The organism is Halomonas sp. Y3, from assembly GCF_024137965.1.
Classification (GTDB): domain Bacteria; phylum Pseudomonadota; class Gammaproteobacteria; order Pseudomonadales; family Halomonadaceae; genus Halomonas; species Halomonas mongoliensis.
On record NZ_CP099975.1, the window covers coordinates 1 to 221,449 of the forward strand.

At 67.7% G+C, this 221,449-nt stretch carries 213 protein-coding genes, 2 tRNA genes, 2 other RNA genes and 2 pseudogenes (1 of these 219 cut by a window edge); 116 read left to right on the top strand and 103 right to left on the bottom strand.

What is annotated here, in order from left to right; translation table 11 throughout:
* Positions 1–100 precede the first annotated feature (100 nt).
* The 4 genes from dnaA to gyrB all read left to right on the top strand — a co-directional run bounded on the left by dnaA (position 101) and on the right by gyrB (position 6,385).
* Positions 101–1,567: a chromosomal replication initiator protein DnaA gene (gene dnaA, locus NHL60_RS00005; protein ID WP_253447293.1), complete on the top strand. Its 1,467-nt coding sequence runs from the start codon at positions 101–103 to the stop codon at positions 1,565–1,567.
* A 122-nt stretch (positions 1,568–1,689) separates the two neighbouring features.
* Positions 1,690–2,793 (top strand): DNA polymerase III subunit beta, encoded by a 1,104-nt coding sequence (gene dnaN / locus NHL60_RS00010; protein WP_253447296.1) that lies wholly within the window; start codon positions 1,690–1,692, stop codon positions 2,791–2,793.
* Between the two features lie 44 nt (positions 2,794–2,837).
* Positions 2,838–3,953, top strand: a complete 1,116-nt coding sequence (gene recF / locus NHL60_RS00015) for a DNA replication/repair protein RecF (RefSeq protein ID WP_253447299.1) — start codon at positions 2,838–2,840, stop codon at positions 3,951–3,953.
* A gap of 11 nt (positions 3,954–3,964) precedes the next feature.
* On the top strand, positions 3,965–6,385 hold the full coding sequence (gene gyrB, locus NHL60_RS00020) for a DNA topoisomerase (ATP-hydrolyzing) subunit B (RefSeq protein ID WP_299316036.1): 2,421 nt from the start codon (positions 3,965–3,967) through the stop codon (positions 6,383–6,385).
* Positions 6,386–6,530: 145 nt separating this feature from the next.
* On the opposite strand, the gene gmhB is transcribed toward gyrB, so the two are convergent.
* From gmhB to glyQ, 3 genes are all read right to left on the bottom strand, one after another.
* Complete coding sequence (gmhB, locus tag NHL60_RS00025) at positions 6,531–7,130, bottom strand: D-glycero-beta-D-manno-heptose 1,7-bisphosphate 7-phosphatase (RefSeq protein WP_253447302.1); 600 nt, start codon at positions 7,128–7,130, stop codon at positions 6,531–6,533.
* 249 nt (positions 7,131–7,379) lie between these two features.
* Entirely contained in the window at positions 7,380–9,446 is a 2,067-nt protein-coding gene (gene glyS, locus NHL60_RS00030; protein ID WP_253447305.1) for a glycine--tRNA ligase subunit beta, read from the bottom strand.
* A 2-nt stretch (positions 9,447–9,448) separates the two neighbouring features.
* Positions 9,449–10,426 (bottom strand): glycine--tRNA ligase subunit alpha, encoded by a 978-nt coding sequence (gene glyQ / locus NHL60_RS00035; protein WP_253447308.1) that lies wholly within the window; start codon positions 10,424–10,426, stop codon positions 9,449–9,451.
* Positions 10,427–10,524: 98 nt separating this feature from the next.
* Here glyQ and rfaD point away from each other — a divergent pair, with 98 nt between their 5' ends.
* Both rfaD and waaF read left to right on the top strand, forming a co-directional pair.
* A complete protein-coding gene (rfaD, locus tag NHL60_RS00040; RefSeq protein WP_253447311.1) occupies positions 10,525–11,481 on the top strand; it encodes an ADP-glyceromanno-heptose 6-epimerase in 957 nt (318 codons plus the stop codon).
* Positions 11,474–12,541 carry a lipopolysaccharide heptosyltransferase II gene (gene waaF, locus NHL60_RS00045; RefSeq protein WP_253447314.1) on the top strand — a complete coding sequence of 356 codons (1,068 nt, stop codon included), beginning with the start codon at positions 11,474–11,476 and terminating at the stop codon, positions 12,539–12,541. The genes rfaD and waaF overlap by 8 nt, the downstream gene beginning before the upstream one ends.
* A gap of 7 nt (positions 12,542–12,548) precedes the next feature.
* On the opposite strand, the gene NHL60_RS00050 is transcribed toward waaF, so the two are convergent.
* A complete protein-coding gene (locus NHL60_RS00050) occupies positions 12,549–14,255 on the bottom strand; it encodes a sulfatase-like hydrolase/transferase (RefSeq protein WP_253447317.1) in 1,707 nt (568 codons plus the stop codon).
* A 121-nt stretch (positions 14,256–14,376) separates the two neighbouring features.
* Here NHL60_RS00050 and NHL60_RS00055 point away from each other — a divergent pair, with 121 nt between their 5' ends.
* On the top strand, positions 14,377–15,159 hold the full coding sequence (locus tag NHL60_RS00055) for a glycosyltransferase family 2 protein (protein ID WP_253447320.1): 783 nt from the start codon (positions 14,377–14,379) through the stop codon (positions 15,157–15,159).
* Here NHL60_RS00055 and NHL60_RS00060 read toward each other — a convergent pair.
* A complete protein-coding gene (locus tag NHL60_RS00060; protein WP_253447322.1) occupies positions 15,110–16,204 on the bottom strand; it encodes a glycosyltransferase family 9 protein in 1,095 nt (364 codons plus the stop codon). The two genes, NHL60_RS00055 and NHL60_RS00060, sit on opposite strands and share 50 nt — an antisense overlap.
* Before the next feature lie 38 nt (positions 16,205–16,242).
* Here NHL60_RS00060 and NHL60_RS00065 point away from each other — a divergent pair, with 38 nt between their 5' ends.
* Positions 16,243–17,367: a glycosyltransferase family 4 protein gene (locus NHL60_RS00065; RefSeq protein WP_253447325.1), complete on the top strand. Its 1,125-nt coding sequence runs from the start codon at positions 16,243–16,245 to the stop codon at positions 17,365–17,367.
* Between the two features lies 1 nt (position 17,368).
* On the opposite strand, the gene NHL60_RS00070 is transcribed toward NHL60_RS00065, so the two are convergent.
* A complete protein-coding gene (locus NHL60_RS00070; RefSeq protein WP_253447327.1) occupies positions 17,369–18,079 on the bottom strand; it encodes a 3-deoxy-D-manno-octulosonic acid kinase in 711 nt (236 codons plus the stop codon).
* On the opposite strand from NHL60_RS00070, the gene NHL60_RS00075 reads away from it, so the two are divergent.
* The 3 genes from NHL60_RS00075 to waaA are packed head-to-tail and all read left to right on the top strand — an operon-like array spanning position 18,078 to position 21,902.
* The gene (locus NHL60_RS00075; RefSeq protein WP_253447330.1) at positions 18,078–19,181 is read left to right on the top strand and encodes a glycosyltransferase family 9 protein; all 1,104 of its coding nucleotides are present in this window, start codon (positions 18,078–18,080) and stop codon (positions 19,179–19,181) included. The genes NHL60_RS00070 and NHL60_RS00075 overlap by 2 nt on opposite strands.
* Positions 19,171–20,601: a bifunctional D-glycero-beta-D-manno-heptose-7-phosphate kinase/D-glycero-beta-D-manno-heptose 1-phosphate adenylyltransferase HldE gene (gene hldE / locus NHL60_RS00080; RefSeq protein WP_253447333.1), complete on the top strand. Its 1,431-nt coding sequence runs from the start codon at positions 19,171–19,173 to the stop codon at positions 20,599–20,601. Before NHL60_RS00075 ends, hldE begins: the two co-directional genes overlap by 11 nt.
* Complete coding sequence (gene waaA / locus NHL60_RS00085; protein WP_253447335.1) at positions 20,601–21,902, top strand: lipid IV(A) 3-deoxy-D-manno-octulosonic acid transferase; 1,302 nt, start codon at positions 20,601–20,603, stop codon at positions 21,900–21,902. The genes hldE and waaA overlap by 1 nt, the downstream gene beginning before the upstream one ends.
* Before the next feature lie 23 nt (positions 21,903–21,925).
* On the opposite strand, the gene rpiA is transcribed toward waaA, so the two are convergent.
* A complete protein-coding gene (rpiA, locus tag NHL60_RS00090; RefSeq protein WP_253452322.1) occupies positions 21,926–22,600 on the bottom strand; it encodes a ribose-5-phosphate isomerase RpiA in 675 nt (224 codons plus the stop codon).
* A gap of 169 nt (positions 22,601–22,769) precedes the next feature.
* On the opposite strand from rpiA, the pseudogene ilvA reads away from it, so the two are divergent.
* A pseudogene (gene ilvA, locus NHL60_RS00095) lies at positions 22,770–24,308 on the top strand (threonine ammonia-lyase, biosynthetic); the annotation flags it as partial.
* 335 nt (positions 24,309–24,643) lie between these two features.
* Here ilvA and NHL60_RS00100 read toward each other — a convergent pair.
* From NHL60_RS00100 to NHL60_RS00110, 3 genes are all read right to left on the bottom strand, one after another.
* A complete protein-coding gene (locus tag NHL60_RS00100; RefSeq protein ID WP_253447339.1) occupies positions 24,644–25,288 on the bottom strand; it encodes a 5-formyltetrahydrofolate cyclo-ligase in 645 nt (214 codons plus the stop codon).
* A gap of 8 nt (positions 25,289–25,296) precedes the next feature.
* Positions 25,297–25,481: non-coding RNA, 6S RNA (ssrS, locus tag NHL60_RS00105), on the bottom strand.
* 51 nt (positions 25,482–25,532) lie between these two features.
* Positions 25,533–25,832, bottom strand: coding sequence for a cell division protein ZapA (locus NHL60_RS00110; protein WP_253447341.1), 300 nt, complete (start codon positions 25,830–25,832; stop codon positions 25,533–25,535).
* Positions 25,833–26,009: 177 nt separating this feature from the next.
* Between NHL60_RS00110 and NHL60_RS00115 the strand changes: the two genes are divergently transcribed.
* The 4 genes from NHL60_RS00115 (at position 26,010) to NHL60_RS00130 (ending at position 30,547) form a co-directional block, all read left to right on the top strand.
* A complete protein-coding gene (locus tag NHL60_RS00115; protein ID WP_253447343.1) occupies positions 26,010–26,588 on the top strand; it encodes a UPF0149 family protein in 579 nt (192 codons plus the stop codon).
* A gap of 32 nt (positions 26,589–26,620) precedes the next feature.
* The gene (pepP, locus tag NHL60_RS00120) at positions 26,621–27,958 is read left to right on the top strand and encodes a Xaa-Pro aminopeptidase (protein WP_253447345.1); all 1,338 of its coding nucleotides are present in this window, start codon (positions 26,621–26,623) and stop codon (positions 27,956–27,958) included.
* Positions 27,959–28,026: 68 nt separating this feature from the next.
* Positions 28,027–29,256, top strand: coding sequence for a 2-octaprenyl-6-methoxyphenyl hydroxylase (ubiH, locus tag NHL60_RS00125; RefSeq protein WP_253447348.1), 1,230 nt, complete (start codon positions 28,027–28,029; stop codon positions 29,254–29,256).
* A gap of 37 nt (positions 29,257–29,293) precedes the next feature.
* Complete coding sequence (locus NHL60_RS00130; protein ID WP_253451915.1) at positions 29,294–30,547, top strand: UbiH/UbiF/VisC/COQ6 family ubiquinone biosynthesis hydroxylase; 1,254 nt, start codon at positions 29,294–29,296, stop codon at positions 30,545–30,547.
* Positions 30,548–30,565: 18 nt separating this feature from the next.
* On the opposite strand, the gene NHL60_RS00135 is transcribed toward NHL60_RS00130, so the two are convergent.
* The 3 genes from NHL60_RS00135 to gpmI form a co-directional block, all read right to left on the bottom strand.
* Complete coding sequence (locus tag NHL60_RS00135; protein WP_301271081.1) at positions 30,566–31,864, bottom strand: S41 family peptidase; 1,299 nt, start codon at positions 31,862–31,864, stop codon at positions 30,566–30,568.
* Positions 31,865–31,938: 74 nt separating this feature from the next.
* Positions 31,939–33,099, bottom strand: a complete 1,161-nt coding sequence (locus tag NHL60_RS00140; RefSeq protein WP_253447351.1) for a murein hydrolase activator EnvC — start codon at positions 33,097–33,099, stop codon at positions 31,939–31,941.
* 14 nt (positions 33,100–33,113) lie between these two features.
* Positions 33,114–34,700 carry a 2,3-bisphosphoglycerate-independent phosphoglycerate mutase gene (gpmI, locus tag NHL60_RS00145; RefSeq protein WP_253447354.1) on the bottom strand — a complete coding sequence of 529 codons (1,587 nt, stop codon included), beginning with the start codon at positions 34,698–34,700 and terminating at the stop codon, positions 33,114–33,116.
* Positions 34,701–34,961: 261 nt separating this feature from the next.
* On the opposite strand from gpmI, the gene NHL60_RS00150 reads away from it, so the two are divergent.
* Genes NHL60_RS00150 through ruvX form a run of 8 tightly spaced genes read left to right on the top strand, consistent with a single transcriptional unit; the run spans position 34,962 to position 40,419 of the window.
* The gene (locus tag NHL60_RS00150) at positions 34,962–35,384 is read left to right on the top strand and encodes a rhodanese-like domain-containing protein (RefSeq protein ID WP_253447357.1); all 423 of its coding nucleotides are present in this window, start codon (positions 34,962–34,964) and stop codon (positions 35,382–35,384) included.
* A 46-nt stretch (positions 35,385–35,430) separates the two neighbouring features.
* The gene (gene secB, locus NHL60_RS00155; RefSeq protein WP_253447360.1) at positions 35,431–35,940 is read left to right on the top strand and encodes a protein-export chaperone SecB; all 510 of its coding nucleotides are present in this window, start codon (positions 35,431–35,433) and stop codon (positions 35,938–35,940) included.
* Positions 35,941–35,955: 15 nt separating this feature from the next.
* Positions 35,956–36,699 carry a 16S rRNA (uracil(1498)-N(3))-methyltransferase gene (locus NHL60_RS00160; RefSeq protein ID WP_253447363.1) on the top strand — a complete coding sequence of 248 codons (744 nt, stop codon included), beginning with the start codon at positions 35,956–35,958 and terminating at the stop codon, positions 36,697–36,699.
* Between the two features lie 43 nt (positions 36,700–36,742).
* Positions 36,743–37,447 (top strand): S1 RNA-binding domain-containing protein, encoded by a 705-nt coding sequence (locus tag NHL60_RS00165; RefSeq protein WP_253447366.1) that lies wholly within the window; start codon positions 36,743–36,745, stop codon positions 37,445–37,447.
* A 45-nt stretch (positions 37,448–37,492) separates the two neighbouring features.
* Positions 37,493–38,461: a glutathione synthase gene (gshB, locus tag NHL60_RS00170; RefSeq protein WP_253447369.1), complete on the top strand. Its 969-nt coding sequence runs from the start codon at positions 37,493–37,495 to the stop codon at positions 38,459–38,461.
* Between the two features lie 13 nt (positions 38,462–38,474).
* Positions 38,475–39,395, top strand: a complete 921-nt coding sequence (locus NHL60_RS00175; RefSeq protein WP_253447372.1) for a TonB family protein — start codon at positions 38,475–38,477, stop codon at positions 39,393–39,395.
* A gap of 17 nt (positions 39,396–39,412) precedes the next feature.
* The gene (locus tag NHL60_RS00180) at positions 39,413–39,976 is read left to right on the top strand and encodes a YqgE/AlgH family protein (protein ID WP_253447375.1); all 564 of its coding nucleotides are present in this window, start codon (positions 39,413–39,415) and stop codon (positions 39,974–39,976) included.
* A complete protein-coding gene (gene ruvX, locus NHL60_RS00185) occupies positions 39,976–40,419 on the top strand; it encodes a Holliday junction resolvase RuvX (protein ID WP_253447378.1) in 444 nt (147 codons plus the stop codon). Before NHL60_RS00180 ends, ruvX begins: the two co-directional genes overlap by 1 nt.
* 5 nt (positions 40,420–40,424) lie before the next feature.
* Here the strand turns inward: ruvX and NHL60_RS00190 are convergent, their stop codons facing one another.
* A complete protein-coding gene (locus tag NHL60_RS00190) occupies positions 40,425–41,048 on the bottom strand; it encodes a hypothetical protein (RefSeq protein WP_253447381.1) in 624 nt (207 codons plus the stop codon).
* 91 nt (positions 41,049–41,139) lie between these two features.
* Positions 41,140–42,168 (bottom strand): aspartate carbamoyltransferase, encoded by a 1,029-nt coding sequence (gene pyrB, locus NHL60_RS00195; RefSeq protein WP_253447384.1) that lies wholly within the window; start codon positions 42,166–42,168, stop codon positions 41,140–41,142.
* Between the two features lie 188 nt (positions 42,169–42,356).
* Between pyrB and NHL60_RS00200 the strand changes: the two genes are divergently transcribed.
* Positions 42,357–42,785 (top strand): hypothetical protein, encoded by a 429-nt coding sequence (locus NHL60_RS00200; RefSeq protein ID WP_253447387.1) that lies wholly within the window; start codon positions 42,357–42,359, stop codon positions 42,783–42,785.
* 76 nt (positions 42,786–42,861) lie between these two features.
* Here the strand turns inward: NHL60_RS00200 and NHL60_RS00205 are convergent, their stop codons facing one another.
* A complete protein-coding gene (locus NHL60_RS00205) occupies positions 42,862–43,656 on the bottom strand; it encodes a LuxR C-terminal-related transcriptional regulator (RefSeq protein ID WP_253447390.1) in 795 nt (264 codons plus the stop codon).
* A 129-nt stretch (positions 43,657–43,785) separates the two neighbouring features.
* On the opposite strand from NHL60_RS00205, the gene NHL60_RS00210 reads away from it, so the two are divergent.
* Positions 43,786–45,465 carry an FAD-dependent monooxygenase gene (locus NHL60_RS00210; RefSeq protein WP_253447393.1) on the top strand — a complete coding sequence of 560 codons (1,680 nt, stop codon included), beginning with the start codon at positions 43,786–43,788 and terminating at the stop codon, positions 45,463–45,465.
* A gap of 2 nt (positions 45,466–45,467) precedes the next feature.
* Positions 45,468–45,680, top strand: a complete 213-nt coding sequence (locus tag NHL60_RS00215; RefSeq protein WP_253447396.1) for a hypothetical protein — start codon at positions 45,468–45,470, stop codon at positions 45,678–45,680.
* A gap of 2 nt (positions 45,681–45,682) precedes the next feature.
* Here NHL60_RS00215 and NHL60_RS00220 read toward each other — a convergent pair whose 3' ends face one another.
* Positions 45,683–46,153 carry an Lrp/AsnC family transcriptional regulator gene (locus tag NHL60_RS00220; RefSeq protein ID WP_253447399.1) on the bottom strand — a complete coding sequence of 157 codons (471 nt, stop codon included), beginning with the start codon at positions 46,151–46,153 and terminating at the stop codon, positions 45,683–45,685.
* Between the two features lie 174 nt (positions 46,154–46,327).
* On the opposite strand from NHL60_RS00220, the gene NHL60_RS00225 reads away from it, so the two are divergent.
* Positions 46,328–49,837, top strand: coding sequence for an indolepyruvate ferredoxin oxidoreductase family protein (locus NHL60_RS00225; protein ID WP_253447402.1), 3,510 nt, complete (start codon positions 46,328–46,330; stop codon positions 49,835–49,837).
* Positions 49,838–49,941: 104 nt separating this feature from the next.
* Here NHL60_RS00225 and NHL60_RS00230 read toward each other — a convergent pair whose 3' ends face one another.
* From NHL60_RS00230 to NHL60_RS00260, 7 genes are all read right to left on the bottom strand, one after another.
* Positions 49,942–51,159, bottom strand: coding sequence for a multidrug effflux MFS transporter (locus NHL60_RS00230; protein WP_253447405.1), 1,218 nt, complete (start codon positions 51,157–51,159; stop codon positions 49,942–49,944).
* Positions 51,160–51,273: 114 nt separating this feature from the next.
* Complete coding sequence (gene maiA, locus NHL60_RS00235; RefSeq protein ID WP_253447407.1) at positions 51,274–51,918, bottom strand: maleylacetoacetate isomerase; 645 nt, start codon at positions 51,916–51,918, stop codon at positions 51,274–51,276.
* Positions 51,919–51,944: 26 nt separating this feature from the next.
* Complete coding sequence (locus NHL60_RS00240) at positions 51,945–52,961, bottom strand: fumarylacetoacetate hydrolase family protein (RefSeq protein WP_253447410.1); 1,017 nt, start codon at positions 52,959–52,961, stop codon at positions 51,945–51,947.
* A gap of 75 nt (positions 52,962–53,036) precedes the next feature.
* Complete coding sequence (gene hmgA, locus NHL60_RS00245) at positions 53,037–54,347, bottom strand: homogentisate 1,2-dioxygenase (protein ID WP_253447413.1); 1,311 nt, start codon at positions 54,345–54,347, stop codon at positions 53,037–53,039.
* A 32-nt stretch (positions 54,348–54,379) separates the two neighbouring features.
* Positions 54,380–54,601, bottom strand: coding sequence for a DUF2783 domain-containing protein (locus tag NHL60_RS00250; RefSeq protein ID WP_253447416.1), 222 nt, complete (start codon positions 54,599–54,601; stop codon positions 54,380–54,382).
* Positions 54,588–56,315 (bottom strand): FAD-dependent oxidoreductase, encoded by a 1,728-nt coding sequence (locus NHL60_RS00255; RefSeq protein ID WP_253447419.1) that lies wholly within the window; start codon positions 56,313–56,315, stop codon positions 54,588–54,590. Before NHL60_RS00255 ends, NHL60_RS00250 begins: the two co-directional genes overlap by 14 nt.
* A 108-nt stretch (positions 56,316–56,423) precedes the next feature.
* On the bottom strand, positions 56,424–57,392 hold the full coding sequence (locus NHL60_RS00260) for an MBL fold metallo-hydrolase (protein WP_253447422.1): 969 nt from the start codon (positions 57,390–57,392) through the stop codon (positions 56,424–56,426).
* 325 nt (positions 57,393–57,717) lie between these two features.
* Here NHL60_RS00260 and NHL60_RS00265 point away from each other — a divergent pair, with 325 nt between their 5' ends.
* The 7 genes from NHL60_RS00265 (at position 57,718) to NHL60_RS00295 (ending at position 64,031) form a co-directional block, all read left to right on the top strand.
* Positions 57,718–58,272 carry a TRAP transporter small permease gene (locus NHL60_RS00265; protein ID WP_253447425.1) on the top strand — a complete coding sequence of 185 codons (555 nt, stop codon included), beginning with the start codon at positions 57,718–57,720 and terminating at the stop codon, positions 58,270–58,272.
* Positions 58,265–59,560 (top strand): TRAP transporter large permease, encoded by a 1,296-nt coding sequence (locus NHL60_RS00270; protein WP_253447427.1) that lies wholly within the window; start codon positions 58,265–58,267, stop codon positions 59,558–59,560. The genes NHL60_RS00265 and NHL60_RS00270 overlap by 8 nt, the downstream gene beginning before the upstream one ends.
* Positions 59,561–59,642: 82 nt before the next feature.
* Positions 59,643–60,143, top strand: coding sequence for a MarR family winged helix-turn-helix transcriptional regulator (locus NHL60_RS00275; RefSeq protein WP_253447430.1), 501 nt, complete (start codon positions 59,643–59,645; stop codon positions 60,141–60,143).
* A gap of 374 nt (positions 60,144–60,517) precedes the next feature.
* Positions 60,518–61,576, top strand: coding sequence for a TRAP transporter substrate-binding protein (locus NHL60_RS00280; RefSeq protein ID WP_253447433.1), 1,059 nt, complete (start codon positions 60,518–60,520; stop codon positions 61,574–61,576).
* A 30-nt stretch (positions 61,577–61,606) separates the two neighbouring features.
* Positions 61,607–62,161, top strand: a complete 555-nt coding sequence (locus NHL60_RS00285) for a TRAP transporter small permease (RefSeq protein ID WP_253447436.1) — start codon at positions 61,607–61,609, stop codon at positions 62,159–62,161.
* Complete coding sequence (locus NHL60_RS00290; RefSeq protein WP_253447439.1) at positions 62,154–63,449, top strand: TRAP transporter large permease; 1,296 nt, start codon at positions 62,154–62,156, stop codon at positions 63,447–63,449. The genes NHL60_RS00285 and NHL60_RS00290 overlap by 8 nt, the downstream gene beginning before the upstream one ends.
* A gap of 180 nt (positions 63,450–63,629) precedes the next feature.
* On the top strand, positions 63,630–64,031 hold the full coding sequence (locus tag NHL60_RS00295; protein ID WP_253447442.1) for a hypothetical protein: 402 nt from the start codon (positions 63,630–63,632) through the stop codon (positions 64,029–64,031).
* Positions 64,032–64,052: 21 nt separating this feature from the next.
* On the opposite strand, the gene NHL60_RS00300 is transcribed toward NHL60_RS00295, so the two are convergent.
* From NHL60_RS00300 to paaF, 13 genes are all read right to left on the bottom strand, one after another.
* On the bottom strand, positions 64,053–64,502 hold the full coding sequence (locus NHL60_RS00300) for a universal stress protein (protein WP_253447445.1): 450 nt from the start codon (positions 64,500–64,502) through the stop codon (positions 64,053–64,055).
* A 2-nt stretch (positions 64,503–64,504) separates the two neighbouring features.
* Entirely contained in the window at positions 64,505–65,920 is a 1,416-nt protein-coding gene (locus NHL60_RS00305) for a hypothetical protein (RefSeq protein ID WP_253447448.1), read from the bottom strand.
* A 100-nt stretch (positions 65,921–66,020) separates the two neighbouring features.
* A complete protein-coding gene (gene paaE, locus NHL60_RS00310) occupies positions 66,021–67,097 on the bottom strand; it encodes a 1,2-phenylacetyl-CoA epoxidase subunit PaaE (protein WP_253447450.1) in 1,077 nt (358 codons plus the stop codon).
* Between the two features lie 86 nt (positions 67,098–67,183).
* Positions 67,184–67,783, bottom strand: a complete 600-nt coding sequence (gene paaD / locus NHL60_RS00315) for a 1,2-phenylacetyl-CoA epoxidase subunit PaaD (protein WP_253447453.1) — start codon at positions 67,781–67,783, stop codon at positions 67,184–67,186.
* On the bottom strand, positions 67,767–68,561 hold the full coding sequence (gene paaC, locus NHL60_RS00320) for a 1,2-phenylacetyl-CoA epoxidase subunit PaaC (RefSeq protein ID WP_253447456.1): 795 nt from the start codon (positions 68,559–68,561) through the stop codon (positions 67,767–67,769). The genes paaD and paaC overlap by 17 nt, the downstream gene beginning before the upstream one ends.
* A 10-nt stretch (positions 68,562–68,571) precedes the next feature.
* Complete coding sequence (gene paaB, locus NHL60_RS00325; RefSeq protein ID WP_253447460.1) at positions 68,572–68,853, bottom strand: 1,2-phenylacetyl-CoA epoxidase subunit PaaB; 282 nt, start codon at positions 68,851–68,853, stop codon at positions 68,572–68,574.
* A gap of 109 nt (positions 68,854–68,962) precedes the next feature.
* A complete protein-coding gene (paaA, locus tag NHL60_RS00330; RefSeq protein ID WP_253447464.1) occupies positions 68,963–69,955 on the bottom strand; it encodes a 1,2-phenylacetyl-CoA epoxidase subunit PaaA in 993 nt (330 codons plus the stop codon).
* Between the two features lie 293 nt (positions 69,956–70,248).
* Positions 70,249–71,562, bottom strand: a complete 1,314-nt coding sequence (paaK, locus tag NHL60_RS00335; protein ID WP_253447467.1) for a phenylacetate--CoA ligase PaaK — start codon at positions 71,560–71,562, stop codon at positions 70,249–70,251.
* 38 nt (positions 71,563–71,600) lie between these two features.
* The gene (gene pcaF, locus NHL60_RS00340) at positions 71,601–72,806 is read right to left on the bottom strand and encodes a 3-oxoadipyl-CoA thiolase (protein WP_253447469.1); all 1,206 of its coding nucleotides are present in this window, start codon (positions 72,804–72,806) and stop codon (positions 71,601–71,603) included.
* On the bottom strand, positions 72,803–73,270 hold the full coding sequence (paaI, locus tag NHL60_RS00345; RefSeq protein ID WP_253447472.1) for a hydroxyphenylacetyl-CoA thioesterase PaaI: 468 nt from the start codon (positions 73,268–73,270) through the stop codon (positions 72,803–72,805). The genes pcaF and paaI overlap by 4 nt, the downstream gene beginning before the upstream one ends.
* Positions 73,263–74,792: a 3-hydroxyacyl-CoA dehydrogenase PaaH gene (gene paaH / locus NHL60_RS00350; RefSeq protein WP_253447475.1), complete on the bottom strand. Its 1,530-nt coding sequence runs from the start codon at positions 74,790–74,792 to the stop codon at positions 73,263–73,265. Before paaH ends, paaI begins: the two co-directional genes overlap by 8 nt.
* 84 nt (positions 74,793–74,876) lie before the next feature.
* Positions 74,877–75,668 (bottom strand): 2-(1,2-epoxy-1,2-dihydrophenyl)acetyl-CoA isomerase PaaG, encoded by a 792-nt coding sequence (gene paaG, locus NHL60_RS00355; RefSeq protein WP_253447478.1) that lies wholly within the window; start codon positions 75,666–75,668, stop codon positions 74,877–74,879.
* Between the two features lie 17 nt (positions 75,669–75,685).
* Positions 75,686–76,459: a 2,3-dehydroadipyl-CoA hydratase PaaF gene (gene paaF / locus NHL60_RS00360; protein ID WP_253447481.1), complete on the bottom strand. Its 774-nt coding sequence runs from the start codon at positions 76,457–76,459 to the stop codon at positions 75,686–75,688.
* A 372-nt stretch (positions 76,460–76,831) separates the two neighbouring features.
* Here paaF and paaN point away from each other — a divergent pair, with 372 nt between their 5' ends.
* Genes paaN through NHL60_RS00375 form a run of 3 tightly spaced genes read left to right on the top strand, consistent with a single transcriptional unit; the run spans position 76,832 to position 79,917 of the window.
* On the top strand, positions 76,832–78,508 hold the full coding sequence (gene paaN / locus NHL60_RS00365; RefSeq protein ID WP_253447484.1) for a phenylacetic acid degradation protein PaaN: 1,677 nt from the start codon (positions 76,832–76,834) through the stop codon (positions 78,506–78,508).
* Positions 78,509–78,520: 12 nt separating this feature from the next.
* Entirely contained in the window at positions 78,521–79,135 is a 615-nt protein-coding gene (paaY, locus tag NHL60_RS00370; RefSeq protein ID WP_253447486.1) for a phenylacetic acid degradation protein PaaY, read from the top strand.
* Positions 79,132–79,917 (top strand): enoyl-CoA hydratase-related protein, encoded by a 786-nt coding sequence (locus NHL60_RS00375; protein ID WP_253447489.1) that lies wholly within the window; start codon positions 79,132–79,134, stop codon positions 79,915–79,917. Before paaY ends, NHL60_RS00375 begins: the two co-directional genes overlap by 4 nt.
* Before the next feature lie 109 nt (positions 79,918–80,026).
* On the opposite strand, the gene paaX is transcribed toward NHL60_RS00375, so the two are convergent.
* The 4 genes from paaX to NHL60_RS00395 form a co-directional block, all read right to left on the bottom strand.
* Positions 80,027–80,953, bottom strand: a complete 927-nt coding sequence (gene paaX / locus NHL60_RS00380) for a phenylacetic acid degradation operon negative regulatory protein PaaX (protein ID WP_253447492.1) — start codon at positions 80,951–80,953, stop codon at positions 80,027–80,029.
* Between the two features lie 139 nt (positions 80,954–81,092).
* Positions 81,093–81,917: an IclR family transcriptional regulator C-terminal domain-containing protein gene (locus tag NHL60_RS00385; RefSeq protein ID WP_253447495.1), complete on the bottom strand. Its 825-nt coding sequence runs from the start codon at positions 81,915–81,917 to the stop codon at positions 81,093–81,095.
* Between the two features lie 110 nt (positions 81,918–82,027).
* Positions 82,028–82,813, bottom strand: coding sequence for an enoyl-CoA hydratase (locus tag NHL60_RS00390; protein ID WP_253447498.1), 786 nt, complete (start codon positions 82,811–82,813; stop codon positions 82,028–82,030).
* An 83-nt stretch (positions 82,814–82,896) separates the two neighbouring features.
* A complete protein-coding gene (locus NHL60_RS00395; RefSeq protein WP_253447501.1) occupies positions 82,897–83,826 on the bottom strand; it encodes a DMT family transporter in 930 nt (309 codons plus the stop codon).
* 105 nt (positions 83,827–83,931) lie between these two features.
* On the opposite strand from NHL60_RS00395, the gene NHL60_RS00400 reads away from it, so the two are divergent.
* The 24 genes and pseudogenes from NHL60_RS00400 (at position 83,932) to NHL60_RS00515 (ending at position 107,498) form a co-directional block, all read left to right on the top strand.
* Positions 83,932–85,106 (top strand): IS3 family transposase gene (locus tag NHL60_RS00400; RefSeq protein WP_253446617.1). Its coding sequence is split into 2 segments (ribosomal slippage): positions 83,932–84,187 and positions 84,187–85,106, totalling 1,176 coding nucleotides; the frame shifts between segments, so codons are not numbered across the junction.
* A 613-nt stretch (positions 85,107–85,719) separates the two neighbouring features.
* On the top strand, positions 85,720–86,691 hold the full coding sequence (catA, locus tag NHL60_RS00405) for a catechol 1,2-dioxygenase (protein WP_253447503.1): 972 nt from the start codon (positions 85,720–85,722) through the stop codon (positions 86,689–86,691).
* A 265-nt stretch (positions 86,692–86,956) separates the two neighbouring features.
* The gene (locus NHL60_RS00410) at positions 86,957–88,000 is read left to right on the top strand and encodes a TRAP transporter substrate-binding protein (RefSeq protein WP_253447506.1); all 1,044 of its coding nucleotides are present in this window, start codon (positions 86,957–86,959) and stop codon (positions 87,998–88,000) included.
* Between the two features lie 43 nt (positions 88,001–88,043).
* A complete protein-coding gene (locus tag NHL60_RS00415; RefSeq protein WP_253447509.1) occupies positions 88,044–88,823 on the top strand; it encodes a class II aldolase/adducin family protein in 780 nt (259 codons plus the stop codon).
* A gap of 74 nt (positions 88,824–88,897) precedes the next feature.
* A complete protein-coding gene (locus NHL60_RS00420) occupies positions 88,898–89,866 on the top strand; it encodes a TauD/TfdA family dioxygenase (RefSeq protein ID WP_253447511.1) in 969 nt (322 codons plus the stop codon).
* A 260-nt stretch (positions 89,867–90,126) separates the two neighbouring features.
* Positions 90,127–91,191, top strand: coding sequence for a TRAP transporter substrate-binding protein (locus NHL60_RS00425; RefSeq protein ID WP_253447514.1), 1,065 nt, complete (start codon positions 90,127–90,129; stop codon positions 91,189–91,191).
* Positions 91,192–91,260: 69 nt separating this feature from the next.
* A complete protein-coding gene (locus tag NHL60_RS00430; protein ID WP_253447517.1) occupies positions 91,261–91,755 on the top strand; it encodes a TRAP transporter small permease in 495 nt (164 codons plus the stop codon).
* Positions 91,752–93,041 (top strand): TRAP transporter large permease, encoded by a 1,290-nt coding sequence (locus NHL60_RS00435; RefSeq protein WP_253447520.1) that lies wholly within the window; start codon positions 91,752–91,754, stop codon positions 93,039–93,041. Before NHL60_RS00430 ends, NHL60_RS00435 begins: the two co-directional genes overlap by 4 nt.
* Before the next feature lie 73 nt (positions 93,042–93,114).
* The gene (locus tag NHL60_RS00440; protein ID WP_253447523.1) at positions 93,115–94,239 is read left to right on the top strand and encodes an amidase; all 1,125 of its coding nucleotides are present in this window, start codon (positions 93,115–93,117) and stop codon (positions 94,237–94,239) included.
* 18 nt (positions 94,240–94,257) lie between these two features.
* A complete protein-coding gene (locus NHL60_RS00445) occupies positions 94,258–95,403 on the top strand; it encodes an acyl-CoA dehydrogenase family protein (RefSeq protein WP_253447526.1) in 1,146 nt (381 codons plus the stop codon).
* 38 nt (positions 95,404–95,441) lie between these two features.
* Positions 95,442–95,786 (top strand): IacB protein, encoded by a 345-nt coding sequence (locus NHL60_RS00450; protein WP_253447529.1) that lies wholly within the window; start codon positions 95,442–95,444, stop codon positions 95,784–95,786.
* A 48-nt stretch (positions 95,787–95,834) separates the two neighbouring features.
* A complete protein-coding gene (locus NHL60_RS00455; RefSeq protein ID WP_253447532.1) occupies positions 95,835–97,124 on the top strand; it encodes a Rieske 2Fe-2S domain-containing protein in 1,290 nt (429 codons plus the stop codon).
* Between the two features lie 6 nt (positions 97,125–97,130).
* Positions 97,131–97,610: an aromatic-ring-hydroxylating dioxygenase subunit beta gene (locus tag NHL60_RS00460; protein WP_253447535.1), complete on the top strand. Its 480-nt coding sequence runs from the start codon at positions 97,131–97,133 to the stop codon at positions 97,608–97,610.
* A 22-nt stretch (positions 97,611–97,632) separates the two neighbouring features.
* Entirely contained in the window at positions 97,633–98,376 is a 744-nt protein-coding gene (locus tag NHL60_RS00465) for an SDR family NAD(P)-dependent oxidoreductase (RefSeq protein WP_253447538.1), read from the top strand.
* 24 nt (positions 98,377–98,400) lie between these two features.
* Entirely contained in the window at positions 98,401–99,357 is a 957-nt protein-coding gene (locus tag NHL60_RS00470) for a PDR/VanB family oxidoreductase (protein ID WP_253447541.1), read from the top strand.
* Between the two features lie 26 nt (positions 99,358–99,383).
* Positions 99,384–99,932 carry a TRAP transporter small permease subunit gene (locus tag NHL60_RS00475; RefSeq protein ID WP_253447544.1) on the top strand — a complete coding sequence of 183 codons (549 nt, stop codon included), beginning with the start codon at positions 99,384–99,386 and terminating at the stop codon, positions 99,930–99,932.
* On the top strand, positions 99,925–101,256 hold the full coding sequence (locus tag NHL60_RS00480) for a TRAP transporter large permease subunit (protein WP_253447547.1): 1,332 nt from the start codon (positions 99,925–99,927) through the stop codon (positions 101,254–101,256). Before NHL60_RS00475 ends, NHL60_RS00480 begins: the two co-directional genes overlap by 8 nt.
* A 50-nt stretch (positions 101,257–101,306) precedes the next feature.
* On the top strand, positions 101,307–102,335 hold the full coding sequence (locus NHL60_RS00485; RefSeq protein WP_253447550.1) for a TRAP transporter substrate-binding protein: 1,029 nt from the start codon (positions 101,307–101,309) through the stop codon (positions 102,333–102,335).
* Positions 102,336–102,390: 55 nt separating this feature from the next.
* Positions 102,391–102,585 (top strand): annotated as a pseudogene (locus NHL60_RS00490) (2-hydroxymuconate tautomerase); the annotation flags it as partial.
* Between the two features lie 34 nt (positions 102,586–102,619).
* Positions 102,620–103,549 carry a flavin reductase family protein gene (locus NHL60_RS00495; RefSeq protein WP_253447556.1) on the top strand — a complete coding sequence of 310 codons (930 nt, stop codon included), beginning with the start codon at positions 102,620–102,622 and terminating at the stop codon, positions 103,547–103,549.
* A gap of 47 nt (positions 103,550–103,596) precedes the next feature.
* Entirely contained in the window at positions 103,597–104,166 is a 570-nt protein-coding gene (locus NHL60_RS00500) for a nuclear transport factor 2 family protein (protein WP_253447559.1), read from the top strand.
* Positions 104,167–104,402: 236 nt separating this feature from the next.
* Positions 104,403–105,500, top strand: a complete 1,098-nt coding sequence (locus NHL60_RS00505) for a DcaP family trimeric outer membrane transporter (protein ID WP_253447562.1) — start codon at positions 104,403–104,405, stop codon at positions 105,498–105,500.
* A 250-nt stretch (positions 105,501–105,750) separates the two neighbouring features.
* Positions 105,751–106,110: a MarR family winged helix-turn-helix transcriptional regulator gene (locus NHL60_RS00510; protein ID WP_301271105.1), complete on the top strand. Its 360-nt coding sequence runs from the start codon at positions 105,751–105,753 to the stop codon at positions 106,108–106,110.
* Positions 106,111–106,244: 134 nt separating this feature from the next.
* Complete coding sequence (locus tag NHL60_RS00515; protein WP_253447568.1) at positions 106,245–107,498, top strand: IS256 family transposase; 1,254 nt, start codon at positions 106,245–106,247, stop codon at positions 107,496–107,498.
* Between the two features lie 132 nt (positions 107,499–107,630).
* Here NHL60_RS00515 and catC read toward each other — a convergent pair whose 3' ends face one another.
* Both catC and NHL60_RS00525 read right to left on the bottom strand, forming a co-directional pair.
* Positions 107,631–107,921 carry a muconolactone Delta-isomerase gene (gene catC / locus NHL60_RS00520; protein ID WP_253447571.1) on the bottom strand — a complete coding sequence of 97 codons (291 nt, stop codon included), beginning with the start codon at positions 107,919–107,921 and terminating at the stop codon, positions 107,631–107,633.
* A 30-nt stretch (positions 107,922–107,951) separates the two neighbouring features.
* A complete protein-coding gene (locus tag NHL60_RS00525) occupies positions 107,952–109,070 on the bottom strand; it encodes a muconate/chloromuconate family cycloisomerase (protein WP_253447574.1) in 1,119 nt (372 codons plus the stop codon).
* A gap of 104 nt (positions 109,071–109,174) precedes the next feature.
* Between NHL60_RS00525 and NHL60_RS00530 the strand changes: the two genes are divergently transcribed.
* Complete coding sequence (locus NHL60_RS00530) at positions 109,175–110,059, top strand: LysR family transcriptional regulator (protein ID WP_253447577.1); 885 nt, start codon at positions 109,175–109,177, stop codon at positions 110,057–110,059.
* An 87-nt stretch (positions 110,060–110,146) separates the two neighbouring features.
* Here the strand turns inward: NHL60_RS00530 and serA are convergent, their stop codons facing one another.
* Entirely contained in the window at positions 110,147–111,388 is a 1,242-nt protein-coding gene (gene serA, locus NHL60_RS00535) for a phosphoglycerate dehydrogenase (RefSeq protein WP_253447580.1), read from the bottom strand.
* Between the two features lie 230 nt (positions 111,389–111,618).
* On the opposite strand from serA, the gene NHL60_RS00540 reads away from it, so the two are divergent.
* The 3 genes from NHL60_RS00540 to dxs are packed head-to-tail and all read left to right on the top strand — an operon-like array spanning position 111,619 to position 114,710.
* On the top strand, positions 111,619–111,906 hold the full coding sequence (locus tag NHL60_RS00540) for an exodeoxyribonuclease VII small subunit (protein WP_253447583.1): 288 nt from the start codon (positions 111,619–111,621) through the stop codon (positions 111,904–111,906).
* Positions 111,890–112,780 (top strand): farnesyl diphosphate synthase, encoded by an 891-nt coding sequence (locus NHL60_RS00545; RefSeq protein WP_253447585.1) that lies wholly within the window; start codon positions 111,890–111,892, stop codon positions 112,778–112,780. Before NHL60_RS00540 ends, NHL60_RS00545 begins: the two co-directional genes overlap by 17 nt.
* Before the next feature lie 16 nt (positions 112,781–112,796).
* The gene (gene dxs, locus NHL60_RS00550) at positions 112,797–114,710 is read left to right on the top strand and encodes a 1-deoxy-D-xylulose-5-phosphate synthase (RefSeq protein ID WP_253447587.1); all 1,914 of its coding nucleotides are present in this window, start codon (positions 112,797–112,799) and stop codon (positions 114,708–114,710) included.
* On the opposite strand, the gene ribA is transcribed toward dxs, so the two are convergent.
* Entirely contained in the window at positions 114,707–115,342 is a 636-nt protein-coding gene (gene ribA / locus NHL60_RS00555) for a GTP cyclohydrolase II (RefSeq protein ID WP_253447590.1), read from the bottom strand. The genes dxs and ribA overlap by 4 nt on opposite strands.
* Before the next feature lie 171 nt (positions 115,343–115,513).
* Here ribA and hemE point away from each other — a divergent pair, with 171 nt between their 5' ends.
* Positions 115,514–116,590 carry a uroporphyrinogen decarboxylase gene (gene hemE, locus NHL60_RS00560; protein WP_253447593.1) on the top strand — a complete coding sequence of 359 codons (1,077 nt, stop codon included), beginning with the start codon at positions 115,514–115,516 and terminating at the stop codon, positions 116,588–116,590.
* Positions 116,591–116,889: 299 nt separating this feature from the next.
* On the opposite strand, the gene NHL60_RS00565 is transcribed toward hemE, so the two are convergent.
* Positions 116,890–117,252 carry a hypothetical protein gene (locus NHL60_RS00565; protein ID WP_253447596.1) on the bottom strand — a complete coding sequence of 121 codons (363 nt, stop codon included), beginning with the start codon at positions 117,250–117,252 and terminating at the stop codon, positions 116,890–116,892.
* Between the two features lie 214 nt (positions 117,253–117,466).
* Here NHL60_RS00565 and NHL60_RS00570 point away from each other — a divergent pair, with 214 nt between their 5' ends.
* Entirely contained in the window at positions 117,467–117,895 is a 429-nt protein-coding gene (locus NHL60_RS00570) for a host attachment protein (protein ID WP_253447599.1), read from the top strand.
* Between the two features lie 76 nt (positions 117,896–117,971).
* On the opposite strand, the gene NHL60_RS00575 is transcribed toward NHL60_RS00570, so the two are convergent.
* Entirely contained in the window at positions 117,972–118,898 is a 927-nt protein-coding gene (locus NHL60_RS00575) for a LysR family transcriptional regulator (protein WP_253447602.1), read from the bottom strand.
* 160 nt (positions 118,899–119,058) lie between these two features.
* Between NHL60_RS00575 and NHL60_RS00580 the strand changes: the two genes are divergently transcribed.
* On the top strand, positions 119,059–119,835 hold the full coding sequence (locus NHL60_RS00580; RefSeq protein ID WP_253447605.1) for a ferredoxin--NADP reductase: 777 nt from the start codon (positions 119,059–119,061) through the stop codon (positions 119,833–119,835).
* 125 nt (positions 119,836–119,960) lie between these two features.
* On the opposite strand, the gene glnK is transcribed toward NHL60_RS00580, so the two are convergent.
* The 3 genes from glnK to NHL60_RS00595 form a co-directional block, all read right to left on the bottom strand.
* On the bottom strand, positions 119,961–120,299 hold the full coding sequence (gene glnK, locus NHL60_RS00585; protein ID WP_110069051.1) for a P-II family nitrogen regulator: 339 nt from the start codon (positions 120,297–120,299) through the stop codon (positions 119,961–119,963).
* Between the two features lie 151 nt (positions 120,300–120,450).
* On the bottom strand, positions 120,451–121,701 hold the full coding sequence (locus NHL60_RS00590) for an ammonium transporter (RefSeq protein WP_253447608.1): 1,251 nt from the start codon (positions 121,699–121,701) through the stop codon (positions 120,451–120,453).
* Positions 121,702–121,728: 27 nt separating this feature from the next.
* Entirely contained in the window at positions 121,729–122,067 is a 339-nt protein-coding gene (locus NHL60_RS00595; RefSeq protein ID WP_253447610.1) for a P-II family nitrogen regulator, read from the bottom strand.
* A 278-nt stretch (positions 122,068–122,345) separates the two neighbouring features.
* Between NHL60_RS00595 and NHL60_RS00600 the strand changes: the two genes are divergently transcribed.
* Both NHL60_RS00600 and NHL60_RS00605 read left to right on the top strand, forming a co-directional pair.
* The gene (locus tag NHL60_RS00600; protein WP_253447613.1) at positions 122,346–122,687 is read left to right on the top strand and encodes an accessory factor UbiK family protein; all 342 of its coding nucleotides are present in this window, start codon (positions 122,346–122,348) and stop codon (positions 122,685–122,687) included.
* A gap of 68 nt (positions 122,688–122,755) precedes the next feature.
* On the top strand, positions 122,756–124,258 hold the full coding sequence (locus NHL60_RS00605; protein WP_253447616.1) for a YifB family Mg chelatase-like AAA ATPase: 1,503 nt from the start codon (positions 122,756–122,758) through the stop codon (positions 124,256–124,258).
* Between the two features lie 12 nt (positions 124,259–124,270).
* Here NHL60_RS00605 and NHL60_RS00610 read toward each other — a convergent pair whose 3' ends face one another.
* Both NHL60_RS00610 and NHL60_RS00615 read right to left on the bottom strand, forming a co-directional pair.
* Complete coding sequence (locus NHL60_RS00610) at positions 124,271–124,774, bottom strand: hypothetical protein (protein ID WP_253447619.1); 504 nt, start codon at positions 124,772–124,774, stop codon at positions 124,271–124,273.
* Positions 124,771–125,757, bottom strand: coding sequence for an alpha/beta hydrolase (locus tag NHL60_RS00615; protein ID WP_253447623.1), 987 nt, complete (start codon positions 125,755–125,757; stop codon positions 124,771–124,773). The genes NHL60_RS00610 and NHL60_RS00615 overlap by 4 nt, the downstream gene beginning before the upstream one ends.
* Positions 125,758–125,991: 234 nt before the next feature.
* Between NHL60_RS00615 and NHL60_RS00620 the strand changes: the two genes are divergently transcribed.
* A complete protein-coding gene (locus tag NHL60_RS00620) occupies positions 125,992–128,166 on the top strand; it encodes a malate synthase G (protein ID WP_253447626.1) in 2,175 nt (724 codons plus the stop codon).
* 128 nt (positions 128,167–128,294) lie between these two features.
* Positions 128,295–128,708 carry a PaaI family thioesterase gene (locus NHL60_RS00625; protein WP_253447629.1) on the top strand — a complete coding sequence of 138 codons (414 nt, stop codon included), beginning with the start codon at positions 128,295–128,297 and terminating at the stop codon, positions 128,706–128,708.
* Positions 128,709–128,714: 6 nt separating this feature from the next.
* Here the strand turns inward: NHL60_RS00625 and NHL60_RS00630 are convergent, their stop codons facing one another.
* Positions 128,715–129,095, bottom strand: coding sequence for a DUF423 domain-containing protein (locus NHL60_RS00630; RefSeq protein WP_253447632.1), 381 nt, complete (start codon positions 129,093–129,095; stop codon positions 128,715–128,717).
* A 141-nt stretch (positions 129,096–129,236) separates the two neighbouring features.
* Between NHL60_RS00630 and thiS the strand changes: the two genes are divergently transcribed.
* Genes thiS through trmB form a run of 3 tightly spaced genes read left to right on the top strand, consistent with a single transcriptional unit; the run spans position 129,237 to position 131,072 of the window.
* Entirely contained in the window at positions 129,237–129,449 is a 213-nt protein-coding gene (gene thiS, locus NHL60_RS00635) for a sulfur carrier protein ThiS (protein ID WP_253451921.1), read from the top strand.
* A 49-nt stretch (positions 129,450–129,498) separates the two neighbouring features.
* On the top strand, positions 129,499–130,296 hold the full coding sequence (locus NHL60_RS00640; protein ID WP_253447635.1) for a thiazole synthase: 798 nt from the start codon (positions 129,499–129,501) through the stop codon (positions 130,294–130,296).
* A gap of 32 nt (positions 130,297–130,328) precedes the next feature.
* Positions 130,329–131,072, top strand: a complete 744-nt coding sequence (gene trmB, locus NHL60_RS00645) for a tRNA (guanosine(46)-N7)-methyltransferase TrmB (RefSeq protein ID WP_253447638.1) — start codon at positions 130,329–130,331, stop codon at positions 131,070–131,072.
* A 418-nt stretch (positions 131,073–131,490) separates the two neighbouring features.
* Here the strand turns inward: trmB and NHL60_RS00650 are convergent, their stop codons facing one another.
* Complete coding sequence (locus tag NHL60_RS00650; RefSeq protein WP_253447641.1) at positions 131,491–132,405, bottom strand: AEC family transporter; 915 nt, start codon at positions 132,403–132,405, stop codon at positions 131,491–131,493.
* Positions 132,406–132,516: 111 nt separating this feature from the next.
* Here NHL60_RS00650 and NHL60_RS00655 point away from each other — a divergent pair, with 111 nt between their 5' ends.
* Both NHL60_RS00655 and NHL60_RS00660 read left to right on the top strand, forming a co-directional pair.
* The gene (locus NHL60_RS00655) at positions 132,517–133,029 is read left to right on the top strand and encodes a hypothetical protein (RefSeq protein ID WP_253447644.1); all 513 of its coding nucleotides are present in this window, start codon (positions 132,517–132,519) and stop codon (positions 133,027–133,029) included.
* On the top strand, positions 133,026–133,619 hold the full coding sequence (locus NHL60_RS00660) for an SCO family protein (RefSeq protein WP_253447647.1): 594 nt from the start codon (positions 133,026–133,028) through the stop codon (positions 133,617–133,619). The genes NHL60_RS00655 and NHL60_RS00660 overlap by 4 nt, the downstream gene beginning before the upstream one ends.
* Before the next feature lie 38 nt (positions 133,620–133,657).
* On the opposite strand, the gene NHL60_RS00665 is transcribed toward NHL60_RS00660, so the two are convergent.
* The 7 genes from NHL60_RS00665 to NHL60_RS00695 all read right to left on the bottom strand — a co-directional run bounded on the left by NHL60_RS00665 (position 133,658) and on the right by NHL60_RS00695 (position 139,719).
* Complete coding sequence (locus tag NHL60_RS00665; protein WP_253447650.1) at positions 133,658–134,698, bottom strand: poly(3-hydroxybutyrate) depolymerase; 1,041 nt, start codon at positions 134,696–134,698, stop codon at positions 133,658–133,660.
* Between the two features lie 9 nt (positions 134,699–134,707).
* On the bottom strand, positions 134,708–135,394 hold the full coding sequence (locus NHL60_RS00670) for an FKBP-type peptidyl-prolyl cis-trans isomerase (protein WP_253447652.1): 687 nt from the start codon (positions 135,392–135,394) through the stop codon (positions 134,708–134,710).
* Positions 135,395–135,503: 109 nt separating this feature from the next.
* Positions 135,504–135,947, bottom strand: a complete 444-nt coding sequence (locus tag NHL60_RS00675) for a universal stress protein (protein WP_253447655.1) — start codon at positions 135,945–135,947, stop codon at positions 135,504–135,506.
* Between the two features lie 18 nt (positions 135,948–135,965).
* Positions 135,966–137,249: a TRAP transporter large permease gene (locus NHL60_RS00680; RefSeq protein ID WP_253447658.1), complete on the bottom strand. Its 1,284-nt coding sequence runs from the start codon at positions 137,247–137,249 to the stop codon at positions 135,966–135,968.
* A gap of 21 nt (positions 137,250–137,270) precedes the next feature.
* Entirely contained in the window at positions 137,271–137,858 is a 588-nt protein-coding gene (locus NHL60_RS00685) for a TRAP transporter small permease (RefSeq protein ID WP_253447661.1), read from the bottom strand.
* A gap of 214 nt (positions 137,859–138,072) precedes the next feature.
* On the bottom strand, positions 138,073–139,092 hold the full coding sequence (gene dctP, locus NHL60_RS00690; protein WP_253447663.1) for a TRAP transporter substrate-binding protein DctP: 1,020 nt from the start codon (positions 139,090–139,092) through the stop codon (positions 138,073–138,075).
* A 90-nt stretch (positions 139,093–139,182) separates the two neighbouring features.
* The gene (locus NHL60_RS00695) at positions 139,183–139,719 is read right to left on the bottom strand and encodes a TIGR02444 family protein (RefSeq protein WP_253447666.1); all 537 of its coding nucleotides are present in this window, start codon (positions 139,717–139,719) and stop codon (positions 139,183–139,185) included.
* Between the two features lie 49 nt (positions 139,720–139,768).
* Between NHL60_RS00695 and NHL60_RS00700 the strand changes: the two genes are divergently transcribed.
* Positions 139,769–141,715 (top strand): ATP-binding cassette domain-containing protein, encoded by a 1,947-nt coding sequence (locus NHL60_RS00700; RefSeq protein WP_253447669.1) that lies wholly within the window; start codon positions 139,769–139,771, stop codon positions 141,713–141,715.
* Between the two features lie 227 nt (positions 141,716–141,942).
* On the opposite strand, the gene dtd is transcribed toward NHL60_RS00700, so the two are convergent.
* The 4 genes from dtd to thiD all read right to left on the bottom strand — a co-directional run bounded on the left by dtd (position 141,943) and on the right by thiD (position 144,849).
* Positions 141,943–142,380, bottom strand: coding sequence for a D-aminoacyl-tRNA deacylase (gene dtd, locus NHL60_RS00705; protein ID WP_253447672.1), 438 nt, complete (start codon positions 142,378–142,380; stop codon positions 141,943–141,945).
* Positions 142,381–142,452: 72 nt separating this feature from the next.
* Complete coding sequence (locus NHL60_RS00710; RefSeq protein ID WP_253447675.1) at positions 142,453–143,019, bottom strand: chalcone isomerase family protein; 567 nt, start codon at positions 143,017–143,019, stop codon at positions 142,453–142,455.
* Positions 143,020–143,090: 71 nt separating this feature from the next.
* Positions 143,091–143,936 carry a universal stress protein gene (locus NHL60_RS00715; RefSeq protein ID WP_253447678.1) on the bottom strand — a complete coding sequence of 282 codons (846 nt, stop codon included), beginning with the start codon at positions 143,934–143,936 and terminating at the stop codon, positions 143,091–143,093.
* An 85-nt stretch (positions 143,937–144,021) separates the two neighbouring features.
* Positions 144,022–144,849 carry a bifunctional hydroxymethylpyrimidine kinase/phosphomethylpyrimidine kinase gene (gene thiD, locus NHL60_RS00720; RefSeq protein WP_253447681.1) on the bottom strand — a complete coding sequence of 276 codons (828 nt, stop codon included), beginning with the start codon at positions 144,847–144,849 and terminating at the stop codon, positions 144,022–144,024.
* 24 nt (positions 144,850–144,873) lie between these two features.
* On the opposite strand from thiD, the gene NHL60_RS00725 reads away from it, so the two are divergent.
* Positions 144,874–145,305 (top strand): YqaA family protein, encoded by a 432-nt coding sequence (locus NHL60_RS00725; RefSeq protein ID WP_253447684.1) that lies wholly within the window; start codon positions 144,874–144,876, stop codon positions 145,303–145,305.
* 36 nt (positions 145,306–145,341) lie between these two features.
* On the opposite strand, the gene NHL60_RS00730 is transcribed toward NHL60_RS00725, so the two are convergent.
* The 5 genes from NHL60_RS00730 to NHL60_RS00750 form a co-directional block, all read right to left on the bottom strand.
* Positions 145,342–146,757, bottom strand: a complete 1,416-nt coding sequence (locus NHL60_RS00730; RefSeq protein ID WP_253447686.1) for a TRAP transporter large permease subunit — start codon at positions 146,755–146,757, stop codon at positions 145,342–145,344.
* Positions 146,757–147,305: a TRAP transporter small permease subunit gene (locus NHL60_RS00735; protein ID WP_253447688.1), complete on the bottom strand. Its 549-nt coding sequence runs from the start codon at positions 147,303–147,305 to the stop codon at positions 146,757–146,759. The genes NHL60_RS00730 and NHL60_RS00735 overlap by 1 nt, the downstream gene beginning before the upstream one ends.
* 82 nt (positions 147,306–147,387) lie before the next feature.
* Positions 147,388–148,212 carry an endonuclease/exonuclease/phosphatase family protein gene (locus tag NHL60_RS00740; protein WP_253451924.1) on the bottom strand — a complete coding sequence of 275 codons (825 nt, stop codon included), beginning with the start codon at positions 148,210–148,212 and terminating at the stop codon, positions 147,388–147,390.
* Position 148,213: 1 nt separating this feature from the next.
* Positions 148,214–148,849 (bottom strand): thiol:disulfide interchange protein DsbA/DsbL, encoded by a 636-nt coding sequence (locus NHL60_RS00745; RefSeq protein WP_253447690.1) that lies wholly within the window; start codon positions 148,847–148,849, stop codon positions 148,214–148,216.
* A gap of 198 nt (positions 148,850–149,047) precedes the next feature.
* Positions 149,048–149,671, bottom strand: coding sequence for a cytochrome c (locus tag NHL60_RS00750; protein WP_253447692.1), 624 nt, complete (start codon positions 149,669–149,671; stop codon positions 149,048–149,050).
* Positions 149,672–149,908: 237 nt separating this feature from the next.
* Here NHL60_RS00750 and yihA point away from each other — a divergent pair, with 237 nt between their 5' ends.
* On the top strand, positions 149,909–150,514 hold the full coding sequence (gene yihA / locus NHL60_RS00755; protein WP_253447694.1) for a ribosome biogenesis GTP-binding protein YihA/YsxC: 606 nt from the start codon (positions 149,909–149,911) through the stop codon (positions 150,512–150,514).
* A 32-nt stretch (positions 150,515–150,546) separates the two neighbouring features.
* Here yihA and NHL60_RS00760 read toward each other — a convergent pair whose 3' ends face one another.
* The 7 genes from NHL60_RS00760 to argH are packed head-to-tail and all read right to left on the bottom strand — an operon-like array spanning position 150,547 to position 156,695.
* Positions 150,547–151,308: an HAD family hydrolase gene (locus NHL60_RS00760; RefSeq protein WP_253447696.1), complete on the bottom strand. Its 762-nt coding sequence runs from the start codon at positions 151,306–151,308 to the stop codon at positions 150,547–150,549.
* Positions 151,305–152,237: a tyrosine recombinase XerC gene (locus NHL60_RS00765; RefSeq protein WP_253447698.1), complete on the bottom strand. Its 933-nt coding sequence runs from the start codon at positions 152,235–152,237 to the stop codon at positions 151,305–151,307. Before NHL60_RS00765 ends, NHL60_RS00760 begins: the two co-directional genes overlap by 4 nt.
* A 10-nt stretch (positions 152,238–152,247) precedes the next feature.
* Positions 152,248–152,946 carry a DUF484 family protein gene (locus tag NHL60_RS00770; RefSeq protein WP_253447700.1) on the bottom strand — a complete coding sequence of 233 codons (699 nt, stop codon included), beginning with the start codon at positions 152,944–152,946 and terminating at the stop codon, positions 152,248–152,250.
* 31 nt (positions 152,947–152,977) lie between these two features.
* The gene (dapF, locus tag NHL60_RS00775; RefSeq protein ID WP_253447702.1) at positions 152,978–153,826 is read right to left on the bottom strand and encodes a diaminopimelate epimerase; all 849 of its coding nucleotides are present in this window, start codon (positions 153,824–153,826) and stop codon (positions 152,978–152,980) included.
* A complete protein-coding gene (gene lysA / locus NHL60_RS00780) occupies positions 153,826–155,097 on the bottom strand; it encodes a diaminopimelate decarboxylase (protein ID WP_253447704.1) in 1,272 nt (423 codons plus the stop codon). The genes dapF and lysA overlap by 1 nt, the downstream gene beginning before the upstream one ends.
* 3 nt (positions 155,098–155,100) lie before the next feature.
* The gene (locus tag NHL60_RS00785; RefSeq protein WP_253451927.1) at positions 155,101–155,235 is read right to left on the bottom strand and encodes a lipoprotein; all 135 of its coding nucleotides are present in this window, start codon (positions 155,233–155,235) and stop codon (positions 155,101–155,103) included.
* Between the two features lie 29 nt (positions 155,236–155,264).
* Positions 155,265–156,695: an argininosuccinate lyase gene (gene argH, locus NHL60_RS00790; RefSeq protein WP_253447706.1), complete on the bottom strand. Its 1,431-nt coding sequence runs from the start codon at positions 156,693–156,695 to the stop codon at positions 155,265–155,267.
* A gap of 265 nt (positions 156,696–156,960) precedes the next feature.
* On the opposite strand from argH, the gene hemC reads away from it, so the two are divergent.
* Genes hemC through NHL60_RS00810 form a run of 4 tightly spaced genes read left to right on the top strand, consistent with a single transcriptional unit; the run spans position 156,961 to position 161,558 of the window.
* The gene (gene hemC, locus NHL60_RS00795) at positions 156,961–157,902 is read left to right on the top strand and encodes a hydroxymethylbilane synthase (protein WP_253447708.1); all 942 of its coding nucleotides are present in this window, start codon (positions 156,961–156,963) and stop codon (positions 157,900–157,902) included.
* The gene (locus NHL60_RS00800) at positions 157,902–158,696 is read left to right on the top strand and encodes a uroporphyrinogen-III synthase (RefSeq protein WP_253447710.1); all 795 of its coding nucleotides are present in this window, start codon (positions 157,902–157,904) and stop codon (positions 158,694–158,696) included. Before hemC ends, NHL60_RS00800 begins: the two co-directional genes overlap by 1 nt.
* A 7-nt stretch (positions 158,697–158,703) precedes the next feature.
* On the top strand, positions 158,704–160,170 hold the full coding sequence (locus tag NHL60_RS00805) for a uroporphyrinogen-III C-methyltransferase (protein ID WP_253447712.1): 1,467 nt from the start codon (positions 158,704–158,706) through the stop codon (positions 160,168–160,170).
* Positions 160,167–161,558 (top strand): heme biosynthesis HemY N-terminal domain-containing protein, encoded by a 1,392-nt coding sequence (locus tag NHL60_RS00810; protein ID WP_253447714.1) that lies wholly within the window; start codon positions 160,167–160,169, stop codon positions 161,556–161,558. Before NHL60_RS00805 ends, NHL60_RS00810 begins: the two co-directional genes overlap by 4 nt.
* A gap of 356 nt (positions 161,559–161,914) precedes the next feature.
* Here NHL60_RS00810 and ybiO read toward each other — a convergent pair whose 3' ends face one another.
* The 6 genes from ybiO to smpB all read right to left on the bottom strand — a co-directional run bounded on the left by ybiO (position 161,915) and on the right by smpB (position 169,496).
* Positions 161,915–164,218, bottom strand: a complete 2,304-nt coding sequence (gene ybiO / locus NHL60_RS00815) for a mechanosensitive channel protein (protein ID WP_253447717.1) — start codon at positions 164,216–164,218, stop codon at positions 161,915–161,917.
* 180 nt (positions 164,219–164,398) lie between these two features.
* On the bottom strand, positions 164,399–165,709 hold the full coding sequence (locus NHL60_RS00820; protein ID WP_253447719.1) for an aspartate kinase: 1,311 nt from the start codon (positions 165,707–165,709) through the stop codon (positions 164,399–164,401).
* 168 nt (positions 165,710–165,877) lie between these two features.
* Positions 165,878–167,044, bottom strand: a complete 1,167-nt coding sequence (nspC, locus tag NHL60_RS00825; protein ID WP_253447722.1) for a carboxynorspermidine decarboxylase — start codon at positions 167,042–167,044, stop codon at positions 165,878–165,880.
* 3 nt (positions 167,045–167,047) lie between these two features.
* On the bottom strand, positions 167,048–168,247 hold the full coding sequence (locus NHL60_RS00830; RefSeq protein WP_253447725.1) for a saccharopine dehydrogenase family protein: 1,200 nt from the start codon (positions 168,245–168,247) through the stop codon (positions 167,048–167,050).
* A gap of 335 nt (positions 168,248–168,582) precedes the next feature.
* Positions 168,583–168,963, bottom strand: a transfer-messenger RNA (tmRNA) gene (gene ssrA, locus NHL60_RS00835).
* Positions 168,964–169,004: 41 nt separating this feature from the next.
* Complete coding sequence (gene smpB, locus NHL60_RS00840) at positions 169,005–169,496, bottom strand: SsrA-binding protein SmpB (RefSeq protein ID WP_253447728.1); 492 nt, start codon at positions 169,494–169,496, stop codon at positions 169,005–169,007.
* A gap of 128 nt (positions 169,497–169,624) precedes the next feature.
* Between smpB and NHL60_RS00845 the strand changes: the two genes are divergently transcribed.
* Both NHL60_RS00845 and NHL60_RS00850 read left to right on the top strand, forming a co-directional pair.
* The gene (locus tag NHL60_RS00845; protein WP_253447731.1) at positions 169,625–170,059 is read left to right on the top strand and encodes a type II toxin-antitoxin system RatA family toxin; all 435 of its coding nucleotides are present in this window, start codon (positions 169,625–169,627) and stop codon (positions 170,057–170,059) included.
* Between the two features lie 3 nt (positions 170,060–170,062).
* Entirely contained in the window at positions 170,063–170,359 is a 297-nt protein-coding gene (locus NHL60_RS00850; RefSeq protein WP_253447734.1) for an RnfH family protein, read from the top strand.
* A 61-nt stretch (positions 170,360–170,420) separates the two neighbouring features.
* Here the strand turns inward: NHL60_RS00850 and NHL60_RS00855 are convergent, their stop codons facing one another.
* Complete coding sequence (locus tag NHL60_RS00855; protein ID WP_253447737.1) at positions 170,421–170,888, bottom strand: outer membrane protein assembly factor BamE; 468 nt, start codon at positions 170,886–170,888, stop codon at positions 170,421–170,423.
* Between the two features lie 72 nt (positions 170,889–170,960).
* Between NHL60_RS00855 and fur the strand changes: the two genes are divergently transcribed.
* Complete coding sequence (gene fur, locus NHL60_RS00860) at positions 170,961–171,407, top strand: ferric iron uptake transcriptional regulator (protein WP_253447740.1); 447 nt, start codon at positions 170,961–170,963, stop codon at positions 171,405–171,407.
* A gap of 110 nt (positions 171,408–171,517) precedes the next feature.
* Here fur and recN read toward each other — a convergent pair whose 3' ends face one another.
* Positions 171,518–173,191 (bottom strand): DNA repair protein RecN, encoded by a 1,674-nt coding sequence (gene recN / locus NHL60_RS00865; RefSeq protein ID WP_253447743.1) that lies wholly within the window; start codon positions 173,189–173,191, stop codon positions 171,518–171,520.
* Positions 173,192–173,408: 217 nt separating this feature from the next.
* Between recN and grpE the strand changes: the two genes are divergently transcribed.
* The 10 genes from grpE to greA all read left to right on the top strand — a co-directional run bounded on the left by grpE (position 173,409) and on the right by greA (position 185,213).
* Entirely contained in the window at positions 173,409–174,020 is a 612-nt protein-coding gene (gene grpE, locus NHL60_RS00870; RefSeq protein ID WP_253447746.1) for a nucleotide exchange factor GrpE, read from the top strand.
* 123 nt (positions 174,021–174,143) lie between these two features.
* Positions 174,144–176,075: a molecular chaperone DnaK gene (gene dnaK / locus NHL60_RS00875; RefSeq protein WP_253447749.1), complete on the top strand. Its 1,932-nt coding sequence runs from the start codon at positions 174,144–174,146 to the stop codon at positions 176,073–176,075.
* A 104-nt stretch (positions 176,076–176,179) separates the two neighbouring features.
* Entirely contained in the window at positions 176,180–177,331 is a 1,152-nt protein-coding gene (dnaJ, locus tag NHL60_RS00880; RefSeq protein WP_253447752.1) for a molecular chaperone DnaJ, read from the top strand.
* A gap of 258 nt (positions 177,332–177,589) precedes the next feature.
* On the top strand, positions 177,590–177,868 hold the full coding sequence (locus NHL60_RS00885) for a DUF2218 domain-containing protein (RefSeq protein WP_253447755.1): 279 nt from the start codon (positions 177,590–177,592) through the stop codon (positions 177,866–177,868).
* A 15-nt stretch (positions 177,869–177,883) separates the two neighbouring features.
* Positions 177,884–178,165, top strand: coding sequence for a DUF2218 domain-containing protein (locus NHL60_RS00890; RefSeq protein ID WP_253447758.1), 282 nt, complete (start codon positions 177,884–177,886; stop codon positions 178,163–178,165).
* Positions 178,162–179,070 (top strand): DMT family transporter, encoded by a 909-nt coding sequence (locus NHL60_RS00895; RefSeq protein ID WP_253447761.1) that lies wholly within the window; start codon positions 178,162–178,164, stop codon positions 179,068–179,070. The genes NHL60_RS00890 and NHL60_RS00895 overlap by 4 nt, the downstream gene beginning before the upstream one ends.
* Before the next feature lie 65 nt (positions 179,071–179,135).
* Positions 179,136–179,951: a 4-hydroxy-tetrahydrodipicolinate reductase gene (dapB, locus tag NHL60_RS00900; RefSeq protein ID WP_253447764.1), complete on the top strand. Its 816-nt coding sequence runs from the start codon at positions 179,136–179,138 to the stop codon at positions 179,949–179,951.
* 335 nt (positions 179,952–180,286) lie between these two features.
* Positions 180,287–181,435: a glutamine-hydrolyzing carbamoyl-phosphate synthase small subunit gene (gene carA / locus NHL60_RS00905; RefSeq protein ID WP_253447767.1), complete on the top strand. Its 1,149-nt coding sequence runs from the start codon at positions 180,287–180,289 to the stop codon at positions 181,433–181,435.
* Positions 181,436–181,494: 59 nt separating this feature from the next.
* Positions 181,495–184,740, top strand: coding sequence for a carbamoyl-phosphate synthase large subunit (gene carB, locus NHL60_RS00910; protein ID WP_253447771.1), 3,246 nt, complete (start codon positions 181,495–181,497; stop codon positions 184,738–184,740).
* Positions 184,737–185,213 carry a transcription elongation factor GreA gene (gene greA / locus NHL60_RS00915; RefSeq protein ID WP_253447774.1) on the top strand — a complete coding sequence of 159 codons (477 nt, stop codon included), beginning with the start codon at positions 184,737–184,739 and terminating at the stop codon, positions 185,211–185,213. The genes carB and greA overlap by 4 nt, the downstream gene beginning before the upstream one ends.
* Positions 185,214–185,405: 192 nt before the next feature.
* On the opposite strand, the gene yhbY is transcribed toward greA, so the two are convergent.
* On the bottom strand, positions 185,406–185,732 hold the full coding sequence (gene yhbY / locus NHL60_RS00920) for a ribosome assembly RNA-binding protein YhbY (protein WP_253447777.1): 327 nt from the start codon (positions 185,730–185,732) through the stop codon (positions 185,406–185,408).
* A gap of 203 nt (positions 185,733–185,935) precedes the next feature.
* Between yhbY and rlmE the strand changes: the two genes are divergently transcribed.
* The 15 genes from rlmE to pnp all read left to right on the top strand — a co-directional run bounded on the left by rlmE (position 185,936) and on the right by pnp (position 201,612).
* Positions 185,936–186,628 carry a 23S rRNA (uridine(2552)-2'-O)-methyltransferase RlmE gene (gene rlmE, locus NHL60_RS00925; RefSeq protein ID WP_301271082.1) on the top strand — a complete coding sequence of 231 codons (693 nt, stop codon included), beginning with the start codon at positions 185,936–185,938 and terminating at the stop codon, positions 186,626–186,628.
* A 228-nt stretch (positions 186,629–186,856) separates the two neighbouring features.
* Positions 186,857–188,845, top strand: coding sequence for an ATP-dependent zinc metalloprotease FtsH (gene ftsH / locus NHL60_RS00930; RefSeq protein ID WP_253447780.1), 1,989 nt, complete (start codon positions 186,857–186,859; stop codon positions 188,843–188,845).
* A 128-nt stretch (positions 188,846–188,973) separates the two neighbouring features.
* A complete protein-coding gene (gene folP, locus NHL60_RS00935) occupies positions 188,974–189,825 on the top strand; it encodes a dihydropteroate synthase (protein WP_253447783.1) in 852 nt (283 codons plus the stop codon).
* Positions 189,826–191,181, top strand: a complete 1,356-nt coding sequence (gene glmM, locus NHL60_RS00940; RefSeq protein WP_253447786.1) for a phosphoglucosamine mutase — start codon at positions 189,826–189,828, stop codon at positions 191,179–191,181. It begins immediately after the preceding gene.
* 90 nt (positions 191,182–191,271) lie between these two features.
* A complete protein-coding gene (gene tpiA, locus NHL60_RS00945; RefSeq protein ID WP_253447789.1) occupies positions 191,272–192,021 on the top strand; it encodes a triose-phosphate isomerase in 750 nt (249 codons plus the stop codon).
* Between the two features lie 4 nt (positions 192,022–192,025).
* Complete coding sequence (gene secG / locus NHL60_RS00950) at positions 192,026–192,385, top strand: preprotein translocase subunit SecG (protein WP_253447792.1); 360 nt, start codon at positions 192,026–192,028, stop codon at positions 192,383–192,385.
* 30 nt (positions 192,386–192,415) lie between these two features.
* Positions 192,416–192,502 (top strand) — tRNA-Leu (locus NHL60_RS00955).
* 118 nt (positions 192,503–192,620) lie between these two features.
* Positions 192,621–192,697, top strand: a tRNA-Met gene (locus tag NHL60_RS00960).
* 250 nt (positions 192,698–192,947) lie between these two features.
* A complete protein-coding gene (gene rimP, locus NHL60_RS00965; RefSeq protein WP_253447795.1) occupies positions 192,948–193,415 on the top strand; it encodes a ribosome maturation factor RimP in 468 nt (155 codons plus the stop codon).
* Positions 193,416–193,487: 72 nt separating this feature from the next.
* Positions 193,488–194,978: a transcription termination factor NusA gene (gene nusA, locus NHL60_RS00970; protein ID WP_253447798.1), complete on the top strand. Its 1,491-nt coding sequence runs from the start codon at positions 193,488–193,490 to the stop codon at positions 194,976–194,978.
* 101 nt (positions 194,979–195,079) lie between these two features.
* Positions 195,080–197,599: a translation initiation factor IF-2 gene (infB, locus tag NHL60_RS00975; RefSeq protein ID WP_253447801.1), complete on the top strand. Its 2,520-nt coding sequence runs from the start codon at positions 195,080–195,082 to the stop codon at positions 197,597–197,599.
* 16 nt (positions 197,600–197,615) lie between these two features.
* Complete coding sequence (gene rbfA / locus NHL60_RS00980; RefSeq protein ID WP_253447804.1) at positions 197,616–198,029, top strand: 30S ribosome-binding factor RbfA; 414 nt, start codon at positions 197,616–197,618, stop codon at positions 198,027–198,029.
* Positions 198,029–198,961, top strand: coding sequence for a tRNA pseudouridine(55) synthase TruB (gene truB / locus NHL60_RS00985; RefSeq protein WP_253447807.1), 933 nt, complete (start codon positions 198,029–198,031; stop codon positions 198,959–198,961). Before rbfA ends, truB begins: the two co-directional genes overlap by 1 nt.
* 78 nt (positions 198,962–199,039) lie before the next feature.
* Positions 199,040–199,309: a 30S ribosomal protein S15 gene (rpsO, locus tag NHL60_RS00990; RefSeq protein WP_132042114.1), complete on the top strand. Its 270-nt coding sequence runs from the start codon at positions 199,040–199,042 to the stop codon at positions 199,307–199,309.
* A gap of 152 nt (positions 199,310–199,461) precedes the next feature.
* On the top strand, positions 199,462–201,612 hold the full coding sequence (pnp, locus tag NHL60_RS00995) for a polyribonucleotide nucleotidyltransferase (protein WP_253447810.1): 2,151 nt from the start codon (positions 199,462–199,464) through the stop codon (positions 201,610–201,612).
* 228 nt (positions 201,613–201,840) lie between these two features.
* Here the strand turns inward: pnp and NHL60_RS01000 are convergent, their stop codons facing one another.
* The 11 genes from NHL60_RS01000 to dksA all read right to left on the bottom strand — a co-directional run bounded on the left by NHL60_RS01000 (position 201,841) and on the right by dksA (position 214,088).
* Complete coding sequence (locus NHL60_RS01000; RefSeq protein WP_253447813.1) at positions 201,841–203,016, bottom strand: acetyl-CoA C-acetyltransferase; 1,176 nt, start codon at positions 203,014–203,016, stop codon at positions 201,841–201,843.
* Positions 203,017–203,236: 220 nt separating this feature from the next.
* Positions 203,237–203,617, bottom strand: coding sequence for an aspartate 1-decarboxylase (gene panD / locus NHL60_RS01005; RefSeq protein ID WP_253447816.1), 381 nt, complete (start codon positions 203,615–203,617; stop codon positions 203,237–203,239).
* A gap of 28 nt (positions 203,618–203,645) precedes the next feature.
* Positions 203,646–204,494 (bottom strand): pantoate--beta-alanine ligase, encoded by an 849-nt coding sequence (gene panC, locus NHL60_RS01010; RefSeq protein ID WP_253447819.1) that lies wholly within the window; start codon positions 204,492–204,494, stop codon positions 203,646–203,648.
* A gap of 14 nt (positions 204,495–204,508) precedes the next feature.
* Positions 204,509–205,300 carry a 3-methyl-2-oxobutanoate hydroxymethyltransferase gene (gene panB, locus NHL60_RS01015; RefSeq protein WP_253447822.1) on the bottom strand — a complete coding sequence of 264 codons (792 nt, stop codon included), beginning with the start codon at positions 205,298–205,300 and terminating at the stop codon, positions 204,509–204,511.
* A 116-nt stretch (positions 205,301–205,416) separates the two neighbouring features.
* The gene (gene folK / locus NHL60_RS01020; protein WP_253447825.1) at positions 205,417–205,911 is read right to left on the bottom strand and encodes a 2-amino-4-hydroxy-6-hydroxymethyldihydropteridine diphosphokinase; all 495 of its coding nucleotides are present in this window, start codon (positions 205,909–205,911) and stop codon (positions 205,417–205,419) included.
* A complete protein-coding gene (pcnB, locus tag NHL60_RS01025) occupies positions 205,908–207,308 on the bottom strand; it encodes a polynucleotide adenylyltransferase PcnB (protein WP_253447828.1) in 1,401 nt (466 codons plus the stop codon). The genes folK and pcnB overlap by 4 nt, the downstream gene beginning before the upstream one ends.
* Positions 207,309–208,159: 851 nt before the next feature.
* Positions 208,160–209,554, bottom strand: a complete 1,395-nt coding sequence (locus tag NHL60_RS01030) for a sigma-54 dependent transcriptional regulator (protein WP_253447832.1) — start codon at positions 209,552–209,554, stop codon at positions 208,160–208,162.
* Positions 209,551–212,490 carry an ATP-binding protein gene (locus NHL60_RS01035; RefSeq protein WP_253447836.1) on the bottom strand — a complete coding sequence of 980 codons (2,940 nt, stop codon included), beginning with the start codon at positions 212,488–212,490 and terminating at the stop codon, positions 209,551–209,553. The genes NHL60_RS01030 and NHL60_RS01035 overlap by 4 nt, the downstream gene beginning before the upstream one ends.
* Entirely contained in the window at positions 212,480–212,656 is a 177-nt protein-coding gene (locus NHL60_RS01040; RefSeq protein ID WP_253447839.1) for a hypothetical protein, read from the bottom strand. The genes NHL60_RS01035 and NHL60_RS01040 overlap by 11 nt, the downstream gene beginning before the upstream one ends.
* A gap of 8 nt (positions 212,657–212,664) precedes the next feature.
* Positions 212,665–213,567: a tRNA glutamyl-Q(34) synthetase GluQRS gene (gene gluQRS / locus NHL60_RS01045; protein ID WP_253447842.1), complete on the bottom strand. Its 903-nt coding sequence runs from the start codon at positions 213,565–213,567 to the stop codon at positions 212,665–212,667.
* Between the two features lie 83 nt (positions 213,568–213,650).
* Entirely contained in the window at positions 213,651–214,088 is a 438-nt protein-coding gene (gene dksA, locus NHL60_RS01050) for an RNA polymerase-binding protein DksA (protein WP_253447845.1), read from the bottom strand.
* A gap of 272 nt (positions 214,089–214,360) precedes the next feature.
* Between dksA and NHL60_RS01055 the strand changes: the two genes are divergently transcribed.
* Together NHL60_RS01055 and sfsA are read left to right on the top strand one after the other, a co-directional pair.
* Complete coding sequence (locus NHL60_RS01055) at positions 214,361–215,521, top strand: pyridoxal phosphate-dependent aminotransferase (protein ID WP_253447848.1); 1,161 nt, start codon at positions 214,361–214,363, stop codon at positions 215,519–215,521.
* 9 nt (positions 215,522–215,530) lie between these two features.
* Complete coding sequence (gene sfsA / locus NHL60_RS01060; protein WP_253447850.1) at positions 215,531–216,289, top strand: DNA/RNA nuclease SfsA; 759 nt, start codon at positions 215,531–215,533, stop codon at positions 216,287–216,289.
* Between the two features lie 30 nt (positions 216,290–216,319).
* On the opposite strand, the gene NHL60_RS01065 is transcribed toward sfsA, so the two are convergent.
* The 6 genes from NHL60_RS01065 to NHL60_RS01090 form a co-directional block, all read right to left on the bottom strand.
* On the bottom strand, positions 216,320–216,775 hold the full coding sequence (locus NHL60_RS01065) for a DUF4426 domain-containing protein (protein ID WP_253447853.1): 456 nt from the start codon (positions 216,773–216,775) through the stop codon (positions 216,320–216,322).
* A gap of 27 nt (positions 216,776–216,802) precedes the next feature.
* A complete protein-coding gene (gene metW, locus NHL60_RS01070; protein ID WP_253451933.1) occupies positions 216,803–217,399 on the bottom strand; it encodes a methionine biosynthesis protein MetW in 597 nt (198 codons plus the stop codon).
* Positions 217,399–218,556 carry a homoserine O-acetyltransferase gene (locus NHL60_RS01075; protein WP_253447856.1) on the bottom strand — a complete coding sequence of 386 codons (1,158 nt, stop codon included), beginning with the start codon at positions 218,554–218,556 and terminating at the stop codon, positions 217,399–217,401. Before NHL60_RS01075 ends, metW begins: the two co-directional genes overlap by 1 nt.
* Before the next feature lie 52 nt (positions 218,557–218,608).
* Complete coding sequence (locus NHL60_RS01080) at positions 218,609–219,190, bottom strand: YggT family protein (RefSeq protein ID WP_253447859.1); 582 nt, start codon at positions 219,188–219,190, stop codon at positions 218,609–218,611.
* Between the two features lie 58 nt (positions 219,191–219,248).
* Positions 219,249–220,073 (bottom strand): pyrroline-5-carboxylate reductase, encoded by an 825-nt coding sequence (gene proC, locus NHL60_RS01085; RefSeq protein ID WP_253447862.1) that lies wholly within the window; start codon positions 220,071–220,073, stop codon positions 219,249–219,251.
* A gap of 70 nt (positions 220,074–220,143) precedes the next feature.
* Complete coding sequence (locus tag NHL60_RS01090) at positions 220,144–220,863, bottom strand: YggS family pyridoxal phosphate-dependent enzyme (RefSeq protein ID WP_253447865.1); 720 nt, start codon at positions 220,861–220,863, stop codon at positions 220,144–220,146.
* Positions 220,864–220,929: 66 nt separating this feature from the next.
* Between NHL60_RS01090 and NHL60_RS01095 the strand changes: the two genes are divergently transcribed.
* Positions 220,930–221,449, top strand: the 5' portion of a protein-coding gene (locus NHL60_RS01095; protein ID WP_253447869.1) for a type IV pilus twitching motility protein PilT. 518 nt of this gene lie beyond the right edge of the window; only the first 520 of its 1,038 coding nucleotides appear in the window; it begins with the start codon at positions 220,930–220,932; the stop codon falls past the right edge of the window.

Here is a 221,449-nt window from a genome sequence, read left to right on the forward strand (position 1 = left end):
AGGGTTTTCCACAGCCTTGCGGCCTGGAGGTCGGGGTGTGGATAACCGACCTTGGGGGAGCTACAATACCCGCCCGTTTTCCAACCGATGGTGAGGTCGCGTGCCACTAGCTCTCTGGCAGCAGTGCCTGGACACCCTTCAGGACGAACTGAACTCGCAGCAGTTCAATACCTGGATCCGCCCGCTGCAGGCGGAAGAGGGAGAGTCCGGCGAGCTGTGTCTGCTGGCGCCCAATCGCTTCGTGCGGGACTGGGTCAGTGACAAGTACGCCAAGCGTATCGGCGAGCTGATGCGTGAGCTTTCGCCTGCCAAGCCTCCCAAGGTGGTGCTGAGCGTGGGCAGCCGGCGCAGCGCGCCTCGGCCGCAGCCTCGCGAGCTGGGCAACCCCGTCTCCGCCGCTCCCCGCCGGCCGGCGGCGCCTGCCGTGCATACCCCTTCTCGAGGCAGTGCTGCCGACGAGCGCGAGGTCGAGCCGCTGCGCGAGGAAGGGGAGGTGCGGCGACCCGGCGGGGAACGGCAGGTCCAGGTGGAGGGCAGTCTCAAGCACAGCAGCGGCCTCAACCCCAACTTCACCTTCGAGACCTTCGTGGAGGGCAAGTCCAACCAGCTGGCCCGGGCGGCCTCGCGGCAGGTCTCCGAGAACCCCGGCGGCGCCTACAACCCGCTGTTCCTGTATGGCGGGGTGGGCCTTGGCAAGACTCACCTGATGCATGCGGTGGGCAACGCCCTGGCCGGGCGCCGCGAGAACGCCCGGGTCGTCTACCTGCACTCCGAGCGTTTCGTGGCCGATATGGTCAAGGCGCTGCAGCTAAATGCCATCAACGACTTCAAGCGCTTCTACCGCAGCGTCGATGCCCTGCTGATCGATGACATCCAGTTCTTCGCGGGAAAGGAGCGCTCTCAGGAGGAGTTCTTCCATACCTTCAACGCCCTGCTCGAGGGCGGGCAGCAGATGATCCTGACCTCCGATCGCTATCCCAAGGAGATCAGCGGCGTGGAGGAGCGTCTCAAGTCGCGCTTCGGCTGGGGATTGACCGTGGCGATTGAGCCGCCGGAGCTGGAGACGCGGGTGGCGATCCTGATGAAGAAGGCGGACCAGGCCAAGGTGGACCTGCCCCACGATGCCGCCTTCTTCATTGCCCAGAAGATTCGCTCCAACGTGCGCGAGCTGGAGGGGGCCCTGAAGAAGGTGATCGCCGACTCCCATTTCATGGGCAAGCCGATTACCCAGGACTTCATCCGAGAATCCCTCAAGGACCTGCTGGCCCTGCAGGACAAGCAGGTGGGTGTGGATAACATCCAGCGCACCGTGGCGGAGTACTACAAGATCAAGCTGGCCGACCTGCTCTCCAAGCGTCGGTCGCGTTCGGTGGCCCGTCCTCGCCAGGTGGCCATGGCCCTGGCCAAGGAGCTCACCAACCACAGCCTGCCCGAGATCGGTGACGCCTTCGGTGGCCGTGATCACACCACGGTGCTGCACGCCTGCCGCAAGGTGCAGCAGCTCAAGGAAGAGAACGCCGATATCCGCGAGGACTACAAGAATCTGCTGCGCCTGCTGACCAGCTGATCTTTCGAACCAGCTGATGCGCTGGCCTCCGAGTCGCCGTCGGCTTGTGGTTTAATGTCCGCCATGCCGTTCGGCCGGAGCTTCGCCGGCTGCAACCCTTCAGGACAAGATGTGGAGCCGACATGAAATTTTCCATCTCCCGCGAAGCGCTGCTGCGACCGTTGACGCTGGTGGCCGGCGTGGTGGAGCGTCGCCAGACCCTGCCGGTGCTCTCCAACGTGCTGATCCAGGTCAACGGTGACGAGGTCGCCCTGACCGGTACCGACCTGGAAGTGGAGCTGATTGGCCGCACCGTGGCCAGCCAGGTGGATGAGCCGGGCGCCGCCACGGTACCCGCCCGCAAGCTCATGGACATCTGTAAGTCGCTTCCCGATCAGGCCGAGATCCAGCTCTCCCTGGAGGAGGGCAGGGCGGTGCTGCGCAGCGGCCGCTCTCGCTTCACGCTCTCCACTCTGCCCGTGGCGGAGTTCCCGAATATCGAGGACAGCCAGGGCAGCATCGAGCTGAGCCTGCCGCGGGGCGTTCTCAAGCAGCTGATCGATGCCACCTCCTTCGCCATGGCCCAGCAGGATGTGCGCTACTACCTGAACGGCATGCTGCTGGAGCTGCGCTCCGGGCTGGTGCGTGCAGTCGCCACCGATGGGCATCGCCTGGCGGTCTGTTCGCGCCCGGTCGAGATCCAGGTGGAGCCTGCCCAGAAGCTGATCGTGCCGCGCAAGGGGATTCTGGAGCTGGTGCGCCTGCTGGACGACGGCGAGGAGCCGGTCAGTCTGACCCTGGGTGCCAGCCATATTCGTGCCCACACCGGCGACTTCACCTTTACCTCCAAGCTGGTGGATGGCAAGTTCCCCGACTATGAGCGCGTCGTGCCGCGAGGCGGCGACAAGGTGTTTATCGCCGAGCGGGCCGAGCTGCGCCAGGTGCTGTCGCGTACCGCCATCCTCTCCAACGAGAAGTATCGGGGCGTGCGCCTGCACCTGGCAGAGGGCAATCTCAAGGTGATGGCCAACAACCCCGAGCAGGAAGAGGCCGAAGAGAATATCGCCATCGAGTACAGCGGTCCCGGCCTCGAGATCGGCTTCAACGTCGGCTACCTGATCGATGTCCTTAACGCCCTGGACGAGGAGCGCGTGCAGATGACCCTGGCAGACCCCAACAGCAGTGCGCTGATGGAGGAGCCGGGCGGCGGCGACGCCCTCTATGTCGTCATGCCGATGCGCCTCTGATACCCACCGGCGGCACCCGGGTGCCGCCCTGCCTACCCCTCTTCATGCCACTCGATCGACTCAGCTTTCAGGGTCTGCGTAATCTCCAACTTGTTGATTTTGAACCATCTTCAAGGATCAACCTGATTACGGGAAGCAACGGAAGCGGCAAGACCAGCCTGCTGGAGGGCATCCATGTCCTGGGCATGGGCCGCTCCTTCCGTACCCGCCATATGCGTCATGTGATCGCCGACGGTGCCGAGGCGCTGGTGCTGCATGGCCGGCTGGCGGGTGACCCCCCGCTGCCCTTCGGGGTGCGCCGTCGTCGCGACGAGAGCGAGCTGGAGATCCGCCTGGCCGGGGAGCGGGTCAACCGCCTGTCGCGGCTGGTGGAGACGCTGCCGCTCCAGCTGATCAATCCCGATGCCTTTCGCCTGCTGGAGGGGCCTCCGGCGGGCCGCCGAGAGTTTCTCGACTGGGGTGTGTTTCACGTGAAACATGACTTCCTCGAGGCCTGGCAGCGGGCCCGACGGGCGCTGAAACATCGGAATGCCCTGCTCAGGCATGGTAGAATGGACGATGCTTCCCTGTCGGCCTGGGAGCTTGAGCTTGTTCACTGGAGCGAGCGAATCGATGCCATGCGCAGCGACTGGTTCGATGCCTTTCTGCCGGTATTCGAGGAGACCCTGGCCGGCCTGATGCCATTGCCTGGCCTGCAGCTTCGCTATTCACGCGGCTGGGACAGGCGCCGCGCGCTGAGTGACGTGCTGCGGCAGGGCAGGGAGGTCGACGGGCAGATGGGGTTTACCCAGCAGGGACCGCAGCGTGCAGACCTTGCCATCAGGCTTAACCGGCGTCCCGCGGTAGAGGTGCTCTCCCGGGGGCAGCAGAAGCTGGTGGTGAGCGCGCTCAAGCTGGCCCAGGGGCGCCTGCTCGAGGCCGCCACCGGGCGGGGCTGCCTCTACCTGATCGACGACCTTCCGGCCGAGTTGGACAGCGCCCATCGCAGGGTGTTCTGTCAGTGGTTGGAAAGCATGCACTGCCAGGCCTTTATCACCAGCGTCGACCACGACGCCCTGGCAGATCTGTGGCAGCCGGCCACTCCCGTCGCGATGTTTCACGTGAAACGTTCGGAACAGGGCGAGGGGCGGCTGGTGCCGCTGGAACGACAGACTTCATGATGGAGCAGTCAATGAGCGAACAGGCCTACGACTCATCGAGCATCAAGGTACTCAAGGGGCTGGATGCCGTACGCAAGCGTCCCGGCATGTACATCGGTGATACCGATGATGGCACGGGCCTGCACCATATGGTGTTCGAGCTGGTGGACAACTCCATCGACGAGGCGCTGGCGGGGTACTGCAGCGAGATTCGGGTGGTGATCCACCCCGACGAGTCGATCACGGTCAGCGACAACGGTCGAGGCATTCCCACCGATATTCACGAGGAGGAGGGGGTCTCGGCGGCGGAAGTGATCATGACGGTGCTCCACGCCGGGGGCAAGTTCGACGACAACTCCTACAAGGTATCGGGAGGCCTCCACGGCGTGGGGGTCTCGGTGGTCAACGCCCTCTCCGAGGAGCTGAAGCTCACCATCTGGCGGGCCGGTGAGGTATTCGAGCAGATCTATCGCCACGGCGTGCCCCAGGCCCCCCTGGCGGTGGTAGGCAAGACCGAGAAGAGCGGTACCCGGGTGCACTTCCAGCCCTCCACCGAGACCTTCGCCAATATCGAGTTCCACTACGATATCCTGGCCAAGCGGTTGCGCGAGCTCTCCTTCCTCAACTCCGGCGTGGCCATTCGCCTGATCGACGAGCGTAGCGGCAAGGAGGAGCTGTTCCACTACGAGGGCGGCCTCAAGGCCTTCGTCGACCACCTCAATACCAACAAGACGGTGCTCAATCCGGTCTTCCACTTCAACGTGGAGCGCGAGGATGGGGTGGGGGTGGAAGTCGCCATGCAGTGGAGCGACTCCTTCAACGAGAACATCTTCTGCTACACCAACAACATCCCCCAGCGGGATGGCGGCGCCCACCTGGCGGGCTTCCGTGCCTCCCTGACCCGTACGCTCAACGCCTATATCGAGGCGGAAGGGCTGCTCAAGAAGTCCAAGATCAACACCGCCGGTGACGATGCCCGGGAGGGCCTGACGGCGATCATCTCGGTCAAGGTCCCGGATCCCAAGTTCTCCTCCCAGACCAAGGACAAGCTGGTCTCCTCCGAGGTCAAGACCGCGGTGGAGCAGGAGATGGGGCGCCTCTTCTCCGACTACCTGATCGAGAAGCCCAACGAGGCGAAGGCGATCGTCAACAAGATGCTCGATGCCGCCCGGGCTCGGGAGGCCGCGCGCAAGGCCCGCGACATGACGCGTCGCAAGGGAGCCCTCGATATTGCCGGCCTGCCCGGGAAGCTGGCCGACTGCCAGGAGAAAGACCCCAGCCTCTCCGAACTCTTCCTGGTGGAGGGTGACTCCGCCGGGGGTAGCGCCAAGCAGGGCCGCGACCGCCGCACCCAGGCGATCCTGCCGCTCAAGGGCAAGATCCTCAACGTCGAGAAGGCCCGCTTCGACAAGATGCTCTCCTCCGCGGAGGTGGGCACCCTGATCACCGCCCTGGGCTGCGGTATCGGGCGCGAGGAGTTCAACCCGGACAAGCTGCGCTACCACTCCATCATCATCATGACCGACGCCGACGTGGATGGCTCCCACATCCGCACCCTGCTGCTGACCTTCTTCTTCCGCCAGATGGCACAGCTGATCGAGCGCGGCCATGTCTTCATCGCCCAGCCGCCGCTCTACAAGGTCAAGCGCGGCAAGCAGGAGCTCTACCTCAAGGATGAGCAGGCGATGACCGACTACCTTACCGCAACGGCGCTGGACGGGGCTCGGCTCTACGTCAACGCCGATGCGCCGGGCATCAGCGGCTCCCAGCTGGAAGGGCTGGTCAACCAGTATCGCGAGGTGATGCGTCGCATCGACCGCCTGTCGCGGGTCTACCCCAACGAGGTGCTGAAGAAGATCGTGCACGCCGCGCGCCTCGACGGCGAGAACAGCCTGCGCGACCGCGGCACCATGCAGAACTGGATCGACTATCTGCAGGAGCAGATGGACGCTCAGGTGGCCTACGAGGGTGGTCCGCGCTACACCTTCCGCCTGGAGGAGGATACCGAGCGTAGCCTCTTCCTGCCGGCGGTGACGCTCACCGCTCATGGGGTGACCACCGACTATGTCTGGGGTATCGACTTCTTCACCAGCGCCGACTATCGCGGCATGGCCGAGCTGGGAGAGACCCTCGATGGCCTGCTGGAGGAGGGCGCCCATGTGGCTCGCGGCGAGCGTCAGAAGCGTATCGGTACCTTCTACGAGGCCCTGGAGTGGCTGATGAACGAGGCCCAGCGCGGTCTCTCCATCCAGCGCTACAAGGGGCTGGGCGAGATGAACCCCGAGCAGCTGTGGGAGACCACCATGAATCCGGAGACGCGCCGCATGCTGCGCGTCTCCATCGAGGATGCGGTAGGTGCCGACATGATGTTCAACACCCTGATGGGCGACGAGGTGGAGCCGCGCCGCGACTTTATCGAGCGCAATGCCCTGGTCGCCAATCTAGACGTGTGACGCGCATCCATCGGCTGCCGCCATGTTTCACGTGAAACACGGCGTCACGGAAACGTGGCCAAGGCCAGGGTGCCGGTACCAAGCAGAACGCAGAAGGCCCGTCTCGGTTTCGAGACGGGCCTTCTGCTTTTGCCGGCAGTGGGGGTTACCGGCGATGGGGCAGGGGGCCGCTCGCGGCGGATGTGCTGGCCAGCAGCCAGTCCACGAAGGCCGCCAGATCGTCGAATACGCGTGCTTCGCTATCTTCGGCCGTCAGCTCCGGGTGCTTGGCCAGGGTGCGCTCTCCCTTGCCGGTGCGCACCAGCGCCGGACGACAGCCCATGGGCTCGCCGGCCTGGAGGTCGCGCAGGCTGTCGCCCACCATCCAGCTGCCGGCGAGGGACTCCATGCCCAGCGCGCTGCGGATCTGCTCGAGCAGGCCGGACAGCGGCTTGCGGCAGTCGCAGCCGTCGTCGGGGCCGTGGGGGCAGAAGGCGATATGGGCGACCTCGCCACCGGCCTTCCTCACCAGGCGGTTCAGCTCTGCGTGCATCTCGGCCAGGGTGGCCTCGTCGTAGTAGCCTCTGGCGATGCCCGACTGGTTGGTGGCCACGGCCACCGTCCAGCCGGCGCGACTCAGGCGGGCGATGGCATCGATGGCGGAGGGGTAGGGCACCCACTCGGCCAGGGATTTTACATAGTCGTCGGAGTCACGATTGATGACGCCGTCGCGGTCCAGGATCACCAGTCGGTCGGGGGAGGGCATGGCACTTCCTTGGTGGCTAACTTGTGTATGCTCTGGGCGAGGAGTGTTTCACGTGGAACACTGTCTGCCAAGGCGTGAGGCGTGAGGCGTGAGGCGTGAGGCGTGAGGCGTGAGGCGTGAGGCGTGAGGCGTGAGGCGTGAGGCGTGAGGCGTGAGGCGTGCATGTTTCACGTGGAACATCGAGTCGAGGGCAGGGCATGAAAAAGGCCGGCAGCTTGCGCTGCCGGCCTTCGTTCCTCCTGCCCGGTGTTACTGCTGCAGCTGAGCGATATCGGCCACTTCCAGGAAGAGGGCGCGCAGGCTGCCCAGCAGGGCCAGGCGGTTGGCGCGTACCGCTTCGTCGTCGGCCATCACCATGACCTGGTCGAAGAAGGCATCCACCGGCTCGCGCAGATCGGCCAGGGCGTCCAGCGCCTCGGCGTAGCGGGCCTCGGCGAACAGCGGCATGACCCGTTTGCGCTGAGCACCGAGAGTCTCGTGGAGGGCCTTCTCGGCCGCCTCCTCCAGCAGGCGGGTATCCACCTGGGTGCCGGCGTCACCGCCCTGCTTGGTCAGGATGTTGGAGACCCGCTTGTTGGCGGCGGCCAGGGCGGCGGCCTCCTCGCGGCCGGCGAAGCCCTGGACGGCGCGCAGGCGGCGGGCGAAGTCCAGCGGCCGGGTGACCGGGCGGGCGCGCACGGCCAGGTAGGCCTCGGCGGAGATGCCCTCGTCCTGCCCCCAGGCGCGGAAGCGGTCGAGCATGTAGCCCAGCACCTCGTCCACCAGCGACTCGGCGTAGGGCAGCTCCTGGTGCTGGGCGGCCGCCAGCTCCAGCAGCTCGCGCAGGTCCAGGTTCAGCTCGCCCTTGATCAGGATGTTCAGCACCCCGATGGAGGCGCGACGCAGGGCGAAGGGGTCCTTGGTGCCGGTGGGGCGCTGGCCGATACCGAAGATGCCGGTGAGGGTATCCAGGCGATCGGCCAGGGCCAGGGCCAGGCCGGTGCGGCCGTGGGGAATGGCGTCGGCGGCGAAGCGCGGCAGGTACTGCTCCTCCAGGGCCTGGGCGACCTCGGCGGCCTCGCCGTCATGCTCGGCGTAGTAGCGGCCCATGATGCCCTGCAGCTCGGGGAACTCCAGCACCATCTCGGTGACCAGGTCGCACTTGGCCAGCTCCGCGGCGCGGCGGGCGTGGCCCACGTCGCCGCCGATCTGGCCGGCGATGAAGGCGGCCACGGCGGCGCTGCGGTGGGCCTTGTCGGCCAGGGTGCCGAGCTGCTTCTGGAACACCACGCCGGCGAGCTCGTCGATGCGCGAGGCGAGGGGGCGCTTGCGGTCGGTGTCGTAGAAGAAGGCGGCGTCGGCCAGGCGCGGGCGGATGACCTTCTCGTTGCCCTCGATCACCTGCTGGGGATCCCGGCTCTCGATGTTGGAGATGGTGATGAAGAGCGGCTTGAGCCTGCCTGCGTCATCCAGCAAGTGGAAGTACTTCTGGTTGGCCTTCATGGAGGAGATCAGCGACTCCGCCGGCACCTCCAGGAAGCGCTCGTCGAAGCTGCCGGTCAGGGCCACCGGCCACTCCACCAGGCCGCTCACCTCGACCAGCAGATCCTCGTCGATCACCGCGGTGGCCTCCTGGACCTCCGCCTCGGCCAGCACCTGCTCGCGGATGCGCTCCCGACGGCGGTCGCGGTCGGCCAGCACCCAGGCCTGCTCCAGCGCTTCCAGGTAGTCATCGGCATGGGCCAGCTCGATGGCGGCGGGCGCGTGGAAGCGGTGGCCGTAGGTGGTGCGGCCCGCCGCGAGGCCCAGGGCCTCGGCCTCGACAACGTCGCCGCCATAGAGCATCACCAGCCAGTGCACCGGGCGGGAGAACTCCACCCGCGAGGCGCCCCAGCGCATGTTCTTGGGCACCGGCAGGGCGGCGACCGCCTTCTGCAGGATGGCCGGCAGCAGGGCAGCGGTGGACTCCCCCTGCTGCTGCTCGCGATAGCCGAGCCAGGTGCCCTTGTCGGTCTCCAGGTGGATCAGGTCTTCCACGGCGACGCCGCAGGAGCGGGCGAAGCCCTCGGCGGCTCGGGTGGGCTGGCCATCCTTGAAGGCGGCGGCGAGTGCCGGGCCGCGCTTCTCCACCTCGCGGTCGGGCTGCTTGTTGGCCAGCCCCTCGATCTGTACCGCCAGGCGGCGCGGGGTGGCGTAGGCGCGTACCTCGCCGTGGGCCACCTCGGCGTCGGCGAGCCCGCGGCGCAGGCCGTCGGCCAGGGCGTCGGAGAGGGCGTCGATGGCGTTCGGCGGCAGTTCCTCGACGCCCAGTTCAACCAGTAGGGTATTGGCGGCCATGCTCAAGCGTCTCCCTCGTCGGCAAGCAGTTCCTTCCGCAGGGCCTCGGGAGCCAGCGGGAAGCCGGCGGCCTTGCGGGAGTCGTAGTAGGCGTGGGCCACGTCCCGGGCCATGGTGCGTACGCGCAGGATGAAGCGCTGGCGTTCGGTGACCGAGATGGCGTGGCGGGCGTCGAGCAGGTTGAAGGTGTGGGAGGCCTTGAGCACCTGCTCGTAGGCGGGCAGTGGCAGGCCGGCTTCGAGCAGGCGGCTGCAGTCGCGCTCCTGCTGGTCGAAGGCGCCGAACAGGAAGTCGACGTCGGCATGCTCGAAGTTGTAGGCGGACTGCTCGCGCTCGTTCTGCAGGTAGACGTCGCCGTAGGTGACCCTGGAGCCGTCCGGTGCCACGGTCCAGACCAGGTCGTAGACGCTGTCGACGTTCTGCAGGTACATGGCGATGCGCTCGAGGCCATAGGTGAGCTCGCCGGTGACCGGGTAGCACTCGATCCCGCCGGCCTGCTGGAAGTAGGTGAACTGGGTCACCTCCATGCCGTTGAGCCAGATCTCCCAGCCCAGCCCCCAGGCGCCCAGAGTGGGGGACTCCCAGTTGTCCTCGACGAAGCGGATGTCGTGGACCAGGGGATCCAGGCCGAGATGCTTGAGGGAGCCCAGGTAGAGCTCCTGGAAGTCGGCGGGGGAGGGCTTCATCACCACCTGGAACTGGTAGTAGTGCTGCAGGCGGTTGGGGTTCTCGCCGTAGCGACCGTCGGTGGGGCGGCGCGAGGGCTGCACGTAGGCGGAGTTCCAGGTCTCGGGCCCGATGGCGCGTAGGAAGGTGGCCGGATGGAAGGTGCCGGCGCCGACCTCCATGTCGAGGGGCTGGAGGATCACGCAGCCCTGGTCGGCCCAGTACTGCTGCAGGGCCAGGATCAACCCCTGGAAGGTCGAGACGTCGGGCGCCGGCCCGGAGGTCGGCGCGGATGTCGAGGACGAGAGAGTCATTGCGGAAAGCACCGTTGGCCATGAATTCACAGGGCGTCAAGTATACAATCACCGGAAGATCGGTTATAGGCGCACGGCCCGAGAGAGAGGATATCCCCATGATCGTAGTGACAGGCGGAGCCGGCTTCATCGGCTCCAACCTGGTGAAGGCGCTCAACGAGCGCGGCCGCCAGGACGTGATGGTCGTCGACGACCTTTCCGACGGCACCAAGTTCGTCAATCTGGCCGACTGCACCCTGGGTGACTACCTGGACAAGGATGACTTCCGTCGCCGGGTCGAGGCGGAGCTGCGCGGCGAGCCGGCCCGGCTGCCCGAGATCGAGGCGATCTTCCACGAGGGGGCCTGCTCCGACACCACCGAGTGGGACGGCCGCTTCATGCTCGACAATAACTTCGAGTACTCCAAGGTGCTGCTGCACTTCTGCCAGAAGCGCGGCATCCCCTTCCTCTACGCCTCCTCGGCGGCTACCTACGGCGGCAGCGAGGTGTTCGTGGAGGCGCCGGAGCACGAGAAGCCGCTCAACGTCTACGGCTACTCCAAGCTGCTCTTCGACCAGTACGTGCGCGCCCGCTGGGACGAGTTCGAGAGCCAGGTGGTGGGCTTCCGCTACTTCAACGTCTACGGCCCCCGGGAGCAGCACAAGGGCAAGATGGCCAGCGTCGCCTATCACCACCACACCCAGATCCGCGGCGGCGACAGCGTCAAGCTGTTCGGCGCCTGGGACGGCTATGAGGCGGGCATGCAGAGTCGCGACTTCGTCTACGTGGGCGATGTGGTCAGCGTGAACCTCTGGTTCCTCGACAATCCCCAGGTGTCCGGCATCTTCAATCTGGGCAGCGGTCGCGCCGAGCCCTTCAAGGCGATCGGCGAGGCGGTGATCGACTACTACGGCCGCGGTACCATCGAGTACATCGACTTTCCCGACGAGCTCAAGGGGCGCTACCAGAGCTACACCCGTGCCGATATCGGCAGCCTGCGTCGGGCGGGCTACGACCGGGAGTTTCGCACCGTGGCCGAAGGCGTGGGCGAGTACCTGGAGTGGCTGAATGGCTGAGCCGGCCCCTCCGGGAGAAGAGGGCGGGGAGGGCGGGGAGCGGATCCTGGTGGTTGGCCCCTCCTGGGTCGGCGACATGGTGATGGCCCAGAGCCTGCTGATGACGCTCAAGGACCGCCACCTCGGCTGTCGCCTCGGCGTGGTGGCCCCGGGCTGGTCGCTGCCGATTCTCGAGCGTATGCCCGAGGTGGACGAGGCGATCGCCCTGGACGTGGGGCACGGCGAGTTCGGCTGGGCGACGCGGCGCGCTGTGGCTCGCACGCTGCGCGGCCGCTTCGATCGCGCCATCGTGCTGCCACGCTCCTGGAAGTCGGCCCTGGTCCCCTTCTTGGCGGGCATTCCCCGCCGTACCGGCTTTACCGGCGAGCAGCGGCTGCTGCTGCTCAATGATCGCCGCCGCCTCGACAAGGCGGTGCTCGACCAGACGGTGAAGCGCTTCGTGGCGCTGGGGCTGCCCGCCGATGAGGCAGCCGGCGGGGGCTTCCCGATTCCACCGCCGCGTCTCGTCGTGGATGACGACAACCTCGCCGAGCTGCGTCGGGCTCACGGGCTCTCGTCACGCCCGGCCATCGGCATGATGCCCGGCGCCGAATATGGCCCCGCCAAGCAGTGGCCGCTCGAGCACTTTCGCACCCTGGCCGAGGCGCTGGTGGCCGAGGGGTTCGAGGTCCGTGTGCTGGGAGGGCCCAAGGATGCCGAGGCCGGCGAGGCGATCGCCCGGGAGCTGGACCATGTCCGCAACCTGTGCGGTCAGACGCGCCTGGCCGATGCCGTGGACCTGCTGGCGGACTGCCGCCAGGTGGTCACCAACGACTCGGGGCTGATGCATGTGGCAGCGGCGACGGGCACCCGGGTGCACGCCCTCTACGGCTCCTCGTCGCCGGCCTATACCCCGCCGCTCACCGACAGCGCCGAGATCCATTACCTGGCGCTGGAGTGTTCCCCCTGCTTTCAGCGCACCTGCCCCCTCGGGCATACCCGCTGCCTCGTCGAGCTCTCGCCCGAGCGCCTGCTGACGGCGGTGTTGGCGGCCGAACGGCGTATCGCCGTCGAGGAGTAGCCCGGCGCTACTGGACGCTGGCCGGCACTTCGCCGGTCGCGTCCAGCGGGCTCTCTACCACCTGGGCATCGCGCCTTTCCGGCTCCGCGGCATCCTCGCTGCGGCCCTGGGGCACCAGGCCTTCCCAGAGGCGCTTCTGCAGGGCGTTTTCCTCCCGCATCCGGGCATTGATGCCCTCCAGGCCGTGGGCCTCCACCAGGGTGGCGTGCTCCTCGCCGGCGAGCAGGGAGACGCCGAGTCCGGCCCGGTGGCCGTCGATGCCGAAGCCCATGGCCTCGAGAATGGTCGGGAAGAGGTCCACCATGGACGCTTCGCGGTAGGTACGGACGCCGGCGCCGATGCCGTGCCCCAGCAGCATGAAGGTGTTGTCGCGTTCGCCGGCAATCAGCTGGTCCCACACCGAGACGCGCATGGTCAGATGGTCGCTGGCCACTACCACCAGGGTGTTCTCCAGCAGCCCCTCGGCCTCCAGGCGCTCCACCAGGTCCCGGGCCAGCCAGGCCGAGCACTCCACCGAGTAGAGGATATCCACGCCGTCGAACTCCCCCTGGCGGTCGATACAGGCCTGGGCAGGATAGCCGTTGGGGGCATGGCCGGCGATGGTCAGGTTGACCACGCCCCAGGGGCCGTCGTGCTCGGCGTCCAGGCGCTGGATCTCCTCGACGGTGAAGTCGTAGAGGGAGTCGTCGTAGAGCCCCCAGTTGTTCAGATATTCCGGGTTCTCGAGGCGCTCAGCCAGCTGCTCGCGTCCCAGCACGGTCTCGAAGCCGTGCCCCTCGTAGAAGAGCCCCTTGCCGGCAAAGCCGGTGCTGGCACCGCCCAGGTAGCTGAGCCGGTAGCCCTGCTCGCTGAGCAGGTCGCCCAGGCAGTCGACCCCGGGCACCACCTTCTCCAGCGGCGAGAACTGCCGGTCGTGGAGCAGGCCTGCCGGCATCAGCGGCGTGCCGCACTGGCTGGCGATCATGCCGGCCATGGTCCAGCCGGTGTTGTCGAGCTGGCGTACCCCCTCGAAGACATGGCCGCGCTCCCCCAGAAGGTCAAGGTCGGCATAGGCGTCGCCGAAGCGCTCCCGGTCTGCATAGGTGCGCTCGATGCTCTCCAGGTAGAGCAGCAGCAGGTTGGGTGGGTTGGAGGGAGTCTCCTCGATCACCGGCGCCACATAGCGGCGGTCCAGCCAGGCACCGTCGTCGGTGACGATGGCCGCGCCGCGCTGGGTCATGCCGTAGAGCAGAGGGTTGCTGGCCAGCAGCACCAGGGCCAGCAGGCGCTCGCCAAGGCGCCAGCGGTGGTCGACCCGGACCAGCCAGGTGAAGGCGGCCAGCAGGGCGAGCATGCTCAGGCAGTAGAGCGCGGCGGCGACCAGGCGGTCGCTGCCGCCGTGGTCGGACATGCCGGCCTGGAGGTGGAAGAAGATCGCCCCCAGGTCGACGATGCCGAAGCTGTCGTTGAGGTAGACATAGAGGCCCCACAGGGCCAGCGGCAGCAGCGACCAGGGCCATACCCGGGCCGGCGGTCTCGGCCGATAGGGGGCACCCCAGCGCAGCAGCCAGCCGGCGCCCAGCCAGGCCCCGGCGATCGGCGGCAGGGCCCAGAAGGGCAGCAGGCTGATGGTCACCGCGGCATAGCCGAGGCAGAGGCCGATGGCGAGCAGGGCCCACCAGCGGGGATGGCGCAGCGGAGCAGGCAGTTGATGACCTAGCTGACGACCTAGCATGGTGCAACACCGGTTCAGGGGTGGCCCAACAGCTTATCAAGTCGTGGCGTTCACGACATTGGTCCCGGCATGGCGGTCACCGTACACTGGGCGCCTGCCAAACCTCTGCCAAGGAAACGCCATGTCCATCGCCGCCGTGCTCATCGTCAAGAACGAGCAGGACCACCTGCCTGCCTGCCTGGAGACCCTCGACTGGGTCGACGAGATCGTGGTGGTGGACGCCGGCAGCAGCGACGGGACCCGTGAGATCGCCCGGGAATTTACCGACAAGGTGGCGGTGGAGGACGACTGGCAAGGGTTCGGGGTGCAGAGGCAGCGGGCGGAAGCCCTGGTGGAGAGCGACTGGATCCTGATGGTGGATGCCGACGAGCGGGTGACGCCGGCGCTGCGTGAGAGCCTGCAGGCCGCGGTGGCACAGGATAGCCCGGCGATCTACACCCTGCCGCGTCTCTCCTGGTGCTTCGGCGGCTTCATTCGCCACTCCGGCTGGTACCCCGACCGGGTGGCGCGCCTCTATCCCCGCGGCCGAGCCGGCTACAACGACGCCCTGGTCCACGAGAAGCTGGAAAACCCCGAGGAGCTGCCGGTGCGGCCTCTCGAGGGCGATCTGCTGCACTACACCTACCGCGACCTGCGCCACTACCTCGAGAAGTCGGCCCACTATGCCCAGGCCTGGGCCGAGCAGCGGGCGGCACGTGGCAAGCGCGGCAGCCTCGCCGCGGGCATCGGCCACGGTATCGGCTGCTTCCTGCGCATGTACCTGCTCAAGGCGGGCTTCCTCGATGGTCGTCAGGGGCTGCTGCTGGCGCTGCTCTCGGCCCACTCCACCTTCGCCAAGTACGCCGACCTCTGGGTCAGGACCCGGACGTCACCGCCGCCGGAAGGCGGCACAAGAGATCGCTGACCGCCTCGGCCGCCGCGGGAATGTCGATGGTTGCCATGTCCTGCTCGCCGGCATCCGCGGGCGGGCAGAAGGCGAGGCGGCGCTCGGCGTGGTTGCAGGTCTGCCAGCGCAGGGGGGTGGCGGAGCGGTGGGCCGGGTAGAAGCCGGCGGTGGCGATATCCAGACAGCCGGCGATATGCAGCGGTCCGGTGGAGCCTGCAATGAAGAGGTCCGCCGCCGCCAGCGTCCGGGCGAAGTCATCCAGGCCGGCCCGCGGCGGCAGGCGCTGCGCCTCGAGGCCGGCTTCGCGCAGCGGTGCCAGGATCGCCTCGGCGGTGGCCTCCTCGCCGGGACCGGCGGTCAGCACCCACTGGGCGCGTCTCTCCATCGGCAGGCGGGCATCCACCTCCTGCACCAGCCGCACATACTGCGCGGGGGAGAGGTTGACCGCCGAGCCGCCGCTGCCTCCGTGGAGGAACACCCAGGACCGCGCCGGGTCGAGGCCGAGCTCCTCGGCGAGGCGCCGGCGCTGGGCCCGGCGCTCGCCTTCCGGGAGGGGCCACCAGGGCGGCTCGGGCTCGATATCCGGTGTCAGGTCGAGCTCGCTCAGGAGCGCCTCGGCCAGCTCGATGTTGTAGCGGTACTCCGGCTTTTCCGAGCGCGACCTGCGCTGCACCACCCTTCGGTTGTAGAATAGCTGCGCCCACTTGGTGGCCGGGGCCAAGCGCAGCGGAATGCCCGCACGCCACCCCAGCCAGCCGATACGCGGCGTGGAGAAGAGCGTGAGCAGCGCATCGAAGCGTGCCGCCTTCACCTCGGCCAGCAGCCGGCGCTGCTCGGCGCGGGAGGCGCCATCGCCCGGGTCGAGCAGCACCTCGTCGACCCAGGGGCAGAGGCGCGCCATGGGCGCCGTATAGGCCGGTACCAGCACGCTCACCCGGGGGGCAGGGCTTGCCGCCTTGAGGCGGGCCAGGGCCGGCCAGGCGAGCATGAAGTCGCCGAGCTTGTCATTGCGAACCACCAGCAGGCGCGGCGCGGCGCCCCGGGCGGTGGAAGTTGCAGTCATCCGGGCTCCCGAGCCCCGAGATACCGAAGGAGTCAGCCTTGTCGCACAAGGTCCTGCATATCTGTCTCTCCAGCGGCTGGGGCGGACTGGAAATGTATCCGTCTCGGATTATACCCGAGCTGGCCCGCCAGGGGTGGCAGGCCCACGGCCTGGCCCTGGCCGGCTCCCGGGTCGCCGAGAGCTTCCGCGAGGCCGGCGTCGAGCCGCTGACCCTGGCCTCGAAGGGGCGGGCGCTGCTGGCGGCAGGGCGCGTGCTGGCCTATCTGAAGGCACACGGGATCGAGGTGATCCACTGCCACAAGTCCAGCGACCTGCGCCTGGGGGCGCTGCTGGCGACCCTGCGGCCATCGCTGCGCCTCTTCTTCACCGACCATATGGGGGTGACACGCCCCAAGAAGGACCCCTACCACCGCTGGGCCTACGGCAAGGTTACCCGGCTCTTCTCCATCAGCGAGGCGACCCGGCAGCGCAACCTGGCGGCCTTCCCGCTGCCCGCCGAGCGCATCCGGCGTCTCTACCTGGGCATCGACCCCGCTCCCTATGCGCCCTGTCTCGACGAAGAGGCGCGCCTTGCGCTGCGCCATGAGCTGGGCGTGCCCGAGGGCGCCGTGGCCATTGGCCTGCCCGGCCGGTTGACGCCGGGCAAGGGCCAGGAGGTGTGGGTCGAGGCGCTGGCTCGCCTGGCCGAGGCTCGGCCCGAGCTTGCCTGGCACGGTGTGCTGATCGGCGGCCTCACGGCACAGGAGGGCAGCGACGAGGCCCATGTGGCGGCGCTGCGCAAGCGTATCGAGGCGCTGGGTCTCGAGGCGCGTATCGCCTTCACCGGCTTTCGCCGCGACCTGGCGCGCCTCTTCGAGGCCCTCGACGTCGTCTGCGTCCCTTCGCGCAACGAGGCCTTCGGCCTGACGGTGATCGAGGCCATGGCCGCCGGCAGGGCGGTGATCGGCAGCGACAGCGGGGCCATTCCCGAACTTCTCGATGTCGAGACGGGACGCCTGGCGCCCCCCGAGGAAGCGGCGGCCTGGGCAGAGGCGCTGGCCGAGCTGGCCGGCGACGCCGAGCTGCGCCGCCGCCTGGGGCAGGCGGCTCGGCGCCGCGTCGAGAAGGACTTTACCCTGGCGGCCCATGTGGCCAGCCTGGTCGAGGAGTACGCTGCGTCCTGAGCTAGCCGCTTCCGTAGCCGCGCCGTATGGAGGCCATGGCATCAGCGGCGCCGAACTTCACCAGGGAGCGCTCGAGGCGGGCCAGGTTGGCGGCCTGCCAGCTGCCCCGCGGGCGCAGGCGGCAGCGGTCCAGGTCGATCAGCCACACCGCGCCATGTTCATCCACCAGCAGGTTGCGGGCGTTGAGATCCACGTGGTCGAGGCCGGCGTCGTGGAAGCGGCGGATGGTGGTGCCGACGCGCCTCAGCAGGTCGTCGTCGGCTTTGTCGGTTTCCAGCCGGCTGGCCAGGGCCCGGGCGCCGGGAATGCGCTCGGTGATCAGGGCGGCCTCGTAGGTGAGGCCGTGGCGGGTGACGGCGGCGGCCACCGGGGTGGGCACCGGCAGGCCGCGCTGGTGGAGGTCGGCGGTGAGGCGCAGCTCCCGGAAGGCGCGGGTGCGCTCCAGGCCGGTCCAGAGGTAGCGCCTGGCGCTGAGCCGGGCGATGAGGCCGCCCCGGCGGTAGGGACGCAGCACCCACTCGCGGCCGGCGCGGGGGTCCAGGAAGAGGCTCGCGCCGCGGCCGGGGGCCTCGCCGGTGACGCGGCCCCGGGCCCGCCATCCTTCGGGGTCGAAGAGCGATGGTTCGGGGGCGACGGCCCCCTCGGCGTCACATAAACGCGCCGCATCATATAGAATGAAAACCTTTCCCGCTCGATATGTTGCCAACCCCATGAAGCATCCTCTGCCTGCACAACCTCGGCACATCGGCGTGCTGCGACTCTCCGCCCTGGGCGATGTCTGCAACCTGGTACCGACGGTTCGCGCCCTGCAGCGCCAGTGGCCCGAGGCGCGCATCACCTGGATCATCGGCAAGGGCGAGCACAGTCTACTGGCGGGCCTCTCCGGGGTCGAGTTCGTGGTCTACGACAAGGCCTCGGGCCTCGCCGGCATGCGCGCGCTGTGGCGCGAGCTGGCCGATACCCGCTTCGACGTGCTGCTGCACATGCAGCAGGCGCTGCGTGCCAGCGCGCTCTCCCTGGGCCTCAAGGCCGAGGTGAGGGTGGGCTTCGACAAGGCCCGGGCCAAGGATGCCCAGCACTGGTTCACCCACCGCCAGCTGGCGCCCCATCCCCGGGCACACGTGCTGGACTCCTTTATGGATTTTGCCCGGCTGCTGGGGGTCGAGGACCTCTCCCCGGCCTGGGACCTGCCGGTGCCCGAGGCGGCCTATGACGAGGCCCGGGCGCTCACCCACGATGCCCCCTACCTGCTGATGAGCCCCTGCGCCAACCCGCGGCTGCGCAACTTCCGCAACTGGTCCGCCGAGGGCTATGCGGCGGTGATCCAGCACGCCTGGCAGCAGCACGGCCTGGCCACGCTGCTGACCGGCGGCGGCAGCACCCAGGAGCGGGAGATGGGCGAGCGGATCCAGTCACTGTGCGAGCCCGGCTCGGTGATCGACGCCATCGGCGGTACCTCGCTGAAGGGGCTGCTGGCGCTGATCGACCGGGCCCGGGCCGTCATCGCTCCGGACTCCGGGCCGGTGCACATGGCCAACGCCCTGGGCACCCCGGTGGTGGGGCTCTATGCCACCACCAACCCCGACCGCGCCGCCCCCTACTGCTGGCGCGACTTCGTGGTCAATCGCTACCCCGATGCCGTACGCACCTACCTGCACAAGGCCCCGGAGGAGATCTCCTGGGGACAGCGGGTGCGCCACCCCGACGCCATGTCGCTGATCCACGCCGAAGATGTGATCGAGCGCCTGGAGGCGGTGCTCGATCACGCCGCCGCTACTCACCCGGAAAGAGAGCTTCCCGACGATGAAACTTGATCTGACCGCCCTGGAACGCTCACGCCTGCTGGTGGTGGGCGACGTCATGCTCGATCGCTACTGGCACGGCGGTACCTCGCGGATCTCCCCGGAGGCGCCGGTGCCGGTGGTACGGGTGGAGGAGAGCGAGGACCGCCCCGGCGGCGCCGCCAACGTGGCGCTCAATATCGCCTCCCTGGGCGCCCATGCGTCCCTGGCGGGTCTGGTGGGAGACGACGACAACGCCGACCGCCTGGTGTCTCGTCTGGAGGATGCCGGAGTGGGCACTCACTTCGCCCGCAGCCCAGGGATTCCGACCATTACCAAGCTCAGGGTGATGAGCCGTAACCAGCAGCTGATCCGCCTCGACTTCGAGGAGGGGCTCGGCGAGGTGGACACCTCGGGCCTGCTGGCGGAGGTGGAGGCGGCCCTGCCCGAGGCGGATCTCGTCATCCTCTCCGACTACGGCAAGGGCACCCTGAACCGGATCGGGGAGCTGATCCGTCTGGTGCGCGCCAGCGGCAAGCGGGTGCTGGTGGACCCCAAGGGCAGCGACTTCCGCCGCTACCGCGGGGCCAGCGTGATCACCCCCAACCTGGCCGAGTTCGAGGCGGTGGTGGGCCACTGCCGCGACGACGCCGAGCTGGCCGAGCGCGGCGAGGCGCTGCGCGTCGAGCTTGCGCTCGAGGCGCTCTTGATCACCCGCAGCGAGAAGGGCATGACCCTGATCCGCGAGGGCCACGAGCCGCTGCACCTGCCGACCCGGGCTCGGGAGGTCTACGACGTCACCGGTGCCGGCGATACCGTGATCGGCGTGCTGGGCCTGGCCCTGGCCGCCGGCCACGCCTTCCCCGAGGCGATGACCCTGGCCAACCTGGCCGCCGGCCTGGTGGTGGCCAAGCAGGGCACCGCGACTCTCTCCATCGCCGAGCTCTACACCGCCCTGCAGGGCGACAAGCTGGCCGAATTCGGGGTGATCGAGGAGGCGCCGCTGATCGAGGCGGTGCGCGCCGCCCAGGCCCGGGGCGAGCGGGTGGTGATGACCAACGGCTGCTTCGACATCCTGCACGCCGGCCACGTGGCCTACCTGGAGCAGGCGCGCCGGCTCGGCGACCGGCTGATCGTGGCGGTCAACGACGACGCCTCCATCGGCCGCCTCAAGGGGCCCAAGCGTCCCATCAACCCTCTGGCGCGGCGTATGCAGGTGCTGGCCGGCCTCGGCGCCGTGGACTGGGTGGTGCCCTTCGCCGAGGATACCCCCCAGCGGCTGATCGAGGCGGTGCTGCCCGATGTCCTGGTCAAGGGCGGCGACTACCGCCCCGAGCAGATCGCCGGCGGTGAGGCGGTGCGCCAGGCCGGCGGCGAGGTGAAGGTGCTCGGCTTCGAGGATGGCGTCTCCACCACGGCGATGATCTCCACCATCCTCGACCGTGAGGCCTGATGGGCTGGGCCCGGGGGCTCTACTCGACGGCGCTGTTCGCTCTGTCACCGCTGATCTGGCGGCGCATCCGCCGTGAGCATGCGCTCACTGACGCCCGCGGGGAGGGCGGCGAGAGTCCCCGGGCCCTGCGCCTGGGGCGCATTCCCCGGACGCCCCCCGGCGAGCCCATGCTGTGGCTGCACTGCGCCTCCGTGGGTGAGGTGCTGGCGGCCCGGCCGCTGATCGAGGCGCTGCTCGAGCGCTACCCCGAGCACCGCCTTACGCTGACCACCATGACCGCCACCGGCGCCGAGCGTGCCCGGGCCCTGGCGGCATCCCGAGGCGACGAGCGCCTCGTCCACCGCTTCATCCCCCTGGACTTTCCCGCCGCCGCGGCGCGCTTCGTCTCGCGGCTGCGCCCGGGGCTGGCGCTCTTCTTCGAGACCGAGCTGTGGCCCAACCTGCTGCATGCCTGCCGCCGGCAGGGGGTGCCGGTGGCGGTGGTCAACGGCCGGCTCTCCCCCCGGGCCTTCCGCGGCTATCGCCGCCTGCGCCCCCTGATGGGCGAGGCGCTGGCCTGCGTCGACTGGCTGGCCGCCAAGTCGAGTGACGACGCGCAGCGCTTTCGCGAGCTGGGCATGGTCGAGGCGCGCATGACGGTGGTGGGCTCGCTGAAGTTCGATATCGCCATCGATGACAAGGCGCTCGAGGTGAGTGAGCGCTTGCGTACTCGCCTGGGAGAGCGGCCGGTGTGGGTGGCCGGCTCCACCCACGAGGGCGAGGAGGCGGCGCTGCTGGTCGCCCACGCCCGGCTGCGGGAGCGCTGCCCTGACGCCATGCTGGTACTGGTGCCGCGGCATCCCCAGCGCTTCGATGCCGTGGCGGCGCTCTGCGCTCAGGCGGGCATGCCGGCGGCGCGCCGCTCCCTGGATGAGTGGCCCACGCCCGACACGGCGGTCTACCTGGGGGATACCATGGGGGAGCTGCTGGCGCTCTATGGCGCGGGGGATCTCGCCTTCGTGGGGGGCAGCCTGGTGCCGATCGGCGGCCACAACCTGCTGGAGCCGGCCGCCCTCGGCGTGCCGGTGCTCACCGGCCCCGAGCTTGCCAACTTCGAGGAGGTGGCCGAGACGCTGCGCGAGGCCGATGCCCTGGTGGAGGCGGCCGACGAGGCGGCGCTGGCCGCCTCCCTGGCGGCGCTCTTCGCCGACCCCGCCGAGCGGCGCCGGCTCGGCGAGGCGGGCCACGCCGTGGTGGCGGCCAACCGCGGGTCGCTTGAGCGTACCCTGGAGGGCCTGGCGCGGCTGCTGCCGCCGAAGTGAGCAGTCACTTCGGCGGGTCGGGATCAGGCGGGGGTCAGCCGCTCCACGCCCTGCTCGCCGCCCAGCAGCAGCACGTCGGCACCCCGGGCGGCAAAGAGGCCGTTGGTGACCACGCCGACGATGGCGTTGATGCGCGCTTCCATGGCCACCGGGTCGTCGATCATGAAGTCGAAGCAGTCGAGGATCTGGTTGCCGTTGTCGGTCACCACCCCTTCGCGGTAGACCGGATCGGCGCCGAGCTTGACCAGCTCCCGAGCCACATAGGAGCGTGCCATGGGAATGACCTCCACCGGCAGCGGAAACTCGCCCAGCCGCTCGACCTTCTTGGAGGCGTCGGCGATGCAGATGAACCGCTCCGCGCAGGCGGCGACGATCTTCTCCCGGGTCAGGGCCGCGCCGCCGCCCTTGATCATGTGAAGGTGAGCGTTCACTTCGTCGGCGCCGTCGATATAGAAGGGCACGGTGCCCACGCTGTTGAGCTCGAAGACCTCGATACCGTGGCCGCGCAGGCGCTCGGCGCTGGCCTCTGAGCTCGCCACGGCCCCCTTGAAGTCGTCGCGCAGGGCGGCCAGCCGGTCGATGAAGAGGTTGGCGGTGGAGCCGGTGCCGATGCCGAGCACGGTGCCACGCTCGAGCCAGGGCTTGATCTCGTCGATGGCGGCCGCGGCCACGGCGTCCTTCAGCTGATCCTGGGTCAGGCTGGCCTGGGTCATGGTTCGTTCTCCGGTGGGGGGGATGGGTGGGCAAGAGGTCGGGCGCCATTATAGGACAGCGAGGCCCGCCTGCCGATGGCGCCGCTGGACGCCAGGCCGGCCGGGATGCTACCAATAGGGGTTCTCTGCAGCGCAGCAATCGGCTGCCTCCGCCGCGTCACGCCTCTGGGATATCAGGATGCTCGAAGCTACCGTCAAGAAGATTCTCCAGGCCCGGGTCTACGAAGCCGCCCGGGAAACGCCGATTTCTCCGGCGCCCTTCCTCTCCCGCCGCTTCAACAACACCATCCTGATCAAGCGCGAAGATCTTCAGCCGGTCTACTCCTTCAAGATTCGCGGGGCCTACAACAAGATGGCCCAGCTCAGCGAGGCCCAGAAGGCCAAGGGCGTGATCGCCGCCTCCGCCGGCAACCACGCCCAGGGCCTGGCCATGGCGGCCAGGCAGATGGGCGTCAAGGCGGTGATCGTGATGCCGCGCATCACCCCGGAGATCAAGGTGGCGGCGGTGCGCGCCCGGGGCGCCAGGGTGGTGCTCAAGGGGGACGCCTTTGCCGCGGCCGCCGAGCATGCCCAGGAGCTGATCAAGGAGCACGGCTACACCTATATCCCCCCCTTCGACGACATCGACGTGATCGCCGGCCAGGGCACGGTGGCCATGGAGATCCTGCGCCAGCACGGCGGTCGGCTGGACGCCATCTTCGTGCCGGTGGGCGGCGGCGGCCTGATCGCCGGGGTGGCGGCCTATGTGAAGTACCTGCGCCCGGACATCAAGGTGATCGGCGTCGAGGCCGAGGATAGCGCCTGCCTCAAGGCGGCCATGGCGGCCGGGCGGCGGGTCACCCTGGAGCAGGTCGGCGTCTTCGCCGAGGGGGTGGCGGTGGCGCAGATCGGCAAGGTGCCCTTCTCCATCGTCCGCGACCTGATCGACGACGTCATCACCGTCAATACCGACGAGATGTGCGCCGCGGTGAAGGATATCTTCGATGATACCCGGGCGGTCTCCGAGACCTCCGGGGCGCTCTCCCTGGCCGGCCTCAAGAAGTACATCCAGCAGACCGGCGCCGAGGGGCAGACCCTGCTCTGCATCAACTCCGGGGCCAACACCAACTTCGACCGCCTGCAGCATATCGCCGAGCGCACCGAGCTCGGCGAGCAGCGCGAGGCGATCCTGGCGGTGACCATTCCCGAGAAGCCCGGCAGCTTCAAGAAGTTCTGTCGCACCATCGGCAAGCGGATGGTCACCGAGTTCAACTACCGCTACGCGGACCCCGAGAACGCCCATATCTTCGTCGGTGTCCAGGTCAAGCCCGGCGGCGAGGATCGCCAGGGAGTGATCGACCGGCTGCGGGAGGCGGGCTATCCGGTGGAGGACCTCACCGACAACGAGCTGGCCAAGCTGCATATCCGCCACCTGGGCGGCGGCCGGCCCAAGGCGCAGTTCGACGAGGAGGTCTACCGCTTCGAGTTCCCCGAGCGCCCCGGGGCGCTGATGAACTTCCTGACCCACCTGCCCCACGACTGGAACATCTCGCTGTTCCACTACCGCAACCACGGGGCCGCCTACGGCCGGGTGCTGGTGGGCATGCAGGTGCCGGGCGGCGATCGCTCCCACGTGGAGGAGTACTTCGACGAGATCGGCTATCGCTACTGGAAGGAGACGGACAACGCCGCCTATCGGCTCTTCATGGCCTGACCCGGTGTGCCGGCGGGGGTAAGCGCTGACTCCCGCTGCAGGCCTTGCCCCGCCAGTGTTTCAAAGGGTAAGCGTTGAGCGGAAGCGGTTGTCGTGACTGGCCAATCGCCCTATAGTCCTGCCCAGTCCTGTTCCCTGTGGCATTCCCTACGGAGTCGATAATGAAGCGCAAGCCCGATCTGGTCATGGCACTGGTGCTGCTGTTCTGTGTCGGCGTGGTAGCGACCGGCTATGCCCAGGCGCTGGCCGGCAGCTGAGAGAGAAGCTGAACGCCCTGGCGTCATGACCCGAGAGCCTGCCATTCCACGGGGCGATGCCATCCGGCATCGCCCCGTTCACGTTTGGACGATGCGAGCGTCGCTGGCGATGGCATCCAGCGGCACGTCCCAGGGGGCGACAGGCAGCCGCTCGACCCGCTGACACTCGTGGGCCAGGCCGATCAGCCGCGGTCGGGGGCCCGGCCGGCGAGTGAAGGCCAGGGTGCGGTCGTAGAAGCCCCCCCCCATGCCCATGCGGTTGCCATCGTCGTCGAAGCCCACCAGGGGCAACAGGATCAGGTCCAGGGCCCAGGCGGGTAGCCGCCTGGCGCGATGGGCGCCGTGACGGGTCTCGGGCTCGGGGATGCCGTAGCGGTTATTCACCATGGGGGTGGCGGTGTGGTAGTGCACGAACCACAGCCAGTTGCGCGAGAGCGGGCGCAGCACCGGGAGGTGCACGCGAGCCCGGCGGCGTTGGAACCAGCCGATCAGCGGGGAGGGATCGATCTCGCCATCGTTGGGCAGGTAGAGCGCCACGCGGCGGGCACGGCGTACTTCGGGCAGCGCCTTCAGTCGTCGACAGAGGCGCTCGCTGGCCTCACGGCGCTGTCGGGGCGTCAGCTCGCGTCTGCGCCTGCGTAGTTCGCGGCGAAGCTCGCGACGTGAACCGTCGAAGGTATCGAGGGAGAGGGGTGCGGCAGCTGTCGTCATGACGTTGAGCATGGCAGACGAGGTTCCCCAGAGTGCCGCTGTCGTTCTGGCCCTTGAACCCAGTGGTTCAAGGTGGGTGGCCGCAGCCGAACCGTCAGGCTTTCCGACGCGCGGACATGCACACGGGTCCGGCTAGCATATGGCCCCCTGGGTACTGCGCATAGGCTCGAGGGACTATAACGACTGGCAAACACCCCAGGGAACATCTTCATCCTAACAGAGCCTCGCGGGCGGGCCAATGAATTCCGGGGCGGCGTCAGCGCTGGGGGGCATCGGCCAGGGCGCGCTCCAGGCGTGCGCTGAGCTCGTCCAGACTGCGCTCTCCGGCACGCTGGGCATCCAGCGCCTCGAGCAGCTCGTGGGTGATGTTGAGGGCCGCCATGATGGCGATACGCTCGGTGCCCAGCAGCTTGCTCTGGGCCTGGATACCGCTCATGGCGCGATCCAGATAGCGGGCCGCGCGCTCAAGCTTGGCCTGCTGGTCGGGTTCGCAGGCGATCACATAGCTGCGTCCCAGCAGGGTGATGTCGGTGGTCGGACGCGAGGCGTCGGTCATCGAAGGGCTCCGAGTCGGCCTGTGGAGAGCGCTGCCGCGCGCCCCGGTGGCCCGATGCGTTAACATCCATGGCAGGAAAGGTCTTGGACCTCACTATAAGAGAGCCCTTCCGGGGCGGTCAACGCGCCGCTCCCTTCCCGGGGCTCTGCCATGCCCGCTGCCAGTACGGATCTTCCCATGTCACTGATCAACGAACGCCAGGATTTCTCGACCATTGCCGACCTCTTTCTGCTGCATGGCAGCATGCAGTCGCCGGCCTTCCTCGACGGGCGGCTCTGCGCCGGCCTGGCCATGCAGGACCTCTCTGCCGAGGCCTGGCTGGAGGAGGTGTGCCTGGCGCTGGGGGTCGAACAGCCCCGCGACGAGCCCTCCGCCGAACGCTTCCTGGGCTGGCGCCGCCAGACCCTGGATGCGCTCGCCGCCAGCGAGCTGGGCTTCGAGCCCCTGCTCCCCGATGACCTCTTCTCCCTGGCCGAGCGCGCCCAGGGGCTCAAGGAGTGGACGCTCGGCTTCATGGAGGTGATCCAGGACGCCGGTGACGCGCCGCGCAAGGCCTGGTCGCCGGCGCTGCGGGAGGCGGTGGAGGACCTCGAGGGTATCGCCGCCATGGAGACCGACCTGGAGGAGAGCGCCGAGAACGAAGGGGACCTCTTCGCCCTCACCGAGCATGTGCGCATGGCCGCCATGCTGCTCTACACCGAGCAGCACCCCGGCAGGCCCCAGGTCGAGAACGCCGAGAGCGGTACCCGCCACTGATCCTTGCTTCGAGCCCAGCCAGAGGAGCCTGCATGCTGCCCGAGATCCTGACCCGCCCCGTCCCCATCGCCAACGAGGAGTACCGTGCCCGGCGTCGCGCCCTGATGGACGCCCTGCCCGCCGACAGCGCCGTGCTGCTGCCCGGCGCCTCCCTGGTCACCCGCTCCCGCGACAGCGAGTTTCCCTTCCGCCAGGACAGCGACTTCCACTACCTGAGCGGCTTTCCCGAGCCCGACGCCCTGCTGCTGCTGCTGCCGGGGCGCGCGGAGGGCGAGTGCGTGCTCTTCTGCCAGGACCGCAATCCGCTGATGGAGGCCTGGACCGGCATTCGCCTGGGGGCCGAGGGGGCGGTGCGCGAGCATGGCGTGGACCAGGCCTTCGAGAACGCCGAGCGTGACGAGCGCCTGGAGGCGCTGCTGGACGGCCGGCACACCCTCTACCTGCCCCTGGACAGTGCCGAGGCGATGGCCATCGCCGAGGAGGTGCGCGGTGCCTTGATGGCCAGGGTGCGCCAGGGGGCCAGGCCCCCGGAGGCGCTGGCCGATCTGCTCCCCTTGATTCACGAGGCGCGGCTGATCAAGAGCGAGGCGGAGCTGGCCCTGCTGCGCCATGCCGCCGAGATCTCCGCCAGGGCTCATAGGCGGGCCATGCGGGCGGCGCGGCCCGGGCTCGCCGAGTATCACCTCCAGGCGGAGCTGGAGCACGAGTTCCGCTGGCAGGGCGGCAGTGGCGCCGCCTACGCCAGCATCGTCGGTGGCGGCGCCAACGCCTGTGTGCTGCACTACATCGAGAACCAGGCCCCCCTGGCGGACGGCGACCTGGTGCTGATCGACGCCGGCGCCGAGTTCGACCTCTATGCCGGCGACATCACCCGCACCTTCCCGGTCAACGGCCGCTTCAGCGAGGCCCAGCGGGCCCTCTATGAGCTGGTGCTGAGGGTGCAGGAGCAGGCCGTGGCGGCGATCCGCCCCGGGGTGACCCTGGTCAGACTCCATGAGGGCGTGGTGCGCGGCCTCACCGAGGGGCTGATCGAGCTGGGGCTGCTCGAGGGCGAGGTGCAGGCGCGTATCGACGACGAGAGCTACCGGCGCTTCTACCTCCACTCCACCTCCCACTGGCTGGGGCTTGATGTCCACGACGTCGGCGCCTATCGGCAGGGCGGTGAGCCGCGTCCCCTGGTGCCAGGCATGGTGCTGACCGTGGAGCCTGGCCTCTACGTTCCCGCCGATGACGACATTCCCGAAGCCTTCCGCGGTATTGGCATCCGCATCGAGGACGATGTGGCGGTCACTGCCGGCGGCCATGAGGTGCTGACGACCGGCGTCCCCAAGCGGGTGAGCGAGATCGAAGCGCTGATGGCGAGGAAATGACCCGGCATGAAGAGCGGTGAGTTTGCATTATGTAAATTACATTATGATTCCTTCGTGGCGGAGATGAGATGAACAGAACCGACAAGCACCCGAGTAGCGCCCCCGCCAGCGTGGATATCGCCATCGTCGGCGGCGGGCTGGTGGGTGCCAGCCTGGCCTGCGCCCTGGCTCCGCTAATCGAGCAGGGGGCACTCTCGGTGGCGGTGATCGAGGCCACGCCGATCCTGGAGCTGGCGAGTGCGCCCTTCCAGCCCAGCTTCGATGCCCGGGCCAGCGCCATCGCGCGAGGCTCGGCGGAGCACTTCACCGCCATGGAGCTCTGGTCCGCCATGGCCGAGCAGGCGGCGCCGATTCGCACCATCCACGTCAGCGAGCGGGGGCGCTTCGGCGCCACCCGGCTGACCGGCGAGGAGCTGGGCGTCGAGGCCCTGGGCCATGTGATTCCCAACGCCTGGATGGGGAAGGTGCTCCATCGGCGTCTGGCCGGTCTGCCCATCGCCTGGCACTGCCCGGCCAGGGTCGAGACCATCGCGCCGGTGACGGGCGGGCACCGGCTGAGGCTCTCCGACGGCGGTGAGCTCGAGGCGGGGCTGACGGTGCTGGCGGACGGCGGCCGCTCGGGCCTCAAGGAGCGGCTCGGCATCGCCAGCGACAGCCAGCCCTATGACCAGGTGGCGCTGATCGCCAGCGTGGAGATGAGCCGGCCCCATGGGGGCGTGGCCTGGGAGCGCTTTACCCCAGAGGGGCCCATCGCCCTGCTGCCCCTGGCCGGCAACGCCATGGAGCTGGTCTGGACCCATCCGCTGGGCGCCGAGCAGCGTCGGCTGGCGCTCTCGGACGGCGACTTCCTGGCCGAGCTGCAGCGCGCCTTCGGCGACCGCGCCGGCCGCTTTCGTCGGGTGGGCAGCCGCCACGCCTACCCGCTGAGCCTGGTCACCGCCCGTGAGACCACGCGTCCCGGGCTCGCCGTGCTGGGCAACGCCGCCCACGCCCTGCATCCGGTGGCGGGCCAGGGCTTCAACCTGGCGCTGCGCGGCGTCATGGACCTGGTGGCGGCCCTGGAAACGGGTCGGGAGCGGGGCGAGGCGCCGGGCAGCCCGGCGCTGCTGGCCGACTTCGAGGCGCGGCGCCAGGCCGACCGCCACAACGTGATCCGCTTCAGCGATGGCCTGGTGCGGCTGTTCGGCATCGACAGCGCCCTGCTCTCCCATGCCCGGGCGGCAGGGCTGATCGGTCTCAACCTGGCGGGTCCGCTGCGACGTGGGCTGGCGCGCCGCGCCATGGGCCTGGAACGCTAGAGGAGAAGGCATGAGTGGAGCAGAGGAGGCGCCCCGGATGAGCACGGGAGCCGAGAAGCGCGGCGAGGCACATGCCGAGGTGGTGATCGTCGGCGCGGGGATGGTGGGCGCCGCCCTGGCCTGCCTGCTGGGCGAGGCGGGGGTCGAGGTGGCCCTGGTGGATGCCCGGGAGGCCCTGCTGGACCCCGAGGCGGTGGGGCGCGGCCAGCCCGCCATGCGGGTCAGCGCCCTGACGCCGGTCTCCCAGCGCCTGCTGGAGAGGCTGGGCGCCTGGGAGTGGATGGCGGCGCGGCGGGTGAGCCCCTACCGCCATATGCAGGTGTGGGACGCCGAGGGCAGCGGGGAGGTGAGCTTCTCCGCGGACCAGGCCGGGGTGCCGATCCTGGGCCATATCGTCGAGAACGACGTGACCCTGGCGGCTCTGGAGCGGCGCCTGAGGGCGCTGCCCTCGGTGCAGCTGGTGCTGGGCGGCCGGGTGGCCGGTCTCGAGGCCGCCGAGGGGGAGGCGCGGCGGGTGCGCCTGGCGGATGGCCGCTGCCTGGTGGCTCCCCTGGTGGTGGCCGCCGACGGCGCCCGCTCGCCGCTGCGTGAGCTTGCCGGCATCGAGACCCGGGAGCGCGACACCGGGCACAGGGCCGTGGTGACCACGGTCAGGGTGGCGCGCGCCCATGGCGAGGTGGCCCGTCAGGCCTTCCTGCCTACCGGCCCGCTCGCCTTCCTGCCGCTCTGCCTGGAGGGGGAGTCCCATTACTGCTCCATCGTCTGGTCCACCTCACCGGAGGAGGCCGAGCGGCTTCAGGGGCTCTCGCCCGAGGCCCTGGGGCAGGCGCTGGCCGCGGCCATCGACCACCGCCTGGGCGAGGTGACGGTGGTGGAGCGCACCGTCGCCTTCCCGCTGGTGCAGCGACACGCGGAGCGCTATGTGCTGCCGGGGCTGGCGCTGGTGGGGGATGCCGCCCACAGCATCCATCCCCTGGCGGGCCAGGGGGTGAATCTGGGGCTCATGGATGCGGCGGTGCTGGCCGAGGAGCTGCTGGCGGCGCGCCGCCGCGGGGTGGGGCTGGGCAACGAGCGCTGGCTGGGTCGCTATGCCCGGCGGCGTCGCGCCGACAACGCCGGGATGCTGGCGCTGATGGACGGCTTTCGCCTGCTCTTCGGGGCGCGCCACCCGGCCCTGGCCCTGGCCCGCAACCTGGGCATGAGCGGCGTGGATCGGCTCACGCCCGTGAAGCGCCTGCTGCTGCAGCAGGCGACCGGGCATCGAGGCCGCCTGCCGCTGTCGTGCCGGTAAGGGCCGGGCGGAGCCGGCCTAGCGCCGGCTCAGCACGTTGAGCGCCTTGAGCAGGTTGAGGGCCTCGCCCAGCTGGTAGTCCTCGCGCAGGCGCTCGCTGAGCTCGGCGCGCTCCCGCGGCGCCTCCCGGGAGCGCAGGTGCCCCTCGAGGTCCGCCTCGCGCACCTGGCGTCCGCTCTCGGTCACCTCCACCCGGCCGCGCACCACCTCCACGTCGGGCTCGATGCCCTGAGCCTGGATGGAGCGGCCGTTGGGGGTGTAGTAGAGCGCCGTGGTGAGCTTGAGCCCCTCGCCGTTGCCCAGCGGCATGATCTGCTGCACCGAGCCCTTGCCGAAGCTCTCGGTGCCCATCACCACCGCCCGGCGCTGGTCCTGGAGGGCGCCGGCGACGATCTCCGCCGCCGAGGCGCTGCCGCCGTTGATCAGCACCACCAGAGGCACCTCCGGTGCGGCAGTGTCTCTGCCGGCGCTGAACTGCATCTCGGTGTCCGCCAGGCGCCCCTCGGTATAGACGATCAGGCCGCTCTCCAGGAAGGCGTCGGCCACGCCCACGGCCGCCTGCAGCACGCCGCCCGGGTTGTTGCGCAGGTCCAGCACCAGCCCGTTCAGGCTGCCGTCGCGCTCCAGGCGGCGGATATGCTCGCTGACCTGGTCGGCGGTGCGGCTCTGGAACTGGCTGACCCTCAGGTAGCCGTAGCCCGGCTCCAGCAGCTCGCTGCGCACGCTCTCGGTGCGGATCACCTCCCGGGTCAGGGTGACGCTGCGCGGGGCGCTCTCGCCGCGGCGCTGAATGGTCAGCTCGATGCGGCTGCCCGGTTCGCCGCGCATCAGGTTGACCGCCTCCTGCAGCGAGAGGCTCTCGGTGGGGGTGTCGTCGATGCGCAGGATCAGGTCCCGGGCCTGTAGGCCGGCCCGGGAGGCGGGGGTGTCGTCGATGGGGCTGATCACCGTCAGCTGGCCATCCTCCAGCCCCACCTCGATGCCGATACCGCCGAACTCGCCCTGGGTGGATTCGCGCAGGCTCTGAAACTCCTCGCGGTCCAGGTAGGCGGAGTGGGGGTCGAGCTCGCTGAGCATGCCGCGCATGGCGTTGCGCAGCAGGGTGGCATCGTCCACTTCCTCCACGTAGGCGCGCTTGATGCGCTCGAAGACCTCGGCGAAGGTCTGGATCTCCTCCACCGGCAGGTCGTTGGCCGCGGGCGTGGCCATGGCGGGCAGGGGCAGCGCCAGCAGGGCGATGGGCAGCAGCGAGGCCAGCAGGCGACGCGGCGACCGGGCGAGGCGGGCCCTGCCAGGCAGGGGAAGCGCTGGGGTCATGCGATCTCCGCAGTTCCGGGACGACGAGGGTCCAGCATAGCCCGGTCACGGCGGGCAGGGAAATAGCCGGGCCCTCAGCGGGCGGCGATCCACCCCTGGGGGTCGATGGGGTTGCCGTCCCGGCGCACCTCGAAGTAGAGCGCGGGGCGGCTGTGGCCGCCGCTGGCCCCCACCGCTCCCAGCACCTCGCCCCGGGAGACCGCCTGGCCGGGCTGGACGGAAAAGTGCTGCAGGTGGGCGTGCAGGGTCATCACCTGGTCGCCGTGGTCGATGATCAGCAGGTTGCCGAAGCCGCGCATCCAGTCGGCGAAGACCACCCGGCCGGCGTGGACGGCCTTGACCGGGGTGCCTTCGCCCGCCTGGATCAGGATGCCGTTGCGGTGCACGCCGTCGCCGGCCCGGAAGCGCGAGGCGATGCTGCCCTGTACCGGCCAGGGCAGATCCCCCCGGGTCTGGGCGATGGCGGTGGAGGGGGGCGGGCGCTGCAGGCGTGCCAGCTCCTCCTGCACCTGGCGCAGTACCCGTTCGGCGTGGGCGCGATCCTGCTCCAGCTCCACCAGGCGTGCCTGCTCGGTGGCGTAGCGGCCGTCGAGCTCGGCGACCAGGGCGCTGCGCTCCTGCATCTGGCGGGCCAGGTCGCTGGAGCGGCTGGCGAGCTCCGCGGCCAGGGCGTCCAGGCGCTCGCCGCGCCGGTCGAGCTCGCGGCGGTTGTCGCCGAGGGCGCTATCCAGGCGCGCCAGCTCATCGAGCCGCGCGTTGCGGGCTCGGGAGAGCTGGTTGAGGTAGTGCTGCAGGCGGTCGAGGCGGGCGGGATCGTCCTGGTTGAGCAGCAGCTTGAGCTGGGGGCTCGTGCCGAGGCGGTAGAGGGCGTCGAGCTGGACGTTCAGCGCCTCGACCTGGTCGGCGCGCTCCGCTTCCAGCAGGTCGCGACGCCGCTCCAGGGTGACGACCTCCTCGGCCAGCTCGCTGCGCTCGGCCTGGAGCTCGTCGAGGCGGCGGTGGGTCTCGCCCAGCGCGGTCTCGACCCGGCGCAGCTCGCGGCTGGCGTCGGCCTGGGCGTCCCGAGTGGAAGAGAGGCGCCGGGTGACGCCCTGGATCTCCTCGCCGATGGCATCCAGGCGCTCCCGGGCCGCCCGCTCGCTGGGCTGGGCGGCCAGGGGCGCGGCCAGGCAGAGCGCCAGCAGCGCCACCGTGAGCCGGCCTGCCCGTCGGGGCAGGCGGTGCGGGCTGGCCATGGGGCCGGCCTGGGTCAGGAGGCCGCGTCGAAGTCGACCAGCACCCGGCCGGTCATCTCCTCGGGCACCGGCTGGTCCATCATGGCCAGCAGGGTGGGGGCGATGTCGCAGAGGCTGCCGTCCTCCAGCAGGCGCGCCGGGCGCTGGCCCACGTAGATCAGCGGCACCTCGAAGGTAGTGTGGGCGGTCTGGGGGTTGCCGGTCTCGGGGTTGACCATCTGCTCGGCGTTGCCGTGGTCGGCGGTGACCAGGCAGGCGCCGCCGGCCTTCTCGATCGCCGCCACCACGCGGCCCACGCAGCTGTCGACGGCCTCGATGGCCTTCACCGCGGCGTCGAAGTCGCCGGTGTGGCCGACCATGTCGCCGTTGGCGTAGTTGCAGACGATCAGGTCGTGCTCCCCGGACTCGATGGCCGCCACCAGCTTGTCGGTGACCTCGACGGCGCTCATCTCCGGCTTCTCATCGTAGGTCTTCACGTCCTGGGGCGAGGGCACCAGCACCCGGGTCTCGCCCTGATACTCCGCCTCCCGGCCGCCGGAGAAGAAGAAGGTGACGTGGGCGTACTTCTCGGTCTCGGCGATGCGCAGCTGGGTCAGGCCACGCTGCTCCATCACCTCGCCCAGGGTGTTGGTCAGCTCGTTGGGCGGGAAGGCGGCCGGGGCCGGGATATCGGCGGCGTACTGGGTCAGCATCACCAGGCCGTCGCCGGCAAGGCGAGGGCAGACGCGGCGCTGGAAGCCGCTGAAGGCGTCTTCCACGAAGGCCCGAGTCAGCTCCCGGGCGCGGTCGGCGCGGAAGTTCATGAAGATGGCGGCGTCGCCCTCTTCCACGACCACCGGGGTGCCGGTGGGGCGTACGCTGGTGGCGGCCACGAACTCGTCGGTCTCGCCGCGCTCGTAGGCGCTGCGCAGCCCCTCCTCGGCGCTTACCGCCTCGAACTCGCCCACCCCCTCGGTGAGCAGGCGATAGGCCTTCTCGACGCGCTCCCAGCGGTTGTCGCGATCCATGGCGTAGTAGCGGCCGATGATGGAGGCGACGAAGCCGTTGTCGGCGCCGACCAGCTCGGAGAGGCGCTCGTTGGCGCGCTCGATGGAGGCCAGGGCGCTCTTGGGCGGCATGTCGCGGCCGTCCAGGAAGCCGTGGACATAGATGCGCCGGGCGCCGCGGCGGGCGGCCAGCTCGGCCATGGCGATGAAGTGCTCCTCATGGCTGTGCACCCCGCCCGGGGAGAGCAGGCCCAGCAGGTGCACCGCGCGGCCCTCGGCCACGGCGGCATCGATGGGCGCGGTCAGGGCGGCGATGGTGTCCAGGTCGCCGTCCTCGATCGCCTTGGTGATGCGGGTGAAGTCCTGGTACACCACGCGGCCGGCGCCGAGGTTCATGTGGCCGACCTCGGAGTTGCCCATCTGGCCGTCGGGCAGCCCCACGTGGCGGCCGTCGGTGTGGATCAGGGTGGCCGGATGCTCGCGGTGGAGGCGGTCCATCACCGGGGTGCGGGCGGCCAGCACGGCGTTGTGGGCCGAGTCCGGGTTGTGGCCGTAGCCGTCGAGGATGATCAGGGCAACGGGGCGCGGTGTCCGGGGGCTGGCGGAATTCGTCATGGGGCTGTCCTCGAGGAGTGATGGCGACACCTTCACGCCCTGAACGGCTCGCGGCACAGGCGCAGGGCCCGGCGCAGCCGGCTCGGCAGGCGAGGCAAGGGCGGGGTCGCGGCAGATGGCGGATTGCGGCATCATATCGCATGGCCCCATCGGGCGTCATCGCCGGCCGCCAGGCGTCGTGTATACTGGGCGCCGTTCGGCAAAGGCCCGAGTGGCCCCGGCCTTCCCCTTCGTGCACCGAGACAAGAGTTATCCGGACCCATGATCGATCAGCTGTTTGAATTCATGCAGAACCACCCGCTGCTGGTGGGCGCCTTCCTGATGGTGCTGACCGCCTGGATCCTCTACGAGGTTCGTAACAGCAGCGCCAGCGGCGTGACCGCGAGCGAGGCGACCCAGCTGATCAACCGCGAGGATGCGGTGGTGGTGGATACCCGTGACGCCGGGGACTTCAAGGCCGGCCATATCGCCGGTGCCCGCAACATTCCCCAGAGCCGCATCGACGAGCGCCTGTCCGAACTCGACAAGGTCAAGGAGAAGCCGATCATCATCGTCTGCAAGTCCGGCCAGTCGGCGGGCATGACCGTGGCCAAGCTGGCCAAGGCGGGCTACCCTCGCGTGCTCAAGCTCAAGGGCGGCATGCTGCAGTGGCAGGCCGACGGCCTGCCGGTCGTGCGCAAGTAGCCCCAATCGATACATCGTTCGTTCACCGATTCAAAGGATCATTCCCATGGCGGAAGAGAACAACCAGAACGCCGGCGGCCAGGCGGCCGGCCAGCAGGACAAGCCCCAGCTGCAGTTCGCCGTGCAGCGCATCTATGTGAAGGACATCTCCTTCGAGGCCCCCAACTCGCCGGCGGTCTTCCAGCAGCCCTTCAAGCCCAAGGTGGGCCTGGACCTCAACACCTCCAGCCAGCAGGTGGGCGAGGGCCTCTACGAGGTCGTCATCAAGGTCACCGCCCAGGTGACCCACAGCGAGGAGGGCACCACCTCCTTCCTGGCCGAGATCGAGCAGGCCGGCCTCTTCCGCATCGCCGGCATCGAGGGGGCCCAGCTGGATCACACCCTGGGCGCCTTCTGCCCCAACGTGCTCTTCCCCTATGCCCGGGAGTGCATCGACAACCTGGTCAACCGCGGCGGTTTCCCGCCCCTGATGCTGGCGCCGGTCAACTTCGAGGCGATCTACGCCCAGAAGAAGAAGCGCGAAGCCGAGCAGGCCCAGGCTCAGGCCACTCAGTAAGGACGACGGCGACCCGTGACGACTTACCGGAAAGCGCCGCGCATCCACGTCGCCGCCGACCTCATCGTCGGCGGCGACGTCGTTCTGCCCGAGGGCCCCGCCCGCCATGTGGCCAGGGTGCTGCGCCTGGGCGAGGGCGCCTTGCTGCGCCTCTTCGACGGCGCCGGCCACGAGGCCGAGGCGGTGCTGGTGGAGGCCTCGCGCAAGCGGGTGGTGGCGCGCATCGAGGCCGTCGAAGCGGGCGGCGGCGAGTCGCCCCTGGTCGTGCACCTGGGCCAGGCGATCTCCAAGGGGGATCGCATGGACTACGCCATCCAGAAGGCGGTGGAGCTGGGGGTGGCGGCCATCACGCCGCTCTACACCGAGCACGGCGACGTGCGCCTCAAGGGCGAGCGCGAGGCGAAGAAGCTGGCCCACTGGCAGGCGGTGGCGGCCAGCGCCTGCGAGCAGTGCGGCCGCGCCGTGGTGCCGCCGGTGCACCCGCCGCTGGCGCTCGCCGACTGGCTCGCCGAGCGCGACGAAGCCCTGCGCCTGGTGCTGCACCCGGCCACCGGCGCCGAGGATGCCCTGCAGCGGGATGCCGCGCCGGCAAGCGTTGCCCTGCTGATCGGCCCCGAGGGCGGGCTCGCCGAGGGCGAGGTCGCGGCCGCCCGGGCCGCCGGCTTCGCTCCGCTCACCCTGGGGCCGCGCATCCTGCGTACCGAGACCGCCCCGGTGGTGGCACTGAGCCTGCTGCAGTACTGCTTCGGCGATCTGTAAGCGCTCACTTTCGTTCCTCATCCCACTCTACAGGGAGCCCCCCATGTCCGATTCCCGTGAACCGCGTACTTCGCGCCCCGCCGCCGGCCGGCGCTACCGCGCCCCGAAGTGCGCGGTGGGCGAGGTGGCCTACCTGGAGGTGGTCACCGTCAACGAGACCGGTGCCTTCCTCGACTGGGGGCACCCCAAGGACCTGCTGCTGCCCTACGGGGAGCAGCGCTTCCGGCCCAGCGTGGGCAAGCGGGTGCTGGTGAGGATCTACGAGGACCAGCAGGGGCGGCCGGTGGCCTCCCAGAAGCTCGACCGCTTCGTCGCCGACGAGGCCCGGGGCCTCTCCGCCGGGGACGAGGTGACCCTGGTGATCGCCGAACAGACCGATCTCGGCTTCAAGGCAGTGGTGGAGCACCGCTGCTGGGGGCTGCTCTACCGCGATGACGTGACCCGCCCGCTGCGTCGGGGCCAGCGCCTCACCGGCTACGTGAAGCGCCTGCGCGACGACGGCCGCCTGGACCTCTCGCTGCTGCCGCCGGGGGAGGCGCGCCTGGACGTGGTGGGCGAGGCGGTGCTCAAGGCGCTGCGCGAGAGCGGCGGCTACCTGCCGCTGGGCGACAAGAGCGACGCCGCCGAGATCAAGGCGCGGCTGGGGGTGAGCAAGAGCGCCTTCAAGCAGGCCATCGGCCGGCTCTACAAGCGCCGGCTGATCACCCTGTCGCCCACCGGTATCCGGCTGGCGCCCGGCGGCGACTAGCCGGCATACTGGCCCCATCCACACTCTCGATCGGAACTCGACCCCATGAGCGAACGCGCCCTGAAGATCGGCGTGGTGATGGACCCCATCGCCGATATCGCCTACAAGAAAGACACCACCCTGGCCATGCTGTGGGCCGCCCAGGACCGCGGCGCCTCGCTGCACTACCTGGAGCAGGGGGACCTCTTCCTGCGCGACGGTCGGTCCTTCGGTCGACTGCGCGACCTGACCGTGCATCGCGACTCGGCCCACTGGTACGATCTGGGCGAGCCCGAGCCGCGCCCCCTGGCCGAGCTCGACGTGATCCTGATGCGCAAGGATCCGCCGGTGGATGCCCACTTCCTCAACGCCGTCTACCTGCTGGGCTTCGCCGAGCGCGAAGGCGTGCTGGTGGTCAACCCCACCCGGGCGCTGCTGGAGTGCAACGAGAAGCTCTTTGCCCAGCAGTTTCCCCAGTGCTGCACCCCGACCCTGGTGGCCTGCAGCGAAGCCGAGCTGCGCGCCTTCCACGCCGAGCACCAGGACGTGATCTTCAAGCCCCTGGACGGCATGGGCGGCAGTGGGATCTTCCACGTGCGCCCCGATGGCCGTAACCTCGGCGCCATCATCGAGACCCTCACCGAGCGCGGCCAGCGCCAGATCATGGCCCAGCGCTACATCCCCGAGATCGTCGACGGCGATACCCGTATCCTGCTGGTGGACGGCGAGCCGGTGCCCTATGGCCTGGCCCGGGTGCCCATGGCCGGTGAGACCCGCGGCAACCTGGCCGCCGGCGGGACCGGCGTCAGCCGCGATCTCACCGAGCGGGACCACTGGCTGATCCGTCAGGTGCAGCCGATGATCCGCGACAAGGGGCTGATGTTCGTGGGCCTCGATGTGATCGGCGACTACATCACCGAGATCAACGTGACGAGCCCCACCTGCGTGCGCGAGATCGATGACCAGCGCGGCACCGACATCGCCGGCATGCTGCTCGACGCCATCGAGCGCCGCCTCGAGGCCCGCTGCGGCTGAGCGGGAGTCCCCCATGTCCTGGTCGGTCAGCGATCCCATCCAGTATGCCCCGGTCACCCGGCCCTACCGGCGCTGGCTGGCCGTCTCGCTGGCGCTGCTGCTGCACCTGGCGCTGATCGGCGTGGTGGCGAGCTGGCAGTTCGCCGCGCCGCCCGTCGAGCGCTCTAGCCTCGACGTGGTGCTGGTGAGCCGCCCCGGTGAGCCGCCGGTGGAGGCCGAGGCGATCGCCGAGCAGGACCAGCAGGCCAGCGGCGAGCAGCAGGAGGAGGCCCAGGCGGAGTCCCTGGCCGCGCCCCTGGAGGAGCTGCCGGCGGTGCAGGAGAGCGTGGCCGACGTGGACCCGGCCACCCCGGCCGAGCCGGAGCAGGCGCGCACCGAGCCCGACGCCCGCCCCGACGAGCAGGCACCGCCCGCCGCCGAGAGCACCCGGGAGGTCGAGACGCCTCCCGAGCCCCGGGAGAGCGCCCCCCAGGCGGCGGATGCCGCCGCCCCGCCCAGCGCCACGGCCCCCTCGGCGTCCGGCCGCGACCTGCTGGCCCAGGCCACCCGCAGCATCCGCGAGCAGGGGCTGGCGCCGGAGGCGGCCGGCCAGGCCGGCGAGGCGCCGCAGCTGGCGGCCCAGCGTGCCGCCGAGGCGCGCTATATCGACGACTGGACTCGGCGGGTGGAGGACTATGGCAACCGGGTGCATCCGGCGCCGCGCCACCTCCAGGGGCAGCTGCGCATCCGCGTGGTGATCGGCCGTGACGGCGGGCTTCGTCAGGCGGAGGTGGTACAATCCTCGGGACATGCCGAGCTCGACCAGGCCGCGCTGGATACCGTTCACGGTGCGGCGCCCTATCGCCCCTTCGATGCGGGCATGGGGAGCCTGGACAGCCTCTCCATTACGCGCGTCTGGCGGTTCGGCCAAGGCAATCACTACGGCGTGCGATAGGACCGCCGGGGAGTCTCATGCAACATTTCGGTTTGAAGGACCACTTCCTGCTGGCGATGCCGCACCTGGAAGACCCCAATTTCGCCGGTAGCCTCGGCTATCTGTGCGACCACGACGAGAAGGGCACCATGGGGGTGATCGTCAACCGCCCTCTGGAGCTCACCCTGGAGGCGCTCTTCGAGCAGCTGGAGCTCGGCGGCGAGGAGAGCCCCCACCGCAACGCGCCGGTCTACTTCGGGGGCCCGGTGCACAAGGATCGCGGCTTCATCCTGCACCGGGGCTCCAGCACCCCCTGGGACTCCAGCATCCAGGTCACCGAGGAGCTGGCCCTGACCACCTCCATGGACATGCTCCAGGCCCTGGCGGCCGGCGAGGGCCCCGAGCACTTCCTGGTCTGTCTGGGCTGCGCCGGCTGGGAGTCCGGTCAGCTGGAGCAGGAGCTGCTCGACAACGCCTGGCTCACCGTGGAGGGGCGCAGCGACATCCTCTTCGAGGTGCCGCCGGAGCAGCGCCTCAGCGCCGCTGCCGGCATCCTCGGCGTCGACCTCAACCTGATGACCCGCGAGGCGGGCCACTCCTGATGGCGCGCGAGGGCGAGCGGCTGATCCTGGGGTTCGACTTCGGTACCCGGCGCATCGGCGTGGCGGTGGGTAACGAGCTGCTGGCCAGCGCTCGGGAGCTCGACCCCCTGCCGGCCCGGGACGGCATCCCCGACTGGCAGCAGGTGGCCAGGCTGGTGGAGGAGTGGCGGCCGGACCTCTTCGTGGTGGGCCTGCCGCTCACCGCCGAGGGCGAGGAGCAGCCGATGAGCACCCGCGCCCGCAAGTTCGGCAAGCGGCTCTTCGGCCGCTTCGGGGTGCCCTGCGAGATGGTCGACGAACGCGGCTCCACCGGCGAGGCCAAGGTGATCGCCCGGGAGCTCGGCCACCGCGGCAACTACCGGGAGGCGAGCGTCGACGGCATCAGCGCGGTGCTGATCGTCGAGCGCTGGTTCGCCGCCCGGGAGGGGCTGCCCGGGCGCTGAGCGGCTCAGGCGGCGGGCGTCAGGTCCTCCACCGAGAGCTCCGTGAACTGCTCGAGAAAGGCCACCAGGGTGGCCGGATGGTGGAAGCTGGCGTCGAACTCCTCCTGCCGGCCGTCGCGCCGCCGAACCACCCGGGTACGGTACTCGCTGCCCGCCTTGACCACCCTGACGCTGGCCTCCCGCCCCCCATCGCGCCTGTGCCCCTCCAGGGGCGCCTTGCTGGCGAGCTTGGTCTCCAGCCGGTGACCGTCGGCGATCGCCTTGGCGGTGGCCCAGATCGCCTGGTCGCGATCGCCGTAGCGGTAGAGGATCACCACCAGCAGCGCCGAGAAGACGGCGCTGGTCAGCATCCAGGTGGCGGTGACGCCGTCCGGTGACGTCGCGAGCAGGGCGAAGAGCTGCAGCGCGGCGCCTACCGCCAGCACGCCGGCCAGCGGCCGCCACATCCGCGGCCCCATGAAGCCGCGCTGCAGGACATACCCCCAGAGCCCTACCACCGCCAGGCCGCCGACCACCAGCTGCGCCAGGGCCAGCGGGGTGCCCCCTCCGGCGAGCAGGGCGATCAGGCCGATCAGCAGCAGCAGGGAATAGAAGACCGCCAGCAGGCGGTAGGCGCGTTGCAGATTCATGGGTCACTCCTCCGGCCGACGTGGGGGCGGCGCGCTGGCCGTCCCCTCTGAACCTCATCAGCATAGGCGAAGTGGCGCGCCTCGCTACGCCTCAGATCTCGCGGTCGTCAACGCCCAGCTTGGCGGGCACGAACCAGCGCACCGGGCGCAGCTCCTTCTCGATCAGGTCGTCCACCTCGAGCAGGGTGGCGAAGATCGCCATGCGCACCGGGATACCGTTGTCGGTCTGGCGGAAGATCGCCAGGCGGGGGTCACCGTTGAGGTCCACGTCGAGGTCGTTGGCGCCGGGGCGGCTGTCCCGGGGCAGCGGATGCATGACGATGGTGGTGTCGCTGCAGCGCCGGTCGAGGAAGGCGCGATCCACGGTGAAGTCCCGGGAGAGACTGAAGCCCTCGCTCATCTCCTCGGTGAAGCGCTCCTTCTGGATGCGGGTGGTGTAGACCACGTCCACGTCCCGGTAGTCCTGGGCCAGGCTCTCGCGCTGCTCGACGCGGTGGCCCCGGGAGGTGACCAGGTCGATCAGCTGGCTCGGCATCTCCAGGCCCGGCGGGGCCACCAGGGTGATGCGCATGGGCTCATGCAGGGAGAGCAGCTTGATCAGCGAGTGCACGGTGCGCCCGAACTTCAGGTCGCCGGTCATCAGCACGTGGGCACCGGCCAGCTGCTTGCCCAGGCGAGCGAACTCCTTCTCGATGGTGTAGAGGTCGAGCAGCGCCTGGCTGGGGTGCTCGCCGGGGCCGTCGCCGCCGTTGATCACCGGCACCTTGATGGCGGCGGCGAACTCCGCCACCGAGCCCTGGTCGGGGTGGCGCATCACGATGGCGTCGCAGTAGCCGCTCATCACCCGGCTGGTGTCGTAGAGCGACTCGCCCTTGGCCATGGAGGAGAAGGTGAAGCCGGTGGTGTCGCAGACGCTGCCGCCCAGGCGGCAGAAGGCGGCGTTGAAGCTGACCCGGGTGCGGGTGCTGGCCTCGAAGAAGAGGTTGCCGAGCACGGCCCCCTCCAGCACGCGGGTGACCTGGCGCCGCTGGGCAATGGGCTCCATGCGGGCGGCGACCCGCATCAGGTGATCGACGTGGTCACGGGTCAGGGAATCGACGGAGAGCAGGTGGGAACTCATCGGGCGGCCTCGGCTGGCGGGGATGGACGGGCGCTAGTGTACTCCGCCGCGCCCTTGGCTTCACGGAAGCGTGACTGATCTGAGCTCAGTAGTTTCGCTTGAAACTATTTTGATCTCGGTCAAGGCGGCAAGGCGCATGCGGGTCGATACTGAGCCCAGACATATGATCACCTGACGGGAGCATCACCATGGCCACTGCACAGCTCAAGCGTACAACCTGGTGGGAGCGACTGACCGAGCGCTGCTACGCCGCCTCCACCCCTCAGCTGGTGCGTGACGTCCAGCACGAGGCGGGCACGACCTACCAGAAGCTGCTGACCGACCTCAACTCTCCCCTGGAGCGGGGCTTCGAGCGCGAGATGGCTCGGCAGCTGGCGGAGGGGCTGCCGGCCACCTTCGTGCCGGCGAAGACCCTGATGCCGGTGATGATGCAGCGCTTCGGCCTGCAGGATGCCGAGTTGGCCGCCGAGCCTGGCTACGGCGCCCTGCGTGATACCTGCAACGCCTGCCCCGTGGTGGGCCACTGCTGGCAGGCCATGCGTGCCGGCGCCGAGGTCGAGGAGTGCCGCGGCTTCTGCCCCAACGCCGAGGCCTTCGAGCGCCGCGCCGCCGAGTGAGGGGATACCGCCCTGCTGCCGAGAGCCCTGGCCACGAGCCGGGGCTTCTTGCTTTCGGCGCCTCGCCGATGCGGTCCTACCCCCGCCGACACAGCCCCACCAGCGCCGCCTTGGAGCGCACCCCCAGCTTGGCGTAGGCGCGCTTGCGGTAGGTCTCGGCGGTGGAGAGGGCGACATCGAGTGCGGCGGCGGCGGTCTTGAGGGTGTGGCCGCGCAGAAGAAAGAGGCAGAGCTGGCGCTCGCGGGCGGAGAGCGGCGCCAGCGCCGCGGCCTCCTCGGGGCTTGCGGGCAGGGCGGCGGGGCGCGCCTGGCGGTAGTGGCGGCGGATCAGGCTGGCCAGCAGGGGCATCAGGGCGCCGAGGGTCGCCAGCTCGTCGGGGCGGAAGCGCCCCCGGCCGAGGTCCCGGTAGAGGTTGAGGTAGTAGACGACGGGGCCTCCGGGAATCAGCAGCGAGACCTTGTCGGCGAGATCGGGAAAGGCGAAGAGGTGGCGGCGGTAGGCCAGCGACATGGTCTCGGCCTGCATCGGCGCAAGCTCTCCCGGGGCTTCGTCGCTGCCCTCCGCCAGCAGTTGGCGCAGCCGGGGATAGTGGGGATCCTGGCGGAAGAGCCCGCCGGCATAGAGGGCGGCGAGGCGCCCGGCCACCTTCGGGAAGCGCGAGTTGTCCACCAGCCGCGTCTCCATCCTGTCGCCTTCGCCATAGGCGAACAGGATGCACTGATCGATGCCGGTTCCCCGGTGCAGCAGAGCGATCAGGTCCTCCTTGAAGCGCGGCGTGCCCAGGTGGGCCACGCACTCGGCCGTGGCCGCCAGCAGGGCGGGCCAGTCGGGGGAGGAGCCTGTCGAGGTCAACGTTGCCAGGAGTGCCACCTTCGTCGCAGGGCGTGGGGTTTCTGTCCCCTCTTTGCCGGGACAATCGGCGGTTCGGCCCGGGGGTAGTCTGCCGTCAGACAGCTATTTCGTCAGACAACAGCGCCCAACCCTGACAGGAGAGAGGCCATGCGACCCGCCGGACGCTCAGAGACCGATTCGCTCTACTTCGATTATCCGCATTTCCCCTTCGTGCGTCCTCCCGAGCTCGCGGGCCAGGCGGTGCGCCACCGGGTGGCCATCGTCGGTGCCGGCCCGGTGGGGGTGACTGCCGCCCTGGAACTGGCCCGCCACGGCATCGCCTCGGTGGTGCTGGACGACAAGGCCACCGTCAACGACGGCTCCCGGGCCATCTGCATCTCCCGCCACAGCCTGGAGCTCCTCCAGCAGCTCGGCGTCGATGCGCCCTTCACGGCGAAGGGGCTGGGCTGGAACCAGGGGCGCACCTACTTCCGCGACCGCGAGATCTATCGCTTTCGCATGCCGCACTCCGACCAGGAGCGCTACGCCCCGATGTTTAACCTGCAGCAGCAGTACATCGAGCAGTTCCTGATCGACAAGGCCCAGGCGAGCGATCTGATCGAGATGCGCTGGCAGAGCGCGGTCACCGGGGTCGAGCAGGAGGCCGACGGCGTGACCCTCCGGGTAACCACCCCCGAGGGGGAGTACGCGCTGGCCTGCGACTACCTGCTGGCCGCCGACGGCGGGCGCAGCCGCCTGCGCGAGTCGCTGGGGCTCTCCCTGCACGGCCAGGCCTACGAGGGCCGCTACGTGATCGCCGACGTGCGCCTCAAGTCCGACTTCCCCACCGAGCGCCGCGCCTTCTTCCACTCGAAGGCGCTGCCCGACGCCACCATTCTGGTCCACCGGCAGCCCGATGATATCTGGCGCATCGACTACCAGCTCGGTCCCGACGAGGACCTGGAGCAGGCGGTCGAGGAGGCCAGCATCCGCGAGAAGGTGAGCCTGATCATTCGCGAGGTGATGCACGAGAGCGATGAGTGGGAGCTGGAGTGGTGGAGCCTCTACAAGGCCTACACCCTGGCGCTGGATGACTATCGGCACGGGCGCGTGCTGTTCATCGGCGACAGCGCCCACCTGGTGCCGATCTTCGGCGTGCGCGGGCTCAACAACGGCCTGGCCGATGCCGCCAACGCCGGCTGGAAGCTCGCCTGGGTGCTCAAGGGCCAGGCCCCGGAGGCCCTGCTGGACAGCTACAGCCCGGAGCGGCGCGGTGCCACCCTGGACGTCTTCGCCAACGCCGGCAAGAGCACCCGTTTCATGACCCCGCCGAGTCGCGGCTACCGGCGGATGCGCAACGCTGCCCTGGCGCTGGCCTTCCACAACGACTACGCCAGCGGCTTCGCCAACCCCCGCCAGGTCACCCCCTACACCTACGCCGAGAGCCCGCTGACCCTGGCCGACGACCCGGCCTTCGCCGCCGGCCCGATACCGGGGGCGCCGCTGATCAATCGCCGCCTGGGCGACGACGACTTCCTGCTCGACCACCTGGGCACCGGCTTCACCCTGCTGCACTTCAGCGAGGATGGGCGCGTCGCGCCGGCCCTGCGGGAGAGCCTCGACAGCCTGCAGGCCCGGGGTCACGACCTCACCCTGCTGCGGGTGGCGCGTTCGCCGGCGGATGCCCAGACCCTGGTCGACGTGGATGGCAGCCTGTTCGCCGGCTATGGCGCCGAGCCCGGCAGCGCCTACCTGGCACGCCCCGACCGCCACGTGACGGCTCGCTGGAAACGCCTCGACCCCACCGCCCTCGAGGCGGCTCTGACGTCCACCCTGGGAGGAGAATGATCATGACCGCACCGACGCTGCCCTTCGCCGACCTCGAACGGGTCTACGAACGCCTGGCCACCACCCTGGATGCGCTGCCGGAGGCCGACGAGAGCCACTTCCTGGCCCAGCTGGCGCTGGCCCTGGCCCACCGGGTGCCCGACGTCGACCAGGTGATGGCGGCCATCGAGGAGGCCCGCCAGGGGGCGACCCTCGACCAGGACGACCGCGCCTGACGTCAGGGCATGGGGATGGCGGTCTCGTCCTTGATCGCGCGCAGCACGAAGTTGGAGTGGACCTGGGAGATGCCCGGCAGGGTGAAGAGCTTCTCGTTGAGAAAACGATCGTAGGCGGCCATGTCCTCGATCACCACCCGCAGCACGAAGTCGGCGTTGCCGGTGGTGGCGTAGCACTGCAGCACCTCCGGGTACTGGGTGACCCGCTCCTCGAAGTCGGTGGTGCTGTCGATGCTGTGGCGGCGCAGGGTGATCATCACCAGGGCGCAGAGCGGCTGGCCGACCCGGGCCGGGTCCACCAGGGCGGCGAAGCGCTTGATCACGCCGCTGGCCTCCAGCGCCTTGACCCGTCGCCAGCAGGCCGCGGGGGAGAGGCCGATCTGTTCGGCGAGCTCCTGGTTGGTGATGCGGCCGTGGCGCTGGAGCACCTTCAGGATGCGGCGGTCGTGGCCGTCGAGCTGGTCTTCTTGCATGGGGCATTTCACATCTTGTCGTTATAGGAAAGATCATTTCCTTTCCAGAATAAAAAAGAAAGCCTGTCTCATATAGTAGCGCTTAGCCGGTTGATTTCGAAAGCACCTTTATCGCCATCGGGTCTAGACTTCGCAGCATACAACGATAACGAACCCTTGACCGAGGTGGCGACCATGAACGCTCACACCCCCGCCGTCGTCCCGGGCGATGCCCTCGACGGCGCTCTCGACGACTATATCCTGGCCGACCGCTATACCCGCGACACCGGGCGCATCTTCCTCACCGGCACCCAGGCGCTGGTGCGTATCGCCCTGCGCCAGGCCGCCCTGGACCGCCGCGACGGCCGCCACACCGCGGGCCTGATCAGCGGCTACCGCGGCTCGCCCCTGGGCGGCGTCGACCAGGCCCTGTGGCAGGCCAGGGAGCCCCTGGCCGAGGCCAACATCGAGTTCGTGCCGGCCATCAACGAGGACCTGGCGGCCACCATGATGCTCGGCTGTCAGCAGGTGGAGACCGACCCGGACCGGCAGGTCGAGGGGGTCTTCGGCCTCTGGTACGGCAAGGGGCCCGGCGTGGATCGCGCCGGCGATGCCCTGAAGCACGGCAACGCCTACGGCAGCTCCCCGAACGGCGGCGTGCTGGTGGTGGCCGGTGACGACCACGGCTGCGTCTCCTCCTCCATGCCCCACCAGTCCGACGTGGCCTTCATGGCCTGGTTCATGCCGGTCGTGAACCCGGCGTCCCTGGCCGAATACGAGGCCTTTGGCCTGTGGGGCTATGCCCTGTCGCGATTCTCGGGCTGCTGGGTCGGCTTCAAGGCGGTCTCCGAGACGGTGGAGAGTGGCGCCTCCCTCGAGGCCACGCCGCTGCCCGAGTTCGCGCCGCCGGAGTTCACGCCGCCGCTGGATGGCCTCCACTACCGCTGGCCGGACCTGCCCGGGCCCCAGCTGGAGGCCCGCATCGAGCACAAGCTGGCCGCGGTGCAGGCTTTCGCCACCGCCAACCCCATCGATCGGCGCCTCTATGCCAACGAGGAGGCGCGCTTCGGCATCGTCACCACCGGCAAGGGCCACCTGGACCTGATGGAGGCGCTGCGCCTGCTGGGTCTCGGCGAGCGGGAGCTGCGCGAGCTGGGGGTGGAGCTCTACAAGGTGGGCATGGTGTGGCCGCTGCACCGCCGCGGCATCCTCGAGTTCGTGCACCCCAAGCAGGAGGTGCTGGTCATCGAGGAGAAGCGCGGGATCATCGAGAGCCAGATCAAGGAGTACATGTCCGAGCCGGACCGCCCCGGCGAGGTGCTGATCACCGGCAAGCAGGACGAAGCGGGCCGACCGCTGATCCCCTACGTGGGTGAGCTCGGCCCGCGGCTGCTGGCCGGCTACGTGGCCGAACGGCTCGAGCGCTTCTTCGGCATCGACCTCTCCGCGCGCCTCGCCAAGCTGGACCGCTGCCGCGCCGAGGCACGCGAGCTGCGCGGCGTGCGCCGCCTGCCCTACTTCTGCTCCGGCTGCCCCCACAACAGCTCCACCAAGGTGCCGGAGGGCAGCAAGGCGCTGGCCGGCATCGGCTGCCACTTCATGGCCTCCTGGATGGGGCGCAACACCGAGTCGCTGATCCAGATGGGCGGCGAGGGGGTGAACTGGGTGGGCAAGAGCCGCTTCACCGGTAACGGCCACGTGTTCCAGAACCTGGGCGAGGGCACCTGGTTCCACTCCGGCTCCATGGCGGTGCGCCAGGCGGTGGCCGCCGGGGTCAACATCACCTACAAGGTGCTCTTCAACGACGCCGTGGCGATGACCGGCGGCCAGCCGGTGGACGGCCAGATCACCGTGCCGATGATCGCCCAGAGCTCCGCCGCCGAGGGGGTGAAGCGCATCGCGGTGGTCAGCGACGAGCCCGAGAAGTACCGCGGTCACGAGAAGGCGTTTCCCGAGGGGGTGACCTTTCACCACCGCGACGAGATGGACGCCCTGCAGCGGGAGCTGCGCGAGATTCCTGGCTGCAGCGTGCTGATCTATGACCAGGTGTGCGCCGCCGAGAAGCGCCGCCGCCGCAAGCGCGGCCTGATGGAGGACCCGGCCAAGCGTGTCTTCATCAACCACCACGTCTGCGAGGGGTGCGGCGACTGCTCGGTGCAGTCCAACTGCCTCTCGGTGGTGCCTCGCGAAACGGAGCTCGGCCGCAAGCGCAAGATCGACCAGTCCTCCTGCAACAAGGATATGTCCTGCGTGGGCGGCTTCTGCCCCAGCTTCGTCACCGTGGAGGGGGGCGAGCTGCGTAAGGGGCAGGGGGTCAGCGTGGATGAGGCCTTCTGGCGCAAGGTGGAAGCGCTGCCGCTGCCCCAGGCGCCCCTGCTCACCCGCCCCTACGACCTGCTGGTGGGAGGCGTCGGCGGCACCGGCGTGGTCACCGTGGGCCAGCTGATCACCATGGCCGCCCACCTGGAGGGGCGCGGCACCAGCGTGCTGGACTTCATGGGCTTCGCCCAGAAGGGCGGCACCGTGCTGAGCTATGTGCGCCTGGCGCCGGCGCCCGCCGACCTTAACCAGGTGCGCATCGAGGCGGGCCAGGCCGATGCCGTGATCGCCTGCGACATGGTGGTGGCGAGCTCGAGGAAGGCCCTGGACGTGCTCAAGGCCGGTACCACCCGGGTGGTAGCCAACCTGGCCGAACTGGCCACCGCCGACCATGTGCTCTATCGCGACGCCGACATGCAGGCGGATGAGCGCCTCGGCCTGCTGCGCGACGCCGTGGGCGCGGCCAACTTCGCGACGCTGGACGCCAACCGCCTGGCGGAGCAGCTGCTGGGGGATACCGTCTTCTCCAACGTCATGATGCTCGGCTTCGCCTGGCAGCAGGGCCTGCTGCCGGTGGGCGAGGCGGCGCTCAAGCGCGCCATCGAGCTCAACGGCGTGGCCATCGAGAAGAACCTGCGCGCCTTCGCCTGGGGCCGCCTGGCGGCGGTGGAGCCGGAGACCCTGCAGCGTCGCCTGGACGAGGCGCCCCTGGCCGCCGACGCCAGCCTCGACGAGGTGGTCGCCCGCCACGCGCGGCTGCTGACGCGCTATCAGGACGGTGCCTATGCCGAGCGCTATCTGCAGAAGGTGGCCCGGGTGCGCGAGGCGGAGGCGCGCCTCGGTGCCGGCGAGGCGCTGACCCAGGCGGTAGCCACCCAGCTCTACCGGCTGATGGCCTGCAAGGACGAGTACGAGGTGGCGCGCCTCTACACCGAGAGCGACTTCCTCGCCGAGCTCGAGGCCACCTTCGGCGGCGACTACCGGCTCAGCTTCCACCTGGCGCCGCCGCTGCTGGGCGGCCGCAAGGACGCCCGCGGCCGGCCGGTAAAGCGCCGCTTCGGCCCCTGGATGCTCAAGGCGATGAAGGGGTTGGCCCGGCTGCGCGGCCTGCGCAACGGCCCCTTCGACCCCTTCCGCTTCAGCGCCGACCGCAGGCTGGATCGCCGCCTGCTGGCGGAGTATGAGGCGCTGCTCGACGAACTGGTGACGCGCCTGGACGCCGGCACCCACGCCACCGCCCTGGCGCTGGCCAAGCTGCCCGAGGAGATCCGCGGCTTCGGCCCGGTGCGCGAGGCGGCGGCGGAAAAGGCCGCCGCGCGCCGCGCGCGGCTGCTCGAGGAGCTGCGTGAGGGGAGGCCGGTGACCATCGCCGCCGAGGCCGCCTGACAGCATCGCACCGGTAATGCAGAAGGCCACGCATCGCGTGGCCTTCTGCATGGTGGCACCTGCACGTGCGCCCAGCCGGGCGAGGCTCTCCTCTGTGCCTGCCCTCAGCCTTCGCCAGCCGGGCAGCGCTCGGCCGACTCGGCGCGGCGGCGCACCAGCAGCAGGTGGCTCGCCAGCGACAGCAGCCCCATCAGGCCGATGGTAAGTGCCAGGGTGCGCGTGCTGCCGTCATGGAACTGGCCCACCAGGCCGCCCACCACCGCGGCGATGCTCATCTGCAGGAAGCCGAACAGCGACGAGGCCGCGCCGGCGCACTGCGCATTGGGGGCCAGGGCGCCGGCCATGGTCTGGGGCATCAGGATGCCCACCCCCAGCATGAACACCATGTGCGGGCCCACCACCGCCCAGGGAGTATGTACGCCGAGGAGGGCCAGGCCGGCCATGGCGGCGCCTCCCGCTGCACAGATCAGGGTGCCCCGGGTGATCAGCCGGTCGCGCCCCAGGCGGTGGCTGTAGCGGCCGCTGACCAGGGTGCCGGCGAAGAAGCCCGCCACGATCAGCGTGAACAGCACGCCGTAGAGAGTCGGCGCCACGCCCAGGTACTCGATCAGCACGAAGGACGAGCCGGAGAGGTAGGCGAAGAGCCCCGAGAAGGCCGCGGCGTTGACCAGCGTATAGCCGATGAAGGTGCGCTGGCCCAGCAGCAGACGGAAGTTGGCCAGTATCGCCCGCGGGGCGATCGACTGGCGGCGCTCCCGGGGCAGCGGTTCGGGCAGCAGCAGCACCAGCACGGCGAGCATCACCGCGGCATAGAGCGCCAGCACCACGAACACCGACTCCCAGCCGAAGAACAGCAGCAGCCCCGCCCCCACCACCGGGGCCAGGGCCGGGGCCAGCGCCATGGTGCTGGCCATGTAGGAGAGGATGCGCCCTGCCTCCAGAGGGCCGTGGATATCGCGCACCGCGGCGCGCCCCAGCACCGGGCCGGCGGCGCCGCCGAAGGCCTGCAGGAAGCGGCCGACCAGCAGCCACTCGATGTTCGGCGCCAGGGCGCAGAGCAGGCTTGCCGCCAGGAACAGGGCGATCCCGGCGATCATCACCGGGCGGCGGCCGAAGCGGTCCGAGACCGGGCCGCAGAGCAGCTGGGCCAGTGCGAAGCCGGCCATGTAGAGGCTCAGCGTCAGCTGCACCCGGTCCGGGCCGGTGCCCAGCGCCTCGGCCATGGCTGGCATGGCGGGCAGGTACATGTCGGTGGCCAGGGGGCCCAGCGCGGTCAGCGCGGCCAGGGTCGCCACCGTGGCGGGAGAGGTCAGCTTGAGCACCCGGTGTTCCTTCTGCTGTGAGGCCTATCGGATCGTGGAAAGGCTCGGGAACGCGAGGCGGGCGCCTTTCCGGTTGGAAAGGCGCCCGCTTATCATTAGCCTGCTTATTCTAGCTCAGCCGGCGTCCGGTTGCGCACTCGGCGCGGCCTGGGCGAAGGCGTCCAGGGCCCGGCAGTTGGCGGTGATGCGCCGGATCCGCGGGTAGGCCGTGAGATCGCACTCGAAGCGTTCGGCGTTGAACACCTGGGGCACCAGGCAGAGGTCCGCCAGGGTGGGGGTGTCGCCGTGGCAGAAGTCGCCGCTGCCGGCCTCCCGCGACAGCATCGTCTCCAGGGCGGCGAAGCCCTCGGTGACCCAGTGGCGATACCAGGCCAGCTTGCTGGCCTCGTCCGCATCCAGGGTGCCAACCAGATACTTGAGCACCCGCAGGTTGTTGAGCGGGTGGATCTCGCAGGCCACCAGCTGGGCCAGGGCGCGCACCCGGGCACGGCCGGCGGGGTCCGCCGGCAGCAGCGGCGGCTCGGGATGCGTCTCGTCCAGGTATTCGCAGATCGCCAGGGACTGGGTAAGCACCAGGCCGTCGTCCGTCACCAGGCTCGGCACCAGACCCTGGGGGTGGCGGGCGAGGTTCTCCTCGCCACGCTGCTCGCCTTTTACCAGGTTGACCGGGGACTGGTCGTAGGCCAGACCCTTGAGGTTCAGAGCGATGCGAACCCGGTAGGCGGCGGACGAGCGGAAGTAGCCGTAGAGGGTGGTCATACTGACTCCTTGCTGGGTGTTATACCTCAGGGCTGGTACTTCACCACCTGCTGGTCGATGGCGCCGAAGATGCTCTTGCCGTCGCGGTCGAACATCTCGATGCGCACCCGGTCGCCGAAGCGCAGGAAGGGGGTCTTGGCCGCACCGTGGAGAATCTGCTCCACCATGCGCACCTCGGCCAGGCAGCTGTAGCCCACGCCGCCGTCGGCAATCGGCTTGCCGGGGCCGCCGTCGGCGTCCGGGTTGGAGACGGTGCCGGAGCCGACCACGGCGCCGGCGCCCAGGTAGCGGGTCTTCGCCGCATGGGCGACAAGTTCCGGGAAGCCGAAGATCATGTCCGGGCCGGCTTCCGGCTCGCCGAACTTCTCGCCGTTCAGGTGCACGGTCAGCGGCAGATGCACCCGCCCGTCCTGCCAGGCGTCGCCCAGCTCATCCGGGGTCACGGCGATGGGCGAGAAGCTGGAGGCGGGCTTGGCCTGGAAGAAGCCGAAGCCCTTGGCCAGCTCGCCGGGGATCAGGCCGCGCAGGCTGACGTCGTTGACCAGCATCACCAGCTTGATATGGCCGGCCGCCTGCTCCGGGGTCACCGCCATGGGCACGTCGTCGGTGATCACCGCGATCTCGCCCTCGAAGTCGATGCCGTGCTCCTCGCTGACCGCCTCGATCTCCTCGGTGGGAGCGAGGAACTTGTCGCCGCCGCCCTGGTACATCAGCGGGTCGGTCCAGAAGGTCTCGGGCATCTCGGCGTTGCGCGCCTGGCGCACCAGCTTGACGTGATTGAGATAGGCGGAGCCGTCGGCCCAGTGGTAGCTGCGCGGCAGCGGTGAGTGCAGCCGGCTCTGGTCGAGGTCGAAGGCGCCTTCGGCGCGGCCCTCGTTGAGCTCGGCGTAGCGGGCCTCGAGCTTCGGGCTCAGCGCGTCCCAGTTCTCGAGGGCCTGCTGCAGGGTGGGGGCAATATCGGCGGCGGAGACGGCGCGGGTCAGGTCGCGGGAGACCAGGAGCAGCTCTCCGTCGCGGCCGCTCTTGAGGGTGGCGAGTTTCATGGTGGTTCCATCCTTGTCGTCGGGGGGCGGGGCCGCGTGGCGACCCCGTCGTCAATCATGTGGTGCTGGCGTGGCTCAGGGCCGGTTCGGGTCGAAGTGGGAGCGCAGGGTCGACCAGACGTCAACGTAGTCGCGCTGACGGAACTCCGCTTCCAGCGCCGCCTCGGTGGGATGATAGACGTAGCGGCTCTCGAACATGAAGGCCATGGTGGCGCCCTGATACTGGGGCGTCAGCTCGGCATTGCTGGCCTTCTCGAAGGTGTCGGCGTCGGGGCCGTGGGGCGACATGCAGTTGTGCAGGCTGGCGCCGCCGGGCAGGAAGCCTTCTGCCTTGGCATCGTACTCGCCGTGGATCAGGCCCATGAACTCGCTCATCAGGTTGCGATGGAAGTAGGGCGGGCGGAAGGTGTTCTCGGCCACCATCCAGCGCGGCGGGAAGATCACGAAGTCGATGTTGGCCATCCCCGGCGTGTCGGAGGCGGAGGTCAGCACGGTGAAGATCGAGGGGTCCGGGTGGTCGAAGCTCACCGTGTTGATGGTGTTGAAGTTGGCCAGGTCGTACTTGTAGGGGGTGACGTTGCCGTGCCAGGCCACCACGTCCAGGGGCGAGTGGTCCAGGTCGGTGGCCCAGAAACGCCCTGAGAACTTGGCCACCAGCTCGAAGTCGCCCTGCAGGTCTTCATAGGCCGCCACCGGGCTCTGGAAGTCGCGGGGGTTGGCCAGGCCGTTGGCGCCGATGGGGCCGAGGCCGGGCAGCTCGAAGGGGCTGCCGTAGTTCTCGCACACATAGCCCCGGGCGGCGTCGACCCCCGCTCCCAGACGCACCTGGAACTTGATGCCGCGGGGGATCAGGACGATCTCGCCGCTGGCGACCTCCAGCTCGCCCATCTCGGTGCGCAGGCGCAGGGTGCCCTGCTGGGGCACGATCAGGAGCTCGCCGTCGGCGTTGTAGAAGAAGCGCTCGGTCATATCCCGGTTGAAGGCGTAGACGTGCACGCCGCAGCCGGCCTGGGTGCCGGCATCGCCGTTGACGGCGATGGTCAGCAGGCCATCGACGAAGTCGGTGGGCGCCTCGGGCAGCGGCACCGGATCCCAGCGCATCTGGTTGGGGTCGGCGGCGGGGCGGGCCAGCGGTGCGGTGGCCACGGCGCGGTCGGGTAGCGGCCGGTAGGCGCTCTGTGAGACCGAGGGGCGGATGCGGTAGAGCCAGCTGCGGAAGTTCTGGTGGCGCGGCGCGGTGAAGGCGGAGCCGGTGAACTGCTCGGCGTAGAGGCCGTAAGCGCAGCGCTGGGGCGAGTTCTGCCCCTCGGGCAGGGCGCCAGGCAGCGCCTCGCTGGCGAAGTGGTTGCCGAAACCGCTCTGGTACTCGAGTGTCTCGCGGGTCATGGAACTATCCTCTCTTGTTAGTAGGCGGCCGTTCAGCGAGCCGCCGCTTCCGCTGTGGAAGCCTCGGCTCGGCCGGCGATGGCCAGCGCCTCTTCCAGCACCTGCTGGTCGCCGATGTGGTTGGCCAGCAGCAGGATCAGGCGGGCATTGATCCGCTCGATCTCCTCTTCGCTGTGCTCCCGGTGGGTCTCGGTGAGCGCGGCGTAGAAGGCGTCCGGGTCGGTGAAGCTGGGGTTCAGCTCAAGCCGTGGCATGGCGGCCTCCCTGAGTGGTGGTGGCGGTCGCGGCGAGATGGGCGCCCAGGGCGCGGGCCAGGGCATCGTTGACGCCGGCGGCGGTGACGGCGCGCCAGCGGGCGGCGACGTGCTGGTCGGGGCGCAGCAGATAGCCGCCGCCGGCGGTGAGGCCGTAGCGGCTGCCGACCAGGCCTTCGCTGTCTTCCACCACGCGGCTGCGCGGCAGGGCGGCCAGGGCGTCGGGGGCGGGACCGATGATCACCGCGTCGAGATCCGGCTGGCGGGCCAGCAGTGCGTCCAGCTCCGCGGCGAGGGGCGCGGCGCCTGCCTCATCCATTCGCCCGTCCAGCAGCAGCACGAAGCGGTCGCCGAGCTGGTTGAGCAGCCACGCGGCTTCGCCGTCGCGACGCACCGGCGCATCCTTGGCGGGGCTGCCCGGGCGCAGTTCCCGGGGCGCCCCCTCGGCGTCCGGGCCGTTGAGGGGCGAACCGTCGTAGCGGCAGGGCATGGAGAGCCGGCCGCTGTTGACCAGGCTGCGGGCGAAGGGGTAGTGCTCGGCGAGCTCCAGGGTCACGTCCCGGAACAGCCGGCTGACCCGGCTCTTGGGCGTGATGAAATCCGTGGCCCGGGTGGAATTGAGGATGTTCTCCGCCGCGCCGTGCTGGCGCTCGTCGTCGTAGGTGGCCAGCAGCGCCGCGGAGGCCTGGCCCTTGAGGATGCGCGCCAGTTTCCAGACCAGGTTGTCGACCCCCTGCAGGGCGCCGTTGGCGCCCCGGGCGCCGAAGGGCGAGACCTGGTGGGCGGCGTCGCCCATGAAGACCACGCCGTGATGGATAAAGCTGTCCATCTTGCGGCAGCGGAAGGTGTAGACGCTGGCCCACTCCAGCTCGAACTCCACCTCCTCGCCGAGCATCGCCTGGACGCGGGGGCGGATGTTCTCCTCCTTCTTTTCCTCCTCCGGGTCGGCGTCCCAGCCCAGCTGGAAGTCGATGCGCCAGACGTTGTCCGGCTCCTTGTGCAGCAGCACCGACTGGTTGGGGTGGAAGGGCGGGTCGAACCAGAACCAGCGCTCGGTGGGGAAGTCCGCCTTCATCACCACGTCGGCGATCAGGAAGCGGTCCTGGAACACCTGGCCGCGGCTCTCCAGGCCCAGCATGTCGCGAATCCGGCTGTTGGCGCCGTCGGCCACCAGCAGGTAGTCGCAGGTCAGGCGGTAGTCGCCGTCCCGGGTGGAGACGGTGATGGCGGTGCGCTCGGGCTGCGCGTCGACCTCGACGACCTTCTGCTCCCAGCGCAGGTCGATGTGCGCCGGGAACTCATGAATGCGGTTTACCAGATACTCTTCGAAGTAGTACTGCTGCAGATTGATGAAGGCGGGAATGCGGTGGCCATCCTCCGGCAGCAGGTTGAAGTCGTAGACCTCGCGCTCCTGAAAGAAGACGCGGCCGTGCTGCCAGGTCACCCCCTTCTCTAGCATCGGCTCCACGCAGCCCAGGCGATCCACGATCTCCAGGGTGCGTTTGGCGAAGCACAGGGCCCGCGAGCCCACGCTGACGGTGTTGTTGTCGTCCAGCACCACGCTTTCGATGCCCTGGCGGGCCAGGTCGATGGCGGCGGCCAGGCCCGAGGGGCCGGCGCCGACGATCACCACCGGGCAGTGGCGCACCTCGCCGCTGTCCAGCTCGGGCGGGCGGCGGTAGGGGTAGACGGGATTCTTGTAGGTATTCGGCATGGCTCCTCCGACCGCGGCGCTTCGGCGGCAGGACTGTGGGAGAGGGGTGGCCCCCTCTCCTCGGGCGCTACCGGCGCCGCATGTCTTGAACGTAGGGAAAGCAGGGCGTTACTGGTTCTCGACCACTTCCTGCAGGGAATGCCACATGGCGGTATCGCGCTCGGCGGTCCAGATGCGCGGATCCGGGTACTCGCCGCCCGCCTCGTCGTAGCAGCGGGTGATGTCGAAGGGCACGCAGTGGTCGAAGATCACCCAGTGGCCATACTTGGGCTTGAGCAGGGCGTAGGTCTCGGCGTAGCACTCGGAGAGCGACTTGCCGGCGGCCTTGCCCGCCTTGACGCTCTCGTACATGTCGTTGAGGAAGTCGCGGGTGCCCTGAATGGCCTCCTGGCACTTCTCCGGAGTCTGCAGGGCGTCGCCGCGGCCGGGCACCAGCTTCTGGGGCGCCATGGCCTCCAGGCGCTCCAGGGTGGCGGGCCAGTACTCGTGGTAGGCGTCGCCGGTATAGGGGGTGGCGCCGTACTCGACCAGGTCGCCGGCGAACATCACCTTCTCCTCGGGCAGCCAGACGATGGTGTCGCCCTTGGTGTGGCCTCGGCCCAGGTGGATGATGCGCACCTCGCGCTTGCCCATGAACACCGTCAGCTCTTCCTGGAAGACGATGTTGGGCCAGGTCAGGCCGGGCACCGAGTCCACGCCCTTGAAGAGGCGCGGGAAGCGGCCGACTTCGGACTCGTAGTCCTGCTGGCCGCGCTCCACGATCAGGTCATAGGTGTGCTGGCTGGCGTAGATGTTCTCGGGGTTGTAGGCGGAGGCGCCCAGCACGCGCACGGCGTGATAGTGGGTCAGCACCACGTGCTTGATCGGCAGGTCGGTGATCTCGCGGATCCGGCGGATCACATCCTGGGCCATGATCGGGGTGGCCTGGGTATCGATGACCATCACGCTGTCATCGCCGATCACGATGCCGGTGTTGGGGTCGCCCTCGGCGGTGTAGGCGTAGAGGCCCTCGGCGAGCTTCTCGAAGCTGACCTGTTTCTCTTCGGTATCGGCGTGGGATGCGAACTTCTTGCTCATGGTGTCTCCGGTCTCGTCAGGGTCGTCGCGCTCTGGCGACGCGCGCGTCTTGGGATAAGAAAGATGTTGCAGGAGTGCGGCGTGAGCCGAATGTGAGGCGAGCATAGTTGTTAGTGAAACTGTATGTCCAGCCTGTCGCGGGAAGTCGGCTCGCTCGAACCGGCGAAGTGCCGCAGAAAACTGCTTCAGATCAACGTTTTTCCGGCCTCTTGCAACTTAAGTCTAAGGCCTTGCGGTTGCAAATTGGTTGCACGGGAGAATGCATGCCGGCAAGGTGGCGGCCATGACAACAACACCCTGTGACCATCAGGAGATGCCCTGACTCATGTCGACTTCAACTTCCCCATGGCCGCGCGTCGGCCGGGTGCTGCAGCTGGCGCTGGAGGGGGTGGCAGGCGCCACCCTCTTCGGCATGATGCTGCTGACCACGGCAGACGTGACCGGACGCTACTTCTTCAATTCCCCGATTCTTGGCACCGTGGAGCTGACCCAGCTGATGCTGGCGGCGCTGGTGTTCCTGTCGCTGCCGGTGGTGTGCTGGCGCCAGGAGCACATCAGCGTGGACCTGCTCGACGCCATCTTCCCGGCGAAGCTGGTGTGGGTACGCGAGGTGCTGGTCAACCTGTTGGTCACCGCGGCCCTGTGGGTGATGGCCCAGCGGGTCTGGACGCTGGCCGAGCGCGCCTTCCAGTGGGGCGACGTGACCGAGTTTCTGCGCATTCCGCGGGGCTACCTGGTCGGCCTGATCGCCATCATGCTGGCGCTCTCGGCGCTGCTGACCCTGGCCCGAGCGGTGCTCTACCTGCTCGAGGGGGTCAAGGTGGTCAAGCAGGGCGGCCCGCTGAGCCCCACGGCCAAGGAGGGAAGCGGCCATGACTGAAGCACTCTACGGTTTTGCTGCCCTGCTGATTCTGGTGTTCCTGCGGGTGCCGCTGGCCTTTGCCATGGGCATTGTCGGCTTCTTCGGCTTCTACCTGCTGACCGGCAACTGGAACGCCGCCGAGGCGATGGCCGCTCGGCGGGTGGTGGACACCGCCATGGACTACGGTCTGTCGGTGATACCGCTGTTCATCCTGATGGGCAACTTCGTCTCCCACGCGGGGCTCTCGGACGCGCTGTTCCGCGCCTCCAACGGCTTTCTTGGCCACCGCAAGGGAGGCCAAGCCATGGCCACCATCGTGGCCTGCGGCGGCTTTAGCGCCATCTGCGGCTCGAGTCTGGCCACCTGCGCCACCATGGGGCGCGTGGCCATGCCGCAGATGCGCAAGTACGGCTACAAGGACTCCCTGGCCTCGGCGTCGATTGCCGCCGGGGGCACCCTGGGGATCCTGATTCCGCCCAGCGTGATGCTGGTGATCTACGGCATCCTCACCGAGACCAGCATCCGCGAGCTGTTCGCGGCGGGCTTCATTCCCGGCATCCTGGGGATCTTCCTCTACCTGGGGGCGGTGAAGTGGGTGCTGTGGCGCGATCCGAGCGCCGGTCCGGCGGCGGAGAAGGTGCCGTGGTCGGAGCGGATGGCGGCGCTGAAGAGCGTGGGCAGCACCCTGGCGCTGTTCGTGCTGGTGATCGGTGGCATCTATCTGGGGGTGTTCACGCCCACCGAGGCGGCGGGCATCGGCGCCATGGGGGCCTTTTTGATCGCCCTGGCGCGCCGCGCGCTGACGCCGAAGGTGCTGATGAACGTGCTGATGGACACGGTGCGCACCACGGCGATGCTGTTCGCGGTGGTGCTGACGGCGCTGATCTTTGCCAACTTCGTCAATCGGGCCGGGCTGCCGGGGGATCTGCTCGCGCTGGTCAGCGACATGAACGTGGCGCCCTTCGTGGTGATCCTGGCGATCATCGCCATCTATGTGGTGCTGGGCTGCGTGTTCGAGAGCATGTCGATGCTGTTGCTGACGGTGCCGGTATTCTTCCCGGTGGTGGCGGGGCTGGGCTATGACCTGGTGTGGTTCGGTATCCTGGTGGTGATCGTGATCGAGATCAGTCTGATCACGCCGCCGGTGGGGATGAACGTCTTCGTGCTGCGGGCGGTACTGCCGGATGTGTCCACGGGGACGATCTTCCGCGGTGTGACGCCCTTCTGGGTGGCGGGTACGATACGGGCGCTGCTGGTGCTGCTGTTCCCGGCCATCGTGCTCTTCCTGCCCCAGCTGCTCTACTGAGTATGCCGAGCCGAACGGCGGCCAGCCGAAGCTGGCCGCACCGAACACTTCACTGAACGCCAGCCCGAGGAGGCGAATGGCCATGGACACAACCGATCTAAGGGACGCTCCGGCGGCCGTCAGAGGGGCTCCGGCAGCCCCGCGGGCGGAGCTGGACCTCAACCAGTTCCTGCCCTACCGGCTCAACCGCCTGGCGGATCGGATCAGTCAGGCGCTTGCCGAGCTCTACGCCGAGCGCTATCAGCTCAGCGTGGCACAGTGGCGGGTGCTGGCCTGGCTCAGCCACTGCGATGAGCTGACCGCCAAGAAGATCTGCGCCTATACCAATATGGACAAGGCGCGGGTCTCCCGGGCGATCCAGGCCCTGGAGGAGCGGGGCCTGCTCACCCGCACACCCTCGCCGCGGGACCAGCGGCTGCACGATCTGCACCTTACCGAGGCGGGGCAGGCGCTGCTCGCCGAGCTGGTGCCCGAGGCCCAGGCCTGGGAGGCCGACCTGGTGGCCACCCTCAGCGTCGGTGAGTATCGCGACCTGCTCAACGTCATGAGTAAGCTCGAAAGGCAGCTCGAACGTATCGACTGAGTCGGCGCTAGGCGGGCATGAGCCGCCAGTGGCATAAAAGCGTTATCCGTTTTTGGTTTGCAGGCTATCCGGTGTAACAAGATATCGGGTGGCAGCAACGCGTGCCTATGGGAGGGTCTGCTAAAGGTGTGGGTGCGAATAATTTTTAACTCTATGTTTTTATTGCCTTTTTATTGATTAATACTTAAGTTGTATTAGCTATTGGTCTTGGTGTCGTTGCGTAACAGGTGTCGGCAGAGGCATTGTATGCCGGAACGTGTTTCCCCAATAACGATTTGTCAGCGATTGATGTATCGAATTGGTCGCGTCCGGAAACTCGCTCCCAGCTATCCGATAACACCGCCAGCCGCCTGAAAAGACGGAGGAGCTGAATAATGAACAAGACAACCGGCCTGATGATCGGCACCCTGACCGCCGCTATCATGAGCACGTCTGCCATGGCGCAGACCACCCTGACCGTGAGCACCTGGGCGGGTCCCAACCATGGCATCAACACCATGGTCTGGCCGACCTGGAAATCCTGGATCGAGGAGGCCACCGAAGGCCGTGTCACCGTGGAGGTGGTCCACGACATGGGTCCCCCCGCCTCCCAGATGGAGATGGTCGCCGACGGCATCGCCGATGCCACCTGGATCTTCCACGGCTACAACACCGGCCGCTTCGAGCTGACCAAGCTGCCTGAATTCCCCACCTTCGAGGACTTCTCCTCGGAGAATGCGTCCGCCGCCTACTGGCGCACCCACCAGGAGTACCTGGCCGAAGCCGGTGAGCACCGTGGCGTCGACGTGGTGGCGGCAGGCGTGCACGGTCCGGGCTGGATCTTCAGCCGCGAGAAGTTCGAAACCCTGGATGACATGCAGGGCAAGCGCATTCGCGTCGGTGGCGGCGTGATGGGCGACCTCTCCAACGCCCTCGACCTGACCGGCGTGGCCCTGCCGCCCACCGGCGTCTACGAGGCGGGCTCCCAGGGGGTCATCGACGGCGCCATGCTGGTGCCCGAGGGGTTGCGCAGCTTCCGTGTCGCCGAAGTCTTCCCCTACACCCTCAAGGTGGATGGCGGCTTCTATCGCGGCAGCTTCACCATCGCGGTCAACCCGATGTTCTGGGATCAGGTCTCTCCGGAAGATCGCGCGGCCATCGAAGAGGTGTCCGGCGAGCGCCTGTCGCGCCTGTTCGGCTACATGATGGACACCATGGACGTGCGCGGTGTCGACTTTGCCGAAGAGCGCGGCCACACCTTCACCGAGCTCGGCGCCGACGACCTCGAGACCCTGCGCGGCATCAGCGATGACATGATCGCCGAGTGGGCCGAGTCGGTCTCTTCCAGCCGCGGCGTCGATGCCATGGCCGCCATCGAGTTCTTCCGCGAGCAGCTCTCCGCTGCCGCCGAGGACGAGAGCGTGGGCGGCCTGGTACCCGACGAGTTCAAGTAAGTCCTTTCAGTCGCCACACGGAGGGCGACCATGCACACCCTGACGACACGCGCGACGCGCGTCGGCCGGGTTCTGCAGCTGATGCTGGAGGGGGTGGCAGGTGCCACCCTCTTCGGCATGATGCTGCTGACCACGGCAGACGTGACCGGACGCTACTTCTTCAATTCCCCGATTCTCGGCACCGTGGAGCTGACCCAGCTGATGCTGGCGGCGCTGGTGTTCCTGTCGCTGCCGGTGGTGTGCTGGCGCCAGGAGCACATCAGCGTGGACCTGCTCGACGCCATCTTCCCGGCGAAGCTGGTGTGGGTACGCGAGGTGCTGGTCAACCTGCTGGTCACCGCGGCCCTGTGGGTGATGGCCCAGCGGGTCTGGACGCTGGCCGAGCGCGCCTTCCAGTGGGGCGACGTGACCGAGTTTCTGCGCATTCCGCGGGGCTACCTGGTCGGCCTGATCGCCATCATGCTGGCGCTCTCGGCGCTGCTGACCCTAGCCCGAGCGGTGCTCTACCTGCTCGAGGGGGTCAAGGTGGTCAAGCAGGGCGGCCCGCTGAGCCCCACGGCCAAGGAGGGAAGCGGCCATGACTGAAGCACTCTACGGTTTTGCTGCCCTGCTGATTCTGGTGTTCCTGCGGGTGCCGCTGGCCTTTGCCATGGGCATTGTCGGCTTCTTCGGCTTCTACCTGCTGACCGGCAACTGGAACGCCGCCGAGGCGATGGCCGCTCGGCGGGTGGTGGACACCGCCATGGACTACGGTCTGTCGGTGATACCGCTGTTTATCCTGATGGGCAACTTCGTCTCCCACGCGGGGCTCTCGGACGCGCTGTTCCGCGCCTCCAACGGCTTTCTTGGCCACCGCAAGGGAGGCCAGGCCATGGCCACCATCGTGGCCTGCGGCGGCTTCAGCGCCATCTGCGGCTCGAGTCTGGCCACCTGCGCCACCATGGGGCGCGTGGCCATGCCGCAGATGCGCAAGTACGGCTACAAGGACTCCCTGGCCTCGGCGTCGATTGCCGCCGGGGGCACCCTGGGGATCCTGATTCCGCCCAGCGTGATGCTGGTGATCTACGGCATCCTCACCGAGACCAGCATCCGCGAGCTGTTCGCGGCGGGCTTCATTCCCGGCATCCTGGGGATCTTCCTCTACCTGGGGGCGGTGAAGTGGGTGCTGTGGCGCGATCCGAGCGCCGGTCCGGCGGCGGAGAAGGTGCCGTGGTCGGAGCGGATGGCGGCGCTGAAGAGCGTGGGCAGCACCCTGGCGCTGTTCGTGCTGGTGATCGGTGGCATCTATCTGGGGGTGTTCACGCCCACCGAGGCGGCGGGCATCGGCGCCATGGGGGCCTTTTTGATCGCCCTGGCGCGCCGCGCGCTGACGCCGAAGGTGCTGATGAACGTGCTGATGGACACGGTGCGCACCACGGCGATGCTGTTCGCGGTGGTGCTGACGGCGCTGATCTTCGCCAACTTCGTCAATCGGGCCGGGCTGCCGGGGGATCTGCTCGCGCTGGTCAGCGACATGAACGTGGCGCCCTTCGTGGTGATCCTGGCGATCATCGCCATCTATGTGGTGCTGGGCTGCGTGTTCGAGAGCATGTCGATGCTGTTGCTGACGGTGCCGGTGTTCTTCCCGGTGGTGGCGGGGCTGGGCTATGACCTGGTGTGGTTCGGTATTCTGGTGGTGATCGTGATTGAGATCAGTCTGATCACGCCGCCGGTGGGGATGAACGTCTTCGTGCTGCGGGCGGTACTGCCGGATGTGTCCACGGGGACGATCTTTCGCGGTGTGACGCCCTTCTGGGTGGCGGGTACGATACGGGCGCTGCTGGTGCTGGTGTTCCCGGCCATCGTGCTCTTCCTGCCCCAGCTGCTCTATTGATTGCCGCTCCTGGTGGCGGGTCTCGGCATCGAGTGGCACCATAAGCGATACAATTTGTAGGTGGTAATTCTTTATAGTGTGTCAAAAAGCCCCCGGTTTGACTTCAGTCAAACCGGGGGCTTTCTCTTTCCACTAAGCTGACGGCATGTCATGAGGTGATACCAAAGAAAGGAGAGCGTTATGGAGAGGCTGTCAGATTATATTCAGGGCGAGCGCGTCGTTCGCGAGCTGCGCCGCCACGCCCCCGAGGCCCTCGAGGCGCTGGCACGGGACCTGGAGCAGCCGCTCAGCCCGCCGCTGGAGAAGGCAATGGCACGCACGCTCGACGACCGTCGAGTGCCCGATTTTTCCGCTTCCGAGGTGCTGATGCCGGCGATGATGACCACCTTTGCGGTGGATCCGGCGGCCATCGCCGAGGAGGAGCTGACCGGGCTGGAGGAGAAGTGCAACCGCTGCAGCGAGGTGGGACGCTGCTGGCAGGCAATGCGCGCCTTCGCCGATGCCGAGGCGTGTCGAGGCTTCTGCCCCAACGCCGAAGCCTTCATTGGCCGCGGCGTCGAGGAGGCCGAGACGGCCTCCTGAGGCGAGATGGATCGCGGTCGGCTACTTGATGATCAGCACCGGTACCGCGGCCAGCTGAGCGACCTTGTGGCTGACGCTACCCAGCATCAGCTCCTTGACGGTGCCGAGGCCGCGGCTGCCGATCACGATGAGGTCGACGTGATGCTCCTCGGCGTGACGGCAGATGGCTCGGGCGGGGTCGCCCTCCAGCAGCAGGGTGCGGCACTCCAGCTCCTCCCTGGCCACCAGCTCCCGGGCGTGGGCCAGTACGGCCTTGCCGCGCGCCCGAGCCTGTTCACGCTGTTCGCTGCGCGCCTGGGCGGCGCTGCCGGCCATGTCGGCGAACATCAGCGGCGCCTGGCCGTCGCCGGGCAGGGCGTGCACCAGGGTCAGGCTGCCGCCGGCCTGGCGGGCCTGGGTGATGGCGGCGTCCAGCACCCGCTGGCTGTGGGGGGAGCCGTCCAGGGCGGCAACGATACGTTCGAATCTCATGGTCAGCTCCGCTGCAGGCGTTGGGATGAGGGGGCAGGGTCGCGGTCTTGCGCGGCGAGCTCGTCGGTGATGTCTTCTTCATGGGGCTCGCTGGTCGGTGCGCTCTCCTCGCGGCCCAGCAGCAGGAAGTAGAGCACCACGCCGGAGCCGATGCCCCAGGCGGGGCCCATCACCGCGGTGAGCACGCCGATGGCCAGCACCAGCCCCCGGGAGATGTTGGTGGTCACCATGGACATCGCCACGTAGGCGCAGGCGAAGCCGGTGAGGATGATGGTCACCGAGAGGGCCACCGGCAGCATCGGCATGATGATCCCGAGCACCGGCATCAGGAGTCCGATGGGAATCGCCATCAGATAGAAGTTGGTGGTGCCGGTGAAGAGCGAGTCCATGATGTTGCGCCCTTTCTTGTAGCGCTCGATCAGGAACACCTGAACGCCGGTCCAGATCGGGCCGTGGAGCATCACCAGGGGGCCGGCGGTGACCAGCTGGGCCAGGTTGCGGATCGCCAGCACGTAGTGGCTGCGGGTGGCGTTGATGTCGAGCTTCTCGTCCGGCCGCGCGTGGTCGGCGTCCTTGAGCAGGGTGTCGGCCACCAGCAGGTCGCCGAAGGCGAGGATGTAGATCATCACGCCGATGGGCACCGCCGAGAGGATCACGCTCCAGGAGGGGAGGCCCACGGACCAGGGCGCCAGAGTATCCAGGGTCTCGCCCAGCGGCGGTACGAAGATGCCCCACTCGATATCGAAGCTCAGCTCACCGGCGATCAGCCCCACCACGCCGGCGGCGGCGAAGGCCACCAGCATGGCGTTGGCCGCCACCAGGGTCTTGAGCCGGGTGTTGGGCAGGCGCGCAAACGGCGTGGAGAACATCAGCCCCAGGACCACCACCCAGGCGGTGATCAGGGTGAAGGGCATGCTGGGCAGGCGGTCGAACTCCGACTGGAAGGCCGCTACCGCCGCGCCCATGATGATGCCGGCCTTGATGGTATCGGGCACCAGGTTGTTGAAGCGCTCCCCCAGTCGGGTCAGGCCGAAGAAGAGAAACAGGAAGGAGACCACCAGGGTCACCGCGATCATGGCGCGTATCGCCTCCGGTCCCGGGTCGAAGCCGTTGAGAAAGACCAGGGTCAGCGGCAGGCCGGCGGCGATGCCGCCCGCCGAATAGACGTCGCCAAATAGAAAGGTCTGGGCGAAGACCCAGAAGAACATCACCAGCATCACCGTCCAGGCGATCTCGAAGGAGACGCCGAAGTACTGCATCAGCAGCGGCGCCGTGGCGCCGCCGGTGGCGAGCAGCAGCAGGCCGCCCTGGAAGTGGACGCTGGGCGTCAGGCCGACGTGCACGCCGGGAATCCGCAGGGTGAAGGGGCCCCACTGGATGCCGGGCTGCACGGCGCCGTGTTCACGCTTGATAGCCATGGAAGCTCACGTTCGTCGTCAGGAAATTAGGGCTTATTACCGTTGATCCACACAAAAGCAGGACGGTGCCCGGGGCGCCGTCCTGCCTTGTCGCGATGGCTCAGTGATCGAAGTTGAGCGTCACGTTCTTGCTGATGGGGAAGCACTGGCAGCTCAGCACCATGCCCGCCTCGATCTCGTAGTCCTCGAGAGCGAAGTTGGCGTCCATCTCCACCTCGCCCTCTTCCACCTTGGCCAGGCAGGTGGAGCAGACTCCGGCCTTGCAGGAGTAGGGCAGGTCGGCGCCGTGCTCGTTGCCGGCATCCAGGATGCTCTGGGTATTCTTCGGCAGCTCGAACTCCAGGGTGCGGCCGTCGATGATCACCTTGATATGGGAGCTTTCCGGCGCGACCTGGCCCACGCCGCTGGCCTGGGGGCGCCGGGCGCTGGCGCTGGGGCGGCTGCCGAAGAGCTCCAGCTGGATGCGCTCCGGCGCCATGCCGAACTCCTTGAGGGTGTCGCGCACCGCTTCGGACATGGGCTGGGGGCCGCACAGGAAGGCCGCCTCGAGCTCCTTGACGTCCAGCCAGCGCTCGAACAGGGTGCGGCACTTCTCCACATCGATGATGCCGTTGTAGAGCTCGATGTCCTGCTCTTCGCGGTTGAAGATGTGGATCAGGTTGAGCCGCTCCATGTGGCGGTTCTTCAGGTCCTGCAGCTTCTCGCGGAACATGGTGGTGGACGTGGAGAAGTTGCCGTAGACCAGGGTGAAGCGGCTCTCGGGCTCGCTTTCGAGGGTGGTGCTGATGATCGACAGGATCGGCGTGATGCCGCTGCCGGCAGCCACGGCCAGGTAGTGACCCTTGCGGCTCGGGTCCAGGGGCACGAAGAACTTGCCCTGGGGCGGCATCACTTCCAGGGTGTCGCCGACCTTGAGCTCCTGGTTGGCGAAGGTGGAGAAGGCGCCGCCGGGCACCAGCTTCACCGCCACGCGGATCTCACCCTCGTGCACCCCGGTGCAGATGGAGTAGGAGCGACGCACCTCTTCGCCGGCGATCTCGCGGCGCAGGGTCAGGTACTGGCCCTGGGTGAACTCAAAGGCATCGTGGAGGGACTCGGGAACCTCGAAGGCGATGGAGACGGCGTCGCTGGTCTCCTTGCGGACGTCTCGAACGGTCAGGGCGTGAAATCGGCTCATGGCTAGTCTCGTCAGTCGGCTATCGAGCGAGCGCACCTGGCGCCCGCTCGCTGAAGGGTCGCATCACTGGAAGGCCGCAGCGGCGCTTACAGGCACTTGAAGTAGTCGAAGGGTTCCAGGCAGTCCCGGCAGCGGTAGAGCGCCTTGCAGGCAGTGGAGCCGAACTCGCTGACCCGCTCGGTGTGTTCGCTGCCGCACAGCGGGCAGGGGACGACCGGGTCCTCGCCGAGCAGGCTGCGCTTGGCGGCACTGCCCACCGGAGGCGCGATGCCGAAGGCGCGCAGTTTCTCGCGGCCCCCCGGGGTGATCCAGTCGGTGGTCCAGGCCGGCGAGAGGCGCCGCTCGATCAGCGGGTCGGCGTAGCCGGCGGTGACCAGCGCCTCCTCGATATGCTGCTCGATTGCCTCGGTGGCGGGGCAGCCCGAGTAGGTGGGCGTGACCTGGACCCGCAGGCGACCCTCGACCCAGTCGATATCGCGCACGATGCCCAGCTCCACGACGCTGACCGCAGGTACCTCGGGGTCGGGCACCTCCTGCAGCACCGCCAGCACGGCGTCCGTATCGCCTTCGGGGCCCGCCGGCGGCAGGCCGCGACGGTCGCTGCCGATCAGGTCGGTGGAGGGCCAGTCGTTCTGACCCTCGAGCCGCCGGGAATCGGAGTGGGGGGCGTTACCAGACGGTTGCATCGGGATAGGTCCTCGGCAGGTATTGCATCTCCGCCAGCAGGAAGCCCAGATGCTCGGTGTGATGGCCGGTCTTGCCGCCGGTGTACATCCAGGCGTCGAAGGGCGGATGGCTCAGGGTGGCCGCTTCCAGCACCTTCTCCACGGTGGCCTTCCAGCGTGCCACCAGGGTCCCTGCGTCGGGTGCCAGGCCTGCGTCAGCCATGGCCTGGTCGACCTCATCGAACTGCACAAGCTCGCCGGTAAAGCGCCAGAGATTGTCGATGGCGCGCTGCATGCGCGCACGGCTCTCTTCGGTACCGTCGCCCAGGCGCACCACCCACTCGGAGGAGCGACGCAGGTGATAGGTCGCCTCCTTCAGGGACTTGGCGGCCACTTCGGCAATGCGCGGGTCGCTGGCCTGGGCCAGGCCCTCCAGCAGCGGCACGTGCCAGGCGTCGAACAGGAACTGGCGCGCCATGGTGTCGGCAAAGTCGCCGTTGGGCTGCTCGACAAGCAGCAGGTTGCGGAAGTCCTGGGCGTCGCGCTTGAAGGCCAGAGCGTCGGCGTCCAGCTCGCTGCCTGCCTGCTCGGCGTTGATCTGCTCGGCCGCGTAGGTGAGCCAGTTGCGTGCCTGGCCGAAGAGGTCGAGGCCGACGTTCATCAGCGCCATCTCCTCTTCCAGGGCCGGCGCCTTGCCGCAAAGCTCGGCGTGACGCTGGCCCAGCACCAGGACGCTGTCGCCCAGGCGCAGGAGGTATTCGGTCAGCGGCGTGCGGGTGATCTGTGAAACGTTCTGCATGGGAGCCCCCTTACATGTGGCCGACTTCTTTCGGCAGTTCGTAGAAGGAGGCGTGGCGGTAGACCTTGTCGTTGGACGGGTCGAACAGCGGCTCCTTCTCGTCGGGGGCCGACGCGGTGATGTCGCTGGCCAGCACGACCCAGATGCTCACGCCCTCGTTGCGGCGGGTGTAGAGCTCGCGGGCGTTCTCGAGGGCCATCTGGCGGTCGGCGGCATGTACGCTGCCGACATGCTTGTGGTTCAGGCCGTGCTTGCTGCGCACGAAGACTTCGTAGAGGGGCCAGTCTGCCATGGGGTGTTACCTCATTCTGTCTTGAGGTGAAGCCGCCACGGGGCGGCTCCCTTCTCTGTATTGGATGCTTCGGTACCCGGTGCCGGGTGTCTCGGTAGCGGAGCCGGAATCAGGCGGCCTGGCGGCGCTGGCGCTGCTTCTCGGCGTGGGCCACGGCGGCTTCGCGAACCCAGGCGCCCTCGTCGATGGCGCGACGGCGAGCGTCGATGCGCTCGCGGTTGCAGGGGCCGTTGCCCTGGACCACGTCGAAGAACTCCTGCCAGTCGATCTCGCCGAAGTCGTAGTGGCCGGTCTCCTCGTTCCACTTCAGATCCGGGTCCGGCGCGGTGCAGCCGAGCAGCTCCAGCTGGGGCACGGTCTGGTCGATGAAGCGCTGGCGCAGCTCGTCGTTGCTGTGGCGCTTGATCTTCCAGGCCATGGACTGGGCGCTGTTGGGGGAGTTGTCGTCGGAGGGGCCGAACATCATCAGAGCCGGCCACCAGAAGCGGTTGATGGAATCCTGCACCATCGCTTTCTGCTCCTCGGTGCCCTCGCGCATCAGCGTCAGCAGGATCTGGTAGCCCTGGCGCTGGTGGAAGCTCTCCTCCTTGCACACCCGGATCATGGCGCGAGAGTAGGGGCCGTAGGAGGTGCGCTGCAGGGGCACCTGGTTGACGATGGCGGCGCCGTCCACCAGCCAGCCGATGGTGCCGATGTCGGCCCAGTTCAGCGTCGGGTAGTTGAAGATGCTGGAGTACTTCGCCTTGCCGTCGTGGAGCTTCTGGATCTCCTCGTCGCGGTCGGCGCCCAGAGTCTCCATGGCGCTGTAGAGGTAGAGGCCGTGGCCCGCCTCATCCTGGATCTTGGCCATCAGCTGCAGCTTGCGCTTCAGCGACGGCGCGCGGGTCAGCCAGTTGCCTTCGGGCAGCATGCCGACCACCTCGGAGTGGGCGTGCTGGGAGATCTGGCGGATCAGCGTCTTGCGATACGCCTCGGGCATCCAGTTCTTGGGCTCGATCTTGATCTCGTCGTTGACCTTTTCCTGGAAGGCGCGCTCCTGGGGACCCATTTCCTCGAGGGTCTTGAGCTTCTTGGTGCCGGTTTCGACTAGCTGCGCGTACATGGTTGCCTCCGCGTCGTCGCAATCAGGGGGGTGACACTCTTTACTGCCATGTCTTGCTTCTATGTCCTGCAGTATAGTGACACATGATTTTTTGGCAAGTGTCAATGTTGTGTGTCACTTTATACTATAGGCTAAGGCCTCGGGAGGCGGCGCTGCCGTAATAGCCGAAGCCGCATATAACGCCTTGATGCGGCGGGCATACCCGCTGCGAGCCCTCGGAAAGGTGACACAAAAAAGCCCCCTTGCGGGGGCTGAAAGGCAGTCGAGAGCGACCGCTGAAAGGGGTAGGCGTATCAGCGCAGATCCTTGACGCGCTTGGCCTTGCCCACGGAGCGCATGACCTCCTCCACGCCGCAGACGTCGATCTTGGTGCTGATGCCCACGTAGGTCTTGATGGCGTGCTGCAGGCGCTTGCCCAGCTGCTCGCAGGTGGCCGGGTCGCGGGCGATGTCGTTGCTGCACGCCTCGACGCGCACGCGAACCATATCCATGTTGCCCTGGCGGGTGACCTCGATCTCGTAGTGGGGCGAGAGCTGATCGATCTTGAGCAGCTGCTCCTCGATCTGGGTCGGGAAGACGTTGACCCCGCGGATGATCAGCATGTCGTCGCTGCGGCCGGTGATCTTGTCGATGCGGCGCATGGGGCGAGCGGTGCCCGGCAGCAGGCGGGTCAGGTCGCGGGTGCGGTAGCGGATGACCGGCAGCGCTTCCTTGGTCAGGGTGGTGAAGACCAGCTCGCCGTACTCGCCGTCCGGCAGCAGCTCGCCGGTCACCGGGTCGATGATCTCGGGGTAGAAGTGGTCTTCCCAGATGGTCGGGCCGTCCTTGGTCTCCAGGCACTCCATGCCCACCCCCGGGCCCATCACCTCGGAGAGGCCGTAGATGTCCAGGGCGTCGATGCCCAGGCGTCGCTCCAGGGCGGTGCGCATGTCATTGGTCCAGGGCTCGGCGCCGAAGATGCCGGCGCGCAGCGGCAGCTCGCGGGGGTCGATGCCCTGGCGGTCCATCTCGTCGGCGATGTTGAGCATGTAGGAGGGGGTGACCATGATGATGTCCGGCTGGAAATCGCGGATCAGCTGGACCTGTTTCTCGGTCTGGCCGCCGGACATCGGGATCACCGCGCAGCCCAGGCGCTCGGCGCCGTAGTGGGCGCCGAGGCCGCCGGTGAAGAGACCGTAGCCGTAGGCCACGTGGACCTTATCGTTGCGGCTGCCGCCGGCGGCGCGGATGGAGCGGGCGACCACGTCGGCCCAGGTGTCGATGTCACGCTGGGTGTAGCCCACCACGGTGGGCTGGCCGGTGGTTCCGCTGGAGGCGTGGACGCGCACCACGTCGCTCATCGGCGTGGCGAACATGCCGAAGGGGTAGTTGTCGCGCAGGTCCGCCTTGGTGGTGAAGGGGAGCTTGCCCAGGTCCTCGAGGCTCTTGACGTCCTCCGGATGCACGCCGGCCTTGTCGAAGGACTGGCGGTAGAAGGGCACGTTCTCGTAGGCGTGCTTGAGGCTCCACTGCAGGCGCTTGACCTGGGTGGCGCGCAGCTCGTCGATGCTGGCGGTTTCCAGGTGGTCGAGGCTGGCGGTGTCGATACGCTTCACGGTCTGGTTCATCGGGGATCTCCGGTCGCAGGGGGTTGTCGCGCGCTGTCTCAGAGGCGCTCGATGATCAGGGCGATGCCCTGACCCACGCCGATGCACATGGTGCACAGCGCGTAGCGTCCCTGCCGGCGTTCCAGTTCATGCAGGGCGGTGGTCACCAGGCGGGCACCGCTCATGCCGAGCGGGTGGCCGAGGGCGATGGCGCCGCCGTTGGGGTTGACGTGCTCGGCGTCGTCGGCCAGGCCGAGGTCGCGGGTCACGGCCAGCGCCTGGGCGGCAAAGGCCTCGTTGAGCTCGATCACATCCATCTGTTCGAGGGTCAGGCCGGTCTGTTCGAGCACCTTGCGGCTGGCCGGGGCCGGGCCGAAGCCCATGATGCGCGGCTCGACGCCGGCGGTGGCCATGCCGATCACCCGTGCCCGGGCCTTGAGGCCGTAGCGCTCGGCCGCCTCCGGCGAGGCGAGCAGCAGGGCGCAGGCGCCGTCGTTGACCCCTGAGGCGTTGCCGGCGGTGACGCTGCCGCCTTCGCGGAAGGGCGTGGGCAGCTTGGCCAGCTGCTCCAGGGTGGTGGAGGCGCGGGGGTGTTCGTCGGTGTCGACCACCAGCGGCTCCTGCTTGCGGCGCGGCACCTCGACGGGGACGATCTCCTCGGCCAGGCGGCCCGCCTCCATGGCGGCGGCGGTGCGCTGCTGGCTGCGCAGGGCGAAGGCGTCCTGGTCCTCGCGGGAGATGTTGAACTGCGCGGCGACGTTCTCGGCGGTCTCCGGCATGGAGTCGACGCCGAACTGGGCCTTCATCTGGCGGTTGACGAAGCGCCAGCCGATGGTGGTGTCGAAGATCTCGGCGCTGCGCGAGAAGGCCTGCTCGGCCTTGCCCATCACGAAGGGTGCCCGGGACATGGACTCGACGCCGCCGGCGATCATCAGCCCCGCCTCGCCCGCCTTGATGGTGCGGGCGGCGTTGCCCACGGCGTCCATGCCGGAACCGCACAGGCGGTTGAGGGTGGTGCCGGGCACTTCGACCGGCAGGCCGGCCAGCAGCGCGGACATGCGCGCCACGTTGCGGTTGTCCTCGCCGGCCTGGTTGGCGCAGCCGTAGAAGATGTCGTCGATGCGGGTCCAGTCTACCGAGGGGTTGCGCGCCATCAGGGCGCGCAGCGGCACGGCGCCCAGGTCGTCGGCGCGCACCGGGGAGAGGGCGCCGCCGTAGCGGCCGATGGGGGTGCGGATGGCGTCGATAATCAGTGCGTCTTTCATGCTTGGCTCTCTGCGGCAGTCTCTTCCAGGCGGCGAACGGTGCCGCGGATCTTGTAGGAGCGCCCGCGGAACAGGGCGACCTCGTCGCCGTGCTGGTTGCGCACGGTGATGTCGTAGATGCCGGTGCGGCCCCGGCGGCTGCGCTCCTCGGCGGTGGCGGTGAGCACGTCGCCGAGCTGGCCCGGGCCCAGGTAGTCGATGCTGCAGCCCGAGCCCACGGTGGCCTCGTCGTAGGTGTTGCAGGCGAAGGCGAAGGCGGAGTCCGCCAGGGCGAAGATGAAACCGCCGTGGCAGTTGCCGTGACCCTGCACCATGTCCTCGCGCACCGTCATGGTGAGCACGGCGCGACCCGGGGCCACGCTCTCGATGCGCATGCCCAGGTTCTGGCTGGCGGTGTCCCGGGCGAACATGGACTCGGCGCAGGCCTCGGCCAGCTGCTGGGGAGTCAGCTCGCGATCAGACATGGAAGGTCTCCTCGGCCAGGGCCTTGCGGCGCAGCAGGAAGGAGGTGCGGTAGCGCTCCTCGCCGTAGCTCTGCTGCAGGTGAGTCAGGGTGCGGTGGACGAAGGCCAGGCCCAGGGCGTCGGCCCAGGCCAGGGGGCCGCGGGGGTAGTTGACGCCGGCCTGCATGGCGAGATCGCCGTCCCGGGCGCTGCACACGCCCTGGAGCACGGCGTCGGCGGCCTCGTTGGCCAGCATGGCCACGGTGCGCAGCACCGCGAGTCCCGGGGTATCGGTGAGCCAGGCGGCGTCCAGGCCCAGGCGCTGGAAGAGCGCTGTGGCCTGATCGCGAGCCTCGGCGTCGACGCCGGGGCTCGCCGCCAGGGCGATGCCGCTGGCGGTCTCGTAATCCAGGCAGAGGTCGAAGAGCACCAGGGCCTCGAGGCCCTCGTCCCGGGCGCGCTCGGCCGCGCAGCGGCCGTCGCTGAGCGTCAGGGTCAGGCCGCCCAGGCGCAGGCGCGACTCGCCGGAGATGCTCTCCCGGCGCACCACCTCGAGGCCGGCCGCTTCGGCGCGGGCCACCAGGGGGGCGATGACGCCGAGCTGGCCCTCGGCCACCAGGGGCGGCAGGGCCGCGTCGGCGGCGGGGGCGAAGTCGGGCGAAACGGGCTCAGCCCCGTCGCGATAGTCGTAGAAGCCCTGGCCGCTCTTGCGGCCCAGGCGGCCGGCCTCCACCAGCGCCAGCTGCACCAGGGAGGGCTCGAAGCGGGTGTCGCCGTAGTAGGCGTCGAACACCGAGCGGGTCACGGCGTAGTTGACGTCGTGGCCGATCAGATCCATCAGCTCGAAGGGGCCCATGCGAAAGCCGCCGGCCTGGCGCAGCAGGGCGTCCAGAGTAGCGGGGGTGGCGGCGCCCTCCTGCATCAGACGCAGCCCCTCGGCGTAGAAGGGGCGGGCGACGCGGTTGACGATAAAGCCCGGCGTGGAGCTGGCGTGAACCGGCACCTTGCCCCAGGCCGCGGCGGTGGCGTAGAGGGTCTCGGCCACCTCGGCGTCGGTGGCCAGGCCCGAGATCACCTCCACCAGCTTCATCACCGGCGCGGGGTTGAAGAAGTGCAGGCCGGCGACGCGCTCGGGGCGCTCGAGGCCGGCGGCGATGGAGGTGATGGAGAGCGACGAGGTGTTGCTGGTAAGCAGGGTGTCGGGCCCGCAGAGGGATTCCAGCTCGGCGAAGACGCCGCGCTTGACCTCCAGGTTCTCGACGATGGCCTCCACCACCAGGCGGCTGTCAGCAAGCTCCGCCAGGGTGGCGGCCGGGGTCATGCGGCTGACGATGGCGTCGACCTCCGTCTGGGCCATCTTGCCGCGGGCCACGCGCTTCTCGAGCTGGCGGCGCACGCCGTCGATGCCGGCCTGGGCGGCGCCTTCACGGTTGTCGTAGAGACGCACCGGGTGGCCGGCCTGGGCCGCCACCTGGGCGATGCCGGCGCCCATGGCGCCGGCGCCGATTACGGCGATGATATCGCTGGTTGCGAGGGCGGGCATCTCACTCCCCCTTGAAGCTGGTGTGTGAAGAGCGTTTTTCCATCCGCGCACCAAGCGCGTGAGCCGTCGTCAGGACGAGCATGGTCACTCTCCCTTGAAGCTTGGCTTGCGTTTTTCCATGAAGGCGGCCACGCCTTCGCGGTAGTCGTCGGTGCGGCCGGCCAGACGCTGCAGGTCGCGCTCCAGGTCGAGCTGGGCGTCGAAGTCGTTGTCGGCGCTGGCGTGCAGGGCGCGCTTGATCAGCGCCAGGCCCCGGGTCGGCTGGGTGGCCAGATGGCGGGCCAGGGTCAGCGCTTCGTCCTGCAGGGACTCGTCGTCCACCACCTTCCAGATCATGCCCCACTGCTCGGCCTGCTCGGCGCTGAGCTTGTCACCCAGCATCGCCAGCCCTTTGGCCCGGGCCATGCCCACCAGGCGCGGGAGGCTCCAGGTGCCGCCGGAGTCCGGCACCAGGCCGATCTTGCAGAAGGCCTGGATGAAACTGGCCGAGCGGGCGGCCAGCACGATGTCGCAGGCCATGGCGATATTGGCGCCGGCGCCGGCGGCCACGCCGTTCACCGCGCAGACGGTGGGGAAGGGCAGGTCGCGCAGGGCGCGCAGCATGGGGTTGTAGCGCTTCTCCAGGGACTCGCCCAGGTCCGGCGCCTCGGCGCCGGGGGCCACGTTGCGGTCGGAAAGGTCCTGGCCGGCGCAGAAGCCGCGGCCGTTGCCGGTCAGCAGCAGGGCGCGCACGCTCTTGTCCTGGCGCACGGCCTTGAGGGCCTGGCGCATCTCGGCGTGCAGTTCGGCATTGAAACTGTTGAGGCTGTCGGGGCGGTTCAGCGTGAGGCGGGCGACGCCGTCTTCCACGGTATAGAGCAGGGGCGCTTCACTCATGATCGGTTTCCTGTGTATCAGTGGCCGCTGAAGGTGGCGGGGCGTTTTTCCTGGAAGGCGCGGATGCCCTCCTCGCGATCCCTGGTGCCGGCCAGTAGCGTGAAGGCGTGGCGTTCGAAGCGCAGGCCGGTGGCCAGGTCGGTGTCCTCGGCCTTGTGCAGCGCCTCCCGGGCCAGGCGCACGGCCAGCGGCGCCTTGGTGGCGATGGTCTCGGCCACGGCGACGGCGCGCTCCAGGGTCAGCTCGGGCTGGGTGATCTCGCTGATCAGGCCGGCCTCCAGGGCGCGGCGGGCGGAGATCGGCTCGCCGGTGAGCACCATCTGGGTGGCCAGCGCCTTGCCCACGGCGCGCACCAGGCGCTGGGTACCGCCGGCGCCGGGCATGATGCCGAGGTTGATCTCGGGCTGACCGAAGCGGGCGTCTTCGCCTGCGATCAGGATGTCGGCGTGCATGGCGAGCTCGCAGCCGCCGCCCAGGCAGAAGCCGTTGACGGCGGCGACGATGGGCTTGTTGAAGCGGGCGATGGTGGCCCAGTGGCGCTGGCGGGGATCCTCGAGAATGCCCACCAGGTCGCGCTCGGCCATCTCCTTGATGTCGGCCCCGGCGGCGAAGGCGCGCTGGCTGCCGGTGATCACCACGGCGCGGACCTGGTTGTCGTCCTGGGCGCCGGTCAGCGTCTCGGCCAGCTCGCCGAGGAGAGCCGTGTTGAGAGCATTGAGCGCCTCTGGGCGGTGCAGCGTGATCCGTAGCACGCCCCGCTCGGGCCCTTCGATGATCAGGTGGTTCGGCATGGTGTCCTCGTCTCGGGCATGGCGTTGGCACAAGATTGTGGGGCGAGTATAGATTTTTTTTGATACGCATCAAATTGCTGTTATACGATTTGGTGTATCGTGTTTTATCGGCGCATCGCGTGTTTTTCTTCAATTTCAGAGTCTTGTGGCCACGTACCGCTTGGCACGTCGGCCGAATTAGACCATGGTCGAAATAACGCCGTGCTGCGCTGGATTTTCTCAATAAATCCATGTTTTTGATGGGATTTTTCGCGCCTGCTGGCGAGCCGGTCGCGGTGCCTCGCGGGCGGGCTGTTTGATGTTTCGTTACGCTATGGATAGTCTTCCGTGCTATCCCGTATCGAATACAGCCGCTCATTGCAGGAGCCACTCATGTCTCAGCAAGCCCAGCAGATGCTCGACCGTCATCGCGAGACCCTGGACCAGGCCGTGGAGGCCATCACCAGCCGGGGGTTCTGGACGCCCTACCCGGAAAACATCAAGAAGTATCCGGAAGAGGCGGTGAAGGGCGCGCCCGAGCGCTTCAAGGCGATGCTCGAGCAGCACTACGCCCTGAAGGTGCCGGCGGTGGCCGGCCAGGTGGGCGGTGAGGTATCTCCCTACGGCTTCGAGCTGGGAGTCACCTACGACCAGCCCGAACAGGGCGCGCTGATCGACGCCATGCAGGCCGCCATGCCGGCCTGGCGCGACGCCGGCGCCGAGGCGCGGGTGGGGGTGTGCCTGGAGATCCTGGCGCGTCTCAACGCCATGAGCCCGGACATCGCCCAGGCGGTGAGCCACACCAGCGGCCAGGCGCCGATGATGGCCTTCCAGGCCGGTGGCCCCCACGCCCAGGATCGCGGCCTCGAAGCCGTGACCTACGCCTGGCAGGCGATGTCCCAGGTGCCGGCCACCGCCAAGTGGGTCAAGCCCCAGGGCAAGCACGATCCTCTGGTGCTCGACAAGCGCTACCACATCGTCCCCCGCGGCATCTCCCTGGTCGTGGCCTGCTCCACCTTCCCCACCTGGAATACCTACCCGGGCCTGTTCGCTAGCCTGGCCACCGGCAACCCGGTGATCCTCAAGCCGCACCCGGCCGCCATCCTGCCGGTGGCCATGACCGCCCGCGTCGCCCAGGAGGTGCTGGAGGAGGCCGGCTTCGATCCCTGCCTGGTCAGCCTGGTGCCCGATACCGCCGAGGCTCCGGTGACCAAGGAGCTTGCCCTGGATCCGGCCGTGAAGCTGATCGACTTCACCGGCTCCAACGCCTTTGGCGAGTGGCTCGAGCAGAACGCCACCCAGGCCCAGGTCTTTACCGAGAAGGCCGGCATCAACACCGTGATCATCGACAGCGTCGAGCAGATCAAGCCGGTGGCCCAGAACCTGGCCTTCACCCTGAGCCTCTACTCCGGTCAGATGTGCACCACCACCCAGGCGATCTATGTGCCCAAGGAGGGCATCAAGACCGCCGACGGCCAGCTCTCCTTCGACGAGGTGGCAGGCACCCTGGCCAAGGCCGTCGAGAAGTTCCTCTCCGATAACGACCGCGCCTGCGCCGTGCTGGGGGCCATCCAGTCGCCGGCTACCGCCGCCCGCATCGACGAGTGCCGCGGCCTGGGCGAGGTGCTGCTGGACAGCGAGCCCCGCGAGCACGCCCAGTTCCCGGGCGCGCGGGTGCACACTCCTCTGCTGCTCAAGGTGGACGCCGGCCAGCGCGACGCCTTCAGCGAAGAGCGTTTCGGCCCGATCAGCTTCGTGATCGCCACCGACAGCACCGCCCACAGCATCGAGCTGGCCCGCGAAGTGATCGGTGAGAAAGGCGCCATCACCCTCGGCGCCTACACCACCGACGATAGCGTGGCCGAGCAGTTCGAGGAGCTGGCCATGGAGGTGGCGGCCCCGCTGTCGCTCAATCTGGACGGCGGTGTCTTCGTCAACCAGTCCGCGGCCTACAGCGACTTCCACGCCACCGGCGGCAACCCGGCGGCCAACGCCTCCCTGTGCGACCAGTCCTTCGTGACCCGTCGCTTCGTGGTGGTGCAGAGCCGTCGCCACGGCAAGCTGGACTGAGGGAGGCTCGCCATGCCCTGCTATCGACTCGAGGGAGTCACGCCGGTGGTGCACCCCACCGCCTATGTGCACCCCACCGCGGTGCTGATCGGCGACGTCATCGTCGGCCCGGGCTGCTACGTGGGACCCGGCGCGGTGATGCGCGGCGACTTCGGCCAGCTGGTGCTGGAGGAGGGGGCCAACCTTCAGGACACCTGCGTGATGCACGGCTTCCCCGGCTGCGTCACCCGGGTGGAAAAGGATGGCCATATCGGCCACGGTGCCGTCCTGCACGGCTGCGTGGTGGGGCAGGACGCCATGGTGGGCATGAACGCCGTGGTGATGGACTACGCCGTGATCGGCGCGCGCTCCATCGTTGCCGCGGCGGCCTTCGTTAAGACCGGCTTCGAGTGCCCGCCCCAGTCCCTGGTGATGGGCGCGCCGGCCAAGGTCAAGCGCGAGCTCTCCGACCAGGAGGTGGCCTGGAAGCAGCAGGGCACCCGGGAGTATCAGCGCCTGACCGAGCGCTGCCGAGACAGCCTGGAGCCCTGTGAGCCGCTGACGGAGCTGGATGCCGACCGGCCGCAGCTGAACGCCGGTGACACCCAGCCCAAGCAGCAGACCCTTGCCAAGGAGCAGTCGTCATGAGCCAGGAGATGATCCGGGTCGAGACCCATGAGGCGGTGGGCGTGATCCGTCTCGACCGCCCCCAGGCCTACAACGCCCTGTGCGCCAGGCTGGTCACCGAGATGGCCGATGCGCTGAGCGCCTTCGAGGCCGACGAGGCCATCGGCGCCATCGTGATCACCGGCGGCGAGAAGGTGTTCGCCGCCGGGGCCGATATCGGCGAGATGCTCGATCGCACCCATGCCGATCTCTTCGCCGAAGACTTTCCCAACACGGCCGGCCAGGCCTGGGAGCGCCTGGCGCGCTGCCGCAAGCCGGTGATCGCCGCGGTCTCGGGCTTTGCCCTGGGCGGCGGCTGCGAGCTGGCCATGGCCTGCGATACCATCATCGCCAGCGACACGGCGAAGTTCGGCCAGCCCGAGGTGAAGATCGGCACCATGCCCGGCGCCGGCGGCACCCAGCGCCTGGTGCGCGCCGTGGGCAAGGCCAAGGCCATGGAGCTCTGCCTGACCGGCCGCATGATGGACGCCGAGGAGGCCGAGCGCGCAGGCCTGGTGTGCCGAGTGGTGCCGGTGGCGTCCCTGGAGGAGGAGGCCCTGGCCCTGGCGGCCACCATCGCCTCTCACTCCCGGCCGGTGGTGCAGATGATCCGCGAATCCGTAGATCAGGCCTTCGAGCTGAACCTCCAGTCCGGCCTGCTCTTCGAGCGCCGCGCCTTCCAGAGCACCTTCGGCTTCGAGGATCGCCGGGAGGGCATGGAGGCCTTCGCCGAGAAGCGAAAGCCGCAGTTCCGGCACAAGTAGCCGCCGACCGGTAACGGTTGGCGCTGCCAAGACGGCGCTTACAACCTAAACGCCCCCTGCCATGAGCCATGGCAGGGGGCGTTTGCGTAGCGGCGCTGGGGGGCTGGTGCTACTCCAGCCCGCCGAAGCGCTGGTAGAAGCTGGGGCCGGGAGCGGGCAGCGGGCCCTCGGCGGTCTCCAGGTGGCGGTCCAGCCAGTCCTCGGCGCGGCGGTAGATCATGCGGTAGATGTTGCGGCAGAGCTGGTGGGCGTTGCGCCCCTCCCAGGCGGTGGGCAGCAGCTCGTCGGGGAGCTGGGGGTCGCGCAGCTGCACCCGGCGATACTCGTGGATCAGCAGGGTGCGGGCGATGAAGCAGGCCTCCTCGTCCAGGTGGTTCTCTTCGTTGAGGGCCTTCCACAGCGGGCGGAAGAGGGTCAGGAAGCGCTGATAGTGCTCGGCCAGGTCGTCGAGGTTCCAGCTGTCGCGCACCTGCAGACGCAGGGGCTTGCTGGCCAGGGGCTCCAGGGCCTTGGTCTGCATGACGATGGTCTCGTCGGCGGCACCCAGCTCCTGAAGGGCGGCCATGGCCTCGCTGCGGTTGAGCGTGGGGTGGGCCAGCAGGCCGGGCACGAAGTGGCCGAAGCCCAGCCACTCGAGTTCGTCGCGCACCTTCTGACGGCGGGCGCTGTCGAGCTGGCTCAGCAGCACCAGGGTCCACTGGCCCGACCAGGGCGCCTGGGTGCCGTGGTAGACGCGCTTGAAGGCCTGTTCGAAGCGGCGTCGCCCCGGGCCGCTCAGGCTGTAGTAGCTGCGCCGACCGACCTTCTCGCCCTGTAGCCAGGTCTCCCGGGTCAGGCGGTAGACGGAGGTACGCACCAGCCGCTCGTTGATGCCGATAGGCTCGACCAGCTTCGAGAGGCTGCCCAGCCAGACGGTGCCGCCGCGGGGTACGATGGCATCCCCGTAGACGGTGATGATCAGCGAGCCGGCGCGGATAGGACGGCGCTGCTGGAAGTCATCGATAAGGGCGTTGACGCATTCGCGGGCGGAGGACATGTCGGGACTCGGAGGCTTTCCTGGTGTGGGGGCCCCGGGGCGGGGCGGCCGCGGCCACCGCGCGCCCACGAGGCGACGTTCGGTCGCATATGATACCCGCTTGAGCGCGCCAGTCGAACGCGATGTATCGGCTATTGACTCAGGCCCCGGGAGCGCGTCCGCCCAGCCGGGTGGTGATCTCGGCGGCGGTGTCGCGCACCAGCTCGCCCAGCTCCAGCAGGCGCGCCTCGGGAATGCGCGCCACGGGGCCGGAGACGGAGATGGCGGCCAGGGGGATGCCGTGCTCATCGTGGAGGCAGGCGGCCACGCAGTGCAGGCCGATGGCGTGCTCCTCGCGGTCGCAAGCGAAGCCCTGGCGGCGTATCTCGGCGAGCCCCTCGCGCAGCGTCTCTGGGGTGTGCAGGGTGTTCTCGGTCACCCGGGAGAGCCCCTGCTCGGCGAGGACGCGCTCGAGCTCGTCTTCCGGGAGCCAGGCCATCAGCGCCTTGCCGACGCCGGAGGCGTGCAGCGGCGCCCGGGAGCCGAGCCGGGTGATCATGCGCATCATCTGCGGCGACTCGCTCTGGGCCAGGAAGACCGCGGTGCCGTCGTCACGGATGCCCAGGTTGGCGGTCTCGCCGGTCAGGGCGGTGAGGCGGCGCAGGAAGGGGCGGCTGGTGCCCACGAAGTCCCGGGCCTCCAGGAAGCTGTTGCCGATGCGGAAGGTCTTGACGTCGATCTTCCAGACGCCGAGCTCGCTGTCCTGGGTCACGAAGCCCTGGCCCTGCAGCGCCTGGAGCAGGCGGTGGGTCGTCGAGGGGGCGAGCTCCGCCTGCTCGGCGAGCTCGGAGAGCGCCAGGCCCCCGGGGCTCGCCGAGAGGCGCTCGAGGAGGTTGAGCCCGCGCACCAGCGACTGGCTGTGGCCTCCGGTGGCCTTCCCTGATCCTGCGGGGCGTCCCGCCGTCCTGCGCCTGGTCTCGCTCACCCTCTCTCTCCTCATGCGGCGATGGTGCTACTGGCCACAGGATACCCTGTGGGCCGCCGGCTGTCGCGCCTGCGGAAATCACTTCCATTCTCTCCGTCAGGGGGGCCGGCCTAGCGATGGCGCCACTCGGGCGCGCGCTTCTCGATAAAGGCATCGATGCCCTCGCCGGCATCCTCCGCCATCATGTTGCAGGCCATCACCTCGCCGGCGAAGGCGTAGGCCTCGTCCAGGGGCATCTGCAGTTGGCGCTGGAACATCCCCTTGCCGGTGCGCACCGCCACCGCGCTCTTGGCGCAGAGGCTGGCGGTGAGCTCGCCCACGGCCTCATCCAGGGCGTCGTCATCGGCCACGCGATTGATCAGCCCCCAGTCGCAGGCGGTCTCGGCGTCGATGAACTCGCCGGTGAGCAGCATCTCCATGGCGCGCTTGCGGCTGACGTTGCGCGACAGCGCCACCGCCGGCGTGGAGCAGAAGAGCCCGGCGTTGATGCCGGAGACGGCGAAGCGTGCCGAGCGTGAGGCCACCGCGAGGTCGCAGCTGGCCACCAGCTGGCAGCCGGCGGCGGTGGCGATGCCCTGCACCCGGGCGATGACCGGCACCGGCAGCTCCACGATGGCCTGCATGACCCGGCCGCAGCGGGCGAAGAGCTCCTGGTAGTAGGCCTTGTCGGGGTTGGCGCGCATCTGCTTGAGGTCGTGGCCGGCGCAGAAGGCGCGCCCCTCGGCGCCGAGCACCACGCAGCGCACGCTGCCGTCGCTGGCGAGCCGGCCGAGCTCCTCCTTGAGGGCGGTCAGCACTTCCTCGGAGAGGGCGTTGAAGCTCCCCGGGCGGTTGAGGGTCAGGGTGGCCACGCCGCCCTCATCGCGGCGCAGCAGGGGTGGAGTCGAGTCGCTCATGGGGTATCTCCCTTCTTGTCGTGGCGTCCGAGTGGCGGATGGCGCCGACGAGCGTCAGCGGCTGGCATTGCATCAGCGCAAGCCTAGCGCGCCTTGCCCCGGCTGCGCACTTCGACCATGGGTGCCGGCTGCGCTGCCGCCTTGAGCCGCGTGAGGCGATCGCCGAAGAGGTAGGCGCCCAGCGCGACGAGAATCAGGGCGGCACCGGCCAGCATCGAGGCCGAAGGCTGCTCCTGGTTGAGCCACATGCCAAGCCCCAGGGCCAGCAGCGGAGTCATCAGGGTGACCAGGGCGACGGTAGCGGCGGGCAGCCGCGAGAGGATCAGGAAGTAGCAGAGAAAGCCCAAGAGGGAGCCGAAGAGTGCCAGGTAGAGCACGGCCCAGAGGCCGCGGGCGCTTAGCGGGACGTTGATAGGCTCGCCGCTGGCGAGCCACAGAATGATGAAGCAGGGCAGGCTCAGAGCCAGAGCGCCCAGGGTCTGCTCCAGCGGACCGAGCCCGGCGGCCACACGCTGCACGGCGATACCGCTGGCGCTGAACAGGGTCACCGCCGCCAGCATCATGCACAGGGCGGCTAGGGTGTCGTGGCCCAGCACCAGGCTGTCGGCGAATACCACCGCCAGGCCCATAACCCCCAGGGCGCAGCCCAGCCAGTGCCAGCGCCGCAGACGGGTGGCCCCCGGCAGCGCCTGAAGGATCAGCCCCGAGATAAGAGGCGCCATGCCGAACATCACCGAGAGCATCCCCGAGGGCAGGCTGAGCGAGGCGTGGTAGCTCAGCGCCATGGCGCCGAATACCCCGGGCACCGCCGCGGCATAGCTGGCCAGCGCCCGGCGGTCGCGGCGCACTGGGCGCCGCAGCGCGAGCAGGACCAGCAGCCCGGCCAGGAAGGCGATCAGCATGCGTAGCAGCACGCTGCCCACTGGCGCACCGGCCTCGGCGCTCCACTTGATGGCCAGCGGCGTGGAGGCCCACACCAGCACCACGATCAGATAGGCGGCTCCTGTTGGCATGCTGGAAGGCTCTCATGGAAATTTAGGTGAAATGTAGTGGCATAGTGAATCTGGCCACCTGATTTTGAGTGTATGATCACTCCCATGGATAGTCAGGTGCAGATGATGACGAAGAAGAGAACATTCAGCCCAGAGTTTCGTTTGGAGGCGGCCCAGCTCGTGGTCGATCAGGGTTACACGCTCAAGGCAGCGTGTGAGGCCATGGGTGTTGGCAAATCCACCATGGAATATTGGGTGCGCAGGTTGCGGGCTGAGCGGAAAGGCAAGGTACCGCTGAAAGGTGAAGCTATGACGCCGGAACAGCGTGAAATTCAGGAGCTGAAACGCAAGCTGCGTCGGGTGGAGGAAGAGAAGGAAATATTAAAAAAGGCTACTGCTCTCTTGATGTCGGACTCCCTGAGCAATTCTCGATAATCGAGCGACTTGAAGAGAGCTATGCGGTGCAGCACCTGTGTCAGGTGTTTGGGGTGCATCGCAGTAGCTACCGGGCCTGGCGTGACCGGGATAAAAGGCCCTGCGAGGCTGAGCAGAAGCTGCTGGACCAAGTTGTCGAAGCACATGCCGTCAGTAACGGTTCTGCCGGCGCTCGCAGCATTGCCAAAATGGTCACGCAAGCGGGTACGCCGCTGAGTCGTTACCGGGCCAGCAGGCGGATGAAGCAGCTGGGGCTGGTGAGCACGCAGCCGCCAAGCCATGCCTACAAGAAGGCTGATCAGCCGCATTTGGATATCCCGAACCTTCTCGATCGCAAGTTCGATGTCAAGGAGCCAAATCAGGTATGGAGCGGCGACATCACCTACATCTGGACAGGGGCTCGCTGGGCTTATCTTGCTGTGGTCATCGACTTGTATGCGCGTAAACCTGTAGGCTGGGCACTGTCGTTGTCTCCGAATACGGAACTGGTGAAGAAAGCGCTAACCATGGCCTATGAGTCGCGTGGAGAGCCATCGGGGCTCCTATTTCACTCAGACCAGGGCTGTCAGTATACCAGCCTGGCATTCCGACAGATGCTCTGGCGGTACCAGATGACCCAGAGTCTAAGTCGCCGCGGAAATTGCTGGGACAACGCCCCGACAGAGCGTTTTTTCAGGAGCTTCAAGTCGGAGTGGATGCCAGAGATTGGCTACTCTGATGTTGCCATGGCGAAGAAGTCGATCACTGACTATATGCTCGGTTACTACAGTAGCCTAAGGCCGCACAGGCATAACGATGGACTGCCGCCGAATGTGGCAGAAAAGAACTACTGGAATGCTCAAAAATCAGTGGCCAAAAACACTTGACCACTACAAAAGTGATTTTCTACACAATAGTTAGCACGCTCAATCGGAAGAGTCGATAGATGCTGTTTTTATGTAACCCGGCCGTCAGGTTTGCCACTGCCGATGTTGCTCTACTCGACGCTTCGGCCTGAAACTGCTTCTGTTTCTAGGTGGGTAGAATAGCCCCATCAGATGCAGTCGCCGCTGAGTAATCTGAGGGGTAAGGGGAGCAAAATGACGTGCACAAAGCACCCCTTTTCGAGGGTAGGCGACGATGAGGCCTCAAAGCTTCCATGTAGCCTTTCGTCGTATATGAGTGTTAAGGGGGGCCGCTGCCCAAACCCTTGCCATTAGAGAGGCTGGGCAGGAGCCTTTGGTATGACTGCGACAGGGTTGAAGGAGCTTTTAAACGATAGTCATTATCATTTTTGTGTTTTTTTAATAAAAACAAGGGGTTGTCAGGATGGATTCATCTCCAATAGGCTCCCTTATACCTTTTAGGGTATGGGAGGCGTTGGAATAAGTATTGGGAAGACGTCTCGCCACTGGCAAGAATGCTTGAAAGATCAAGTTTTGGGCCGAATCGAGAAGCTTGATCTGCTTTCATACCAACCACAAGAACGAGGAACGCGCTATGGCTAAAATTTTTGATACCCCTGAAGTTCAGGATTTCCTGAAGACGGTTGCCGGCTTCGATCAGGAGGGCGGCAACGACCGCGCCAAGCAGATCATGCACCGCCTGCTCTCCGACCTCTACAAGCTGATCGACGACTTCGATGTCACCCCCGAGGAGTACTGGTCGGCGGTCAACCTGCTCAACGCCCTGGGCAGCCAGACCCAGTTCGGCCTGCTCTCGCCGGGCCTGGGCTTCGACCACTACCTGGACATGCGCCGGGACGCCATCGACGCCGAGGCCAAGCGCACCGGTGGCACCCCGCGCACCATCGAGGGTCCGCTGTATGTCGCCGGCGCCCCGGAGGCCGAAGGCTTCGCGCGCATGGATGACGGCAGCGACCCGGATGCCGAGGTGATGTGGCTGACCGGCCAGGTGCGCGACGTGGACGGCAACCCGATCCCCGGCGCCAAGGTCGAGATCTGGCACTGCAACTCCAAGGGCGGCTACTCCTTCTTCGACAAGACCCAGAGCGAGTACAACATGCGCCGCACCATCTACGCGGACAGTGAAGGCCGCTACACCGCGCGCAGCATCATCCCGTCCGGCTACGGCGTGCCGGAAGGCGCCCCCACCGACGTGGTGCTGAAGTCCCTGGGCCGTCACGGCGAGCGTCCGGCGCATATCCACTACTTCATCTCCGCGCCGGGCCACCAGCACCTGACCACCCAGATCAACCTGGCGGGCGACCCCTACACCTTCGACGACTTCGCCTTCGCCACCCGCGAGGAGCTGGTGGTACCGGCCGAGCGCATTGAGGACGCGGGCGAGATCGCCAAGCGCGAGCTGGACGGTCCCTTCTCCGAGGTGGTGTTCGACATCGAGCTGGCCAAGACCGACAAGCCCGAGCTGCAGACCCGCCATGCCCGCCCCCGCGCCAAGGAAGACGAGCAGGACCAGGCCAGCCAGCTGGCCGGTACTGCCAAAGTTTGAACCCTTGCACTCTTATAGGGCCTGAGCCTGTTTCATGCGCTGCAGAGGTGCGCTTAAGGTGATAGGGCCCTATTGGATTTCGTTGTAAGTAATTGTTTTTTTTGTTTTTTATTCTTTTTGGCAAGATTCTGGCAAGGGTGACTGTGGCATCGCGTAAGGGGTGGCGAAAAATTCAGCTCTTGTTTTAGCTTGAAAATTCATGTGATATTGATTGCAAGGATGTCGCCAAGGCCTTGCACAATAATAACTTTCAGGTGGTATATCTATGAAAAATAAAAGCAAGTCAACCCCCTTGGCTGAAAAGCTGGTGGCGGGGGCTGTGTTGATGGGAGCATTTTTTTCCGCCAATGCTCAGGCGAGTGAAGTTCGGCTCAACTATGCCTTTTTCGCTCCAGCACAGACTTTCCCTGCCGTACAAATGGAGCACTGGGCTGAGGAGTTGCACCGGCGCACCGATGGCAGAGTCACGGTCAATACATTTCCGGGTGGTACACTGCTGACTGCAGGAAATATGTATGACGGTGTGCAGAGCGGCGTCGCCGATATCGGCCTGTCTGCCACTTCCTACGAGCCGGCACGCTTTCCGTTAATTAACCTAGCCGGTAATCTCACTGGCATCGACGTCGATTCCACCGTGGCTAGCCAAGTGGTCTACGAGTTGATCCAGGAGTTTCCTGCCGACCAGCTAGGCCTTGAGAATTTTAAGGTGATTACCGCCTTTACCTCCGAGCCTGGCTACCTGCATAGCCGCTTACCAGTGACCTCTCTTGAGGAGTTGCAAGGTCAGGAGATTCGTGTGCCCGGCGACAGCACCGAGGTACTGAGAGCCTTGGGCGGTGTGCCCGTGGGGATGTCGCAGGCAGAGACCGGCGAGGCCCTTCAGGCCGGCGTGGTCGACGGCTATGTAGGCTCCCGCGAGACGCTGATGGATCTTCAATACGCTCGCAGCGTCAAGTACATCACAGACTACCCGCTGACTAATGTAGTCTTCGTCGCCGCCATGAATCGACAGCGCTGGGAGTCGCTGCCCGAGGATGTCCAGCAGGTGATTGATGAGCTGGGCGCAGAGATGGCCCACTTCGCTGGCGACTACTTGGACAGCCATATCGAGACTTCACTGGCGTGGGCTGGGGAGAATCATGGCGTCGAGATCCTGGCACTCAGTGATGAGGAAGCGACGCGCTGGGCTGATCAATTGGCGCCTATTAACGAGGCTCGCCTGGCTCAGGTGGACGAGATGGGACTGCCTGCCCAAGCATTCTACGAAAGGATGCAAGAACTTATCGAAAGCTATAAGAATGGTCGTTAATTGACTGGTTTTTAGTCCAGTGCATATTGGCATGGGGTGAATTATGAAGGAATATTTAAAAGGTGAATATTTTGAATCGGTCATGGGAGAGTTTGGTGAGTCAGAAGGGGGGCTGAGAGTCAAGTTGGCGCTTTTCTATCGCCTAGTAGACTATTTCGGCTGGTGTGAAGCAATATTCAATCATATTTCTGTTAGGGTGCCCGGAGGGGAAAAATACTACCTGGTGAATCCGTTTGGGCTGAATTACACAGAGGTTACGCCAAAAAATCTTCTCAAGGTTGATCTGAGTGGGAGAAAGGTAGTTGATTCAGTGTATGAAGCAAACCCTGCAGGATTTGCTTTGCATAGTGCAATTCATGGGGCGCGAGATGATATTCACTGCATCGTGCATACCCACACTAATGAAGTCTCTGCGATTGCACAAAAAAAAGCCGGGTTTGGGCATGATGATTTTTATGGGGCTCAGCTGTACGGGCGTATCGGGTACCACGAGTTTGAAGGCATCACGCTGTTCGAGGAAGAGCGTGCCAGGATGCTGGAAAGCCTGGGCAACAAGCATATCCTGGTGCTGAGAAATCATGGTGTCGCCGTGGGTGAGGCGGATATCGAGCGTACCTTCTTTCTGCTTTGGACGGTGCAGCGCGCGGCGGAGATTCAAGTGACGGCAGGGGCACTCGGGGGGGAAGATAATCCCATCACCGAGGAGATCAAGGCGAAGTGCGCCAGCTTGACTCAGGAGTTGATCAATGAGAGTGGTTTCGCCATCAAGTTTTATGAAGCCATGGTTCGCAAGATGATCAGCGAAAGAGGGAAACCCTGGTAAGAGGATGTGTCTTGTAATTTATCTGTCATCGGCATGATCGTTATTAACAATATAAAGATAGTCATGGAGGCATCATGAAGAAGGTTCTCAATAATCGAATCGATGATGAGATGGCTTGGAAAGGCTGCGACCTGGAGGGAGATTTATCATGGATATATCAACTGACTGATGTGGAAGTGGAGGTACTCGACAGGGCGCTGGCGAACGTCCAAGCCCAAGGCTTATCGGCACCCGATTTTGAGAAGGAGGACTTTCCACTCGATGGAATGGAAGCGTCGATAGCGAATATAAACGAAGAGCTGGAAAATGGAAGGGGGTTCCTGCTTATTCGTGGTCTGGATGCCGAAAAGTATAATGAGGAGGAGCTGGCGTCTCTCTTTTATGGGTTGGGGCTTCATATGGGGAAGCCGGTTACTCAGAACCCGAAGGGTGATATGCTCGGCGTCGTAAAGAGTGTCGGGGATTCCAGCGACAAGCGTACTCGTGTCTATGAGACCAATGCCTATTTACCCTATCATACGGATCTTTCGGATGTTGTCGGCTTGCTGTCTCTCAAGAAGGCCAAATCGGGAGGAATGAGTAGCCTGGTTAGCGCGGCAGCGATCTATAATACCGTCCTGGATGAGTCACCTGAACTCCTAGAAGTCCTCTATAGTCCCTTCTACTTTGCTCACTTGGGGGATGAGGAATATACCCCATCGCCTATATTTAGCATTCATCAGGGTAAGTTGAGCTGCCGATATCTCAGGCAATATATCGAGTTGGGGCATGAGTTGAAGGGTGATCCATTGTCGGAAAAGCAGAAGGCAGCACTGAATCTTGTCGACGACATTATTCACCGTAATGAGATCAAGCTGGATATGATGCTTGAGCCAGGTGATGTTCAGTTTGCTAATAATTATATGGTTCTTCATTCAAGGACCGGTTTCGAAGACTATGAGGAAGAGGGGCGCAAGCGAAAATTGCTTCGCCTCTGGCTGAAGATGCCAAATGCCAGAGAGTTGGCGCCAGATTTCCCGGGGCGGAACGGTTTCTCGGAATAGTGATGGTGTAAGTTTTCGCCATTCGGGCTCCGGCAGTGAACAGACTAGACGAGGATAGGACGGAGCTCTAGTTTCTCAATAAGACAAGACTTAATTGCCTGGTCTTCAATTTTAACTTGAAGGTGGATGAAATATTCTTCTCCTGTTGATGGTGGAGTAGAAGGTGGTGGGCAATGAGTTTTTTTGAAAATTCATGTAGTGTTGAGTGGAAATGGCGCTGCCAAGGCGCCTGTGACAACAACAAGTAAGAGGTGAGCCCCATGACGACTAAGAAAACTGCGACTGTGACCCTGTCCACAATCTCCCGGTGCTTGGCAGGTGCAGCTTGCCTGGGCGGCCTTCTAACTGGTACGCTTTTCGTTAGTAGTGCCACCGCCAGTGAGATCACCCTCAATTATGCCTTCTTTGCTCCAGCCCAGACCTTTCCTGCGGTGCAGATGGAGCACTGGGCCAAAGAGTTGCGTCGGCGGACAGATGGCAGGGTTACGGTTAATACCTTTCCGGGTGGGACTTTGCTCACAGCCGGAAATATGTATGATGGCGTGCAGAATGGCGTTGCTGATATTGGTCTTTCTGTAACATCTTATGAGCCTAATCGCTTTCCTTTGTTAAATATGGCGTCTGGCTTTACAGGAATTGAAGTTGATTCACGGACTGGAAGTCAGGTTGTCTATGATTTGGTGAAAGAGTTTCCAGCTGAAGATTTGGGCCTAGAAGACTTTAAGGTTGTGACCGCATTTGCTATACAACCTGCTTATTTGCATAGTCGCAGCCCGGTTAGGTCTTTGGAAGATATTCGCGGTATGGAGCTTAGAGTTCCCGGCGATAATACTGATGTGGTTGAGGCCCTTGGGGGAGTTCCTGTAGGGTTGAATCAAGCCGAAACCGGAGAGGCCTTGCAGTCTGGGGTGATTGATGGCTATGTGAGTTCACGCGAGGGCCTGATGGATTTTCAATATGCACGTAGTGTCAAGTATGTCACTGACTATCCTATGACCAATGCTTTTCTACTAGCATTGATGAACCGTCAGCGCTGGGAGTCTCTCCCCGAAGATGTACAGCAAGTGATCGATGAGCTGGGAGCCGAGATGGCCTACTTCGCCGGCGACTATCTGGACAACCATATCGAGACTTCCTTGGCGTGGGCTGCAGAGAATCATGGTGTCGAGACCCTGACGCTGAGTGAAGAGGAAGCGGCACGCTGGGCCGAAAAGCTGGAGCCCATCAATGAGGAGCGTCTGGCGAAAGTGTCCGAGATGGGGCTGCCGGCGTATGAGTTTTATAGCCGCATGATGGAGTTGATTGAGAGTTACCAACAGCCCTAAGGAAACTGGGCCCTGGCTCCGGTGGCATCATGTCGCCGGGCGTGATCGACGCAGCGAGGCACTCGACCCATGCACAAACTCAATCTTTTGATCAGCCGCGGCTTGCTAGGTATCGCCGGGGTGGCTCTGCTGGCCATGGTGTTCCTAGTGGTGGGTAACATAGTTATGCGCCAGGTGGCATCTTCCTTCGGTGGTACCACCGAGATCGTCGGCTGGCTGACGGCCGTGGTGGTTGCTCTCTCCCTTGCCTATGCGCAACTGCACAAAGCGCATGTGGCGCTGGATATTCTGGTGGCGCGCCTGCCCATGCGGCTACAGGCGCTGTTGGAGGCCCTGGTGGCCTTGGTGAGCCTGCTGTTTTTCGCCATGGTAGCCCTCAAGCTCTGGGAATATGGCTATAGCGCCATGCAGCGGGGCATGGTCTCCCAGACTCTTCGCCTGGCGCTCTATCCGATGATCTATCTGGTGGCCTTGGGCTTTTCCGCCTTCTGCCTGGTGTTACTGGCGGATTGCCTCGGCGCGCTGAAGCGCCTGGTGGTGACGCAACGAGTGGTGATGACATGAGCATGGTTTCGATAGCGCTGGTTGGTATTGTGGCGCTTTTCCTGTTGATTTTGCTCAAGATGCCGATCAGCTTCGCGATGTTCATTGTCGGCTTCTTCGGCATGTTGCATATCACCAGTCCCATGGCTGCGTACAACATCATCAGCTCGGGCATCTGGGAGCAACTATCGGCATACTCTCTGAGTGTAATTCCGCTATTCATCTTCATGGGAGAGCTATTGTTCCGCTCGGGAATTACCGAGAAAATCTTTGCCTCAGCCTATGCCTGGATCGGTCACCGCAAGGGCTCAATGGCCACTACGACCATCCTCAGCAGTGCCGGTTTCGCAGCCGTCAGCGGCTCTAATACCGCTACTGCGGCCACTGTTGGCACCATCGCCCTGCCGGAGATGAAAAAATTCGGCTATCAGCGTGCACTTAGCGCCGGTAGTGTGGCTACCGGTGGCACCCTAGGGGTGATCATTCCCCCCAGCGCTGTGTTAATCGTGATTGCCCTCCAGGCGGAGCTGGCCATTCGCGACCTGTTTATCGCCAGCATCGTGCCGGGGCTGATTTTGGTAGCCCTGTTCGTGATGACTATCAGCTACCTGTGCCACCGTCGCCCTGAAATGGCTCCAGTTGGCGAGCGTTCCTCATGGAGTGTGCGCCTGGCTTCACTCAAGGGAGTGTTGGAGGTGGTGGCACTCTTCGCCCTGGTACTGGGCGGCCTCTTCGCCGGCTGGTTCACTTCCACCGAGGCCGCCGCCGTGGGCTGCGTGGGGGCCCTGGCCATCGTCGCCCTGCAGGGACGGCTGACCCTCGAAGTGCTCCAGGAGGCCTTGGCCAATGCGCTCAAGTCCTCCGCCATGATCCTGATGCTGGTAGCCGGGGCGGTGATCTTTGGACGCTTTCTCACGGTGACGCGGCTGCCGTTCCTGGTCGGCGAGTGGGCCGCGGCCCTGCCGCTGCCGGCGGTGCTGATCATGGCCTGTGTGCTGCTGATCTACGTGATCGGTGGTGCTCTGATGGACGCCATGGGCTTTCTGATCATCTCGATCCCGATCTTCTTCCCGGTGGCCCTGGCTCTGGGCTACGACCCCATCTGGTTCGGCATCATGGTATGCATCGTCACCAGCATGGGCGCGATCACGCCACCAGTGGGGGTCAATGCCTTTATCGTCAAGAGCCTCGATCCGGAGCTGGGGTTCGGCGACATCTTCCGCGGGGTGGGCTATTTCATGCTGCCTTACCTGGCCTGCATCCTGTTGCTGCTTGCCATCCCGGAGCTGGTGCTGTTCGTCCTGTAGGAGGGAGACGTATGGAATTGTCGCTTGATCATATGCTTGAAAATTCATGTGAAATAGAGTCTAGAGGTGTGGCATGACCTCCATCATCGAACCCCTCTCTCTGGGCCGTGGCTCCAAGCGGGTGGTGGTCAAGGACACCATCGACATCGCTGGCTACCCAACCCGGGCAGGTTCAGCGGCTCTGGCCGAGTCGGCTTCAGCGGAGCGCCATGCAGAGATTGTCGAGCGCACTCTGTCGGCAGGCTACCAAATCATTGGCAAGGCTAACCTCCACGAGCTGGCTTTCGGCATGACTGGGCTCAATGCCTGGACCGGAACCCCTGAGAACCCTCGCTTTCCCGAGCTGATTCCCGGTGGCTCCTCGAGCGGCTCTGCGACGGCAGTCGCGGCAGGCCTGGCCGAGGTTGGCATCGGTACCGATACCGGCGGCTCAATTCGTCTGCCGGCGGCCTGCTGTGGGCTCTATGGGCTCAAACCGACTTTCGGGCGCCTCGATCGCCGCGGCGTGATGCCGGCGGTCAGCAGCCTCGACTGTGTCGGGCCCATCGCCGCATCGCTCGAGGAGCTGATCGCCTTTATGGCGGCGGTGGACACGCGGTTCGTCATGCCATCGAACGGTGAGGCGCCACGACTGGCTTGGATTCGAGTGGAGGCCGAAGACGCCATCCAAGCAGCGGTAGAGGAGCGCCTGGCCGCCTCGTCGCTGCCCGTTTCGCCGGCCAGCCTCGCGCTGCTGGAGGAGGCTTATGGGGCGGCCATGGCGGTGATCAACCGCGAGACCTTCGAGGGCTGCGCGGCCTGGCGAGACGACCCTCGCCTGGGAGCCGATGTGGCCAAGCGTCTAAGGGCCGCGGGACAGACCACCGATGTCGAGCTGCGCGATGCCGAGGCGCTGCGCCGCGCCTTTATCACCGAGGTGGATCGTCTCCTCGAGACTCACGATGTTCTGGCGCTGCCGACCCTGCCCCATGCACCGCTGACGCGGGCGGCCGCCGAGGCGGGGCAGCAGGACCTGACGATTTCCGCGCTGTTGCGGCCCTTCAACCTCTCCGGACACCCCGCGCTGACTCTGCCGTTGGCACCCCGGGCGGGCTATCCGCTGGCGCTGCAGCTGGTGGGACGGCGCGGCGATGACGCCGGCCTCTGTCGGGTTGCGCGTCTCCTGGCCAGAGCCCCGCGGGCGAACGCCCCAGATTAAAACAACAGGAGTTGATTTATGCATAGTACCGTCGACAAGTCCCAGTGGGGCGGGGAAGCCCGCTTCGATGCGCTGCTCACGTCTATTCGCAGGCGCCGCGGGGAGTTTGAAGCCCAGCGGCATATCTCCCAGGACATCATCGAGGAGTACCAGGCTATCGGCGTCTATCGCGCCATGGTGCCGACCCGCTACGGCGGCGATGAGAAGTCACCCGCCGAATTCCTCAAGATGGTTGAAGCGATTTCGGCTGCTGATGGCTCCGCCGGCTGGGTGGCAAGTTTCGGCATGAATCCCGCCTATCTGGCAGCCCTGCCTCCGGAGACCCTCGATGAGGTGTGGAAGGACTCCCCCGATGTGGTCTTCGCCGGTGGCATCTTCCCACCCCAGTCCGCCGAGCGGGTCGACCGTGGCTTCCGCATCAAGGGACGCTGGAAGTTCGCCAGTGGCTGCATGGGCGCCTCCCTGTGCGGGGTGGGTATCCTCCCCGATGAGGAGGGCGCCCTACCACGCATGGCGGTTCTGCCCCGCGACCGGGTGGCGATCGACCCGACCTGGGACATGCTGGGCATGGTGGCCACCGGCAGCCACGATCTGGTGGTTGAGGATGCCTATGTGCCGGAGGAGTGGACCTTCGTGCGCGGCGGCAAGCCCACCATCGAGGCGCCCTTCTTCCGCTACCCCTCGCTCTCCTTCGCCGCCCAGGTGCTGGCGGTGACCACCCTGGGCCTGGCCCGGGAGGCGCTGGACATCGTTCGCGCCATGGCCGGCGGGCGCAAGTCGGTCACCGGCGCTCCCAACCTGGGCGAGCGGGAGTATGCGCAGATTGCCCTCGGCAAGGCCGAGGCCAGGGTGCGTGCCGCCCGCGCCTTCTTCTACGACAGCACCGAGGCCGCCTGGGCGGCCATCGAGGCCGGGGGCGAACCGAGCCGCGACCAGGTCAACCTTCTGCGTCTCTCCACCACCCACCTGACTCGGGAGTGCGCTGAGGCGATTCGTGACGTCTACCAGATCAGCGGCATGACCGGAGCCGACAACGGCCACCCCCTGTCTCGCATTCTGCGCGACTCCCAGCTCTGCACTCAGCACGCCTTCATGGGCGAGATCACCTGGAAGAACGCCGGAGCCATCTTCTTCGGCCATGAGCCCTTGCCGGGCTACCTCTAAACAATATTGTCCACACCAACTCAACGGAGATCACCACTATGCACCGCGTACTCTTCTGCATCGGCATCAACCAGAACTTCATGAATGCGCCCGCTGAGGAGGGCAAGCAGGTCTGGCAGGCCTTCAGCCAGATGATGCAGGGCATCGATGAGCTGCCCGGCGTTACCATCCTGGGAATCATGGACGACGACCGCATCATGGTCGGCCCGTCCGCCACCGCCCCCTGGACCGCCTACATCATGGCCGACGTCCCGGACTACGAGAGCGTCGTCGCCGCCTGCAACTTCTTCCGTACCACCCCAGTGGGGGACGGCACCTACAAACTGTGGAAATACGCCCGAGTCGAGGCCCGTATCGGCCGCGAACTGGTCGTTCCCAACTAGGAAGTCACCGCGGCCTGCCGGCCCGGACCATTCGATAAGGAGACGACAATGAACAAGCTGATCGATATTGAGAACATCACCGCCGACCCCGGCCACCTGGTGGAGGAGGGGCGCATCCACAAGAGCCTCTACTCCGATCCCGCGATCTTCGAGCAGGAGCTGGAGCGGATCTTCAACTCGACCTGGGTGTGGGTGGCCCACGAGAGCGAAGTGGCCGAGGCTGGCAGCTACAAGACCGCTTTCATCGGTCGCCAGCCGGTGATCGTCAGCCGCGACCGCAAGAAGAATATCCATGTGCTGCTCAACCGCTGCCGTCACCGGGGTGCCACCGTGTGTGAGGGCAAGAAGGGCAAGACAAAGGCCTTTACCTGCCCCTATCACGGATGGGGTTACTCCCTGGATGGCGAGCTGCGCGCCATTCCCAAGGCCGAGGAGTATGAGGGCGTCATCGACAAGCAGGAGTTGCCGCTGGAGCGCCTGCGCCACGACTCCTATCAGGGCATGATCTTCGCCACCTTCAACGAGGATGCCGAGCCGCTGGAAACCTTCCTGGGTGGCGCCAGGAAGTGGATCGACCTTTTCATGAAGCAGTCCGGCGGCTATCCGCTGCAGGTGCTCGGCGATCACCGCTTCCGCTTCCCCGGCAACTGGAAGATTCAGCTGGAAAACACCACCGACGCCTACCACTTCCCCATCGTCCACAAGTCCTTTATCTCCTCGCTGGATGATCAGACCTCCGAGGTCTTCGACTTCCTCGACGGCGAGGGCTTCGTCGAGGATCTGGGCAATGGCCACAGTGTCATGGTGATGATCCCCGAGCTGGTCGACCTGGAGGCCAACCTGGACGACCCCATCCCCGAGCGCTTCGCGGAGCTGGCCGAGGCGCTGCGCGGCGAGGGCCATGAGGAGGCCGAGGTGCGTCGCCTGGTGCGCGCCGTGGGCGGCACCGGCTTCAACCTCAACCTCTTCCCCAACGTGGCCTGCTCCATGGCCTTCTTCCGGGTACTGACCCCGATCAGCGTCGAGGAGACCGAGATCCACCATGTGGCCATAGGCGGCGCCGGGGCCCCGGCACCTTTTAATCAGATGCGCATGCGTCTCCACGAGCACTTCCAGGGCCCCATGGGCTTCGGCACCCCGGACGATGCCGAGGGCTGGGAGCGGGTGCAGAAGGGCTCATTGGCCGGCCCCGATGGCTGGATCCTGGTCAATCGTGGCCTCAAGCGAATGCAACCCTCCGCTGACGGCAACCCGGCTGGAGCGGTCTGCTCCGAGACCGGCATGCGTGCCGCCTATCAGATGTGGAAGCGACTGATGACCGAAGAGGCAGGGGAGTAATAGATCATGGCAGATACCAGCATGTTTCAGCAGGCGATCGACTTCATCAACAGCGAGGCCGATCTGCTCGACCACAAGGCCTACGCCGACTGGCTGGGGCTCTGGGAGCGCGACGGCATCTATGTGGTGCCGGTGGATATCCACGAGTCCGATTTCGCCAACACTCTCAACTTCGCCTACGACGATCACGCCATGCGCGAGATGCGGGTGGCGCGTCTGGAGAGCGGTGAATCGGTCTCCGGCGAGGCCCAGGAAGGCACGGTGCGCAGCCTGTCGCGCTTTCGCCTGCTGGAGGAGAGCGACCAGGAGATCCGGCTGCGCTGCGCCATGTTCCTCAGCGAGGTGCGCCTGGCCAAGCCGCTGCTCTACCCCGCCAACGTGGAGTACCGGCTGACCAAGACTCGCGCGGGACTGCGCCTGCATACCAAGGTGGTGCGTCTGATCAATGCCGGCCATCACCTCAACACCGTCGCCTTTATCTTCTGAGGCCCTTCTTGAGGAGAGGCATATGCAACAGATCGCCGTGATCACCGGCGCCGCCCAGGGACTGGGCGGCGTCATCGCCGAGCAGCTGCTGGCGGATGGCTTTTGCGTGGCCATCACCGACCGTGACCGGGAGGGTGCCGAGCGCCTGGCCCGGGAACTCGACCCCACTGGTGAGCGGGCCATGGCCCTGGGCCTGGACGTGACCCGCAAGGAAGACTTCAGCGCGGCCCTGGCGGCGGTGGAGGGGCGCCTCGGCGCGCCCACTGCCCTGGTCAACAACGCCGCCATGACGCCCACCACGCCGGTGATGGAGATCACCCCGGAGGAGTTCGACGCCGTGGTGGCCATCAACCAGCGCGGCACCTTCTTCGGCTGCCAGGTGTTCGGCGACTACTTCGCCGGCCGAGGCCATGGGCGCATCGTCAATATCGCCTCACTGGCGGGGCAGAACGGCGGCACCGCCTCCGGCGCCCATTACGCCGCCAGCAAGGGTGCCATCCTGACCCTGACCAAGGTGTTCGCCGGGCAGCTGGCGGCGTCTAATGTCACCGTCAATGCAGTGGCTCCGGGTCCCCTGGATCTGCCTTCGGTGCGAGCCGCGGTCCCGGCCGACAAGCTGGAAAACATCATCGAACGGGTGATTCCTGTCAAGCGTCTGGGTAACCCGGCCTTCGTGGCAAAGACCGTGGCGCGTCTGCTAGGTGACGAGGCGGATTTCGTCACCGGGGCGACCTGGGACATCAACGGCGGCATCTACATGCGCTAGCCGCTCGTCGGCGAGGAGCCAATCATGACACAAGAGACTCTTACCCTGCGGGTCGCGCGACGCCAGGAGCACACCGACGAGATCGCGGTGTTGGAGCTGGTCGCCGCCGATGGTGTCTCCCTACCGCCTTTCGAGGCGGGGGCCCATATCGACTTGCATCTGGGTGAAGGACTGGTGCGCCAGTACTCCCTAAGCAATGCCCCCGCCCAAGGTGATCGCTATCGCCTGGGGGTGCTCAATGACCCCAACTCCCGAGGGGGATCCCGGGCGGTGCATGAGCATCTTCATGAGGGCGCCGAGGTGCTGGCCAGCGCTCCGCGCAACCACTTTCCCTTGGATGCCTCGGCGGGGCACAGCTTGCTGGTGGGCGGCGGTATTGGCATCACTCCAATGATCGCCATGGCCCATGCCCTTAAGGGCGAGGGACGCTCCTTCGAGCTCCATTACTGCTGCCGCTCCCGGGGCAAGGCTGCCTTCCTGGAGGAGCTCGAGGGGACCTTCGGCGAGTCCCTGGTGCTTCACTGCGACGATCAGGGACCGAGTCAGCGCCTGGATATCGCCTCGCTGCTCGCCGCCCAAGGCGACGACGCTCACCTCTATGTATGTGGCCCGACCGGCTTCATGGACTGGGTGATCGGCGCCGCTGGTGAGGCGGGCTGGCCGAGCGCCCGTGTGCACTTCGAGTACTTCAGCGCTGAGGTTGACACCAGCGGTGGCGCCTTCGTGGTGGAGGCCGCGATCAGCGGCGTCACCGTGCGGGTGGAGGAGGGCATGTCCATTGCCCAGGCCCTCAAGGCCGCCGGGGTCAAGGTGGACGTCTCTTGCGAGGAGGGCGTCTGCGGTACTTGTATCTGCGATGTGCTGGAAGGAATCCCTGACCACCGCGACCACTTCCTCAACGATGAGGAGAAGGCAGACAACGATCAGATAGCAGTGTGCTGCTCGCGTGCCAAGAGCGAGCGGCTGGTCATCGACCTGTAGCATAACCCAACGAGGAGAACGCGACGATGGGTGCATGGAATCGGCGCTGGTGTGAGCGAATCCTGAGCTTCTGTGGCCTTTGCCTACTGGCGATTGCATTCGTCATTGGTCTCGGCGTGGTGATGCACCTGCTGGGGCTGTCGAGGCTGGTTGACTTCGAGCGTTCCTACTGGCTAGTGGGGCGAGCGATTACCTTCAACAGCCTTATGGGGCTGCAGGTGCTGCTCTTCTCGATGGCCATAATGCTGGCGCTCGCACCGGTGCTACTGCTTGATCGTCATGTACGGGTCGATGTCCTGCACGGGCGGCTGTCGCGACGCGGGCAGCGTTGGCTCGAGATGGTCGGTCACCTGGGCTTCGCGCTGCCCTTCTTCGGTTTCCTGCTGTTGCCCGCCTGGCGCTTCGTCGAGCGCGCCTTCCTGACCGGCGAGCGCTCGACGGATGGCGGGCTGAATGATCTCTATGTGATCAAGGCGCTGCTGCCCCTGGGCATCGTCATGGTCCTGGTGGCTCTGCTCATCGCGATCACTTGCCTGCTGCGCGGGCGCACCCCGCGGGAGGTGGCCCATGGCTGAGCTGTGGATGCCGCTGATGATGGTGGCACTGCTCTTTGCCGGCATTCTTTCCGGCTATCCCGTGGCGCTGGTGCTGGGGGGGGTCTCGACGCTCTTCCTGCTGCTCTCCGATCTGCCCCTGGCCTTCACCAACCTGATGCTGACGCGGATCTACGCCAACGCCTTGAGCAACTGGCTCTATGTGGCCATCCCGATGTTTATCCTTATGGGGCTGCTGCTGGAACGCACCGGCCTGGCACGGGATGCCTTCCGGGTCAGCGAGCGGCTGCTGCATCGCCTGCCCGGGCACCTCTCCCTGACCGTGCTGTTCGTGGGCGGGCTGCTGGCGGCGACCACCGGGGTGGTCGGTGCCTCGGTGGTCCTGCTGTCGGTGCTGGCACTACCGCGAATGCTCGATGCCGGCTATTCGGCGCGTGCCTCCTCGGGGTTGATCTCGGCCTCGGGAACCCTGGCGATCCTGATGCCACCCTCGGTGATGCTGATCATCCTCGCTAGCCTGGTCGCGGTGCCGGTGGGCCAGCTATTCCGCGCCGCCCTGGTGCCCAGCGGCCTGCTGATCCTGCTCTATACCCTCTACTCGCTGGTCGGAGCCTGGTGGAAGGCGCGTCAGGCCGGGATGCCCGGCCCCGCCCCCGGGGCGCACGACCCGGGGGCCTCTGGGGCCTGGCGGGATGCTCTGGCGCTCTCGCCCTTCCTGGTGCTGATTCCCCTGGTGCTGGGGGCGATCATTACCGGGGTCGCCACCCCCACTGAGGCCAGCGGTATCGGCGTGCTGGCGGTGCTGCTGTTCGCCTGGCTCACCGGCAAGGCGCGATCGGCCGACGTGCTGGGCGCCGCCAGGGAGGCAGCCATCGCCACCGCCATGATCATGCTGCTGGTGATCACCGCGACCTGCTTTTCGCTGATCTTCAAGGGCGTCGGCGGCGACCGCCTGATCCTCGCGGCACTGGGGCTGCTGGGGGCCGGCGACTGGAGCGTGATCCTGTTGATCCTGCTGCTGGTCTTCCTGCTCGGCTTCTTCCTGGACTGGCTGGAGATCTCGCTGATCCTGATGCCGATCTTCGTGCCCATCGTCGGACAGCTCGACCTCGGCAACGGCCTGGCCGGTGGCGCTCTGATGGTGTGGTTCGCCGTGATCTTCGCCATCAACCTGCAGACCTCCTTTCTCACCCCGCCCTTCGGCATCTCGCTGTTCTACCTAAAGGGTGCCATGGGCGACCGGGTGGCTACCGTCGATATCTATCGCGGCGTGATCCCTTTCATCGCCATGCAGCTGCTGGTGCTGCTGCTCATCTTGCTGTTTCCCGCAGTGCTTTTTCTCTAACCACTGTTTATTGGTGGGCTAGGCCCATCGGTTACCTAAGGAGTCAAACAATGAACAAGACCCTGACCCGCTCCATCGCCTTCGCCGGCGCTACTCTGGCCTCCAGCGGGGCCTTGGCTCAGACCCTGACGCTGCAGTCGGCATTTCCCTTCAGCCTGAAGGTGATCGACGACTCCATCCATCGCTTTGCCCAGGACGTCGAGACCGCCACCGCTGGGGCCCTGAGCTTCACGCCCTACGATGCCGGGGCCTTTTCGCCGCCCTTCGAGATCCTCGCGAATGTCGGCAATGGCAGCCTGGACGCCGGTTGGTCGGCAGCGAGCTACTGGGCGGGACAGATTCCCGCCGCGGCACTGTTCCAGAGCATCCCTTTCGGGCCCGACGTGCCCCATTACCTGGCCTGGCTCTATGGCGGCGGTGGCATCGAACTGTGGGAAGAGCTTTATCGCCCCCACAACGTGGTGCCGATCCCTTGCGGGGCGATGATTTCTGAGGCCGGGGGCTGGTTCGTCGACGAAATCGCCGGAGTCGACGACCTGAGCGGCATGAGCATGCGCATAAGTGGGCTCGGCGGCGAGGCGATGAGCCGGCTGGGCGTGTCCCCGGTCTCCCTGCCCGCCGGCGAGACCTTCCTGGGGCTCGACACCGGGCGCATCGGCGGTGCGGAGCTCAGCTTCCCGACCATCGATGTCAGCGCGGGCTTTCAGGAGGTGGCGAGCCACTACTACTTCCCTGGCTGGCATCAGCCCGGGAGCCTCAATGAGCTGATCATCAATGCCGATGTCTGGGACGGCCTGAGCGAGGACCAGCGGCTGGCCGTTCGCCATGCCTGCAGCGATCTCAGCATTCATATGTATGCCCAGGACATGCAGGCCCAGTCGGCGGTACTGCAGGAGTTCCGCGAGGCGGGCGTCGAGGTGAAACGCTTCCCCGACGAGGTATTGGAAGCGCTGCGCGAGGCATCCCGCGACGTCCTGGAGGAGAACGCCGCCGAGAATGAAGCCTTCGGCGCGGTGCTCGAGTCCTATCGTGCCTTCAGTGAACGCTACGAGGAGTACCGCGAGCTGACCGCTTTCTAGCGCCGGGTGCCCCGGCCTTGGATCGGGGCACACCCATGACCCTGAGAGGAGCCACGAAATGCCTACCGTTCACGTTTACATGATGTCGGGCCGCACCCAGACCCAGAAGGAAACCCTGATTCGCAAGGTGACGGATGCCGTCATGGAGTCCGTCGATGCCCCTGAGCAGAACGTGCGGGTGATCATCAGCGAGATTCCCAAGGGCGACTACGGGATTGCCGGCACTACCGGCGAAAAGCTGGGCCGATGAGAACAACGGTGCTATGGCGCCGGAGGAGGATAAGATGAGTTTCGACGCAAGAGATTTCCGCCGCGCCCTGGGCAAGTTCGCCACCGGGGTCACGGTGGTCACCACCCGCGACGGTGATGGCGAGCACTATGGGGTGACCGCCAGCAGCTTCAACACTGTGTCCATGGACCCCCCGCTGATCCTGTGGAGTATCGACAAGGGGGCCTACAGCCTGGCTGCCTATCGGGATACCGAGCACTTCGTGGTCAATGTGCTGGGCAACGATCAGGTCGAGGTCTCCAATCGCTTCGCCAGCCGCGGCGAGGACAAGTTTGCCGGCATCGCCATCGAGGAAGGCCTCGGTGGTGCCGCCAAGGTGAAGGACGCCGCGGCGCATTTCGAGTGCCGTACCTGGAACGTCTACGAGGGCGGCGACCACCTGATCATCGTCGGTGAGGTGGAGCGCTACGCCTACCAGGACGAGGGCAGCGCCCTAGTCTTCCATAACGGTCGCTACGCGGTGCCCGAGCCGCACCCCCTGCTGCTTCCGGTGGGCGAGCAGAGCGTGCTGGATGGACGCCTGGGCAAGCACCTGCTCTACCTGATGCGCCAAGCGCTGTCCGCTTACTGCGGCGACTTCTATCCCCGCCTCGGCAGCCTGGGCGTCAACGACAAGGAGTGGAGGGTGCTGACCCTGCTGGCGGATCGCGGTGCCCTGGATCGCGACATCCTTGCCCGACGCGTGGCCCAGCCCCTGGCAGACCTTGACGACACACTGAGCGAGCTCCATGAGCGCTCCCTGGTGGAAAGTGACGGCGAAAATCGGATCGCCTTGAGTGACGCGGGCCGGTTACTGGCGCTGCGTCTTCTGACCATGGCCGACGATTACGAGCGGCGCCTGCTCGAGGGGCTATCGGCAGCGGAGGTCGAGACGCTCAAGGCGGGCCTTGGGTGCGTGATCAAGCGTTTGGGAGAGCCGCACTGACGTGGTGCGGTCGTCTAATTTCAAGCAAACGACAAGGATGGCTACCCATGCCTGATGTATCTCATGCCGATCTGCAGGGCCTGATCAAACGTATCGAGACGCTGGAAGCCGAGGCGGAAATCCGCCGGCTCCAGGCGCGTTACATGTTCCTCTGTGATACGCCACTCCCCGAATATGGCGTCAAAGACGATGCCGAGCGCATCGATCTTATCATGGCACTTTATAGCGAAGACGCTACCTGGGAAGGGGTCGGCGACTATTACGACAACCAGTTCGGAAGGCTCGAGGGGGCGGCTGCCATCCGTCGTCACTTCGAGAATTTCTGGGGCCAAAAGCGCGACCCCGAGTTGCTCTTGAACGTGCATTACCTGACCTCCGAGCAGATTCATGTCGAAGGCGAGACGGCGGATGGGCAATGGGTGCATTGCCAGCCGTGGATCTTCTCCGATGGCACCTCGCTTTTACGTTCTTCGCGACTCAACAATGCTTTCCGACTCGAGCCGGATGGCAACTGGAAGATCACTCGTACCCGTACCGAGAACGTCTTCGTGGCACCACTTACGGAGGGCTGGGCCACAGACTTCGCGAAGGCTTCGGTATTGATGAACCCCCGATAGCATCACGGCATCGGCCGTTCTGGCCGCACGCCGGTCTGAATTACGCCGGCGGATAACATCCGCTGGATACCGTTTCCGCGAAGGGCATGGCGGCTTGTCACGAGTCTGTCAGGGCATCGGCTTGCCCGGGCCCGCCTCGGGAAACCTCGCCCCCTGATGTTCGGGGGAACTCAAGATAGTCTCTGGAGTGATAGATGAATAATCAAAAGAAATTTCGACTGATAGGCCTCTGTTCAGTGTCGGCCCTGGTCCTCGCCATTCAGGGCACGGCCCAGGCCTACTCCCTGGAAGTCGGCGACACCGCCGCCGACATCTACGGTTACGCCAAGCTGGACCTGATCTATGACGTGGATGCGGACTTGGGCAATTCCGTCAACCGCAACGCTATTCTGCTGGATGACCAGGCCGGACCCGAGGGCCATACCACCCTGCACGCCTATCAGAGCAGGCTGGGCTTCACCACCAGTACCCCGGCCGGGGGCAGTGACCTGAAGACCATGATCGAGGGCGACTTCTTCGGCGGTGGCGGTGGGAGTTTCCGCCTGCGCCACGCCTATGGTGAGTGGAACGGCCTCCTGGGCGGCCAGACCTGGTCCAACTTCGGCGGCTTTCTGGGCATGAATCCGACCATCGACTTCACCCCTCAACCGGGCCTGGGCAACGCGGGGCGCCAGGCCCAGCTGCGTTATACCGTGGAAGGCTTCTCGGTGTCCCTGGAAGACCCGGAAAACCTCGGGGGCTCGCCCCTGGCCGATGCCACCAAGAGCCAGCTTCCCGACCTGACCCTGCGTTATCAGGGCGGCGTCGATGGCTTCAACTACGGTGCCTCCGCCGTGCTGCGACGTCTGCAGTACGACACCACCGGCACCACCGATAGCGGCAAGGACAGCGCCTTCGGCTGGGGCCTGGCCCTGGAGGCCAGTGCCCAGGTCGCCGAGGGAGTGACCCTGCGCGGCTCCCTGACCCATGGCGACGGCATCGGCGGCTATCTGGAAGGAACCCCGGCGGCTCCCGCCTATCTGGATCCGGCCACCGGTGAACTGGAAACCATCAGTGCCACCGGCGGTACCCTGGGCATCACTGCCGCCGCCGGCCCCGGTAAGGTGACCCTGGGCTATGGCGTAGCCCGGGCGGACCTGGACGAGGCGGTGGCCGCCGGCGCCGTGGCCGATAGTGCCAACGAGAAGTTCCAGGCCGTGCACCTGAACTATATCTGGTCGCCGATCCAGAACGTCACCTACGGCATCGAGGCGGGCTACCATAGTCGCCAGGTGGTGGATGGTCGCGATGGCGACGCACTGCGCCTGCAGGGCATGGTGATGTACAGCTTCTGAGACGGGCCTGCTAGCCGAACGTTCGATCCCTTGCCTCCGGCCCTCGGTCGGGGGCCTTTTCGTCGTTGGTCCAGCTGCTGGAGTACGGGCGCGCATGCTAGAATAGTCAACTATTTTTTCGCGACGGCACGGGCTCATGGTTGACAAGGACGTACTCTCCCCTTCCTTTTACCCACTCTCGGAGGAGTTCCGCTCCAGGGACTTTCCCTTTTACTGGGTCGCACGGCTCAATGCCAAGTACAGCGCGGATATGGACGCCCTACTTAAGCCTAAGGGACTGAGCTCCTCCAAGTGGAGAGTACTGATGATCTTGCACGAGCATGGTCGGCTGAGCATGTCTGATATAGCCATCCATGCCGTGGCCAAACTGTCGACCATCACTAAGATTGTCTACAAAATGCAGGAGGCCGGCCTTGTGACCACGTCCCTTTCCCCAGAAGACCGACGTGTGACCGAGGTTTCTTTAACCCATGAGGGTGAAGAAAATCTTGTGATTGCAAGGGAGCTCACCCATCGGCTAGTTGAAAAAGCCTTTAGAGGGCTGAGTAGTGATGAGATCGTTGTGATGAATCGCTGTCTTAGTAAAATATTAGATAACTTGAGTTTCTGAGTGATGATGCTTGGGTGGCAAGAGCGGTATGCACGAGCTATGGTGATTTCTGGTGTACGGGAGGAGGTAGGAAGGGTGGCGTATCCTGTTGATTGATCACGACCAAGATCTCAATCAACACGAGTGGATACGCCATGACCGATTCTACCCTCCGGGCTCTTTCACAACCAGAACCCCCGATCACTGACCCGCTGCACGAGCTGTTGCGTCAAGGTGCCCGTGACCTGATCGCCAAGGCCGTCGAGGCTGAACTGGCCACCTTCCTGGAACAGTACGCCGATCAGCGGCTCGATGATGGGCGCCAGGCCGTGGTCCGCAACGGCTACTTGCCCGAGCGCACCGTCCAGACCGGGGTCGGGGATGTCAGCGTGCAGGTGCCCAAGGTGCGCGACCGTAGCGGTGGTGGCGCTCGATTCAACAGCAGCCTGCTGCCGCCCTACCTGAAGCGGGCTCGCAGCATCGAGGAGCTGATCCCCTGGCTCTACCTGAAGGGGATCTCCACCGGCGACTACCAGGAGGCCCTGGCGGCGCTGCTGGGCGACCAGGCCAAGGGGTTGTCGGCCAACACGGTGTCACGGCTCAAGAAGCGGTGGGAAGACGAGCATGCCGAGTGGCAGAAGCGGGACCTTGCCGACAGACGCTTCGTCTACTGGTGGGCCGACGGCGTGTACAGCAACATCCGCATGGGCGACCGCCTGTGCCTGCTGGTGATCATCGGCGTCACCGAGCAGGGCCGCAAGGAGCTGGTGGCCGTCGAGGACGGCTTTCGCGAGTCGGCGGCCAGTTGGGAGACCTTGCTGACAGGGCTACGAGAGCGTGGCCTGGCCCAGGCTCCCAAGCTGGCAGTGGGTGACGGTGCCATGGGGTTCTGGGCGGCGCTGAGCAAGATTTACCCGGAAACCGACCATCAGCGCTGCTGGGTCCACAAGACGGCCAACGTGCTGAACAAGCTGCCAAAATCGGTGCAGCCCAAGGTCAAGGCGGACCTCCATGACATCTGGATGGCCGAGACCCGCGACGAGGCACACAGGGCCTTCGATCGCACAGTGAAGCGTTTCGAGGCCAAGTACCCCAAGGCGATGGGGTGCCTGGCCAAGGACCGGGACGAGCTGCTGGCGTTTTACGACTACCCGGCAGAGCACTGGGTGCATATCCGCACCACCAACCCGATCGAGTCGACCTTCGCCACGGTCCGTCTGAGGACCAAGCGGAGCCGGAACTGCGGCTCCCGGGCGACGACCCTGGCGATGGTCTTCAAGCTGCTCCAGAGCGCCCAAAAGCGATGGAGGAGGATCAAACACTTCCAGAAGCTGGAACTGGTCGTCAGCAACGTCAAGTTCCAGGACGGGGAGCAAGTAGTTGATCAATCAGACAGGAATGCGGCCTGATCGCCATCCACCAGATTTGACGATAACTCGGTATGCACTTGGGTTGACGCTATGCTCTTGCCATGCCGTTTTTGCTACGTGGCTGATGAGACACTTGGTTTTGTCGGGGGTTAGCTCCTAACGTCGGCATCGCTAAGTATCGTCATGGTGTATAGAAGACGGATGCCGGCACAGCGGCTTGACGCTGATCTCCATGTAGGGGAAGAGGGGCAGGTTGGAGATGATCTCCTGCAGCTCGGCGTTGTCCTCGACGTCGAAGATGCTGACGTTGGCGTAGCTGCCGGCCACGCGCCACAGGTGGCGCCACTTGCCGGAGCGCTGCAGCCCCTGGGCGTAGGCCTTCTCGGTGGCCTTGATCTCGGCGGCCTGCTCGGCCGGCATGGACGGGGGCAGCTTGACGGTCATTTCCACCTGAAACAGCATGGCTCGATCCTCCGATTGTCGTGTCGTTTCTTACTTGCGCGCGTAGTGCGCCAGCTTGTCTTCGTCGAGGGTGATGCCGAGACCCGGGCCGGCCGGCAGGTCCACGCCGAACTCGCGGTAGCGAAGCGGCTCGACGACGATATCGTCCTTGAGCAGCAGCGGGCCGAACATCTCGGTGCCCCAGGCCATCTCGGGCAGGGTCGCCCAGGCGTGCAGGGAGGCGGCGGTGCCGATGGTGCCCTCCAGCAGGGTGCCGCCGTAGAGGCCGATGCCCGCGGCCTGGGCCACGTGGGCCAGCTCCAGCACCCCCTGCAGGCCGCCGGACTTGGCGATCTTCAGGGCGAAGGCGCCGCTGAAGCCGCCGCGGGCCAGGTCGAGGCCGTCGCGGGCGTCCTGCACCGCCTCGTCGGCCAGCATCGGCACGTTGAAGCGGTCGGCCAGGCGGATCAGGCCGGCGTGCTCGCGGGCCGGAATCGCCTGCTCGATCAGCTCGATGCCGGCGTCCTGCAGGGCCTGGATGCCGTAGACGGCGGTGGACTCGTCCCAGGCCTGGTTGACGTCGACGCGCACGCTGGCGCGGTCGCCCAGGGCCTCCTTGATGGTGGCCACGTGGCGCACGTCCTGCTTCACCGGGTTGGCGCCGATCTTCAGCTTGAAGTCGCCGTGGCGCCGCTGCTCGAGGCGCAGCTGCGCCTCCTCGATATCCTTGGCGGTATCGCCGCTGGCCAGGGTCCAGAGCACCGGCAGGTGGGCCTGGCGGGCGCCGCCCAAAAGCTCGGCCACGGAGAGGCCCAGGCGCTTGCCCTGGGCGTCGAGCAGCGCGGTCTCCAGCGCCGACTTGGCGATCATGTTGCCGCGGGCGTGGCGGTTGAGCAGGGCGCGCAGGGCGTTGACGTTGCCGGAGGGCTGGCCGATCAGCAGCGGCGCCAGGTAGGCGTCGATGTTGCACTTGATGCTCTCGGGGCTCTCGGGGCCGTAGGCCAATCCACCGATGGTGGTGCCCTCCCCCAGGCCCTCGATGCCATCGCTGTGGCGCATCCGCACGATCACCAGGGTCTGGCAGGCCATGGTGGTCATGGAGAGCTTGTGGGGACGGATGGTCGGCAGGTCGACCAGCAGCGTCTCGATGGACTGAATAACGGATGTCATGGCGGCTCCCGCTACGGCATTGCAGTGATTGGGTGGCAGTCTGATCCCAGAGGGCGCATAAAGCCAATATCGTTTAGTGTTCTTGGTATACCTAGGAGGGTATGGTGGAGCTGCATGAGTTACGAACTTTCTGCGTTGTGGCCGATGAGCTCAATATCACTCGGGCAGCTCAGCGCCTACATATGACACAACCACCACTTTCCAGAAAAATTAAGCATTTGGAAGAAAAGGTGGGCTCGAAGCTGTTTAATCGTAGCCCCCATGGCCTATCAATGACGGTCACGGGGCAATTTTTGTATGAACAGGCACGCCAGTTGCTGGAGAAAGTGGAAACGATAAACTCTACTATTCGCAGCATGGAGCGTAGTCGAAGACCTTTGCTGGGGATTGGGTTTGTGCCTTCGGTATTCTATGATCAGCTTCCTCTGCTGGTTAGAAGTTTAAGGCAAAACAATGATGTGGACCTTTCTCTAGTCGAGATGACAACCGTGCAGCAGGTGCAGGCTCTGAAGGTCGGCCGCATTGATATTGGCTTTGGAAGGTTGAAGATTGATGACCCTGAAGTCGAGCAAGAAAAGTTGCTTGATGAAGATTTATTGGTTGCGTTGCCCACAGGACACCCGTTGGAAAGCAAGGCGCCCTCTCTGGAAGAGCTGTCTTGCCACCCATTAATTCTTTTTCCTGCAAGACCACGCCCAAGCTTTGCAGATTTGGTGCAGGGCCTTTTTCATCGTAAAGGTATAAAAATCAACGTAGTGCAAGAGACTAATGAGCTGCAAACTGCGCTTGGGCTGGTTGCATCGGGAATGGGAGTTACCCTTGTGCCTAGGCAGGTTGTGAATGTGCAGCGCCGCGGCATCGTTTACGTGCCATTAGCTGATCCGGAGATATGTACGCAGGTTATTTGCAGCCGGCGTCGAGGTGAGGCGCTCTCTCCGCTTCTAGAAGAGGTTCGGGCCGCATTTTTGTCACGCGCTAGGCGTTCGTAGCAGGTGTAGTGTGGCGGTGTGCATCAAAAAAACGCCGCCGCGTCGAATGACGCGGCGGCGTTGGGCGCTGACGGCGAGCGCTCAGGCTCAGGCGCTTTCGGAGTAGAGCACCCGCACCTTGAGGGTGTGGTTCACCTGGCGCAGGGCCTCGAGGGCCTGGGGGCCGTAGGCCTTGTCGACGTCGATCACCACGTAGCCGACCTTCTCGTTGGTCTGCAGGTACTGGCCGGCGATATTGATGCCGTTCTCGGAGAGCACGCGGTTGATCTCGGACATCACGCCGGGCACGTTGTCGTGGATATGCAGCAGGCGGTGCTTGTCCGGGTGGGCCGGCAGGGCGACCTCGGGGAAGTTGACCGAGGTGACGGTGGTGCCGTTGTCAGAGTAGGTGATCAGCTTCTCGGAGACCTCGATGCCGATGTTCTCCTGGGCCTCCAGGGTGGAGCCGCCGATGTGCGGGGTGAGGATGACGTTGTCCAGGCCGCGCAGGGGGCTCTCGAACTCCTCGTCGTTGCCCTTGGGCTCCACCGGGAAGACGTCGATGGCGGCGCCGTTGAGCTTGCCGGCCTTGATGGCATCGGCCAGGGCCTCGATCACCACCACGCTGCCGCGGGCGGCGTTGATCAGAATGCCGCCCTCTTTCATGCGCGCGATCTGCTCGGCGCCGATCATCCACTTGGTGGAGGGCAGGTCGGGCACGTGCAGGCTGACCACGTCGGCGCGGCCCAGCAGCTCGTCGAGGCTGGCCACCTGGCGGGCATTGCCCATGCCGAGCTTGGCGACCACGTCGTAGTAGATGACGTCGAAGCCCAGGGACTCGGCCAGCACCGAGAGCTGGGAGCCGATGCTGCCGTAGCCGACGATCCCCAGGGTCTTGCCGCGGGCCTCGTGGGAGTTCTTGGCGCTCTTCTGCCAGCCGCCGCGGTGGGCCAGGGCGTTCTTCTCCGGGATGCCGCGCAGCAGCATGATCGCCTCGGCCAGCACCAGCTCGGCCACCGAGCGGGTGTTGGAGTAGGGGGCGTTGAAGACCGGGATGCCGCGTGCCAGGGCCGCATTGAGGTCGACCTGGTTGGTGCCGATGCAGAAGCAGCCCACGGCCACCAGCTTCTCGGCGGCGGCGAAGACCCGCTCGTTGAGCTGGGTCCGCGAGCGGATGCCGATAAAGTGGACGTCGCGGATCTTCTCGATCAGCGCCGCCTCGTCCAGCGAGGTGGTCAGGTACTCGATGTTCGAGTAGCCGGCGTTACGCAGATTGTCCACCGCGCTCTGGTGGATGCCCTCGAGCAGCAGGATCTTGATCTTGCTCTTGTCCAGGGACGTCTTGGCCATGGTCGAATCAACCCCTTCCGGCGCGAGCCGCATGCAGTGACAGGTAGGAAAAAAGAGGAGCTATTCTAGCACAGGCCGGCCATGAGCCAGGATGAAAATGGTGCGCAGCCATGATGAACGCAGTGCAAGTTGCAGCCGGGCCATGCCGGGGCAGACGACCCCCGGGGGAGAGCGTGTATACTGTCGCCTTTCTAAACGCCGCATGAGCCGGCAGCCAAGCGAGGGGAGCGATGGCGGAGCGCAGCAAGCGAGCCGATGGCCAGGAGGCGACGACGGACTTTGCCACTACCGTCGAGCGCCTGGAGTGCCTGGTGGAGCGCCTGGAGTCCGGCGAGCTGTCGCTGGAGGCGTCGCTCTCCGCCTTCGAGGAGGGCATTCGCCTGACCCGCGACGCCCAGCGCCGGCTCGATGAGGCCGAGCTCCGGGTGCGCACCCTGACCGAGGGCGCCGAGGGCAGCATGACCCTGACGCCCTTCTCACCGGGGTCAGAAGAAGGAAAGGATGAGAGTGAACGCTGAAAGCCTGGCGGCCCGGCTGGCCGCGGATCGTGCCCGGGTGGATGCCCGGCTGGAGGCGCTGTTCGGCGAGCGCGGTGCAAGCGTGCCGCGGCTGGACGCCGCCATGCGTCACGGCGTGCTGGTGGGAGGCAAGCGGCTGCGGCCGGTGCTGGTCTATGCCGCCGGGCGCGCCCTGGGCGCGGCGGACGACGCCCTGGATGCCCCGGCCATGGCCATCGAGCTGATCCACGCCTACTCCCTGGTGCATGACGACCTGCCGGCCATGGACGACGACGACCTGCGCCGCGGCCAGCCCACGGTGCATCGGGCCTATGACGAGGCCACGGCCATTCTCGCCGGCGACGCCCTGCAGGCGCTGGCCTTCGAGGTGCTGGCGCGCTCCGCCCAGCCCCGGCTCCCGGCGATGATTCGCACCCTGGCCGAGGCTGCCGGCCGCGACGGCATGGTGGCCGGTCAGGCCCTGGACCTCGCCGCCGTGGGTGGCCACCCCGACGTGGCGGCCCTAGCCGCCATGCATGGCCACAAGACCGGTGCCCTGATTCGCGCCGCGGTGCGGCTGGGAGGCCTGGCCGCCGTGGCCGAGGAGGACCCCCGCCTGGCGGCCCTGGACGACTATGCCCGGGCCATCGGCCTGGCCTTCCAGATCCATGATGATGTCCTCGACGTGACCGGCGACGCGGCTACCCTGGGCAAGGCCACCGGGGCGGATGCCGCCCGGGACAAGCCGACCTACCCGACGCTGATGGGGCTGGACGGCGCGCGCCGCCGTTCCCGGGAGCTGGTGGAGGAGGCCCTGGCCGCCCTGGCCCCGCTGGGCGAGGGGGCGGATGCCCTGACCGCCCTGGCCCGCTACATGATCGAGCGTGACCACTGACACGACAGATGACGCCATGAAGCTGTTCGATGAGATTCCCGCCGAGCGACCGGCCACGCCCCTGCTCGACACCCTGGACACGCCGGCTGCGCTGCGTGCCATGACCACCGCCCAGCTGGCGCAGGTGGCCGATGAACTGCGGGCCTACCTGCTCTACACCGTGGGGGTCTCCGGGGGCCACTTCGGGGCCGGCCTCGGCGTCGTCGAGCTTACCGTGGCGCTGCACCAGGCCCTGGAGACCCCCCACGACCGCCTGGTCTGGGACGTGGGCCACCAGGCCTATCCCCACAAGATCCTGACCGGCCGCCGCGAGGCGATGCCGAGCATCCGCCACTACGGCGGCCTGGCCGCCTTCCCGCGGCGCGCCGAGTCGGAGTTCGACACCTTCGGCGTCGGCCACTCCAGCACCTCCATCTCCGCCGCCCTGGGCATGGCGCTGGCCGCCCGGGCCCGGGGCGAGACGCGGCGCACCTGCGCGGTGATCGGCGACGGCGCCCTCACCGCCGGCATGGCCTTCGAGGCCCTGGCCCACGCCGGCCACGTCGACGCCAACCTGCTGGTGGTGCTCAACGATAACGAGATGTCGATCTCGGAGAACGTCGGCGGCATCGCCAGCTACCTGGCGCGAATCCTCTCCAGCAAGCCCTACCTCACCGTGCGCGAGGGCAGCAAGAAGGTGCTCTCCCACCTGCCCGGGGCCCTGGAGCTGGCCCGGCGCACCGAGGAGCACATGAAAGGGATGGTGAGCCCGGCTACCCTCTTCGAGGAGATGGGCTTCAACTATATCGGCCCCATCGATGGTCACGACCTGCCGCTGCTGGTGCAGACCCTGCGCAACCTGCGCGATCTGGATGGCCCCCAGTTCCTGCATGTGAAGACCCGCAAGGGGCGCGGCTTCCTGCCCGCCGAGGCGGATCCCATCGGCTATCACGCCATCACCAAGCTGGAAAAGAGCGAGCCGGAAAAGGGCCCCGCGGCGGCGCCGCTTGCCCCGCCCAGGAAAAAGAAGAAGTACTGCAACGTCTTCGGCGACTGGCTATGCGACATGGCCGCCGCCGACGCGCGGCTGATCGGCATCACCCCGGCCATGCGCGAAGGCTCCGACCTGGTGCGCTTCTCCCGGGAGTATCCCGAGCGCTACTTCGACGTGGCCATCGCCGAGCAGCATGCGGTGACCCTGGCCGCCGGCATGGCCTGCGAGGGGATGAAGCCGGTGGTGGCGATCTACTCCACCTTCCTGCAGCGCGGCTATGACCAGCTGATCCACGACGTGGCGGTGCAGGATCTCGACGTCACCTTCGCCATCGACCGCGCCGGCCTGGTGGGGGAGGACGGGCCCACCCACCACGGTAATCTCGATCTCTCCTACCTGCGCTGCGTGCCCGGCCTGGTGGTGCTGGCGCCCGCCGACGAGGCGGAGTGTCGCGCCATGCTCAGCGCCGCCTACCACTACGACGGCCCCGCCGCGGTGCGCTATCCGCGCGGCACAGGCCCGGGCGTGGCGATCCCCGCCCACCTGGAGCCCATCGCCATCGGCCAGGCCGAGACCCGCCGCGAGAGCGGCGCCGAGCCGGGTCGGCGCGTGGCCCTGCTCGCCTTCGGCAGCCTCAACGTGCCGGCCGCCGAGGTGGCCGAGCGCCTCGATGCCACCCACCTCAATATGCGCAGCATCAAGCCCCTGGACCGCGAGGCGGTGCTCTCCGCCGCGCGTGACCACGACCTGCTGGTGACGCTTGAGGAGAACGTGGTGGCCGGTGGCGCCGGCAGCGCGGTAGGTGAGCTGCTGGCTGCCGAGGGCGTGCAGGCGGCGCTGCTCAACCTGGGGCTGCCGGACGCCTATGTGGAGCACGGCAAGCCCGGCGAGCTGCTCGCCGAGTGCGGCCTGGACGCCGAGGGCATCGAGGCGGCGATTCGCGCCCGGCTGGGCTAGCCCTTGCGTTCGATATCCACGTCGCTGGCCTGGGTGAAGTCGCCCAGGGCCATCATGTGGCCGAGCTTGCCGGCCTTGGTGGAGAGGTACTGCTCGTTGTGGGGGTTGAGCCCGGTGGTCAGGGGCACCCGCTCGACGACGTTGACCCCGGCGCCGGTCAGGGCATCGACTTTGCGCGGGTTGTTGGTCATCAGGCGCAGAGCGCTGATGCCCAGATGCTTGAGCATCGGCACGCAGAGGTCGTAGCGGCGCAGGTCGGCGCCGAAGCCGAGCTGCTCATTGGCCTCGACGGTGTCGGCGCCCTGGTCCTGCAGGTGGTAGGCGCGGATCTTGTTGAGCAGGCCGATGCCGCGACCCTCCTGGCGCAGGTAGAGCAGTACTCCGCGCCCCTCGGCGGCGATGCGCTTGAGCGCCTCCTGCAGCTGATAGCCGCAGTCGCAGCGCATGGAGAAGAGCGCGTCGCCGGTCAGGCACTCGGAGTGAACCCGCCCCAGCACCGGCTCTCCGTCGGCCACGTCGCCGAGGGTCAGGGCAATATGGTCCTTGCCGGTAGCCTCGTCCTCGAAGCCGTGCATGGTGAAGGTGGCCCAGGGGGTGGGCAGTCGAGAGGCGGCGATGAAGCGAATCGTCACTGGGTACCTCGGTATCAGGCCGCGGGCGGTGCCGCAGAATGGGGCAATAGTCTAACAGGAACCGCGGCGGTGCTCACGGCCGCGTAGAGCCTGTCGAGCTTGGCCTCGGTCAAGCCTCGCGTGCGGCGATGCGCTACAATGGCGCCACATTTCCCGTGGATGACCGCCTGCATGGAACTCAAGAACGATCGCTTTCTGCGCGCCCTGGCGCGTCAGCCTGTGGACCGCACGCCGGTATGGATGATGCGCCAGGCTGGCCGCTACCTGCCGGAGTACCGCGCCACCCGCGCCGAAGCCGGCGACTTCATGGACCTCTGCCGCAACCAGGACCTGGCCTGCGAGGTGACCCTGCAGCCCCTGGAGCGCTATCCGCTGGACGCGGCGATCCTCTTCTCGGATATCCTCACCATCCCCGATGCCATGGGCCTGGGGCTCTACTTCGAGACCGGCGAGGGGCCGAAATTCCGCAAGCCGGTGCGCAGCGCCGAGGATGTGGCGGCGCTCAGCGTGCCCGATGCCGAGCGCGACCTGGACTACGTGATGCGGGCGGTCTCTACCATCCGTCGCGAGCTCAACGGGCGGGTGCCGCTGATCGGCTTCTCCGGCAGTCCCTGGACGCTCGCCACCTACATGGTGGAGGGCAGCTCCAGCAAGGACTTCCGCCACGTCAAGACCATGCTCTACGACACGCCCAGCGTGATGCATGACCTGCTCGACACACTGGCCACCTCGGTCACCGAGTACCTCAATGCCCAGATCCGCGCCGGTGCCCAGGCGGTGCAGATCTTCGACACCTGGGGCGGCGTACTCTCCACCCCGGCCTACCTGGAGTTCTCGCTGCGCTACATGGAGCAGATCGTCGCCGGCCTGATCCGCGAGCACGACGGGCGCAAGGTGCCGGTGATCCTGTTCACCAAGAACGGCGGTCAGTGGCTCGAGGACATCGCCCTGGCGGGCCCCGATGCCGTAGGCCTGGACTGGACGACGGAGTTGTCCGATGCCCGCTCCCGGGTCGGCCACAAGGTTGCCCTGCAGGGCAACCTGGACCCCAACGTGCTGTTCGCACGCCCGGCGGCGATTCGCGCCGAGGTGGCGCGCATCCTCGACAGCTACGGCGAGGGCCCCGGCCATATCTTCAACCTGGGCCACGGCATCAGCCAGTTTACCAACCCGGACAACGTCACCGCCTTCATGGAGGCGCTGCACGAGCTGAGTCCGGTCTACCACCGCCGTATCCAGCATGGCTGACAGGGGTCGCCCGACCTGGCTGAGACGCCTGCATGACCAGCGCCGCCTGTGGGCAGCGCTGGCCGTTGTGGGGGCAGTGGCGATTCGGCGCTGCCTGCGCGGTGCTGGTGCTGGCCGGGGTGCGGCGAGGGCTGGGTCTGCGCTGAAGGGAGTGGCCGGCGCCCCCGAGATGCCGCGACAGGCTGCCTAGAGGCGTGGCTCCCGGGATGGCGGGGTCTCTGTCTGGTCGCTGGCCATGTCCAGCGAGGGCTCGCGGGGGCGCAGCCGATCGGCCGGGCGCCTTACCCGGGGGCTGCCCACTACGCTGTCGTCGGGGTCCAGGGCGCGGGCATCGCTGGTCCAGGCCGCCTGGGGATCATGCACCGCTGGGCGGCGCTCGTGGAACGCGTGATCACCGGGCCGGCCCCGGCGGCATTCGCCAGGTGGTGAGGCAGCAGCCACAGCTCGGCGAGCAGGCGCAGGGCCACGGCGGCCAGCAGCCAGAGGCCGCCGCCGAGTGCCAGCGGCGGCCAGGCCTCGGCCCAGCTCAGGGGCGCCAGCCATGGCGTACGCGGGGCGAGCCAGAGGGCGGCACCGGCGACGAGGCCAAGCTGCAGCAGCAGATGACAGAAGAGCAGGGTGCCGCGAGAGAGGGGGCGGCGCGGAAACAGGAACTGACGCATTGGGCTCCTCCCGGAAGCACATCGTGGTGATCAGACGTGCCGGCATCCCTGCCGGTCATGGGCGGATGCTACCCCAGATCAAGCTCCCGTGCAGTTTCCCCGTGTCAGGGCGTCATTCGGGTTGACCGGGTCCGGACGGCTTGCCACTGTTGAAGGAGTAGTGCCGCCGAGGCCCAGGGCCCGGTTTCATGACAACCTGCATCAAGGAGTGGCTATGACGACCTATATCGTGGTGGCAGACGCAGCGCGGGCCAGGATCTTCACCCGCGACGCGCTCAAGCTGGTCGAGCAGGACAGCCTGGTGCATGCGGCCAGCCGGCTGCATGAGGGGGATCTGGTCACCGATCGTGGCGCCGACGTGCACGAGTCGACCTCGGTCACATCGCGTGCTTCCGGCGGCGAGAACACGGCGCGCACCCATGAGGAGCTGATCTTCGCCAAGGAGGTGGCCGAGCGCCTCTACCGGGCGCGGGTCGACAACTCCATGGAGAAGCTGATTCTGGTCGCTCCCCCGCGTTTCCTGGGCCAGCTGCGCGACAAGCTCGACGGCCCCACCACCAAGCTGGTGATCCACTCCCTCTCCAAGGACCTCTCCAAGGCCAGTCTGGAAGACATCCAGGAGGCGGTCAGCGATATGCGTTGACCCCGCTCCCCGGCGCACCCCTACCGGCGGGCCCGGCCACCATGGCCGGGCCCGCTGCCGTTCCGCTCCTGCGGGCTCAGGGCACCGGCGGCAGGTCGATCTGGTCGCTGCGCGTCACCCCTTCGGTCATCTGCCGGCAGAGCTTGAGGAACTCGCGCATGCCGGTGGCCATGTACTTGTGGCGGTGCCAGATGAAGGCGAACTGGCGGCTCAGGTCCAGCTCCGGCGTGGGGATCGCCACCAGGCTGCCGCGGCGGAAGGCGTCGCGCAGCGCCAGCTTGGAGACGCAGCCGATGCCGAGCCCCGACTCCACGGCGCGCTTGATCCCCTCGGTATGCTCCAGCTCCAGCAGAACATTGAAGCGGCCGCGGCGGTGTCGAGCGGCCTGCTCCAGGGTCAGGCGGGTGCCCGAGCCCTCCTCGCGCATGATCCAGGCCTCGCGCAGCAGCCGTTCCAGCGCCACCGGACCGCTCCCTGCCAGGGGGTGGTCCGGTGAGCAGAATACCGCCAGCTCATCCTCTACCCAGGGTTGGGTCGTCACGTCCTCCGCTTCGCAGTGCCCCTCGATCAGCCCGAGGTCCAGCTCATGGTGGCGAACCCCCTCGATGATGGCGCGGGTGTTGCGCACCGCCAGCCGCACGCGACTGCCGGGAAAGCGCTGCATGAAGTCGCCGATCAGCAGGGTGGCCAGGTAGTTGCCGATGGTCAGGGTGGCACCCACATCCAGGGTGCCGACCCCCTGCTGGCCGCGCAGCAGCTCCTCGATCTCCTCGGCGCGATCCAGCAGGGCCACCGCCTTGGGCAGCAGCTGGAAGCCCAGGGCATTGAGCTTGAGGCGCTTGCCGATGCGATCCAGCAGCTGGCAGTCGAACTGGCGCTCCAGTTCGGCCAGGGCCGTGCTGGTAGCGGACTGGGAGAGCGACAGGACCCGGGCGGCCCGGGAGACGCTCTCGTGCTGGGCGACGGCGACGAAGACCTCCAGCTGGCGCAGGGTGAAACGCATGGGGCTGAGCTCCTGTGATCCATATCAAGGACGCGGATAAGTCTTATCCATACAATCCATTTAACAGATAACGCCCCTTCTCTTAGAATTCAATGCAAATATCCATTGCCCATCTATTCCTTTTGGGAATATGTGGCCTGCGCTATCTCAAGGAGCCGGCATGAGCAAGTTCGCCCTGGAAGAGGTCCTGAGCGTTCACCACTGGAACGACACCCTCTTCAGCTTCCGTACCACCCGCGACCGCGGCCTGCGCTTCAAGAATGGCCAGTTCGTGATGATCGGACTAGAGGTCGACGGCAAGCCGCTGATGCGGGCCTACTCCATCGCCAGCCCCAACTACGAGGATCACCTCGAGTTCTTCAGCATCAAGGTGCCGGACGGCCCGCTCACCTCGCGTCTTCAGCACCTCAAGGTGGGCGATCAGATCATGGTGAGCCGCAAGCCCACCGGCACCCTGGTGACCGACGACCTGCTGCCGGGGCGTAACCTGTACTTCCTGTCGACAGGCACGGGGCTCGCTCCCTTCATGAGCCTGATCCAGGACCCGGAGGTGTACGAGCGCTTCGAGAAGGTGGTGCTGGTGCACGGCGTGCGCAGCGTCAGCGAGCTGGCCTATGCCGACTTCATCCAGCAGGAGCTGCCTGCCCACGAGTACCTGGGCGAAGAGATCGCCGAGAAGCTGGTCTACTACCCCACGGTAACCCGGGAGGCGTTCCACACCATGGGGCGTCTCACCGACCATATCCGCACCGGCAAGCTCTTCGAGGATACCGGCCTTGCGCCCATGGACCCCAAGCAGGACCGCGCCATGATCTGCGGCAGCCCGGCGATGCTCGACGAGACCAGCGCCCTGCTTGACGACCTGGGCTTCAAGATCTCCCCGCGCATGGGCGATCCCGGCGACTACGTCATCGAGCGGGCGTTCGTCGAGAAGTGATCGGGCGGCGCCCGGAGCTCTAAGCCGTAAGCTTTAAGCGACAAGAGAAACCCCATCCGGCTTCCGTCGGATGGGGTTTCCTTGTCTGGATCAGCTACCGAGCCAAGCTCGACGGCTTACGGCTGCTAGACCGCGTCCTTGCCCGTCTCGCCGGTACGGATGCGGATCACCTGCTCCAGCGGGGTGACGAAGATCTTGCCGTCGCCGATCTTGCCGGTATTGGCGACCTGGGTGATGGCGTCGATCACCTTCTCGGCCATGTCGTCGTCCACGGCCACCTCCAGCTTCACCTTGGGCAGGAAATCGACCACATACTCGGCGCCGCGGTAGAGCTCGGTGTGCCCCTTCTGGCGGCCGAATCCCTTGACCTCGGTGACGGTGATGCCCTGAACCCCGATCTCGGAGAGGGACTCCCTCACGTCGTCCAGCTTGAAGGGCTTGATGATGGCGGTCACCAGTTTCATGGTCGAATTCCTCGTCTGTTCGCAGCGGTGGCCGGGCCACCCGAGTGTGCCTGATTGCTCTCTAGCATACACCGCGGCGAGCAGGATGAAAAAAGGCCCCCGAAGGGGCCAGGAGGAGCACGCCAGCTCACTCGGTGGGCGTCGCCGTCACTTACTTCTTGGCGACGCTGAACTCGGGGTAGGCCTCCAGACCGCATTCGGCCAGGTCGACGCCCTCGTACTCTTCTTCCTCGCTGACGCGGATGCCCATTACTGCCTTGAGGATCAGCCAGACGATCAGGCTCGCCGCGAAGACCCAGGCGAAGATGGCGATGATGCCGAGGAGCTGGGCACCGAAGGTGGCGTCGCCGTTGGTCAGAGGCACCGCCAGCAGGCCCCAGATGCCGACCACGCCGTGCACCGAGATGGCGCCGACCGGGTCGTCGATCTTCAGCTTGTCCAGGCCCACGATGGAGGCCACCACGATGGCGCCGCCCACGGCGCCGATCAGGGCGGCACTCAAAGCGGAGGGGGCCAGCGGCTCGGCGGTGATGGCCACCAGGCCGGCCAGGGCGCCGTTGAGGGTCATGGTCAGGTCGGCCTTGCGGAACCAGATCTTGGCCAGGATCAGGGCGGCGATCACGCCGCCGGCGGCCGCGGCGTTGGTGTTGACCAGCACCTGGGCGACGTTGTTGGCGGAGTCCACGTCGGAGACCTTGAGCTCGGAGCCGCCGTTGAAGCCGAACCAGCCCATCCACAGGATGAAGGTGCCCAGGGTGGCCAGCGGCAGGTTGGCGCCGGGGATGGCATAGATGCTGCCGTCCTTGCCGTACTTGCCCTTGCGGGGGCCGAGGATCAGCACGCCGGCGAGAGCCGCGGCCGCACCGGCCATGTGGACGATGCCGGAGCCGGCGAAGTCGGAGAAGCCGGCGGCGTCGAGCCAGCCTTCGCCCCAGGTCCAGTAGCCGGAGACCGGGTAGATGAAGCCGGTCATCACCACGGCGAAGGCCAGGAAGGCCCACAGCTTCATGCGCTCGGCCACGGCACCGGAGACGATGGACATGGCGGTGGCCACGAAGACGACCTGGAAGAAGTAGTCGGCTCGCATGGAGTAGTAGGGGGCGTCATCGCCGCCGGCCAGCACCGCATCGACGCTGTTCTCGCCGCCCAGCAGGAAGCCCAGGTTGGGCAGGAAGCCCCCCTCGGCGCTGGAGTACATGATGTAGTAGCCCACCAGCAGGTACATGGTGCAGGCGATGGCGAACAGGGCGATGTTCTTGGTGAGGATCTCGGCGGTGTTCTTGGAGCGCACCAGGCCGGCCTCGAGCATCGAGAAGCCGGCGGCCATCCACATCACCAGCACGCCGCAGATCAGGAAGTAGAAGGTATCGAGCGCATAGCTCAGCTCTGTCAGTTCACTCATGGCAGTCTCTCCAGAGGCAGGAAACGATCAGACGGCGTCGGGGCCGCGTTCACCGGTGCGGATGCGAATCACGTCCTCCAGCGGCGTGACGAAGACCTTGCCGTCGCCGATCTTGCCGCTGTTGGCCGCGCTGCAGATGGCGTCGAGCACCGTCTCCAGGCGAGAGTCGTCCACGGCGACCTCGACCTTGACCTTGGGCAGGAAGTCGACGACGTATTCGGCGCCGCGATAGAGCTCGGTGTGGCCCTTCTGGCGGCCGAAGCCCTTGACCTCGGTGACGGTGATGCCTTGAACGCCGTTGTCGGCCAGCGCCTCGCGGACGTCGTCGAGCTTGAACGGCTTGATGATGGCGGTGATGAGTTTCATCCCTTGTCTCCCCGGTTGCGTTGGGTATCGGCGCGGTGGCCGCATGCCCTGACATGGCCATAATCGTGCCATCGACACTTTGCAGTCTTTTAAATCAAATGGTTGGGGTCGCTTTCGAGGCTGGTCGGACGAGGTGGTTGCAGCGCAGCAAAGGCTTCTGCACCGTCTTGGTGCCGGCTGTCGGTGCAGGCGCGCCATCCTGGCGCAGCGGTGGGGCATGCGCTCGCGGCGGGGCATGCGTATCCTGTAGCCGGCATTCCCACGTTCAGGAGAGACCCATGGTGAGCCATGACCGTATCGGCCGACTGGCCCAGCAGATCGGTGAGCGCCTGCAGGGCGCGTCCCAGGCGCCGGAAGAGGTGCAGAAGGGCATTCAGCAGGTGGTGCGCGGCGCCTTCGACCGCCTGGAGCTGGTGTCCCGGGAGGACTTCGACATCCTGATGGATGTGCTGCAGCGCACCCGGGCCCGGGTCGAGGCCCTGGAGCAGCAGGTCGCCGGGCTCGAGGCGCTGCTGGAGCAGCGCACCGGCGAGGCGCCGACCGACGCCCCGGCGGCCGCCGCCGAGGGCGACACGCCTCGCCCCGAGGAGGACGCCGGCGGCGGCGAAGCCGGCCGCTGATCCGACGCCGGGCAGGGGGGCCGGCTCTGGACTAGCCTTGGGGCATGACTCCAGGCGAGGGAGCGCCCATGACGCTGGCGATCGTTCATACCCGTGCGGGCCTCGGCCTCGAGGCCCCCGAGGTCCAGGTGGAGGTCCACCTGGCCAACGGCCTGCCGGGGGTGACCCTGGTGGGCCTCCCCGAAACCGCCGTGAAGGAGAGCCGCGAGCGGGTGCGCAGCGCCCTGGTCAACGCCGGCTTCGACTACCCCCTGCGTCGCATCACCCTCAACCTGGCCCCCGCCGACCTGCCCAAGGAGGGCGGGCGCTTCGACCTGCCCATCGCCCTGGGGCTGCTGCTGGCTTCGGGCCAGCTCCCCCCCGATGCGCTGCAGGCGACCGAAAGCGTCGGCGAGCTGGCGCTGGATGGTCGCCTGCGCCCGGTTCACGGCGTACTGCCCCTGGCCATGGCCACCCGCCGGGCCGGCCGGCGACTCATCGTGCCTCGGGCCAACGCCGATGAGGCGGCACTGGCCGGCGATCTCGAGGTGCTCCCCGCCGACCACCTGCTGGAGGTGGTTGGCCATCTGCTGGGGCGAGCGCCCATTGCGCCGCACCGGCTCTCCCGCCCGCCCGAGGCGTCGGTGGCGCTCCCCGACCTGGCCGAGGTGCGCGGCCAGCACCAGGCGCGCCGCGCCCTGGAGGTGGCCGCCGCGGGTTCCCACAACCTGCTGCTGGCCGGCCCTCCCGGCACCGGCAAGACCATGCTGGCCAGCCGCCTGCCGGGCATCCTGCCGCCGCTTACCGATGAGGAGGCGCTGGAGGTGGCGGCGGTGCGCTCGGTGAGCGGACTGCCCCTGGCCGCGGAGTGGGGCCGCCGCCCCTTCCGGTCGCCCCATCACACCGCCAGCGCCGTGGCCCTGGTGGGCGGCGGGGCCAAGCCCCGCCCCGGCGAGATCTCGCTGGCCCATCACGGGGTGCTCTTCCTCGACGAGCTGCCGGAGTTCTCCCGCCATGTGCTGGAGGTGATGCGCGAGCCCATGGAGTCGGGGCGGATCCATATCGCCCGGGCCAGCCATGAGCGCCGCTATCCGGCCCGCTTCATGCTGGTGGCGGCCATGAACCCCTGCCCCTGCGGCCATCTGGGCGATCCGCGCCAGGCCTGCCACTGCACCGCGGCCCAGATCCAGCGCTACCAGGCGCGCCTCTCGGGGCCGCTGCTCGATCGCATCGACCTGCAGGTGGAGGTGCCGGCGCTGCCGCCGGAGCAGCTCACGGCGGCGGCCGAGAGCGAACCCTCGGCGGCGGTGCGGGCCCGGGTGGTGGCGGCCCGGGAGCGGCAGCTGGCGCGGGGTGCCCTCAATGCCCACCTGGCCGGGCGGGAGCTGGAGGCGGCCTGCGGCCTCGCCGCCGCCGATCGCGCCTGGCTGGCCGGTGTGCTGGAGCGGCTCAAGCTCTCGGCCCGGGCCTACCACCGGGTGCTGCGGGTGGCACTGACCCTGGCGGACCTGGCCGGCGAACCGAAGCCGGCCCGGGAGCAGCTGATCGAGGCGGTGGGCTACCGCCAGCTGGATCGGCTGCTCAAGGGGTAGGCAGGGGCTGGCCTAGAGCGCCGTGGCGTCCAGGGCGCCCTGCAGGCTCTCCTCCCACTGGGGCGAGTCGCTGCCGGGGCGGCGCAGCACCAGGGTCAGCCGGTAGGGCAAGAGCTCCCGGTCCGAGAGCCGCAGCCGCGGTCCGTCGGCCATCAGCCGACTCTCCAGCCGCCACTGATTATCGCCGGCGCCGTCGCCCATGCTATCGCTCCAGTCGAGCACCTGGGGGCCGTCGCTCACCGCCAGCAGCGCCCGGGTCAGGCTCTCCAGGAAGCGCTCCTGGCCGATGCCGAGCTCCCCGTTGACCTCCGGGGCGGCCAGCAGCAGCACCTGGTCGCCGGGCGGTTTCGGCAGGGGAGGCGCCTCCATGACCCGATCGGCGGCGCGCTCGCCCAGGTTGAACAGCGCCTGGCGCAGGGTCTCGGGGCGGTCGGGGGCCGCGGCGCAGCCGGCGAGCAGCAGAGGCGCGAGGAGCAGGGGGGCAAGCAGCGGGCGTGGCGTGCGGCTGGCGTTCATGGGGAGTCGGTCTCCGGGTGGGCAGCGACAGGCGCCAGGTCGTCGATAAAGCGGTCCAGGCTCTCGAAGAGCGCCAGGCGGATCGGCTCGGCCTCGTTGACCAGGTGGTGGCGCGCCTCGGGGTGGCGGTGAATCTCGGCATTGGGAAACTTGTGGGCCAGCACGCCCAGGTTCCATTCCCAGTCCACCGTCAGGTCCTGCTCCCCCTGGAGAATCAGGGTGCGCACCGGGTTGGGAGGCAGCGCCAGCAGGCGCGGCATCCAGCGGCGCATGGCGCTGACCCAGTCCACGGCGACCCGGTCGGCCTGGAGGGGATCCTTGTCGCGCAGGAAGGCGGCGAACTCCTCGTCGGTGGAGTTGGGGCGGAACTTGCGCGGGACGGAGCTCAGGAAGGGACCGGCCAGCAGGTGCAGCCAGCTGGCCTGGCGCCAGCCCCAGGGACGCACCAGAGGGGCCAGCAGCGCCAGCCCCGCCCAGTGGCTGTCCTCGCCGCGGGTGAGGGCGTCGGTGGCGAGGATGGCCGCCCCGGTGCTCTGGCCGACGCCCAGCCAGGGGCGCGGGGCCAGCTCCTCCTGCTGCAGGTGGGTCTGCAGCGCCTCCAGGCAGCCGCTGTAGTCGGCGAAGTCCTTGATCGAGGCGCGGGCCCCGCTGGAGAGGCCGTGGCCGGGCAGGTCCCAGAGGACCACCCGCCAGCGGCGCTCCAGCAGGCGCTCCAGCAGATGACGATAGAGGCCCAGGTGGTCGAAGTAGCCGTGCACCACGAAGGCGGTGCCCACCGGCTCGGCGGGGCTCCAGACCTGGGTCCAGAGGCGGAAGCCCTGGGCATCCACATAGCCCACGTAGAGGCCGACATGCTCGGCCAGCAAGGGGGCCAGGCCATAGTGGCCCAGGTAGCGTTCCAGGTGGTCGCCGCCGGGCACCGCATCGAGTGATTCGATCAGCCGAACCGGGCCCAGCGCCTGTAGGGGGGTGAAGTCGCTCATCGTGTCCTCCGCGGCGCCCGGCTATGCTAGCGTCAAGCCAGGCGGTGCACCACGAGCAAGCCACGCCTGCCCGGTCTCACCTTATCTTTTGGTCTAGCTGGCCGCCTTCCCGAGGCTTTTCGGGTTTACACATGGAAGTATTTTCCACAAAATCGAGGCCAGAGCAGTCACACAACCCCTGTCCCGGCAGACTGGCACGCGACACGCCGGCTGCCAAGCACGAGGAGATCCACCATGACCCAACGTGTTACCCGCCATCGCCTCCAGGTGGCCGCCGAGCTGGACCGCTTCATCAATGAGCAGGCGCTTCCCGGTACCGGCGTCGATGCCGAGGCGTTCTGGGCCGGCGTCGATGCCCTCTTCCATGATCTGACCCCGAAGAACCGCGAACTGCTCGCTGAGCGTGAGCGTCTGCAGGAGCAGCTCGACGGCTGGCACCGCGAGAACCCCGGCCCGGTGGGTGACATGGCGGCCTATCGCGCCTTCCTGAAGGAGATCGGCTATCTGGCCGAGGCCCCGGCCAGGGTCGAGGTGACCACCGGCAACGTGGATCGCGAGATCGCCGTCCAGGCCGGTCCCCAGCTGGTGGTGCCGGTGAGCAACGCCCGCTATGCGCTGAACGCCGCCAATGCGCGCTGGGGCAGCCTCTACGACGCCCTCTACGGCACCGATGCCATCTCCGAGGAGGACGGCGCCGAGAAGGGCACCAGCTTCAATCCCAAGCGCGGCGAGAAGGTGATCGCCTACGCCCGCGGCCTGCTGGACCGCGCCGCGCCGCTGGCCACCGGCTCCCACCGCGACGCCGTCAAGTACGCCCTGCGTGACGGCCATCTGGTGGTGACCCTGGAGGGCGGCCGCGAGACCGGTCTCAAGGAGCCCGGCAAGCTGGTGGGCTATACCGGCGAGGCGGCGACCCCCGAGTCGGTGCTGCTGGTCAATCACGGCCTGCACCTGGAGATCCAGATCGACCCGAGCCACCCCATCGGCAAGACCGACCCGGCCGGCGTCAAGGATCTGGTCGTCGAGGCGGCGCTGACCACCATCATGGACTGTGAGGACTCCGTGGCCGCGGTGGACGCCGAGGACAAGGTGGGCGTCTACGCCAACTGGCTGGGCCTGATGAAGGGTGACCTGGAGGAGCAGGTGGAGAAGGGCGGCAAGACCATCACCCGCCGCCTGCACGCCGATCGCCAGTTCACCACTCCGGACGGCGGCAGCCTGACCCTGCCCGGCCGCTCGCTGATGTTCGTGCGCAACGTCGGCCACCTGATGACCAACCCGGCGGTGCTCGACGCCGAGGGCAATGAGCTGCCCGAGGGCATCCTCGACGGCATCGTGACCGGCCTGATCGCCCTGCACGACCTCAAGAAGGGCGAGGGTGAACCGCGCAACTCCCGCGAGGGCTCCGTCTACATCGTCAAGCCGAAGATGCACGGTCCGAAGGAAGTGGCCTTCTCCAACGAGCTCTTCGGCCGCGTCGAGGACCTGCTGGGCATGGCCCGCGATACCCTCAAGATGGGCATCATGGACGAGGAGCGCCGCACCACGGTGAACCTCAAGGCGTGCATCAACGAGGCCGCCTCCCGCGTGGTCTTCATCAACACCGGCTTCCTGGACCGCACCGGCGACGAGATGCACACCGCCATGGAGGCGGGCCCGATGATCCGCAAGGGCGACATGAAGGGCGCCGCCTGGATCCAGGCCTACGAGAAGAACAACGTCCAGATCGGCCTGGCCTGCGGCCTGCGCGGCCGCGCCCAGATCGGCAAGGGCATGTGGGCCATGCCGGACCTGATGGCCGCCATGCTGGAGCAGAAGATCGGCCATCCCAAGGCCGGCGCCAACACCGCCTGGGTGCCGTCGCCCACCGCGGCCACGCTTCACGCCCTGCACTACCATCAGGTGGACGTAACCGGCATCCAGCGCGAGCTGGAGGCCCAGGGCGAGCCGGACTACCTGGACGAGCTGCTCAGCGTGCCGGTGGCCGCCGAGGCCAGCTGGTCCGACGAGGAGATCCAGCAGGAGCTCGACAACAACTGCCAGGGCATTCTCGGCTACGTGGTGCGCTGGGTGGAGCACGGCGTGGGCTGCTCCAAGGTGCCGGACATCCACGATGTGGGCCTGATGGAGGACCGCGCCACCCTGCGGATCTCCAGCCAGCACATCGCCAACTGGCTGCACCACGGCGTGGTCGACGCCGCCCGGGTCCAGGAGACCCTGGAGCGCATGGCCAAGGTGGTGGACGAGCAGAACGCGAACGATCCGGCCTACACGCCGATGAGCGCCGACTACCAGGGCTCCAGCGCCTTCCAGGCGGCCAGCGACCTGATCTTCAAGGGCCGCGTGCAGCCCTCCGGCTACACCGAGCCGCTCCTGCACCACTGGCGCGCCGTGCACAAGGCCAAGTAAACCAGAGGCCAGGCAAGCCAGCGCGGTGTCACCGCTGAACCAGAAGCGCCCCGGGTACCTGCCCGGGGCGCTTTCGGTTATGTTGACGCCAGCGTCAATTCGCCCCATTCACTGCAAGGAGCCCGCCGATGACCGTGATGACCGCCGCCACCATCGAGGATTTTCTCGACGAGGTGTTTCCCCAGCGTATCGGTACCATCGAGGCCGTGGACCATATGCGCGCCACCATGAGCCTGGCCATCGATGACGAGCACCTGCGCCCCGGCGCCAGCGTCTCCGGTCCCACCCTGATGGGGCTGGCCGACGTCTGCCTCTACGTGGCGATCCTGGCCCAGATCGGCCCCGAGCCTATGGCGGTCACCAGCGACCTGCACTGCCGCTTCCTGCGCCGTCCCCGGGGCGACCGCGACATCATCGCCACCGCGCGCATCCTCAAGCTGGGTCGCCGCCTGGCGGTGGGCGAGGTGCAGCTCTTCTCCGCCGGCGACGAGCAGCCGGTGGCGCTGGTGACCGCCACCTATGCCCTGCCCGACCGGGACTGAGCCGGCTCAGTCCCGCGGGGCGCGCAGCACGGCAGCGGCCAGGGCCAGCCAGCCGGCGATCAGCAGCACCCCGCCCAAGGGGGTGATCATGCCCAGACCGCCGGCACCGGTCAGCGCCATGGCGTAGAGCGAGCCCGAGAAGAGCCCCATGCCGGCCGCCCATAGCCCCATGGCCAGCCGCTGCCCGGCCAGGGGCATCGCGGCGCGCCAGGCCAGCACGGCGAGCAGCGCCAGGGTGTGCCACGCCTGATAGCGCACCCCGGTCTCGAAGGCCGCCACCAGGCGCGGCGTCAGGGTTCCCTCCAGGGCGTGGGCGCCGAAGGCCCCCGCCATGACCACCAGGGCGCCCGACAGTGCCGCCCCCAGCCACCAGCCTCTATCCTGCATGTCTGCTCCTCCCGTTGCGTCCAGGGTCGCTACCGTACCCCGGCCGGGCGGACTCGGCTACAATGGATGCCCGCGATTGGCGCCCGCCCGGCGGGCCCCGCGGTCCATGACGACAGCAACGACAAGCGCAGAGAGAACGCCATGCAGATCCAGCTCAATGGCGAGGCGCATACCCTGGCGCCCGACCTCACGCCGGCCCCGACGATCGCCGCGCTGATCGAGTCCCTGGGACTCGCCGGCCGCCGCATCGCCGTGGAGGTGAACGAGGAGATCGTGCCCCGCAGCGAACACGCCGCCACTCGCCTGGCCGAGGGCGATCGGGTCGAGGTGGTGCACGCCATCGGGGGCGGCTGAGCATCCCGCGCCCCCACACCGTGAAGACAATCACAGTAAGGCAGACTCGATGACAGACTTCTTCCAGGACCAGCCCCTGCGCGTCGCCGGGCGCGAATTCTCCTCCCGCCTGCTGGTCGGCACCGGCAAGTACAGGGACTTCGACGAGACCGGCGAGGCGATCGCCGCCTCCGGCGCCGAGGTGGTCACCTTCGCCGTACGGCGCACCAACCTGGGCCAGGAGGCGGGGGAGCCCAACCTGCTGGACGTGGTGCCGCCGGAGCGCTTCACCCTGCTGCCCAACACCGCCGGCTGCTACACGGCGAAGGACGCGGTGCGCACCTGCAAGCTGGCCCGGGAGCTGCTCGACGGCCACAGCCTGGTGAAGCTCGAGGTGCTGGGGGACGACTCGACCCTCTATCCCAACGTGGTGGAGACCCTGGCCGCCGCCGAGGCGCTGATCAAGGACGGCTTCGACGTCATGGTCTATACCAGCGACGACCCCATCGTGGCCCGTGAGCTGGAGCGTCTGGGCTGCTGCGCCATCATGCCGCTGGGCTCGCTGATCGGCTCCGGCCACGGCATCCAGAACCCCCACAACATCCGCCTGATCATCGAGCAGGCCAGCGTGCCGGTGCTGGTGGATGCCGGCATCGGCACCGCCTCCGATGCCGCCATGGCCATGGAGCTGGGCTGCGACGGCGTGCTGATGAACACCGCCATCGCCCATGCCCGCCAGCCGGTGCTGATGGCCAGCGCCATGAAGAAGGCGGTGGAGGCGGGGCGCGAGGCCTTCCTGGCCGGGCGCATGCCGCGCCGCCAGAGCGCCGACCCCTCTTCGCCCTTTGCCGGCCGCATCAACGGCTGAGCTCCCGAGACCCGACAAGAGCCCCATGATCCATGAGTGACCAATCCCGCGACGATACCGCCACCACCGGGCCGGAAGGGCCCGATGCCCCCCTGCACCGCTGCGGCATCAAGAGCTATGTGCTGCGCGCCGGGCGCATGACCCAGGCCCAGACCCGGGGCCTCGAGGAGGTGTGGCCGCGGCTGGGGCTGACCCTGGCCGAGGGCCGCCAGGACCTGGATGCCCTGTTCGGGCGCCGCGCGCCGCGGGTGGTGGAGATCGGCTTCGGCATGGGGGCCTCCCTGGTGGAGCAGGCGGAGACCCACCCCGATACCGACTTCATCGGCATCGAGGTGCACGCCCCCGGCGTGGGCAAGCTGCTTGACGAGGCCGACAAGCGCGGCCTGACCAACCTGCGGGTCTATCGGGAGGATGCGCTGAGGGTGCTCGAGGAGTGCCTGCCCGAGGGAAGCCTCGAGACCCTGCAGCTCTTTTTCCCCGACCCCTGGCCGAAGAAGAAGCACCACAAGCGGCGCATCGTGCAGCCCGCCTTCGTCGAGCTGGTGCGCACCCGGCTCAGGGTCGGCGGCACCTTCCACATGGCCACCGACTGGGAGGCCTACGCCGAGTGGATGGCCGAGGTGATGGACGCCGCGCCGGGCTATGCCAATACCGCGGCGCCGGAGACCGCCCCCTATGTGCCGCGGCCCGAGTTCCGTCCGCTGACCAAGTTCGAGGTCCGCGGCGAGAAGCTGGGCCACGGCGTCTGGGACCTGATCTACCGCCGCGTCGACTGATCCCGCGCCTCCCACGCTCTTCGAAGCCCCCGCCCATGCGGGGGCTTCGTTGCTTCTGCGATACAAAAAGATTCTTCGCAGACTGGCGTGACATTGCCCAGTAGGAGCTCGGGTTCCCCGAGCGAATGGCGCCGCAGGCGCCCCGGCGGTATTGCAGGCGCTGGTGCCTGCCGCCGGAAGTCCTTCGGCCTCCATTCGTCGAAGCGTCGAACCGCTACCAAAAAAAAGCCGCCCTGGTGAGGGCGGCGGCAAGACCGTGACTAGCAATGAGGAGGGAGAAACCATGGCAGGTGACTGGCGGTACCTGCGATGGCCGTGGCGGCTCATCAACGCCACTGGAAACAAGAGTAATCATTCTCATTTGCGGCGTCAACAGTAATGCGAATATTTTTTATTTGCGTTTGTCCTGGCGGCGCCCTTAGCCGGCCAGGCGCAGCCAGAGGGGCAGGGTGGCCATGGCCAGCAGGGTCTGGGCGGTGATCAGGGCCGCCATCATCTCGGCGTCGCCGCCCAGCTGGCGGGCGAGGATATAGGCGGAGGTGGCGGTGGGCAGGGCGGCAAACAGCAGTGCCACGTCGCGGCTCACCGGGTCGAGCCCCAGCGCCAGGGCGAGCAGCAGTACCAGGGCGGGCATCAGCCCCAGCTTGATGGCGTTGGTGGCCCAGATGCCGCGGTCGAGGCGCAGCAGCGCCTCCGGGCGCAGCGCCACCCCTACCGCCACCAGGCCCAGCGGCAGGGCGGCGCGCCCCAGCAGCTCCACGGTATCCGCGCTCCAGCCGGGGAGGCCGATGCCGCTCACGTTCAGGCCGATGCCGATCAGGCAGCCGAGGATCAGCGGGTTGCGGGTCAGTGCGGTCAGGCTCTTGCCGAGGCTGCCGGCCCCCAGGGTGCCGGCGGCGATAAAGCTCGCCACGCACATGACGTTGACCACCGGTACCATCAGCGCCACGGCCACCGCCGCCACGGTGGCACCTGGGGCACCGTGAAGCGCTGCGGCACCGGCCACCCCCACATAGGTGTTGAAGCGTAGCGCCCCCTGGAAGGCCGAGGTGAAGGCGGCAGGCTCGAGGCCCAGCCAGCCTCGCAGCCTCCAGAGCAGGGCGCCGAAGAGTCCCATGGCGCCGAGCAGCGCCAGGGCGACCCGGCCCACCGGCACCTGGCTGACGTCGGCGGTGGCCAGGGTCGAGACCAGCATGGCGGGAAACAGCAGGAAATAGATCAGCCGCTCCAGCTGCGGCCAGAAGTCCCCTCCCGGCTGGCGCAGGCGGCCCAGCACGGCGCCCAGCAGGATCAGCAGGAAAAGGGGGCCCAGTGCATTCGCCACGCCCGTCATCGCGATCTCCTTGGTCGAGTTGCCCTGCGACATCCTTGCGCACTCTGCCACAGGCGAATGCTGATAAGCTTAACCCGACATTTCCTTTAGTGAATGCCCTCACACGCTGCCATGACAACGCCTGCCTCCACCGAACCGGCCGTTTCACGCCCGCCGCTGCTGCGGCTGCTGGTGCTCTTTACCCTGGGGACCGTGGCCGTGGCGCTCTGGTATCTGGCCAGCTACAGTCTTCGCGGAGACGACAATATTCTCTGGTATCCGGAGGAGAGTGGCTGCGACCTGGCCCAGGGTGCCTGTCGGGCACCCCTTGGGGAGCGAGGAAGCCTGACGCTGGACCTGGGCGCCGACGGTGAGATCCGCGCCCTGGAGATCCTGCCGATGACGGTGGCCCTGGAGGGCATCGAGGCGGAGGCGGTGGTGGTGGACTTCGTCGGCCGCGACATGGACATGGGGCTGCATCGCTATCCGCTGACGCGGCAGGACGATGGTCTGTTTCGCGGCGACGGGCAGATTCCGATCTGTACCGAGCAGGTCATGCCCTGGCGGGCACGAGTCATCGTGAGCCAAGGCGAGGAGCGCCTGGGCAGTGGATTCAACTTCGACGTGGAGAGAAGTCAGCTATGAAACGACAGGGGCTGCTGGCGGGTATCGCGCTGCTGGTACTGATGCTGGGGGTGGCAGGCTATGGCCTCTTCCAGCAGCAGATGAACACCGGCGGCAGTGGCAACGGACTCAGTGGTGGTCCCATCGAGCTGCCTTCCACCCGGGGTGACTTCTCCCTGACCCAGCTCGAAGAGGACCAGGTGGCGGTGGTCTTCTTCGGCTATACCTACTGTCCCGACGTCTGCCCCATGAGCCTGGCCGTGGTGCGCCAGGCGCTGGCCGAGCTGGACGAGGCGGAGCGCGAGCGGGTGGTGCCGCTGATGATCTCCGTGGACCCCGAGCGCGACACCATCGAGCGCCTGGCGGAGTACACCGGCTATTTCGGCGAGGCCTTTATCGGCGCCACCGGCAGCGAGGCCGAGCTCGAGGAGCTGGCCGGTCGCTACGGCGCGGTGTGGCGGCGAGTCGAGACCCCGGAGTCGGCCATGGGCTACACCATCGACCACAGCTCCTCGCTCTACCTGGTGGATCGCGACGGCGACATCCTGCGGCGCGTGCTCTATTCGCCGGCCCCCCACGCCCTGCTCTCCGCCCTGGACGAAGCGCTGTGACCCGCCAGGTCCGCGTCAGCTGAACCTGCGACCCCGCCTCAGCGCGGGGTCGCTGCTTCCTGGAGCCGGTCGATCATGCCCATCAGGGCGCGAACCTGGGTGCCGTCGCGGCTGTCATGGAGCGGGTCGAGCTGCCAGGTGCTCTCCGCAAAGCCCCACCAGTCCCAGCACCCCTGGGGGTTGGCCAGGCTGGTCTCGGCCTGGGGGTAGAGCACGACCCTGTCGTTGGCGGCGGCCCATTCGTTGAGGCCGCTGTGGCGCACGAAGAGCTCGCCGATCTGCTCGGCGCCCATGGCGCAGCCGTGGAGGGCCACGGTGAGCTCACAGCCGCCCTCGTGGCAGGCATCGGGCACGAAGAGATAGCCCGAGTCATCCAGCCCCTTGACCGCGAAGTCGCGCTGATCGAAGTGGATCAGCTCGCCTGACCCTTGCCCGTCCGCTCCTCCGTCGTGCAGCCAGTTCATCGCCTCGTCGGCGATCTCCAGCCCGCAGCTCAGCAGGTGGGTGCCACCGCCCTGTCGGCAGTCGCCCAGCTCCGTGGCCGGGGGTGGGGTGTCGCGGTGGCCGATGGGCCAGCCGTGGCCGATGCCCTCGCTCTCGACGAAGCGCAGCTGCTCATCCGGCGCTTCCAGCCAGGTGCCGAGCTGCTCGGCCAGGGCCGCCCCCAGGGCCGGGGCCACGGTCTCGTCGGCGCTGCCGTGCCAGACGAAGGCGCGCAGCGCTGAAAGCGCCTCGGCGCTGCCGGCGCGATCGAGCTCCCGGTAGCCCGCCAGGCGCTGCTCCAGTTCGGCGAGGTCGGGGGGGCCGAGCCGGGTGGTCATGCACTGGCCCAGGGCGCGGCGCAGAGTCCCCTGAGCGCAGGACCAGGGGCCCGCCCCCAGCACGGCCAGGCCGCTGAAGCGCTCCGGCCAGGCCACCGCCAGCTGGGTGGCCATGTAGCCCCCGGAAGAGACGCCGATCACGCTGGTATCGGCCCGGGAGAGGTCAAGGGCGGGCAGGTCGGGAAGGCGGTCGGCGGCCGCAGGCGACGCGATGACCGCCAGCATCACGCCGGCGGCCAGGAAACGAGGTGGGGTCATGGGGCGCAATCAGTCGGTGGTGACGTCGAGCAGCTCGACGCGGAAGATCAGGGTCTCATGGGGACCGATGGGGCCCTGGCCCTGGGCGCCATAGCCCAGCTCGGCGGGAATCACGATCTCCCAGCTGTCACCGACGCTCATCAGCTGCAGGGCCTCCTGCCAGCCGTCGATCACCTGATTGACGCGAAAGCTGACCGGCTCGCCGCGCTCATAGGAGCTGTCGAAGACGGTGCCGTCGATCAGGGTGCCCTCGTAGTGCACCTCGACGCCGTCCTCGGGGCCCGGGGAGGCGCCGTCGCCGGACTCCAGCACGCGATACTGAAGACCCGACGCGGTGACCTCGACGCCCTCCGCCTCGGCGTTGGCGGCCAGGTAGGCCTCACCTTCGGCGCGGTTGGTCTCGGCCCTCTGCTCGGCCTCGGCCTGCCGGGCGGCCATGGCCTCCTGCTGGAAGCGCATCAGCGCCTCGGCCATCTCCTCGTCGCTCATCGCCAGCTCGCCGCCGGCGAAGACGTCCTGGACCGCCTGGGTGAAGGCGTCGACGTCCAGATCGCGCACGTCCTGCTGGATGCTCTGCCCCAGGGTCACGCCGAGGCTGTAGCCGAGGCGCGCCTCATCGGTTTCCGGGGCGGCCAGCGCCAGGGGGGCAGCGCCCAGCAGGGCGGTCAGGGAAGCGGTGGTCAGCAGTCTCTTCATGAACGAGCCTTGTGGTTAGGCGCTTGGCGCCATCGATGTGTGGAGATCATGGGACTCCGGTGGAACCTTGCCGGTTCCCCGGCACGGGGCCCGGGAACCGGCGCGGCTATCATACCACCAGGGTCGGGCAGTGGGCGGAGCCGGCCACCCGCTGGGCCACGCTGCCCAGCAGCAGGCTCTTGTCGCCGTTGGTGCCCTGGGAGCCGATCACGATCAGGTCGCACTCCCGCTTGCGGGCGAAGCGCACTATGGTGCGCGAGGGGCGCCCCCCCTTGACGAAGGCGCGCAGCTTCTCCGCGGGCACGCCCAGCTCCAGGGCGTGGGCCTTGGCCTGGACGGCGATCTCGGTGGCGTACTCCTTGAGGGCGTCGTCGGGGATCTCCAGCTTGTCCGGGCGCACCATGGAGAGCGACGCCTCAAGCAGGCTGTGATGCTTGAAGACGCACAGGACGTAGAGCTCCGAGCCGGTCAGCAGCGCCAGGCCGACGCCCTTCTCGAGGGCCTTCAGGGCCCCCTTGGAACCGTCCACCGGTACCAGTATCCGATTGAACATCGTCAATGCCTCCTTGGATCAGCGGAACGCCAGGTCGCGCAGGAACAGGGCGATCTGCGGGAACATGATGATCAGTACCGCCGCCAGCACCAGCATGAAGACGAAGGGCGGCGTGCCGCGGATCACCTCCCAGTAGGGGCGCTTGAAGATGGCGATGGCGGTGAAGATATCGCACCCGAAGGGGGGCGTCGCCGAGCCTATCGCCACCTGCAGGGTGATCAGCACGCCGACATGCACCGGGTCGAGGCCGGAAGCGGCGATGGCCGGGGCGAAGATCGGCGTCAGCACCAGGATCACCACGATGGGGTCCACGAACATGCAGGCCACGAAGAAGGCGATGGAGATGGCGATCAGCACGCCCACCGGGCCGGCCTCGTTGATGCCCACGGCGCCGAGCACCGCCTGGGGGATCTGGGCGAAGGAGATGATCCAGGAGAAGCCGTTGCCCACCGCCACCAGAATGAAGACCACGGCGGTGATCAGGCCGGTGGACTTGGCGATGGCGTAGATGTGGTGCAGCTTCAGCGAGCGGAAGACCGCGAACTCCAGGATCACCGCGTAGAGCACGCAGGCCGCGGCGGCCTCGGTGGGGCTGAAGATACCGCCGTAGATGCCGCCCACGATCAGCACCGGGAAGCCCAGCGGCCAGAGGGCATCCTTGACCGCCACGGCGCGCTCCTTCCAGCTGGAGCGCGGCTCGGTGGGCACCTTGTTGATATAGGCATAGGCGATGCAGTAGGCCGAGAACATGGCCAGGATCAGCAGGCCCGGGCCGATGCCGGCGATGAACAGCTCACCGATGGAGGTGCCGGAGATGACCCCGTAGATGATCATGCCGATGCTGGGCGGGATCAGGAAGGCGATATCGCTGGAGTTGATGATCAGCGCCAGGGTGAAGGGGTCCTTGTAGCCCGCCTTGAGCATGCGCGGGCGCAGCGGCGAGCCCACCGCCACCACGGTGGCCTGGGTGGAGCCGGAGACGGCGCCGAACAGGGTGCAGGAAGCCGCCGTGGAGACCGCCAGGCCCCCCTTGATATGGCCGACGAAGCTCATGACCATGTTGATCAGGCGGTTGGCCGACTGGCCTCGAGTCATGATATCGGCGGCCAGGATGAACATGGGCACGGCGATCAGCGCCGTGGGGCGGATGCCGCCCATCATCTGCTGGATCAGGGTTTCCATCTGGCCCAGGCCGCCGAAGGTCATGTAGAAACCAACGAAGGCCGCCGTGGCCAGGGGAATCATCATCGGGAACCCGAGCAGCAGGAGCACGATCATGATGGAGAGAATAATGGCTGTCATGGGAATGTGCCTCGCTCGGGATCAGACTTCCGTTTCCGTGTCCTTGTAACCGTCCACCACGTGGGTCGAGAGGTAGACGTCACGGGAGGTCAGGTTCTTGATGGCGGTCAGCAGGTACTGGATCCCGGTGATGGCGAAGCCGATGGGCACCCAGACGTACATGATCCATACCGGCATGCTCAGGGAGGGCAGCACCCGCCCGCGGGAGTAGACGGTGTTGATATAGCCGATCGAGTAGTAGCAGAGCACGAACATCACCAGGGCGGTGAACAGGCAGATGAAGATCATCATCCAGCGGCGCCCGCCGGTAGGCACAGCGTCATAGATGGCCGACATGCGGATATGGCGCCCATGGCGGGCCGCATAGCCGATGCCGGCGAAGGTGATCATCACGATCAGGATGCGATTGATCTCCTCGGAGAAGTGCAGGCTCTCGCCGAGGATAAAGCGGCTCAAGACGTTGGCGATGGTGTTCACCGCCATCAGGATGACCCCCATGGCGAGGATCACCGCCTCGATGCGGCTGATCCAGGTATCGATGGGGCCAAGGGGGCCGGGAAGGGTCGAGCGATAGCTCTTCTCGGCAATGTCGTCTTCGTTCATTTCCATGTCGGCTGACTCCTGTCGTTCCCCGTGCGTTGTGTCGCGTCGCGAGCGCCTGTGGGGCGCCTCTTCCCCTGAGGTTAACGCCTGGGGTGTGGCGTTGCTGCGCTGGCTTCAACGCTGCATGGCCGGATGCAGCGGGCCGCTGCGCCATCCGAAGAGAAGGGGGGCAGCCTTTCGGCCACCCCCCGGTGTGATGCAGCAGGCACTAGCGGCCGGCTCAGTCGTTGGACATCACGGCTTCCAGGTCGGCGTGGAACTGGTCGAGCAGTTCACGACCGCGGTCGCCGGTCATCTCGATGAAGCGCTCCTCGACCTGGGGCGCACGGGCGCGGAAGGCGTCGATCTGCTCCTCGGTCAGGCGGGTCACGGTGACCTCGTCGGAAGACTCCTGAATCCTGGCCAGGGAGTCATCGGCCAGGCCCGAGATGTGCTCGATGATCACCTCGTAGGCGTGGTCGGAGGCATCACGGACCAGCTGCTGCTCCTCTTCGGAGAGCCCGTTGAAGAAGTCCTGGTTGGCCATCATGGCGGTGGTGAACCAGCCGTGGCCGGTATAGACCAGGTTCGGGGAGACCTCGTAGAGACCGCCGGACTCGATCCAGAAGATGGGGTTCTCCTGGCCGTCGAGGATGCCGGTCTGCAGGCCGCCGTAGACCTCACCCCAGGGCAGCGGGGTGGGGCTGGCGCCGAAGGCGCGGTAGGTGGCGGAGAGCAGCGGGTTGGTCATGGTGCGGATGTTCTTGCCGCGCAGCTCTTCCGGCGTGGTGAAGGGCTCGTCCAGGGTGACGACCATCTCGCCTTCCGGGTACATCTTGAGCAGCTCCAGGCCCTGCTCGGCGTAGAGCTCCGGGAACATCTCGTTGATGGCCACGCTGGTGTTGAAGAACTCGATGACGGTCTCTTCATCGGTGGGCAGCAGATAGGGCACGAAGAAGATCTGCGCCTCGGGGATCAGCGAGCCGGTAAAGCCGGGCGACTGGTTGACGAACTGCAGGATGCCCGCCTGGGTCTGCTCCATGATGTCGTCGGACTCGCCCAGCTCGCCGAAGCGGAAGATCTGGACGGTATTATCGGAGTTCTCTTCGATATAGTCCTTGAAGGCGTGGGCGAAGACGTCCTGGACGTCGTCCTGATACTCCTCGTGGGCGTAGCGCCAGTTGGCGGAATGGGCCGCCGCGGACATCCCGAAAAGCAGGGCGCCAACGGTGGCCGTGGTCATCAGCTTGGTTGCCTTCATTCTTGTAGTCCCCTCACGATTTACCTGGTCAATATCGGGTGAAATTGACAGCGTCATGGCAGGCGACTCGCCTGCCCGAGTAAATTCAGGCTAGCGTGGGCCCGGGGGAGGGTCAAGCTGAGCTATCAGCGTTGCGAGCGTTGAAAGGTCGGGTTTTTTCTGTGATGTCAGGCGCGAAGCGAGCACTTTTTCGGCATCCGAGCCGCCGGTCGTGCAGAGCGGAAAACCCTCCGAGGTGGCGAGCCGCTCCAGCCGGCTCAGCGTCTCCCGCTCGGCCTGCAGTTCGGCGTGCTTGAGGGTCTCGCGCAGCTCGGCCACGCCGCCGGCGGTGGCCGCCTCGGCCTTGAGACGGCGGCGCAGGGCGCGCAGGGGGGCGGTGACCTCCTGCTGCCAGGCCAGGGCGGCGGGCAGCGCCGCCTCGAGTGCCCGGGAGGGCCTGGCGCCGTGCCGCAGCAGCCAGCAGCGCCAGAGCAGCTCGCAGACGTCCACGCCGGCCTCGTCCTGGAGCCGCAGGCAGGCCGCCTCTACCCCGGGCCTGGCGTAGAGGGCCAGGGCGAACTCCCATAGGGGGTGGTCAAGCAGGCGAGCCCGCAGAACGGCCATCATTTCGGTAGAATCAGCGCTCATCATTTCCGCCGCCGCTTTCACGGCGGCCCTGTACGCCCGTGGAGCCCGCATGATCGCACTGCGCCAAGTTTCCCTGCAACGCGGCACCCAGGCCCTGCTGGAGGGCGCCGACCTGACCCTGCACGCCGGCCACAAGGCGGGGATCGTCGGCCCCAACGGCGCCGGCAAGTCGAGCCTCTTCAAGCTGCTGCTCGGCGAGCTGGCCCCGGACCGCGGCGAGGTCGAGATGAGCGGCGGCCAGCGCATCGCCCATATGGCCCAGGAGGTGGAGGCCCTGGAGCGCGCCATCGTCGACTACGTGCTGGATGGCGACCGGGAGCTGCGTGCCACCGAGGCGGCCCTCGCCGCGGCCCGGGAGGCCCATGACGCCCATCGTGAGGCGGAGCTGCACGGCGTCATCGAGGCCCTGAACGGCTACAGCGCCCCGGCCCGGGCGGCCCAGCTGCTGGTGGGGCTGGGCTTCAGCCAGGCGGACCTGGCGCGTCCGCTGTCGGACTTCTCCGGCGGCTGGCGGATGCGGGTCAACCTGGCGCGTACCCTCTTCATGCCTTCGGACCTGCTGCTGCTCGACGAGCCCACCAACCACCTGGACCTGGACGCCCTGCTGTGGCTGGAGCAGTGGCTGACCCGCTATCCCGGCACCCTGCTGCTGATCTCCCACGACCGGGACTTCCTCGATGCGGTGTGTGACCACATCGTCCACTTCGACCGCCAGAGCCTGGTGCTCTACCGCGGCAACTACTCCACCTTCGAGCGCACCCGGGCCGAGAAGCTCGCCCTGCAGCAGGCCGAGGCGGCCAAGCAGCAGGCCAGGCGCGAGGAGATCGAGCGCTTCGTGGCGCGCTTCCGGGCCAAGGCCACCAAGGCGCGCCAGGCCCAGAGCCGCCTGAAGATGCTGGAGCGCATGGGGGATATCGCCGTGGCCCACGCCGACTCCCCCTTCCACTTCACCATTCCTGCCGCCGACAAGGCCTCCCACCCGCTGCTGGTGCTGGACGAGGCGCGGCTCGGCTATCGCGACGAGGCGGGGGAGGAGAAGGTCCAGCTCGACCAGGTCAAGCTGACCCTGCTGCCCGGACAGCGCATCGGCCTGCTGGGGCCCAACGGCGCCGGCAAGTCGACCCTGATCAAGTCGCTGACCGGCGAGCTGCCGCTGCTGGGCGGGGCGCGGGTTCCCGGCGAGCACCTGGCCATCGGCTACTTCGCCCAGCACCAGCTGGAGGGGCTCGACCTCGCCTCGACCCCCTTCATGCACGTGCAGCGGCTCTCACCGAAGGCCAGCGAGCAGGAGATCCGCAACTTCCTGGGCGGCTTCGGCTTCCAGGGCGATGACGCCTTCGGTGAGGTGGGGCGCTTCTCCGGTGGCGAGAAGGCGCGCCTGGCGCTGGCCCTGGTGGCCTGGCAGAAGCCCAACCTGCTGCTCCTCGACGAGCCCACCAACCACCTGGACCTGGAGATGCGCGAGGCGCTCACCGAGGCCCTGGCGGCCTTCGAGGGCACGGTGATCATCGTCTCCCACGACCGCCACCTGCTGCGCGCCACCGTGGACGAGTTCTGGCGGGTGGCCGACCATCGGGTCGAGCCCTTCGACGGCGACCTGGAGGACTACCGGGCCTGGCTCAAGGCGCGCCTCGAGGGGGAGCGGCGCGAGGCCCGGGCCGAGAAGGGAGAGCGCCAGGCCGAGAGCGCGGCGCCGAAAGAGGATCGCAAGGCAGCCCGGCGCGCCGCCGCCGAGCTGCGCGAGAAGCTGCGCCCGCTCAAGAAGCAGCGCGACCGCGCCGAGCAGGCCATGGAGAAGGTCCAGGCGGAGCTCGCCGCGGTGGAAGAGACCCTGGGCAACGCCGAGCTCTATACCGATGCCGGGCGCAAGGAGGAGCTTACCGCCGCCCTAGCCCGCCAGGGCGAGCTCAAGTCGCGCCTGGATGGCCTTGAAGCCGAGTGGCTTTCCGCCGAGGAGGCGCTGGAGGCCATGGAGGCGGAGCTCAGCGGTAGCTGAGGTAGCGTGCGTCAAGCACCGCCGGGCAAGCGCGAAAGCGACATATACCCCGGGTTGCTGGCGCAAGCGAAGCGACGTCCGGCGCTCGCCAGGGATGGCGAGCGAGGGTCACTCGTGAGGGATTATGTTGTGACCCGACGGACAGGTCGCGAGCGCAGAGCCAGGGTTTCAACCCGGGGGGCGCGACTCGTGCTTGCCCGGCGGGCATGGGCTGTGCGGCCGTACCCTCAGCTCTCCAGCAGAAAGGTCACCGGTCCGTCATTGACCAGCGAGACCTGCATGTTGGCGGCGAACTCGCCGCTCTCCACCTTCGGCCAGGCCGCCTCGGCCCGCGCCAGCAGGAGGTGGAAGAGGCGGTCGCCCTCGGCGGGCGGCGCGGCGCTGGAGAAGCTGGGCCTGAGCCCCTTGCGGGTGTCGGCGGCCAGGGTGAACTGGGAGACCAGCAGCAGCCCGCCGTCGACCTGCTGCAGGTTGAGGTTCATCTTGTCGTCGGCATCGGCGAAGACCCGGTAGTGCAAGAGCTTGTGCAGCAGCCGGTCCACGGCGGCCTCGTCGTCCCCCTTCTCCACGCCCACCAGGGCCAGCAGCCCGTGGTCGATGGCGCCCACGGTGCGCCCCTCCACGGCCACGCTGGCCCGGGTGACCCGCTGAATCAGTGCCTTCATCTCTGTGCTCCCTCGCTGTCACTGGCGGCTCGCTCTCGAGCGGCGCCAAGGGTAGCACGTTCCAGGCCCGGCTCAGCGCCGCCCCAGCAGGGCGTCCCGGAAGTCATCCCGCAGCGGCTGGTCGCCGAGCCAGAGCCCGAACAGGGCGCTGGCCAGGGCCGGGTCGTCACCGGTATAGAGCGTCTCGCCGTTGAGGGCCAGGGAGAGGGTGTCGTGGTGCCAGGTCAGGGCGTAACGGTCGCCGGGCTCGACGCTGCGGTAGGCCCGAGTGAAGGCGTTGAGCGCCGGCAGCAGCTCCCGGTAGGCGGTCTCTCCCAGGCGCTCGCGGACGCTGTCGCGGGTGACGCCGGCGAAGTCCTCGGCGGCGATGGCGTGGAAGTACTCCAGCTCCAGGCGCCTGGGTACGGTAGCCAGGGGCGCCGGCTCGGCGGTCTCCGGGGCCTGGTAGTAGGCCCCGGCGTAGGCGGTCCAGATCAGGTAGCGGAACAGCCCGTGGCCCACCAGGGCCAGGGGCTGGCCGTCGAGGTCCAGCTGGGTGGCGAAGCGTGCGCCACGCACCTCCACGCTCTCGGCGGCAGGCGCCAGAGGAGCGACGAGCAGGAGCAGGGCGGTCGCCAGGGTAGCAAGGGAAAGGGGCACGGGGTGAACCTCCACGCGGGGATCGGGTATTGTGCAGACCGATATTTTGCGTGAAGGTTCTGTATAGGTATCTACCAGGCGCGGCAGAGCATGATGTCGCAGTGGGGCTCGGCCAGCAGCTGTTCGGTGATATGGCTCTGGCGCCCCAGCTGGCCGCGGCTGCCCAGGGCCAGCAGGTCCGGGGGCTGGCGGCGCAGCCGGGTCATCAGCACCTCCAGGGGGTCGCCCTGCTCCAGCACCAGCTCCAGCTCCGGCACGTCGTCGAGCTCGGCCATCAGCTGCTCGGTCTCGCGCTCGAGCTGGGTGCGCAGCCGCGCCACCTCGCGGTCCCGCCAGCGGGCGTAGTCGCCGTCGGAGCCCAGCTCGCGCTCGCCGGGAATGTCCCAGGCGTGGAGCAGGGTGAGGCGCGCCTCGGGGAAGCGCTTGAGGGTCTCGCGCAGGGTGTGGCGGGAGGTCAGCGAGAAGTCCACCGGGACCAGGATGTCGCGCCACTCCTGGCTGGCCAGGTGGCTCACCGTGAGCACCGGGCAGGGGGCGCTGCGCAGCACCCGGGCCAGGGTGGTGCCGGCGACGAGATCGGGCTGGCCGCGCTTGCGGTGGGCGCCCAGCACGATCATGTCCACGCTGCGCTCATGGGCCTCGCGGATGATCTCGGCATAGGGGGAGCCTGCCACGGTCTGCAGCAGCACCTGGGGCTCCGGCAGGGCGTAGTCCTCGCGGATATCGGTCAGCATCGCCTGCATGTCCTCGACCACGGCCTCCTCCAGGTCGCGGAGCACCCGGCGCGGCAGATAGGGGTCGAGGACGTGGATCACGTCCAGGCGGGCGCCCTGCTCGCCGGCCAGGCGGAGGGCCCGGGCGAAGGCGGCACGGTTCTCGGCCGAGAGGTCACAGGCGAACAGCAGGGTCTGAGTCATGGTGGCGGTCTCCGCTTCCCGTAAGTGGGACCTTCAGGATGGGAGGCCGACGCTCCCCCTGCAAGGGGCAGGCGCCGGAAAGGCGCTACCACCAGGCGTGGAAGTGGTGAACCGGGCCGCGCCCTTGACCCACATCAAGGCGCCGGCTCGCCTCCAGCGCCGCACCGAGCCAGCGCTTGGCCCGGGTCACCGCCTCGGGGAGGTCATCGCCCAGGGCCAGGCGGGCGGTGATCGCCGATGAGAGGGTGCAGCCGGTGCCGTGCAGGTTGGCGGTATCCACCCGGGCCCCCTCCACCCAGAGCGCCGCGTCGGCGGTGATCAGCAGATCGGGGCACTCCTCGCCGGCGAGGTGGCCGCCCTTGAGGAGGGTGGCGCCGGCGCCCAGGGCGCGCAGCGCCGGGGCCAGGGCGACCATGCTCTCCCGGTCGTTCGGCTCCGGAGCGCCGAGCAGCACCGCGGCCTCCGGCAGGTTGGGGGTGATCAGGTCGGCCAGCGGTACCAGCACCTCGCGCACCGCACGGATGCCGGCGTCGTCCACCAGGATATCGCCGCTCTTGGCCACCATTACCGGGTCGAGCACCACCCAGCGCGGCCGGCGCCGGGTCAGCGCCTCGCGAATCACCTCGGCCACCTCCCGGCTTGCCACCATGCCGATCTTCACCGCGTCGATGCGCACGTCGTCGAGCAGGGTCTCGAGCTGGGTGGCGATGAACTCCGCCGGCACCGGGTGCACGCCGCTGACGCCGCGGGTGTTCTGGGCGGTCAGGGCGGTGATCACGCTGCTACCATAGGCGCCCAGCGCCGAGAAGGTCTTGAGGTCGGCCTGGATGCCGGCGCCGCCGCTGGGGTCGGAGCCGGCGATGGTCAGCGCATTGGGTATCGCGGGTCTGGCAGTCGATGAGGAGTCGTTCATGGCATTACCTGGCAGGATGAGTTCATGCTGAGTCTGTTTCTGGTGGCCCTGGTCAGCGCCACCCTGCTCCCCGGCGGCTCCGAGGTCTGGCTGGCACGCCTCTGGTGCCTGGGCGAGCCGGCCCTGATGCTGTGGGCGGTGGCTACCGCCGGCAACACCCTGGGCAGCCTGATCAACGTCTGGATGGGGCGCTATGCGCGCCGCTTCCAGGACCGGCGCTGGTTTCCCGCCTCCCCGGCGGGGCTGGCCCGGGCCGAGCGCTGGTACTTCCGCTTCGGCGAGTGGAGCCTGCTCTTCTCCTGGGCGCCGGTGGTGGGTGACCCGCTCACCGTGCTGGCCGGCGTCTTCCGGCTCCCCTGGTGGCGGGCCATCCTGCTGATCACCCTGGCCAAGGGGGGGCGCTATGCCCTGGTGCTGCTGCTCGCCCACCAGTGGCTGGCGCCCCTCTGCCAATAAACCGTCCCCGGGCCAGTAGGCCGCTGAGGGGCCACCCTACATGATCGAGGGCAGCCAGGTGGCGAGCCCCGGCATCAGCGCCAGCGCCAGCAGCATGCAGAGCTGCATGGCGATAAAGGGGATCACCCCCCGGTAGATCGCCGAGGTGGGCACCGAGGCCGGCGTCACCCCGCGCAGGTAGAAGAGCGCGAACCCGAAGGGCGGCGTCAGGAAGGAGGTCTGCAGGTTCACCGCGATCATGATGCCGAGCCAGATCGGGTCGACCCCCATGGCCAGCAGCACCGGCCCCACGATGGGCACCACCACGAAGGTGATCTCGATGAAGTCGAGGATGAAGCCGAGCAGGAAGATCACCACCATCACCACCAGGGTGGCGCCCACCACGCCGCCGGGCAGCGCCTCGAACAGCTCGGTGACCAGCTCCTCGCCGCCGAAGGCGCGGAACACCAGCGAGAAGAGCGCGGCGCCGATCAGGATCAGGAACACCATGCTGGTGACCTGGGCGGTGGACTGCACCACCTCCCGCAGCACGGGCAGGTTCAGGCGACGGTTCACCAGGGCCAGCAGGAAAGCGCCGAAGGCCCCCACCGCCGAGGCCTCGGTGGGGGTAGCGAAGCCGCCCAGGATCGAGCCCAGCACGGCGACGATCAGCAGTACCGGCGGCACCAGCCCCTTGAGCAGCAGCGGCCAGAGGCTGCCGGTGTGGCCCAGCTCCTTCATCAGGGAGTCGCGGTTGGCGGGCGGTGCGGCCTCGGGCTTCACCCAGGCGGTGATCACCAGGTAGAGGATATAGGCGCCCACCAGCAGCAGGCCCGGCACCAGGGCGCCGATGAAGAGGTCGCCCACCGAGAGGGTGCGCGGGCTCCAGACCCCCATGGAGAGCTGGGCCTGCTGGTAGGCGTTGTTGAGCACGTCGCCCAGCAGCACCAGGGCAATGGAGGGCGGGATGATCTGGCCCAGGGTGCCGGTGGCGCAGATGCTGCCGGTGGCAAGCGACGGCGCGTAGCCGCGCTTGAGCATGGTGGGCAGCGAGAGCAGACCCATGGTCACCACGGTGGCGCCGACGATGCCGGTGGAGGCCGCCAGCAGCATGCCTACCAGCACCACGGCGATGCCCAGGCCGCCGCGCAGGGCGCCGAAGGCCAGCGACATGGCGTCGAGCAGGGTCTCGGCGATGCGCGACTTCTCCAGCAGCACCCCCATCAGCACGAAGAGCGGCACCGCCAGCAGCGTCTGGTTGGTCATGATGCCGTAGAGGCGATTGGGCATGGCGCCCAGGTAGCGGGTCTCGAAGGGCACCGGCACGCCCATCTGGATCAGCGCATAGCCGATGCCGGCGAAGATCAGGGCGGTGCCGGCCAGCGACAGCGCCACCGGGTAGCCCAGCATCAGCACGCCGCAGACGGCGGCGAACATCACCAGCGGCATGAACTCGAGGAGAGTGGCCAGCATTACAGGAGTTCCTCATGCTGCGGGGTGTCGTTGGGCAGGCGGTGACGGATGATCAGTACCTGGCGGATCAGCTGGGCGATGCCCTGGATCAGCAGCAGCGCCATCATCACCAGGATCAGGGTCTTGAGCAGGTAGACGCCGGGAATGCCGCCGTCCGGCGAGCGCTCGAGGATGGCCCAGCTGCTGCGTACATAGGCGAAGCTGCCGATGGCGATGAAGAGCACCACCGGGATCAGCAGGAAGAGGGTGCCGAAGAGGTCCACCCAGGCGCGGCCCCGGGCGGTGAGTCGCCGATAGAAGATATCCACACGCACATGGCCGTCGCGGCGCAGGGTCCAGGCGGCCCCCAGCATGAAGACGGCGGCATGCATGTACATTACCGACTCCTGCATCACGGTGCTGTGGATGCTGAAGACGTAGCGCATCACCACGATGGCGAACTGCACCAGCATCATGATGATGACCAGCCAGGCGACGGCGGTGCCGACGCGGTCGGTCAAGGCGTCCAGGCCCCGTAGCAGGGCCGGTTCGCGGGCGGGGGTGGTCATGGGAGCTCTCGTGCTGAAGCGGAAACGACGGGCATCATCGCCGATTAGACGCTGATCGTCATCCCCGTGGCCTCAACGGCGCCTAGGCGTCCTCGTTTCTCAGCCTGGCGGTAATGACCTGCAGGCAGGCGGGGGGGAGCTGCAGGTCCACGGCGATCGGCAGATGGTCCGAGAAGAGGTGATCCAGCACCCGTACCTCGGCGGCCTCCAGGGAGTTGGAGAGCAGGATGTGGTCCAGCGCCCGACGCGGCTGCCAGGAGGGGTAGCTGAGCAGGGGGCGTACGGGATGCAGCGGCAGCGAGGCGCAGAAGCGCTGATGGCCGTGGAGCTGCTCCGGCGTGCAGTTGAGGTCGCCCATCACCACCACGTGGCGCAGGGGCTGGATGATCTCGGAGAGGTAGTCGAGCTGGCGCACCCGGGTGCGGTGCCCCAGGGCCAGGTGGGCCACGAAGAGGTGCAGCGCATCGGGGCCGTCACCGAAGCGGGCGTGGATGGCGCCGCGCCCCGGCAGGGTGCCGGGCAGGCGGTGCTCCTCGATGCGGTCCGGCGTCAGCCGCGACAGCAGCCCGTTGCTGTGCTGGGCGATGCGGCCCAGGTTGCGGTTGAGCTGCTGGAAGTGGTGGGGAAAGCCCCCGCGGCTGGCCAGGTACTCCACCTGGTTGACGTTGCTGGAGCGGAAGCTGCCGCCGTCGACCTCCTGGAGACCGACGATATCGAAGCGCCCCAGCACCTCGCTGACCATGTCCAGACGCCGCAGGCGCTTGGGATGGGGGAGCAGGTGCTGCCAGCTGCGGGTCAGGTAGTGGTGGTAGGCCGAGGTCTGGATGCCCACCTGCATGTTGAAGGTGAGCAGCTTCAGGTGGCCGCCCTCCAGGGGCGGCGTCCTTGCCTCGGCCAGGTGCGACATCTCAGCTGTCACCACGCTCTTCGCGCACCTTCTCGATCAGGGCGTCGGCGATCTGCGGCATGTTGGAGAGGCTGCCGGCGCTGCTCGGGGTGACCAGGTAGCGGCCGTCGATGATCAGGGCCGGCACGCCCATCAGGCGCATGGCGCGCAGCCGCGAGTGGGCCTGGTTGACCTTGCTCTTCACCGCGAAGGAGTTCAGCGCCTGCTGTGCCTCCTCCTCGCTGACGCCGTAGCCGCTGAAGAAGGCGGCCAGCTCGCCCGCCTCGGTCAGGCGGCGGTTCTGCTGGTGGATGGCCGCAAAGAAGTCGGCGTGGACCGCCTCCGCGATGCCCAGCTCCTCGGCGGCATAGTAGGCCGCCGCATGCTTGTTCCAGTCGCCGCCCATGGTGCCGGGCAGGTGCACCACGCTGACGTCGTCATCCAGGGTCTCGTACCAGGGGGTCACATGCTCCTGGAGGTTGTAGCAGTGGGGGCAGCCGTACCAGAACGCCTCGGTGACCTCGATCTGGCCTTCGGCGACGCGGGTCTCCACGGGCTGCGGCAGCACCTCGTAGTGCTGGCCCTCGACCAGCGGGGAGGCGGTGGCCAGGGTCGACAGGCCGAGGCCGGCCAGGGCAAACAGCAGGGGCTTGAACATCGTTGACTCTCTCCTTGAATGGCGTCGTCCCGGGGCGGGCGTCGCTGCCTTTGAGCGCACCTTTCGCCGAGGGTTCCCGCAGCGCTGCGGGTGGGCCGGGTCAGTACAGATACGGCTCGGTACAGACACGACAAGGGCGGCCTCGGGGCCGCCCTGGCGTGTCGCTGATGCGGTGGCGATGCTCGCCTCGCGTCAGGCTCAGTGCAGGCCGTAAAGGTAGTTGGCGACGGCTTCCATGTCGGCATCGCTCATCTTGGCGGCGATATCGCGCATCATGTTGGCCGGGTCGTTGGCCCGCTCGCCGGCGGCGAAGTCCTGCAGGGTAGAGACGGTGTAGTCCACGAACTGGCCGGAGAGGGCCGGGTAGGCCGCGCTGCCGATGCCCACGCCGGTGGGGCTGTGGCAGGCCGCACAGGCCGGGATGCCCTTGGAGAGGTCGCCGGCACGGTAGAGCTCCTCGCCGCGGGCGAGCTGCTCGGCGTTGTCCGGGTCGACCTGGCCCAGGTTGGCGTCCTGCTGGGCGTAGAACTTGGCGACGTCCCAGGCGTCCTGGTCGGAGAAGTTGTCGACCTGCCCGGCCATCTCGGGCACCAGGCGGTGGCCGTCACGGATATCCATGATCTGCTTGGCCGTATAGGAGGCCTGCTGCCCTGCCAGGTGCGGGAAGGCCGAGGCGGGGCTGACGCCCGTCGGGCCGTGACAGGCGGCGCAGGTCTGAGCCTTCTCGCGGCCCGCCGCCGCATCGGCGTCGGCCTCCAGGTCGGCGTGGGCGGCGCCGACGGCGCCCATGGTAATTGCCAGGCTTGCCAGTAACTTTCTCATCGCTAATCCACTATGCCGTTACGTTGTTGACCGGTACGTACCCTGGGTGCCGCCCGGATCGCGAGGCCGCTCGACCCCTGCCAGGGTGCCGGTGGTTCGCGGACGTCGAGGGCGCGGTGGTACACTAGCGTGCCCCGGGTCGCAGACAAAAGACACTGCATTATACCGAATCACCCCGGCCGCGGGAATGCAAGCCGCGCCCCGTCCCCCTTCGACCATCGTCAGGATGTCATCGCCATGGCGCGACTCAACTACCAGACCGCCCGTTTTCTCATCAGTGCTCCCACCCTGGCCCAGTGCCCCGCCGACAGCGGCGCCGAGGTCGCCTTCGCCGGGCGCTCCAATGCCGGCAAGTCCAGCGCCATCAATGCCCTGACTCGCCAGAAGGCCCTGGCGCGGACCTCCAAGACGCCGGGGCGCACCCAGCTGATCAACCACTTCTCCCTGGGCGAGAACGCCGAGCTGCGCCTGGTGGACCTGCCCGGCTACGGCTACGCCAAGGTGCCGGAGAAGGTGAAGCTGGAGTGGCAGCGCCATCTTTCCGACTATCTGCAGCGGCGCGCCTCCCTGCGCGGCCTGGTGCTGGTGATGGACGTGCGTCACCCGCTGACCGAGTTCGACCAGACCATGCTGGGCTGGGCCGACGACCAGGAGATGCCGGTGCATATCCTGCTGACCAAGGCCGACAAGCTCAAGCGCGGTGCGGCGGCCAGCGCCCTGCAGCAGGTGCGTAGCCGGCTGCGGGAGTGGGAGGACCTGGTCAGCATCCAGCTCTTCTCGGCCCTCAAGGGCCAGGGCATCGATACCCTGGAGCAGCGCCTGGACGCCTGGCTGCTGGACTAGTCTCTGGCGCCTTTCGCTATCGGAGCAGGTCGTTATCGCTGCCTTTCCAGCCAGCGAATCAGCGCCGGCAGCTCGCGCACATGGTCCAGGCGGTGGATGCCGCCGGGGAGCGGGCGGTCGTCGGGGCCGATCCAGGCTGCCTGCATGCCCAGCCGCCGGGCGGCCAGGGCGTCGTCCTCCCAATGGTCGCCCACGTGCAGCGCCCGTGACGGGGTGGTGCCGAGTCTGGCCAGGGCGGCCAGGAAGGGGCGCGGGTCAGGTTTGGGGGCGAGCAGCTCGCCGGCGGCGATGGCCACCGGGAAGTGGCGCCCCAGGGGCAGGCGGGCGATCTCCACGTTGCCGTTGGTGATGCTCGCCAGCCGGTAGCGCCGCCCCAGCGCCTCGAGCAGCGCCTCCACCTCCTCGAAGGGTACCACCTCGTGGCGCAGCGCCATGAAGCGCTCCATGGCGCGCCTGGCCCAGTGCGCGGCCTGCTCCGGGGGCAGGCCGTAGGCCTCCAGCAGCTCGCCGAGCGCCCGGTGGCGCAGCCAGGTGAAGTCGCCGCGGCGCAGCGGGTGCTTGGCGGCGAGGCGCAGGCGATGGGCGATAAAGGCCTCCAGGGGGAAGCGCTCGGCGAAGCGGCCGGCGGCGTCCGCCGGTGGCGCTCCGCCACCCTGCTCGCCGAGCCGCCCCTCCCGCCATTCGTTCAGCGCCTGATCCAGCCAGGCGTAGTGCCCGGTCTCGGTGCGCTGCATCACCCCGCCGTTGTCCCACAGGGTGTCGTCCAGGTCGAAGGTGATCGCCTCGAGTCTCATGTCGGGGCCTCGTCGTCGCGGCCGCGCGCCCGGCGTGCCCTGGGGTGGGCGGCGTCGTAGCTGGCGGCCAGGTGCTGCCAGTCCAGGCGCGTATAGACCTGGGTGGTGGAGAGGTTGGCGTGGCCGAGCAGCTCCTGGACGGCGCGCAGGTCCTGGCTCGACTCCAGCAGGTGGCTGGCGAAGGAGTGGCGCAGGCGGTGGGGGTGCAGGTGCTCGTCGAGGCCGCGGCGGCGGGCGACCAGTGCCAGACGCTGCTGAATGGCGCGATGGCCGAGGCGGGCGCCCCGGGCGCCGACGAAGAGGGCCGCCTCGCCGGGGGCGGCCAGGGTGCCCCGCACCACGAGCCAGAGGTCCAGCGCCTGAAGGGCGCGGCGACCCAGGGGCACCTGGCGGGGCTTGCCGCCCTTGCCCTTCACCCGCACCCGCTCCGGCTGAAGGTCGCCGAGATCGAGGCCGGCCAGCTCGGCCAGGCGCAGGCCACAGGAGTAGAAGAGCTCCAGCATCGCCTGGTCGCGCACCGCCAGGGGGGAGCCGTCGTGGGGGGTGTCCAGGAACCGGGAGAGACGATCCACGTCCACCGGGCTCGGCAGGTGGCGGGGCTGGCGCGGGGCGCGCACCAGGGCGACCGGGTTGTGGTCGAGCAGGCCGCGCCCCACCAGGTGGTCGGCCAGCCGCGAGAGCGCCGAGCGGCGCCGGGCCAGGCTGCGCGGCGCCAGGCCCCGGGCGCGCTCGCTGCCCAGGAAGCGGCGCACCAGGCCGACATCCAGCGCCGGCCACGCCTCGACCCCCTGGGCCTCGAGGAAGGCCAGCAGGGCGGCCAGGTCGCGGCGGTAGGCGTCCAGGGTGGCGGGGCTCGCCGTGGGGGCGAGCCCCGCCAGGAAGGCGTCGCCCTCGCCGGTAAGGGAAGCCGCGGCGCCTCGTTCAGCCATGGTGCGACACCTAGCGCACCAGCAGCCGGGCCACCACGTCCCCGACGTACTCGGTGAACAGGGTGTCCATGCTGGCCCGGTAGTGGTCGGCGTCGGGGCTGGCCAGCACCAGGTAGCCCAGGGGCTCGCCCAGGGTCAGCCGGGTGATGGCGCAGGAGCCGGAGCGGCGCGGTGCGGTGGCGTGGGGCAGCAGCCGCTTCCAGTCGGTGGGGGTGAGCCGGGCGCAGCGGCTGGTGCGGCCGTCGAGCAGCGCCGCCAGGCGAGAGCCGGCGTGTTCGTCGAGCACCTGGCGGGGCGCCTGGGGCGGCCGGGGCTCGGCGTCGGTGAGGCTGGCGGGGCACCAGAGCGCCACCGCCGGGGTGGCGAAGTGCTCGCTGAACTGGCTGGCCAGGGCCTGGCCCAGGGCGTCGTTGTCCTCGGCCTCCAGCAGCGCCAGCACCAGCGCCCGGGTACGCCGGTACTGGGCTTCGTTGTGGCGGGCCGACTCCAGCAGCTGCTCAAGGCGCCATTCGGCCTGCTCGGCCCGGGTGCGCAGGTCGTGGACCAGGCGCTCCAGCAGCGAGGTGGCGCCGCGTGCCTCGGGATGGGGCACCTTGAGCTGCTGGAGCAGCCCCTCGCGCCCGATGAAGAAGTCCGGGTGGGTGGCCAGCCATTCGGCCACCCGGTCCGGGTCGAGGGTCTTGCGCGGTTCGGGAACGGCTCGTGACATCACAACTCCTCGGGCGGTGGTTCCTGGCGGGTCAGAACAGGACGATGCGTCCGTCGAAGACCCGTTCGGCGGGGCCGGTCATGGCCAGGGGCGTGCCGGGGCCTTCCCACTCGATGGAGAGGTCGCCCCCGGGCAGGTGCACGGTAACCGGGCTCGTCAGCAGCCCCTGGCGGATGCCGCTGGCCACGGCCGCGCAGGCGCCGGTGCCGCAGGCCAGGGTCTCGCCGCTGCCCCGTTCGAATACCCTGAGACGGATCTCATGGGGCGACACCACCTGCATGAAGCCGACGTTGACCCGCTTCGGAAAGCGGGGGTGGGCCTCGATGGCGGGCCCAAGGCGCTCCACCGGGGCGCTCTCGACGCCCTCGACGCGGAGCACCGCATGGGGGTTGCCCATGGAGACGACGCCGATCTCGAGGCGCTCGCCGTTCACTTCCAGGGCGTGCAGCGGGCGATCCTCGGCGGCGTCGCAGGGCTCAGGCGTGAAGGGCAGGGCCTCGGGGGCGAAGCGCGGCTCGCCCATGTCGACGCGGATGCGGCCGTCGTCCTCCACCAGCAGCACCAGGGGGCCACCGGCGGTCTCCACCCGGATCTCGTGCTTGTGGGTGAGGCGCTGATCGCGGACGAAGCGGGCGAAGCAGCGGGCGCCGTTGCCGCAGTTCTCCACTTCGCTGCCGTCGGCGTTGAAGATGCGGTAGCGGAAGTCCAGGTCCGGATCCCGGGGCGGCTCGACGATCAGCAGCTGATCGAAGCCGACGCCGAAGCGCCGGTCGGCCAGGCGACGGATCTGCTCCTCCTGCAGGCGCGCCCGCTGGGTGACCAGGTCGACCACCATGAAGTCGTTGCCGAGGCCATGCATCTTGGTGAAGTGCAGCAGCATCAGTCGGCGTCCTCCGGCAGCAGCGCCTCGCCGGCCCACAGCTCCTCCAGGCGCTCGCGGCGGCGCACCAGATGGGCCTGGTCGCCGTCCACCATCACCTCGGCGGGGCGCGGGCGGCTGTTGTAGTTGGAGGCCATCACGAAGCCGTAGGCCCCGGCGGAGCGCACCGCCAGCAGGTCGCCCGGGGCGATGGCGAGCGTACGCTCCTTGCCCAGGAAGTCGCCGGTCTCGCACACCGGGCCCACCACATCATAGGTGGCGCTCTCCCGGGGGCGGCGGGTATCCACCGGCAGGATCGCCTGCCATGCCTGGTAGAGGGCGGGGCGGATCAGGTCGTTCATGCCGGCATCGATGATGGCGAAGTTCTTGGTCTCGCCGGGCTTGAGGAACTCCACCCGGGTCAGCAGCACCCCGGCATTGGCGGCGATGGAGCGGCCCGGCTCGAAGAGCAGGGTCAGCCGCTCGCTGCCCTCCCAGGCGGCGAGGCGCTCGAGCAGGGCGGAGGCGTAGTCGAAGGGGGCCGGCGGGCGCTCGTCCCGGTAGGGCACGCCGAGCCCGCCGCCCAGGTCCAGGTGCTCCACCTCGATGCCGCGGCTGCGCAGGGTCTCGAGCAGTACCAGCAGGCGGTCCAGGGCGTCCAGGAAGGGGGCGATCTCGGTGAGCTGGGAGCCGATATGGCAGTCAAGGCCGGCCACCTTCACATGGGGCAGGCTCGCGGCCAGCTCGTAGACGGCCAGGGCCTCGTCCACCGGGATGCCGAACTTGTTGTCCTTGAGCCCGGTGGAGATGTAGGGGTGGGTGCCGGCGTCCACGTCCGGATTGACCCGCAGCGATACCGGCGCCACCTTGCCGAGGCGCCCGGCCACCTCATTGAGGCGTTCGAGTTCGGGGCGCGACTCCACGTTGAAGCACTTGATGCCCACCTCCAGGGCCCGGGCCATCTCGGCCTCCTGCTTGGCGACGCCGGAGAAGACCACCCGGGCGGGGTCGCCACCGGCAGCCAGCACCCGCTCCAGCTCGCCGACGGAGACGATATCGAAGCCGGCGCCCATGCGGGCCAGCAGCCCCAGCACGGCCAGGTTGGAGTTGGCCTTCACCGCATAGCAGATCAGGTGGGGGTGGTCGCCCAGGGCTTCGGTATAGGCGCGGAAGTGCCGCGCCAGGGTGGCCCGGGAGTAGACGTAGCAGGGCGTGCCGAACTGCTCGGCGATACGGGTGAGGGGCACCTCCTCCCCGTAGAGCACGCCGTCGCGGTAGTTGAAGTGATCCATGGCTTAACCGTTCTCGTTGTCCTGGGGAGCCGCCTCAGGGGCGTCGTGGCGCTCGGCGGCCCGCTCGTCGTCGGGCAGGGTGAGGGGGCCCTTCTGGCCGCAGCCGGCGAGGCCCAGGGCCAGCGCCAGGGCCAGCATCGGGGCCAGGGAAGCGGAGAGGCGGCGCATCAGGCGCCGGCTCCCGGGGTGCTCGCGAGAGCGGCCAGGGCGTCTCGGGCGCGCTGGGCGGCGGCGCGCACCTGGTCCGGGGCGGTGCCGCCGATATGATTGCGGGCCGCCACCGAGCCCTCCAGGGTCAGCACCTCGAAGACGTCCGCCTCGATGACGTCGGAGAACTGCCGGAGCTCCTCGAGGCTCATCTCGGAGAGATCCTTCTGCTGCTTCAGGCCGTAGGCCACGGAGAGGCCGACGATCTCGTGGGCGTCGCGGAAGGCGACGCCCTTGCGCACCAGGTAGTCGGCCAGGTCGGTGGCGGTGGAGAAGCCGCGACGGGCTGCCTCGGCCATCTGGGGCTTCTTCGGCTCGATGGCGGGCACCATGTCGGCGAACGCCTTGAGGCAGTCCTTGACGGTATCTACGGCGTCGAACAGCGGCTCCTTGTCCTCCTGGTTGTCCTTGTTGTAGGCCAGCGGCTGGGACTTCATCAGGGTCAGCAGGCCCATCAGGTGGCCGTAGACCCGACCCGACTTGCCGCGCACCAGCTCAGGTACGTCCGGGTTCTTCTTCTGCGGCATGATGGAGGAGCCGGTGCAGAAGCGGTCGGGCAGGTCGATGAAGTCGAACTGGGCGCTGGTCCAGAGCACCAGTTCCTCGCTCATCCGCGACAGGTGCATCAGCAGCAGGCTGGCGAAGGCGGTGAACTCGATGGCGAAGTCGCGATCGCTCACCGCGTCCAGGCTGTTCTCGGCGGGGCGCGCAAAGCCCAGCAGCTCGGCGGTGACGTGGCGGTCGATGGGGTAGGTGGTGCCGGCCAGGGCCGCGGCCCCCAGGGGCATCACATTGACTCGCTTGCGGCAGTCCAGCAGGCGCTCGTGATCCCGGGCCAGCATCTCCTGCCAGGCCAGCAGGTGGTGGCCGAAGGTCACCGGCTGGGCGGTCTGCAGGTGGGTAAAGCCGGGCATGATGGTATCGGCCTCGCGGTCGGCCAGCTCGATCAGCCCGTGGCGCAGGCGGCCGAGCTCGGCGGCGACCTGGTCGATCTCGTCGCGCAGGAAGAGGCGGATATCGGTGGCCACCTGGTCGTTGCGGGAGCGGCCGGTGTGCAGCTTCTTGCCGGTGATGCCGATCTTGTCGGTGAGTCGCGCCTCGATGTTCATATGCACGTCCTCCAGGGCCACCGACCACTGGAACTCGCCGCGCTCGATCTCGTCGCGGATCTCGGTGAGCCCCTCGACGATGGCGTCACGCTCCGCGTCGCTCAGCACGCCGACCCGGGCCAGCATGGTGGCGTGGGCCACGGAGCCCTGGATGTCGTGGAAGGCGAGGCGCCGGTCGAAGTTGACCGAGGCGGTGAAGCGGGCGACGAAGGCGTCGGTGGGCTCGCTGAAGCGGCCGCCCCAGGACTGGTTGGTGCCGTTGGTGGTGGAATCTGCGCTCATCGGGCTTGGCATCCTGCGTGACTGATTGCGGTGAAACGGGCCGCGAGGGCGGCCCGGCGCCGCCGTGGCGGCACCTCTGGACATGCCCGGCAGTGTACCAGAGTCCATCGGCCTGGCGAGCGGCGGACCCGCCGGGGCCGGCGCCGATTTCTCCTGCCCCGCCGGGTGCTTTATGATGGCAGCCTATATGCTGTGAAGAACGCCATTAGCACCGGGCGCCGGCACCGCTGGACGCCGGCAGGGGAACCGGGACAGGGAGAACCTCGTGCAAGCCATCAACAAGCTGCGTATCGCCACCCGCAAGAGTCAACTGGCCCTGTGGCAGGCCGAACACGTTCGCGACCGCCTCATGGAGATTCATCCCGGCCTCGAGGTCGAGCTGGTGGCCATGTCCACCCGCGGGGACAAGATCCTCGACACGCCCCTGGCCAAGGTGGGCGGCAAGGGGCTGTTCGTGAAGGAGCTCGAGGAGGCCATGCTCGACGGCCGCGCCGATATCGCCGTGCACTCCATGAAGGACGTGCCCATGCACTTTCCCGAGGGGCTCGGCCTCTCGGTGATCTTCGCCGGCGCCGAGGCCACCGACGCCTTCGTCTCCAACCACTACAAGAGCCTCGACGAGCTGCCCGAAGGGGCGCGCATCGGCACCTCCAGCCTGCGCCGGGGCCTGCAGATGCAGGAGGCGCGCCCGGACTTCGAGATTCTCTCCCTGCGCGGCAACGTCCAGACCCGCCTGGCCAAGCTCGACGCCGGGGAGTTCGATGCGATCATCCTGGCCACCTCCGGCCTGAAGCGCCTGGGCCTCGACGACCGCATCGCCATGGAGCTGCCCCCCGAGGTCTGCCTGCCGGCCTGCGGCCAGGGCGCGCTGGGCATCGAGTGCCGCCTGCACGACCCCGAGCTGATCGGCCTGCTGGCGCCCCTGGACGATCCCGATACCGCCACCCGGGTGCGCGCCGAGCGCGCCATGAACACCCGCCTGGAGGGCGGCTGCCAGGTGCCCATCGGCGGCCATGCCATCTTCGAGAACGACGGCCAGACTCTCTGGCTGCGCGCCCTGGTGGGCACCCCGGACGGTACCCGAGTGCTGCGCGCCGAGGGGCGCGGCTCCATCCATGAGCCGGAGGCGCTGGGCATCCGCGTCGCCGAGGAGCTGCTGGAGATGGGCGCCGGCGAGATTCTCGCCGAGGTCTACGGCGCCGGCTGATGGGGGCCCAGCCGGTCGTGATCACCCGCCCCGGTGAGCGGGGCGACGTGCTGGCGGCGGCCATCGAGGCTCGCGGCCTGCCGGTGGCGCGCCTCGAGTCGATGCGCGTCGAGGCGCTGCCCGAGACCCCGGCGCAGCGCGCCGCCTGGCTCGATTTCGACCAGTTCCGGCGGGTGGTGGTGGTGAGTCCCTTCGCCGCCGAGTGCCTGGAGGCGGCGCTGGACCGCTACTGGCCCCAGCTTCCCGTCGGCATCGACTACTATGCGGTGGGCGCGGCCACCGCCGAGGCGCTGCACCGGCGCCTCGGCGTACGCGTCCATGTGCCGCCGGCGGAGGCCGGCGAGGACACCAGCGAGGCGCTGCTGCGCCTGGGCTCCCTGCGGCGGCTCGACGACGAGAAGGTCCTGCTGGTGGCCGGTGAGGGGGGGCGCACCCTGCTGGCCGAAACGCTTACCGAGCGCGGCGCCCGGGTCACGCGCCTGGCGGTCTATCGCCGCACCCCTCTCCCTCCTTCCCCCGACATGCAGCACCGCCTGGCCCGGGGCGACTTTCGCGCCCTGGTGGTCAGCAGCGGTGAAATCCTCGAACATCTGGCAAGATGGTGCACGGGCGCCGCCTTGAACCAACCGCTAATCGTTTCCAGCACCCGGTTGGCTACACTGGCCGGCAAGCTGGGGTTCCGTGCCCCCGTCGTGGCGTCCGGCGCCACGCCGGCTGCGCTGACGGCGGCGTTGGCCACCGCCTGTGACCCTCAGGAAGCCGATGTCGATCAAGACGATCTCGAAAAGGGCTAGCGACAAGATGAGCAAGCAACCACAAGAGCAGGACGAACAGAAGGCGTCTGACGGCGCGCAATCGGCGACCTCGGGAGGCGACGCCGGCAAGGGCGGCCACCAGGGGCGGCGACGCTCCCGGCGTTACGACAAGGCGAACCCGGGCGCTGCAGCCCAGGGCAAGCCCGAGACGAGCGCCCAGGCCGCCAGCAGGGCGGAGAGCGCCGGTTCAGGCGCGGCTCCTGCCGGCGAGAGCGGCGCCAAGGCGGCCGAGAGCAAGCCCGAGCCTGCCGCCCAGCCGAGCAGCGGCGCTGACAAGGGCGGTGCCGACAAGGGAAGCCCCGCGCCGAAGCCGGCCCCGGCCAGCGACAAGCCGGCCGCCACGCCTCCGGCCGGCGGTGGCGGGGCCTCTCGCCCGACCGGCGGCGGTGACGGTGGCAAGGGCGGCAAGGCGGGTCTCGCCGCCATCGTGCTGGTGATCCTGCTGGCCATCGGCGTGGTGCTCTTCGGCTGGCAGGCGTGGCAGAAGCTCGACGCCCAGCAGGCGCGCATCGCCGAGCTGGAAAGCGCTACCGGCCAGTTCGCCAGCGCCTCCGAGCAGTTTGCCAGCGCCGCCGACCTGGCGGACCTGGCGCAGCGTCTGGAAGAGGGCGAAAGCGAGCGCGACGCCGCCCTGGACAGCGCCCTCGAAGGCCTGCAGGGCGAGTTCGCCAGCTACCGCGGGGAGGTCAACCAGACCCTCGACCGGGTGCTCGACGAGCTCTCCAGCGAGCAGGAGACCGACGAGCGCGACTGGCTCCACGCCGAGGCCGCCTACCTGCTGCGCCTGGCCAACCAGCGCCTGCAGCTGGAGCGCGACGTCATGGGGGCCGCGGCCCTGCTGCGCACCGCCGATGACCGCCTGCGCGAAGCGGACAATCCCGCCCTGGTGCCGGTGCGCCGCGAGATCGCCAGCGAACTGGCCGCCCTGGAGGCCGTGCCGCGGGTCGACCGCACCGGCCTGTGGATGGCCCTGGACGCTCAGCAGCGCCAGATCGCCGGCCAGCCGCTCTCCCAGGAGATCGAGGAGCTGGCGGCGCGCTCCGGCATCGAGGAGGCGCCCACCGGCACCTGGCAGCAGCAGCTCTCCCGCTTCGGCCAGGAGCTCAAGGACCTGGTCACCATTCGCCACCATGATGCCGAACTGGAGGCGCTGATCACCCCCGAGCAGGAGTCCTACCTGCGCCAGAGCGTGCGCCTGGTGATCGAGCAGTCCCAGCTGGCGCTGCTCAAGGAGGAGCAGGAGCTCTTCGAGGCGAGCCTCGACAAGGCCCTGACTCTGATCGAGGGCTACTACGACACCTCCGCCTCCGGCGTGCAGTCGGTCGTCGAGCGCCTGGGGGAGCTCAAGGCTGCTGCGATTCGCCCGGAGCTGCCGGACATCAGCGGCTCCCAGCAGGCCCTGGCCACCTTCATCGAGCGCCGCTTCGAGTCGCGCCGGGGAGATGACGCATGAGAAAGCTGATCCTACTTGTCGTTCTGGGCCTGGCGCTCGGCGCGCTCTTCGGCCAGCTGATGATGGCGGTGCCCGGCTACTGGCTGGTGCGGGTCGGCGACACCTCCTTCCAGACCTCCTTCTGGTTCGGCCTGGTCATCCTGCTGGCCGGTTTCCTGGTGCTGCACTTCGTCCTGCGCCTGCTGGTGCATCTGCTCCATCCGGTCTCCAACTTCAAGACGTGGAACGGCCGCGCCCGCAACCGCAACGCCATGAAGCGTACCGTGCGCGGCCTGGTGGCCCTGGCCGAGGGGCGCTGGAAGAAAGCGGAGAAGTCCCTGGTCAAGGCCGCCGACGACTCCAGCACGCCGCTGGTCAACTACCTCTCCGCGGCCCTGGCGGCCCACTACCAGGGCCGTTTCGACCAGGCCGATACCCTGCTCAAGCGGGCGCATCTGAGCACCGAGGGGGCCGACACCGCGGTAGGCCTGATGCAGGCCCAGCTGCTGCTGGACCGCCAGCAGTACGAGGAGGCTCTCGCCATCCTCACTCGCCTGGACCGCCAGCTGCCCAACCACCCCCAGGTGCTCAAGCAGCTCAAGCAGGCCTACCTCAGCGTCAGCGACTGGGATGGCCTGCGCCGCCTGATGCCGCGCCTGGGTGCCCAGCAGCTGATCTCCCGGGAGGAGCGCGACCAGCTCGAGCAGCGCGCCTACCGCGAGCTGATCGTGCGCGAGGCCCGCGAAGGCACCGATATCGAGAAGGTGCGCGGCCTGTGGGCCGACATGCCCGACCACCTGCGCGGCAATATCGAGCTGATCGTGCTCTACGCCGAGGCGCTGGTGCGCGGCGGCCAGGAGCCCATCGCCGAGCGGCTGCTGCGCCACTCCCTCAAGGAGGGCTGGGACAGCCGCCTGGTGCTGCGCTACGGTCTGCTCGACGTGGACGCCGCCCGTCAGCTGGTCACCGCCGAGAAGTGGCTGCAGGAGCGGCCCAACGATCCGGACCTGCTGCTCACCCTGGGTCGGCTATCGCTGCGCAACGCCTACTGGGGCAAGGCCCAGGAGTACTTCGAGGCGAGCCAGCGCCAGCGCCCCAGCGGCGTGGTCTGTGCCGAGCTGGCCAGGCTCTATGCCAACCTGGGCGAGCACAACAAGAGCCAGCTCTTCTACCGCCAGAGCGTTGAGCTGCTCGACAAGTCGCTGCCCTCCCTGCCCCAGCCCCGTGAGGACAAGGACGTGCTGGCCGAGAAGACGCCCTCTCACGCCAGGAGCAAGGGCAAGGATGACGGCAAGGCCGCCGGTGGTCAGCCGCAGGAAGCGAAAAGCGGTGCCGCCGCGGAGAAGGCCAGCGCCGCCGAGAAGACCGAGAAGACTGAGAAGAAAGCCGACGAGAAGAAGTCGGCCTGAGGCAGGGCGGTTTCGGCCGCCTCGCCATCATTCAGCAAGGGGGCGCCATCCGGCGCCCCCTTGCTGTTGGTGGGCCCTGGCGCCGGCGGTGCCGCAAGAATAAGCAGTGCCCTGGCGCACCCACCAAAAGGCTCTTCGCAGATCAGCGTGAAGTTGGCTGGTGGTGTCTGCTGAGTTTAGCCTTCACCGCCAGGAGGCCTGCGGCCTCCAGTCGCCCGGGGAACTCGGCCTCCCACCATCAACCCGGCCTCCCACCTTGTTATCTGTCGCACAGGCTCACGCCGAAGTGCGATGAACCAAAAAAGCGGGGCTGCCGATGGCAGCCCCGCTTGGGTATTGAGGAGAGAGCCGGCGGCTCAGTCCTCGCCGTCGAAGTCCCCCTTGAACTCGGGGTTGGGCTTCGAGCGCGGGTCCTCGGAGCCTGCTCGGCTGCTCTCGCCGGAGCGGGGCTGGCCGCCGGGGCGCCCGTCGATATCGAAGTCCTGCTGCATGACGCGCAGGTTGGCAGGCGGCGCCGAACCGGTCTTGTCCTGTCCGAAGTAGAGGGTGGTGTGGGGGAAGGGAATCTCGATGCCGCGGGCGTCGAAGTGCAGCTTGACCAGGCGGTTGAAGGCGCGGCCGGTGGCCCACTGGGTGCCCGGGGTGGTCTTGATGCGTACCCGGATGTTCACCGAGCTGTCGGCCAGGGCGACAACGCCGGCCACCTCCAGGGGGGCGAGGATGTTCATCTTGAGATCCTCGTCGGCCGCCAGTTCGTCGAAGGCCTCGCGCAGCGCCAGGATGGCATCATCGATGCTCTCGCGGTAGGCGATACCGTATTCGCCCACGTGGTAGCCGAACTCGCGCATGTAGTTGGAGACGGTGTCCACGCTGGAGAAGGGCACGATATGGTAGGTGCCGTTGAGGTCGCGGATGCCCACCGAGCGGATGCTTAGGTGCTCGGCGACCCCGGTGACACCGCCTACCGTGACCACGTCGCCGGTGTTCATGGCGTTCTCCACCTGGATGAAGACGCCGGTGATGATGTCCTGCACTAGCTTCTGGGCGCCGAAACTGATGGCCAGGCCCAGCATACCGGCACCGGCGATCAGCGGGCCGATATTGATGCCGATCTCCGCCAGCAAGATCATGGTGGTGATGGTGACCAGGGCGATGGCCAGGGCGTTGCGGAACAGGGTCAGCAGGGTCTTGGCCCGGGCATCGGGCTCGCCGGTGCCGGTATCGGGGTTGAGCTTGTGCTCGATCAGGCTGGCCAGCGACAGCCAGAGTCCGATGGCGAAGGCCAGGATCACCGCCACGCTGACCAGTTTGCCGACCAGCGAGCTGCCCGCCTCGGAGGCGTACCAGGCGGCCAGGTCGAAGGCACCCCAGGCGTCCAGCACCAGCATGATCACCAGCACCACGATGACGGTGCGGATCAGCCGCAGGGCGTTGGGTACATAGCTGTTGAGGCGCGGCTCCAGCAGCGGCAGCTTGAGACGCAGGTCATCGGAGAGCCGGATACGCCGGCCGATGGTCTGAGTCAGGAAGCTGGAGGCCAGCAGGCCCACCACCACGGCGGCGATGGTCTTCAGGGTGGCGAAGAGCACGAAGGGCAGGGCGTCCACCGGGCGCGTCAGGGTCACCGTCAACACCATGACGAAGTAGGCCAGGGCGAAGAGGTGCCAGGTGCGCGCAAAGAGCTGCAGCGAGATGCGGCTGGCGGTCATGGTGGTCTGCGCCGCCTTGGCGTTGATGGCATCGCGCAGGCGCCGGCGGTTCTTGAGCACCACGATCACCGCGTAGAGGAAGGCCCCCACCATGATCAGGGTGCCCAGGCCCTGGCCCACGGCCGGCGAGACATAGGCGTTGACCAGGGGCACCACCACCATCAGGCCGTAGCCCACCAGGCCGATCAGCCGGGCGATCCAGCGGTTCCAGTAGGAGGCCTCTTCCGCGGAGATCGGCAGCAGGCGCAGCCCCTCGTAGCGGGAGGCGAACAGCATGCGCACCGCCGCCTTGAGCAGTTCGATCACCAGGAAGGCGTTGAGAAAGAGCGAGGCGCGGGTGGAGAGCTCGCCGGTCTCGCCGATGGCGAAGGTGGCGATCAGGTTGCCGCCCAGGTAGGCGAAGGCGACGATCAGCACATCGACCACCGCGGCCAGCGCCACGCAGATCACCAGGCGCAGCACCGGCGTCAGCCCCTCGCCGCTCTGTGACCACTGGCTGACGCTGGTGAACAGTGGCCGGGCCAGGCGACGGAAGGCCATGAACAGCGCCAGGGTGGCGAGAATCACCAGGCCCAGGTTGATGGCGGCGCTGGTGAAGGCCTCCACGTCGAAGGTGCTCTCCAGGTCGCGGTCGAACATGCCGCCGATGGCGTTGACGATGGCCTTGAGCTGGCTGCCGATATCGCTGGCCACGTGGCTGGTGATCTCGGCCAGCTGGCGGGGGAGGGATGGCTGAGCCTGCCCCGGCGGCGGCTCGGCGGCCGCGGCAGCGGCGGCGCCGCGCAGCTGGTCGATCAGCTGCTGGCGGCTCTGCTCGTTCTCGAGCAGGTCGGCTAGGGCGGCATTGGCCGAGGGCTGGCCGTCCGGTTCGGCGGGTTGGGCCTGCACCGGCCCGGCGAGCGCCAGCAGGGCGATCAGCATCCAGCCGAGCATCAGGGTTAGGGCTCGCATGGGATTCACGCTGTGACCTCCGTCTCGTGCGTGTAGAAGATGATTGTTGAAAAGCACTTGGGATGTTGCCTGCGGCTCATGATACGGACTTTGCCCCATGACAACTAGCCGCCCTTGTGACCGCTTGGCTGCCATGTAGAGGCGTTGTATACCCCCCCTGTGTGGTCCGAGCCCCTGGGCTCAGGGCTCGGGAAGCGTCCAGGGGGCAGGGCATTCGGCGGCGGGGTAGAGGCGCTGGGCGGTGGTGGCGCTGCTCCGTTCGACCAGCGCTCTCCTGCCGGTGTCCAGGGCGGCCAGCAGGGCCTCACTGGGGTGGCGCACCGTCAGCAGGGACAGCTCCTCGCGGTGGGTCACTGCCCCGCACGCCCCGAGCCGCGCCAGCAGGGGGGCGAGCCTTTCCCCCTTGTGGTCCACCACCAGTCGCAGGCGCTGAGCCTCCATCTCGAGCAGGTTGGCATTGAGCCCCTGCTCGGCCAGGGCGGCGATGGCCTCGGCCATCAGGCCCGCCTCGATAAAGCCCGCCTCGCGGGGACTGAGCTCCAGCAGCACCTGGTCGTCGCGCAGGATCAGGGCGGGCCGGCGGTCGCCGTCCCCCGGTGCCGGGCCGATGGTGCTGGGTGGGGCCTCGGGCTCCAGGAAGGAGCGTACCGTCAGCGGAATGCCGGCGCGCTGCAGCGGCGCCAGGGTGCGCGGGTGGATCACCTTGGCGCCGTGCCAGGTCTGCTCCAGGGCCTCGGCGTAGCTGATCTGCCGGATCTGGCGGGCGTTGGGGAAGCGCCGCGGGTCGGCGTTGAAGAGTCCCGGCACGTCCTTCCAGACGGTCAGCGCCTCGGCGCCCAGGGCCTCGGCGAGGATGGCCGCGCTGAAGTCCGAGCCTTCACGCCCCAGGGTGGTCATGGCGCCCCCTGGGGTGGCGCCGATAAAGCCCTGGGTCAGCAGCAGCTCGTCGCACTCGGCGGCAAGGGAGGCGATACGCTCGCGGGTGGCCGCCCAGTCGATCTCGGCGGCCTGGTGGCGGTCGTCGGTGATGATCAGCGAGCGGGCGTCGCACCAGCGGGTCGCCACGCCTTTCTCGTTGAGCCAGGCGGACAGCAGGGTGGTGGAGAGCAGCTCGCCCATGCCCACGGTCTGGTCGTAGTGGAAGGGGTAGGGGGCCTCGCGGTGGGCGGCATGGGCGGCATCCAGTTCGGCCAGCCGCTGCTCCAGGGCGTCCGCCACGGGGGAGTCCGGGCCGAAGAGGTCCTCGGCTACGGCCAGGTGGTCGTGGCGAATCGACTCGAGCCACCGGTGATAGTCCGCCGCGTCATCGCGACGGGCCGCCGCGAGCAGCGCCTCCAGGGCGTTGGTGGTCTTGCCCATGGCCGAGACCACCAGGGCCCGGGGGCGCTCGCGCTCATCTGCCAGCAGCGCCGACAGGCGGCGAATGGCCTCGGCGTCCTGGATCGAGGCGCCGCCGAACTTGTAGACCCTGCATCTTGCGACCTGCGTCATCACGCACTCCCTCCACGATGGCTTTCCTCCACCTTAGAGGCCGGGGCCGCCGCGGGAAAGGGCGGCTTTCGCGCCTTGCGCTCCGGGCAGCAAGGCGTGCGAGTGCCAGAACGAACTGAAGCCCCGCGAGGGGGCTTCAGGGTCGTGCCAGGCCGTGCGGCAGTCGGCTCAGCTGAGCCGCTGCATATAGTCCACGTAGCCGAAGGCCCTGACCGTGCGCACCTCGCGGCTCGCCTCGTCGATGCGGCAGATCGACGGCAGGCGGATGCCGTTGAAGGTGGTGGTCTTGACCATGGTGTAGTGGGCCATGTCGGTGAACACCAGGCGGTCGCCGATCTCGAGCGGCGCATCGAAGGAGTAGTCGCCGATCACGTCGCCGGCCAGGCAGGTCATGCCCCCCAGGCGGTAGGTGTGGGCCTTCTCGTTCGGTTCGCCGCCGCCGATGATGTGCGGGCGGTAGGGCATCTCCAGCACGTCGGGCATATGCGCAGTCGCCGACGTATCCAGGATGGCGATGGGGCCCTGGTTCTCGACGATATCCAGCACCGTGCAGACCAGGTAGCCGGTGTTGAGCGCGATCGCCTCGCCCGGCTCCAGATAGACGGTCAGGTGCGGATGGCGCTCCCGGAAACCGCGAATCACCCTCACCAGGCGCTCGACGTCGTAGTCGGCGCGGGTGATATGGTGGCCGCCGCCGAAGTTGACCCACTTGAGGCCGGCGAGGTAGTGGCCGAAGCGCTCCTCGAAGGCCGCCAGGGTCGACTCCAGGTCGTCGCTGTTCTGCTCGCACAGGGTGTGGAAGTGCAGCCCCTCGAGCCCCTCCATCACCTCCGGGGTGAGGTCGGCCGCCCTTGTGCCGAGCCGGGAGCCCGGCGCGCAGGGGTCGTAGAGCGGCACCGAACCGGTGGAGTGCTCAGGATTGACCCGCATGCCGCAGGAGACTCGGCGGGGCGCGCCCGCGATGGTCTCGCGGAAGCGCCGCCATTGGCCCGGAGAGTTGAAGCTGAGGTGGTCGGCGTAGCGCAGCACCACCGCCATCTCCTCCTCGGTGAAGGCCGGCGAGTAGCAGTGCACCTCGCCGCCGAAGGTCTCCGCCCCCAGGCGCGCCTCGTCCTGGCCGCTGGATGTGGTGCCCACCAGGTACTGGCGCACCAGCGGGAAGGTGTCCCACATGGCGAAGCCCTTCAGGGCCAGCAGGATGCGCGCGCCGCTGCGCTCCTGAACCTGGCCGAGCAGCTCCAGGTTCTTGCGCAGCAGGGCGTCGTCCACCACATAGGCCGGTGAGGGGCAGGCCTGGACATTAAAGTCCAGGCCCTGCTCGCGTGCGTTCGCCATGGCTCAGGCCAGGGGATCGTGGTCGGGGTCGAGCTCGACCACCTGCCAGGGCAGGCCCATCTCGCCGATGCGCGCCATGAAGGGGTCGGGGTCGAGCTGCTCGACGTTGAAGACGCCCGCGCCCTTCCAGATCCCTTCCAGCATCAGCATGGCGCCGGTCACCGCCGGCACGCCGGTGGTGTAGGAGATCGCCTGGGACTTGACCTCCTCGTAGCACTTCTCGTGGTCGCAGATGTTGTAGATGTACACCTTGCGACGCTTACCGTCCTTGATGCCGTCGGCGATGATGCCGATGTTGGTCTTGCCCTTGGTGCGCGGGCCCAGCGAGGCCGGATCGGGCAGCACCGCCTTGAGGAACTCCAGCGGGGCGATCTCGGTGCCGTTCACCGTGATCGGCTCGATGCTGGTCATGCCGACGTTCTCGAGCACCTTGAGGTGGGTGATGTACTTGTCGGAGAAGGTCATCCAGAAGCGGATGCGCTCCAGGCCCTTGATGTTCTGGCACAGGGACTCGAGCTCCTCGTGGTAGAGGAGGTAGATGTCCTTCTCGCCGATGCCGTCGAAGTCGAACTTGCGCTTCACCGCCAGCGGGTCGGTCTCTTTCCACTCGCCCTGCTCCCAGTAGCGACCCTTCGCGGTGATCTCGCGGATGTTGATCTCCGGGTTGAAGTTGGTGGCGAAGGGGTAGCCGTGGTCGCCGCCGTTGGCGTCCAGGATGTCGATGCGGTGGATCTCGTCGAAGAGGTTCTTCTGGGCGTAGGCGCAGTAGATGTTGGTCATGCCCGGATCGAAGCCGCAGCCCAGGGTGGCCATGTTGCCCGCCTCGGCGTAGCGATCCTGGAAGGCCCACTGCTCCTTGTACTCGAACTTCGCCTCGTCGGGATGCTCGTAGTTGGCGGTGTCGAGGTAGGGCACGCCGGTCTTCAGGCAGGCCTCCATGATGGTCAGGTCCTGATAGGGCAGGGCCACGTGGATCAGCACGTCGGGCTTGAAGGACTCGATCAGCGCGACCAGGTCATCGACGCTGTCGGCGTCTACCTGGGCGGTCTGGATCGGGCGATCCAGCTGAGCGGCGATCGCCTTGCACTTCGCTTCGTTGCGGCTGGCCAGCAGGATCTCGCTGAAGACCTCGGGATGCTGGGCGCACTTGTGGGTCACGACGCCGCCGACGCCGCCGGCGCCGATAATCAGGACTTTGCTCATGGGGTTTCGAATCCAGATCGGGAAATGTCAACAGTGGTAGGGTCTTATCGGTAGTGAAGCGCCTCGGCGCCCCCGACCCGATGCCACCCCGGTCTTGGCCTCGCCCGGCTCCCCGCAGGGGGGTAGACGAGTGGGCGCTGATAATGGCGCCCCCTGAGGCTGGTATCAAGTGGTTTTCGCGTCAAGGGCGCGACCAAAGTCGCAACAGGGGCTGCGGCGACCCGCCTGCGCTCGCGGTGGGGCGCCGCCGGAGGCCCCGGGGTGGTGGCATAAGGGAGTCGGCTAGAGGCAGAAACGAAAAAAGCACCCGTAGGTGCTTGATTCGTCGACTTGTTTGGTGGAGGCGGCGGGAATTGAACCCGCGTCCGCCAGCACTCGCCCATTGGCTCTACATGCTTAGATTCCGTTATTTGATTTAACGCCTCTGGCTCCAACGGTCAGGATCCAGCGACGCGATTCCTCTTAGATTTAGCAACCGGCATGAGGACGCTACCGATTGCGATCCCATCAGTCTTGGCTCATATCCCCTCGGCGATGAATGGGCACATCGCGTTGGGGCCGGGCAAGAAGCTAACAGCGTTTAAGCTGCCAGCGCGCCCTGAGCGTAGTTGTCGTCGTTTGCGACTATTCATTTGTGATGTTGGATTTACGAGATACATCACGCTCTCGGCATGCACCGCAGGGGTTGTCACCGGCGTCGAAACCATGTCGCCCCCTTGATCGCGCATCCTATCAGGATGTGCAGCCTTATGACAGCCTACCCCCGGTTTTGTTCCCGCATCACGCGTCCCTTCTGGCGCTGCCAGTCGCGGTCCTTCTCGGTGGCTCGCTTGTCGTGCAGCTTCTTGCCCGTCACCAGGGCCAGCTCGCACTTCACGCGATTGCCTTTCCAGTAGAGCTTGAGGGGCACGCAGGTATGCCCCTTGTCCTGGGTGCGCGAGAAGATCCTGGCGATCTCCTTCCTGTGCAGCAGCAGCTTGCGGGTGCGCGTCGGGTCGGCCACCTCGTGGGTGCTGGCGGTGTTGAGCGGCATGATATGGCTGCCCAGCAGCCAGGCCTCGCCGTCCTTGACCAGGATGTAGGTGTCGGTGAGCTGGGCCTTGCCGGCGCGCAGGCTCTTCACCTCCCAGCCGGCCAGCACCAGGCCTGCCTCGAACACCTCATCGATGTGATATTCGAAGCGCGCCTTCTTGTTCAAGGCGATGACGTTGCTGCCGGGGCCCTTGCCCTTGCCTTTCTTGTTGGCCATGAAACCTCGTGTCTGTCCGTGCCCGTGGCGGCTTTCCCTTCGATATGGGGGGAAGCGTGATACCATTCAAGGCCTGAAATAACGGCTCATGATACGCCCTGGGCACTGTGAAGTCAGCGGAGAGCTCAATGCCAACGGTCAACCGAACCGCCATGGTGCGACACACCCCCCAGCAGATGTTCGATCTGGTCAACGACTTCGAGCGCTATCCGGAGTTCCTGCCCGGCTGTCGGCGTGCACGCCTGATCGAGCGGGATGACTCCCACCTGATCGGCGAGATGACCCTGGGTCGGGCCGGCATCGAGCAGAGCATTGCCACCCGCAACGACCTGATCGAGCCAGAGCGCATCGAGATGTCGCTGGTCAGCGGCCCCTTCAAGCGCCTGCGCGGGCGCTGGATGTTCATCCCCATGGGGGAGAACGCCTGCAAGGTGTGCCTGGAGATGGAGTTCGAGTTTGCCAGCCGGCTGCTCGGCATGGCCTTCGGCAAGCTGTTCCAGCAGGTGGCGGGCCAGTTGGTGGAGGCCTTCACCCGCCGCGCCGATGACCTCTACGGGCGCTGAGCCATGGCCGAGATCCCGATCGAGATCGCCTTTGCCCTGCCCGAGCGGCAGGCCGTGGTGGCGCTGAATGTGCCTCTGGGCACCACGGCCAGCGAGGCGGTCGCCCTGGCCGACCTCCCCGCACGCTTTCCCGACTTGCCGGCCGAGACCCTTGCCGGGGCCGATCTGGGCATCTTCGGAAAGCGGCTGCGCGAGCCTCAGGTGCACCGCTTGCGTGCCGGCGACCGGGTAGAGCTCTATCGTCCGCTGCTCATCGACCCCAAGCAGGCACGCCTGGCTCGAGCGGCCTCAAAAGGGTGACGCCCCGCCGCGGCTGAGCCATGGCGGGGCGTCGTTTCAGGAGGCGCTCAAGGCCGCTGGGTCAGAAGTCCCGAGCCGGCTCGCCGCCCATGGGCACGGTGGCGCCGCCCTCCGGCTGGGGCTCCTGGGTGGGAGCGGCGTCAAGCGGGTCGGCGCCCTCCACCTGGGGGCCGGCGCCTTCGATGGAGCGCAGCTCGATGTCACGCTCCAGGTCGCCCTCGCGCTGGATGTCCGCCAGCCGGTTGCCATCGAAGGTCAGGGTGACCCGGCGGCGCTCCACGCCGCCGTAGGCCTCGTCGAGGCGGAACACATAGTCCCACTGGTTCGAGTCGAAGGGAGCCTCCAGCAGCGGACGGCCCATCACATAGACCACGTCGTCGCGGGTCATGCCGGGGCGCAGCTGTTCCACCATGTCGGCGGTCACCAGGTTGCCCTGGGGGATGTCGCGCTTGTAGACCCCGAAGTAGCTGCAGCCGCTGACCATCAGCAGAGCGGCCGAAAGGGTGACGATTCTTGTCAACTTTTGCATTTGCGCCTGTTCTTCACTATCGTGGTTTCGGTCGATAATACCCGACCCTACCTGATACTGCGAAGAGCGACCATGGCCGACCAGAACCATGAACTACGCAAGGCCGGTCTGAAGGTGACCCTGCCCCGCGTAAAGATCCTGCAGATTCTCGAGAACGCTCAGGGTGAACATCACATGAGCGCCGAAGATGTCTACAAGACCCTGCTGGACGCGGGTGAAGACGTAGGCCTGGCCACCGTGTACCGCGTGCTGACCCAGTTCGAGTCCGCGGGACTCGTGGTGCGCCACAACTTCGACGGCGGCCACGCCGTCTTCGAGATCTCCCAGGAGGACCACCACGACCATATGGTGTGCCTTGAGAGCGGTGAGATCATCGAGTTCTTCGATGAGACCATCGAGCGGCGCCAGCAGGAGATCGCCGAGGAGCACGGCTTCGAGCTGGTGGACCACGCCCTGGTGCTCTACGTGCGCCCGCGTGGCTCCAGCGTGACCCGCCAGGACGGCGCTCCCAGGAAGTAGCATCACCCGCCCCTTGCCCGGTTCGCCCGAAACGAAGCGGCCCCGATCCATGATCGGGGCCGCTTCTTTGTGTGCAGGGCGAGAAAGCTTGTGTGCAGTGCGAGAAAGCCTCAGTGGTGGGGGCGCTGGCTGGCGTCGAGCATCTCCCGGGCGTGGGCAAGGGTCTGATCCGACAGGTTGACGCCGCCCAGCATGCGCGCCAGTTCGCCCACCCGGCCGGCCTCATCGAGCAGCGCCATGCGGGTCAGGGTGGTGTTTCGCTTGGCGCGCTTCTCGATATGCAGGTGCTGATGGGCCTGGGCGGCCACCTGGGGCAGGTGGGTCACGGTCATCACCTGGCCCTGTTCGCCCAGCCGGCGCAGCAGCTGGCCGACGATCTCGGCGGTGGCGCCGGAGACGCCTACGTCCACCTCGTCGAAGACCAGGCTCGGGATGGTGGAGTGGCGCGCGGCGACCACCTGGATGGCCAGGCTGATGCGGGAGAGCTCGCCGCCCGAGGCGACCCGGGCCAGGGGACGGGCCGGCTGGCCGGGGTTGGCACTGATCAGGAAGCGGACGCCCTCCAGGCCTTCGGCGGCCGGTGTCTCCCGCGTCACCAGCTCGGCCTCGAAGCGCGCCTTGCCCATGGCCAGGAAGGCGAGCTGCTCCTGCACCGCCTGACCGAAGCGAGCGGCCGCCTGGCGGCGTGCCTCGCCGACCTGGCGGGCCTGCTCCCGCCACCGCTCGCGCAGGGCGTCCACCTCGGCTTCCAGGGCCTCCAGGCTCTCCTCGCCGCCCTCCAGCCCCGCCAGCTCGTCATGCAGCTGGCGATGGCGCTCGGTGAGCTCTTCCGGCATCACATGGTGCTTGCGGGCCAGGCGGTGCACCTCCCCCAGGCGCTCTTCCACCCGGGCCAGGCGCTCCGGGTCGAGCTCGGTGGCAGCGGCGAAGTGGTGCAGCTCCCGGGCCGCCTCCTCCACCTGGATGCGCGCCTCGCTCAGCATGCCGAGCGTCTCGGCCAGGCGGCCGCGATCGCTGCCCGGCAGCACCGAGAGGCGGTTGATGGCCTGGGTCAGCAGCGTCATGGCGCCGCCCTCGTCGCTGTCGCAGCACTCGGCGGCGAACTGCGCCTCGCGCAGGCGCTCCTCGGCGTGGGCCAGCGCCTCCTGCTCCTCCTCCAGCGCCTTGAGCTCCCCTTCGGCCAGGGCCAGCTGGTCAAGCTCCTCGACCTGGTAACGCACCAGCTGGCGGCGGGCGGCGAGCTCGTCGCCGTCCTCGGCCAGCCGCTTGAGGCGGCGGCGCGCGGCCTGCCAGGCGCGGAAGGTCTCGGCCATCTCGCCTACCGCCTCCCGGTGACCCGCGAAGTCGTCGAGCAGGCGCAGGTGAGTCTCCTCGCGGAGCAGCGCCTGGTGCGCGTGCTGGCCGTGGATCTCGATCAGCCGTTCGCCCAGCGCCTTGAGGTCGCCCACGGTGGCGGGCTGGCCGTTGATCCAGGCCTTGGAGCGGCCGTTGGCGGCGACCACGCGTCGCAGCAGGCAGTCGTCGTCGGGGAGCTCCCTGGCGGCCAGCCAGGCGCGGGCCTCGGGGAGCTGGCGGATATCGAAGCGGGCGGAGAGGTCGGCGCGCTCACGGCCGTGGCGGACGCTGGTGGCGTCGGCGCGCTCGCCCAGGCAGAGGCCCAGGGCCCCGAGAAGGATCGACTTGCCGGCGCCGGTCTCGCCGGTGATGGCGGTCATGCCGCCACCGAGCTCCAGCTCCAGGTGGTCGACGATGGCGAAGTCGCGAATGGCAAGCTCTGTCAGCATGGTGCCTCCCGGGAAGTCTGCGGCCCTGGCCGGGCAACTGGGTATCCATCCAATATGTGTGCGTTTATACAGTAGTCGAGGTTGGCCAGCAATGCACGTGCGCCACCCGCCTTGAGTTCCGCGCGCCTGTCCCCATATACCCGGCAGCCCCTTGCGAACCGTCATTCAATGCCGAGTCGGCGGCCCGTGCCGCCGCCTACCCGATCAGGAGAGACCCATGGCCAAAGACCCACAGACCCCGCTGGACGATGAGCTGGCCCGCCGCGAGCAGGAGGCCGACGCACAGCCGGTGGAGGGCGAGCTGGACGAGGCCCTCGAGGCGGCCGAGCAGGCCGAGACCGAGGTGAGCGACAACCCCGAGGCCGAGCTGCTGGCCGCCCGGGTCGAGGAGCTGGAGCAGGGCCTGGCCGACGCCAAGGACCAGGCGCTGCGCGCCGCCGCCGAGGCCCAGAACGTGCGTCGCCGCGCCGAGCAGGAGGCCGAGAAGGCCCGCAAGTTCGCCCTGGAGAAGTTCGTCAAGGAGCTGCTGCCGGTGGTGGACAGCCTGGAGAAGGCCCTCGAGGCCATGGCGGACGAGGCCACCGAGGCCCACCGCGAGGGCGTCTCCATGACCCTCAAGATGCAGCTCGATGCCATGGCCAAGTTCGGCGTCGAGGCGGTGGAGCCCGCCGGCGAGCCCTTCGACCCCCAGCTCCACGAGGCGATGGCCATGGTGCCCAACCCGGAGCTGGAGCCCAATACCGTCATGGAAGTGATGCAGAAGGGCTACCTGCTCAACGGCCGCCTGGTGCGCCCGGCCATGGTGGTGGTCAGCCAGGCCGCCGGTTGAGCAATGAATTCCGGCCGCTGGACTTGAAATGGTGACGGCGGCCCCCAGATAGACGTCAACTCCGCGGCCCAGGCCGCTGAACACGACTCCCGGATACAACCGCAACCACTTCGAGGATTTCCTATGGGACGCATCATCGGAATCGACCTTGGTACCACCAACTCCTGCGTGGCCGTGCTGGACGGCGACAGCGCCAAGGTGATTGAGAATGCCGAAGGCGGCCGCACCACGCCTTCCATCATCGCCTACACCGAGGATGGCGAGATCCTGGTGGGCCAGTCGGCCAAGCGCCAGGCGGTCACCAACCCGACCAACACCCTCTACGCCATCAAGCGCCTGATCGGCCGTCGCTTCAAGGACGAGGTCGTCCAGAAGGACATCAAGATGGTGCCCTACACCATCTCCGAGGCCGACAACGGTGACGCCTGGGTGGAAGTGAAGGGCAAGAAGCTGGCGCCGCCCCAGGTCAGCGCCGAAGTGCTGAAGAAGATGAAGAAGACCGCCGAGGACTACCTGGGTGAGCCCGTCACCGAGGCGGTCATCACCGTGCCGGCCTACTTCAACGACAGCCAGCGTCAGGCCACCAAGGACGCCGGCCGTATCGCCGGCCTCGAGGTCAAGCGCATCATCAACGAGCCCACCGCGGCGGCGCTGGCCTACGGCATGGACAAGTCCCGGGGCGACAAGACCATCGCGGTCTACGATCTGGGCGGCGGCACCTTCGACATCTCCATCATCGAGGTGGCGGACGTCGACGGCGAGACCCAGTTCGAGGTGCTGGCCACCAACGGCGACACCTTCCTGGGTGGCGAAGACTTCGACATGCACCTGATCAACTACCTGGTCGATCAGTTCAAGGCCGACAGCGGCATCGACCTCTCCGGCGACAACCTGGCCATGCAGCGCCTGAAGGAAGCTGCCGAGAAGGCCAAGATCGAGCTCTCCAGCGCCCAGCAGACCGACGTCAACCTGCCCTACATTACCGCCGACCAGACCGGTCCCAAGCACCTCAACGTCAAGGTGACCCGGGCCAAGCTGGAGTCGCTGGTGGAGGATCTGGTGCAGCGCTCCCTGGCGCCCTGCAAGATCGCCCTGAAGGATGCCGGCCTCTCGGCTTCCGAGATCGACGACGTCATCCTGGTCGGCGGCCAGACCCGCATGCCCCTGGTGCAGCAGAAGGCGGCCGAGTTCTTCGGCAAGGAAGCGCGCAAGGACGTGAACCCGGACGAGGCGGTGGCCGTGGGCGCTGCCATCCAGGGCGGCGTGCTGGGCGGCGACGTCAAGGACGTGCTGCTGCTCGACGTGACCCCGCTGACCCTCGGCATCGAGACCCTGGGCGGCGTGATGACACCGCTGATCGAGAAGAACACCACCATCCCGACCAAGAAGACCCAGACCTTCTCGACCGCGGATGACAACCAGACCGCCGTGACCATCCATGTGCTGCAGGGCGAGCGCAAGCAGGCGGGCGGCAACAAGTCGCTGGGCCGCTTCGACCTGGCCGACATTCCGCCGGCGCCCCGCGGCGTGCCGCAGATCGAGGTCGCCTTCGACCTGGACGCCAACGGCATCCTGAACGTTTCCGCCAAGGACAAGGCCACCGGCAAGGAGCAGTCCATCGTCATCAAGGCCTCCAGCGGCCTCTCCGACGACGAGATCGAGCAGATGGTCCGCGACGCCGAGGCCCACGCCGACGAGGACAAGAAGTTCGAGGAGCTGGTCCAGCTGCGTAACCAGGCCGACGGCATGATCCATGCCGCACGCAAGACCGTCCAGGAAGCCGGTGATCAGGCCAGCGACGAGGAGAAGGAAGCCATCGAGAGCGCCGCCAAGGAGCTCGAGGAGGCGATCAAGGGCGACGACAAGGATGACATTCAGGCCAAGCTCGACAAGCTGACCGAGGCCTCCGGCAACCTGGCCCAGAAGATGTATGCGGCCCAGGCTGAAGCGGCCCAGCAGGGCGGTGGCGAAGGCCAGGAAGCCGGCGCCAAGCAGGAAGATGACGTGGTCGACGCCGAGTACGAAGAGGTCAACGACGACCAGAAGAAGCAGTAAACCACGCATCTGAACTGCGCATATAAGCCATGGATGACACCAGCGCGGGGGCCTGACTCCCGCGTTGGTGTTTCCGAGGGACCGCGACGGAGGCGGACAGACCCATGTCCAAACGTGACTATTACGAGGTGCTGGGCGTAGAGCGTGGCGCCGACACCAAAGAGATCAAGAAGGCCTACCGGCGGCTCGCCCAGAAGTTTCACCCCGACCGCAACCCGGATGACGAGACGTCGGCGGAGAAGTTTCGCGAGGTGTCCGAGGCCTACGAGGTGCTCTCCGACGGCGAGAAGCGCGCCGCCTATGACCAGTTCGGCCATGCCGGCGTGGACGGTCAGGCCGGCGGCTTCGGCGGCGGCGGGTTCGGCGGGGGAGGCCCCGGCGGCTTCAGCGATATCTTCGGCGATGTCTTCGGCGACATCTTCGGCGGTGGCGGCGGGCGTCGTAACCCCAACGCCCCGGCCCGGGGCAGCGACCTGCGCTACAACCTCGAGCTCGACCTCGAGAGCGCCGTGGCCGGCACCACCGTGGATATCCGCGTGCCGCGCCACGTGGAGTGCGAGCGCTGCGACGGCTCAGGCGCCGAGCCCGGCTCCAGCAAGGAGACCTGCCCGACCTGCCACGGCCACGGCCAGGTGCGCATGCAGCAGGGCTTCTTCGCCGTGCAGCAGACCTGCCCGACCTGCCACGGCTCCGGGCAGCACATCAAGGTGCCCTGCCACAAGTGCAACGGCGAGGGCCGGGTGCGCGAGACCCGCACCCTGTCGGTGAAGATTCCCGCCGGGGTGGATACCGGCGACCGCATTCGCCTCAACGGCGAGGGCGAGGCCGGTATGAACGGCGGCCCGCCCGGGGATCTCTACGTCCAGGTGCACATCAAGCCGCACCATATCTTCCAGCGCGACGGCAAGCACCTGCACTGCGAGGTGCCGATCAACTTCGTTGACGCCGCCCTCGGTGGCGAGCTGGAGGTGCCGACCCTGGACGGCCGGGTCAAGCTGAAGATCCCGTCGGAGACCCAGACCGGCAAGCTCTTCCGCCTGCGCGGCAAGGGCGTCAAGCCGGTGCGCGGCGGCGCCCCGGGTGATCTGCTGTGCAAGGTGGTGGTGGAGACCCCGGTGAAGCTCAACGAGGAGCAGAAGGAGCTGCTGCGCCAGTTCCAGGAGAGCCTCGGCGGCACCAACAGCGCCCACCACTCGCCCAAGAAGAGCGGCTTCTTCGACGGCGTGAAGAAATTCTTTGAGGATATGAAGCCCTGACGCTATCACCCCAGCGGCATCACGCCTCGCAGCGCCAGACGGGCCCCGGCATCGCCAGATGCCGGGGCCCGTCGCGTTCATGGCTGCCGCCTCAGCGCCGCAGGTGATCCAGCCGCCAGGCTGTGTCTCGATAGACCTGGCGTTACGTTATCACGGCGGCTGCTATCGAATGCGGGGCAGCGTGTAGAGGCGCCCGCTTGGCTTCGACGGTGCGGCGGCATAGTCTGGTGGCTCGATGAAACTGCCAGGAGATCTGCCATGCCCATTTCACGCGCCGAGCTGCCCGCCGAGGATGCGGCGGCCCTGATCGACCAGCTCTGCGAGCGCTGGTCCGATGCCAAGGCGATCGATCGCGCAAGCGACCCGGTCCGGATCGATTTTGCCAGCGGCAGCTGCTACCTCCAGGCCCAGCCGGACAAGCTGCTGGTGGTGGTGGAGGCGGTCGATGACGAGGCTCACAACCAGTTGGAGGGGGAAGTGGACAATACCCTGGACGCTCTCAAGGGCGTCGAGCTCGATATTGTCTGGGAGGCCTGACCCATGGAATCAGGCGTGATCGGTGCAAGGGCGCAGATCGCCACCGAGTCCGGCGAGAAGCTGATCCGGCGGCTCTGCAAGCACTGGGCCCATAAGCTCGAGGTCCACTACACCGAGCGGGAGGGCCGGGTGCGCTTCGAGGGCGGTAGCTGCCGGATGCTGGCCGAGCCCGGTGCCCTGACGGTGGTGATCGAGGCGCAGGATGCACAGCGGCGCGAGCGCCTGGAAGAAGTGGTCGCCAGCCACCTCGAACGCATGGCCGGCGGTGAGCCGCTCGATATCGCCTGGATCCGTTGAGCCAGTCGGTCTCGGCCCGCAGCGCCCACCTGGGCATGCTGCTCTGGGCGTCGTTGGTGGGGCTCTCCTTTCCCGCCGTGGGGCTGATGAACGAGCTGCCGCCGCTCTCGCTCACCGCCCTGCGCTTCTTTATCGCCTGCGCCGGCCTCTGGTGGCTGGCCAGGCGCTCGCCGGACTTCCTGCCCGCGCCGGGCCTGCTGCCCCTCTACGCCCTGATGGGGCTCTGCCTGGCCGGCTTCTTCGGGGCCATGTTCTGGGCCGCCCACCACGCCACGGCCCTCTCCATGGCGACCCTGCATGTGAGCGTGCCGCTGCTGGCCTTCCTGCTGGGGCTGGGCCTTGGGGTGGAGCGGTCTGGCTGGCGGCTGCCGAGCATTCTCGCCCTGGGAGCGCTGGGGGCCCTGGGTCTGGCCGTCGCCGAGGGGAGCCAGCAGGGTGGCGGGCCGGCCTTCGGTCGCGGCGAGGCGGTGTTCTTCCTCGGCTGCATCGCCACGGCCTGCTATCCGGTGCTCAGCCGCTGGGGGCTGGCCAGCGGGCGGCTGCCGGAGTCGGCGGCGGTGCGCACCTTCTGGAGCCTGGGGGCGGGCGGCGTGCTGATCGGCCTGGCCGGGCTCGCCGTGGAGCCGGTGGGGCGGCTGGCGGCCATGACGGCCCTGGATCTCGCCCTGCTGGTCTATCTGGGGCTCTGCTCCAGCGCGCTCACCTTCTGGCTGATGCAGCGGGCCACCGCGGCGCTGACGCCGGGGGCGGTCACCGCCTACGGCTATCTGGTGCCCTTCGTCTCCATGCTGCTGCTGTTCGTGCAGTCGCCGGACCGCATCGGCTGGGTCTGGCTGCCGGGCAGCCTGGCCGTGCTGCTGGCCATGGGGCTGCTGATGCGCGGTGACGGCAGGGCGGGCGGCTGACGGGGTCTCGCCTCTGGTATACTGCCGCACATTCCCGAACCGCTACCGCTTTCACAGGAGTCCACATGACCCGTATCGCCATCGTCGGTGTCGCCGGCCGCATGGGCCGCACCCTGGTCAACGCCGTCCAGCAGGATGACGGAGCCACCCTGGCCGGCGGCATCGTCGAGCCGGGCAGCTCGCTGGTGGGTGCCGATCTCGGCGAGCTGGCCGGCGCCGGCCGGGTGGGCGTGGCCGCCGTGGATTCGCTTGCGGCCATCGTTGACGACTTCGACGTGCTGATCGACTTCACCGCACCCCGGGTGACGCTTTCCAACCTGGCCTTCTGTGCGGCCCACGGCAAGCGCATGGTGATCGGTACCACCGGCCTCTCCGATGACGAGCTGGCCGAGCTCGACGGCTTCCGCGAGCGGCTGCCCTTCGTCTTCGCGCCCAATATGAGCGTGGGGGTCAACCTGACCCTGAAGCTGCTGGAGACCGCCGCCAGGGCCCTGGGCGACGAGGGCTACGACATCGAGGTGATCGAGGCCCACCATCGCCACAAGGTGGACGCGCCCTCCGGCACCGCGCTGAAGATGGGCGAGGTGGTGGCCGAGAGCCTGGGGCGCACCCTCAAGGAGCACGGCGTCTTCGAACGCGTCGGCCAGTGCGGGCCGCGCACCGACAAGGAGATCGGCTTCGCCACGGTGCGCGCCGGCGACATCGTCGGCGAGCACACCGTGATGTTCGCCACCGAGGGCGAGCGCATCGAGATCACCCACAAGGCCTCGAGCCGCATGACCTTCGCCAAGGGAGCGGTGCGCGCGGCGCGCTGGGTGGCCGACCAGGACAAGGGGCGCTACTCCATGCAGGATGTGTTGGGTCTCACAGGCTCGGTCTGACAGTTCGTGTCTGACAGACCGTGTCTGAAGTGGCCGGGCCTGGACTGGCCGGGGCGCCTCGACCAAAGGGGTAGTCGAGGGGCGGCAGATCCTGTAATATCCCCAAAATTTTGGCCGGGCGCCTGGGCGAGAGCCCTGACACAGCGCTTGTTGCTTCGGCCCCCAGTGTTCTGATGTTCTGAGCGAATCAGTTCCGAGCGAATGACAACAAGCGGGATGAAACCGGTCTCAATCGGCTTTCGTCCCGCTTTTTTGCGGGCGTGCCACCGGTAGCACTATTCCTGACGAGCTGTTGTTACATGGCTGTCGTTACATAAAGATGGGAGGACGTTGCATTGAACAGACCCGCGATACTGGCCCTGGAAGACGGAAGCGTATTTCACGGCACGGCGATCGGCGCCGATGGACAGACCAGCGGTGAGGTGGTGTTCAATACGGCCATGACCGGCTATCAGGAGATCCTGACCGATCCCTCCTACACCCGCCAGATCGTCACCCTGACCTACCCCCATATCGGCAACACCGGCGTCAACGCCGAGGACGTGGAGTCCGGGGGCATCGCCGCCGCGGGCCTGGTGATCCGCGACCTGCCGCTGCTGGCCAGCAACTTCCGCTGCGAGCAGACGCTCTCCGACTACCTCAAGAGCCAGAACGTGCTGGGCATCGCCGATATCGATACCCGCCGCCTGACCCGCATCCTGCGCGACAAGGGCTCCCAGAACGGCGCCATCCTGGCCGGCGCCGAGGCCGAGGGCGAGGACGCCGTGGAGCGTGCCCTGGCCGCCGCCCGCGCCTTCCCGGGCCTCAAGGGCATGGACCTGGCCAAGGTGGTCTCCTGCCAGGCGCCCTACAAGTGGAGCGAAGGCGAGTGGAGCCTGGGCGAAGGCTACGCCGATACCACCCAGGGCGAGCGTCCCTACCATGTGGTGGCCTACGACTTCGGCGTCAAGCGCAACATCCTGCGCATGCTCGCCTCCCGCGGCTGCCGCCTCACCGTGGTGCCGGCCCAGACCCCGGCCGCCGAGGTGCTGGCCATGAACCCGGACGGCGTCTTCCTGGCCAACGGCCCCGGCGACCCCGAGCCCTGCGACTACGCCATCAAGGCGATCCAGGAGATCCTCGAGACCGAGCTTCCGATCTTCGGCATCTGCCTGGGCCACCAGCTGCTGGCCCTGGCCAGCGGGGCGAAGACCGTGAAGATGAGCCACGGCCACCACGGCGCCAACCACCCGGTGCAGGATCTCGACAGCGGCAAGGTGATGATCACCAGCCAGAACCACGGTTTCGCCGCCGACGAGGCGAGCCTGCCGGCCAACGTGCGCGCCACCCATCGCTCGCTGTTCGACGGCACCCTGCAGGGGATCGAGCGTACCGACCGCCCGGCCTTCAGCTTCCAAGGGCATCCGGAAGCCATGCCCGGCCCCCAGGACGTGGCGCCGCTGTTCGGCCGGTTCATCGAGATGATGAAGGCCCGCCAGGCCTGAGCCCGGCGCAGTAGCCCGAGACACGTCGCCCCTCGTCACCACATTCTGCGGGAAGCACCATGCCCAAGCGTACAGACATCCAGAGCATCCTGATCATCGGCGCCGGCCCCATCGTCATCGGCCAGGCCTGCGAATTCGACTACTCCGGCGCCCAGGCCTGCAAGGCGCTGCGCGAGGAGGGCTACCGGGTCATCCTGGTGAACTCCAACCCGGCCACCATCATGACCGACCCGGCCATGGCCGATGCCACCTACATCGAGCCGATCACCTGGCAGGCGGTGGAGAAGATCATCGAGGCCGAGCGCCCCGACGCCATCCTGCCCACCATGGGCGGCCAGACCGCGCTCAACTGCGCCCTGGACCTGGACAAGCACGGCGTGCTCGAGAAGCACGGCGTGGAGATGATCGGTGCCAACGCCGACGCCATCAACAAGGCCGAGGACCGCGACCTCTTCGACCAGGCCATGAAGCGCATCGGCCTTCAGTGCCCCAAGGCCGAGGTGGCCCACAGCATGGAGGAGGCCTGGCGCATCCAGTCCACTCTGGGCTTCCCGGTGATCATCCGCCCCTCCTACACCATGGGCGGCTCCGGCGGCGGCGTGGCCTACAACAAGGAGGAGTTCGAGGAGATCTGCACCCGCGGCTTCGAGCTCTCCAACAACCACGAGCTGCTGATTGACGAGTCGCTGCTGGGCTGGAAGGAGTACGAGATGGAGGTCGTTCGTGACAAGAACGACAACTGCATCATCGTCTGCTCCATCGAGAACTTCGATCCCATGGGCGTGCACACCGGTGACTCCATCACCGTGGCCCCGGCCCAGACGCTGACCGACAAGGAGTATCAGATCATGCGCGACGCATCGCTTGCGGTGCTGCGCGAGATCGGCGTCGAGACCGGCGGCTCCAACGTGCAGTTCGGCGTGGACCCGGACACCGGGCGCATGGTGGTCATCGAGATGAACCCGCGGGTGTCGCGCTCCTCGGCGCTGGCCTCCAAGGCCACCGGCTTCCCGATCGCCAAGATCGCCGCCAAGCTGGCGGTGGGCTATACCCTGGATGAGCTGCAGAACGATATTACCGGCGGGCGCACCCCGGCGTCGTTCGAGCCGGCCATCGACTACGTGGTCACCAAGATCCCGCGCTTCACTTTCGAGAAGTTCCCCCAGGCCAACGACCGCCTGACCACCCAGATGAAGTCGGTGGGCGAGGTGATGGCGATCGGGCGCACCTTCCAGGAGTCGCTGCAGAAGGCGCTGCGCGGCCTGGAGACCGGCAACGACGGCCTCGACCCCAAGTTTCCCGATTTCAAGCCCGGCGACTTCTCCGCCGAGGCCATGGCGCATATCAAGGCCGAGTTGCAGGCCGCCGGCGCCGATCGCATCTTCTACGTGGCCGACGCCATGCGCGCAGGCATGAGCCGCGACGAGATCTTCGCGCTGACCAAGATCGACCCCTGGTTCCTGGTCCAGCTCGAGGACCTGGTCGCCACCGAGGCCGAGGTGTCCCGGCGCTCGCTCTCCGAGCTCGACGCCCGGGAGCTGTTCCGCCTCAAGCGCAAGGGCTTCTCTGATGCTCGTCTGGCGAGCCTGCTCGGCGTCTCCGAGAAGGAGTTCCGCAAGACCCGCCAGAAGGCCGGCATCCGCCCGGTCTACAAGCGCGTCGACACCTGTGCCGCCGAGTTCGCCTCGGATACCGCCTACATGTACTCCACCTACGAGGAGGAGTGCGAGGCGGAGGTCACAGGTCGCCAGAAGATCATGGTGCTGGGCGGTGGCCCCAACCGCATCGGCCAGGGCATCGAGTTCGACTACTGCTGCGTCCACGCCGCCTTCGCCATGCACGACGACGGCTATGAGACCATCATGGTCAACTGCAACCCGGAGACCGTCTCCACCGACTACGACACCAGTGATCGCCTCTACTTCGAGCCGGTGACCCTGGAGGACGTGCTGGAGATCGCCGACAAGGAGCAGCCGGTCGGCGTCATCGTGCAGTTCGGCGGCCAGACCCCGCTGAAGCTCGCCCGGGAGCTGGAGGCCGCCGGCGTGCCGATCATCGGCACTACCCCGGACGCCATCGACCGCGCCGAGGACCGCGAGCGCTTCCAGCAGATGATCGACAAGCTGGGCCTCAAGCAGCCGCCCAACGCCACCGCGCGCAGCTTCGAGGAGGCCTTTGCCAAGGCCGAGACCATCGGCTACCCGCTGGTGGTGCGCCCCAGCTACGTGCTGGGCGGTCGCGCCATGGAGATCGTCTACTCCGCCGACGAGCTGGAGAACTACATGACCCATGCGGTCAAGGTCTCCAACGACTCCCCGGTGCTGCTCGACCACTTCCTCAATGCCGCCGTGGAGATCGACATCGATGCGGTCTCCGACGGCAAGCAGGTGGTGATCGGCGGCATCATGCAGCACATCGAGCAGGCCGGCGTGCACTCCGGCGACTCCGCCTGTTCGCTGCCGCCCTACTCGCTGCCCGCCGAGGTGCAGGACGAGATGCGCGAGCAGGTGCGCCAGATGGCCGTGGAGCTGGGCGTCAAGGGCCTGATGAACGTGCAGCTGGCCTGGCAGGACGGCGAGATCTACGTCATCGAGGTCAACCCCCGCGCCTCGCGCACCGTGCCCTTCGTCTCCAAGTGCATCGGCACCTCCCTGGCCCAGATCGCCGCGCGCTGCATGGCCGGCACCAGCCTCGAGGCGCAGGGCTTCACTCGGGAGATCGTGCCGCACTTCTTCAGCGTCAAGGAGGCGGTCTTCCCGTTCAACAAGTTCCCGGGCGTCGACCCCATCCTGTCGCCGGAGATGAAGTCCACCGGCGAGGTGATGGGCAGCGGTGACACCTTCGCCGAGGCCTTCTACAAGGCGCAGCTGGGCGCCGGCGAGGCGATTCCTGCGCTGACCGGCGAGCGCAAGGCGTTCCTCTCGGTGCGCGAGCCGGACAAGGCGGGTGTTATCGAGGTGGCCCGTTCTCTGGTAACATTGGGCTTCACGCTGTGCGCGACCCGCGGTACCGCCGCTGCCCTTGAGGCCGCCGGACTCGACGTCGAGGTCGTGAACAAGGTCTTCGAAGGCCGCCCGCATATCGTCGATCTGCTCAAGAACGACGACATCGCCTATATCGTCAATACCACCGAGGGTCGCCAGGCGATCCAGGACTCCTCGGTGATCCGCCGCACCGCGCTTGCCCGCAAGGTTCCCTACGCCACCACGCTGGCGGGGGCCAACGCCGTTTGCATGGCGCTTGAATACGGCAACGAGATCACGGTGCGGCGGCTTCAGGAACTGCATGCAGGAGCTGCACAATGAACAAGGTCCCGATGACCGTTGCCGGAGAGGCGCGCCTGCGCAAGGAGCTCGAGCAGCTCAAGGGCGAGGCGCGTCCGAAGGTGATCGCCGCCATCGCCGAGGCTCGTGAGCACGGGGATCTCAAGGAGAACGCCGAATACCATGCTGCCCGGGAGCAGCAGGGCTTCATCGAGGGGCGCATCCAGGAGATCGAGGGCAAGCTCGGCAGCGCCCAGGTGATCGACGTCACCAAGCTGCCGCGTACCGGCAAGGTGATCTTCGGCGTCACCGTGGAGCTGCTCAACCTCGATACCGACGATGAGGTGACCTACCGCATCGTCGGCGAGGACGAGGCCGACATCAAGCAGGGGCTGATCTCGGTGACCTCGCCCATCGCCCGCGCCCTGATCGGCAAGGAGGAGGGCGACGTGGTGGTGGTCAAGACCCCCGGCGGCAACGTCGAGTACGAGATCGCCGGCGTCGAGCACTTGTAGGCGCCGAGCCTGTAGGAGCCCGATTCATCGGCGGTGCGACGCTTCGCCGAATGGCGCCGGCAGGCGCCCCCGCTGCTGCGCAGCGGATCGCTCAGCGGAGCTGAGCTCCTACAAAGTGCCAATTAAAAGGCCCGCGGCAGTGTGAACTGTGCCGCGGGCCTTTTGCTTTCTAGGCTGGGTAGGGCTCGGCGCTCAGTGCCGGCCGTGGTGCCCCTCGAAGCGCTGCACGTTGGAGAGCTTCGGGTTGGCCTGGGGATTGCGGCGATAGAGCAGCGCCATCTTGCCGATCTTCTGCACCAGCTCGGCGCCGCTGGCGGTGACCAGCTCGTCGAGGATGGCGGCGCGGTCGTCGCGTTCCGGCAGGGCCAGCTTGACCTTGATCAGCTCGTGGTCGGAGAGGGCTCGCCCCAGCTCCGCGAGGACCCCTTCGGAGATGCCGTTCTCGGAGACCGTCACCACCGGGTTCAGGTGGTGGCCGATGCTGCGAAATGCTTTCTTTTGTGCCTGTGACAAGCTCATGGTATCTTGCGTCTTCCCGGTTGCGCGCAGCCATCCATGGTACGCGGAAAATGCCATGGGCGAAACGTCGCGCAGTGAAAGCACGGGGCATTCGGCCAGCGTCGAAGTGGCCGGTCAGCACTCTTCAGTTCTGCGTGCCACTCCCGCACTCCGCTCGACCGCCTGTCTGTCCCTTCACCCGTCCCCTTACCACAGGTGATGCCGTGGCGCGTTCCCGCACTTCATCTCCCGCTTCCGGCAAGGCGCCGGCCAGCAAGAGTGCCGCCAGCAAGGCCAGCCCATCCAGCAAGACCAGCAAGGGCTGGCTGAAGGAGCACTTCGACGACCAGTACGTGCAGCGCTCCTGGCAGGACGGCTATCGCTCCCGGGCCAGCTACAAGCTGCTCGAGCTGGACGACAAGGATCGCCTCTTCAAGCCCGGCATGACGGTGATCGACCTGGGAGCGGCCCCCGGGGGCTGGAGCCAGGTGGCCGCCGAGAAGGTGGGGCCGGAGGGGGTGGTGATCGCCTCGGATATCCTCGAGATGGACGCCCTGGCCGGCGTCGACTTCATCCAGGGCGATTTCACCGAGGAGAGCGTGCTCGAGGCGATCCTGGCGGCGCTGGGCGAGCGGCCGGTGGACCTGGTGATGTCCGACATGGCGCCCAACATGAGCGGCATGGCCGCCATCGACCAGCCCCAGGCGATGTACCTGGTGGAGCTGGCGCTGGACCTGGCCGGCCAGACCCTGCGCCCCGGCGGTACCTTCCTGGCCAAGGTGTTCCAGGGCGAGGGGTTCGATGAATACCTGAAGACCCTGCGCGAGCGCTTCACCCGGGTGGTGACGCGCAAGCCGGAAGCCTCCCGGGCGCGCTCCCGGGAGGTCTACCTGCTGGCCCAGGGGTTTCGCGGCTGAGCGAGCGCTCGGCTCGGATAACGTGGCGGCAGGCGCAATCAATAGCCCCAGACTAATGGGCTGATTGCCGGACAGCAGGCGCCAAAGTGTGTCACAGTGCCCCCTGCGGTGGACCGTCCGGGATGGGCGGTGGCTGAACGCGGCGGGCTTCTGTAGTGTCCTATACAGAGCGTATACAAGGCGCCAGGCCATGGCGGCCGACAGATTTCTGACATTGAGGGTAGTCCCTTGAACGATATGGCGAAGAACCTGATCCTCTGGTTGGTCATCGCGGCGGTGCTGCTGACGGTGTTCAACAACTTCAGCGTCGACAGCTCCCCCCAGTCGATGAACTACTCCCAGTTCGTCCAGCAGGTGCAGAACCAGCAGGTGCGTAGCGTCACCATCGACGGCTACCGGATCTCCGGCGAGCGCACCGACGGCTCGTCGTTCCAGACCATCCGCCCCGCGGCGGAGGATCCCAAGCTGATCGATGACCTGCTCTCCAACAATGTGACCGTGGTGGGCAAGGAGCCGGAGCAGCAGAGCCTGTGGAGCCGGCTGCTGATCGCCAGTTTCCCGATCCTGCTGATCCTGGCCATCTTCATGTTCTTCATGCGCCAGATGCAGGGCGGCGGGGCCGGCAAGGGCGGCCCCATGAGCTTCGGCAAGTCCAAGGCCAAGCTGCTCTCCCAGGACCAGATCAAGACCACCTTCGCCGACGTGGCGGGCTGCGACGAGGCCAAGGAGGAGGTCGAGGAGCTGGTCGACTTCCTGCGCGACCCCACCAAGTTCCAGCGCCTGGGCGGGACCATTCCCCGCGGGGTGCTGATGGTGGGCCCGCCGGGTACCGGCAAGACCCTGCTCGCCAAGTCCATCGCCGGCGAGGCCAAGGTGCCCTTCTTCTCGATCTCCGGTTCCGATTTCGTCGAGATGTTCGTGGGTGTGGGTGCCTCTCGCGTGCGCGACATGTTCGAGCAGGCCAAGAAGCAGGCGCCCTGCATCATCTTCATCGATGAAATCGACGCCGTGGGCCGCTCCCGCGGGGTCGGCATGGGCGGCGGCAACGACGAGCGCGAGCAGACCCTCAACCAGCTGCTGGTGGAGATGGACGGCTTCGAGGCCAACGAGGGCATCATCGTCATCGCCGCCACCAACCGCCCCGACGTGCTGGACCCGGCGCTGCTGCGTCCGGGCCGCTTCGACCGCCAGGTGGTGGTGCCGCTGCCCGATATCCGCGGCCGCGAGCACATCCTCAACGTGCACCTGCGCAAGGTGCCGCTGGCAGACGACGTCAAGCCGTCGCTGATCGCCCGCGGTACCCCGGGCTTCTCCGGCGCCGACCTGGCCAACCTGGTCAACGAGGCCGCCCTGTTCGCCGCCCGTCGCAACAAGCGCCTGGTGGGTATGGAGGAGCTGGAGCTCGCCAAGGACAAGATCATGATGGGCGCCGAGCGCCGCTCCATGGTCATGACCGAGAAGGAGAAGCTCAACACCGCCTACCACGAGTCGGGCCACGCCATCATCGGCCTGGTGATGCCGGAGCACGATCCGGTCTACAAGGTGACCATCATCCCTCGCGGCCGCGCCCTGGGCGTGACCATGTTCCTGCCCGAGCAGGATCGTTACAGCCTGTCGCGCCAGCAGATTCTCAGCCAGATCTGCTCGCTGTTCGGCGGCCGCATCGCCGAGGAGATGACCCTGGGGCCCAACGGGGTCACCACCGGCGCCTCCAACGACATCAAGCGTGCCACCGAGCTGGCTCACAGCATGGTCGCCAAGTGGGGCCTCTCCGAGGAGATGGGCCCGATCATGTACGACGAGGACGAGTCCCACCAGTTCCTCGGCGGCCCGGGCCAGGGCGGCGGCAAGCTGAAGTCCGGCGAGACCATCTCCAAGCTCGACAAGGAGGTGCGCAAGGTCATCGACGACTGCTACGAGCAGGCGCGTGTCATCCTCGAGGAGAACCGCGACAAGCTCGACGCCATGGCCGAGGCGCTGATGAAGTATGAGACCATCGACGCCGACCAGCTCAAGGACATCATGGAGGGGCGCGATCCGCGTCCGCCCAAGGACTGGGAGGACGGTGACTCCTCCGGCCCCGGCGCGCCGGTGACCGAGGCGCCCGAGGCCGAGGCGGCTCCGGAGGCCCCCGACGAGGCCGACGGTGGCGAGGAGGATGACGACGAGCCCCGTCGCCGGCCCTCCGACCCGCTGGGCGGCCCGGCCGGCTCCTGAGCCCGCTGCGTTCATCCCTGCCAGGCGCCCCACTCGGGGCGCCTGCGTTTTTCTGAGTCCTGCACGGCGGCAAGCTCCGCAACGCCTCCCGCAACCTCTCCCATAACAGCCCGACGCTTCGAGTGATGATGACTTCCACCTCTGCCTTCCTGACCTGCGGCCGCCATCGGCTGGACCTCTCCTTCCCGCGGGTGATGGGGATCCTCAATGTCACCCCCGACTCCTTCTCCGACGGCGGCCGCCATGTGGCCCTGGATGACGCCCTGCGCCATGCCGAGCGGATGCTGGCCGAGGGGGCGGCGATCATCGACGTGGGCGGCGAGTCGACCCGGCCCGGCGCCGAGCCCGTCTCGCCCGCGGCGGAGCTCGACCGGGTGGCGCCGGTGGTGGAGGCCCTGGTGCGCGAGCTCGATGCCCTGGTCTCGGTGGATACCAGCTGCCCCGAGGTGATGCGAGAGGTGGCCGGCCTGGGGGCGGGCATGCTCAATGACGTGCGCTCCCTGGACCGCGAGGGTGCCCTGGCGGCGGCCATCGGCACCGGTCTGCCGGTCTGCCTGATGCATCGTCAGGGCGAGCCCCGCGACATGCAGCAGGCGCCCCGCTATGATGTGCCTATCGAAGAGGCCGTGGTCGACTACCTCGCCGAGCGGGTGGCCGCCTGCGAGGCCGCCGGCCTGCGCCGGGAGCGCCTGCTGGTGGATCCGGGCTTCGGCTTCGGCAAGACCGTGGAACACAACCTGCGCCTGCTCAACCGCATGGAGCGCCTGGCCGAACTCGAGTTGCCGCTGCTCGTCGGCATGTCCCGCAAGAGCATGATCGGCAAGGTGCTCGAGCGCCCGGTGGAGGAGCGCCTGCCCGGCGGCCTGGCGCTGAGCGCCCTGGCGGTGGAGCGCGGCGCACGAATCCTGCGCGTTCACGATGTGGCCCCCAGCGTGGATGCGGTGAACATGACCTGGGCCGTTCTCAAGGAAGGATGCTGAATGACACGACGCTACTTCGGCACCGACGGTATCCGCGGTACCGTCGGTGAACCGCCGATCACCGCCGACTTCATGCTCAAGCTGGGCTGGGCCACCGGCCGGGTGCTGGTGGCACGCCACGGCCAGCGGCGCCCCCGGGTGCTGATCGGCAAGGACACGCGGATCTCCGGTTACATGTTCGAGTCGGCCCTGGAGGCGGGGCTCTCCGCCGCCGGCGTCGACGTGGCCCTGCTCGGCCCCATGCCGACCCCGGGCATCGCCTACCTGACCCGTACCTTCCGTGCCGATGCCGGCATCGTCATCTCCGCCTCCCACAACGCCTTCCCCGACAACGGCATCAAGTTCTTCTCCACCGCCGGTGCCAAGCTGGGCGATGAGCTGGAGGAGGAGATCGAGGCGATGCTGGAGGAGCCGCTGACCACGGTGGCGGCGGACAAGCTGGGCAAGGCGACCCGCATTAATGATGCCGACGGGCGCTATATCGAGTTCTGCAAGTCCACCATTCCCGACCGGGTCAGCCTGAACGGCCTCAAGGTCGTGCTGGACTGCGCCCACGGCGCCACCTACCACATCGCGCCCAGCGTGTTCCGGGAGCTGGGCGCCGAGGTGGGCCTGGTCGGGGCGAGCCCTGACGGCCTCAATATCAACCAGGGTGTCGGCTCGACCCATCCCGCGGCGCTGCGCGCGGCGGTGATCCAGCAGGGGGCCGATCTCGGCGTGGCCTTCGACGGCGACGGGGACCGCGTCCTGCTGGTGGACAGCGACGGCCGTGAGATCGACGGTGACGACATCCTCTACCTGATCGCCCGGGACCGTCACGCCCGGGGCGAGCTGGGCGGTGGCGTGGTGGGCACCCTGATGTCCAACTTCGGCCTGGCGGCGGCCCTGGAGCAGCTGGGGGTTCCCTTCGAGCGGGCCAAGGTGGGCGACCGCTACGTGATGGAGCGCCTGGCGGCCAACGGCTGGCAGCTGGGCGGTGAGTCCTCGGGGCACATCGTCTGCGGCCATGTCCAGACCACCGGCGACGGCATCGTCTCGGCGCTGCAGGTGCTGGCGATCATGGTGCGCGAGGAGAAGCCGCTGCAGCGCCTGCTGGCGGGGCTTGAGAAGGCGCCCCAGGCGCTGGTCAATGTGCGCCTCACCCCGGGCAGCGACGCTCGGGCGGTGATGGAGATGCCGGCGCTGCAGGCGGCGGTGGCGGAGGTCGAGACCGAGCTGGGCGACGAGGGCCGGGTGCTGCTGCGTCCCTCGGGTACCGAGCCGCTGATCCGCGTCATGGTCGAGGGGCGGCCGCACCTCGACGTCGATGGCCTGGCGCGCCGCCTGGCCGGCGAGGTCGAGGCGCTGCTGGCCTGAGCCTGATACCCGGACTCGGGAGTCGTCCTGCGGTTGTCTTGACAGGGCCGCTCCTATACCATTTCGCAGCCTTTTTGAAGAGGACACGCCATGCGTACCCCGCTGCTTGCCGGCAACTGGAAGATGAACGGCTCGGCCGACCTGGTCGAGGCGTTTGGTCGTGCCTTTGCCGAGGCGGAGCTGCCGAAGGGGCTCGAGGTAGTGATTTTTCCGCCGTTTCCCTACCTGGAGGCGGCGCAGCGCGTCTTTGCCGGCACGCCGTTGCGCCTCGGTGCCCAGACCCTCAATCCGCTCCACTCCGGCGCCCATACCGGCGAGGTGAGCGGGCGGATGCTCTGTGAATTCGGGGTGCGCTATGCCCTGGTGGGGCACTCCGAGCGTCGCCAGCTCTACCGCGAGGGCGACGAGCAGGTCTTCGACCGGCTGCTGGCCGCCCTCAGCGTCGGCCTCACGCCGGTGCTCTGCGTGGGCGAGACCCTCGAGGAGCGCGACGCCGGGCGTACCATGGAGGTGGTGCTGCGCCAGGTGGGTTTCGCCATGTCGCGCCTGGAGCCCGAGCAGCGCCGGCTGATCGTCATCGCCTACGAGCCGGTATGGGCCATCGGCACCGGCCGTACCGCCACGCCGGAGCAGGCCCAGGAGGTGATGGCCGCCATTCGCGCCTATCAGGCGGAGTATGACCGCGAGCTGGCCGCCGAACTGCGGCTGCTCTACGGGGGGAGCATGAATGCCGGCAACGCCGCCGAGCTGCTCGCCCAACCCGATATCGACGGCGGCCTGGTGGGCGGTGCCTCGCTCAAGGTCGACGATTTTCTAGCCATCTGTCAGTCAGCAGGTTGATTCCATGCAAGTTGCCATTCTCATGATCCATGTGGCGATCGCCATCGCCCTGGTCGTCCTTATCCTGCTGCAGCAGGGCAAGGGCGCCGAAGCCGGTGCCGCCTTCGGTGGCGGTGCCTCCCAGACCGTATTCGGCTCCCGCGGCAGCGGTGGCTTCCTGTCGAAGTTCACCGCTATCCTGGCGGCCGCTTTCTTCGCCACCTCCCTGACTCTGGCCTACTACGCTTCCCAGGCGGGCCAGGCACCGGAGGCCGGTATTCCCGATTCGCGGCTGATCGAGCAGCAGCGCGGCATTCCAACCCTTGACGACACCCCCTCGGGTATGGATAATGCAGCGCCAGTGCTGGAGGGAAGCGACGACTAGGTCGCTTGGTAGTTTCCAGCCTCCCCTGATGCCGAAGTGGTGGAATTGGTAGACACGCTATCTTGAGGGGGTAGTGACCTTACGGTCGTGCGGGTTCAAGTCCCGCCTTCGGCACCATCTGATACACCGCCTTGCCGTCGGCAAGGAGAGGTCCTTCAGAAAGCAGGATTGGCATAGCGGTGAAGCTCCCTTGACGAAAGTCTCGGCGATGCGTAGAATCACCGACCTAGATTGATGCGGGGTGGAGCAGTCTGGTAGCTCGTCGGGCTCATAACCCGAAGGTCGTCGGTTCAAATCCGGCCCCCGCTACCATCTTCCGGTCAGGCGCCTTTCGAGCCGCAGCAGCAAGCTGGGGAGTCGAGCAGAAGGGGCAGCCAGATCTGCCGGAGTGGTCTAAAGGTTTCATGTAAAAGCCCCTTCCTGTGAAGGGGCTTTTTGTTAGCAGCTTGCCCAGGGCGCCAGGCGCCGGGGCACTGTTCCGGGCAACGCCAATCAGCCACCTGTCTTTCCTGTTCACTCCCGGCCAGGTGCCTGATGCAACGGCTGTAGGAGCGATATTTCCGTGGCTATCAAGGATGCTGCACTTCACGCAATGATCGAACCCGTGGTAACCGCCATGGGCTTCGAGCTGTGGGGCATCGACTATCAGTCCCAGGGCAAGCACTCACGCCTGGTGATCTATATCGATCACGAGAACGGCGTCAGCGTCGATGACTGCGCCGATATCAGCCGTCAGGTAAGCGCCGTGTTCGACGTCGAGGATCCGATTCGCGGCGAGTATCGCCTCGAGGTCTCCTCGCCGGGGATGGATCGTCCGCTCTATACCCTCGACCACTTCAGCCGCTACCGTGGCCACGAGGTGGCGCTCAAGCTGCGCGTGCCCTTCGAGGGGCGGCGCAAGTTCCAGGGGCTGCTGGCCGGCGTCGAGGGCGACGAGGTGCTGCTGCAGCTGGACGGCGAGGAGTACTGCTTCCCCATCGACAGCATCGATCAGGCCCAGGTGGTACCGAGGTTCGATGATCAGGATTGAGGATCCGGCCGCCGCTTGGCACGGCGCAATGAGCGTGAGGCTCGAGGACAGGTTTTCTGGCGAGGCAATGGCATGAGTAAAGAGATTCTGGCGGTCGTTGACGCGATCTCCAACGAGAAGGGAGTCCCCCGCGAGGTGATCTTCGAGGCCGTCGAGGCGGCCCTGGCCAGCGCGTCCCGCAAGCGTTTCGAGGACGAAGAGGCCAGCGTGCGGGTGCATATCGATCGCCGTACCGGTGAGTACGAGACCTTCCGCCGCTGGACGGTGGTGGAGGACGACGACTTCGACGGCCCCGACCACGAGATCAAGCTCTCCTTCGCCGAGCGTCGTGACCCGCCTCTGGGGCTGGGTGACGTGGTGGAGGAGAAGATCGAGAACGCCGACTTCGGTCGTATCGCCGCCCAGACCGCCAAGCAGGTGATCGTGCAGAAGGTGCGCGAGGCCGAGCGGGCCGAGGTGGTGCGCCTCTACGCCGAGCGCGAGGGCGAGCTGGTCTCCGGCATCGTCAAGAAGACCACCCGCGACGGCCTGATCATCGACCTGGGCGAGAACGCCGAGGCGTTCCTGCCCCGCGGCGAGATGATCCCCGGCGAACGCTATCGCATGAACGAGCGGGTGCGCGCCCTGCTGACCAAGGTCGACCCGGAGGCGCGTGGCGCCCAGCTGATCCTGTCGCGGACCTGTCCGGAACTGATCATCGAGCTGTTCAAGATCGAGGTGCCGGAGATCGCCGAGCAGCTCATCGAGATCAAGGGCGCCGCGCGCGATCCGGGCTCCCGGGCCAAGATCGCGGTCAAGACCAACGACCGCCGCATCGACCCGGTAGGCGCCTGCGTCGGCATGCGCGGCTCCCGGGTCCAGGCGGTCTCCTCGGAGCTGCAGAACGAGCGCGTCGACATCGTGCTGTGGGACGACAACCCCGCCCAGCTGGTGATCAACGCCATGGCGCCGGCGGACGTCGCCTCCATCCTGGTGGATGAGGATGCCCACGCCATGGACGTGGCCGTTGCCGAGGACAACCTGGCCCAGGCCATCGGCCGCAGCGGCCAGAACGTGCGCCTGGCCTCTGAGCTCACCGGCTGGCGGATCAACGTCATGACCGAGGACGAGGCCGAGGCCAAGCGCGAGCAGGAGATCGACAGCCTGGTCGAGCACTTCATCCAGCACCTGGATATCGACGATGAGGTCGCCCGCCTGCTGGTGGAGGAGGGCTTCACCTCCCTGGAGGAGATCGCCTACGTGCCGGTGGAGGAGATGCTCGAGATCGAGGAGTTCGACGAGGAGACCATCGAGGAGCTGCGCGCCCGGGCCAAGGATGAGCTGCTCAACCTGGCCATCGCCTCCGAGGAGGAGCTCGACGGCGCCCAGCCGGCCGAGGACCTGCTCGAGATGGAGGGTATGGAGCGCCACCTGGCCTTTATCCTGGCCAGCCGGGGGATCGTCACCATGGAGGATCTCGCCGAGCAGTCCGTCGATGACCTGCTGGACATCGAGGGAGTGGACGAGGAGCGCGCCGCGGCACTGATCATGACCGCCCGTGCGCCCTGGTTTGAAAGCGAATAGTTCGAAGGCGCAGCGCGCAACAGGCGTATGACGCCCGGTGGATGCCGGGCCGCAGCATTCGAAGCGAACAGATTTGGGGTCACGGGCTCAGGAGGGTCGTAATGTCAGACATGACCGTTAAGGATTTTGCAGCAAAGGTGGGGCGCGATGTGCCTCGTCTGCTGGAACAGATGAAAGAAGCCGGACTCGAGCACAAGTCCGAGAGCGATGCCGTGTCCGAGGAGGACAAGCGTCGGCTGCTCGACTACCTCACCAAGAGTCACGGCGGTGATACCAGCGCGGCGGCGCCCAAGAACCGCATCACTCTGACGCGCAAGACCCGCAGCCGGATCAAGACCGGCGAGCGCGGCAAGACCATCGAAGTGCAGGTTCGCAAGAAGCGCACCTACGTGAAGCGCACCGAGGAAGAGACCAAGCCGGAGCCGGTGGAAGACACCGGTCCGCGCCAGCTGGTCGGCGACATGGCCGACTCCCAGCAGGCCCAGGCCGAGCAGGAGGCCCGCGAGGCCGAAGCAGCCAAGGCGCGTGCGGCGGAAGAGGCCGCCCGCGAGGCGGCGGCCAAGCTGGAGGCCGAGAAGGTGCCTGAGGTGCCGGACATCCCGGTGCCGGAGCTGGTCGAGCAGCCGGCCGGCGATGAGCCGCCCGCGCCGCCCAAGGAGGGTCGCACCGACCGTCGCACCGCGCCGCCCAAGAAGGCCGCGGCGAAGAAGGGGCGCCACGAGCGTGACGACGACGATCGCGACGAGCGTCGTCGCGGCGGCGGCAAGAAGGCCAAGCGCGCCGAGCGTCGCGGTGGCCGCCGCGGTGGCTCCCAGGGTGGCGGCAAGCACGGCTTCCAGAAGCCGACCCAGCCGATCGTCCGCGAGGTCTCGATCCCCGAGTCGATCAGCGTCGCCGACCTGGCCGACAAGATGTCGATCAAGGCCAACGAGGTCATCAAGGCCATGTTCACCATGGGTGCGGCGGTGACCATCAACCAGACCATCGACCAGGACACCGCGGCCATCGTGGTCGAGGAGATGGGTCACAAGCCCAAGCTGGTCAAGGACGATGCCCTGGAGACCGAGGTCCTCGAGGGCATCTCCTACGAGGGCGAGGAGCTGACCCGGGATCCGGTCGTCACCGTCATGGGTCACGTCGACCACGGCAAGACCTCGCTGCTCGACTATATCCGCAAGGCCAAGGTGGCGACCGGTGAGGCCGGCGGCATCACCCAGCACATCGGCGCCTACCACGTCGATGCGGCCAAGGTGAATGGCTCCCACGGTGTCACCTTCCTGGATACCCCCGGCCACGCGGCCTTTACCGCCATGCGTGCCCGCGGTGCCAAGGCCACCGACGTGGTCATCCTGGTGGTGGCGGCCGATGATGGCGTCATGCCCCAGACCATCGAGGCGGTGGAGCACTCCAAGGCGGCCGGCGTGCCCATGGTGGTGGCGGTCAACAAGATCGACAAGCCGGCGGCGGACCCGGACCGGGTCAAGAACGAGCTCTCCCAGCACGGCGTCATCTCCGAGGAGTGGGGCGGCGACACCCAGTTCGTCCACGTTTCCGCCAAGAGCGGCGAGGGCATCGACGAGTTGCTGGAAGCGGTCCTGCTGGTCTCCGAGGTGCTCGAGCTCAAGGCCGTGCCGGAAGCGCCCGGCAAGGGCGTGGTGGTCGAGTCCCGCCTGGACAAGGGCCGCGGCCCGGTGGCCACCGTGCTGGTTCAGAACGGCACCCTGAAGAAGGGCGATATCGTCCTGGCCGGTCTGCACTACGGCCGCGTGCGCGCCCTGACCAACGAGCTGGGCAAGCAGGTCGACGAGGCTGGTCCCGCCATGCCGGTGGAGATCCAGGGCCTCGGCGGCACCCCGGACGCCGGTGACGACTTCATGGTGGTGGCCGACGAGAAGAAGGCCCGCGAGGTTGCCAACTTCCGTCAGGGCAAGTACCGCGAGGTGCGCCTGGCACGCCAGCAGAAGGCCAAGCTGGAGAACATGTTCAGCCAGATGGGCCAGGACGAGGTGGCCAAGGTCAACATCGTGCTCAAGGCCGACGTTCAGGGCTCCCTGGAGGCGATCAAGGGCGCTCTCGAGGAGCTCTCCACCGACGAAGTGCAGGTGGCCGTGGTCTCCTCCGGCGTCGGCGGCATCACCGGCACCGACGCCAACCTGGCGCTGGCCTCCGAGGCGATCGTGGTCGGCTTCAACGTGCGTGCCGACGCCGCGGCCCGCGAGATCATCGAGCGGGAAGGCCTGGACCTGCGCTACTACAGCGTCATCTACCAGCTGATCGACGAGGTCAAGCAGGCGATGACCGGCATGCTGGCGCCGGAGTGGAAGGAGGAGATCGTCGGCGTGGCCGAGGTCCGCGACGTCTTCCGCGCGCCCAAGATCGGCGCCGTGGCCGGCTGCATGGTGGTCGAGGGCACCGTCTTCCGCAACAAGAAGATTCGCGTGCTGCGCGACAACGTGGTCATCTACGAGGGCGAGCTCGAGTCGCTGCGCCGCTTCAAGGACGACGTCCAGGAAGTGCGCAACGGCATGGAGTGCGGCATCGGCGTGAAGAACTACAATGACGTCCAGGTCGGCGACAAGATCGAGGTCTTCGATCAGGTCAAGGTCGAGCGGACGCTCTGAGCGTCAGGAGCCAAGCATGCGCGAGTTCAAGCGGACCGACCGGGTAGCCGACCAGCTGCAGAAGGAGCTGGCGGTGCTCATCCAGCGCGAGGTCAAGGACCCGCGCCTGGGCATGGTCACGGTCAGCGGCGTCGAGGTCAGCCGTGACCTCGGCTACGCCGACGTCCATGTGACCCTGCTGGGTGAGGACACCCCGGAGCGGATCAAGGAGAACCTCAAGGTTCTCAAGCAGGCCGCCGGCTTCCTGCGCGGGCAGATCGCCAAGCGCATCAAGCTGCGTCACGTGCCGGAGCTGCGCTTCCACTACGACGAGAGCGTGGTGCGCGGCCAGCGCCTCTCCTCGCTGATCGAGGAGGCGGTGCAGAGCGACCGCGCCCGTTCCGGCGAGCAGGGCGACGACGAAGACGGCGACGGGGGCGAGAGCCGCTGATGGCGCGTCGTCGTCGCGGCCTGCCGGTCAACGGGGTGCTGCTGCTGGACAAGCCCGGCGGCATGTCCAGCAACCACGCCCTGCAGCGGGCCAGGCGGCTCTTCCAGGCCCAGAAGGCCGGTCATACCGGTACCCTGGACCCCATGGCCACCGGCCTGCTGCCGGTCTGCTTCGGCGAGGCCACCAAGTTCTCGGCCCACCTGCTGGCGGCGGACAAGGTCTACCGCACCCGGGTGGAGCTGGGGGCGGTGACCGACACCGGCGACGCCGAGGGTGAGATCATCGAGCGCTGTACGGTGCCCGCACTCACCGCGGCCGACGTGGAGGGCGTGCTCGAGCGCTTTCGCGGCGAGATCGAGCAGATCCCGCCGATGTATTCAGCGCTCAAGCACCAGGGGCGCAAGCTCTACGAGCTGGCCCGGGAGGGCAAGTCGATCGAGCGTGCAGCCCGGCGCGTGACGGTGTATGATGCCCGGCTTCTCGCCTTCGAGGGCCACGCCTTCGAGCTGGAGGTGAAGGTCAGCAAGGGCACCTATGTGCGCACCCTGGCCGAGGATATCGCTCGGGCCCTGGGCAGCGGCGGGCATATCAGCATGCTGCGACGCCTGGCCACCGGCCCCTTCGACGGCGACAGCCTGGGGGGGGAGGGAATGCTGAGCCTGGAGGCCCTCGAGGCGCTGCCCGACCAGGCCGCCCGGGAGGCCGTGCTGCTGCCGGTGGACGTGCTGGTCGAGCACCTGCCGCGGCTCGAGGTCGATGCGGCGGCGGCGCAGCGGCTGACCCACGGCCAGTCCGCTCGCCTCGATGCCGCAGGCATGGCGGTGGGCGAGACGCCAAGACTCTACTGCGACGGGGCCTTCCTGGGCCTCGGCGCGGTGACGTCGCCACAGGAGGTGGCGCCGAAACGGCTGCTGAGCACCGCAGCCGATTGAAGGGAGCAACGCCGAGACTGCAAATATGCGTGGTCTCACACACTCATCATTCAGGCATATTGCTTACTGGAGAGACAGATGGCACTGACAGCCGAGCAGAAGTCCGCAATCGTCAGCGAATTCGGTCGTGGCGACAACGACACCGGTTCCCCCGAAGTGCAGGTAGCCCTGCTGAGCGCCAACATCGATGGCCTGCAGGACCACTTCAAGACCAACAAGCAGGATCACCACTCCCGTCGTGGCCTGATCCGCATGGTCAACCAGCGCCGCAAGCTGCTGGACTACCTGAAGCGCAAGGACTTCGAGCGCTATCAGGCTCTGATCCAGCGCCTGGGCCTGCGCCGCTAAGCGACGCATCCCACGCGGTAACGAAACGGGCAGCCTTCGGGCTGCCCGTTTTGCGTCTGGTGGGTGGAAATGTCGCTATCCGGTGGCCGCGGGGCGCGTCAACCCCTAAAATGGTCGCCGAGTCGAAACGACCCCAACACAGAAAAGTAGATATGAAGGAAGTCGCCGTGAATCCGGTCAAGAAGACATTTCAGTACGGTCGCAGCACCGTCACCCTGGAAACCGGGCGCATCGCCCGCCAGGCCTCCGGTGCCGTCATGGTCACCATGGACGACACCGTGGTGCTCTGCACCGTGGTGGCCCGCAAGGAAGCCAACCCCAACCAGCCGTTCTTCCCGCTCTCCGTGCACTACCAGGAGAAGACCTATGCGGTCGGCAAGATTCCCGGCGGCTTCTTCAAGCGCGAGGGGCGTCCCACCGAGAAGGAGACCCTCACCTCGCGGCTGATCGATCGCCCGATCCGCCCGCTCTTCCCCAAGGGCTTCATGAACGAGGTGCAGGTAGTCTGCTCGGTGCTCTCCACCGACCGCAACCATGACCCGGACATCGCCGCCATGCTCGGCACCTCCGCGGCCCTGGCCATCTCCGGGGTGCCCTTCAACGGCCCCATCGCCGCGGCCCGCGTCGGCTTCGACGAGGAGAAGGGCTACTTCCTCAACCCCACCGTCGAGGAGCTCGTCGGCTCCGAGCTCAACATGGTGGTGGCCGGCACCGAGAAGGCAGTGCTGATGGTGGAGTCCGAGGCCGCCGAGCTGCTCGAGGACGAGATGCTGGGCGCCGTGCTCTACGGCCACCAGGAGATGCAGGTGGCCATCCAGGCCATCAATGAGCTGACCGCCGAGGCGGGCAAGCCGAAGTGGGAGTGGCAGGCCCCGGCGGAGAACACCGAGCTCAAGGCCGCCGTGGCCGGCGCCTTCGAGGCCAGGGTGGGTGAGGCCTATCGCATCACCGACAAGATGGCCCGCCAGGATGCGCTCTCCGCGCTCAAGGCCGAGGCGGTCGAGCAGCTGGCCGGTGAGGAAGAGGGCAAGTTCGACGCCGATGAGGTCAAGGGCGCCTTCGCCGGCCTCGAGAAGCGGGTGGTGCGCTCCCGGGTGGTCAAGGGCGAGCCGCGCATCGACGGCCGCGACCACAAGACGGTGCGTCCGCTGGCCATCGAGGTGGGCGCCCTGCCCAAGACTCACGGCTCGGCGATCTTCACCCGTGGCGAGACCCAGGCCATCGTGGTGGCGACCCTCGGCACCCTGCGCGACTCCCAGCTGATCGAGTCCCTGGAGGGGGAGCGCAAGGATCGCTTCATGCTCCACTACAACTTCCCCCCCTACAGCGTGGGCGAGGCCGGCTTCATGGGCGGCCCCAAGCGTCGCGAGATCGGCCACGGCCGCCTGGCGCGCCGGGGCGTGCAGGCCATGCTGCCCGATGAGGCGGAGTTCCCCTACACCATCCGCGTGGTCTCCGAGATCACCGAGTCCAACGGCTCCAGCTCCATGGCGTCCGTGTGCGGTGCCTCCCTGGCGCTGATGGACGCCGGCGTGCCGATGAAGGCGCCGGTGGCGGGCATCGCCATGGGCCTGGTGAAGGATGACGACGGCTTTGCCGTGCTCACCGACATCCTGGGCGACGAGGACCACCTCGGCGACATGGACTTCAAGGTGGCCGGCACCAGCGAGGGCGTCACCGCCCTGCAGATGGACATCAAGATCGAGGGCATCAACGAGGAGATCATGGAGCAGGCGCTCCAGCAGGCCCTGGAGGCCCGCCTGAGCATCCTCGAGCAGATGAACGCCGTGATCGGCCAGAGCCGCGCCGAGGTCTCCGAGAATGCGCCCTCCATGGCCACCATCAAGATCGACCCGGAGAAGATCCGCGACGTCATCGGCAAGGGCGGCTCCACCATCCGCAAGATCTGCGAGGATACCGGCGCCTCCATCGATCTGGACGACGACGGCACCGTGCGCATCTACGCCGAGGACAAGAAGGCGGCCAAGGCGGCCATCGACACCGTCCTGGCGATCACCGCCGAGGCGGAGATCGGCAAGCTCTACCGCGGCAAGGTGGTGCGTATCGCCGACTTCGGCGCCTTCGTCAACATCATGCCCGGCACCGACGGCCTGGTGCACATCTCCCAGATCGTGCCCGAGCGGGTCAACGACGTGCGCGACTTCCTCAACGAGGGCGACGAGCCCGTCGTCAAGGTGCTCGATATCGATAACCGCAACCGGGTGAAGCTCACCATCAAGGAGATCACCCCGGAAGAGAAGGCGGCGTTCGAGGCCGAGGAGGCCGCCGAGCCCGAGCTGTAAACCGCCTTCGGCGAGCTGAAAGCCGGAAGCTTGAAGCTGGAAGACAAACCGCCCCCATGGCCTGGCCATGGGGGCGGTTTTCTATGCGAAGTAGCGTAGTAGGCCGAAAAAGACGTGCCCCGGGAGCCGGTCCCGGGGCACGCTGTAGAGCTTCTAGCTTCTAGCTTCTAGCTTCTAGCTTCTAGCTTCTAGCTTCTAGCTTCTAGCTTCTAGCTTCTAGCTTCTAGCTTATCGCTCGATGGCGAGCGCCACCCCTTGCCCACCGCCGATGCACAGCGTCGCCAGGCCCTTCTTGGCGTCCCGGGCGATCATCTCGTGGAGCAGGGTCACCAGGATACGGCAGCCGGAGGCGCCGATCGGGTGGCCCAGCGCGATGGCGCCGCCGTTGACGTTGACCTTGCTGACGTCCCAGCCGAGCTCCTTGTTGACGGAGAGGGCCTGGGCGGCGAAGGCCTCGTTGGCCTCGACCAGGTCCAGGTCGTCCAGGCTCCAGCCGGCCTTGTCCAGGCAGCGGCGGGTGGCCGGGGCCGGGCCGATGCCCATGATGGCCGGGTCGACGCCGGCGTTGGAGTAGGCGGCGATGCGCGCCAGGGGCGTAAGGCCGAGTGCCTTGGCCTTCTCGGCGGAGCAGAGCATCACCGCGGCGGCGCCGTCGTTGAGGGAAGAGGCGTTGCCGGCGGTGATGGTGCCGTCCTTCTTGAAGGCGGGACGCATGCCGCCGAGCTTCTCGGCGCTCACCTCGCGGGGGTTCTCGTCGGTGTCGAACACCACCGGGTCGCCCTTGCGCTGGGGGATCTCCACCGGGACGATCTGGCCCTTGAACTTGCCGTCGCGGATGGCGGCGGCGGCCTTCTGCTGGGAGGCGGCGGCGAACTCGTCCATGGCCTCGCGGGTGATGGCGTACTTCTCCGCCAGGTTCTCGGCGGTGATGCCCATATGGTAGTTGTTGAAGGCGTCCCAGAGGCCGTCATGGACCATGGTATCCACGGCCTTCCAGTCGCCCATGCGCTGGCCGTTGCGGGAGTTGGGCAGCACGTGGGGAGAGGCGGACATGTTCTCCTGGCCGCCGGCGATGATCAGCTCGGCGTCGCCGCAGCGGATCGCCTGGGCGGCGAGGTGGAGGGCCTTGAGGCCGGAACCGCACACCTTGTTGATGGTCATGGCGGGAACGGCATCCGGGAGGCCGGCCTTGATAGCGGCCTGGCGCGCCGGGTTCTGGCCGACGCCTGCGGTGAGCACCTGGCCCATCAGCACCTCGTCCACCTGGTCACCGGCCACGCCGGTGGTGGCGAGCAGGTCCTTGATCACAAGGGCGCCCAGGTCGCTGGCGGGAATGCCGGCCAGGGAGCCGCCGAAGGAGCCGACGGCGGTACGACGTGCGGCAACGATCACCACTTCTTGCATGGGAGAGTTCTCCTGAATGGAAGACGACGGGCTTGCGGCCTTGCCGCTCAGCTAGGGAGGCAGGGCCGGGTCTGTCCAGCATAGGTGACTCTTGTGCGGCGCGGCAATGCTTCCATGGGCGCAGGAGGGGAGAAAACGCGGAGCGAGGAGCGGTAGGGCGGCTGGGGAAGGGCAGGGCGAGGCGGCCGGCAGGGTCGCCGGCCGCGGCTCGACGTCAGGATCAGGCCATCTGCACGGGGATGGCGTTGCTGGTGTGGCTGACGTCGTTGCCTTCCTGCAGATAGACCAGGGCGGGCTGATGGTTCTCCAGCTCGGCATCGCTGTAGTGGGCATAGCTGCAGATGATCACGCGGTCGCCGGGGCCGGCCAGGTGGGCGGCGGCGCCGTTGATGGAGATCACCCTGGAGCCCTCCTCGGCGCGGATGGCGTAGGTGGTGAAGCGCTGGCCATTCTCCACGTTGTAGATCTGGATCTGCTCATTCTCGCGAATGCCGGACATGTCGAGCAGCTCGCCATCGATGGCGCAGGAGCCCTCGTAGTTGAGCACGGCGTGGGTGACGCGGGCCATGTGCAGCTTGGCCTTGAGCATGATGGTGTACATGGAAGCGGGTTCCTCCGAGTGTGCCGATTCAGCGCGGCAGGGTAAGGGTCAGGTTGTCGATCAGGCGCGTGGTGCCGAGTCGGGCGGCGACCAGCAGCACGGCCTCGCGGGTGGCGGGCGTCACCGCTCCCAGGTCGGCGGAGCGCAGCTCCAGGTAGTCCGGCACGAAGCCGGCCTCCTCCAGGCGCCGGGTGCCAGCGGCCAGCGTGGCCTCGATGTCGTCATTGGCCTCCAGGGCGTCGCGCAGCTCGCAGAGGGTCTGGTAGAGCCGCGGTGCGGTGGCACGCTCCTCGGCGCTCAGGTAGCCGTTGCGGGAGGAGAGCGCCAGGCCGTCCTCGGCGCGCACGATGGGCACGCCGACGACCTCGATAGGGAAGTGCAGGTCGGCCACCATGCGGCGGATCACCGCCAGCTGCTGGTAGTCCTTTTCGCCGAAGCAGGCCAGGTCGGGCTGCACCAGGTTGAAGAGCATGCCGACGATGGTCGAGACGCCGTCGAAGTGGCCGGGGCGCGAGGCGCCGCACAGCCCCTCGGTGACCTCGGGGACCAGAATGCGGGTCTGGGCCTCCAGGGGGCGCGAGTAGACCGTGGCGACCTCGGGGGCGAACAGCAGGTCGCAGCCTGCCGCCTCCAGTCGAGCCTGGTCCTCCTCCAGGGTTCGCGGGTAGGCGTCGAGGTCCTCGCCGGCCCCGAACTGCATGGGGTTGACGAAGATGGTGGCGATCACCACCTCGGCCCGCTCCCGGGCCTCTTCCACCAGGGCGAGGTGCCCCGCGTGGAGGTTGCCCATGGTGGGCACCAGGGCGATGCGGTCGCCGCGACGGCGAGCGTCCGCCAGCGCCTCGCGCAGGGCGGGAATCTCTCTGAGAGTGCGCATTGCGGGCTCCGGAGCTAGAAGCAGTGTTCCTCGGCGGGGAAGCGGCGAGCCTTGACGTCCTCGTGGTAGCGCCGGAAGGCGCCGTGGATGTCCTCGGCCTCGGCCATGAAGTTCTTGACGAAGCGTGGCTTGCGGCCCGCCGTGACGTCGAGCATGTCGTGCATCACCAGTATCTGGCCGTCGGTATCGGGGCCGGCACCGATGCCGATCACCGGGACGTCGAGGGCCTCGGTGATGGCGCGGCCCAGGCTCGCCGGCACGCACTCCAGTAGGATGATGGAGGCGCCGGCCTCCACCAGCACCCGGGCGTCCTCGAGGATCTGGGTGGCGCGCTCGGCATCACGCCCCTGCACCTTGTAACCGCCCAGCTGATAGACCGTCTGGGGGGTAAGGCCCAGGTGGGCGCAGACCGGCACGCCGCGGCGGGTCAGCTCGCGGATGCCGTCGGCCATCCAGGCCTCGCCCTCCACCTTGACTATCTCGGCGCCGGCGCGCATCAGCTCGCCGGCGTTCTCCAGCAGGCGTTCGGTACTGGCGTTGCCCATGAAGGGAAGGTCCACCATCAGCAGGCTGGCGCCCTTGCCGCGGGCCACGCAGCGGGTGTGGTAGCAGATCTCCTCCAGGGTCACCGGCAGGGTGCTGGCGTGGCCCTGGAGAACCATGCCTAAGGAGTCGCCGACCAGCAGCACCTCGATGCCGGCATCGCTGGCGGCACGGGCAAAGGAGGCGTCGTAGGCGGTCAGGCAGCTGAAGGACTCACCGGCGCGCTTGAAGGCCTGCAGCGTGCTCAGGGTGACGGTTTTCATGGCGTGCTCTCGTCGTTATGGCGCATCGGGAACGGGCTAGCCGATCCGGCGTGTAACCTGCAATTGTTACCCGAACCCCGGCGGCGTGTCGATAGGTAACACTTGCGGCGATGGGCTCAGGTGCGGGGTAACAGTGCCCTCAGGCCGCTCGTCTCCAGGGTCTCCGCCAGCGCCGCCAGGCGGCGACCATCCGGCAGGATGGCATGCGGCGCCAGCTCGAGCAGGGGCACCAGCACGAAGGGGCGCCGCGTCATCTCCGGGTGCGGCACCGTCAGGCGGGGCAGTGCCAGGCGGCTGTCATCGAACAGTAGCAGATCTAGGTCCAGGGTGCGGGGCCCCCAGCGGCGCTGGCGAATCCGGCGGTGGCGCTGCTCCAGGGCCTGGAGCTGGTCGAGCAGGGCCAGGGGCGAGAGGTGCGTCTCGAGGAGCGCGACGGCGTTGATGTAGTCGGGCTGGTCCTGGGGGCCTACCGGTCGGCTGGCATAGAGTCCCGAGGCCGCGATTATCCGGGTCAGCGGAAGCCCGTCGAGCTCAGCCAGGGCGCGCTCGACGTGGCTGCGGGGGTCGTCGAGGTTGCTCCCAAGCCCAACCCAGGCCCGATGCTGGCTCATGCGTCGCCGTTGCCGCCGTTGCGAGGCTTGCGGCGGCGGCGTTTGCGCTTGCGCGGGGCGCCGCTGCCGGCGGGATTGGCGCCGGCCTTGTCGAGCAGGCGGCGCTGCTCGTGCTCGTCGGCCTCCTGGAAGGCGGTCCACCAGTCGCCCAGGCCCGGGGCAAGCTCGCCGGCCGCTTCCCGCAGCAGCAGCAGGTCGTAGGCGGCTCGGAAGCGGGGGTGTTCCCGGGTCTGGAAGACGCGGCGGCCGCGGCGCAGGGGCAGGCGCTGCTGCAGGTCCCAGATGTCCCGCATCGGCAGGCTGAAGCGCTTCGGAATGGAGATATGCTGCAGCTGGCGCGAGACCACCTGCTGGGAGGCGGCCTGCAGCGCGGGGATCGGCGGCAGCCCCTGGGCCTCCTGTTCGGCCTGGCGCAGGACCACCGGGCCCCACAGCAGGGCGGCGAACAGGAAGGCCGGGGTGACCGGGCGCTCCTCGGCGATGCGCCGGTCGGTGCTGGCCAGCGCCGCCTCCACCAGGGGCTCGGCCCAGGGCAGCTCCTCCATGGCCTCGGCGGCTTCCGGGAAGAGCATCTCGAAGAGCCCGTAGTGGCGCAGCAGGCGGAAGGTCTCGACGCCGTGGCCGCCCATGAAGAGCTTGAGGATCTCGTCGAACAGCCGGGCCGGCGGGATCTGCAGCAGCAGCGGGGCCAGCTCGTGGATCGGCGCCTCGGTGCTGGGCGCCAGGTGGAAGTCGAGCTTGGCCGCGAAGCGTATCGCACGCAGCATGCGGACCGGGTCCTCCCGATAGCGGGTGGCCGGGTCACCGATCAGGCGTAGGGTGCGCGCCTCGATGTCCGGCACGCCGCCGGCGAAGTCGTGGATCGAGAAGTCGGCGATGCTGTAGTAGAGCGCATTGATGGTGAAGTCGCGGCGCAGGGCATCCTCCTGGATGTTGCCCCAGACGTTGTCGCGCAGCAGCAGACCCTCGTCGGACTGCTGGGCGATATGGTCGCCGTGGTCGTCGCCGGGCTTGCCGCGGAAGGTGGTGACCTCGATCACCTCGCGGCCGAAGCGCACGTGCACGATGCGAAAGCGTCGGCCGATGATCCGCGAGTTGCGGAACAGCGCCTTGACCTCCTCCGGCGTGGCGTCGGTAGCCACGTCGAAGTCCTTGGGCATGCGGCCGAGCAGGGAGTCGCGAATGCAGCCGCCCACCAGATAGGCCTGGTAGCCGGCGTTGTGCAGCCGGTAGAGCACCTTGAGAGCGGCATCGCTGAAGTGCTGGCGCGACACCGGGTGCTCCTGGCGGGGAATGATGCGCAGCTCGGGCGTGCCGGCGGCGGCGCTGTCGGGGCCGAATAGGGACTTCAGGCGTTCGCCCGGACTCTGCAGGAAACGGGTAAATCCTTTGAACATGCGTCGATATCGACTCGCGGGGCGGAAAAAGGGTGCGAAAGGGATTGAGTGTAGCCGACGCCCGGGACCTTGCATAGCGTGATGCCGGCCGAGGTGGGCCCACAGTAGAAGGGGGAGACCTGTCGGCCTCCCCCTCAAGCGTTCATGCAGCGTCCTTGCTGCTGGTTCTTCTTCGTGATGGCACATCGCCTTGAATACGCACCGCAGTCACCAGGGTAGTGATCAGGCTAGCTGTGTTGTTGTCCTTGTTGGCGCCCCTGGGGGGTGACCGCCTCGTATTCAAAACAATAATCCAACCACGACGGCAGCTAGTCTGCCTCCCCCCGGCTTGTTGGTGTTGTTGCCGGGGGTGCATCTTCGACGGCGCTTGTTCTTGTTGTTGGCCGTACCGATGCGTCGCGTCCTGGGTCTTCCGGTACCTTGCGACGGCTTGTTGTTGTTCTTGGGCAAGGGGCCGGGCGTGTCGGCTGTTGTTCTTGTTGGTCGACTGCGCCTGTGCTGCTCTGGCCCGCTGACTTGTTGTTGTTGGCTAGCGGGTCTGGTCACGTCCGGCTGCGGTGTTGTTCTTGTTGTTGCGCTAGGGCAGCGGGTGACACCGGAACTTGTTTTTCTTGCCCAGATATATTGCACCCCTCGTGCCACCTTGTTTTTATTCCATATGGAACAGTGGCTTATGGATATGGTGCGGCCTGTGCTCCGGGCGCTTCTGGAGAAGTGTTACCCGTCAGGCACCATCTGAGCGCACAGGCTGTGTGGGACGGTAACAAATGGGGCAGAGTGGGTAGCCGGTGCCCAGACGACAGCGCCCGCGGCCAAGGCCGCGGGCGCTTGCACTATGGTCGTAGAGCCAGCTACTCGCTCTTGCGGCGCGGGCTCTTCTTGCGGGGGATGCCGAGACGCTGGCGGCGCTCCCACAGCGACTTGCGGCTGATGCCGAGCTTCTGGGCCAGCTCCGTCTCGCTCATCCGGTCCTGGTGCTCGAGGACGAAGTGCTGGAAGTAGTCCTCCAAGGAGAGGTCGTCCTCACCGCCCTCGGCCGGGGCCGGCTTGGCGGGTCCCTCCTGGGCGGGAGCGGGCTGACGGGCGGCGGGAGTGGCGGCGCTGGGCGGGGAGAGCCCCAGGTCGTCCGGATGGATCAGGTGGCCCTCGGCGAGGATCACGCCCCGCTCCAGGGCGTTCTCCAGCTCGCGCACGTTGCCGGGCCAGGGGTAGTCGTGGATCTCGCGGCGGGCGGCCCGGGAGAGGCGCAGCCCCTCGCGCTCATGGCGCTGGCACGCCTTCTCCAGCAGGGTGTCGGCGATCACCAGCACGTCATCTTCGCGCTCCCGCAGCGGAGGCAGGTCGATCTGCATCACGTTGAGGCGGTAGTAGAGGTCGAGTCGGAACTCGCCGGTCTTCGACAGGGCGCGCAGGTCGCGGTGGGTGGCGGCGATCAGTCGCACGTCGACGTGGCGGGTCTCCACCGAGCCGATCTTGCGGATCTCGCCCTCCTGAAGCACGCGCAGCAGCCGCGCCTGGGCGTCCAGGGGCAGCTCGCCGATCTCGTCGAGGAAGAGGGTGCCGCCGTCGGCGGCCTCCACCAGGCCGGTACGCGCCGCGCTGGCGCCGGTGAAGGCGCCCTTCTCGTGACCGAAGAGTTCGGACTCGATCAGGGTTTCGGGAATCGCCGCACAGTTGACGCAGATGAGCGGGGCCTGGGCCCGCCTGCTCTGCTGGTGGAGCGCACGGGCCACCAGCTCCTTGCCGGTGCCGGATTCTCCCTGGATCAGCACGGTGACGTCGGCGGGGGCGGTCTTGCGGATGCGCGAGTAGACCAGCTGCATGGCCGGGCAGTTGCCGATCATCGGCTGGGCCTGGCCGCCGGGCTCGGTGATGTCGGGGGGCTCTGCCCGCCGCGAGGCCTGCAGGTGCAGTACCCGGGCCACGGTCTCGAGCAGTTCGTCGTGGTCGAAGGGCTTGGCCACGTAGTCCACCGCGCCCTGCTTCAGGGCATCCACCGCCGAGCGCATGCTGGCGTAGCTGGTCATGATCACCACGGGGACCGGGGCTGCCCGGGGGATCAGGTCGGTGCCGGGGGCGCCGGGCAGGCGCAGGTCGCTGATCACCAGGTCGAATCGCTGAGGGTCGGCGGCCAGGGCCTCATCCACCGAGCCAGCCTCCTCGACGCGGTAGTCGTGGCGCTCCAGCAGGCGGCGCAGGGCGCGGCGGATGATGGCTTCGTCTTCTACGATCAGGATCCGGCTCATCGCGGGGTCTCACCCTCCTGTGGGTTCAGCGGCAGCCAGAGGCTGATGCGGGTGCCGCGCTCCTGGCCCGGCGGCGGCGAGTCGATGTCGATCTGGCCGTGGTGCTCGGCGACGATGCTGTAGACCAGCGGCAGGCCGAGCCCAGTGCCCTCTCCGGGTGGCTTGGTGGTGGTGAAGGGCTCGAAGAGGTGGTCGCGGACCCGCTCGTCGAGGCCGTGACCCTCGTCGGTGACGGTGAGCCGCAGTCCCGCCTCCTCGGGGGTCGCCTCGATGACCACCCGGTCGCCGGGGGCGCTGGCATCGCGGGCGTTGCCGAGCAGGTTGACCATCACCTGCAGCAGCCGCTGGGCGTCGCCGTGCACCTGGGGCGTGCCGGGGCAGCGGTTCTCGAAGGCGATATCGTCTCCCGAGCGGGCGAGGTGGATCAAGTGGATCGCTTCGTCGGTCACCTCGGCCAGGGAGACCGGGGCAAAGTGCTGCCCGCCCAGGTGGCGGCCGCCGTGGGCGAAGCCCACCAGGGAGGAGACGATGCGTGAGACGCGGTCGGTGAGCTGCTGGATCTGCTCGGCGGTCTCGAGGATCTCGGGGTCCTCGGTGTCGTAGCGCAGGTTCTGGGCCAGGGACGAGATGCCGGTGATGGGGTTGCCGATCTCGTGGGCGACCCCGGCGGCGAGCTGGCCGATGGAGGCCAGCCGGGCGGCGTGTACCAGCTCGTCCTCGAGCCACTTCATCTCGCTGTGATCCTCCACCAGCACCACCAGGCCGCCGGGGTCGCTGTCGTCGCCGGCCAGTTCGGCCTTGTGCAGGCTCAGGTAGCGGACGCCGCCGTCGAGGGTGACCGGCTGCTTGTAGAGCTGGCTCTGGGGCTCGGCCAGGATGCGTCCGAGCAGCTCGCCCCAGGGAGCCGGGAGGCTGTCGCGGCGGGCGCCGATCACGCTGGCGCCATCGATGCCGCTGAGGGCGGCCAGGGCATCGTTCCACATCAGCAGCTCACCATCCTCGCCGAAGGCGCAGAGGCCGATGGGCAGGCGGGTCAGGGTGCGGCGGTGGTAGCGGCGCAGGCCGTCGAGCTCCCGGGCCAGGCCGGTGAGCCGTGAGCGATAGGCCTCCAGGCGGCTCTCCACGAAATGGATATCGTCGGTGGCCCCCGGCACGTCGTGGCGGTAGGGCAGGTGGCGGTCGACGATGTCCTGGGCCACCGAGGGGCCCATCAGTCCGGAGAGGTTGGCCTGCAGGCGGTCGCGCAGGCGGCGCAGGGCATAGGGGCGGCCGTCCAGGGGCGAGAGGCCGAGATCGTCGAGGGCGCGGTTCACCTCGCGGTGGGCCACCTCCTCGCCCAGGGCGCGGGCCAGGTGCTCCTTGAACTCTTCGCCGTTGGTGGCCTCCAGGGGAAGCCGCTTGGGCCGGATCACCGCATCCACCGAGCAGGCCTCGGCCGCGGCACGCTCCCCTTCGGAGGTGGGGGTGGCCAGGGAGACCAGGATGAACACTAGGGCGTTGCCGGCCAGGGAGACCAGGGTGACCACGTACCACGCCGGCTCGCCGGTGAGCCCCTCGAGCCCGGGGGGCACCAGCAGCAGCGGTGGCAGGCCGGTGAGCAGCGGGCCCCAGAGGCCCAGCAGCCACACCAGCAGCCCCACCGCCAGGCCGGCCACCATCCCCTTGCGGTTGGCGCCCGGCCAGTAGAGCAGAGCCAGCAGGCCGGGCAGGCACTGGGCCATGCCGACGAAGGTAGCCAGGGCCAGGGTCGAGAGGTCATGGTGAACGCTGACGGTGCGGTAGAAGAGCCAGCCGCCGAGCACCACGGCGCCGACCAGGGCGCGGCGCAGCCAGAGCAGCCAGCGGTAGAGGTCGAGCTGCGCCTCGGGGGGGTGGGCGACCAGCAGCACGTGGTTGAGGACCATGCCGGCCAGGGCGAGGGCGATCATCACCATGGTGGCACTGGTGGCGGCGAGGCCGGCGATGAAGGCCAGCGCCTGGACCCAGGGGGCGTCCGAGAGCGCGAAGGCCAGGTAGGCGGAGGGCAGCTGCTCCTGGGCGCCGAGGCTCTGCCCGGCCCACAGGATCAGCGGCACCGGCAGCGCGATCAGCAGCAGGAAGAGTGGCAGCGACCAGCTCGCCTGGAGCAGGGTGTGGCGGGAGTGGGTCTCGGTAAAGGTGATATGGAAGATATGCGGCATCAGCAGGGACGCGGCGAAGAAGAGCAGCAGCAGGGTGCGCCAGTGGGCGGGGTCGGGCTGCTCCACCTCGGTCTGGAAGGCCTGGCCGGGGCCGTCGATCCACGCCTGGAGGTCGGCGGGGCCGTCGAAGACCACGAACAGGGCGAAGGCGCCGAGGCTCAGCATGGCCACCAGCTTGATCAGCGAGGAGAGGGCGATCACCGCCAGCAGGCTGTCGTGGTGGCCGTCCACGTGGCGGCGGCGCGCCCCGAAGAGCATGGCGAACAGGGCGATGACGGCACAGAAGGCCAGCGCCAGCAGCGAGGGCGAGGCGGCGCCGGTCATCAGATAGATGGCATCGCCCATGGTTTGCACCTGCAGGGCCAGCAGCGGCAGCACCGCCAGCAGGCTCACCAGGGTGATCAGGGTGCCGACCCAGCGCGAGCGGAAGCGGAAGGCGAAGAGGTCCGCCAGGGAGGCGAGCTGGTGGGTGCGCACCATGCGCTGGATCGGCACCAGCAGCACCGGGGCGAGCAGGAAGGCGCCGGCCACGCCCAGGTAGTAGGCCAGGTAGGCATAGCCGGAGGTGGAGGCCATCTCCATGCTGCCGTGGATCGCCCAGGCGCTGGCGTAGACCCCGAGGGCCAGGGTGTAGACCACCGGGTGGCGGGTGATCCGCGTGCCGATCAGGCCGCGCTCCACGGCCAGGGCGCAGAGGAAGAGCACCAGCAGGAAGCCGGCGCCGATGGCGAGCATCCCGGCCAGGCTAGCGTTCATCGAGCTTCCTCTTCTGTTCCAGCCACAGGGTCAGGGCGATCAGCACCCCCCAGATCAGGAAGGGCTTGTACCAGGCGACGCCGGGGCTGGCCCAGCCGCTCATCATCAGCGGCGAGAGCAGGTAGCCGCCGAGCACCAGAAACAGCAGGATGCGATAGACGTACATGGCGCCTCTCAGTCGGGCAGGGGGGCGTCCGCCCCGTGGGTGCGGTGCGGTTCGGCTCGCAGTCGCGCTACCTGCCAGTGGTCGACGGCCCAGGCCAGCTGCTCCGCCACCGGCGCCTGGCGAAGCTCGACGGGCGGGGCCTGGTCCAGGGCCGCCAGTGCCCCGTGCAGCAGCGGGCGCACGGCGGCGTCCTCGGTGGGCAGGGCCGGCGCCAGGTTCTGCTTGGAGAGCTTCTGGCCATCCTCGCCGAGGATCAGCGGCAGGTGCAGGTAGCGCGGTTCCGGATAGCCCAGGGCGTGCTGAAGCTGGCGCTGCCAGGGGGTGTTGTCGAGCAGGTCGAAGCCGCGTACCACGTCGCTGATCCCCTGGTCGGCGTCGTCTACCACCACGGCGAGCTGGTAGGCCCAGAGGCCATCCTTGCGCTTGAGCACCACGTCCCCGAGGTCGGCCGGGTCGAAGCGCTGCTCGCCGAACAGCCGGTCCTGCCACACCACCGGGCGCAGGCCCAGGTCGCTGCGCAGCCGCCAGGCCACCGGCCTGCCGGGGTCACGCACGCCCTGGCGGCACCAGCCGGGGTAGACGGAGTGGTCGCGCCACTGCCTGCGCGAGCAGCTGCAGGGGTAGGCCAGGCCCTGGTCGCGCAGGCGTTCCAGAGCGGCCGCATAGGCGTTGCCGCGGTCGTGCTGCCAGAGCACCGGGCCATCCCAGTGCAGGCCGAAGGCCTCGAGCTGGCGCTGGATGGCGTCGGCGGCGCCGGCAGGGCAGCGCGGAGGGTCGATGTCCTCGATGCGCAGCCACCACTCGCCGCCGGCATGGCGGGCGTCCAGGAAGCTGGCCAGGGCGGCCACCAGGGAGCCGAAGTGCAGCGGGCCGGACGGGGTCGGGGCGAAGCGTCCGCGATAGGGCGTCATGGGGAGCTCCGGTCGTCAGACATGCAAACGGGCACCCAGGGGTGCCCGTCGCTGTGCGTCGGAAAAGGCATCGACAGGCCGGCTCAGCCGCCCAGCTGCTTTTCCTTGAGCTCGGCCAGCGTCTTGCAGTCGACGCAGAGGGTGGCCGTGGGACGGGCCTCCAGGCGGCGGATGCCGATCTCGACGCCACAGGCCTCGCAGAAGCCGTAGTCGTCCTCGTCGATCTTCTCGAGGGTCTCGTTGATCTTCTTGAGCAGCTTGCGCTCGCGATCCCGGGTGCGCAGCTCCAGGCTGAAGCCCTCCTCCTGGGTGGCGCGGTCGGCCGGGTCGGCGTAGTTGTTCGCCTCTTCCTGCAGATGGCGTACGGTGCGGTCCACCTCTTCCATGAGCTCCTGCTTCCAGCCCAGCAGGATCTGTCGGAAGTGCTCCAGCTGCTGCTCGTTCATGTACTCCTCACCCGCCGCCGGTTCGTACGGGGTGAACTTCTTGGGAGCTTCCGCTTTCTTGTCGGCTACTGGCATGGGACTGCCTCGTTACTTGAGTGACTGCTGATCAATACCCGCCGTGATGCAAGGTATCTCACGCCAAAGGCATGCTTGTTTAGCGGAAAAGCCGGGGCTTTGCAACCTCGTGGCCGCCGCCGGCTGCGAACCTGCCACCAAAGTCGCTACACTGGCACGCCTCGGGGTCATGTCGGTTTGACCACGACGGGGAGCCCGAGCTCCCCGCGCCTATCACCATTCCTCCGGCCGGCATGATGCCATGCCCGCCGATCGCTGACAGGAGCCTTGCCATGGCGTGGAGTCCACGCATCGACCGTGTCGCCCCCTTCCGGGTGATGAGCCTGCTGGAAGCCGCCCAGGCCCGTGAGGCCGCCGGCCACGACGTGATCCATCTGGAGGTGGGCGAGCCCGACTTTCCCACCCCCGAGCCGGTGGTGGCCGCCGGCCAGGCGGCGCTGGCCGCAGGCCAGACCCGCTACACCCCGGCGGCGGGCCTGCCGGCCCTGCGCGAGGCGATCGCCGGCCACTATGCCGAGCACTTCGGTGCCGAGGTCGACCCGCGGCGCATCCTGGTCACGCCCGGGGCCTCCGGGGCGCTGCTGCTGGCCAGCCAGCTGCTCGCCGGCCCCGGCGACCGGGTGCTGATGGCCGATCCCAACTACCCCTGTAACCGCCACTTCATGGCCCTGGCCGGGGCCGAGGTGGATGCCGTACCGGTGGGCCCCGAGAGCGGCTGGCAGCTGGATGCGGGCCTGATCGAGGCCCACTGGCGCGATGCCACCCGCCTGGCGATGCTGGCCACCCCCTCCAACCCCACCGGCCATATGCTGGATGCCGACCGGCTCGCGGCGGTGGCGGAGACCGTGGCGGCCAGGGGCGGGCACCTGCTGGTGGACGAGATCTACCAGGGGCTCTGCTTCGATCTCGAGCCGCTCTCGGTGGCCTCGCTCACCCCGGACGCCTTCGTGGTCAACAGCTTCTCCAAGTACTTCGGCATGACCGGCTGGCGACTGGGCTGGCTGCTGGCGCCGGAGGCGGCGGTGGAGCCGCTGACCCGGCTGGCCCAGAACGTCTTCCTGGCCGCCCCCACCCTCGCCCAGCATGCGGCGCTGGCGGCCTTCACCCCCGAGTGTCGCGGGATTCTCGAGGCCCGTCGCAGTGAGCTGGCGCGCCGCCGGGACGCCCTGCTGGCGGCCCTGGCGCCCCTGGGGCTTGCGCCCTCGCTGCCGCCCCAGGGCGCCTTCTACCTGTGGCTCGACATCTCCCGCTACAGTCACGACAGCCAGGCCTTCTGCCGGCGCCTGCTGGAGGAGGAGAACGTGGCGATCACGCCGGGGGTCGACTTTGCCCTCGAAGGGGGCGAGCACCATGTGCGCATCGCCTTTACCACCGGGGTCGAGCGCCTGGAGGAGGCGGTGAGCCGCCTCGCACGCTTCCTGGCCCGGCAGTAGGGGGCGCGCATGGACTATCCGGAGCTGGTGCCGGGCACCCTGCTGCGGCGCTACAAGCGTTTCCTCGCCGACGTGCGCCTCGCCGACGGCCGCGAGGTAGTCGCCCACTGCCCCAACACCGGCTCCATGCGGGCGGTGAACGTGCCGGGCTGTCGAGTCTGGCTCTCGCCCAGCGACAACCCGAAGCGCAAGCTGGCCTGGACCTGGGAGCTGATCGAGCTGCCCCAGCCCGATGGCAGCGTGGCGCTGGCCTCGGTGCAGACCGGGCGGGCCAACCGCATCGTCGAGGAGGCGCTGCGTGCCGAAAGGGTGGTGGAGCTGGCCGGCTATGCGACGCTCGGGCGCGAGGCGAAGGTGGTGCTCGAGGGCGGCCTCGCGGCGCGCCTTGACTTTCGCCTGAATGACCCGGTGCGCGGCAGTGCCTTCGTGGAGGTCAAGCAGGTGACGCTCCGCGAGGCCGACGGCCACGGCTACTTTCCGGACGCGGTGAGCGAGCGGGGCAGAAGGCACCTGGAGGTTCTTTCAGCATTGGCCGGGCGCGGCGAGCGTGCGGTGCTGCTCTTCTGCGTGGCCCATGAGGCCATCCCCGACGTGGCGCCGGCCGAGCACCTCGACCCGGCCTATGCGGCGGCGCTGAGGGCGGCGGCGGCAAGCGGCGTGGAGGTGCTGGCGCGGCGCTGCGAGGTGGGGCGCCGCGGTGAGACACCGGTGGCGATTCGCCTCGGGCCGGTGCTGCCGGTGGCCCTCGAGCGACGTTTCAACGACTGATCGCCGGCGCCGGGCAGGCCCGGCGGAGACTCAGCGGTCGATGTAAAAGCGCTGGATAAAGCTGACCCGGGCCGGTTCGGCGTTGCGGTCGTGGAGCACTTCCAGGTCGAAGCGCATGGGCTCGTCGTCGTGGATGCGGAAGACCGCCACCTGGGAGGGGGCGTCGCCACTGCGCAGGGTGCGGAAGCTCAGTGGGGCGCTCGGATCGCTGCTGTTGAGTCCGCCTACCGTGCCGTTGACGCTGACCGGCAGGGCGCGGGTGGTGCCATCCTCGCGCTCTTCGAGCACGCTGACGTTGAGCAGCGCCATCACCTGGCTGCGCTGGATATTGTGTTCCCGTGCCACCTCTTCTGGCAGGAAGCTGGTGTTCACCGCGCTGTAGTGGATCTGATAGTTGCCGACCTGCTCATACTGCTGGGCGACGGCGGTGCCCGCCAGCAGCATCATGCCGGCGGCGAGCAGCCCGCTCAGGAAGCCTTGCCTCATCGTGAACCCTCTTGTGCCGTTGCCGGGTCAACCGCGGGCGACCCGGAAGATCGCGATTTCGCCGAACAGGTTGGGCCACAGCCGCGAGGTCCAGTGGCCCTCGTGGTCGCCGATGCCCACCGCTCGGTCGACGATAATGAGACCCTTGTCCCGGCAGAGTTGTTCAAAGTCGTTGAAGGTCGAGAGGTGGATGTTGGGGGTGTCGTACCAGGCGTGGGGCAGCGACTTGGAGACCGGCATGTAGCCGCGAATGCCCAGGTGCACCCGATGGCGCCAGTAGGCGAAGTTGGGGAAGGTGATGATCGCCTCGCTGGCCACCCGCAGCATCTCGTCCAGAGCGCGGTCGGGGCGACGCAGGGCCTGCAGGGCCTGGGTCATGACCACCAGGTCGCAGGCGTCATCCTCGAAGTTGGAAAGCCCCTCGTCGAGGTTCTGCTCGATGACGTTGACGCCCCGGGCGACGCAGGCCGTGATGCCGTCGGGGTCGATCTCCAGACCGTAGCCGGTGACGTTCTTGTCCCGGGCCAGGGCCGCCAGCAGGGAGCCGTCGCCGCAGGCCAGGTCGAGGATATGGGCGCCCTCGGGGATCCAGTCGTGGATCAGCTTGAAGTCGGGCCGGTTCATCATGGGCGGGTCTCCAGGCCGATGTCGCGGGCGACGCGATCCATGAAGGCGGCGAACACCGCCTGGTAGCGAGGCTCCGGCATCAGGAAGGCATCGTGGCCATGGGTCGAGTCGATATTGGCATAGCTGACCGCCTTGCCGGCGCGCACCATGGCGTTGACCAGCTCCCGGGAGCGCGAGGGCGGGAAGCGCCAGTCGGTGGTGAAGCTGACCACCAGGAAGGGGCACTGCGCCGGGGCCAGGGCCCGGGCCAGGTCGCCCTCGTGGGCCGCGGCCGGGTCGAAGTAGTCCAGGGCCTTGGTCATCAGCAGGTAGGTGTTGGCGTCGAAGGAGGTGGAGAAGGTGTCTCCCTGGTAGCGCAGGTAGGACTCCACCTGGAACTCCACGTCGAAGCCGAAGTTGAGGTCGTCGCTGCGCAGGTCGCGGCCGAACTTGCTGCCCATGGCATCTTCGGAGAGGTAGGTGATATGCCCCACCATGCGCGCCAGCTTGAGGCCGCGCCGCGGCACGGTGCCGTGCTCGGCGTACCAGCCGTCGTGGAAGTCGGGGTCCGAGCGAATGGCCTGGCGGGCCACCTCGTTGAAGGCGATGTTCTGGGCCGACAGCTTGGGGGTGGCGGCGATCACTGCGGCGCTGGCGACCCGCTCGGGGTAGGCCAGGGCCCACTGCAGCGCCTGCATGCCGCCGAGGCTGCCGCCGATCACCGCGGCGAAGCGCTCGATCCCCAGGCGGTCGGCCAGCCGGGCCTGGCTGTTGACCCAGTCGCTGACCGTCATCATCGGGAACTCCGGCCCCCACAGCCGGCCGCTCTCGGGATTCTCGCGATTGGGGCCGGTGCTGCCGTGGCAGCCGCCCAGGTTGTTGAGCGAGACCACGAAGAAGCGCTCGGTATCGATGGACTTGCCGGGGCCGATATGGGTATCCCACCAGCCCGGCTTGCGCTCGTCGGCGCTGTGGTAGCCGGCGGCGTGATGATGCCCGGAGAGGGCGTGGCAGATCAGCACCGCGTTGGAGCGCTCGGCGTTCAGGGTGCCGTAGGTCTCGTAGACGAGGTCGTAGGCCGGCAGCGTCCTGCCGCAGGCCAGGGCCAGGGGGTCGTCGAAGTGCGCCGTTTGCGGCGTCACCAGGCCGACCGAGTCACCAGGGAGCTCGGGCATCAGTGGTTCCGTGTCCAGTCGTTGTGGTGGGGCTGAATGGGCGCGTCGGGCATCACAGCCCGACCAGGGCGCCGGCCACGCCGGCGGCGCGGGTCAGCGAGCCCACCACGATACCATCGATCATGCTGATGGCGATGAACGCCACGATGGGCGAGAGGTCGATCATGCCCAGGGGCGGGATCACCTTGCGCAGCGGGGCCATGATCGGCTCCACCAGCTGCATAACCAGCAGCGCCCCCGGATGGCTGGCGTTGGGCGCCACCCAGCTGAGGATGATCATCACGATCAGCGCGAAGAAGTAGATCTTCAGGATGGCATTGGCCAGCGCCGCCACGGCGCCGATGGCCACGCCGGCAATCGGCGCCATGCCGAAGCCGGCGATCTGCAGGATGATGACGATGCTAACCGCCTTGATTACGAAGCCGGCGGCTAGGGTGGCCATGTCGAAGCGACCCATCACCGGGCCCAGGAAGCCCTGGAAGGGGCGCACCGCCGGCTGGGTAATCTTCACTACCGTCTGGCTGATGGGGTTGTAGTAGTCGGCCTGTGACGCCTGCAGCAGGAAACGCAGCATCAGCAGGAAGATGTACAGGTTGACCAGGGTGTTGACCAGCAGCAGGCCGGCATTGCCCATGAGGATTCCTCCATGTCGTGGCTGGCCGCATCGGGCGGCCAGCCGGTAGCGGTGTGTGCTAGCGCTTGCCGAGTTCGGCGGCCATCTCGCGGGCGCGTTCGGCGCACTCTTCCATGGCCTCGGCCATCAGCTGGCGCAGGCCACCCTGTTCGAGGCGTGATACGGCGCGCTCGGTGGTGCCGCCCGGCGACATCACGTTGCGGCGCAGCTCCTCCGGCGGCTTGTCGCTGGCCATCGCCATCTTAGCGGCGCCCAGGGCGGTCTGCATGGCCAGCCGGCGGGCGGTCTCGGCGGGCAGGCCGAGCCTGACGCCGGCCTCCTCCATGGCCTCGAACATCAGGAAGAAGTAGGCAGGCCCGCTGCCGGAGACGGCGGTGACGGCGTCGAGCAGGGGCTCCTCCTCGACCCAGGCCACCAGGCCCACGGCCTCCATCAGCTCGGTTGCAAGCGTGCGCTGCTCATCGCTGACCTTGGCGTTGGCGTAGAGACCGGAGGCGCCTGCGCCCACCAGGGCCGGGGTGTTGGGCATGCAGCGCACGATGGCCAGGTCGCCGCCGAGCCAGGCTTCCAGGGTCTCGGCGTCCAGGCCGGCGGCCACCGAGATGAGCAGCGGACGGCGCTGCTGCACCACGCTGGCGAGCCCCTCGCACACCTCTTTCATGATCTGGGGCTTTACCGCCAGCACCACCACGTCGGCCTGGGCCACGGCGGCGACGTTATCGGTATTGGTGTGAATGCCATAGCGCTCATGGACCGGCGCCAGGAAGGCGTCGCTGGGCGAGGTGGCGGTGATCGAGGAGGGGGAGTGGCCGCTCTCGATCATTCCGCCGATGATGGCGCTGGCCATGTTGCCGGCGCCGATGAAGGTGACTCTGGTGGCCATGGGGGTGTCCTGTATCGCTCGACGATGGAGCGCCGCGGGGTATCCGGCGGCGGCGTTGTTCGTTGGTGGCTCAGCGGGGCGGCTCGCGCTCCCCGAAGATGGCGGTGCCGACGCGTACCAGGGTAGCGCCTTCCCGCACGGCGGCTTCGAGGTCGCCGGTCATGCCCATGGAGAGGGTATCCAACGGAGCCTCGGGGAAGCGCTCACGCAGCGCTTCCAGGGCCTCGCGCAGGCGGGCGAAGGGCTTCCGCTGGGCTTCCCGGTCCTCGGCGGGGGCCGGGATCGCCATCAGGCCGCGCAGGCGCAGGCGCGGCATCGAGAGCACCGCTGCGGCCAGCGCCGGCAGCTCGGCCAGGCTGGCGCCGGACTTGGTGGCCTCGTCGCTGATATTGACCTGCAGGCAGATCTCCAGCGGCGGCATATCCGCGGGGCGTTGATCGTTGAGGCGCCGTGCAATCTTCTCGCGGTCTACGCTATGTACCCAGGCGAAGTGTTCGGCCACGTCGCGGGTCTTGTTGGACTGCAGCGGGCCGATGAAATGCCAGACGATGCCGTCGAGGTCGGCCAGTGCCGCCTGCTTCTCCAGGGCTTCCTGGACGTAGTTCTCGCCGAATTCGCGCTGGCCGAGGTGCCAGGCCTCGCGGATCAGCGATGCCGGCTTGGTCTTGCTGACCGCCATCAGGCGGGCATCGGTGGCCGGGCGGCCGGCGTCGTTCAGGGCCTCGGCCAGACGGGTACGCACGGCGGCCAGGGACTCGGCGAGCGGACTGGAGGCAGAAGAGACCGTCATGTGGCAAGCTCTGTCATACTGTTCATTACACGATGTCACCGGGGCTTCGGGAGCAAGGGAAAACAGATGGATATTACCGAACTGCTGGCATTTTCGGCAAAGCAGAAGGCCTCGGACCTGCACCTGTCGGCGGGGCTGCCGCCGATGATACGCGTCGACGGCGACATACGCCGCCTGAACGTGCCGGCCATGGAGGACCGTGAGGTCCGCAAGCTGATCTACGACATCATGGCCGACCGCCAGCGCCGTGACTACGAGGAGTTCTTCGAGACCGACTTCTCCTTCGAGGTGCCGGGGGTGTCGCGCTTCCGTGTCAACGTCTTCAACCACGCCCGTGGCGCGGGGGCGGTGTTCCGGACCATTCCCTCCGAGGTCCTGACCCTGGAAGATCTGGGGCTCGGGCAGGTGTTCCGCCAGCTCTCCATGCTGCCCCGGGGCCTGGTACTGGTGACCGGCCCCACCGGCTCGGGCAAGAGTACTACCCTGGCGGCGATGATCGACTACATCAACAGCAATCGCTACGAGCACATCCTGACTATCGAGGATCCGGTAGAATTCGTCCACCGCAGCAAGCGCTGCCTGATCA

Bases quoted from the DNA above. Each gene is read 5' to 3' on its own strand.
- dnaN (WP_253447296.1), top strand. From the start codon at position 1,690: ATGAAATTTTCCATCTCCCGCGAAGCGCTGCTGCGACCGTTGACGCTG.
- recF (WP_253447299.1), top strand. From the start codon at position 2,838: ATGCCACTCGATCGACTCAGCTTTCAGGGTCTGCGTAATCTCCAACTT.
- gyrB (WP_299316036.1), top strand. From the start codon at position 3,965: ATGAGCGAACAGGCCTACGACTCATCGAGCATCAAGGTACTCAAGGGG.
- gmhB (WP_253447302.1), bottom strand. From the start codon at position 7,130: ATGCCCTCCCCCGACCGACTGGTGATCCTGGACCGCGACGGCGTCATC.
- glyS (WP_253447305.1), bottom strand. From the start codon at position 9,446: ATGGCCGCCAATACCCTACTGGTTGAACTGGGCGTCGAGGAACTGCCG.
- glyQ (WP_253447308.1), bottom strand. From the start codon at position 10,426: ATGACTCTCTCGTCCTCGACATCCGCGCCGACCTCCGGGCCGGCGCCC.
- rfaD (WP_253447311.1), top strand. From the start codon at position 10,525: ATGATCGTAGTGACAGGCGGAGCCGGCTTCATCGGCTCCAACCTGGTG.
- waaF (WP_253447314.1), top strand. From the start codon at position 11,474: ATGGCTGAGCCGGCCCCTCCGGGAGAAGAGGGCGGGGAGGGCGGGGAG.
- NHL60_RS00050 (WP_253447317.1), bottom strand. From the start codon at position 14,255: ATGCTAGGTCGTCAGCTAGGTCATCAACTGCCTGCTCCGCTGCGCCAT.
- NHL60_RS00055 (WP_253447320.1), top strand. From the start codon at position 14,377: ATGTCCATCGCCGCCGTGCTCATCGTCAAGAACGAGCAGGACCACCTG.
- NHL60_RS00060 (WP_253447322.1), bottom strand. From the start codon at position 16,204: ATGACTGCAACTTCCACCGCCCGGGGCGCCGCGCCGCGCCTGCTGGTG.
- NHL60_RS00075 (WP_253447330.1), top strand. From the start codon at position 18,078: ATGAAGCATCCTCTGCCTGCACAACCTCGGCACATCGGCGTGCTGCGA.
- NHL60_RS00070 (WP_253447327.1), bottom strand. From the start codon at position 18,079: ATGGGGTTGGCAACATATCGAGCGGGAAAGGTTTTCATTCTATATGAT.
- hldE (WP_253447333.1), top strand. From the start codon at position 19,171: ATGAAACTTGATCTGACCGCCCTGGAACGCTCACGCCTGCTGGTGGTG.
- waaA (WP_253447335.1), top strand. From the start codon at position 20,601: ATGGGCTGGGCCCGGGGGCTCTACTCGACGGCGCTGTTCGCTCTGTCA.
- NHL60_RS00100 (WP_253447339.1), bottom strand. From the start codon at position 25,288: ATGCTCAACGTCATGACGACAGCTGCCGCACCCCTCTCCCTCGATACC.
- NHL60_RS00110 (WP_253447341.1), bottom strand. From the start codon at position 25,832: ATGACCGACGCCTCGCGTCCGACCACCGACATCACCCTGCTGGGACGC.
- NHL60_RS00115 (WP_253447343.1), top strand. From the start codon at position 26,010: ATGTCACTGATCAACGAACGCCAGGATTTCTCGACCATTGCCGACCTC.
- pepP (WP_253447345.1), top strand. From the start codon at position 26,621: ATGCTGCCCGAGATCCTGACCCGCCCCGTCCCCATCGCCAACGAGGAG.
- ubiH (WP_253447348.1), top strand. From the start codon at position 28,027: ATGAACAGAACCGACAAGCACCCGAGTAGCGCCCCCGCCAGCGTGGAT.
- NHL60_RS00130 (WP_253451915.1), top strand. From the start codon at position 29,294: ATGAGCACGGGAGCCGAGAAGCGCGGCGAGGCACATGCCGAGGTGGTG.
- NHL60_RS00135 (WP_301271081.1), bottom strand. From the start codon at position 31,864: ATGACCCCAGCGCTTCCCCTGCCTGGCAGGGCCCGCCTCGCCCGGTCG.
- NHL60_RS00140 (WP_253447351.1), bottom strand. From the start codon at position 33,099: ATGGCCAGCCCGCACCGCCTGCCCCGACGGGCAGGCCGGCTCACGGTG.
- gpmI (WP_253447354.1), bottom strand. From the start codon at position 34,700: ATGACGAATTCCGCCAGCCCCCGGACACCGCGCCCCGTTGCCCTGATC.
- NHL60_RS00150 (WP_253447357.1), top strand. From the start codon at position 34,962: ATGATCGATCAGCTGTTTGAATTCATGCAGAACCACCCGCTGCTGGTG.
- secB (WP_253447360.1), top strand. From the start codon at position 35,431: ATGGCGGAAGAGAACAACCAGAACGCCGGCGGCCAGGCGGCCGGCCAG.
- NHL60_RS00165 (WP_253447366.1), top strand. From the start codon at position 36,743: ATGTCCGATTCCCGTGAACCGCGTACTTCGCGCCCCGCCGCCGGCCGG.
- gshB (WP_253447369.1), top strand. From the start codon at position 37,493: ATGAGCGAACGCGCCCTGAAGATCGGCGTGGTGATGGACCCCATCGCC.
- NHL60_RS00175 (WP_253447372.1), top strand. From the start codon at position 38,475: ATGTCCTGGTCGGTCAGCGATCCCATCCAGTATGCCCCGGTCACCCGG.
- NHL60_RS00180 (WP_253447375.1), top strand. From the start codon at position 39,413: ATGCAACATTTCGGTTTGAAGGACCACTTCCTGCTGGCGATGCCGCAC.
- ruvX (WP_253447378.1), top strand. From the start codon at position 39,976: ATGGCGCGCGAGGGCGAGCGGCTGATCCTGGGGTTCGACTTCGGTACC.
- NHL60_RS00190 (WP_253447381.1), bottom strand. From the start codon at position 41,048: ATGAATCTGCAACGCGCCTACCGCCTGCTGGCGGTCTTCTATTCCCTG.
- pyrB (WP_253447384.1), bottom strand. From the start codon at position 42,168: ATGAGTTCCCACCTGCTCTCCGTCGATTCCCTGACCCGTGACCACGTC.
- NHL60_RS00200 (WP_253447387.1), top strand. From the start codon at position 42,357: ATGGCCACTGCACAGCTCAAGCGTACAACCTGGTGGGAGCGACTGACC.
- NHL60_RS00210 (WP_253447393.1), top strand. From the start codon at position 43,786: ATGCGACCCGCCGGACGCTCAGAGACCGATTCGCTCTACTTCGATTAT.
- NHL60_RS00215 (WP_253447396.1), top strand. From the start codon at position 45,468: ATGACCGCACCGACGCTGCCCTTCGCCGACCTCGAACGGGTCTACGAA.
- NHL60_RS00220 (WP_253447399.1), bottom strand. From the start codon at position 46,153: ATGCAAGAAGACCAGCTCGACGGCCACGACCGCCGCATCCTGAAGGTG.
- NHL60_RS00225 (WP_253447402.1), top strand. From the start codon at position 46,328: ATGAACGCTCACACCCCCGCCGTCGTCCCGGGCGATGCCCTCGACGGC.
- maiA (WP_253447407.1), bottom strand. From the start codon at position 51,918: ATGACCACCCTCTACGGCTACTTCCGCTCGTCCGCCGCCTACCGGGTT.
- NHL60_RS00240 (WP_253447410.1), bottom strand. From the start codon at position 52,961: ATGAAACTCGCCACCCTCAAGAGCGGCCGCGACGGAGAGCTGCTCCTG.
- hmgA (WP_253447413.1), bottom strand. From the start codon at position 54,347: ATGACCCGCGAGACACTCGAGTACCAGAGCGGTTTCGGCAACCACTTC.
- NHL60_RS00250 (WP_253447416.1), bottom strand. From the start codon at position 54,601: ATGCCACGGCTTGAGCTGAACCCCAGCTTCACCGACCCGGACGCCTTC.
- NHL60_RS00255 (WP_253447419.1), bottom strand. From the start codon at position 56,315: ATGCCGAATACCTACAAGAATCCCGTCTACCCCTACCGCCGCCCGCCC.
- NHL60_RS00260 (WP_253447422.1), bottom strand. From the start codon at position 57,392: ATGAGCAAGAAGTTCGCATCCCACGCCGATACCGAAGAGAAACAGGTC.
- NHL60_RS00265 (WP_253447425.1), top strand. From the start codon at position 57,718: ATGTCGACTTCAACTTCCCCATGGCCGCGCGTCGGCCGGGTGCTGCAG.
- NHL60_RS00270 (WP_253447427.1), top strand. From the start codon at position 58,265: ATGACTGAAGCACTCTACGGTTTTGCTGCCCTGCTGATTCTGGTGTTC.
- NHL60_RS00275 (WP_253447430.1), top strand. From the start codon at position 59,643: ATGGACACAACCGATCTAAGGGACGCTCCGGCGGCCGTCAGAGGGGCT.
- NHL60_RS00280 (WP_253447433.1), top strand. From the start codon at position 60,518: ATGAACAAGACAACCGGCCTGATGATCGGCACCCTGACCGCCGCTATC.
- NHL60_RS00285 (WP_253447436.1), top strand. From the start codon at position 61,607: ATGCACACCCTGACGACACGCGCGACGCGCGTCGGCCGGGTTCTGCAG.
- NHL60_RS00290 (WP_253447439.1), top strand. From the start codon at position 62,154: ATGACTGAAGCACTCTACGGTTTTGCTGCCCTGCTGATTCTGGTGTTC.
- NHL60_RS00295 (WP_253447442.1), top strand. From the start codon at position 63,630: ATGGAGAGGCTGTCAGATTATATTCAGGGCGAGCGCGTCGTTCGCGAG.
- NHL60_RS00300 (WP_253447445.1), bottom strand. From the start codon at position 64,502: ATGAGATTCGAACGTATCGTTGCCGCCCTGGACGGCTCCCCCCACAGC.
- NHL60_RS00305 (WP_253447448.1), bottom strand. From the start codon at position 65,920: ATGGCTATCAAGCGTGAACACGGCGCCGTGCAGCCCGGCATCCAGTGG.
- paaE (WP_253447450.1), bottom strand. From the start codon at position 67,097: ATGAGCCGATTTCACGCCCTGACCGTTCGAGACGTCCGCAAGGAGACC.
- paaD (WP_253447453.1), bottom strand. From the start codon at position 67,783: ATGCAACCGTCTGGTAACGCCCCCCACTCCGATTCCCGGCGGCTCGAG.
- paaC (WP_253447456.1), bottom strand. From the start codon at position 68,561: ATGCAGAACGTTTCACAGATCACCCGCACGCCGCTGACCGAATACCTC.
- paaB (WP_253447460.1), bottom strand. From the start codon at position 68,853: ATGGCAGACTGGCCCCTCTACGAAGTCTTCGTGCGCAGCAAGCACGGC.
- paaA (WP_253447464.1), bottom strand. From the start codon at position 69,955: ATGTACGCGCAGCTAGTCGAAACCGGCACCAAGAAGCTCAAGACCCTC.
- paaK (WP_253447467.1), bottom strand. From the start codon at position 71,562: ATGAACCAGACCGTGAAGCGTATCGACACCGCCAGCCTCGACCACCTG.
- pcaF (WP_253447469.1), bottom strand. From the start codon at position 72,806: ATGAAAGACGCACTGATTATCGACGCCATCCGCACCCCCATCGGCCGC.
- paaI (WP_253447472.1), bottom strand. From the start codon at position 73,270: ATGTCTGATCGCGAGCTGACTCCCCAGCAGCTGGCCGAGGCCTGCGCC.
- paaH (WP_253447475.1), bottom strand. From the start codon at position 74,792: ATGCCCGCCCTCGCAACCAGCGATATCATCGCCGTAATCGGCGCCGGC.
- paaG (WP_253447478.1), bottom strand. From the start codon at position 75,668: ATGAGTGAAGCGCCCCTGCTCTATACCGTGGAAGACGGCGTCGCCCGC.
- paaF (WP_253447481.1), bottom strand. From the start codon at position 76,459: ATGCCGAACCACCTGATCATCGAAGGGCCCGAGCGGGGCGTGCTACGG.
- paaN (WP_253447484.1), top strand. From the start codon at position 76,832: ATGTCTCAGCAAGCCCAGCAGATGCTCGACCGTCATCGCGAGACCCTG.
- paaY (WP_253447486.1), top strand. From the start codon at position 78,521: ATGCCCTGCTATCGACTCGAGGGAGTCACGCCGGTGGTGCACCCCACC.
- NHL60_RS00375 (WP_253447489.1), top strand. From the start codon at position 79,132: ATGAGCCAGGAGATGATCCGGGTCGAGACCCATGAGGCGGTGGGCGTG.
- paaX (WP_253447492.1), bottom strand. From the start codon at position 80,953: ATGTCCTCCGCCCGCGAATGCGTCAACGCCCTTATCGATGACTTCCAG.
- NHL60_RS00390 (WP_253447498.1), bottom strand. From the start codon at position 82,813: ATGAGCGACTCGACTCCACCCCTGCTGCGCCGCGATGAGGGCGGCGTG.
- NHL60_RS00395 (WP_253447501.1), bottom strand. From the start codon at position 83,826: ATGCCAACAGGAGCCGCCTATCTGATCGTGGTGCTGGTGTGGGCCTCC.
- catA (WP_253447503.1), top strand. From the start codon at position 85,720: ATGGCTAAAATTTTTGATACCCCTGAAGTTCAGGATTTCCTGAAGACG.
- NHL60_RS00410 (WP_253447506.1), top strand. From the start codon at position 86,957: ATGAAAAATAAAAGCAAGTCAACCCCCTTGGCTGAAAAGCTGGTGGCG.
- NHL60_RS00415 (WP_253447509.1), top strand. From the start codon at position 88,044: ATGAAGGAATATTTAAAAGGTGAATATTTTGAATCGGTCATGGGAGAG.
- NHL60_RS00420 (WP_253447511.1), top strand. From the start codon at position 88,898: ATGAAGAAGGTTCTCAATAATCGAATCGATGATGAGATGGCTTGGAAA.
- NHL60_RS00425 (WP_253447514.1), top strand. From the start codon at position 90,127: ATGACGACTAAGAAAACTGCGACTGTGACCCTGTCCACAATCTCCCGG.
- NHL60_RS00430 (WP_253447517.1), top strand. From the start codon at position 91,261: ATGCACAAACTCAATCTTTTGATCAGCCGCGGCTTGCTAGGTATCGCC.
- NHL60_RS00435 (WP_253447520.1), top strand. From the start codon at position 91,752: ATGAGCATGGTTTCGATAGCGCTGGTTGGTATTGTGGCGCTTTTCCTG.
- NHL60_RS00440 (WP_253447523.1), top strand. From the start codon at position 93,115: ATGACCTCCATCATCGAACCCCTCTCTCTGGGCCGTGGCTCCAAGCGG.
- NHL60_RS00445 (WP_253447526.1), top strand. From the start codon at position 94,258: ATGCATAGTACCGTCGACAAGTCCCAGTGGGGCGGGGAAGCCCGCTTC.
- NHL60_RS00450 (WP_253447529.1), top strand. From the start codon at position 95,442: ATGCACCGCGTACTCTTCTGCATCGGCATCAACCAGAACTTCATGAAT.
- NHL60_RS00455 (WP_253447532.1), top strand. From the start codon at position 95,835: ATGAACAAGCTGATCGATATTGAGAACATCACCGCCGACCCCGGCCAC.
- NHL60_RS00460 (WP_253447535.1), top strand. From the start codon at position 97,131: ATGGCAGATACCAGCATGTTTCAGCAGGCGATCGACTTCATCAACAGC.
- NHL60_RS00465 (WP_253447538.1), top strand. From the start codon at position 97,633: ATGCAACAGATCGCCGTGATCACCGGCGCCGCCCAGGGACTGGGCGGC.
- NHL60_RS00470 (WP_253447541.1), top strand. From the start codon at position 98,401: ATGACACAAGAGACTCTTACCCTGCGGGTCGCGCGACGCCAGGAGCAC.
- NHL60_RS00475 (WP_253447544.1), top strand. From the start codon at position 99,384: ATGGGTGCATGGAATCGGCGCTGGTGTGAGCGAATCCTGAGCTTCTGT.
- NHL60_RS00480 (WP_253447547.1), top strand. From the start codon at position 99,925: ATGGCTGAGCTGTGGATGCCGCTGATGATGGTGGCACTGCTCTTTGCC.
- NHL60_RS00485 (WP_253447550.1), top strand. From the start codon at position 101,307: ATGAACAAGACCCTGACCCGCTCCATCGCCTTCGCCGGCGCTACTCTG.
- NHL60_RS00495 (WP_253447556.1), top strand. From the start codon at position 102,620: ATGAGTTTCGACGCAAGAGATTTCCGCCGCGCCCTGGGCAAGTTCGCC.
- NHL60_RS00500 (WP_253447559.1), top strand. From the start codon at position 103,597: ATGCCTGATGTATCTCATGCCGATCTGCAGGGCCTGATCAAACGTATC.
- NHL60_RS00510 (WP_301271105.1), top strand. From the start codon at position 105,751: ATGGACGCCCTACTTAAGCCTAAGGGACTGAGCTCCTCCAAGTGGAGA.
- NHL60_RS00515 (WP_253447568.1), top strand. From the start codon at position 106,245: ATGACCGATTCTACCCTCCGGGCTCTTTCACAACCAGAACCCCCGATC.
- catC (WP_253447571.1), bottom strand. From the start codon at position 107,921: ATGCTGTTTCAGGTGGAAATGACCGTCAAGCTGCCCCCGTCCATGCCG.
- NHL60_RS00525 (WP_253447574.1), bottom strand. From the start codon at position 109,070: ATGACATCCGTTATTCAGTCCATCGAGACGCTGCTGGTCGACCTGCCG.
- serA (WP_253447580.1), bottom strand. From the start codon at position 111,388: ATGGCCAAGACGTCCCTGGACAAGAGCAAGATCAAGATCCTGCTGCTC.
- NHL60_RS00540 (WP_253447583.1), top strand. From the start codon at position 111,619: ATGGCGGAGCGCAGCAAGCGAGCCGATGGCCAGGAGGCGACGACGGAC.
- NHL60_RS00545 (WP_253447585.1), top strand. From the start codon at position 111,890: ATGAGAGTGAACGCTGAAAGCCTGGCGGCCCGGCTGGCCGCGGATCGT.
- dxs (WP_253447587.1), top strand. From the start codon at position 112,797: ATGAAGCTGTTCGATGAGATTCCCGCCGAGCGACCGGCCACGCCCCTG.
- hemE (WP_253447593.1), top strand. From the start codon at position 115,514: ATGGAACTCAAGAACGATCGCTTTCTGCGCGCCCTGGCGCGTCAGCCT.
- NHL60_RS00565 (WP_253447596.1), bottom strand. From the start codon at position 117,252: ATGCGTCAGTTCCTGTTTCCGCGCCGCCCCCTCTCTCGCGGCACCCTG.
- NHL60_RS00570 (WP_253447599.1), top strand. From the start codon at position 117,467: ATGACGACCTATATCGTGGTGGCAGACGCAGCGCGGGCCAGGATCTTC.
- NHL60_RS00575 (WP_253447602.1), bottom strand. From the start codon at position 118,898: ATGCGTTTCACCCTGCGCCAGCTGGAGGTCTTCGTCGCCGTCGCCCAG.
- NHL60_RS00580 (WP_253447605.1), top strand. From the start codon at position 119,059: ATGAGCAAGTTCGCCCTGGAAGAGGTCCTGAGCGTTCACCACTGGAAC.
- glnK (WP_110069051.1), bottom strand. From the start codon at position 120,299: ATGAAACTGGTGACCGCCATCATCAAGCCCTTCAAGCTGGACGACGTG.
- NHL60_RS00590 (WP_253447608.1), bottom strand. From the start codon at position 121,701: ATGAGTGAACTGACAGAGCTGAGCTATGCGCTCGATACCTTCTACTTC.
- NHL60_RS00595 (WP_253447610.1), bottom strand. From the start codon at position 122,067: ATGAAACTCATCACCGCCATCATCAAGCCGTTCAAGCTCGACGACGTC.
- NHL60_RS00600 (WP_253447613.1), top strand. From the start codon at position 122,346: ATGGTGAGCCATGACCGTATCGGCCGACTGGCCCAGCAGATCGGTGAG.
- NHL60_RS00605 (WP_253447616.1), top strand. From the start codon at position 122,756: ATGACGCTGGCGATCGTTCATACCCGTGCGGGCCTCGGCCTCGAGGCC.
- NHL60_RS00610 (WP_253447619.1), bottom strand. From the start codon at position 124,774: ATGAACGCCAGCCGCACGCCACGCCCGCTGCTTGCCCCCCTGCTCCTC.
- NHL60_RS00615 (WP_253447623.1), bottom strand. From the start codon at position 125,757: ATGAGCGACTTCACCCCCCTACAGGCGCTGGGCCCGGTTCGGCTGATC.
- NHL60_RS00620 (WP_253447626.1), top strand. From the start codon at position 125,992: ATGACCCAACGTGTTACCCGCCATCGCCTCCAGGTGGCCGCCGAGCTG.
- NHL60_RS00625 (WP_253447629.1), top strand. From the start codon at position 128,295: ATGACCGTGATGACCGCCGCCACCATCGAGGATTTTCTCGACGAGGTG.
- NHL60_RS00630 (WP_253447632.1), bottom strand. From the start codon at position 129,095: ATGCAGGATAGAGGCTGGTGGCTGGGGGCGGCACTGTCGGGCGCCCTG.
- thiS (WP_253451921.1), top strand. From the start codon at position 129,237: ATGCAGATCCAGCTCAATGGCGAGGCGCATACCCTGGCGCCCGACCTC.
- NHL60_RS00640 (WP_253447635.1), top strand. From the start codon at position 129,499: ATGACAGACTTCTTCCAGGACCAGCCCCTGCGCGTCGCCGGGCGCGAA.
- trmB (WP_253447638.1), top strand. From the start codon at position 130,329: ATGAGTGACCAATCCCGCGACGATACCGCCACCACCGGGCCGGAAGGG.
- NHL60_RS00650 (WP_253447641.1), bottom strand. From the start codon at position 132,405: ATGACGGGCGTGGCGAATGCACTGGGCCCCCTTTTCCTGCTGATCCTG.
- NHL60_RS00655 (WP_253447644.1), top strand. From the start codon at position 132,517: ATGACAACGCCTGCCTCCACCGAACCGGCCGTTTCACGCCCGCCGCTG.
- NHL60_RS00660 (WP_253447647.1), top strand. From the start codon at position 133,026: ATGAAACGACAGGGGCTGCTGGCGGGTATCGCGCTGCTGGTACTGATG.
- NHL60_RS00665 (WP_253447650.1), bottom strand. From the start codon at position 134,698: ATGACCCCACCTCGTTTCCTGGCCGCCGGCGTGATGCTGGCGGTCATC.
- NHL60_RS00670 (WP_253447652.1), bottom strand. From the start codon at position 135,394: ATGAAGAGACTGCTGACCACCGCTTCCCTGACCGCCCTGCTGGGCGCT.
- NHL60_RS00675 (WP_253447655.1), bottom strand. From the start codon at position 135,947: ATGTTCAATCGGATACTGGTACCGGTGGACGGTTCCAAGGGGGCCCTG.
- NHL60_RS00680 (WP_253447658.1), bottom strand. From the start codon at position 137,249: ATGACAGCCATTATTCTCTCCATCATGATCGTGCTCCTGCTGCTCGGG.
- NHL60_RS00685 (WP_253447661.1), bottom strand. From the start codon at position 137,858: ATGGAAATGAACGAAGACGACATTGCCGAGAAGAGCTATCGCTCGACC.
- dctP (WP_253447663.1), bottom strand. From the start codon at position 139,092: ATGAAGGCAACCAAGCTGATGACCACGGCCACCGTTGGCGCCCTGCTT.
- NHL60_RS00695 (WP_253447666.1), bottom strand. From the start codon at position 139,719: ATGAGCGCTGATTCTACCGAAATGATGGCCGTTCTGCGGGCTCGCCTG.
- NHL60_RS00700 (WP_253447669.1), top strand. From the start codon at position 139,769: ATGATCGCACTGCGCCAAGTTTCCCTGCAACGCGGCACCCAGGCCCTG.
- dtd (WP_253447672.1), bottom strand. From the start codon at position 142,380: ATGAAGGCACTGATTCAGCGGGTCACCCGGGCCAGCGTGGCCGTGGAG.
- NHL60_RS00715 (WP_253447678.1), bottom strand. From the start codon at position 143,936: ATGACTCAGACCCTGCTGTTCGCCTGTGACCTCTCGGCCGAGAACCGT.
- thiD (WP_253447681.1), bottom strand. From the start codon at position 144,849: ATGAACGACTCCTCATCGACTGCCAGACCCGCGATACCCAATGCGCTG.
- NHL60_RS00725 (WP_253447684.1), top strand. From the start codon at position 144,874: ATGCTGAGTCTGTTTCTGGTGGCCCTGGTCAGCGCCACCCTGCTCCCC.
- NHL60_RS00730 (WP_253447686.1), bottom strand. From the start codon at position 146,757: ATGCTGGCCACTCTCCTCGAGTTCATGCCGCTGGTGATGTTCGCCGCC.
- NHL60_RS00735 (WP_253447688.1), bottom strand. From the start codon at position 147,305: ATGACCACCCCCGCCCGCGAACCGGCCCTGCTACGGGGCCTGGACGCC.
- NHL60_RS00740 (WP_253451924.1), bottom strand. From the start codon at position 148,212: ATGTCGCACCTGGCCGAGGCAAGGACGCCGCCCCTGGAGGGCGGCCAC.
- NHL60_RS00745 (WP_253447690.1), bottom strand. From the start codon at position 148,849: ATGTTCAAGCCCCTGCTGTTTGCCCTGGCCGGCCTCGGCCTGTCGACC.
- NHL60_RS00750 (WP_253447692.1), bottom strand. From the start codon at position 149,671: ATGAGAAAGTTACTGGCAAGCCTGGCAATTACCATGGGCGCCGTCGGC.
- yihA (WP_253447694.1), top strand. From the start codon at position 149,909: ATGGCGCGACTCAACTACCAGACCGCCCGTTTTCTCATCAGTGCTCCC.
- NHL60_RS00760 (WP_253447696.1), bottom strand. From the start codon at position 151,308: ATGAGACTCGAGGCGATCACCTTCGACCTGGACGACACCCTGTGGGAC.
- NHL60_RS00765 (WP_253447698.1), bottom strand. From the start codon at position 152,237: ATGGCTGAACGAGGCGCCGCGGCTTCCCTTACCGGCGAGGGCGACGCC.
- NHL60_RS00770 (WP_253447700.1), bottom strand. From the start codon at position 152,946: ATGTCACGAGCCGTTCCCGAACCGCGCAAGACCCTCGACCCGGACCGG.
- dapF (WP_253447702.1), bottom strand. From the start codon at position 153,826: ATGCTGCTGCACTTCACCAAGATGCATGGCCTCGGCAACGACTTCATG.
- lysA (WP_253447704.1), bottom strand. From the start codon at position 155,097: ATGGATCACTTCAACTACCGCGACGGCGTGCTCTACGGGGAGGAGGTG.
- NHL60_RS00785 (WP_253451927.1), bottom strand. From the start codon at position 155,235: ATGCTGGCCCTGGCGCTGGCCCTGGGCCTCGCCGGCTGCGGCCAGAAG.
- argH (WP_253447706.1), bottom strand. From the start codon at position 156,695: ATGAGCGCAGATTCCACCACCAACGGCACCAACCAGTCCTGGGGCGGC.
- NHL60_RS00800 (WP_253447710.1), top strand. From the start codon at position 157,902: ATGGGGGCCCAGCCGGTCGTGATCACCCGCCCCGGTGAGCGGGGCGAC.
- NHL60_RS00805 (WP_253447712.1), top strand. From the start codon at position 158,704: ATGAGCAAGCAACCACAAGAGCAGGACGAACAGAAGGCGTCTGACGGC.
- NHL60_RS00810 (WP_253447714.1), top strand. From the start codon at position 160,167: ATGAGAAAGCTGATCCTACTTGTCGTTCTGGGCCTGGCGCTCGGCGCG.
- ybiO (WP_253447717.1), bottom strand. From the start codon at position 164,218: ATGCGAGCCCTAACCCTGATGCTCGGCTGGATGCTGATCGCCCTGCTG.
- NHL60_RS00820 (WP_253447719.1), bottom strand. From the start codon at position 165,709: ATGACGCAGGTCGCAAGATGCAGGGTCTACAAGTTCGGCGGCGCCTCG.
- nspC (WP_253447722.1), bottom strand. From the start codon at position 167,044: ATGGCGAACGCACGCGAGCAGGGCCTGGACTTTAATGTCCAGGCCTGC.
- NHL60_RS00830 (WP_253447725.1), bottom strand. From the start codon at position 168,247: ATGAGCAAAGTCCTGATTATCGGCGCCGGCGGCGTCGGCGGCGTCGTG.
- smpB (WP_253447728.1), bottom strand. From the start codon at position 169,496: ATGGCCAACAAGAAAGGCAAGGGCAAGGGCCCCGGCAGCAACGTCATC.
- NHL60_RS00845 (WP_253447731.1), top strand. From the start codon at position 169,625: ATGCCAACGGTCAACCGAACCGCCATGGTGCGACACACCCCCCAGCAG.
- NHL60_RS00850 (WP_253447734.1), top strand. From the start codon at position 170,063: ATGGCCGAGATCCCGATCGAGATCGCCTTTGCCCTGCCCGAGCGGCAG.
- NHL60_RS00855 (WP_253447737.1), bottom strand. From the start codon at position 170,888: ATGCAAAAGTTGACAAGAATCGTCACCCTTTCGGCCGCTCTGCTGATG.
- fur (WP_253447740.1), top strand. From the start codon at position 170,961: ATGGCCGACCAGAACCATGAACTACGCAAGGCCGGTCTGAAGGTGACC.
- recN (WP_253447743.1), bottom strand. From the start codon at position 173,191: ATGCTGACAGAGCTTGCCATTCGCGACTTCGCCATCGTCGACCACCTG.
- grpE (WP_253447746.1), top strand. From the start codon at position 173,409: ATGGCCAAAGACCCACAGACCCCGCTGGACGATGAGCTGGCCCGCCGC.
- dnaK (WP_253447749.1), top strand. From the start codon at position 174,144: ATGGGACGCATCATCGGAATCGACCTTGGTACCACCAACTCCTGCGTG.
- dnaJ (WP_253447752.1), top strand. From the start codon at position 176,180: ATGTCCAAACGTGACTATTACGAGGTGCTGGGCGTAGAGCGTGGCGCC.
- NHL60_RS00885 (WP_253447755.1), top strand. From the start codon at position 177,590: ATGCCCATTTCACGCGCCGAGCTGCCCGCCGAGGATGCGGCGGCCCTG.
- dapB (WP_253447764.1), top strand. From the start codon at position 179,136: ATGACCCGTATCGCCATCGTCGGTGTCGCCGGCCGCATGGGCCGCACC.
- carB (WP_253447771.1), top strand. From the start codon at position 181,495: ATGCCCAAGCGTACAGACATCCAGAGCATCCTGATCATCGGCGCCGGC.
- greA (WP_253447774.1), top strand. From the start codon at position 184,737: ATGAACAAGGTCCCGATGACCGTTGCCGGAGAGGCGCGCCTGCGCAAG.
- yhbY (WP_253447777.1), bottom strand. From the start codon at position 185,732: ATGAGCTTGTCACAGGCACAAAAGAAAGCATTTCGCAGCATCGGCCAC.
- folP (WP_253447783.1), top strand. From the start codon at position 188,974: ATGACTTCCACCTCTGCCTTCCTGACCTGCGGCCGCCATCGGCTGGAC.
- glmM (WP_253447786.1), top strand. From the start codon at position 189,826: ATGACACGACGCTACTTCGGCACCGACGGTATCCGCGGTACCGTCGGT.
- tpiA (WP_253447789.1), top strand. From the start codon at position 191,272: ATGCGTACCCCGCTGCTTGCCGGCAACTGGAAGATGAACGGCTCGGCC.
- secG (WP_253447792.1), top strand. From the start codon at position 192,026: ATGCAAGTTGCCATTCTCATGATCCATGTGGCGATCGCCATCGCCCTG.
- nusA (WP_253447798.1), top strand. From the start codon at position 193,488: ATGAGTAAAGAGATTCTGGCGGTCGTTGACGCGATCTCCAACGAGAAG.
- infB (WP_253447801.1), top strand. From the start codon at position 195,080: ATGTCAGACATGACCGTTAAGGATTTTGCAGCAAAGGTGGGGCGCGAT.
- rbfA (WP_253447804.1), top strand. From the start codon at position 197,616: ATGCGCGAGTTCAAGCGGACCGACCGGGTAGCCGACCAGCTGCAGAAG.
- truB (WP_253447807.1), top strand. From the start codon at position 198,029: ATGGCGCGTCGTCGTCGCGGCCTGCCGGTCAACGGGGTGCTGCTGCTG.
- rpsO (WP_132042114.1), top strand. From the start codon at position 199,040: ATGGCACTGACAGCCGAGCAGAAGTCCGCAATCGTCAGCGAATTCGGT.
- pnp (WP_253447810.1), top strand. From the start codon at position 199,462: ATGAAGGAAGTCGCCGTGAATCCGGTCAAGAAGACATTTCAGTACGGT.
- NHL60_RS01000 (WP_253447813.1), bottom strand. From the start codon at position 203,016: ATGCAAGAAGTGGTGATCGTTGCCGCACGTCGTACCGCCGTCGGCTCC.
- panD (WP_253447816.1), bottom strand. From the start codon at position 203,617: ATGTACACCATCATGCTCAAGGCCAAGCTGCACATGGCCCGCGTCACC.
- panC (WP_253447819.1), bottom strand. From the start codon at position 204,494: ATGCGCACTCTCAGAGAGATTCCCGCCCTGCGCGAGGCGCTGGCGGAC.
- panB (WP_253447822.1), bottom strand. From the start codon at position 205,300: ATGAAAACCGTCACCCTGAGCACGCTGCAGGCCTTCAAGCGCGCCGGT.
- folK (WP_253447825.1), bottom strand. From the start codon at position 205,911: ATGAGCCAGCATCGGGCCTGGGTTGGGCTTGGGAGCAACCTCGACGAC.
- pcnB (WP_253447828.1), bottom strand. From the start codon at position 207,308: ATGTTCAAAGGATTTACCCGTTTCCTGCAGAGTCCGGGCGAACGCCTG.
- NHL60_RS01030 (WP_253447832.1), bottom strand. From the start codon at position 209,554: ATGAGCCGGATCCTGATCGTAGAAGACGAAGCCATCATCCGCCGCGCC.
- NHL60_RS01035 (WP_253447836.1), bottom strand. From the start codon at position 212,490: ATGAACGCTAGCCTGGCCGGGATGCTCGCCATCGGCGCCGGCTTCCTG.
- NHL60_RS01040 (WP_253447839.1), bottom strand. From the start codon at position 212,656: ATGTACGTCTATCGCATCCTGCTGTTTCTGGTGCTCGGCGGCTACCTG.
- gluQRS (WP_253447842.1), bottom strand. From the start codon at position 213,567: ATGACGCCCTATCGCGGACGCTTCGCCCCGACCCCGTCCGGCCCGCTG.
- dksA (WP_253447845.1), bottom strand. From the start codon at position 214,088: ATGCCAGTAGCCGACAAGAAAGCGGAAGCTCCCAAGAAGTTCACCCCG.
- NHL60_RS01055 (WP_253447848.1), top strand. From the start codon at position 214,361: ATGGCGTGGAGTCCACGCATCGACCGTGTCGCCCCCTTCCGGGTGATG.
- sfsA (WP_253447850.1), top strand. From the start codon at position 215,531: ATGGACTATCCGGAGCTGGTGCCGGGCACCCTGCTGCGGCGCTACAAG.
- NHL60_RS01065 (WP_253447853.1), bottom strand. From the start codon at position 216,775: ATGAGGCAAGGCTTCCTGAGCGGGCTGCTCGCCGCCGGCATGATGCTG.
- metW (WP_253451933.1), bottom strand. From the start codon at position 217,399: ATGAACCGGCCCGACTTCAAGCTGATCCACGACTGGATCCCCGAGGGC.
- NHL60_RS01075 (WP_253447856.1), bottom strand. From the start codon at position 218,556: ATGCCCGAGCTCCCTGGTGACTCGGTCGGCCTGGTGACGCCGCAAACG.
- NHL60_RS01080 (WP_253447859.1), bottom strand. From the start codon at position 219,190: ATGGGCAATGCCGGCCTGCTGCTGGTCAACACCCTGGTCAACCTGTAC.
- proC (WP_253447862.1), bottom strand. From the start codon at position 220,073: ATGGCCACCAGAGTCACCTTCATCGGCGCCGGCAACATGGCCAGCGCC.
- NHL60_RS01090 (WP_253447865.1), bottom strand. From the start codon at position 220,863: ATGACGGTCTCTTCTGCCTCCAGTCCGCTCGCCGAGTCCCTGGCCGCC.